203 protein-coding genes and 1 pseudogene (1 of these 204 only partly in view) are annotated in these 230,686 nt (G+C 66.5%); 82 read left to right on the top strand and 122 right to left on the bottom strand.

Translation table 11 applies throughout. The features are described 5' to 3' along the window. A protein-coding gene (locus tag LO787_RS20500; RefSeq protein WP_232492828.1) for an NADP-dependent malic enzyme crosses the window boundary here: on the top strand, positions 1-143 show its 3' portion. The gene continues 2,119 nt to the left of window position 1, outside the view; only the last 143 of its 2,262 coding nucleotides appear in the window; the start codon falls outside the window, past its left edge; the stop codon is at positions 141-143. 33 nt (positions 144-176) lie between these two features. Here the strand turns inward: LO787_RS20500 and LO787_RS20495 are convergent, their stop codons facing one another. From LO787_RS20495 to LO787_RS20475, 5 genes are all read right to left on the bottom strand, one after another. Then, positions 177-371: a hypothetical protein gene (locus LO787_RS20495; RefSeq protein ID WP_232492827.1), complete on the bottom strand. Its 195-nt coding sequence runs from the start codon at positions 369-371 to the stop codon at positions 177-179. 10 nt (positions 372-381) lie between these two features. After that, positions 382-1,269, bottom strand: a complete 888-nt coding sequence (locus LO787_RS20490) for a bestrophin family protein (protein WP_232492826.1) — start codon at positions 1,267-1,269, stop codon at positions 382-384. Beyond that, complete coding sequence (locus LO787_RS20485; protein WP_232492825.1) at positions 1,266-1,583, bottom strand: hypothetical protein; 318 nt, start codon at positions 1,581-1,583, stop codon at positions 1,266-1,268. The genes LO787_RS20490 and LO787_RS20485 overlap by 4 nt, the downstream gene beginning before the upstream one ends. Positions 1,584-1,905: 322 nt before the next feature. Beyond that, positions 1,906-2,910 carry an agmatine deiminase family protein gene (locus LO787_RS20480; RefSeq protein ID WP_232492824.1) on the bottom strand — a complete coding sequence of 335 codons (1,005 nt, stop codon included), beginning with the start codon at positions 2,908-2,910 and terminating at the stop codon, positions 1,906-1,908. Next, positions 2,895-4,601 carry a M28 family metallopeptidase gene (locus tag LO787_RS20475; RefSeq protein ID WP_232496385.1) on the bottom strand — a complete coding sequence of 569 codons (1,707 nt, stop codon included), beginning with the start codon at positions 4,599-4,601 and terminating at the stop codon, positions 2,895-2,897. Before LO787_RS20475 ends, LO787_RS20480 begins: the two co-directional genes overlap by 16 nt. Positions 4,602-4,713: 112 nt before the next feature. On the opposite strand from LO787_RS20475, the gene LO787_RS20470 reads away from it, so the two are divergent. The 5 genes from LO787_RS20470 (at position 4,714) to LO787_RS20450 (ending at position 10,271) form a co-directional block, all read left to right on the top strand. Further along, entirely contained in the window at positions 4,714-7,434 is a 2,721-nt protein-coding gene (locus LO787_RS20470) for a bifunctional [glutamine synthetase] adenylyltransferase/[glutamine synthetase]-adenylyl-L-tyrosine phosphorylase (RefSeq protein ID WP_232492823.1), read from the top strand. Then, positions 7,431-7,916 (top strand): peroxiredoxin, encoded by a 486-nt coding sequence (locus LO787_RS20465; RefSeq protein WP_232492822.1) that lies wholly within the window; start codon positions 7,431-7,433, stop codon positions 7,914-7,916. The genes LO787_RS20470 and LO787_RS20465 overlap by 4 nt, the downstream gene beginning before the upstream one ends. Positions 7,917-8,062: 146 nt before the next feature. Then, a complete protein-coding gene (locus LO787_RS20460; protein WP_232492821.1) occupies positions 8,063-8,857 on the top strand; it encodes a ferritin-like domain-containing protein in 795 nt (264 codons plus the stop codon). 145 nt (positions 8,858-9,002) lie between these two features. Beyond that, the gene (locus tag LO787_RS20455) at positions 9,003-9,689 is read left to right on the top strand and encodes a M23 family metallopeptidase (protein ID WP_232492820.1); all 687 of its coding nucleotides are present in this window, start codon (positions 9,003-9,005) and stop codon (positions 9,687-9,689) included. 303 nt (positions 9,690-9,992) lie between these two features. Further along, the gene (locus LO787_RS20450; RefSeq protein ID WP_232492819.1) at positions 9,993-10,271 is read left to right on the top strand and encodes a PilZ domain-containing protein; all 279 of its coding nucleotides are present in this window, start codon (positions 9,993-9,995) and stop codon (positions 10,269-10,271) included. Here the strand turns inward: LO787_RS20450 and hemN are convergent. The 10 genes from hemN to ccoN all read right to left on the bottom strand — a co-directional run bounded on the left by hemN (position 10,268) and on the right by ccoN (position 19,889). Beyond that, positions 10,268-11,581 carry an oxygen-independent coproporphyrinogen III oxidase gene (gene hemN, locus LO787_RS20445; protein WP_232496384.1) on the bottom strand — a complete coding sequence of 438 codons (1,314 nt, stop codon included), beginning with the start codon at positions 11,579-11,581 and terminating at the stop codon, positions 10,268-10,270. The two genes, LO787_RS20450 and hemN, sit on opposite strands and share 4 nt — an antisense overlap. A 31-nt stretch (positions 11,582-11,612) precedes the next feature. Continuing rightward, positions 11,613-11,879, bottom strand: a complete 267-nt coding sequence (locus tag LO787_RS20440) for a hypothetical protein (RefSeq protein ID WP_232492818.1) — start codon at positions 11,877-11,879, stop codon at positions 11,613-11,615. Between the two features lie 80 nt (positions 11,880-11,959). Continuing rightward, entirely contained in the window at positions 11,960-12,109 is a 150-nt protein-coding gene (gene ccoS, locus LO787_RS20435; RefSeq protein WP_232492817.1) for a cbb3-type cytochrome oxidase assembly protein CcoS, read from the bottom strand. A gap of 2 nt (positions 12,110-12,111) precedes the next feature. Further along, positions 12,112-14,250: a heavy metal translocating P-type ATPase gene (locus LO787_RS20430; protein ID WP_232492816.1), complete on the bottom strand. Its 2,139-nt coding sequence runs from the start codon at positions 14,248-14,250 to the stop codon at positions 12,112-12,114. Then, a complete protein-coding gene (locus LO787_RS20425; RefSeq protein ID WP_232492815.1) occupies positions 14,247-14,810 on the bottom strand; it encodes a FixH family protein in 564 nt (187 codons plus the stop codon). The genes LO787_RS20430 and LO787_RS20425 overlap by 4 nt, the downstream gene beginning before the upstream one ends. Continuing rightward, positions 14,807-16,258 (bottom strand): cytochrome c oxidase accessory protein CcoG, encoded by a 1,452-nt coding sequence (ccoG, locus tag LO787_RS20420; RefSeq protein WP_232492814.1) that lies wholly within the window; start codon positions 16,256-16,258, stop codon positions 14,807-14,809. The genes LO787_RS20425 and ccoG overlap by 4 nt, the downstream gene beginning before the upstream one ends. Before the next feature lie 152 nt (positions 16,259-16,410). Next, positions 16,411-17,325: a cytochrome-c oxidase, cbb3-type subunit III gene (ccoP, locus tag LO787_RS20415; protein ID WP_232492813.1), complete on the bottom strand. Its 915-nt coding sequence runs from the start codon at positions 17,323-17,325 to the stop codon at positions 16,411-16,413. Then, positions 17,318-17,488, bottom strand: a complete 171-nt coding sequence (locus LO787_RS20410) for a cbb3-type cytochrome c oxidase subunit 3 (protein ID WP_232492812.1) — start codon at positions 17,486-17,488, stop codon at positions 17,318-17,320. The genes ccoP and LO787_RS20410 overlap by 8 nt, the downstream gene beginning before the upstream one ends. Next, a complete protein-coding gene (gene ccoO / locus LO787_RS20405; protein ID WP_232492811.1) occupies positions 17,485-18,234 on the bottom strand; it encodes a cytochrome-c oxidase, cbb3-type subunit II in 750 nt (249 codons plus the stop codon). The genes LO787_RS20410 and ccoO overlap by 4 nt, the downstream gene beginning before the upstream one ends. 11 nt (positions 18,235-18,245) lie before the next feature. Beyond that, on the bottom strand, positions 18,246-19,889 hold the full coding sequence (ccoN, locus tag LO787_RS20400) for a cytochrome-c oxidase, cbb3-type subunit I (RefSeq protein WP_232492810.1): 1,644 nt from the start codon (positions 19,887-19,889) through the stop codon (positions 18,246-18,248). Positions 19,890-20,108: 219 nt separating this feature from the next. Between ccoN and LO787_RS20395 the strand changes: the two genes are divergently transcribed. Further along, positions 20,109-20,810 (top strand): OmpW/AlkL family protein, encoded by a 702-nt coding sequence (locus LO787_RS20395; protein WP_232492809.1) that lies wholly within the window; start codon positions 20,109-20,111, stop codon positions 20,808-20,810. A 41-nt stretch (positions 20,811-20,851) separates the two neighbouring features. Here LO787_RS20395 and LO787_RS20390 read toward each other — a convergent pair whose 3' ends face one another. From LO787_RS20390 to cyoA, 9 genes are all read right to left on the bottom strand, one after another. After that, positions 20,852-21,304, bottom strand: a complete 453-nt coding sequence (locus tag LO787_RS20390; protein ID WP_232492808.1) for a GtrA family protein — start codon at positions 21,302-21,304, stop codon at positions 20,852-20,854. Positions 21,305-21,461: 157 nt separating this feature from the next. Beyond that, positions 21,462-22,163 carry a Crp/Fnr family transcriptional regulator gene (locus LO787_RS20385; protein ID WP_232492807.1) on the bottom strand — a complete coding sequence of 234 codons (702 nt, stop codon included), beginning with the start codon at positions 22,161-22,163 and terminating at the stop codon, positions 21,462-21,464. Between the two features lie 62 nt (positions 22,164-22,225). Continuing rightward, positions 22,226-22,795, bottom strand: coding sequence for a response regulator transcription factor (locus LO787_RS20380; protein ID WP_232492806.1), 570 nt, complete (start codon positions 22,793-22,795; stop codon positions 22,226-22,228). After that, positions 22,792-24,141: an ATP-binding protein gene (locus tag LO787_RS20375; protein ID WP_420847768.1), complete on the bottom strand. Its 1,350-nt coding sequence runs from the start codon at positions 24,139-24,141 to the stop codon at positions 22,792-22,794. The genes LO787_RS20380 and LO787_RS20375 overlap by 4 nt, the downstream gene beginning before the upstream one ends. After that, the gene (locus LO787_RS20370; protein ID WP_232492805.1) at positions 24,138-24,839 is read right to left on the bottom strand and encodes an SURF1 family protein; all 702 of its coding nucleotides are present in this window, start codon (positions 24,837-24,839) and stop codon (positions 24,138-24,140) included. The genes LO787_RS20375 and LO787_RS20370 overlap by 4 nt, the downstream gene beginning before the upstream one ends. Before the next feature lie 20 nt (positions 24,840-24,859). Beyond that, positions 24,860-25,267: a cytochrome o ubiquinol oxidase subunit IV gene (cyoD, locus tag LO787_RS20365; protein ID WP_232492804.1), complete on the bottom strand. Its 408-nt coding sequence runs from the start codon at positions 25,265-25,267 to the stop codon at positions 24,860-24,862. Next, positions 25,267-25,908, bottom strand: coding sequence for a cytochrome o ubiquinol oxidase subunit III (cyoC, locus tag LO787_RS20360; protein WP_232492803.1), 642 nt, complete (start codon positions 25,906-25,908; stop codon positions 25,267-25,269). The genes cyoD and cyoC overlap by 1 nt, the downstream gene beginning before the upstream one ends. Before the next feature lie 3 nt (positions 25,909-25,911). Then, entirely contained in the window at positions 25,912-27,924 is a 2,013-nt protein-coding gene (gene cyoB / locus LO787_RS20355) for a cytochrome o ubiquinol oxidase subunit I (protein ID WP_232492802.1), read from the bottom strand. 5 nt (positions 27,925-27,929) lie between these two features. Beyond that, positions 27,930-29,264 carry a ubiquinol oxidase subunit II gene (gene cyoA / locus LO787_RS20350; RefSeq protein ID WP_420847767.1) on the bottom strand — a complete coding sequence of 445 codons (1,335 nt, stop codon included), beginning with the start codon at positions 29,262-29,264 and terminating at the stop codon, positions 27,930-27,932. A 192-nt stretch (positions 29,265-29,456) separates the two neighbouring features. Here cyoA and LO787_RS20345 point away from each other — a divergent pair, with 192 nt between their 5' ends. Next, positions 29,457-30,770, top strand: coding sequence for an MFS transporter (locus tag LO787_RS20345; protein WP_232492800.1), 1,314 nt, complete (start codon positions 29,457-29,459; stop codon positions 30,768-30,770). Between the two features lie 383 nt (positions 30,771-31,153). After that, positions 31,154-31,525, top strand: coding sequence for a hypothetical protein (locus LO787_RS20340; RefSeq protein WP_232492799.1), 372 nt, complete (start codon positions 31,154-31,156; stop codon positions 31,523-31,525). On the opposite strand, the gene LO787_RS20335 is transcribed toward LO787_RS20340, so the two are convergent. Then, the gene (locus LO787_RS20335) at positions 31,526-32,209 is read right to left on the bottom strand and encodes a flagellar hook assembly protein FlgD (protein WP_232492798.1); all 684 of its coding nucleotides are present in this window, start codon (positions 32,207-32,209) and stop codon (positions 31,526-31,528) included. It abuts the gene before it with no gap. A 12-nt stretch (positions 32,210-32,221) separates the two neighbouring features. Beyond that, entirely contained in the window at positions 32,222-33,364 is a 1,143-nt protein-coding gene (locus tag LO787_RS20330; protein WP_232492797.1) for a flagellar hook-length control protein FliK, read from the bottom strand. A 40-nt stretch (positions 33,365-33,404) separates the two neighbouring features. Between LO787_RS20330 and LO787_RS20325 the strand changes: the two genes are divergently transcribed. Next, positions 33,405-33,626 carry a hypothetical protein gene (locus LO787_RS20325; RefSeq protein ID WP_232496433.1) on the top strand — a complete coding sequence of 74 codons (222 nt, stop codon included), beginning with the start codon at positions 33,405-33,407 and terminating at the stop codon, positions 33,624-33,626. Positions 33,627-33,830: 204 nt separating this feature from the next. Here the strand turns inward: LO787_RS20325 and flhA are convergent, their stop codons facing one another. The 6 genes from flhA to LO787_RS20295 all read right to left on the bottom strand — a co-directional run bounded on the left by flhA (position 33,831) and on the right by LO787_RS20295 (position 40,487). Further along, on the bottom strand, positions 33,831-35,945 hold the full coding sequence (gene flhA / locus LO787_RS20320) for a flagellar biosynthesis protein FlhA (protein WP_232492796.1): 2,115 nt from the start codon (positions 35,943-35,945) through the stop codon (positions 33,831-33,833). Between the two features lie 146 nt (positions 35,946-36,091). Further along, on the bottom strand, positions 36,092-36,577 hold the full coding sequence (locus LO787_RS20315; RefSeq protein ID WP_232492795.1) for a helix-turn-helix domain-containing protein: 486 nt from the start codon (positions 36,575-36,577) through the stop codon (positions 36,092-36,094). After that, positions 36,574-36,930 carry a flagellar motor switch protein FliN gene (gene fliN / locus LO787_RS20310; RefSeq protein WP_232492794.1) on the bottom strand — a complete coding sequence of 119 codons (357 nt, stop codon included), beginning with the start codon at positions 36,928-36,930 and terminating at the stop codon, positions 36,574-36,576. The genes LO787_RS20315 and fliN overlap by 4 nt, the downstream gene beginning before the upstream one ends. Before the next feature lie 10 nt (positions 36,931-36,940). Beyond that, entirely contained in the window at positions 36,941-38,530 is a 1,590-nt protein-coding gene (gene fliF / locus LO787_RS20305) for a flagellar basal-body MS-ring/collar protein FliF (protein ID WP_420847766.1), read from the bottom strand. Between the two features lie 108 nt (positions 38,531-38,638). Next, the gene (locus LO787_RS20300; RefSeq protein ID WP_232492793.1) at positions 38,639-39,352 is read right to left on the bottom strand and encodes a FliH/SctL family protein; all 714 of its coding nucleotides are present in this window, start codon (positions 39,350-39,352) and stop codon (positions 38,639-38,641) included. Positions 39,353-39,458: 106 nt separating this feature from the next. Continuing rightward, positions 39,459-40,487: a flagellar motor switch protein FliG gene (locus LO787_RS20295; RefSeq protein ID WP_232496381.1), complete on the bottom strand. Its 1,029-nt coding sequence runs from the start codon at positions 40,485-40,487 to the stop codon at positions 39,459-39,461. A 151-nt stretch (positions 40,488-40,638) separates the two neighbouring features. Between LO787_RS20295 and LO787_RS20290 the strand changes: the two genes are divergently transcribed. The 4 genes from LO787_RS20290 to LO787_RS20275 all read left to right on the top strand — a co-directional run bounded on the left by LO787_RS20290 (position 40,639) and on the right by LO787_RS20275 (position 46,526). Next, on the top strand, positions 40,639-43,329 hold the full coding sequence (locus LO787_RS20290; RefSeq protein ID WP_232492792.1) for an NHL repeat-containing protein: 2,691 nt from the start codon (positions 40,639-40,641) through the stop codon (positions 43,327-43,329). Between the two features lie 13 nt (positions 43,330-43,342). After that, positions 43,343-43,768 carry a flagellar biosynthesis protein FlgB gene (locus LO787_RS20285; RefSeq protein WP_232492791.1) on the top strand — a complete coding sequence of 142 codons (426 nt, stop codon included), beginning with the start codon at positions 43,343-43,345 and terminating at the stop codon, positions 43,766-43,768. A 496-nt stretch (positions 43,769-44,264) separates the two neighbouring features. Continuing rightward, complete coding sequence (locus LO787_RS20280) at positions 44,265-45,374, top strand: helix-turn-helix domain-containing protein (protein WP_232492790.1); 1,110 nt, start codon at positions 44,265-44,267, stop codon at positions 45,372-45,374. Positions 45,375-45,656: 282 nt separating this feature from the next. After that, on the top strand, positions 45,657-46,526 hold the full coding sequence (locus LO787_RS20275; RefSeq protein ID WP_232492789.1) for a hypothetical protein: 870 nt from the start codon (positions 45,657-45,659) through the stop codon (positions 46,524-46,526). Between the two features lie 12 nt (positions 46,527-46,538). Here LO787_RS20275 and LO787_RS20270 read toward each other — a convergent pair whose 3' ends face one another. From LO787_RS20270 to LO787_RS20240, 7 genes and pseudogenes are all read right to left on the bottom strand, one after another. Next, on the bottom strand, positions 46,539-46,961 hold the full coding sequence (locus LO787_RS20270) for a flagellar biosynthesis protein FlgN (protein WP_232492788.1): 423 nt from the start codon (positions 46,959-46,961) through the stop codon (positions 46,539-46,541). Then, a complete protein-coding gene (locus tag LO787_RS20265; protein ID WP_420847765.1) occupies positions 46,951-47,205 on the bottom strand; it encodes a rod-binding protein in 255 nt (84 codons plus the stop codon). Before LO787_RS20265 ends, LO787_RS20270 begins: the two co-directional genes overlap by 11 nt. A gap of 55 nt (positions 47,206-47,260) precedes the next feature. Continuing rightward, a complete protein-coding gene (locus LO787_RS20260; RefSeq protein WP_232492786.1) occupies positions 47,261-48,373 on the bottom strand; it encodes a flagellar basal body P-ring protein FlgI in 1,113 nt (370 codons plus the stop codon). Between the two features lie 183 nt (positions 48,374-48,556). Then, positions 48,557-48,876, bottom strand: a pseudogene (locus tag LO787_RS20255) (hypothetical protein). 115 nt (positions 48,877-48,991) lie between these two features. Beyond that, a complete protein-coding gene (locus LO787_RS20250) occupies positions 48,992-49,822 on the bottom strand; it encodes a 23S rRNA (adenine(2030)-N(6))-methyltransferase RlmJ (RefSeq protein ID WP_232492785.1) in 831 nt (276 codons plus the stop codon). Between the two features lie 487 nt (positions 49,823-50,309). Further along, on the bottom strand, positions 50,310-50,753 hold the full coding sequence (locus LO787_RS20245) for a MarR family transcriptional regulator (protein ID WP_232492784.1): 444 nt from the start codon (positions 50,751-50,753) through the stop codon (positions 50,310-50,312). A 152-nt stretch (positions 50,754-50,905) separates the two neighbouring features. Beyond that, the gene (locus tag LO787_RS20240) at positions 50,906-51,799 is read right to left on the bottom strand and encodes a LysR family transcriptional regulator (protein WP_232492783.1); all 894 of its coding nucleotides are present in this window, start codon (positions 51,797-51,799) and stop codon (positions 50,906-50,908) included. 108 nt (positions 51,800-51,907) lie between these two features. On the opposite strand from LO787_RS20240, the gene LO787_RS20235 reads away from it, so the two are divergent. The 3 genes from LO787_RS20235 to LO787_RS20225 all read left to right on the top strand — a co-directional run bounded on the left by LO787_RS20235 (position 51,908) and on the right by LO787_RS20225 (position 54,246). Then, entirely contained in the window at positions 51,908-52,312 is a 405-nt protein-coding gene (locus LO787_RS20235; RefSeq protein ID WP_232492782.1) for a GlcG/HbpS family heme-binding protein, read from the top strand. A 48-nt stretch (positions 52,313-52,360) separates the two neighbouring features. Further along, complete coding sequence (locus tag LO787_RS20230) at positions 52,361-53,164, top strand: SDR family oxidoreductase (protein WP_232492781.1); 804 nt, start codon at positions 52,361-52,363, stop codon at positions 53,162-53,164. A gap of 239 nt (positions 53,165-53,403) precedes the next feature. Continuing rightward, positions 53,404-54,246, top strand: a complete 843-nt coding sequence (locus tag LO787_RS20225) for an SDR family NAD(P)-dependent oxidoreductase (protein WP_232492780.1) — start codon at positions 53,404-53,406, stop codon at positions 54,244-54,246. 7 nt (positions 54,247-54,253) lie between these two features. Here the strand turns inward: LO787_RS20225 and LO787_RS20220 are convergent, their stop codons facing one another. The 3 genes from LO787_RS20220 to LO787_RS20210 all read right to left on the bottom strand — a co-directional run bounded on the left by LO787_RS20220 (position 54,254) and on the right by LO787_RS20210 (position 56,071). Next, positions 54,254-54,760, bottom strand: a complete 507-nt coding sequence (locus tag LO787_RS20220) for a hypothetical protein (RefSeq protein ID WP_232492779.1) — start codon at positions 54,758-54,760, stop codon at positions 54,254-54,256. A 211-nt stretch (positions 54,761-54,971) separates the two neighbouring features. Continuing rightward, positions 54,972-55,328, bottom strand: a complete 357-nt coding sequence (locus LO787_RS20215) for a hypothetical protein (RefSeq protein ID WP_232492778.1) — start codon at positions 55,326-55,328, stop codon at positions 54,972-54,974. A 497-nt stretch (positions 55,329-55,825) separates the two neighbouring features. After that, positions 55,826-56,071, bottom strand: a complete 246-nt coding sequence (locus tag LO787_RS20210) for a hypothetical protein (protein WP_232492777.1) — start codon at positions 56,069-56,071, stop codon at positions 55,826-55,828. A 233-nt stretch (positions 56,072-56,304) separates the two neighbouring features. On the opposite strand from LO787_RS20210, the gene LO787_RS20205 reads away from it, so the two are divergent. Next, positions 56,305-56,607 (top strand): hypothetical protein, encoded by a 303-nt coding sequence (locus tag LO787_RS20205; protein WP_232492776.1) that lies wholly within the window; start codon positions 56,305-56,307, stop codon positions 56,605-56,607. A 129-nt stretch (positions 56,608-56,736) separates the two neighbouring features. On the opposite strand, the gene LO787_RS20200 is transcribed toward LO787_RS20205, so the two are convergent. Then, a complete protein-coding gene (locus LO787_RS20200; protein ID WP_232492775.1) occupies positions 56,737-56,889 on the bottom strand; it encodes a hypothetical protein in 153 nt (50 codons plus the stop codon). 260 nt (positions 56,890-57,149) lie between these two features. Here LO787_RS20200 and LO787_RS20195 point away from each other — a divergent pair, with 260 nt between their 5' ends. The 3 genes from LO787_RS20195 to LO787_RS20185 all read left to right on the top strand — a co-directional run bounded on the left by LO787_RS20195 (position 57,150) and on the right by LO787_RS20185 (position 60,908). Further along, positions 57,150-58,784, top strand: coding sequence for a DUF5597 domain-containing protein (locus tag LO787_RS20195; RefSeq protein WP_232492774.1), 1,635 nt, complete (start codon positions 57,150-57,152; stop codon positions 58,782-58,784). Positions 58,785-58,868: 84 nt separating this feature from the next. Beyond that, positions 58,869-59,597: an extensin-like domain-containing protein gene (locus tag LO787_RS20190; RefSeq protein WP_232492773.1), complete on the top strand. Its 729-nt coding sequence runs from the start codon at positions 58,869-58,871 to the stop codon at positions 59,595-59,597. A gap of 171 nt (positions 59,598-59,768) precedes the next feature. Continuing rightward, a complete protein-coding gene (locus tag LO787_RS20185; protein ID WP_232492772.1) occupies positions 59,769-60,908 on the top strand; it encodes a GGDEF domain-containing protein in 1,140 nt (379 codons plus the stop codon). An 11-nt stretch (positions 60,909-60,919) separates the two neighbouring features. On the opposite strand, the gene LO787_RS20180 is transcribed toward LO787_RS20185, so the two are convergent. Then, entirely contained in the window at positions 60,920-62,977 is a 2,058-nt protein-coding gene (locus LO787_RS20180; protein ID WP_232492771.1) for an AsmA family protein, read from the bottom strand. An 817-nt stretch (positions 62,978-63,794) separates the two neighbouring features. Here LO787_RS20180 and LO787_RS20175 point away from each other — a divergent pair. After that, entirely contained in the window at positions 63,795-64,718 is a 924-nt protein-coding gene (locus LO787_RS20175) for a formylglycine-generating enzyme family protein (RefSeq protein ID WP_232496380.1), read from the top strand. 62 nt (positions 64,719-64,780) lie between these two features. Here the strand turns inward: LO787_RS20175 and LO787_RS20170 are convergent, their stop codons facing one another. From LO787_RS20170 to LO787_RS20120, 11 genes are all read right to left on the bottom strand, one after another. After that, complete coding sequence (locus tag LO787_RS20170) at positions 64,781-65,140, bottom strand: Dabb family protein (RefSeq protein ID WP_232492770.1); 360 nt, start codon at positions 65,138-65,140, stop codon at positions 64,781-64,783. Between the two features lie 95 nt (positions 65,141-65,235). After that, positions 65,236-66,273: a LacI family DNA-binding transcriptional regulator gene (locus tag LO787_RS20165; RefSeq protein WP_232492769.1), complete on the bottom strand. Its 1,038-nt coding sequence runs from the start codon at positions 66,271-66,273 to the stop codon at positions 65,236-65,238. A 70-nt stretch (positions 66,274-66,343) separates the two neighbouring features. After that, complete coding sequence (locus LO787_RS20160; RefSeq protein WP_232492768.1) at positions 66,344-68,026, bottom strand: GMC family oxidoreductase; 1,683 nt, start codon at positions 68,024-68,026, stop codon at positions 66,344-66,346. A gap of 46 nt (positions 68,027-68,072) precedes the next feature. Further along, positions 68,073-68,918 carry a sugar phosphate isomerase/epimerase family protein gene (locus LO787_RS20155; protein ID WP_232492767.1) on the bottom strand — a complete coding sequence of 282 codons (846 nt, stop codon included), beginning with the start codon at positions 68,916-68,918 and terminating at the stop codon, positions 68,073-68,075. Further along, entirely contained in the window at positions 68,915-69,478 is a 564-nt protein-coding gene (locus LO787_RS20150; RefSeq protein WP_232496379.1) for a gluconate 2-dehydrogenase subunit 3 family protein, read from the bottom strand. The genes LO787_RS20155 and LO787_RS20150 overlap by 4 nt, the downstream gene beginning before the upstream one ends. Then, positions 69,475-70,308 carry a 3-keto-disaccharide hydrolase gene (locus LO787_RS20145; RefSeq protein WP_232492766.1) on the bottom strand — a complete coding sequence of 278 codons (834 nt, stop codon included), beginning with the start codon at positions 70,306-70,308 and terminating at the stop codon, positions 69,475-69,477. Before LO787_RS20145 ends, LO787_RS20150 begins: the two co-directional genes overlap by 4 nt. Positions 70,309-70,322: 14 nt before the next feature. Then, a complete protein-coding gene (locus LO787_RS20140) occupies positions 70,323-71,237 on the bottom strand; it encodes a hydroxypyruvate isomerase family protein (protein ID WP_232492765.1) in 915 nt (304 codons plus the stop codon). Continuing rightward, positions 71,234-72,526 (bottom strand): MFS transporter, encoded by a 1,293-nt coding sequence (locus LO787_RS20135; protein ID WP_232492764.1) that lies wholly within the window; start codon positions 72,524-72,526, stop codon positions 71,234-71,236. The genes LO787_RS20140 and LO787_RS20135 overlap by 4 nt, the downstream gene beginning before the upstream one ends. 77 nt (positions 72,527-72,603) lie before the next feature. Then, positions 72,604-73,647 carry a sugar phosphate isomerase/epimerase family protein gene (locus LO787_RS20130; protein ID WP_232496378.1) on the bottom strand — a complete coding sequence of 348 codons (1,044 nt, stop codon included), beginning with the start codon at positions 73,645-73,647 and terminating at the stop codon, positions 72,604-72,606. 14 nt (positions 73,648-73,661) lie between these two features. Beyond that, positions 73,662-74,036, bottom strand: a complete 375-nt coding sequence (locus LO787_RS20125; RefSeq protein WP_232492763.1) for a c-type cytochrome — start codon at positions 74,034-74,036, stop codon at positions 73,662-73,664. 212 nt (positions 74,037-74,248) lie between these two features. Then, a complete protein-coding gene (locus LO787_RS20120; RefSeq protein WP_232492762.1) occupies positions 74,249-75,370 on the bottom strand; it encodes a zinc-binding dehydrogenase in 1,122 nt (373 codons plus the stop codon). Positions 75,371-75,490: 120 nt separating this feature from the next. Here LO787_RS20120 and LO787_RS20115 point away from each other — a divergent pair, with 120 nt between their 5' ends. Continuing rightward, a complete protein-coding gene (locus LO787_RS20115; RefSeq protein ID WP_232492761.1) occupies positions 75,491-75,901 on the top strand; it encodes an acyl-CoA thioesterase in 411 nt (136 codons plus the stop codon). A 10-nt stretch (positions 75,902-75,911) separates the two neighbouring features. Here LO787_RS20115 and LO787_RS20110 read toward each other — a convergent pair whose 3' ends face one another. After that, positions 75,912-77,108, bottom strand: coding sequence for a DUF2252 family protein (locus LO787_RS20110; protein ID WP_232492760.1), 1,197 nt, complete (start codon positions 77,106-77,108; stop codon positions 75,912-75,914). Between the two features lie 135 nt (positions 77,109-77,243). On the opposite strand from LO787_RS20110, the gene LO787_RS20105 reads away from it, so the two are divergent. Then, positions 77,244-78,953: a thiamine pyrophosphate-dependent enzyme gene (locus LO787_RS20105; protein ID WP_232492759.1), complete on the top strand. Its 1,710-nt coding sequence runs from the start codon at positions 77,244-77,246 to the stop codon at positions 78,951-78,953. Further along, positions 78,950-80,599 carry an FMN-binding glutamate synthase family protein gene (locus LO787_RS20100; protein ID WP_232492758.1) on the top strand — a complete coding sequence of 550 codons (1,650 nt, stop codon included), beginning with the start codon at positions 78,950-78,952 and terminating at the stop codon, positions 80,597-80,599. Before LO787_RS20105 ends, LO787_RS20100 begins: the two co-directional genes overlap by 4 nt. 17 nt (positions 80,600-80,616) lie before the next feature. Here LO787_RS20100 and LO787_RS20095 read toward each other — a convergent pair whose 3' ends face one another. The 4 genes from LO787_RS20095 to LO787_RS20080 all read right to left on the bottom strand — a co-directional run bounded on the left by LO787_RS20095 (position 80,617) and on the right by LO787_RS20080 (position 84,776). Further along, the gene (locus LO787_RS20095) at positions 80,617-81,255 is read right to left on the bottom strand and encodes a cytochrome b (RefSeq protein ID WP_232492757.1); all 639 of its coding nucleotides are present in this window, start codon (positions 81,253-81,255) and stop codon (positions 80,617-80,619) included. Next, positions 81,252-82,337: a catalase family peroxidase gene (locus LO787_RS20090; RefSeq protein WP_232492756.1), complete on the bottom strand. Its 1,086-nt coding sequence runs from the start codon at positions 82,335-82,337 to the stop codon at positions 81,252-81,254. The genes LO787_RS20095 and LO787_RS20090 overlap by 4 nt, the downstream gene beginning before the upstream one ends. Positions 82,338-82,541: 204 nt before the next feature. Beyond that, a complete protein-coding gene (locus LO787_RS20085) occupies positions 82,542-84,032 on the bottom strand; it encodes a glycoside hydrolase family 32 protein (protein WP_232492755.1) in 1,491 nt (496 codons plus the stop codon). Between the two features lie 111 nt (positions 84,033-84,143). Continuing rightward, positions 84,144-84,776 (bottom strand): TetR/AcrR family transcriptional regulator, encoded by a 633-nt coding sequence (locus tag LO787_RS20080; protein WP_232492754.1) that lies wholly within the window; start codon positions 84,774-84,776, stop codon positions 84,144-84,146. 81 nt (positions 84,777-84,857) lie between these two features. On the opposite strand from LO787_RS20080, the gene LO787_RS20075 reads away from it, so the two are divergent. Further along, the gene (locus LO787_RS20075; protein ID WP_232492753.1) at positions 84,858-85,595 is read left to right on the top strand and encodes an SDR family oxidoreductase; all 738 of its coding nucleotides are present in this window, start codon (positions 84,858-84,860) and stop codon (positions 85,593-85,595) included. A gap of 36 nt (positions 85,596-85,631) precedes the next feature. Here LO787_RS20075 and LO787_RS20070 read toward each other — a convergent pair whose 3' ends face one another. Next, positions 85,632-86,573: a LysR family transcriptional regulator gene (locus tag LO787_RS20070; protein ID WP_232492752.1), complete on the bottom strand. Its 942-nt coding sequence runs from the start codon at positions 86,571-86,573 to the stop codon at positions 85,632-85,634. 106 nt (positions 86,574-86,679) lie between these two features. On the opposite strand from LO787_RS20070, the gene LO787_RS20065 reads away from it, so the two are divergent. Next, positions 86,680-87,330 (top strand): hydrolase, encoded by a 651-nt coding sequence (locus LO787_RS20065; RefSeq protein WP_232492751.1) that lies wholly within the window; start codon positions 86,680-86,682, stop codon positions 87,328-87,330. Positions 87,331-87,395: 65 nt separating this feature from the next. Here LO787_RS20065 and LO787_RS20060 read toward each other — a convergent pair whose 3' ends face one another. Continuing rightward, positions 87,396-88,304, bottom strand: coding sequence for a LysR family transcriptional regulator (locus LO787_RS20060; RefSeq protein ID WP_232492750.1), 909 nt, complete (start codon positions 88,302-88,304; stop codon positions 87,396-87,398). Between the two features lie 123 nt (positions 88,305-88,427). Between LO787_RS20060 and LO787_RS20055 the strand changes: the two genes are divergently transcribed. Continuing rightward, positions 88,428-89,180, top strand: a complete 753-nt coding sequence (locus LO787_RS20055) for an SDR family NAD(P)-dependent oxidoreductase (RefSeq protein ID WP_232492749.1) — start codon at positions 88,428-88,430, stop codon at positions 89,178-89,180. A 53-nt stretch (positions 89,181-89,233) separates the two neighbouring features. On the opposite strand, the gene LO787_RS20050 is transcribed toward LO787_RS20055, so the two are convergent. Further along, positions 89,234-89,797, bottom strand: a complete 564-nt coding sequence (locus LO787_RS20050; RefSeq protein WP_232496377.1) for a DNA-3-methyladenine glycosylase I — start codon at positions 89,795-89,797, stop codon at positions 89,234-89,236. 598 nt (positions 89,798-90,395) lie between these two features. Between LO787_RS20050 and LO787_RS20045 the strand changes: the two genes are divergently transcribed. From LO787_RS20045 to LO787_RS20030, 4 genes are all read left to right on the top strand, one after another. Further along, positions 90,396-94,505 (top strand): glycosyl hydrolase, encoded by a 4,110-nt coding sequence (locus LO787_RS20045; RefSeq protein WP_232492748.1) that lies wholly within the window; start codon positions 90,396-90,398, stop codon positions 94,503-94,505. 212 nt (positions 94,506-94,717) lie between these two features. After that, complete coding sequence (locus LO787_RS20040; protein WP_232492747.1) at positions 94,718-96,316, top strand: TolC family outer membrane protein; 1,599 nt, start codon at positions 94,718-94,720, stop codon at positions 96,314-96,316. Continuing rightward, positions 96,313-98,511, top strand: coding sequence for a type I secretion system permease/ATPase (locus tag LO787_RS20035; RefSeq protein ID WP_338045389.1), 2,199 nt, complete (start codon positions 96,313-96,315; stop codon positions 98,509-98,511). The genes LO787_RS20040 and LO787_RS20035 overlap by 4 nt, the downstream gene beginning before the upstream one ends. Continuing rightward, a complete protein-coding gene (locus LO787_RS20030; protein ID WP_232492746.1) occupies positions 98,508-99,899 on the top strand; it encodes an HlyD family type I secretion periplasmic adaptor subunit in 1,392 nt (463 codons plus the stop codon). Before LO787_RS20035 ends, LO787_RS20030 begins: the two co-directional genes overlap by 4 nt. A gap of 48 nt (positions 99,900-99,947) precedes the next feature. On the opposite strand, the gene LO787_RS20025 is transcribed toward LO787_RS20030, so the two are convergent. Both LO787_RS20025 and LO787_RS20020 read right to left on the bottom strand, forming a co-directional pair. After that, positions 99,948-100,556, bottom strand: coding sequence for a TetR/AcrR family transcriptional regulator (locus LO787_RS20025; RefSeq protein ID WP_232492745.1), 609 nt, complete (start codon positions 100,554-100,556; stop codon positions 99,948-99,950). Positions 100,557-100,558: 2 nt separating this feature from the next. Further along, the gene (locus LO787_RS20020) at positions 100,559-101,698 is read right to left on the bottom strand and encodes a sterol desaturase family protein (RefSeq protein WP_232492744.1); all 1,140 of its coding nucleotides are present in this window, start codon (positions 101,696-101,698) and stop codon (positions 100,559-100,561) included. A 124-nt stretch (positions 101,699-101,822) separates the two neighbouring features. Here LO787_RS20020 and LO787_RS20015 point away from each other — a divergent pair, with 124 nt between their 5' ends. Next, a complete protein-coding gene (locus tag LO787_RS20015; RefSeq protein WP_232492743.1) occupies positions 101,823-104,699 on the top strand; it encodes a DUF2339 domain-containing protein in 2,877 nt (958 codons plus the stop codon). 52 nt (positions 104,700-104,751) lie between these two features. Here the strand turns inward: LO787_RS20015 and LO787_RS20010 are convergent, their stop codons facing one another. Genes LO787_RS20010 through LO787_RS20000 form a run of 3 tightly spaced genes read right to left on the bottom strand, consistent with a single transcriptional unit; the run spans position 104,752 to position 109,283 of the window. Next, positions 104,752-107,223: a branched-chain amino acid ABC transporter ATP-binding protein/permease gene (locus tag LO787_RS20010; RefSeq protein WP_232492742.1), complete on the bottom strand. Its 2,472-nt coding sequence runs from the start codon at positions 107,221-107,223 to the stop codon at positions 104,752-104,754. After that, positions 107,220-108,095: a branched-chain amino acid ABC transporter permease gene (locus LO787_RS20005; protein ID WP_232492741.1), complete on the bottom strand. Its 876-nt coding sequence runs from the start codon at positions 108,093-108,095 to the stop codon at positions 107,220-107,222. The genes LO787_RS20010 and LO787_RS20005 overlap by 4 nt, the downstream gene beginning before the upstream one ends. A gap of 3 nt (positions 108,096-108,098) precedes the next feature. Next, positions 108,099-109,283 carry an ABC transporter substrate-binding protein gene (locus LO787_RS20000; protein ID WP_232492740.1) on the bottom strand — a complete coding sequence of 395 codons (1,185 nt, stop codon included), beginning with the start codon at positions 109,281-109,283 and terminating at the stop codon, positions 108,099-108,101. A 222-nt stretch (positions 109,284-109,505) separates the two neighbouring features. Between LO787_RS20000 and LO787_RS19995 the strand changes: the two genes are divergently transcribed. The 4 genes from LO787_RS19995 to LO787_RS19980 all read left to right on the top strand — a co-directional run bounded on the left by LO787_RS19995 (position 109,506) and on the right by LO787_RS19980 (position 116,213). After that, positions 109,506-110,300, top strand: coding sequence for a GntR family transcriptional regulator (locus tag LO787_RS19995; RefSeq protein ID WP_232492739.1), 795 nt, complete (start codon positions 109,506-109,508; stop codon positions 110,298-110,300). Then, a complete protein-coding gene (locus tag LO787_RS19990; protein WP_232492738.1) occupies positions 110,297-110,941 on the top strand; it encodes a flavin reductase family protein in 645 nt (214 codons plus the stop codon). The genes LO787_RS19995 and LO787_RS19990 overlap by 4 nt, the downstream gene beginning before the upstream one ends. 601 nt (positions 110,942-111,542) lie before the next feature. Continuing rightward, a complete protein-coding gene (locus tag LO787_RS19985) occupies positions 111,543-114,821 on the top strand; it encodes a TonB-dependent receptor (protein WP_232492737.1) in 3,279 nt (1,092 codons plus the stop codon). A gap of 36 nt (positions 114,822-114,857) precedes the next feature. Further along, positions 114,858-116,213 (top strand): amidohydrolase, encoded by a 1,356-nt coding sequence (locus LO787_RS19980; protein ID WP_232492736.1) that lies wholly within the window; start codon positions 114,858-114,860, stop codon positions 116,211-116,213. A 21-nt stretch (positions 116,214-116,234) separates the two neighbouring features. Here the strand turns inward: LO787_RS19980 and LO787_RS19975 are convergent, their stop codons facing one another. The 7 genes from LO787_RS19975 to LO787_RS19945 all read right to left on the bottom strand — a co-directional run bounded on the left by LO787_RS19975 (position 116,235) and on the right by LO787_RS19945 (position 124,611). Further along, positions 116,235-117,200 carry an isopenicillin N synthase family dioxygenase gene (locus LO787_RS19975; RefSeq protein WP_232492735.1) on the bottom strand — a complete coding sequence of 322 codons (966 nt, stop codon included), beginning with the start codon at positions 117,198-117,200 and terminating at the stop codon, positions 116,235-116,237. 83 nt (positions 117,201-117,283) lie between these two features. Beyond that, positions 117,284-119,593: a TonB-dependent siderophore receptor gene (locus LO787_RS19970; RefSeq protein ID WP_232492734.1), complete on the bottom strand. Its 2,310-nt coding sequence runs from the start codon at positions 119,591-119,593 to the stop codon at positions 117,284-117,286. Between the two features lie 153 nt (positions 119,594-119,746). Continuing rightward, positions 119,747-120,781, bottom strand: coding sequence for an isopenicillin N synthase family dioxygenase (locus LO787_RS19965; protein ID WP_232492733.1), 1,035 nt, complete (start codon positions 120,779-120,781; stop codon positions 119,747-119,749). Beyond that, a complete protein-coding gene (locus tag LO787_RS19960; protein ID WP_232492732.1) occupies positions 120,778-121,776 on the bottom strand; it encodes an ABC transporter permease in 999 nt (332 codons plus the stop codon). The genes LO787_RS19965 and LO787_RS19960 overlap by 4 nt, the downstream gene beginning before the upstream one ends. After that, positions 121,773-122,567, bottom strand: a complete 795-nt coding sequence (locus LO787_RS19955) for an ATP-binding cassette domain-containing protein (protein ID WP_232492731.1) — start codon at positions 122,565-122,567, stop codon at positions 121,773-121,775. Before LO787_RS19955 ends, LO787_RS19960 begins: the two co-directional genes overlap by 4 nt. Further along, positions 122,554-123,600: a sugar ABC transporter substrate-binding protein gene (locus LO787_RS19950; protein WP_232492730.1), complete on the bottom strand. Its 1,047-nt coding sequence runs from the start codon at positions 123,598-123,600 to the stop codon at positions 122,554-122,556. The genes LO787_RS19955 and LO787_RS19950 overlap by 14 nt, the downstream gene beginning before the upstream one ends. Positions 123,601-123,717: 117 nt before the next feature. After that, positions 123,718-124,611, bottom strand: coding sequence for a LysR family transcriptional regulator (locus LO787_RS19945; RefSeq protein WP_232492729.1), 894 nt, complete (start codon positions 124,609-124,611; stop codon positions 123,718-123,720). A 355-nt stretch (positions 124,612-124,966) separates the two neighbouring features. Between LO787_RS19945 and LO787_RS19940 the strand changes: the two genes are divergently transcribed. The 13 genes from LO787_RS19940 to yaaA all read left to right on the top strand — a co-directional run bounded on the left by LO787_RS19940 (position 124,967) and on the right by yaaA (position 143,435). After that, positions 124,967-125,533: a helix-turn-helix domain-containing protein gene (locus tag LO787_RS19940; protein WP_232492728.1), complete on the top strand. Its 567-nt coding sequence runs from the start codon at positions 124,967-124,969 to the stop codon at positions 125,531-125,533. Between the two features lie 92 nt (positions 125,534-125,625). Further along, the gene (locus tag LO787_RS19935; RefSeq protein ID WP_232492727.1) at positions 125,626-127,323 is read left to right on the top strand and encodes a putative 2OG-Fe(II) oxygenase; all 1,698 of its coding nucleotides are present in this window, start codon (positions 125,626-125,628) and stop codon (positions 127,321-127,323) included. Positions 127,324-127,792: 469 nt separating this feature from the next. Next, complete coding sequence (locus LO787_RS19930) at positions 127,793-130,840, top strand: TonB-dependent receptor plug domain-containing protein (protein WP_232492726.1); 3,048 nt, start codon at positions 127,793-127,795, stop codon at positions 130,838-130,840. A 74-nt stretch (positions 130,841-130,914) separates the two neighbouring features. Further along, positions 130,915-133,539, top strand: coding sequence for a M14 family metallopeptidase (locus LO787_RS19925; RefSeq protein ID WP_232492725.1), 2,625 nt, complete (start codon positions 130,915-130,917; stop codon positions 133,537-133,539). Between the two features lie 110 nt (positions 133,540-133,649). After that, complete coding sequence (locus tag LO787_RS19920) at positions 133,650-135,305, top strand: amidohydrolase (protein ID WP_232492724.1); 1,656 nt, start codon at positions 133,650-133,652, stop codon at positions 135,303-135,305. Between the two features lie 29 nt (positions 135,306-135,334). Next, the gene (locus LO787_RS19915; protein ID WP_232492723.1) at positions 135,335-136,555 is read left to right on the top strand and encodes a threonine ammonia-lyase; all 1,221 of its coding nucleotides are present in this window, start codon (positions 135,335-135,337) and stop codon (positions 136,553-136,555) included. Continuing rightward, positions 136,542-137,519, top strand: coding sequence for an acyltransferase family protein (locus LO787_RS19910; RefSeq protein WP_232492722.1), 978 nt, complete (start codon positions 136,542-136,544; stop codon positions 137,517-137,519). Before LO787_RS19915 ends, LO787_RS19910 begins: the two co-directional genes overlap by 14 nt. Positions 137,520-137,587: 68 nt before the next feature. Beyond that, positions 137,588-138,265 (top strand): TetR/AcrR family transcriptional regulator, encoded by a 678-nt coding sequence (locus LO787_RS19905; protein WP_232492721.1) that lies wholly within the window; start codon positions 137,588-137,590, stop codon positions 138,263-138,265. 127 nt (positions 138,266-138,392) lie between these two features. Further along, complete coding sequence (locus LO787_RS19900) at positions 138,393-140,849, top strand: TonB-dependent receptor (RefSeq protein ID WP_232492720.1); 2,457 nt, start codon at positions 138,393-138,395, stop codon at positions 140,847-140,849. A gap of 160 nt (positions 140,850-141,009) precedes the next feature. Next, positions 141,010-141,546: a nuclear transport factor 2 family protein gene (locus tag LO787_RS19895; protein WP_232492719.1), complete on the top strand. Its 537-nt coding sequence runs from the start codon at positions 141,010-141,012 to the stop codon at positions 141,544-141,546. 16 nt (positions 141,547-141,562) lie between these two features. Then, on the top strand, positions 141,563-142,315 hold the full coding sequence (locus tag LO787_RS19890; RefSeq protein WP_232492718.1) for an SDR family NAD(P)-dependent oxidoreductase: 753 nt from the start codon (positions 141,563-141,565) through the stop codon (positions 142,313-142,315). Next, on the top strand, positions 142,312-142,650 hold the full coding sequence (locus tag LO787_RS19885; RefSeq protein WP_232492717.1) for a hypothetical protein: 339 nt from the start codon (positions 142,312-142,314) through the stop codon (positions 142,648-142,650). Before LO787_RS19890 ends, LO787_RS19885 begins: the two co-directional genes overlap by 4 nt. Before the next feature lie 32 nt (positions 142,651-142,682). Further along, entirely contained in the window at positions 142,683-143,435 is a 753-nt protein-coding gene (yaaA, locus tag LO787_RS19880; protein WP_232492716.1) for a peroxide stress protein YaaA, read from the top strand. Between the two features lie 110 nt (positions 143,436-143,545). Here the strand turns inward: yaaA and LO787_RS19875 are convergent, their stop codons facing one another. Further along, on the bottom strand, positions 143,546-144,229 hold the full coding sequence (locus LO787_RS19875; protein ID WP_232492715.1) for a hypothetical protein: 684 nt from the start codon (positions 144,227-144,229) through the stop codon (positions 143,546-143,548). 247 nt (positions 144,230-144,476) lie between these two features. Then, entirely contained in the window at positions 144,477-144,926 is a 450-nt protein-coding gene (locus tag LO787_RS19870) for a MarR family winged helix-turn-helix transcriptional regulator (RefSeq protein ID WP_232492714.1), read from the bottom strand. Between the two features lie 114 nt (positions 144,927-145,040). On the opposite strand from LO787_RS19870, the gene LO787_RS19865 reads away from it, so the two are divergent. The 3 genes from LO787_RS19865 to LO787_RS19855 are packed head-to-tail and all read left to right on the top strand — an operon-like array spanning position 145,041 to position 149,157. After that, complete coding sequence (locus tag LO787_RS19865) at positions 145,041-146,192, top strand: HlyD family secretion protein (protein ID WP_232492713.1); 1,152 nt, start codon at positions 145,041-145,043, stop codon at positions 146,190-146,192. Then, entirely contained in the window at positions 146,189-147,724 is a 1,536-nt protein-coding gene (locus LO787_RS19860) for an MDR family MFS transporter (protein WP_232492712.1), read from the top strand. Before LO787_RS19865 ends, LO787_RS19860 begins: the two co-directional genes overlap by 4 nt. An 8-nt stretch (positions 147,725-147,732) precedes the next feature. Then, the gene (locus LO787_RS19855; RefSeq protein WP_232492711.1) at positions 147,733-149,157 is read left to right on the top strand and encodes an efflux transporter outer membrane subunit; all 1,425 of its coding nucleotides are present in this window, start codon (positions 147,733-147,735) and stop codon (positions 149,155-149,157) included. 75 nt (positions 149,158-149,232) lie between these two features. Here the strand turns inward: LO787_RS19855 and LO787_RS19850 are convergent, their stop codons facing one another. Then, the gene (locus tag LO787_RS19850; RefSeq protein ID WP_232492710.1) at positions 149,233-150,012 is read right to left on the bottom strand and encodes an SDR family NAD(P)-dependent oxidoreductase; all 780 of its coding nucleotides are present in this window, start codon (positions 150,010-150,012) and stop codon (positions 149,233-149,235) included. A 55-nt stretch (positions 150,013-150,067) separates the two neighbouring features. Then, positions 150,068-150,895 (bottom strand): alpha/beta fold hydrolase, encoded by an 828-nt coding sequence (locus LO787_RS19845; RefSeq protein ID WP_232492709.1) that lies wholly within the window; start codon positions 150,893-150,895, stop codon positions 150,068-150,070. Between the two features lie 125 nt (positions 150,896-151,020). On the opposite strand from LO787_RS19845, the gene LO787_RS19840 reads away from it, so the two are divergent. Both LO787_RS19840 and LO787_RS19835 read left to right on the top strand, forming a co-directional pair. Next, a complete protein-coding gene (locus LO787_RS19840) occupies positions 151,021-152,010 on the top strand; it encodes a GlxA family transcriptional regulator (protein ID WP_232492708.1) in 990 nt (329 codons plus the stop codon). A 127-nt stretch (positions 152,011-152,137) separates the two neighbouring features. After that, on the top strand, positions 152,138-153,703 hold the full coding sequence (locus tag LO787_RS19835; RefSeq protein ID WP_232492707.1) for a tetratricopeptide repeat-containing sulfotransferase family protein: 1,566 nt from the start codon (positions 152,138-152,140) through the stop codon (positions 153,701-153,703). A 47-nt stretch (positions 153,704-153,750) separates the two neighbouring features. Here the strand turns inward: LO787_RS19835 and LO787_RS19830 are convergent, their stop codons facing one another. The 4 genes from LO787_RS19830 to LO787_RS19815 form a co-directional block, all read right to left on the bottom strand. Then, complete coding sequence (locus LO787_RS19830) at positions 153,751-156,201, bottom strand: TonB-dependent receptor (protein WP_232492706.1); 2,451 nt, start codon at positions 156,199-156,201, stop codon at positions 153,751-153,753. Between the two features lie 190 nt (positions 156,202-156,391). Beyond that, complete coding sequence (locus LO787_RS19825; protein ID WP_420847764.1) at positions 156,392-157,309, bottom strand: sterol desaturase family protein; 918 nt, start codon at positions 157,307-157,309, stop codon at positions 156,392-156,394. A 333-nt stretch (positions 157,310-157,642) separates the two neighbouring features. Then, entirely contained in the window at positions 157,643-158,656 is a 1,014-nt protein-coding gene (locus LO787_RS19820; protein WP_232492704.1) for an MBL fold metallo-hydrolase, read from the bottom strand. A gap of 148 nt (positions 158,657-158,804) precedes the next feature. Further along, positions 158,805-159,950 (bottom strand): MBL fold metallo-hydrolase, encoded by a 1,146-nt coding sequence (locus tag LO787_RS19815; RefSeq protein ID WP_232492703.1) that lies wholly within the window; start codon positions 159,948-159,950, stop codon positions 158,805-158,807. Between the two features lie 248 nt (positions 159,951-160,198). On the opposite strand from LO787_RS19815, the gene LO787_RS19810 reads away from it, so the two are divergent. The 13 genes from LO787_RS19810 (at position 160,199) to LO787_RS19750 (ending at position 174,238) form a co-directional block, all read left to right on the top strand. Further along, positions 160,199-160,678, top strand: a complete 480-nt coding sequence (locus LO787_RS19810) for a CopG family ribbon-helix-helix protein (RefSeq protein WP_420847822.1) — start codon at positions 160,199-160,201, stop codon at positions 160,676-160,678. Positions 160,679-160,784: 106 nt separating this feature from the next. Further along, positions 160,785-161,861, top strand: a complete 1,077-nt coding sequence (locus LO787_RS19805; protein WP_232492701.1) for a putative urea ABC transporter substrate-binding protein — start codon at positions 160,785-160,787, stop codon at positions 161,859-161,861. A gap of 132 nt (positions 161,862-161,993) precedes the next feature. Then, positions 161,994-162,809: an ABC transporter permease gene (locus LO787_RS19800; protein WP_232492700.1), complete on the top strand. Its 816-nt coding sequence runs from the start codon at positions 161,994-161,996 to the stop codon at positions 162,807-162,809. Then, a complete protein-coding gene (locus LO787_RS19795; RefSeq protein ID WP_232492699.1) occupies positions 162,806-163,600 on the top strand; it encodes an ATP-binding cassette domain-containing protein in 795 nt (264 codons plus the stop codon). Before LO787_RS19800 ends, LO787_RS19795 begins: the two co-directional genes overlap by 4 nt. Before the next feature lie 13 nt (positions 163,601-163,613). Continuing rightward, complete coding sequence (locus tag LO787_RS19790) at positions 163,614-164,093, top strand: CopG family ribbon-helix-helix protein (protein ID WP_232492698.1); 480 nt, start codon at positions 163,614-163,616, stop codon at positions 164,091-164,093. Next, positions 164,090-164,926, top strand: coding sequence for an urea amidolyase associated protein UAAP1 (locus LO787_RS19785; RefSeq protein WP_232492697.1), 837 nt, complete (start codon positions 164,090-164,092; stop codon positions 164,924-164,926). Before LO787_RS19790 ends, LO787_RS19785 begins: the two co-directional genes overlap by 4 nt. Before the next feature lie 17 nt (positions 164,927-164,943). After that, a complete protein-coding gene (locus LO787_RS19780; protein WP_211151585.1) occupies positions 164,944-165,579 on the top strand; it encodes an urea amidolyase associated protein UAAP2 in 636 nt (211 codons plus the stop codon). Beyond that, positions 165,576-169,187: an urea carboxylase gene (uca, locus tag LO787_RS19775; RefSeq protein ID WP_232492696.1), complete on the top strand. Its 3,612-nt coding sequence runs from the start codon at positions 165,576-165,578 to the stop codon at positions 169,185-169,187. The genes LO787_RS19780 and uca overlap by 4 nt, the downstream gene beginning before the upstream one ends. Further along, positions 169,184-170,953, top strand: coding sequence for an allophanate hydrolase (gene atzF, locus LO787_RS19770; protein WP_232492695.1), 1,770 nt, complete (start codon positions 169,184-169,186; stop codon positions 170,951-170,953). Before uca ends, atzF begins: the two co-directional genes overlap by 4 nt. Positions 170,954-171,149: 196 nt before the next feature. Continuing rightward, complete coding sequence (locus LO787_RS19765; RefSeq protein WP_232492694.1) at positions 171,150-172,106, top strand: Vgb family protein; 957 nt, start codon at positions 171,150-171,152, stop codon at positions 172,104-172,106. 165 nt (positions 172,107-172,271) lie between these two features. Beyond that, positions 172,272-173,210: a LysR family transcriptional regulator gene (locus LO787_RS19760; protein ID WP_232492693.1), complete on the top strand. Its 939-nt coding sequence runs from the start codon at positions 172,272-172,274 to the stop codon at positions 173,208-173,210. A gap of 218 nt (positions 173,211-173,428) precedes the next feature. After that, the gene (locus LO787_RS19755; protein ID WP_232492692.1) at positions 173,429-173,809 is read left to right on the top strand and encodes a hypothetical protein; all 381 of its coding nucleotides are present in this window, start codon (positions 173,429-173,431) and stop codon (positions 173,807-173,809) included. 93 nt (positions 173,810-173,902) lie between these two features. Then, a complete protein-coding gene (locus LO787_RS19750) occupies positions 173,903-174,238 on the top strand; it encodes a UrcA family protein (RefSeq protein ID WP_338045388.1) in 336 nt (111 codons plus the stop codon). A 9-nt stretch (positions 174,239-174,247) separates the two neighbouring features. On the opposite strand, the gene LO787_RS19745 is transcribed toward LO787_RS19750, so the two are convergent. The 8 genes from LO787_RS19745 to LO787_RS19710 form a co-directional block, all read right to left on the bottom strand. After that, positions 174,248-174,655, bottom strand: a complete 408-nt coding sequence (locus LO787_RS19745; protein WP_232492691.1) for a Rieske (2Fe-2S) protein — start codon at positions 174,653-174,655, stop codon at positions 174,248-174,250. Between the two features lie 20 nt (positions 174,656-174,675). Continuing rightward, positions 174,676-175,503, bottom strand: a complete 828-nt coding sequence (locus LO787_RS19740) for a dioxygenase family protein (RefSeq protein WP_232492690.1) — start codon at positions 175,501-175,503, stop codon at positions 174,676-174,678. Between the two features lie 8 nt (positions 175,504-175,511). Then, positions 175,512-176,570, bottom strand: a complete 1,059-nt coding sequence (locus tag LO787_RS19735; RefSeq protein WP_232492689.1) for a maleylacetate reductase — start codon at positions 176,568-176,570, stop codon at positions 175,512-175,514. A 4-nt stretch (positions 176,571-176,574) separates the two neighbouring features. Further along, on the bottom strand, positions 176,575-178,071 hold the full coding sequence (locus tag LO787_RS19730) for an aldehyde dehydrogenase family protein (protein WP_232492688.1): 1,497 nt from the start codon (positions 178,069-178,071) through the stop codon (positions 176,575-176,577). Positions 178,072-178,083: 12 nt separating this feature from the next. Continuing rightward, on the bottom strand, positions 178,084-179,466 hold the full coding sequence (locus LO787_RS19725; protein ID WP_232492687.1) for an outer membrane beta-barrel protein: 1,383 nt from the start codon (positions 179,464-179,466) through the stop codon (positions 178,084-178,086). Between the two features lie 65 nt (positions 179,467-179,531). Next, positions 179,532-180,560 carry a hydroxyquinol 1,2-dioxygenase gene (locus tag LO787_RS19720; protein ID WP_232492686.1) on the bottom strand — a complete coding sequence of 343 codons (1,029 nt, stop codon included), beginning with the start codon at positions 180,558-180,560 and terminating at the stop codon, positions 179,532-179,534. 59 nt (positions 180,561-180,619) lie between these two features. After that, a complete protein-coding gene (locus LO787_RS19715; protein ID WP_232492685.1) occupies positions 180,620-181,132 on the bottom strand; it encodes a cupin domain-containing protein in 513 nt (170 codons plus the stop codon). A 245-nt stretch (positions 181,133-181,377) separates the two neighbouring features. Further along, the gene (locus tag LO787_RS19710; RefSeq protein ID WP_232492684.1) at positions 181,378-182,277 is read right to left on the bottom strand and encodes a helix-turn-helix domain-containing protein; all 900 of its coding nucleotides are present in this window, start codon (positions 182,275-182,277) and stop codon (positions 181,378-181,380) included. Between the two features lie 208 nt (positions 182,278-182,485). On the opposite strand from LO787_RS19710, the gene LO787_RS19705 reads away from it, so the two are divergent. From LO787_RS19705 to LO787_RS19690, 4 genes are all read left to right on the top strand, one after another. Beyond that, positions 182,486-183,136, top strand: coding sequence for a CoA transferase subunit A (locus LO787_RS19705; protein ID WP_420847821.1), 651 nt, complete (start codon positions 182,486-182,488; stop codon positions 183,134-183,136). Further along, the gene (locus LO787_RS19700) at positions 183,133-183,810 is read left to right on the top strand and encodes a 3-oxoacid CoA-transferase subunit B (protein WP_232492682.1); all 678 of its coding nucleotides are present in this window, start codon (positions 183,133-183,135) and stop codon (positions 183,808-183,810) included. Before LO787_RS19705 ends, LO787_RS19700 begins: the two co-directional genes overlap by 4 nt. Further along, positions 183,810-185,012 carry a 3-oxoadipyl-CoA thiolase gene (pcaF, locus tag LO787_RS19695; RefSeq protein ID WP_232492681.1) on the top strand — a complete coding sequence of 401 codons (1,203 nt, stop codon included), beginning with the start codon at positions 183,810-183,812 and terminating at the stop codon, positions 185,010-185,012. Before LO787_RS19700 ends, pcaF begins: the two co-directional genes overlap by 1 nt. A gap of 67 nt (positions 185,013-185,079) precedes the next feature. Further along, the gene (locus LO787_RS19690) at positions 185,080-185,850 is read left to right on the top strand and encodes an IclR family transcriptional regulator domain-containing protein (protein WP_232492680.1); all 771 of its coding nucleotides are present in this window, start codon (positions 185,080-185,082) and stop codon (positions 185,848-185,850) included. Between the two features lie 77 nt (positions 185,851-185,927). On the opposite strand, the gene LO787_RS19685 is transcribed toward LO787_RS19690, so the two are convergent. The 9 genes from LO787_RS19685 to LO787_RS19645 all read right to left on the bottom strand — a co-directional run bounded on the left by LO787_RS19685 (position 185,928) and on the right by LO787_RS19645 (position 194,906). Then, a complete protein-coding gene (locus LO787_RS19685) occupies positions 185,928-187,211 on the bottom strand; it encodes an MFS transporter (protein ID WP_232492679.1) in 1,284 nt (427 codons plus the stop codon). A gap of 131 nt (positions 187,212-187,342) precedes the next feature. After that, the gene (locus tag LO787_RS19680) at positions 187,343-188,050 is read right to left on the bottom strand and encodes a YoaK family protein (RefSeq protein ID WP_232492678.1); all 708 of its coding nucleotides are present in this window, start codon (positions 188,048-188,050) and stop codon (positions 187,343-187,345) included. Positions 188,051-188,150: 100 nt separating this feature from the next. Beyond that, complete coding sequence (locus LO787_RS19675) at positions 188,151-189,503, bottom strand: alginate export family protein (RefSeq protein WP_232492677.1); 1,353 nt, start codon at positions 189,501-189,503, stop codon at positions 188,151-188,153. 79 nt (positions 189,504-189,582) lie between these two features. Next, positions 189,583-190,023 carry a DoxX family protein gene (locus LO787_RS19670; protein WP_232492676.1) on the bottom strand — a complete coding sequence of 147 codons (441 nt, stop codon included), beginning with the start codon at positions 190,021-190,023 and terminating at the stop codon, positions 189,583-189,585. Between the two features lies 1 nt (position 190,024). Beyond that, complete coding sequence (locus LO787_RS19665; RefSeq protein ID WP_232492675.1) at positions 190,025-190,900, bottom strand: glyoxalase; 876 nt, start codon at positions 190,898-190,900, stop codon at positions 190,025-190,027. A 157-nt stretch (positions 190,901-191,057) separates the two neighbouring features. Then, positions 191,058-192,902 carry an amidohydrolase gene (locus tag LO787_RS19660; protein ID WP_232492674.1) on the bottom strand — a complete coding sequence of 615 codons (1,845 nt, stop codon included), beginning with the start codon at positions 192,900-192,902 and terminating at the stop codon, positions 191,058-191,060. A gap of 92 nt (positions 192,903-192,994) precedes the next feature. Beyond that, positions 192,995-193,249, bottom strand: coding sequence for a DUF1427 family protein (locus LO787_RS19655; protein ID WP_232496374.1), 255 nt, complete (start codon positions 193,247-193,249; stop codon positions 192,995-192,997). A gap of 24 nt (positions 193,250-193,273) precedes the next feature. Then, positions 193,274-194,110, bottom strand: coding sequence for an alpha/beta fold hydrolase (locus LO787_RS19650; protein WP_232492673.1), 837 nt, complete (start codon positions 194,108-194,110; stop codon positions 193,274-193,276). 136 nt (positions 194,111-194,246) lie between these two features. Continuing rightward, positions 194,247-194,906 (bottom strand): hydrolase, encoded by a 660-nt coding sequence (locus LO787_RS19645; RefSeq protein ID WP_232492672.1) that lies wholly within the window; start codon positions 194,904-194,906, stop codon positions 194,247-194,249. A gap of 86 nt (positions 194,907-194,992) precedes the next feature. Between LO787_RS19645 and LO787_RS19640 the strand changes: the two genes are divergently transcribed. The 5 genes from LO787_RS19640 (at position 194,993) to LO787_RS19620 (ending at position 197,942) form a co-directional block, all read left to right on the top strand. Then, positions 194,993-195,220 (top strand): hypothetical protein, encoded by a 228-nt coding sequence (locus LO787_RS19640; protein WP_232492671.1) that lies wholly within the window; start codon positions 194,993-194,995, stop codon positions 195,218-195,220. 25 nt (positions 195,221-195,245) lie between these two features. After that, a complete protein-coding gene (locus LO787_RS19635; protein ID WP_232492670.1) occupies positions 195,246-195,680 on the top strand; it encodes a DUF4826 family protein in 435 nt (144 codons plus the stop codon). 259 nt (positions 195,681-195,939) lie between these two features. Continuing rightward, a complete protein-coding gene (locus LO787_RS19630) occupies positions 195,940-196,869 on the top strand; it encodes a LysR family transcriptional regulator (RefSeq protein ID WP_232492669.1) in 930 nt (309 codons plus the stop codon). Further along, complete coding sequence (locus tag LO787_RS19625) at positions 196,862-197,476, top strand: TMEM175 family protein (RefSeq protein WP_232492668.1); 615 nt, start codon at positions 196,862-196,864, stop codon at positions 197,474-197,476. The genes LO787_RS19630 and LO787_RS19625 overlap by 8 nt, the downstream gene beginning before the upstream one ends. Before the next feature lie 163 nt (positions 197,477-197,639). Next, positions 197,640-197,942: a hypothetical protein gene (locus LO787_RS19620; protein ID WP_232492667.1), complete on the top strand. Its 303-nt coding sequence runs from the start codon at positions 197,640-197,642 to the stop codon at positions 197,940-197,942. A gap of 14 nt (positions 197,943-197,956) precedes the next feature. On the opposite strand, the gene LO787_RS19615 is transcribed toward LO787_RS19620, so the two are convergent. The 8 genes from LO787_RS19615 to LO787_RS19580 form a co-directional block, all read right to left on the bottom strand. Then, a complete protein-coding gene (locus LO787_RS19615; protein ID WP_232492666.1) occupies positions 197,957-198,274 on the bottom strand; it encodes a hypothetical protein in 318 nt (105 codons plus the stop codon). Positions 198,275-198,289: 15 nt separating this feature from the next. Beyond that, positions 198,290-198,748 carry a hypothetical protein gene (locus LO787_RS19610; RefSeq protein WP_232492665.1) on the bottom strand — a complete coding sequence of 153 codons (459 nt, stop codon included), beginning with the start codon at positions 198,746-198,748 and terminating at the stop codon, positions 198,290-198,292. Further along, positions 198,720-199,166: a hypothetical protein gene (locus LO787_RS19605; protein WP_232492664.1), complete on the bottom strand. Its 447-nt coding sequence runs from the start codon at positions 199,164-199,166 to the stop codon at positions 198,720-198,722. The genes LO787_RS19610 and LO787_RS19605 overlap by 29 nt, the downstream gene beginning before the upstream one ends. 60 nt (positions 199,167-199,226) lie before the next feature. Beyond that, positions 199,227-199,565 (bottom strand): hypothetical protein, encoded by a 339-nt coding sequence (locus LO787_RS19600; protein ID WP_232492663.1) that lies wholly within the window; start codon positions 199,563-199,565, stop codon positions 199,227-199,229. Between the two features lie 48 nt (positions 199,566-199,613). Next, the gene (locus tag LO787_RS19595; protein ID WP_232492662.1) at positions 199,614-200,123 is read right to left on the bottom strand and encodes a helix-turn-helix domain-containing protein; all 510 of its coding nucleotides are present in this window, start codon (positions 200,121-200,123) and stop codon (positions 199,614-199,616) included. Between the two features lie 224 nt (positions 200,124-200,347). Continuing rightward, a complete protein-coding gene (locus LO787_RS19590) occupies positions 200,348-202,411 on the bottom strand; it encodes a prolyl oligopeptidase family serine peptidase (RefSeq protein ID WP_232496373.1) in 2,064 nt (687 codons plus the stop codon). 173 nt (positions 202,412-202,584) lie between these two features. Then, positions 202,585-204,288 (bottom strand): M61 family metallopeptidase, encoded by a 1,704-nt coding sequence (locus LO787_RS19585; RefSeq protein WP_232492661.1) that lies wholly within the window; start codon positions 204,286-204,288, stop codon positions 202,585-202,587. A 105-nt stretch (positions 204,289-204,393) separates the two neighbouring features. Continuing rightward, a complete protein-coding gene (locus tag LO787_RS19580) occupies positions 204,394-204,888 on the bottom strand; it encodes an Lrp/AsnC family transcriptional regulator (protein WP_232492660.1) in 495 nt (164 codons plus the stop codon). Positions 204,889-205,031: 143 nt separating this feature from the next. Between LO787_RS19580 and LO787_RS19575 the strand changes: the two genes are divergently transcribed. After that, the gene (locus LO787_RS19575; RefSeq protein ID WP_232492659.1) at positions 205,032-205,949 is read left to right on the top strand and encodes a DMT family transporter; all 918 of its coding nucleotides are present in this window, start codon (positions 205,032-205,034) and stop codon (positions 205,947-205,949) included. Positions 205,950-206,058: 109 nt separating this feature from the next. Here LO787_RS19575 and LO787_RS19570 read toward each other — a convergent pair whose 3' ends face one another. Both LO787_RS19570 and LO787_RS19565 read right to left on the bottom strand, forming a co-directional pair. Continuing rightward, positions 206,059-206,352, bottom strand: a complete 294-nt coding sequence (locus LO787_RS19570) for a hypothetical protein (RefSeq protein ID WP_232492658.1) — start codon at positions 206,350-206,352, stop codon at positions 206,059-206,061. Between the two features lie 66 nt (positions 206,353-206,418). Further along, positions 206,419-206,895 (bottom strand): Lrp/AsnC family transcriptional regulator, encoded by a 477-nt coding sequence (locus LO787_RS19565; protein WP_232492657.1) that lies wholly within the window; start codon positions 206,893-206,895, stop codon positions 206,419-206,421. Between the two features lie 129 nt (positions 206,896-207,024). Between LO787_RS19565 and LO787_RS19560 the strand changes: the two genes are divergently transcribed. Then, entirely contained in the window at positions 207,025-207,978 is a 954-nt protein-coding gene (locus LO787_RS19560) for an ornithine cyclodeaminase family protein (protein ID WP_232492656.1), read from the top strand. Then, positions 207,975-210,068 carry an amidohydrolase family protein gene (locus LO787_RS19555; protein WP_232492655.1) on the top strand — a complete coding sequence of 698 codons (2,094 nt, stop codon included), beginning with the start codon at positions 207,975-207,977 and terminating at the stop codon, positions 210,066-210,068. The genes LO787_RS19560 and LO787_RS19555 overlap by 4 nt, the downstream gene beginning before the upstream one ends. Before the next feature lie 411 nt (positions 210,069-210,479). Here the strand turns inward: LO787_RS19555 and LO787_RS19550 are convergent, their stop codons facing one another. The 5 genes from LO787_RS19550 to LO787_RS19530 all read right to left on the bottom strand — a co-directional run bounded on the left by LO787_RS19550 (position 210,480) and on the right by LO787_RS19530 (position 219,137). Next, positions 210,480-211,778, bottom strand: a complete 1,299-nt coding sequence (locus LO787_RS19550) for an APC family permease (RefSeq protein ID WP_232492654.1) — start codon at positions 211,776-211,778, stop codon at positions 210,480-210,482. Next, positions 211,775-213,244, bottom strand: a complete 1,470-nt coding sequence (locus LO787_RS19545; RefSeq protein WP_232492653.1) for a S10 family peptidase — start codon at positions 213,242-213,244, stop codon at positions 211,775-211,777. Before LO787_RS19545 ends, LO787_RS19550 begins: the two co-directional genes overlap by 4 nt. 2 nt (positions 213,245-213,246) lie before the next feature. Next, positions 213,247-214,431, bottom strand: a complete 1,185-nt coding sequence (locus LO787_RS19540; RefSeq protein ID WP_232492652.1) for a pyridoxal phosphate-dependent aminotransferase — start codon at positions 214,429-214,431, stop codon at positions 213,247-213,249. Positions 214,432-214,520: 89 nt separating this feature from the next. Further along, on the bottom strand, positions 214,521-217,565 hold the full coding sequence (locus LO787_RS19535; protein WP_232492651.1) for a TonB-dependent receptor domain-containing protein: 3,045 nt from the start codon (positions 217,563-217,565) through the stop codon (positions 214,521-214,523). 159 nt (positions 217,566-217,724) lie between these two features. Then, a complete protein-coding gene (locus LO787_RS19530; RefSeq protein ID WP_232492650.1) occupies positions 217,725-219,137 on the bottom strand; it encodes a S10 family serine carboxypeptidase-like protein in 1,413 nt (470 codons plus the stop codon). Between the two features lie 178 nt (positions 219,138-219,315). Here LO787_RS19530 and LO787_RS19525 point away from each other — a divergent pair, with 178 nt between their 5' ends. Then, positions 219,316-220,554 carry an aminotransferase class V-fold PLP-dependent enzyme gene (locus LO787_RS19525; protein WP_232492649.1) on the top strand — a complete coding sequence of 413 codons (1,239 nt, stop codon included), beginning with the start codon at positions 219,316-219,318 and terminating at the stop codon, positions 220,552-220,554. A gap of 30 nt (positions 220,555-220,584) precedes the next feature. Beyond that, a complete protein-coding gene (locus LO787_RS19520) occupies positions 220,585-222,090 on the top strand; it encodes a S10 family serine carboxypeptidase-like protein (RefSeq protein ID WP_232492648.1) in 1,506 nt (501 codons plus the stop codon). Positions 222,091-222,100: 10 nt separating this feature from the next. On the opposite strand, the gene LO787_RS19515 is transcribed toward LO787_RS19520, so the two are convergent. From LO787_RS19515 to LO787_RS19485, 7 genes are all read right to left on the bottom strand, one after another. Next, complete coding sequence (locus LO787_RS19515) at positions 222,101-222,733, bottom strand: glutathione S-transferase (RefSeq protein WP_232492647.1); 633 nt, start codon at positions 222,731-222,733, stop codon at positions 222,101-222,103. A gap of 2 nt (positions 222,734-222,735) precedes the next feature. Continuing rightward, positions 222,736-223,326 (bottom strand): hypothetical protein, encoded by a 591-nt coding sequence (locus LO787_RS19510; RefSeq protein WP_232492646.1) that lies wholly within the window; start codon positions 223,324-223,326, stop codon positions 222,736-222,738. A gap of 77 nt (positions 223,327-223,403) precedes the next feature. Further along, complete coding sequence (locus LO787_RS19505) at positions 223,404-224,159, bottom strand: response regulator transcription factor (RefSeq protein ID WP_232492645.1); 756 nt, start codon at positions 224,157-224,159, stop codon at positions 223,404-223,406. Between the two features lie 38 nt (positions 224,160-224,197). Next, entirely contained in the window at positions 224,198-226,420 is a 2,223-nt protein-coding gene (locus LO787_RS19500) for a response regulator (protein WP_232492644.1), read from the bottom strand. Continuing rightward, a complete protein-coding gene (locus LO787_RS19495) occupies positions 226,417-226,935 on the bottom strand; it encodes a YfiR family protein (protein WP_232492643.1) in 519 nt (172 codons plus the stop codon). Before LO787_RS19495 ends, LO787_RS19500 begins: the two co-directional genes overlap by 4 nt. Beyond that, on the bottom strand, positions 226,935-229,022 hold the full coding sequence (locus tag LO787_RS19490; RefSeq protein WP_232492642.1) for a TonB-dependent receptor plug domain-containing protein: 2,088 nt from the start codon (positions 229,020-229,022) through the stop codon (positions 226,935-226,937). The genes LO787_RS19495 and LO787_RS19490 overlap by 1 nt, the downstream gene beginning before the upstream one ends. Next, a complete protein-coding gene (locus LO787_RS19485; protein ID WP_232492641.1) occupies positions 229,012-230,643 on the bottom strand; it encodes a putative bifunctional diguanylate cyclase/phosphodiesterase in 1,632 nt (543 codons plus the stop codon). The genes LO787_RS19490 and LO787_RS19485 overlap by 11 nt, the downstream gene beginning before the upstream one ends. Positions 230,644-230,686: the final 43 nt, after the last annotated feature.

Raw genomic sequence — 230,686 nt, 5'->3', positions numbered from 1 at the left:
TGCTCAAGGAGATCGGCGGCACGCCCGCGATCGGTCCGATGCTGCTGGGCATGGAAAAGCCGGTGCAGGTCGCGCCGATGACCGCCATCGCGCCCGACGTACTGACGCTCGCCGCGCTGGCCGCGGCAGGCATCACCGGCTGATAATGGAAATGCGAGGGATGGGGCCCTGCGGCCCTATCCCTCGATCCGGCGGCGCTTGCCGCGACGGGCGGCGGCGACGATCACCGCGCTGCCCAGAAGTATCCCCGATACCATCGTTCCAACGGCAAGAAGCCCGGCCGGACTGAAGTCCGCCCGGGCTTCTGCGCTGAAGCTCTTGCCGATGCGCACCACGGCGCTGGTGATCTGGCGATCTTTCGAGAGGCTCATGCCCTCCCGATTACCACAGCACCCCATGCTTGTCAGGCTGGACCGGGGCGGGCGCTTCCTCGCCGATGCACTGGAGCAGGTCGATCTCGATCGTGCGGCACATGGCGTTGAGCGGCAGGTCGTGGACATCGTTGGCGAAGGGATCCACCAGATCGTCACCGATCGCCAGCACGGCGAGGAACATCAGGCCCGCGATGGTCGATCCCAGCGGCGTCGCGAACTGCAGCGTCTCGACCAGACCGATCGGCAGCAGCACGCAGAACAGGTGCGTGAACACTTCCGGGATGAAGCGGTACTGGAAGGGCAGCGGCGTATTCTTGAGCCGCTCCATGCCGCCCTGCGAGTTGGCGATATCGACGAGGACCGCCTCCATCTGCGCCTGCTGGATGGTGTCGATCCAACCCGCGCGCCGCGCCTCGTCGATGCGGCGGCCGGTACCGTCGAGGATGCCGTTGGCGACATTCACGCGCTGAAGCGCCAGATCCTTCTCATGCTTGGGAAGGAGGCGCAGCACGTCCTCGTCCTGCGGCAGCCGGCGAAGCTGGCAGCGCAGCGCGTTCACATAGGCGATCTGGCGATAGATGATCTGCTTCTTGAGTTCCGACGCCTCGGGGTCCGGCATGAAGTTGCGCGCCGCACGCGAAATGTTGCGGCTGGCATTGATCATCAGCCCCCACAGCCCGCGCCCTTCCCACCAGCGCTGGTAGGCCGAGTTGCTGCGAAAGCCGAGGAACAGCGCGAGTGCCGAACCGAACAGGGTGATCGGCAGTTCGGGCGCCTTGAAGGGGAGGATATAGTACGTGATCGTGACGATCACGTCCCATACGAACAGCAGGCCCAGGGGTTTCCAGATCTCCCGGACGACCCGGGTGGAACTCGGTATCTTGGCGACGATCATTGGGTCTTGGCAGGCTCCACGCTCACGGGTGCGGCAGCGGCCGGGCCGACCTTGGGAGCGCTTTCGGTCGAACGAGCCATCGCGATCGAGGTTCCGGTCGCGGGACGGATCGAGAACCAGTCGACCCGGTCGACGGCGACCAGGAAGGCCAGCACGCCACAGCCGAACAGAAACAGAAGGCCATTGCCGATAAACGATTCGCGCAGGCGGGCGCGGTCAGCGTCAGTCATGTTGCGCATTGGGGGGATCTCCATGAACGGGCGAAACATCAGGTTCGCCACAAGATTGGGGATCACCGATTTCGATTGCATCATCGGAATGCGACAAAGCTTTGCTGCGCTGCGGTATATCGGTGTGCAGTGCAACAGTGGAGACAGAATGCAGCCACACTTCGTTGCGCAGCGCTGATTTTGCTCGGAAAGGTTGCCGCCCGATGAACGGGAGAGCACCTCAAAACGGCAGCGAGGTCCGCGCCAGAATGAGAGCGAGCGCGCATCCGCCCACGACGAGCGGACGAAGCCAGTCCGCTCGTGAGGTGCGCAGGGGAACCTGCGTGAAGGCGAGAATGCGACCCATGCGTGCAGTCTTGCACGCATGGTGGTTTACAAAGCGTTAAGTCCGATCACGGCGAAAGCCTCAGATCGAGGGCATCTGCTGGCTGGAACAGTGGAACGACCCGCCGCCTGCCAGCACCGCATCCGCCATGACGCCCACGGTGTCGCGGTCAGGGAACAGCGCGGCGATGGCGGCCACGCCTTCCTCGTCGTGTGCGGTGCCGTAGATCGGCACAACCACCAGCTTCGAGGTGATAGCGAAATTCATGTAGCTGGCAGGCTCGATGCGCCCGTCCGTCTCGACGCGGCCCGGCGAGGGGACTTCGGCGACGGTCACGCCCATGGCCTCGGCCCGCGCCTTGGCATCGGCGTAGATCGCGGCGTTGGGATCGTCCTTGCCGGTCGCGCGCGGCAGCGCCAGCACATTGGGCGCCACGAAGCGGGCGAGGTTGTCGACGTGGCCGTCCGTATGGTCGTTGATGAGGCCGTCACCCAGCCACAGCACGCGGTCGTAGCCGAGGTCGCGCTCCAGCCGCATTTCCAGATCGGCGCGGGTCAGGTGCGGATTGCGGTTGGGGTTGAGCAGGCACTGCTCGGTCGTCGCGACAAGGCCGGTGCCGTCCCCGTCGAGCGCGCCGCCTTCGAGGATCCAGTCGCCGGTCTCGACGTCCAGCCCGGCCTCGCGGGCCAGTTCCTCGCCGATCTCCTGATCGCCGTCCATCAGGTACTTGCCGCCCCAGCCATTGAAGCCGAAACGCATCGCCTTGCGGTGGCCCCCAGAACCTTTGGGCCTGTCCATCGTCACCAGCGGCCCGGTATCGCGCAGCCAGACGTCGCCGTAGCGGCGCGTCTCCAGCTTCACCTTGCCCGATACGAGTTCACTCGCCCGCGCGCGGTTCGTCTCGTCGCGGACGAGCAGGCGCACTTCCTGCCCGCTCTCGGCGACGGCGCTGGCGAAGGCCGCCATCTGTTCCTGCGCCTGCTCCAGAAAGCCGGGCCACTCGACCGGATCGTGCGGAAAGCCGATCCAGATCCAGTCCTGCGGGGTCCATTCGGGCGGAAGAGCGAAAGTCACTTGGTGTTGCATCCCTTGGTCGCAGCGGTGCAGGCCTTGTCGCGGATGGCGCGGAATTCGTCGCCCTGCCGCCAGTTGGGCCACATCGAGCCATCTGCCAGTTCGCGGCCCAGATCGTAGAGCAGTTCCACGTCCTGCGTGATCCCGCTCCAGTCCCAGGCGTCCGAATACTGGTCGCTAGGCGCGTGGTAGTGGTCGTCGGTATAGGCCTGCGCGATCTTCTCTCCGGCAGCGGTGCCGCCTTCGACAAGGTCGTTGCTGCGCTCGATGTTGAACATCGGCACGCCGCGCTTGGCCAGGCTGAAGTGGTCGGAACGGTAATAGCCGCCGCGCTCCGGGTGATCCTCGGGCACGTCGGTCAGGCCGCGCGCGGTCAGCGCCTTGCGGTAGAAGTCGCCCAGCTCCGACTTGTCGCCGCCGGTCTGGGTGTAGGACTTCGCCCGGCCCGCAGGCAGCAGCGCATCCATGTTGACGCCGCCGACGGTGTGGTCGAGCGGATAGATCGGGTTGGCGGCGTAGTACTCGGAACCGAGCAGGCCCGATTCCTCCAGCGTCAGCGCGACGAAGACCTGGCTGCGCTCTGCAGCACCCGCCTCGGCGTTCATCTTGGCGATGGCGGTCATCGCGGCGACGCCGTCAGCATTGTCGACCGCGCCGTTGCAGATATCGTCGCCGGTCTTGTCCGCCGTGCAGTGGCCCAAGTGGTCCCAGTGCGCCGAATAGAGCACGACCTCGTCGGGCCGGGTCTTGCCGGGCAATACGCCGACAACGTTGTTGGAAGTGGACCGGCGGATCGCGTTGTCGAACCCGAAGCCGACCTTGAGGCCAAGCGGCACCGCCTTGAACCCCTTGGTCTGCGCCGCCTTCGTCAGCGCGGCCAGATCCTTGCCCGCAGCCTTGAGGATCGCCTCGGCCACCGGCTTCTGCACCCAGCCGTTGGCGACAGTCTGGTCCATGCCGTCATTGGGCGACTGCACGTAATACTGCGCGCCGGTCCAGCTGGAGTTGACGACGTTCCAGCCATAGGCGGCGGGGAACGTGTCATGCACGATCAGCGCGGCGGTCGCGCCTTGCCGCGCGGCTTCCTCGAACTTGTAGGTCCAGCGGCCGTAATAGGTCATGCGGCGGCCCTTGAAGAGGCCCTGCTCGCCCTCGTCGGCATAGTCCGGGTCGTTGACGAGGATGACCGCCGTCTTCCCCTTCATGTCGATGCCCGCGTAATCGTTCCAGCCCAGTTCCGGCGCATTGATGCCGTAGCCTACGAAGACCAGCTCGCTGTCCTTCACCTGCGTCTTGGGCGTCACGCGGTAGCTGGCGGCCACGTAGTCGGTGGCGGGCTTGAACGACAGCGCCTTGCCCGCGCCGGTGACGGTGAGCGGGGTGTACTTGTCGCCGGTGATCTCCACCGTCGGGACGGGCTGGAGCCACTCGCCCTTGTTTCCCGGCTGGAGGCCCGCAGCCTTGAACTGCGCCACGATGTAGTCGAGCACCTTGGGCTCGACCGGAGTGCTGGGCGCGCGACCCTCGAAATCGTCGGCGGCAAGGCGCTTGGTGATCTGCTTCATCAGCTCCACCGGCACGTCCGGCTGCGCGCCCGCATCGGCAGGGGGCTTGAGCGCGGTGCCCTTGGGCAGCGGCTGGGCCGAACTTGCGGCGGCAGCGCCGAGCGCCAGCACGGCGACGAGGGAGAGGAAAGGCTTCATGGGGGGACGACCTCTGCTTGAACGCGCGCACAGGTGCCAGAGCGGGCGAGCGGGGACAAGGTATTCGTCATCCGTCTTGCCCTTGGCGGCGGGCACAGGCAGGAAGCCTGCCATGAGTGCCGACTGGACCAGTGCCATCGCCCGGGCCCGCGCCCATGCCCCCTTCCTCGCGACCGCGCTCGACCGGCTTCCGGCGCTGACCGAACTGCTCGCCGCAGGTGACGGCGACGCCGCGCTCGCCCTTGCCCGCGCGGCTGGGGACGGCGTGACGGACACCGCCTCGGCCCTGCGCCGTGAAAGACAGGCGCTCTCGCTCGCGCTCGCCATAGGCGACCTCGCGGGCGCGTTCCCGCTGCTCGATGTCACCGGCGCGCTTTCCGCCTTCGCCGACCGGGCGCTCGACGCCGCGATCGTCGCGGGAATCCGCCGCCGCGTGCCGGATTACGATCCCTCCGATCCCAAGGGTTTCTTCGCCCTGGCGCTCGGCAAGCATGGTGCTGGGGAACTCAACTACAGCTCGGACATCGACCCGATCCTGCTTTTCGACCCGCTCGTCCTCCCCCGCCGCGAGCGCGACGAACCCGGTGAGGCGGCGCAGCGCGTGGCGCGGGCGGTGGTGGAGATCCTGTCTCGCGTCGATCATGAGGGCTATGTCTTCCGCGTCGACCTGCGCCTGCGTCCTGCCTCCGAGGTCAGCCCGCTGGCGATCCCGGTGGAAGGTGCGCTGTCGCACTACGAATCCTCCGCGCTGACGTGGGAGCGGGCGGCCTTCATCCGGGCGCGGTCCTGCGCCGGGGATGTCGCGGCGGGAGAGGCGTTTCTGGCCGCGATCCGGCCTTTCGTCTGGCGCCGAAGCCTTGATTTCGGGGCAATTGCGGAGATCGGCCGCCTCACTGCGCAGATCCGCGCCAGCACGCGGGGAAGCCCGGAAGTCGGCCCCGGTTTCGACCTCAAGAAAGGCCGCGGCGGCATTCGCGAGATCGAATTCTACGCCCAGACCCACCAGCTGATCCACGGCGGCCGCCACCCCGCCCTGCGCCTTCGGGGCACCCGCGAGACGCTGGATGCGCTCGCACAGGGGGGACTGATCGACACCGAGGAAGCACTGAGCCTGGGCCAAAGCTATGACAGACTGCGCACGATCGAGCACAGGCTGCAGATGATGCAGGACCAGCAGACCCACAGCCTGCCGAAGACGCCGGAGGGCATCGACGCCGTCGCCCGGCTCGACGGCCTGCCCGATGGACAGGCCCTGCTCGACGAACTTACCGCGATCACGCAGGCGGTGGGCGACCGTTACGACTCGCTCATCATGGCCAACACCCCGACTGGCGCGGTGCCGGTATCGGTGCCCGACCAGTCGACCCTGCCCGAGGATCTGGAAGCCCTGGGCTTCGCCGATCCCGCCGGGCTTGCCGCGCGGATCGAGGGGTGGCTGGGCGGCAAGGTCCGCGCGCTGCGCTCCGAGGCCGCGCGCACTGCCTTTGCCGCGATCGGGCCCGACCTGCTCACCGCGCTCGCCGCCGCGCCTGATCGGGAGCGCGCTATGGCGCGCTGGGAGCAGCTGCTCGGCAACCTGCCGAGCGCGATCAACCTGTTCAATCTGCTCCAGGCACGCCCCGCGCTGATCGAGATGCTGGCGCGCATCCTCGGCCTCGCCCCGCCGCTGGCCGATGCGCTGGCCCGCCGCGCCGACCTGCTCGACCCGCTGATCGATGCCAGCGCCTTTGACCTCCCCGGCCCGGTCACGGAGATCGTCGCCGAACTCACCCGGTTCGAGGCGGGCGACGACTACGAGCGCAAGCTCGATGCAGTCCGCCGCAAGGTGGGCGAGATGCGCTTCAAGCTGGGCGTCCAGCTGATCGAGGGCGCCAACGACCCGCTCGCCGTCGGCCACGCCATCGCCCGCATCGCCGAGGCCGCGCTGGTGGTGCTGACCGACGCGACGGTCGAGGAATTTCGCGGCGCGCATGGGGCGGTGGCCGAAAGCGAGATGCTCGTGCTCGGCCTCGGCCGCATGGGCGGCGGGGTGCTCACCCACGCCTCCGACCTCGATCTGGTATACTTGTTCAGTGGCGACTTCCGCCGCGAATCCGATGGCCGCCGCCCGCTGGGGGCGACGCACTACTACAACCGCCTGTCGCAGCGGGCGATCTCCGCGCTTTCGGTGGCGACCGCGCAGGGCGCGCTGTTCGAGGTGGACACCCGCCTGCGCCCCTCCGGCGAGCAGGGTCCGCCCGCCGCCAGCCTGGAGAGTTTCGAGACCTACCAGCGCGAACAGGCATGGACATGGGAGCACATGGCGCTGTGCCGCGCGCGTCCGCTCTATGGCTCGGCGGCAGGGCGCGAGGCGTTGGCCCAAGTCGTGCGCAGCGTCCTCACCGCCCCGCGCGACGCCGCGAAGCTGCGCGCCGACGTGCTGGAAATGCGCGAGAAGATGGCCCGTCACAAGCCGCCGGGCGGCCCGCTCGACGTCAAGCTGATGCGCGGCGGGCTCGTCGATCTGGAGTTCATCGTCCACTTCGTCCAGCTGCGCGAACGCGGGCCGGGGCTGGACCCCGACCTTGGCGAAGCGGTCCGCGCGCTCGCCGCCGCCGGGCTGCTGCCCGAGGCGCTGGTCGGCGCGCACGATGCGCTGACCCGCCTGCTTGTCGCCGGGCGGCTGCTCGCCCCCGACGCGCAGATGCCCGGCCCCGCCGCTTGTCTGGCCCTCGTGCGCGCATGCGGCTATGGCGACCGCGACGCGCTCGAAACCGACATCGCGCAGGCCCGCCGCCACGTCGCGGCGGCATGGGCGCAGGCCTTCGGCGAAGCACTGGAGATTGACGCATGACCACCCCCGAAAGCGGCCGTCCGCACATCGGCGACACCTTCCCCGACATCGCGCTCGAAACCCCCGAAGGCGGCAGCGTGAAGGCATCGGACTTCGCAGGGCAAAAGCTCGTCGTGTTCTTCTATCCCAAGGACGCGACGCCGGGCTGCACCACGGAAAACATCGATTTTTCGGCGCTCAAGGCGGAATTCGACGCAGCCGGAACGGCGCTGCTCGGCGTCAGCAAGGATTCGGCGAAGAAGCACCAGAACTTCATCGCCAAGCATGACCTGAAGGCTCCGCTTGCCACCGATGCGGAGGAGAACGGCCTGTCCGACGCGCTCGGCATCTGGACCGAGAAGCAGAACTATGGTCGCACCTACATGGGCATGGTGCGCACCACGTACCTGATCGGCGCGGACGGTAAAATCGCGCAAGTCTGGGACAAGGTGAAGGTCAAGGACCACGCCGCCAAGGTGCTGGAAGCCGCCAAGGCGCTTTGATTTCTCGACGACCCAGCGCCCTGCCGAGGGGGCTTCGACGAGCTCAGCCTGAGCGGGATCGAAGGTTATTATACCAACTCCGCTCACCCTGAGTTCGTCGAAGGGTCATGCCGAAGCCGTCGAAGCCGCGCCGTTCAGGACAGACCATGCAACTCCCCTCCCTCGCCGCCACCATCCACGCCGCGCTGGCCGAATCCGAGCCGCGCGCCAAGGTCATGGCGGCGCGCAAGGTGGCGCGCGACTGGCGGCTGGGTCGCCTCGCCTTCACCTTCGACGTCGCGATGCCCGAGACGCCGGGCCGCCCCGATGCCCCCGAACTGCTGCCACCTGCCCGGATGCCCAAGCGCGGCAAGGGCGGATCGGAGCGCGGGCGCCTCGCCCTGTGGCACGCCCTCGCCCATATCGAGTTCGTCGCCATCGACCTCGCGCTCGACATGGCGGGCCGATTCGGCGCCGCGATGGGGCCGCAGTTCGTGTCCGATTTCCTCCGGGTGGCAGCGGACGAGGCGATGCATTTCACCGTGATCGACAGGCACTTGCGCAGCTTCGGCAGCCACTACGGCGCGCTTCCCGCACACGATGGGTTGTGGAGCGCGGCTTACGACACGCGCCATGACGTAGGGGCCCGGCTCGCCGTCGTTCCGATGGTGCTGGAAGCCCGCGCGCTCGACATCACCCCGGCCACGATCGAGCGGGTTCGCGCGGTGGGCGACGAGCGCGGCGCACGCATCCTCGAACGAATCCTTGACGACGAAATTGCCCACGTCCGCTTCGGCGCAACTCATTTCGCCGCTGTCGCCGAACGGTTGGGCGAGGATGTCCGAGACCTATGGAAAACCTTGGTTTCCCGCTATTTCAAAGGGGCCGTTAAACCGCCGTTCAACGACTCGGCGCGCCTTGCAGCCGGTTTGTCGCGCGATCTGTATACTGCGCTTGCCTGACTTAAAACTAACGGCATAAGTCACATCCAGCGAGACGGCGGGGGGTTCCGACCATCTCCAACACCCCAGGTGCACCCGATTACGGGGCGCCGAAAAGTAGCGTCGTGCGTCCTTCGGGGCAGCGGCGGACAACAAGGTATTGCGAGTGGTCGTGACGAATTTCATTTCCCGGTTCCGCGCTGTGGCCAGTCTCTGTGTCGCCGCCGGTCTTACCATCGCCGCGCACCCCGCGATGGCCAACAGCAGCGCCGCCGCTGCCGACATTTCCTCCACCCTCCGCACCAGCCAGGCCGCCAACCAGTCGGTCACCGGTGGTGAGGACGAACAGTTCAGCCAGCTCTTCAGCTCGTGGCAGAACTTCGAGGAAACCGGCCTCGCCGCAGCCAAGCCCAAGGCAGCCGTCGGCGGCATCGCCTCGGTCGCCATCCCCTCGCGCAACCCCCTCGCCATGGACCGCATGACCAGCAGCTTCGGCATGCGCGATCACCCGATCCTCGGCGGTCGCCGTGCCCACAAGGGCGTCGACCTCGCCGCGCCGACCGGCACGCCGGTCTACGCCACCGCCGACGGCAAGGTCAGCCGCGCCTCGTGGTTCAGCGGCTATGGCCTCTACATCTCGCTCGAACATGGCGGCGACATGCAGACCCGCTACGGCCACATGTCGCGCCTGAACGTCGCGGAAGGCCAGATCGTCCACAAGGGCGACGTGATCGGCTACGTCGGTTCCACCGGCAACTCGACCGGCCCGCACCTTCACTACGAAGTCCGCGTCGATGGCACTGCCGTGAACCCGATTCCTTACATGCAGGCAGGTCTCGCCTCGGCCAAGTGAGGCTCGAGCCGCCGCATACCCCCCAAGAGTTTCCCGGTTGAGAGGAGGAAGAGGCGGTCGTGAGGCCGCCTTTTCTTTTGCTTGCGCTCCGTAGCCCAAAAAAAGGGGGCGGCCCGTCACGAGGGTGGGCCACCCCTTGAAGTTGGGGAGAAGCGGTTACCGCACCGGGGGTCCGCCAGGGCGGGAGTTGGTGCGGTGGACCGGCAGGAACCTCTTCGCACTTGCGCCAGGCAGGCACATTGATCGCGGTCAAATCCGGCGACTCGCACTGAAAATCCGCGATCTCCCGCCGTTCTGGACTGGATGGACAAGGCCCGCTTCCGCCCCACCCCGATCCTGCGCGAACGACGTCGCAGGCGCTGTGCGCGCTTCGCCCTCACCGATTCGCAAGGCGTGGAGATCGCGGTGATCGTGCGCGACATCTCCTCGCACGGGCTCAGCGCCGCCGCTGCGGGCGTACCGCCACTGCTCGACGAAGTGGTGCGGGCGAAGCTGGAGGATGGCCGCGAACTGTGGGGACTCGTCCGCTGGCGCGAGGGCAACCTGTTCGGGGTGGAGTTCGACCCCAGACCGCAGGCCTAGACCGCAGAACTGAACCGCCGCAGCGAGTCCTTGCGATACGGGTCGAACCGCGCCGCGATGGAGCGCGCGTAAGGCAGCCCGCCCGGCGCGATGACGAGGTCGTCCCCATCCGCCTCGCACAGCCCAGCCGCGAAGTAGGGCGCCAGCAGCGGCCATGCCTCGCGGTGGAGATCGGGCTCCACGGCGGCGCGGCCCCGGCACAGCAGCGCTTCGATCACCGCGCCGCGGCGGCGATCCTCGGCATGGCGCACGATACCGCGCGTGGCCGTCAGCCGTTCCTGCGACAGCATCATACGGTAGCGCCCGGTGTTCTTCTCGTTCTGGACAAGGAGGTCGGGAAACCCGCTGATCGCCGAAGCGCCGAGCCCTAGCAGCACCGGCGCTTGATCCTCCGTGAAGCCCTGGAAATTGCGCCTGAGGTGCCCGGTCAGCATCGCCTGCGCGAGCGGATCGCCCGGTAGCGCGAAATGGTCGAACCCGACCGCGACATAGCCCCGGTCGAGCAGGTACTCATGCCCGAACGCCGCCATCGCGAAGCGCGCGGCGGCATCGGGCAAGGCGCTGGCGTCGATCTTGCGCTGGCGGGCGATCAGGTGCGGGACGTGGGCATAGCCGAACAGCGCGATGCGGTCGGCGCCGAGCGCGACCGTCTGTTCCAGCGAATCCTTGAGATGCGCCATCGTCTGCCCCGGCAGGCCGTACATCAGATCGAAGTTGATCGATGCGACGCCCGCCGCGCGCAGCATCGCCGTGCCCTCCTCGATCATGCGTGCGGGCTGAACACGCCCGATCGCCTGCTGGAGCCGGGGCGCGAAAGTCTGCACGCCGAGGCTGGCCCGCTCGATGCCGACGGTGGCGATCACGTCGGCCCACTCCGGCCCCAGCGTGCGCGGGTCCAGTTCGATCGAGGTGACGGGGCGCGAGGTCTCGAACTGCAGCGTCAGCGCATCGACCAGCCGCACGAAGTCGATCGGCGAGATGCCGTTGGGGCTGCCGCCGCCGAAGGCGATGCGGGTGATCCGCGCGCCGGCGGGCAGGCGCTCCGCCACCAGCACGATCTCGCGGTGGAGCGCATCGAGGTAGCTCGCCACGCGATCTCGCCGGTTGGCGACGCTGGTGTTGCAGCCGCAGTACCAGCAGATCTTCTCGCAGAACGGGATGTGGACGTAGAGCGAGACATCGCCCGTAGTCCGCTCCAGCGCCACCTCATAATCCGCCGGGCCTACGCCCTCGCCGAACTCCGCCGCCGTCGGGAAGCTGGTGTAGCGCGGCACGGGAATCGCGAGGAGGTCGGGGTGATAGGTCCACATGCCATCCTCATCGCGCAGGTCCGCCCGGCGGTCATTGCGTTCGATCAAGCCGCTTGCGCTTGCTGTCCGCATGGCACCCCTTGGCGCAGCACGGCCCCTGCGGCGGACCGGGAGGGGCGTCACGCGTCGGCACCGGCAGCGTCATCGCCGCGCCGCCGCAGAGCGCCACGGACAGTTCGCGCGCCTCGGCCCTCAGCGGCCCGACCATCGCAGGCACCAGCGCCAGCGCGCCGAACAGGGCGAGTAAATGGCGTGCGCGTCCTTCCCCTGCTTCGTCATTGCGAGCGAAGCGAAGCAATCCAGCGCCGCGCCGGCCCATCTGGATTGCTTCGCTTCGCTCGCAATGACGAAGGGGTGTTCCGTTGCGCGCAGCAGTAATCACCCGCCCATCTCTTCGTCGATCAGGATGCGATTGGCGGCGCCGTCCATATCCTCGTACTGCCCGCTGCGCATCGACCAGAAGAACGCGGCAAGGGCGACGAGGCCCATCCCCAGCGAAAGCGGGATCATGAAGCCGAGGATCGTCATCGTCAGTCCTTTCCCGCCGCGCGGGCAAGGCGCAGCGAATTGCCCACCACCAGCAGCGAGCTGCCCGACATCGCCAGCGCCGCGACCAGCGGGGTGACGTGCCCCATGATCGCGAGCGGAACCGCCAGCACGTTGTAGATCACGGCGGTGGCGAAGTTCTGACGCACCACACGCATCGTCGCGCGGGCCACGCGGACAGCGGTGGCGACGGGCATCAGCCGCTCACCCACGAACACCGCGTCCGCTGCCTGCTGCGACACGTCGCTCGCCCCGCCCGGCGCGATGGAGACGTGCGCGCCCGCCAGCGCGGGGCCGTCGTTGAGGCCGTCACCCACCATAAGCACCTTGTGGCCCACGGCGGCGCGGCGTTCGAGCAGCGCCAGCTTGTCCGCCGGGCGCATCGCGGCGGTGGCGAAGAGGCCGAGCTGACGCGCCACCGCGCCGACCGCCTCCACGCGGTCCCCCGAGGCGATGGCGACGGGCAGAGCCTGCCGATGGAGCGCGGCGATCGTTTCCCTCACGTCAGGGCGCAGCGGGTCGGCGAAGGCGATGCGGGTGCGGGTGCCATCGACGAGGAGATCGACGGCAAGGCTGGCGCCGTCCACTTTGGGGCGCAACAAGGCCACGTTAGCATCGGCATAGCGCGCCATCAGGCCGGTGCCCGCCTGTTCCGAGATACCCTCGATGGCGGCAGGCTCGACGCCCTCCTCGCGCAACGCACGGGCAAGGCCGCGGCTCAGCGGATGACGGCTCGCCTGCGCCAGCCCCAGCGCGATGGCGCGGCTGCGCGGGCCGAGCATGGCGAGGGTGATCGGGCGCGGCTCGCCCAGCGTCAGGGTGCCGGTCTTGTCGAGCAGCACTTCGTCCGCCTCGGCCAGCCGCTCCAGCGCGGAGCCGTCCTTGATGAGCAGCCCGCGCCGCATCAGCGCGCCCGCCGCGATGACCTGTGCCGCCGGGACCGCAAGGCCGAGCGCGCAGGGGCAGGTGATGATGAGCACGGCGGTGGCGATCGTCAGCGCCTTGTAGACACCCGCACCCGCCAGCATCCAGCCGCAGAAGCTGAGGAACGCGAGCGTGTGGACGGCGGGCGCATAGAGCCGCGCCGCCCGGTCCGCAACGCGCACGTAGCGAGAGCGGGACTGGCCCGCCTCGTCCATCAGCCGCGCGATGTCGGCAAGCGCGGTGTCCTGCGCGGCGGCGGTGACGCGCACGCGCACCGGATCGCCGAGGTTGATCATCCCCGCGTGGATCAGGTCGCCGGGCGCGGCGGGGCGCGGGTCGCTCTCGCCGGTCAGCATCGAGGCGTCGACGGTGGTGCGCCCCTCGACGATCTCGCCGTCCGCCGCCAGCGCCTCGCCCGCCGCGACGAGCATGACCATGCCCGGCCGCAGCTTCTCCGCCTCGACGTAGCGGGCAGTGCCGTCCTCGCCCGGAACCTGCGCGCCCCGACCCATGCGACCCAGCAGCGCGGCGATGCCCGAGCGCGCACGCCCGCGCATCATCGCATCGAGCGTGCGGCCCGCGAGCAGGAAGAACAGCAGCATGACCGCGCCGTCGAAGTAGGCATGCTCGCCGCCGGTCAGCGTCTCGTAGAGGCTCATCGCCGTCGCCAGGATCACGCCGATGGAGATCGGCACGTCCATGTTGGTGCGGCGGTACTTCAGCGCCATCCACGCAGAGGCGAAGAACGGGCGGCCCGAATAGGCGACCACCGGAATGCCGATGAGCGCGCTGATCCAGTGGAACATCCCGCGCGTCACCGCATCGGTGCCCGACCAGATCGAGACCGAAAACAGCATGACGTTCATCATGCCGAACCCCGCCACCGCCAACGCGCGGATCAGGCGCTTCGTCTCCACATCATCGCGGGCGAGCGGGTTGTCGGCGGCGCGCTCGGCCTCGAAGCCGAGCTTGCGGATTTCCTCGATCAGCGTCTCGCCGTCGAGCGTGGCCGCGTGGCTGACGGCGACGCGTTTCGCCGAAAGGTTCACCCGCGCCGAGGCGACACCGGGGACCAGCGCGAGGCCGCGCTCGATCTTGCCGATGCAGCCCGCGCAGTGGATGCCGGGAACGGTGAAGCGGCTGTCGATGGTGGGCTCGCTCGGGACCGGGACGACTGGTGGGGGCGTGATCGCGTTCATGCGCCGATCTCCTGCTGGGTGCGCCAGTGACGGCCTTGCGCCTCGACCTCGAAACGCAGGATCCAGCGACCGGCGGGGAGCGGCTGCGTGCTGATCCAGCGGGTGCCTTCGTGGCGGAAGGTGAGGGCCACGTCGGGAAGGCGGCCGAGGGGATGGCGGGCGGTGGCGATGAGCGTAGCGCGCGCGGCGGGGGCTTCGACAGGCTCAGCCTGAGCGGGTTTCATAGGGAGCGAATTATCCCCATTCCGCTCATCCTGAGCTTGTCGAAGGATGGATGGCGCGATGCCTAGATCCACCACAACCCGCCCCTCTTTCCCGCGCCGCGCATCCAGCCGCCAGCCCAGAGCCTTCTCCCGCGCCGCTTCGTCGAGCCAGCGGTTGAAGTCCTGGCTGGCGACGTAGGAGTTCTCCACCACAATGCCGCCGAAGGTCGTGCTGGCGAGCGTCGCCATCGTCACGTTGACGGCCACCACCACGCCGAACCCGGCGACGAGGATAGCGGTCATGTGCCCCCCAGTGAAATTCTGACCACTGAAAGGCTTGCGGGTCTGCACGGTCATGGTCTCGCCTCCTGCGGCTTGTCGAAGGTGACTTCGGAAAGGGCGGTCTCGCGCGCTTCGTCCTGCGCCTGCACGCGGAAGGCGAAGTCCTGCTTCGCCGTGGAAGCTGGCGCGACGACGTAGACGCGCAGGGCCTGCGTGGCGTCGGCGGGGACGGTGCGGACGAGGCTGCGGGCGGCATCGGCGCGGGCGGTGTCGTCGGTCCACATCGCGGCGCCGGGCAGGCCCTCGATGGCGATCTCCATCGCGCGGGGGCGGCCCTGCATGTTGCGCACGCGCAGCGTGTAGGCATTGCGCACCGAACCATCGCTCATGAGGATGTACGGCGGATTGCGGTCCTTGGCGACGGTCAGGCCGGTGTGGACGCGGGTGCCCAGCAGGAACAGCAGGGCAAGGCCGCTGCCCGCCCAGACGCCGAAGTAGGCGATCGTGCGCGGCCGCCAGATCAGCCTGAGGTGGCGCGTCGGCGGCTGTCCGGCCTTCTCGCGCTCGCTGTCCTCCAGCGTGGCGTAGTCGATCAGTCCGCGCGGGCGGCCGACGTCCTTCATCACCCGGTCGCAGGCGTCGATGCACAGCGCGCAGGTGATGCAGCCGACCTGCGGCCCCTGCCGGATGTCGATACCGGTGGGGCAGACGGCGACGCACTGGTTGCAGTCGATGCAGTCCCCAAACGCACCGGGGGCCTTCTGCGCCTTCTTGACGCTGGCGCGCGGTTCGCCGCGGAAGTCCTTGTAGGTGACGGTCAGCGATTTCTCGTCCGTCATCGCGGTCTGGATGCGCGGCCAGGGGCACATGTAGATGCACACCTGTTCGCGCATGAAACCGCCGAGGACGAAAGTCGTCGCGGTCAGCGTCGCGACGGTGGCGTAGGCGACGGGATCGGCGGTGCCGCTCCAGAACGCGCGCTGGAGGGTGGGGGCATCGGCGAAGTAGTAGATCCACGCACCGCCGGTAGCGAAGCTGATGGCGAGGTAGATGCTCCACTTCACCAGCCGCCGGGCGATCTTGGCCGGGCCCCAGGGCGCCTTGTAGAGCTTGAACCGCGCGTTGCGGTCCCCGTCGATCAGGCGGTCGACGTGCTGGAACAGGTCGGTCCAGACGGTCTGGGGGCAGGCATAGCCGCACCATGCGCGGCCCACGGCGCTGGTGACGAGGAACAGGCCAATGCCCGCCATGATGAGCAGGCCCGCCACGAAGTAGAACTCGTGCGGCCAGATCTCGATGCCGAACATATAGAAGCGGCGGTGGCCAAGATCGACCAGCACCGCCTGATCGGGTGCGTAGGGCCCACGGTTCCAGCGCAGCCAAGGCGTGACCCAGTAGACCGCGAGGCACAGCGCCATGATCGCCCACTTGATGCGGCGGAACCTGCCGTCGATGCGGTGATTGAAGACGGGCTCGCGCTTTGCGTAGAGCGATGCTTGCGTAATGTCGGGGGGCGTGCTCATGGTACTTGTCCGCTGAAAGGCGGGATGGGCATGGCCTCTCCCGCTTCGTCATCGCGAGGACCGCAGGTCCGTGGCGATCCAGAGCGGCGGAGCACCGCGCTCGATTGCTTCGCTACGCTCGCAATGACGAGAGGAGGCGGAGGCATGGCGGGTTACGGCTGGGGCGCTGGCTCAGGCGTGGGTGTCTGTTCACCCCCGCCCAGCGAGTGGACGTAAGCCGCCAGCATCTTGATCGTCACCGGATCGAGGCGACCGTTCCACGCGGGCATCACGCCCATGTGCGGCTTGCCGATCTGCGCGACGACCTCCGCCTTGCTGCCGCCGTCGAGCCAGATCGCATCGGTCAGGTCGGGTGCGCCGAACTGGCGGCTGCCCTTGCCCGCCGGGCCGTGACAGACGGCGCAGTTGTCCGCGAAGAGCTTCGCGCCCTCGGCGTTTCGCCGCGCCTTGCCCGACAGCGAGAGAACATGATCCGCTACCGCATCGATCTGCGCGGGCGCCAGCAGGCCATCGCTGCCGAAGTTCGGCATCACCGACATGCGCGTCGCCTCGTCGCCCGGCTGGCGGATGCCGTGGAGCAGCGTCGTCTCGATGGTGGCGAGGTCGCCGCCCCAGAGCCAGTCGTCGTCGTTGAGGTTGGGGAAGCCCTTCGATCCCGCCGCGCCCGCGCCGTGGCACTGGACGCAGTTGATGCGGAACGCCGCAGCGCCCCCCGCCACCGCCGCGCGCATCAGTTCGGGGTGCTTCGGCAGTTCGTCGATAGGCATGTCGGCCAGCGCCGCGACGGTCTTCGCGCGGGCGGCAGCAGCGGCCTTCATGTCCTTGTCCAGCTCGCCCCGGCTGGTCCAGCCGAGCGTGCCTTGCGTTGCGCTCGAGAGCATCGGCCACGCCGGATAGACCACGCAGTAGCCCAGCGCGAAGACGATGCAGGCGTAGAAGGTCCAGAGCCACCAACGCGGCAGCGGGGTGTTGAGCTCCTCGATCCCGTCCCATTCGTGGCCGACGGTTTCGGTCTGCGTGGCTTTGTCGAGGCGGCCTTTTATATCAGCCCCATGTTTCTCAGCCATCGTTCTCGTCCTTGAAGATCAGGCGTGCGGCGGTCTCGTTCTTGGCGCGATGACCGGGGCGGAAGGGCCAGGCGACGAGGACGAGGAACACCGCCAGCATCGCGAGAAGGCCCCAGCTGTCGGCGATGTGCCGCAGCAGGTCGTAGGTGGAGTGCGTGCTCACCGGCCCTTCTCCTTCGCGAGCTGTTCCTGCGCGGCGGCGGCGTTGACGTCGACCATGGTGCCGAGCACTTGCAGGTAGGCGACGAGCGCATCCATCTCGGTCACGCGCTTGGGATCGCCGTCGAAATCGCGGACCTGCGCCTTGGGGTAGCGCTGGGTCAGGTCGCCCGCGTCGGCCTCGGGATCCGCCTGCGCGGTGAGGTCTGTCAGTGCGCTGGCGACGTCGCGGTCGGTATAGGGCACGCCCACGCGGCGCAGCGCCGTCAGGTTCGCGGCAGGGTCGGCCACGTTGAGATCGCGCTCCGCCAGGAAGCCGTATTTCGGCATCACCGATTCCGGCACGACGCCCTGCGGGTTGGTCAGGTGCTGGACGTGCCAGCTGTCCGAGTAACGCCCGCCCACGCGCGCCAGGTCAGGCCCGGTGCGCTTGGAGCCCCACTGGAACGGATGGTCGTACATCGATTCCGCGGCGAGGCTGTAGTGGCCGTAGCGCTCCACTTCGTCGCGGAACGGGCGGATCATCTGGCTGTGGCAGGTGTAGCACCCCTCGCGCACGTAAATGTCGCGGCCTGCCTGCTCCAGCGGGGTATAGGGGCGCACGCCCTGAACTTTCTCGATGGTGTTGTCGATCCAGAACAGCGGCGCGATCTCGACGATGCCGCCGATGGCGACGACGACGAGCGCGCAGATGCCGAGCAGGGTCACGTTCTTTTCGAGCGTCTTGTGGCGTTCGACGATGGTGGTCATGGATTTTCCCCTCAGTTCGCGAGGATGGGGCGGTCGAGAGCCGCATCGTAGGCGGCGTCACGCAGGGGCCTCTCCTCGCGCAGCTTGCCCAGGATCGTCGCCCAGACGTTGACCGTCATGATGACCGCACCGGCGAGGTAGAGCGCTCCGCCGAAGGCGCGCAGGGCGTACATCGGGTGCAGCGCGGCCACGCTGTCGGCGAACGAGTTCACGAGGTAGCCGTCGGCTCCGTACTCGCGCCACATCAGCCCCTGGGTGATCCCCGCCACCCACATGCTGGCGGCGTAGAAGACGATCCCCAGCGTCGCGAGCCAGAAGTGCCAGTTCACCATGCGCAGCGAGTAGAGCCGCTCACGCCCCCACAGGCGCGGCACGAGGTAGTAGATCGCCCCGAAGGTGATCATCCCGTTCCAGCCCAGCGCGCCGGAGTGGACGTGGCCGATGGTCCAGTCGGTATAGTGCGAGAGCGAGTTGACGCTCTTGATCGACATCATCGGGCCTTCGAAGGTGCTCATGCCGTAGAAGGCCAGCGCCATCACCATCATGCGGATGATCGGGTCGGTGCGGACCTTGTCCCAGGCCCCGTTCAGCGTCATCAGCCCGTTGATCATGCCGCCCCAGCTCGGCATCCACAGCATGATCGAGAACACCATGCCCAGCGTCTGCGCCCAGTCGGGCAGCGCGGTGTAGTGGAGGTGGTGCGGACCCGCCCAGATGTAGAGGAAGATCAGCGACCAGAAGTGGATGATGGAGAGGCGATAGGAATAGACCGGCCGCTCCGCCTGCTTGGGCACGAAGTAGTACATCATCGCGAGAAAGCCGGCGGTCAGGAAGAAGCCGACCGCGTTGTGGCCGTACCACCACTGCACCAGCGCCCCCTGCACGCCCGCGAACAGCGGATAGCTCTTGGAGCCGAGCAGGCTGACCGGCAGGTCGAGGTTGTTGACTATGTGGAGCATCGCCACGGTGACGATGAACGCTAGGTAGAACCAGTTCGCCACGTAGATGTGCGGCTCGCTGCGCCTGACGATCGTGCCGACGAAGACCGCGAGGTAGGCGACCCAGACGATCGTCAGCCACCAGTCGACGTACCATTCGGGCTCGGCGTATTCCTTGCCCTCGCTGATGCCGAGGAGATAGCCCGTGGCGGCCAGCACGATGAACAGCTGGTAGCCCCAGAACACGAAGCGGGCGAGGCCGGGAAAGGCCAGCCGCGCGCGGCAGGTGCGCTGGACGACGTAGTAGCTCGTCGCGATCAGGGCGTTGCCGCCGAACGCGAAGATCACCGCCGAGGTATGCAGCGGGCGCACCCGGCCGAAATTCAGGTACGGCTCAAGGTTCAGCCCCGGCCAGGTCAGCTGCGCGGCGATGAACACGCCCGCGAGGAACCCCGCCATGCCCCAGAAGACGGTGGCGATCATGCCCCAGCGGATCGGGTCGTCGTCGTAGCGCCCCTGATCGGGAAAGCGCAGCACGCCGCGCGCGATGCCGTCGTAGTCGGCGCCGCGCAGGGTGAACCACAAGGCCGTCATCGCCGCGAGGGCGACGATACCCATGTGGATGGCGAAACCCTGATCCGCCGCCAGAGCGGACGCCATCACGGCCAGGAAGAGCACGGCAAGCCACACGCCTGCCCGCGCCAGCACCGAAACCATAAGCTTTCTCTTTTCGAGATGAGTTGCTGATCGGATTCGGCCTTGGGCGCTTTGGGGAACGCCCGCATTGACGGCGATCAAAAATCCCAAACGCGCGAAATTCCGCCAGTTTTTGCGCCCGATCAATTCCTTGCAGCGGCGCAAGGCGCAGATGCGGGAGGCCGCTCAGAGGGGGGAAGACGCATGGTGCGGCCCCGGCGGCGCTCGAAAGACGAACTTATGCGCAAGATCATCCCAGTCGCCGCCGCTCTCGCAGCCGCCACCGCGATCGCGAGCCCGGCCCTCGCCGGCAGCCCGGAAGGCAAGCTGCAGGTCAAGGTGCTCGGCTCGGCGGTGCTCGCCGATGGCGGCGTGGACAAGATCAAGTCGATCGATTCCGGACTTGCCACCACGCTCTCCGGAATGGGCGTCGCAGATGTGGACACCAAGGCCAACGACAACGTGGTGCCGACACTCGCGGTCGAATACTTCTTCAGCAAGGCGGTCTCGGTGGAGACGATCTGCTGCTTCACCCAGCACCACATCAACGGCGCGGCGGACCTTGCGGGCACGAAGATCGTCGATCACGTCCTGATCCTGCCGGCGACGGTGACGGCCAAGTTCCATCTCGACACCGGCGGCCCGATCAAGCCCTACGTCGGCGCGGGCCCGGCGCTGTTCTTCGTCTTCGACGAGAAGCCCGGCGCGACCATGCAGGCGCTCGGCGTGGGCAAGGTGAAGATGTCCAACTCGCTCGGCGTCGCGCTGCAGGGCGGCGTGGACATCGCGCTCGGCAAGAGCGGCTACGGCATCACGCTGGACGCCAAGAAGTACTTCGTGAAGCCGACCGCCAGCTTCTACGCCGATGGCGACCGGGTGCTGAAAACGAAGCACGACCTCGACCCCTGGGTGCTGAGCGCGGGCCTGTCGTACCGGTTCTGATGCATCCATTCCTCCCCGAGCTTGTCTCGGGGAGGAATTTGCTAGACCTCGTGGAAGTTCAGCGTCGCGTTCAGCACGAAGACCAGCGTCCCGGCCACCAGCGAGACCATCACCCGCGCCAGCAGGTAATGCGCGCCGAACACGCCGGTCAGCAGCGCGAAGCCGGCAAGGATCACCGCCAGCCCGATCAACGCGTTGGTGAGAAAATAGACGTAGCCGGTGAATATCCCCCGGTCGCTCTCGCGGAACACCCAGACGCGCGCCAGCACGTAGTTCAGCGAGTTGGCGATGAGAAAGCCGACCGTCACCGCCACGAACTTGTCGATGCCGAGCCGCGAGACCATCACCCAGATCAGCGCCATGTCGATCGCGAAGCAGGTGGACGACGAGACCGCGTTGCGCACGAAGAGCACCGCCGTGTGGCGGCTGAACAGGCCGTAGTGGGGATGGCCTTCGGAAACGCGGCGTCCCGGCTCGATGGGCGAATGGAACATGCTTCGGCCAACTCCGGCAAGAGGGCAAAGTTTCCCGCGACGCAGCAAGTAAACGACCATCAGTTCGTCATTGCGAGCGCAGCGAAGCAATCCAGGCGGTAAACATAGCGTCGGATTGCCGCGCGGCTTCGCCGCTCGCAATGACGATCAGTTGACCTTATCCCGCTTCGGCCACCAGCGTCTCCAGATCGAGGATCGTCACTTCCCGGCGCGAGGGGATGTCGATCACGCCTTCGTTCTTCAGGCGGGTGAACTGGCGGCTGACCGTCTCGATCGTCAGGCCCAGCACGTCGGCGATCTGCTGGCGCGAGAACGGCAGGGTCAGGATGCGCTGGTTGGGATTGTCGAAGGCGATGCGGCAGCCCGATCCGCCCAGCCGCTCGGTCATCTCGACCAGGAAGCTCGCCATCTTCTCCGCCGCCGACTTGCGGCCCAGCAGCAGCATCCAGCGGCGCGTGCGGTCGAGTTCGCCCAGCGTGCGCTCCAGCAGCTTGTGCTCCAGCGCCGGGTGTTCGCGCGCGAAGGCGTCGAAGTCGCGGCGGGAGAACACGCAGACCCGCGCGTCGGTCAGCGCGGTGACGCCGTGGCCGGTGGTGCCGCCGAAGGGCCGCCCGATGAAGTCGGAAGGGTATACCACGCCGACGATCTGCTCGCGCCCGTCCTCGGTATTGGTCGACAGCTTGAGCACGCCGTCGATGACGTTGGCGACGAGGACCGAATCCTCGCCTTCCCAGATGATCGATTCACCCGCCGTCAGTTCGCGCGTGCGGCCGATCGCATTGAGCGCGTTCAGCTCCTTCGCGTCCAGCGCGGCACAGATCGCCCGGTTCCGGACGACGCAGAGATCACAGGAAGACATAGGGCAGGATCACCGGGGGCTGTCGCTTCTCAAGGGTCGCATAGCGGAAAAGGCGCGGTTTTTCAAAGCTGCCGCTTCTCGAGCTTGCGCGCCAGCGTGCGGCGGTGGAGGCCAAGGCGACGCGCGGTCTCGGAGATGTTGAACTCGCACTCCACCAGCGTCTGGTGGATGTATTCCCACTCCAGCGTCTTGATCGAGGTCTTGCGGCCCTCCACCGGCACGCTGGCATCGCCGCGCAGATTGCCGAACGCGGCCTCGATGTCGTCGGTGTTGGAGGGCTTGGCGAGGTAATGCGCGGCCCCCAGCTTGATCGCCTCGACGGCGGTGGCGATGCTCGCGTAGCCGGTCAGCACGACGATGCGGGTTTCCGGCGCATGGGCATGCAGCGCCTCGACCACCGAAAGGCCCGAGGCCGCGCCGAGCTTGAGGTCCACCACGGCATAGTCGAACGCGTACATGGCGAAGAGCGCTTCCGCCTCCTCCGGGCTGCCCGCCGAGGCGACCCGGTAGCCGCGCCGCTCGAACGAGCGGCGCAGGGTGCGCGCGAAGGTGGGATCGTCCTCGACGATCAGCAGGCTCGCGCCCGTCGCCTCGGTGCTTCCGTCGCCGTTGACGTCTGCCGTCTCGGTCATGCTTTCTCGTCCGGTCCGTCGTTCTCCAGCGCCAGTGTAGCGAGAGGAATGACGAGTTGCACGCTCGCTCCACCACCCTCCCGATTCTCGACCGTGACGGTGCCGCCCAGCTTGCGGATGACGTTGACGACGAGGAACAGCCCCAGCCCGCCGCCGTCGCGCCCCTTGGTCGAGGCATAGGGCTGGCCGATCCGTCCGGTCATCTCCGGCGCGAAGCCCGGCCCGCGGTCGGCGACGGTGAGGACGAGGCGTCGCGCCTCCCCGTCCGCTTCCAGCCAGGCCTCTATCAGCACGAGATCGGGGGATACCTCGATGGCGTTGTCTATGACGTTGCCGATGATCTGGCGCAGGCCCGGATCGGCGATGATCGGGACGTTCTCGTCGATCCTGTCGAGCAGCCGCAGCTCGCCGGGGATGCGCGCGCGCCATTCCTCGACGATGTCCTCGATGAAGGCGCAGACGGTGGTCACCGCCGGATCGACGCCGCGCACCTCACCCGCCGACATCAGGATGCCGGAGACGATGGTCTTGCAGCGCTCCAGCTCGCGGCGGACGTCGGCGAGGTCGGCGGCCATGTCGGGATCGCGGACGACGGCGGGCTCCCGGCTCCAGTCGCCGAGGATGACCGAGATCGAGGAGAGCGGCGTGCCCAGTTCATGTGCCGCGCCGGAGGCAAGCAGGCCCATGCGGATGATGTGGTCCTCCTCCGCCGCCTGCTGGTGATAGGCGGCCAGTTGCGCGTCGCTCTCGCGCCGGTTGCGGTCCAGCCGCACGATGAAGAAGACCAGCAGTACCGCCGCCAGCACGAAGCAGAACAGGCTGCCCTGGATGTAGAGGTGGAAGTGATCTCCCGCATAGCGCTCCGGCAGGCGCAGCGGTACGTAGCGGAAGGTCAGCAGCGCCATGCACAGGCAGGCGTTGAGCGCCACCAGCCAGCTCCACCGCGCCTCCAGGATGATCGCGCCGATCACGATCTGGAGGAGGAACAGGAAGGTGAACGGATTGGTCGCCCCGCCCGAATGATACAGCTGCCAGCACAGCGCCGCGACGTCGATCATCAGCGCCGAGAACAGCTCCCTCTGCGAGAACGCCCGCCGCTGGAGCACGACCCGCGCCACCATCAGGTTGATGACGATGAGCAGCAGCGGCGCCAGCAGCAGCGGCGCCAGCGGCAGGCGCACCTTGAGCACGGTCGCCGCGATGATGATCGTGCCGAGCTGCCCGAACACCGCGATCCAGCGCAACTGGGTGAGCAGGACGACGCTCGACCGGCTGGGGGTGCTGCCCGTCAGCCCGGGCGGCGCGAAGAGGCTCGCCCAGTCGAGGCCGTGCGGCCTCCCGGTCACGCGCGGCGCCAGACGAAGACCAGGCCGAAGACCGAAAGCGCCGCCATCGCGAACCACGTCAGCGCGTAGCTCAGGTGACTGTCGGGAAAGTGGATCTGCGTGAGGCCGGGAACGGGCTTCACCGAGGCGGCGACCGGAGCAGCGGTTTCCTGCTGCGCGTCGACGAAGCCGGGCGACACCTTGCCGAGCCCGCGCGCCGTGGCCAGCGCCGAGACGTCACGCGAATACCAGCGGTCGGCCTGGGGCTGGTTGGACTGGAGGACGCTGCCCTTCGGCTCGGTAAGGCGCAGCAGGCCGACGACGGCGACATGCCCCTCCGGAGTGGCATCCGAAGCAGCGGTGCGGGTGGTCCCGGCGGGCACGAAACCGCGGTTGATCCACAGCGTCCGGCCATCGTCGAGGCGCAGCGGCGTCATCGTCCAGTATCCGGTCCCGAGGTCGGTGGCGGCCCGCACCAGCGCGGTCGCCTTGCCCTGATAGACGCCCGAGACGCGTACGCGAAGGTATTCGAGGTCAGCGTTCAGCCGGGCATCGGCGGGCAGCGCCACCGGAGCGGCATGGACCCGCGCATCGACGCGGGCGATCAGCGCGTGCTTCCAGTGCATCCGCTGCACCTGCCAGACGCCCAGCGCCGCGAAGACGCCGACCGCAACTAGCAGAAGCGCGGCAAGCCCGATGGGCCGCCGCGCTCCTTTCACTGCCTTTGCCGGTTCCACCGTCAGGGGAGCTGGCCCATTTCGTGGGCGCTCATCGGCATCATGTTGGTGTTCAGGTGATACATGACCCACAGCGAACCCGACAGGGTGATGATGACGATCACGATCGTGAAGATCAGCGCCATGACCGTCCAGCCGTTCTCCGACTTGGTGTTCATGTGCAGGAAGTAGATCATGTGGACCACGATCTGCACCGCGGCGAAGGCCATGATGACCAGCGCGGTCGCCTGCTTGTCGGGGATGGCCCCGGTCATCACCAGCCAGAACGGGATGGCGGTGAGGACGACCGAAAGCAGGAAGCCGACGACGTATTCGCGCAGCGAACCGTGGCTCGCGCCGTGCTCGTCGTGATGGCCGTGCGCGTTCGGGTTGGGGTGAGCGTGCCCCCCATGATTAGTGACGTTGCCCATCAGAGCATTCCCATCAGATAGACGAAGGTGAAGACGCCGATCCAGATGACGTCGAGGAAGTGCCAGAACAGCGACAGGCACATGAGGCGGCGCTTGTTGGCCGGAATCAGGCCCTTGACGCCGACCTGCACGACCAGCGTGAACAGCCAGATCAGGCCGAAGGTGACGTGAAGCCCGTGCGTGCCCACCAGCGAGAAGAACGCCGTGAGGAAGCCCGAGCGCATCGGCGTCGCGCCTTCGTGGATCAGGTGGCTGAACTCGTAGAGTTCGATGAACAGGAACGCGCCACCGAACACCGCCGTCACCAGCAACCAGATCTGCGTACCGCTCTTGCTGCCCTTCTCCATCGCCAGCATCGCGAAGCCGTAGGTGATCGACGAGAACAGCAGCATGGCGGTGTTGAGCGCCACCAGCGGCAGGTCGAACAGATCCTTGGGGCCCGGTCCGGCGGCCAGGCTTCCGCCCAGCACGCCGTAGGCCGCGAACAGCATCGCGAAGATGAGGCAGTCGCTCATCAGGTAGATCCAGAAGCCCAGCATGGTGCTGCCGCCTTCGGGATGGTCGTGCTCGTTCAGGTCATAGAACGCGGCCTGAAGCTGCGCCTGATCGAGAGTGTGCGTCGGTGCGGTCGTGGCAGTCATGTCTCAGGCTCCCGCGGCGGCGAGCTGGCGGGTGCGTTCCGCCTCGGTCGCTTCGACCGTCTCGACGGGGATGTGGTAGTCCCGCTTGTAGTTGAAGGTATGGAAGATCGTGTAGCCGAGGATGCCGACGAACGACACCGCCGCGAGCCACCAGATGTACCAGATCATCGCGAAACCGAGGGCGATCGACAGCACCGAGAGGACCACGCCGGTTCCCGTGCCCTTGGGCATGTGGATCGGGCGGAAGCCGGAGGTCGGACGCTCCACGCCGCAGCGCTTCATGTCGTCCCAGGCGTCGAGGTCGTTGACGATCGGCGTGAAGGCGAAGTTGTACTCCGGCGGAGGCGACGAGGTCGCCCACTCCAGCGTGCGGCCGTTCCACGGATCGCCCGTTTCGTCCTTCAGTTCCTCGCGCTTCCAGATCGACACGCCGAACTGGACCAGCATGGCGCCGATGCCGGCTGCGATCATGGCGACGCCGAAGGCGGCGATGATGAACCAGATCTGCAGCGACGGATCGTCGAACACGCGCATGCGACGGGTGACGCCCATCAGGCCGAGGATGTAGAGCGGCATGAAGGCGAACCAGAAGCCCGGCACCCAGCACCAGAACGAGACCTTGCCCCAGAACGAGTTGAGCTTGAAGCCGAAGGCCTTGGGCCACCAGTAGTTGATCGCTGCGAAGATGCCGAACAGCACGCCGCCGATGATGACGTTGTGGAAGTGGGCGATCAGGAACAGCGAGTTGTGGAGCACGAAGTCGGCCGGCGGCACGGCAAGGAGAACGCCGGTCATGCCGCCCACGGTGAAGGTCAGCATGAACGCCACGGTCCACATCATCGGCAGCTCGTAGCGGATGCGGCCGTGGTACATCGTGAACAGCCAGTTGAACAGCTTCGCGCCGGTCGGGATCGAGATGACCATGGTGGTGATCCCGAAGAACGAGTTGACGCTCGCGCCCGAACCCATCGTGAAGAAGTGGTGCAGCCACACGAGGTACGACAGGATGGTGATGACCAGCGTCGCGTAGACCATCGACGAGTAGCCGAACAGGCGCTTGCCGGTGAAGGTCGAGGTGACTTCCGAGAACACGCCGAACAGCGGCAGGACGAGGATGTAGACCTCGGGGTGACCCCAGATCCAGATCAGGTTCACGTACATCATCGGCGAGCCGCCGAAGTCGTTGGTGAAGAAGTTGAAGCCGAGGTAGCGATCGACCGTGAGCATCGTCATCACCGCCGTCAGCACCGGGAAGGCGGCGACGATCAGGATGTTGGTGCAGAGCGCGGTCCAGGTGAACACCGGCATGCGCATCATGGTCATGCCGGGCGCGCGCATCTTGACGATGGTGCAGACCAGGTTGACGCCCGATAGCAAGGTTCCGACACCTGCGATCTGCAAGGCCCAGATGTAGTAATCGACGCCGACCCATGGGCTGTACGCCAGGTTGGACAGCGGCGGATAGGCCAGCCAGCCGGTCTGCGCGAACTCGCCGATGAACAGCGAGGCCATGACCAGCACCGCGCCCGCCGTCGTCATCCAGAAGCTGAAGTTGTTCAGGAACGGGAAGCTGACGTCACGCGCGCCGATCTGCAGCGGCACGATGTAGTTCATCAGGCCGGTCACGAAGGGCATCGCCACGAAGAAGATCATGATGACGCCGTGCGCCGTGAAGATCTGATCGTAATGATGCGAGTTCAGGTAACCGTCGTTCCCGTTGAACGCGATCGACTGCTGGATGCGCATCATGACCGCGTCGGCGAAGCCGCGCAGGAGCATGATGAGGCCGAGCACCATGTACATGATGCCGATCTTCTTGTGGTCGACGCTGGTGAACCACTCGTTCCAGAGATACCCCCAGAGCTTGAAGTAGGTCAGCGCGCCCACGACCGCGATGCCGCCCAGCACCACGACCGCGAAGGTCGCGAGCACGATCGGCTCCTGCGGGATGGCGTCCAGCCACAGGCGGCCCAGAAGTGGGCTCCAGTGCGAATGGTCTACGGCTTCGATGGCCATGAGTGTCAGTTCCGGGAAATCAGGGAAACGTGAGCGGGCTTGGCGGCAGGCGCAGGAGCGTCCTCACCACCGAACCCGATCGACTGCGGCGCGGCGATGCCGGCGCCGTTCAGCGAGCGGAGGTCGGTCGGCGCCTTGACGGTGCCGTCGCGGACCTGGCCGGGCATCTGCTCGCACAGTGCGCGCACCCAGGCGAGTTCGCGGCGGACCGCCTCGCTCGGGTTGGCGCTGGCCTCGACCGCGGCCTGTCGACCGTGCTTGTCGTAGGCTAGCATGGCGACGTTGCGGATGCCTGCCTTGCCGAGACCGCCGCGCGCGTCGATCGCCATCATTTCGCTCATGCACATCTTGCCGGGCTCGACGCACATGTTGACGATGGCGTCGTAGAGCTTGGGCTCGACCTTGGCGTAGCGGATGGCGGGCACCTTCTCGCTCGGCTTTTCGAGTTCGAGGTAGGCCGCGCGGTCGAGGTTGCCGCCGAGCGGCGCGACAGGCGCTTCGCTCGGAACCGGCGCATCGGCCTGCTGACCGACCGGCTGCGTCTTGGCGCCGGACGCCTTCACGTCGCCGATCCACTTATCGAAGTCCGCATCCGTGACCGAGCGCATCTTGAAGCGCATGCTGGAGAAGCCCGCGCCCGAGTAGTTGGCCGAGAAACCCACGGACTCGACGTTCGAGTTCATGACCGCGTGCAGGCGCGTCTCCATGCCCGGCATCGCGTAGACCTGACCGGCCATGGCGGGGACGTAGAAGGAGTTCATCACGCTCGACGCGGTGATGCGGAAGCTGAGCGGGCGACCGGTCGGCACGACCAGTTCGTTGACCGTGGCGATGCCCTGCTCGGGGTAGATGAACAGCCACTTCCAGTCGAGCGCGACGACTTCGACCTCAAGCGGCTTCACGTCCGCACGGACCTGGGTCTTCTCGTCGATCCGGCCGATGGTGCGGTAGGGATCGAGCAGGTGGGTGCTCGTCCAGGTTACCGCGCCGAGACAGATGATGATGAGCAGCGGCGCCGCCCAGATCATCAGTTCGAGCTGGGTGGAGTGATCCCAGTCCGGCTCGTAGGTCGCCTCGGTGTTCGACGCGCGGTATCGCCACGCGAAGATCACGATCGCCGCCATGACCGGGATGACGATCAGCAGCATGAGAAGCGTCGCCACGATCACCAGGTCGCTCTGCTGCCTGGCGACGTCTCCTGCCGGATTCATCACAAGCATATTGCAACCAGGCAACAATGCGAGCAGCCCGGAGGCTGTCAGGAGACGCAGGGCCCGGGGGCGCATCGCAGCAGGGCGACGGCGGCCGGGCGGGTTCAGGCGTGACTCGGACGGGTGCATGGCGCGTCGCCTAGTCCTGCTGCGAGTTTGCGAACATAGGACATTTTGTCCAATCCCCTTCGCGCCCGGCAATGACGATAGGGCCGCAATTGAGAAGCCGTGCGTTCGCCGCGCCGGCGCGATTCGCGCGGACGAGCGGAAGACTTCCGCCAATTCGTGTGTTAATACCAGACAAAGGCCGCGAGACGCCAGATGAGCACCACAAGCACACCGACCCGCGAGGAACTCGGCCTGCCGACGTTCAAGCCGCACCACGCGATTTCGCCCAGCGAGATCGCGATTGGCGTGATTATCGGCCGCACGTCTGAGTTCTTCGACTTCTTCGTCTACGCCATCGCCTCGGTGCTGGTGTTCCCGAAGTTGTTCTTCCCCTTCGTCGATCCGCTGACGGGGACGCTCTATTCCTTCGCGATCTTCGCTCTGGCCTTCATCGCGCGTCCGTTCGGCTCGCTGTTCTTCATGGCGCTCGACCGCGCCTACGGCCGCGGCGTCAAGCTGACGATCGCGCTGTTCGGCCTCGGCGGCTCGACCGCCGCGATCGCCTTCCTGCCGACCTATGAGTCGATGGGTGCGACGGCGATCTGGCTGCTCGCGATCTTCCGCATCGCGCAGGGCTTCGCGCTCGGCGGCACCTGGGACGGCCTCGCCTCGCTCCTCGCGCTCAATGCCCCGGAGAACCGCCGTGGCTGGTGGGCGATGGTCCCCCAGCTCGGCGCACCGTTCGGCCTCATCGTCGCCAGCGCGCTGTTCGCCTACATGATCGCGACGCTGCCCGCCGCCGACTTCCTCGACTGGGGCTGGCGCTATCCGTTCTTCGTGGCGCTCGCCATCAACGTGGTCGCGCTCTTCGCCCGTCTGCGCATCGTCGTGACCGAGGAATTCCAGACCCTGTTCGAAAGCCGCGACCTGCAGCCGGTCAGCGTCATGGGCACCGTCAGCAAGGAAGGCCGCACCGTGCTGATCGGCGCCTTCGCGCCGCTCGCCAGCTTCGCGATGTTCCACATGGTCACCGTGTTCCCGCTCTCGTGGGTGTTCCTGTTCACCAAGGAAGCGCCCACGCGCTTCCTGCTGATCGAAGTGCTGGCCGCCGTCTTCGGTCTCGTCGCGGTGCTGCTCTCGGGCCGCCTCGCCGATCGCTACGGCCGCCGCACGCTGCTCGGCACCTGCGCCGTCGGCATCGCCGTGTTCAGCGGCTTCGCCCCGCAGTTGCTCGATGGCGGCACCGCAGGCGAGCTGGTGTTCATGATCGGCGGCTTCATCCTGCTCGGCCTGTCGTTCGGCCAGTCCTCGGGCGTCGTCGCCTCGGCCTTCCCGACCGACCACCGCTACACCGGTTCGGCTCTCACCAGCGACCTTGCCTGGCTGTTCGGCGCCGGCTTCGCCCCGCTGGCGGCGCTGCTGCTTTCAACCAACTTCGGCCTGATCGCCTCGGGCGGTTACCTGCTCTCGGGCGCGCTCGCCACGCTGCTGGCCCTGTGGCTCAACAAGGAACTCGCCAGCCGCTGAGGCTCGGCAAACCGAAAACGAAAGGGGCCGCGATCCACCCGGATCGCGGCCCCTTATTTTTGCGCGCCCGGCATATGCCCGGTTGGCTTGCAAGCCCTCGCCGCTGAAAAGTTTGTAATCGTGTGCAATGGCCGCCCACGGTTTCCTGCGGCCTGCGCGCAACGCCTCGTCGATTAGCGCCGAACCGAAGCCATCTCGCCCCTGTTATCAACGTATTGTTGCTCTGGCCCGCTTTCGCGCCCGCACCGCTCGTATAGATAGAAACCCGTGGGTCGATTGATGAATATTCAGGTCATCATTTTACGCACGGGGGTTTGACCAGGGTTCTCGGGTCCGGGGGCAACGGACTGCGGTACGTCGGTCTGAAGTACTTGAGAGTGCGAATGGCGGATAATTCATGTTGGGGTCTGGGCAACGGCAATGCCCCGGCCCCGGGGGTCACGACCGGCGAGGTTCAGGCTCCGGGGACGCAGCAGGAATACTGGTTTTCGCTCAGGCTGCGGGTCGATTCACCGACCCAGCTATGGCACGCGGCTGCCTTGCGCTGCCGCCAGTCCGGCATGAGTCAGGACGAGGTGGAAGACCTCATCGGCCCGGTCGAGGATCCCTCGGTCAGCGACTGCCTGATGCTGCTCGCACTGCCCGAGCGCCTGCCCGGCTGCACCCGCCTCGACACCGCGCTTCACGCCGCCGACCTGCCGGGCCTCGCGGCCCGCGCCGCGCGCGAGCCCAGCGACGCCCTCGACGAAGGCTGATCAGTCCGCCGTTTCGGTCGGCTTCGGCGCGGTCAGCGCGACGAGGCCGGTCGCGGAGAGACGGATGCCGTTGACGCCCAGCATGATGCTGGTCCCGTCGGTCACCACGTCGTCCACCACGCCCACCGAGTTGATCGTGGTGTCGAGCGTCGCGCCATTGGCGTCGGCAGCCACGACCGACAGCGTGTAGGCCCCCGGCTTGGCCTTGGTCCCGTCCGACATCGTGCCGTCCCAGGTATAGGAACCCTGCGCATCGGGCTGGAGCTTGACCGTCGCAACGGTGCCGCCAAGCGCGTCCTTGACCGTCGCGGTGACCGAGGCGGGCGTACCATCGACGTAGTAGGTCCATTTCGCCGGACTGTCGCCCAGCCCCGCAACCGGTGAATCGAAGCGCGCCTCGCGGCCGATGTAGCTCGACGCCTGCGCCATCTGCTGCGAAAGGAGCTGGCTGAGGATGTCGTCCAGCTTGCCGGTCTGCTGGATCGACTGTTCCACCTGCGAATACTGCACCAGCTGCTGCGTGTACTCCGAGGTGTCCATCGGATCGAGCGGATCCTGATGCATCATCTGCGTGGTCAGCAGCTTGAGGAACAGGTTGTAGTCGGTGAGCAGCCCGGCATTGGGCGCTGCCGTGGAGCCAGTCCCCGTGCCGGTGGTCGCGGCGGTGTCGGTAACCGTGGTCATTGTGCTGCTGCCTTATGCCATGAGGTCGATGTGGCCGCTGCCGCGCAGCGACCGATAGTCGGAATGGCCGCCGTCCAGCGCGCCGACGAACCCGTCTGCGCCGCCGGACTGCGGCATGGGAAGCTGCGGACGCGCGCCGTGACGATGCTGCCCGCCCGCGCCGTTGCCGCCTGCATCGAAGCGCAGCGACTGCGCGTCGGACCGCACGCCCGCATCGGCCAGCGACCGGTCTAGCTGCGCGCTCTCGCGCCGCAGCATGTCGAGCGCGGCAGGGCTGTCGGCCGAGACGACCGCGCGCAGGGTGCCGTCATCGTCGAACGACATCCGCACGTCCACGCGGCCCATGTGATGCGGATCGAGCCGGATCAGCAGCGCCTCGCGCATACCTTCCGGCCCACTGTCGAGTGCGCGGGCGATGGCCACGCCGACGTCCGTGCCGAACCGTCCCTCACGCAGCGCCACCGTGGCAGTCGCGGGTTCGACCTGCGCTGGCGGATAGGGCGGAGCGGCGTGGCGCGCGATGGCGGCATCCAGCGTCTGCGAGAAGATCGGCGCGGCGACACGCGGCTCGGCGACGGCGACTGGATCGGGCGTTGCCGGAGCAGGGAGGTCGCCGCGCGAAGCCGTGGCCGCATGGTCGACGGAATGTCTGGGAGACGCTGCAATGTCGGGCGCAGCGTGAGCCGTCGTCGTCCGGCCCGCGGGCTCTGCACTCCCGCCGTCGGACATTGAAGCTGTGACCTTGGGCGCAGCAGGCGTGAGGGCGACGGCGATGGCGGGAGCAACGGCGATGTCCGGCGCAGGCACCGTATCGAGGGCAGCGGCCGGGTCGAGCGGTGCCGCCGTAATGTCGCCAGCCGTCCTGACGGTGGCCTCCTTGCGCTTCAACGGTTGCCCTGGGCTGCGTTCGTCACGCGTAGTGACGGCGATCTCGGCGATCGGCTGCGGTATCTGGGCCTGCCCCGGCGCGGCCTGAGCAGGTGCCGGACCTTGCGCGGACGGCTGCGGCGCAGCCGGGGTGGGGTTCGGCAACGCTGTCGGCTGAACCGATGCCGGATCGGTTGCCGCGAGCTTGGGCTTCGCTATCGCCACCAATTGCGGAGTGGAGTCCGCTGGGCTCGCGGTTTCAGCGTCAACTTCGGTTTCGACTTCCAACGATGTCGGAGGCGGCAACTCGGGATCGGTGAATGGAGCGATGACCAGCGCAGCCTCGGGCGGAGCCACGGCGGCCTCCACCGGAACGACCGGTGAAGGGGCAACCGGCTTCTCGGGCACCATGGCGTCCGTTTTCGACGGCGCGGGCGCGACGGGCGCAACCGGCGGCGGCGCAACTTCGGCTCCCGGCGTCGGCACTCCGGCCAGCGCATCGCGCGGCAACGAAGGCGTCATCACCGGACGGCTGGCGGGCACGGACTGAGCCGCCACCTCGGGCAAGCCCAGTCCCGCGAGCGCCGCCAGGAAATCGCCCTGAGCCTCACCTCCGGCAGCCGCGCGCGCAACCGATGCCGTATCGCCCAGAGGCGCGGCCGTCAGCGGGAATGGAGGCATGCGGGGAACGGCCATCGTTCCATCATAGAGCGGCGGTGCCTAATGCGGTCGCGGCAGCGCAGATCGCTCGCTCTCACCCGATCATGCCGAGGCTGCGCAGACGCGCGCGCGGGTGGACTTCGTTCTGGGAGAGCACCACCGTCGCCGGGCGCACGCGCTCGATGATCGAGCGCACGAAGGGGCGCAGCGACGGACTCGTCAGCAGGCACGGGATCTCGCCCTGCGCGGCGAGGCGGTCATAAGTCTCACGCACCGCGCCGATGAAGGCCTGCAACTGAGAGGGGGCCATGGCGAGGTGGCGGTCGTCGCCCTGCCCGATGATCGCCTCGGAAAACGCCTCGTCCCACACCGGGCCGAGCGCCACGATGGGGATGGTGCCGTCGAGCGTGTGCTGCGCCGAGATCTGCCGGGCAAGCCGCGCGCGCACATGCTCGGTCACTTGCGTGAGGTTGGCGGTGACCGCGCTCGCCTCGGCCACGCCTTCGAGGATCGTCGGCAGGTCACGGATCGAGACGCCCTCGGACAGCAGGTTCTGGAGCACCCGCTGGATGCCCGAGATCGAGATGCGCGCGGGCACGATGTCGGCGATCAGCTTGGCCGAATCCTTGTGGACCTCGTCCAGCAGCTTCTGCGTCTCGCTGTAGGAGAGCAGGTCGGCGATGTTGTCCTTGACGATCTCGGTCAGGTGGGTGGTGACGACGGTGCCGCAGTCGACCACGGTCAGGCCACGGAAGCCCGCCTCCTGCCGCATCTCGCGCTCGATCCACAGCGCGGGCAGCTTGAACACCGGCTCCTGCGTGACTTCGCCGCGCAGCCCGGTGTCGCCACCCGCCGCGTTGATGACGAGCAGCTTGCCGATGCGCAGTTCTCCGCGCGCGATCTCGGTCTCGCGCACGAAGACGACGTATTCGTTGGGCTGGAGCGCCATGTTGTCGAGGATGCGAACCGAAGGCAGCACGAAGCCGTAGTCGATCGCCATCTGCCGCCGCAGCGCGCGGACCTGATCGTCGAGGCGCGGCTCGGCGCTGGCGTCGTTGATGAGGGGCAGCAGGCCATAGCCCAGCTCGATGCGCAGCGCGTCCATCGCCAGCGTGCGGGAGATCGGCTCCTCGGTCTGCGCGGCGCTGGCGCGCTGGCGGGCGGCGGCTTCCTCGATCCGCGCTGCGGCCTCGGCGCTCTCGGCCTTCTTCGTCATCGTCCAGGCCAGCCAGCCGCACAGCGCGCCGAGCAGCGCGAAGGGCAGGAACGGCAGGCCCGGCATCAGCGCCAGCATCCCCATCAGGGCACCCGCAATGCCGAACGCCTTGGGATAGCGGCCCAACTGGTCGCCCAGCGCTGCACCCGTCTTGCCGACGACGCCGCCCTTGGAGACGAGCAGGCCCGCCGCCGTCGAGACGATCAGCGCGGGGATCTGGCTGACGAGGCCGTCGCCCACCGTCAGGATAGTGTAGGTCGTGAAGGCCTGCCCGAACGGCACGCCATGGATCACGACGCCGACGATCAGGCCGACGAAGATGTTGATTCCGGTGATGAGAAGCGCGGCGACCGCATCGCCCTTCACGAACTTCGAGGCGCCGTCCATCGCGCCGTAGAAGCCGCTCTCCTGCTCGATCTCGGAGCGGCGCTCGCGGGCCTGTTCCTCGGTGATGGTGCCGGCATTGAGGTCGGCGTCGATCGCCATCTGCTTGCCGGGCATCGCATCGAGGCTGAACCGCGCCGCCACTTCGGCGATGCGGCCCGCGCCCTTGGTGATGACCACGAAGTTGATGACGATGAGGATCGCGAAGATGGTGAGGCCGATGACGGTCTCGCCGCCCATCAGGAACTCGCCGAAGGCCGCGATCACGCCGCCCGCCGCCGTATGCCCCTCGTGCCCGTGGCCGAGGATCAGGCGCGTGGAGGCGAGGTTGAGGCCCAGCCGCAGCATCGTGGTGATCAGCAGGATCGTCGGGAAGCTGGAGAGCTGGAGCGGCTTCTCGATGAACAGCGCCGTCATCAGGATGAGGACGGATGCCGTGATCGACAGCGCCAGCCCCATATCGAGCATCCACGCCGGCATCGGCAGGATGAGCATGGCGATGATCGCGCCTACACCCAGCGCCAGCGCAAGATCGCGCCCCGGCCCGAGGCGGGCGATGAACTGGCCCAGCTGCGGCGGGATCAGGGATTTGGTGGGGGCAGTGGCCATGGGTTAGCGGCCCGGCCGCGGGCGGGCTTCGACAAGCTCAGCCTGAGCGGCCTTGGGCGCGAGGACGTGAGCAGAAAAGCCCTCTCCCCTTTCCCCGCCGCTCAGGCTGAGCTTGTCGAAGCCCCCGAGGCCCGGCGCGGCCATGGTCACACCCCCGCCGCCATCTCATGCCGCATCGCGCCTGCCACCGAAGGCGGCACCGCCATGCCGTCCGCCTGGAACGAACGCAGCTTGTTGCGCATGGTGCGCACCGAGATGCCCAGCATCGCCGCCGCCGCGCTGCGGTTGCCGCCGCAGTGGCGCAGCGTCTGGAGGATCAGCTCGCGCTCGACGTCGGCGATGTTCTGTCCGACGAGGCCGGAGACCGAGGCCGTCACCGAGCCCCCGTCCTGCCGCCCGCCGCGCAGCCGCGCCATCACGTCCTTGAGGTTCACCGCGAGGTCGACGACCACCACGTCCGCGCCCGGCGCCGCGTCGGGGCCGGACCATGCTTCCTGCGCGGCGGGGCTCGCGGTATCGACGCCGATGCGGGTGGCGGAGCCGCGCACCATGGCATTGGCCAGCCCTACCGCGTCGCCTAGCTCGCCCACCAGCATCAGGCGCGTGCCCTCGGGTTCGTGCGGGACCATCATCCTTCCTTGCGGACGATTTCGGTGAGCGTGATGCCGAGTGTCGCGTCGATCAGCACCACTTCGCCGCGCGCGATGAGGCGGTTGTTGACGAAGATGTCGACCGGTTCCCCCACGCGGCGGTCGAGTTCCACGACCATGCCGGGCTTGAGCCGCAGCAGGTCGCCGATGTCCATCTTCGAGCGGCCGAGCACCGCCTGGACCTTCACCGGCACGTCGAACACGGCCTGCAGGTCGTCGGGCGTCGGCGGCGTGGTGGGGCGCGGCGGCAGCGGACGGTCGGCGGCCATGTCGGCCGCCGGCTCGTCGGGCAGGTGCGCGGGGGCGAGTTGCCGGGGCTCGAGCTCGTCGCTCATCGAATACCTTTCACGTGTTCATCCACTGGCGGATTACGGAGGCGGATTCCGCCGGGTTGGAGGCGATGGTGTCGCCGATGCGCTTGATGGCGGAGAGCTTCACGCGCCCGTCGACGTGGGCGAGCGCCACTTCCTGATCGAGCAGCGGCGTGCCTTCGGCGGCTTCCGCAGCGGATTCGAGCTGCGCCATGGTGAGGTTGCCGCCGATCTCCGCGCGGCGGTCGGCGTAGTCGTCGTCGCCCGAAGGCGGCGGTAGCAATGCGGGCGCATTGGGGCGACGCAGCATGCGGATGGCGAAGAGGATGATGCCGCCCACCAGCAGGATCTTCAGCACGTCGAGGATGCGGTCGACCGTCAGCCCGAACGGCAGGCCGCCTTCGATGCCGTCCACGTCCTGCGCGGCGAAGGGCATGTTCTCGACGACCACGCTGTCGCCCCGATCGCCGTCGAAGCCGACCGCGTTCTCGACGAGGCGCTGGAGGCGGTCGATCTGCGGCTGCGGCAGGCCCTTCTCGCCGCCGTCCACCATGACCGCCACGGTCAGGCGCTTGACCTGCCCCGGCGTGCGCACGGCGACCTTCTGCATGCGGCTGTTCTGGTAGGTGACGTCTTCGGACGTCTCGTTCTGCGCGGCGTTGCGGGTATCGCCGCCCGTGCCGTTCTGCGCCGCGCCCGCGTTCTCGGGCAGCTGCGTGGAAACCGATGCGCCCTGCGCGCCGGGCGCGTTCTCGGCGCTCTGGTTGCTGGCTTCGACCGTGACCTGGTGCTGGATGACCTGCTTGTCGGGATCGAAGGTCTCCGATTCCTCGCGCACCTGATCGCGTTCGAGCACGGCGGAGACTTCGGCGCGAACCTTGCCGTGGCCGACGATGGGCTCCACCAGCGTCTCGATCTGGTCGCGCAGCCGCGCTTCGACCGCCGCCTGCCGCTCCTCGAGGTCGCTGCTGCCGCCTGCTCCGCCCTCGCCCGCACGGGCCAGCAGCGCGCCGGTCTGGTCGACGATCGACACCGATTCCGGCGAAAGGTCGGGCACCGCCGAGGACACGAGGTAGCGGATCGCCTGCACCGCCTCGGCGGGCAGACGGCCGTTGGTCTTGACGGTGACGGAGGCGCTGGCCTTGCGCGGCTCGGCCTCGAACATCGCGCGTTCGGGCATGACGACATGGACGCGCGCGCGGCTGACGCGGTCGAGGCTCTCGATTGAGCGGACGAGTTCGCCCTCGATCGCGCGGGTCTCGTTCAGCTTGGCGCGGGAGGAGGAGATGCCGAAGGGCTCCTCCTCGTCCAGCACTTCGTAGCCGATCTTGCCGCCGAGCTGCTCGGACGCCATCGCCATGCGCAGTTCGGGCAGCTTGTCCGCCGGGGCCATGATCGCCGATCCGTCCGCCGAAAGCTGGAACGGTACGCCCTGCGCCTTCAGCTTCTCGGTGATGGTCGAGGCGGCCGAGGGGTCGAGGTCGGTATAGAGGTAGCCCATGGCGCTTTGCGGCGTGCGCGTGGCCATCCAGCCGAGCCCGAGCAGCAGCGCCAGCGCAACGCCGCCCATGAGAGCGGCACGGCGCGTGCCGATCTGCCCGATGAAATTGCGCAACGCGTCCAAGTCCGGCCTTCCGAGGTCACGGCGTCGCTCAATCGGCACGCCCCGGGCGCATTATAGGATGGGAACTAGGCAAGACTTGCCGAGCGCACGGAAAAATGTGGCGGTCGCTCAGCCCGCGAGGACGCCCGAAAGCTCGGCCATCACCGCCGCGCGGCGCGCACCGGCATCGACGTTGAGGCCGCCCGCGCTCCACTCGATCCGCGCGTCGCCCTCGGGAACGACGGGGTCGTCGACGACGGTTATCGCCAGCGCACGGCCTGCCTTCGCCTCGCGCGCCTCGATCAGCACGGCGATTTCATGCCGCATGGCCGGATTGGCGCGGACGATGAGCGCGGTGCCCTGCGCGACCTGCTCCAGCGCGCGGGCGAGCGCCTCGTCCACCGCGCGCGCCGGGGCGGCCTCGATGGCGTGGCCCGCGAGCATCTCTGCGGCGTGGAGCGCGACTTCGCCGGCTTCGCCGGTCATGCGGCGGGTCACTGCCTCTACCTGCGCCTCGATGGCGTCGAGCCCGGCGTGAAGCGCATCGGTCGCCGCCAGCAGCGCCTCGCCGCGTTCGGAACGGGCCTGCGCCGCCCCGGCCTCGAACCCGTCGGCGCGGGCGCGGGCGAGTTCGGCGCGGTGGTCGGCCTGGAGCCGCTCGATGCGCGCCTCCAGATCCTCGATCTGCTCGCGCAGCACCTCGGGAGACGCCTCGACGGGCAGGGCTGCCGAAGTCTCGGATGCGACGGCGGGTTCGTCGACGGGGTGGAAGAACACCCGGTCGAAGCCGAAAGGCTGTATCGTCGCCGCACCCGGCGGCGACATGTCGCGATGCATCTTCATCCAACCCTCCGCATCGTCGTCGTGAGCACGGCGAAGCGATCCCGGGCGATGTGCCGCTCCGGATCGTCGCAGCGCGATGCCGCGTCAGATGGGCAGGTCGGCATCATCAGTAGATCATCGCATCGTCGCTCTTGGGGTCGGCCAGCATGATCTCGCCGCGCTCGCCCAGATCCTTGGCGAGCATGACGAGGTTGCCCTGCGCGGTCTCGCATTCGCGCGCGCGGACCGGTCCCATCGCCTGCATGTCGTCGCGCATGAGCTTGGCGGCACGCTCGGTCATGGCGCCGAAGAACAGGCGACGCATCTCTTCCGGCGCGCCCTTGAGCGCCAGCGCCAGTTCGCGCTTGTTGCAGTTGCGCACGATGACCTGGATCGCGCTCGGCAGCAGGTTGCCGAGATCCTCGAAAGTGAACATCAGGCCGCGGATGCGCTCCGCCGCCTCGGGCGCCTTCTCGTCCAGCGCGCCGAGCATCGCCTCCTCGGTCGAGCGGTCGAGCGCGTTGAAAAGCTCGGCCATGGATTCGTGCGGATCGCGGCGCTGGGCGCGCGACAGGTTGGTCATGAACTCGGTCTTTAGCGTCTGCTCGACCTGCACGATCACGTCCTTCTGCACCGTCTCGGTCTTGAGCATGCGCATCACGACCTCGGTGCCGAAATCGCGCGGCAGCGCCGCCAGCACACGGGCGGCGTGATCGGGCTTCAGCTTCTGGAGGATGACGGCGACGGTCTGTGGGTGTTCGCTCTTGAGATAGCCCGCCAGCACGCCCTCGCTGACGTTGGACAGCTTGTCCCACATCGTCCGGCCGGAGGGACCGCGGATGTCCTCCATGATGTCCTTCACGCGGTCCGCCGAAAGCACGCCTTCCAGCAGCCGCTCGGTCGTCTCGTAGGAACCGTGGAGCGTGGTGATCGAGGAAACCTCGCCAGCGAACTGGCCGAGCAGGTATTCCACCACGACGGCGGGCACGCGGCCGAGCGAGGCGATCGAGGAGGACAGCTCCTTGATCTCGTCGTCGTTGAGCTGCTGCCAGATGGGGATGCCGTGCTCCTGCCCGAGCGCCAGCAGCAGCGCAGCCGCGCGCTGGGTGCCCGAGTACTTCTTGAGCTCCGGCGGTTCGCCCACCGCGGTCATCATGTTCACTACGAGATACCCCTAGAACTTCCTGGCGAAAAATGCCCCTTGCCGTACCGATCCCGGAGAGTTCCTTCTATTTATAGGAAGGACTCCCGCGCAACCGGCTGACGAGGCACAATTGACGATAAGTCTGAACAATGGGTTGATCGGCTTGTCGGTTCTGGGAGGAAGCACCGCCTACTCCTCCTATCTCAGCAATGCCGCAGCGACGGAAAGCCCGGCGGTGATCGCGGCGAAGAAGGCCTTCACCACCCCCGCGACGACGCCCCCCTGGCAGGGGATCACCGAGGAGAGCGGCGCCACCACCGCTCAGGTCGCCGCGATCAAGCGCCTCGCCTCGATCATCGATCCCAAGGGCGACAGTTCGCTGGAGGATCTGCCCGACATCCAGACCGCCTTCACCGCCTACAAGGCGCTGGAAAACCTGCGTATTCTGGCGGAAGCCGGCACCTCCAAGACGATGAGCGAGGCCGAGCGCGCCTCGCTCCAGAAGACGTTCGCCAAGGGGCTTTCGGACCTCCAGTCCTACCTCGGAACGGCCGATACGGACCTGCTGAACATCGCCTTCGGCAACGTCACGAACAACGCCCGCACCCTTGGCATGACGCCGCGCTACGTCACCGGATCGGTTACCGGAACCGGCGTTTCCAAGACGCGCGGCGCCCCGATCGACGGGCTTTCGGGCGATGAAATTTTCCGGATAACGCTGACGCGCGGCGGGGCGAGCGAGGTCGTGACGCTCGATCTGTCGCAGACGACGCAGCCGCCGACGCTCGATTCGGTCGCCGCCGCGCTCAATGCCGCGATCGGCGCGAAGCCGATGCTCGACGCCAACGGCAACCCCGTCCTCGATGCCGACGGCAAGGCGACGAGCAAGTGGAAGTCCAACTTCACGGTCGAGAAGACCGACGGCAAGTGGGGCCTCGTCTTCAACCCGATGGGCATCGAGCAGGTCTCGCTCGACCAGGTCGGCGCGGGCGACGCGCTGATGGTGGCGAGCGGCGAGACGGCGCAGATCTCGGGCAAGACCTCGCCCACCTCGGCCAACGTCTACCGCATCGAGGATCTGGCGGGCTCGCTGACGTGGGAGCGGCTCAACAAACTCAACGCCGTGGACACCGCCGCGACGAAGCGCGCCGAGGATGCCGCGACCAAGAGCACGGACGAGACCCCGGACTACACCGTCCTCGCCGACACCGCCGCCAATGCCATCGTCACCGACGCGCAGGGCTACAGCTACGTGGTCGGCACCACCGACGGCGACATGGGCACGCAACTGGGCGACGGCGCGGACGACCTGTTCCTCACCAAGCTCGACAGCGAGGGCAACGTGGTGTGGAAGCGCAACCTTGGCGCGGCAGGCACCGCCAAGGGCAACGCCATCACCCTCGCCCCCAATGGCGAGATCGTCGTCGCCGGGACCGTCAGCGGCGCGTTCAACGGCAGCGACGACAGCCAGACCGACCTGCTCGTCACCCGCTTCAACGCCAAGGGCGAGGAACTGTCGAGCACCGCGATCCGCCAGGTCGGCAACGAGACCGCCAGCGCCGTGGCCGTCGGCAAGGACGGGTCGATCTACGTCGCCGGGCGCGCCTCGACCGGGGGCGGCGACGCCGTGCTGGTCAAGCTCGACGCCAAGGGCAAGCTGATCGAGCGGCGCAGCATCGACAGCGGCGGGTCGGACTCGGTGACGGCGCTCGCCATCGACAACGACGGCAACCTGCTGGCGCTGACGAACGAGAAGGGCGTCGCCACGGTGCGGCGGATCGGCGCGGGCTCGCTCAACCAGGATCTCGGCTCGGTCTCGCTCGGCACCGCGTCGGCGCGCGCCATCGCGGTATCGCCGGACGGCCGGATCGCGGTCGTCGGCGCGACGAACACCGCCCTTAACGGCACGCAGACCAATGCGCCGAGCGGCGGCCTCGACGCCTTCGTGACGCTGATCGACGCGGGACTGACCTCGACCAGCACCAGCTACATCGGCACGTCCGCCGCCGACCAGGCCGACAGCGTGACGTTCCTCAACGGCGCGCTCTACGTCGGCGGACGCACGACGGGCACGCTGGGCGAGAAGAAGACCGGCAAGGTCGACGGCTTCGTCGCCCGCATCGACCCAGCCAGCGGATCGGTGCAGACGGTGTCGCAGTGGGGCCGGATGAGCAGCACGGTGGAGCCGGTGCGCCTCACCGCGGTCAGCGGCGGCGCGACCTCGCTCGGCGCGATCGGGCTCCATCGCGGGCTGCTCAACCAGCAGACCACCGGCGACCTCGTCACCGAGACCTCGCTGCGCGTGGGAGACAGCTTCAAGATCAGCGTCGATGGCGAGAACGCCCGCAGCGTCACCATCGAGAAGGGCGAGACGATGGCGACGCTCGCGCAGAAGATCCGCCGCATCACCGGCAGCGACGCCACCATCACCACCCCCTTCACCGACGGCGCGGCGACGCTCAAGATCGAGGTGAAGTCCGGCCACATGCTAGAACTCGTCGCCGGGCCGGAGGGCACCGACGCGCTGGCCAAGCTCGGGCTCGACCCGGTGCGACTGGTCCCGCCCAAGGTGACCGACAAGGACGCGCCCAAGGTCACGCCGGGCGGTCGCTACAACCTTGGCCTCGACGATGCGCTGACGCTGCTCGACGCCAAGACCGCCGCGACGGCGCTGGCCAAGATCAAGTCCGCCGTGTCGATGACGCAATCCGCCTACCGCTCGCTCTACTGGGATTCGACGAAGGCGGCGCTCGTCGATGGCGTCACCGCGCCCGGCGGCGGCACCGCCTACCAGCAGGCGCAGCTTGCCAATTACCAGGCCGCGCTGTCGCGACTGACCGGCGCGAGCTTCTGAGAAGGAACTGACGATGTCCTCCCTCCCCCCGATCTTCGACGGCATGGGCCGCGCCATGAAGGGCATGGCCGAGCACCAGCGCGTGATCGCCGAGAACATCGCCAATGGCGAGACGCCGGGCTACAAGGCCCGCACGGTCGAGGCGCCGGACTTCTCGGCGCTCGTCGAAGGGCAGCTCGGAGCCGGCGGCGCACCGCACGTCGCCCGCCCTCAGGTGGCGCTGTCCAGCGGCATGGCGGCCCTCGGCGCGAAGGCTCCGCAGGGCGGCGGCCGGGTGGTGCTCGACAGCGAGACCAGCGAGACCAAGCCCGACGGCAACAACGTGACGCTGGAAGACCAGCTTCTCGCGCTCGGGCAGGTCCAGCAGGACTATGCGGCGATGACCAACCTCTATCGCAAGCAGATGGCGCTGATGAAGACGGCGGTCGGCAAAGGCTGACGCCCCGCCCTGCCCCCTGTCCTGACAGGCCCGTGACGGGTTGCGCGATGCGCGGCGGAACCGATTCGCCTCGTCGCAGTTAAAGGATTAGTCCTCGAAATCCGGGGCCGACGTCTTTTACGCCGTTGAATTCCCGAATTTTCACATCCGTTTCGGACGTCAGCCGCCGTTCCGGTCGCGACCCGAAAAGCCCGGTTTTCCGTGCTTTTGCGTATCTGGCCACCGGTTTTGCGGATGGGCAACCGCCGGATTGCGTAAGAAATGTGAAATTTTAAGGATATTGCAGGGGACTAGGGGGCACATCCCAAGTCGTCGTCGGCCACGCGACGGTCGCGAAAAAGACCCGATTCGGCATAAGCCTCGAACGGGCGCATTGACCGGGAAGGACAGGCATGAAAAGCCCGGTCCATCCCATGAACGGACAGAATTTGCGATGAACGAGAAGACGCCCGAATTGTACCAACGGGCCGGTGAGCGGCAAGTAATGGAGACGGGCATGTCCGCAATCGATTTCCATCGCGCGCTCGTCTTCCCCAACCGCATCCGCAAGTTCCGCAAGCAACTCAATATCGGCTCGCTCCTCGAATTGTCGGAGAAGCTTCCCGGCATCACCTATATTCGCCTCTCCAAGATCGAGCGGGGGGAGATCTTCGCCCGCGCCGACGAACTGCGCGACCTTGGCCGCGCGCTCGGCGTGGAGGCGCAGGAACTGCTGATCGACGTGGACGATCCCGCCTTCGACATCGCCGCCTGGGCCGAGCCGCTGCACGGCCACTTGCCGACAGATCCCGAGGGGGAACGCGGCGCGGTCCTGCTCGCCGCCGCCCTGCGCGCCCGGCGTGGCGGCGACCCGGCGCTGACCATCGCGGTGCTTGAACAGGAATACGGCATCGCGCCCGTCGTGCTCTCGCGCATCGAGAATGCGCTGAAGCCGCTCGACCGCTGGAACGAGGACGTCCGCGCCGCCCTGCGTCGTCTGTTCGCCGTGCCCGACGATGCCGCGCTGGTCGCGCATGTCGAAGCGCTCAATGCGAGCGGCGCGCTCGATGCCGTGCTGCCGCTGGTGGCGAACCCCGAGGCGCGCCTCGCCAAGTCCCGTGCCCGCATCGCCGCGCTGCGCGATGAACTGGCGGGACCGGCGGTTGCGGCTGCCGAACCTGCGGCTGCTCCGAAGCAGCGTTCCAGGGTTGCCGACGCACCCGCCACCGACGCCCCCATCGAAATCCCGGCAGACAGTGCAATCGTGCGCCTGCTCCCGGTCTTCGGCACCCCGCTGCCCGACGGGCTGATCGCGCAGACGCCGACCGGCGCTGTGGTGGAAGCCCCGCGCAGTGCCGGTCCGCGCGCCTATGGCCTGCGCCTTGGCCGCCCCACGCTTGGCGCGGGATTGCCCGGACGCGCGACGCTGGTGGTGGACCCGGACCGCTATCCGGCGACCGGCGGCCTCGCCGTGATCGTGGCGGAGGGCGGCCTGCGCGTGCTCTCGATCACCGCCGACCGCCACGGCCGGATGCTCGGTTACAGCGAGAACCCTGACCTCGAAGTGGCGATCGACACGCTGGACCCGGCTGCCGTCGCCGCCGTGCTCTCCGCCGTATTCGAGTAAACCGGGCCGCCGGAACCTCCAATTCCGTCCAATCTCCGGAAATATCACGAAATTGTTCCATTGCGGCCGGGCCGCAGTCGGTTATCCGTCCGGGGCGACCCGAAGGGCGGACGGTTTTTTGCCGCCTTTTGCACCTCGGCTCGGCGACTTGACTGTCGCCGAGCCATTTTCGGTCATGCGCACTGAAATCCCTGCACAATTCGCCTCGCCTCGTTACTGTGACAGTCCTGACACCCTTACGGGCACGTCAGGGGGCGATTTCGGACGGGGCGGCAGAAACGGATGCAGGACTGGAGAACGCAGAGCGACGGGACGCACCTGTCGGTGGAGGAGGTGCGCCGCCATGCGCGGTTCGCTGAAGCAAAGGCCGTCCTGATCGACGGCCTCGCCGGGCTCTACGCCGCCGACCATCGCCTGCGCCCGCTGGTCGAGTACGAACGCGGCGTCACCTTCATGCTGGTCGTCTCGCTCGATGCCCTGCGCGAACCTAACGATCCTGCGGGCGGCGTCGCGATGCAGGTGCTGAACGAAGTGCTCCCCAACATGAGCATCACGCCGGGGCGGCGCCTGACCGACATCGTCGGCAACCTGCGGCGCGACGGGCTGCTGGAGGCGGTACCCTCTCCCCTCGACGCACGCGCCCGGCTGCTGCGCGCCACCCCGCGCGGGATCGCCGCCGACAGCGAATGGCTCGCCGCCTTCCACGCCCCGCTCGCGATCCTGCGGCCCGAGGTCGATTACCGCGCGGCGGCGGAGCACGACCCCGCCTTCCAGCGCGCGTTCCGGCTGGCCGGGCTGCGGACGCTGGACATCGCCAACCAGATCATGAGCGCGAACCCGCCGATGGACTACTTCGTGAAGGAGACGGTCGGCTTTCGCGTGCAGATGCTGCTCATGCAGGCGATCCGCGACGATCCGGAGAACCGCACGCCCGCAGGCTTCTACTCGGACGCCGCGCGCAAGGGCGGAGTCTCGCGCACGCATGTTCGCAATGTCCTGAAAGGCGCGGCGGAGCGCGGCTTCGTGACGCTGCCCGAGCCTCCCGATACGCGCGTGCAGGTGCCCGATGTCATGATCGAGGCGTTCGACCGCTGGGTGGCGGAAAGCCTGTCCTCGATCGACCGGGTGCGCGCGATGAGCGGGTTCGGCTGACCCGCCGCCGCCTCAGAACTCGCCGTTGAGCGAGATCGGCGTGGTCAGGTCGGTCCGCGCGAGCGCGCCGCTGGCGCCGTAGGCATAGGCGCGGTTGCCGGTCAGTCGCTTGGCCTCGGCGGAGATGGCGGACATGATGTCGGCCGAAAGCTCGATATGCCGCTCCAGCAGGGCGGCGTTGACCATCGAGGCGGCGCGCAGTTCGCCCAGCGCCTCGGCAAAACGCTCGCGCGTCTCGGCGTCCATGCCGTCCGCCCAGCCCGGCTCCTGCCGCGCGAGGCGGGCCAGCCGCTCCTCCAGCGCGCCGACGAGGCGGGCCTTGGCCGATGCCAGCTCGGCAAGGTCGGGCGCGCGGCCCTGCATCTCCAGCCGTGCGGTTTCCTCGCGCATGACCGAGGACAGCGAGGTCATGATGGCGATGACTTCACTCGCCATCGGTGCCTCCCTGCAGGCGGATGATCTGCGCCTCGACCGCCGACGCGATGCCGAGGCCCTTTCCGGACGCGATGGAGTTGCCGATCTGCTCGGCCAGGATGCCGCGGAACATCTCCTCGCCGTGACCGCCGGAGAACTGCTCGTCCTGCTCCACCGTCTCCATCATGATCTTGGTGATCTGGCCCGCGAAGACGCCCTCGAACTGGCGCGCGACGGCGGCGGGGCTGCGGTCCTGATGGGTCACCGTCTGACCGGAGTGCACAGGCCAAGTGGGATAGGTATTGATCGGGTCGCTCATCCTACTGCACCGCTATTTCGGCCTGCAACGCGCCCGCCGTCTTGAGCGCCTGCAGGATGGTGATGAGATCGCGCGGGCTGACGCCCAGCGCATTGAGGCCGCCCACCAGCGTCTGGAGCGAGGTGCCACTCGTCAGCATCGCCAGCGCCGCGCCATTGCCGTCGTTCGCCTCGATCCGGGTACGCGGCAGCACCGCCGTCGTCCCGTTCGAGAGCGGCCCGGGCTGCGAGGCCACCGGCGTCTCGGTGACGCTGATGGTGAGCCCGCCCTGCGCGATGGCCACCGGGCTGACGCGCACGTCCGCGCCCATGACCACGGTGCCCGCCGCTTCGTTGATGACGATCCGCGCGGGTTGGTCGACCGCCACGGGCAGGTTCTCGATCCGGGTGACGAGGTCGATCAGCGAGCCGCTGCCATATGGACGCAGCTCCACCGTGCCGGGATCGAGAACTTCGGCGGAACCGGGCGCCTCGCGGTTGACGGTCGCGGCGATCTGGCGCGCGGTGGTGAAGTCCGGGTTCTTGAGCGCCAGCTTCAGCGAGTGCGCGGTACGCAGGTCATAGGCCACCTCGCGCTCGATGATCGCTCCGCCGGCGATCCGCGCGGTCGTCATGACGCCGCGGCTGAGCTTCGCGCCCGCGCCCTGCGCCTTGAAGCCCGAGACCGCCACCGGCCCCTGCGCCACCGCATAGATCTCGCCGTCCAGCGCGCGCAGCGAGGACACCAGCAGGATGCCGCCCTGAAGGCTGCTCGCATCGCCCAGCGCCGAGACCTGCACGTCCACCGTCGATCCGGCGCGCGCGAATGGCGGCATCGTCGCGGTGACGGTGACGGCGGCGACGTTCTGGGTGAGCATCTGGGTGCCGCGAATGTTGACGCCCATGCGCTCCAGCATGGCCTGCAGCGTCTCCTCGGTGAAGGGGACGTTGCGGATGCGGTCGCCGGTGCCCTGCAGGCCGACCACGAGGCCGTAGCCGACCAGCTGGTTGGTCCGCACGTTCTCGACGTCGACGATGTCCTTGATGCGCGGCTGCGGGCCGGCCTGCGCCACGGCGGGCGCCAAGAAGACCACTGGCAGGGCGAGAAGCGCGAGGAGGAACGGAAGCCGGGGCATCGTGTGTCTTATAGGAAGAAAGCGCGAGGGGCGGGTCGCGAGGCCGACACAATTCCTCCCCGAGCTTGTCTCGGGGAGGTGGCAGTCGCGAAGCGGCTGACGGAGGGGGAATGGCGCGCCTTCTCCCCCTCCACCACCGCCTGCTCTATATCTGCGGTACGGGAGCCCACGATTTGCAACCGCCTAATCGCCGTTGGCATCGACCATGAATACAATAGGTTTGCCTCGCGACGTCGATCCCATCCAGCGGACAAGGCTGCTCGCACGCCTCGCGAGGCAATCGTGTCGTTGATATGCAATCGCCCTTTCGGCAACCCTTTCAGCAAACGCTTTGGAGCCGGAAATTCCAGCACCGCTTCCCGCGCCATGTCGTGCTGACGCAGGGAAACCCTCATGCCCTTCCCGCCATCGGAAGAGGGCAATTGGGGATCGCTAAGGAGCTCCCAGTCATATTTGAGCCCATCGCTTTCGACGGTGCCACCACGGCCATGTTTATGAACTATGACCCCCCTTTAGCATGCCGACGGCAGGCCTCCACCCCACATCAGTGCGCGTGGCCCGATGCGCGTTCAGTTCCTTGAAGGCTCGGCAAAACTCATATTGGAAGAGGGGCTTGTCTCAGTCGTCCAGCCAACCGCACAAAATCTCGCCCTCGTGCCCTTCGGGCGCCAGCGCCGCGCGTGACGCTTCCAGCAGTGGCGGCAGCACCTGCATGAAAGCGTAGGGCGGATTGACGATGAAGAGGCCTGCGCCGTTGTAGATGCCGGGCTGCTCGCTGTCGTACAGCCAGTGCTCCACCACCAGAAATTTCGGGATGCCGAGCTTGCGGAGCTGCGCCTTCCACCGCTGGTGCGTGGCGCTGTCCTTCAACGGATACCAGATCACCGTCACGCCATGCGCCCATTTGCGGTGGGCGGCGGCGAGGGTGGCGGTGATGCGCGCGCGCTCGTCCGTCTGTTCATAGGGCGGGTCGACCACGACCACGCCGCGAGGCGTCCGGGGCGGCACCATCGCCAGCCAGAGTTCGTAGGCGTCGCGTTCATGTATGGCCGCGCCGGTGCCCCGCATCGCGACACGCAGGGTAGCGGCATCGGCCGGGTGCTTTTCGTTAAGGATCAGGGCGTCCTGCTGGCGCAGGAGCTGCGCCAGGAACTGCGGCGAGCCAGGGTACAGGCGGGGTTCGTCTCCGGTATTCACCGCCTGCACGGCGGCGCGGTAGTCGTGCAGCAAGGGGTTCGTGTCGGCAAAGGCCCGCATCACGCCCTGTGTGGCCTCGCCGGTGCGTTGCGCGTCGTCGCCGCCAAGGTCGTACAGCCCGCAGCCGGCATGAGTGTCGATCAGGGTGAGCGCGCCCGGCTTGTGCTGCAACGCGCGCACCAGCGCGATCAGGAGGCTGTGCTTGACGACATCGGCGCTGTTGCCGGCGTGGAAGGAATGGCGATAATTCATGGTAACTCAAAATCCAGACGCTCGGCCTTTAGACGAGCTGCTGAACCTTCTGCAAAGCGAAGTTATGATCGTGGCTGTCTTGTTAGGCGCGGCAGCTTAGCGCGATGCGATTGAAGTAGCCAATCCGGTGCCCGTATAGAGTCCCACATCGCGTTTCGGCGCAAGGCTACTAGCCTGCCTCAGCGAACGTCATTGGAGGTGGAAACCGACCGACCCGTTCTTACCGTTGAGTCGCCAATTATCGATCCCCAAGTGCGGTCCGCCTGCTATCCCGGCAGCTCGCGAACAAATGCTGTCGCTCCGAGATCTCGCCTTTGACGTGTGTCTTCAGCAATGAAGCGGCCGTCCGGCATTGCCGAACTTGACAACACTCGGTGTCGCGCAACTGACGTAGAGCGCAATCACACCGCTCTCGGCAATCACTTCGCTTCGATGGCTGGTGCGACACCGAGGTGCCAGACTCCTGCACGAGATTGGGGAACGTGCGTCAGTCCCATAAGGACTGCCCGTCACTATAAGTGGGACAGCGCCCAGATTTTAGCGCCTCGCTCAGGGCATGCTGTGGTTCAATGTAGCGAGGGTCGGGATCGTCGAACGGGATCGAGTCATGGAAGACTGGCTGACCAGCGAAATCGATGACGACGAGTTCCAGCCACCCCGGATGGACCGTCGCGCCTGCGGACCATCCGCCGCGCCCGGCGATCGCCAGCGGCACAGTGGGGCGCCCGCGTGCCGAGGCGTCGGATGCGCCCAACTCCTCCAGCATGCCCATCGCCACCAGTTGCTGGGTCATGCGGGTCATCGATGCGGTGTTCATCCGCAGCATGGATGCCAGATGCACGCGAGGGGTAGGCCCCGCGATGCGCAACTGGAGGATGATCCGCTTCTGGACTTCGGTGAGGATGATCTCGGGACGATGGGGTGCTGGCATGCGCTGCCCCATATAATTGCGTCATGTCAAAAAAATGAAGACACGGTGCCTTGTCGGGCGGTCCTCATCTGTCGGCGTGAAGATTGGGCATGCCGTCGGCAACCTTGGGAAACGGTCGTCTGGGCCAGGACCGGGCGACAACATCTCGTCCATCAACTGCTTGCGACCTTGAGAGCGTCTATGACGGCGCGCAGGCCCGCCGAAATATACCGGCGCGTCGGATAATAGAGGTAGAGCCAGTCTTCGGGCACGATCCAGTCGGTCAGGCAGGACACGAGACGTCCGCTCTCGACATAGGGCCGCGCCCGGTCCTCCCAGACATAGGCCAATGCGACGCCGGCAAGTGCGGTTTCTATCATCAGCTCTTGGTCGTGCAGCGCGACCGGCCCCTTGACCTCGACGTCGATTTCCTCGCCGTTGCGCCCAAATGACCATGGATAGCCGACCCCGCTGGGATACATGTTGCGAATGCAGACGTGGTCGGAGAGGTCTGCAGGGGTGGTGGGCATCGAACGCCGCTCGAAATAGCCCGGCGACCCGACCACCGCGAATTTCAGGCGCGGTTTGATCCTTACCGCCGTCATCCCGTCGCGCAGACTCTCGCCCAAACGGATGCCCGCATCGAACCCTTCCTCGACGATATCGACGAGCCGGTCGGTCGCGACGATCTCTAGCTCGAGGTTGGGATTGGCGGCGACAAGCGGTCCGATCATCGGTCCCAGCACGAAAGGTGCGATCGAATTGGGCGCGTTGATCCGGACCTTGCCGAAAGGCGTGTCACGGAACTGGTTCAGCGCGTCCAATGCCGAACCGATGTCACCGAACGCAGGCGACAACTGCGACAGGAGCATGGCTCCCGCATCGGTCAGTGACACGCTGCGCGTGGTCCGGTTCAGCAGCCGGATGCCGACCCGCGCCTCAAGGTTCGAAACCGCATGGCTGATTGCCGAGGCGGTGACCCCACGTTCCTCGCTTGCCCGCCGGAAGCTGCGATGGCGCGCAACCGCGTCGAATGCGGCAAGTTCTGACAGGTCCGTGGTGCGCATTACTGATTCTCACTCAGCACTGATCGGAAAACTCATCGGCTAATCGGCTGAATGAAACCAGCGCAAATTGCTCCTGTCAGCCGGACACCGGCAAGCAGGAGCAAGACGATGACCCTCACGATTGCACAGGCAGAAGCGATGATTGCCGCCGGCGCCGCCCGCGCAGACGATCTCGATATCGCCGCCAATATCGCGGTGCTCGACGCTGCGGCCCACCTCAAGGCTTTCGCCCGGATGGACGGCGCGGTGCTCGGTTCGATCGACGTCTCGATCGGCAAGGCGCGCACCTCGGCGCTGTTCCAGATCAGCAGCGAAGCGGTGTGGGACTACTGCAAGCCGGGCGCCCCGGCGCACAATCTCGAAGCCAGCAATGGCGGCCTGATGCCCTTTCCCGGAGGCCTGCCGATCATCGCCGCCGACGGCACCGTAATCGGCGCGGTCGGCGTGTCGGGCGGTGCCCCCTCCCAGGATCTCGAAATAGCCGAAGCCGCGGTCGCCGCGCTCATCGGCTGAATTCTCGAACCCGCGACCAACCCCTCGAAGCACTGAAAGGACCGTATCATGACCAAGACCATCCTCATCACCGGCGCCGGCTCGGGCTTTGCCGAGGCCGCCGCCATCGGCATGGCACAGGCCGGCCACACCATCATCGCCACCGCGCAGATCAGCCCGCAGGTCGCGGCGCTGCGCGAGAAGGTCGCCAGGCTGGGCCTCGACAATCTGCGCGTCGAGAAGCTCGACCTCACCGATCCTTACGACATGGCCTTCATCGAGACCTTCGACATCGACGTGCTGTGGAACAACGCCGGTTACGGCGAGAGCGGCCCGGTCAGCGAGATCCCGATGGACCTCGTTCGCAAGAACTACGAGATCAACGTGTTCAAGCCGCTCGAACTGACCCAGGCTTTCATCAGGAAGTGGGTCGCGCAGGGCAGGAAGGCCAAGATCGTGTTCACCTCGTCGATGGGCGGGCTGTTCACCCCGGCCGGCTGGGGCACCTATGTCTCGACCAAGCACGCGCTGGAATCGATCTCCGAAGCCATCGCCCAAGAAGTCGCGCCGTTCGGCATCAAGGTCCAGACGATCAATCCGCGCGCCTATTACACCGGCTACAACGAGACGATGGCAGACACGGCGTTCCGCTGGCTCGATGCGGAAAGGAACTTCACCGATCCCGTCGAACTGCGCGCCACCTTCGACGCGCTGCTCGCCTCGCCCATGGGCCACATGGACGCACAGGAGATGATCGACCGCATGATCGCGATCGTCCCCGCCGACACCGGGAAGGTCCGCAACGTCAGCCCCAAGGCGGTCGAGGACATGCTGAAGGAAGCGCAGGCCGCCGCCTGGGACGCCGAGATCTGAACATCCACTGGAGCGGCGGTTCTTCCACCGCCGCTCCGACCATCTTCGGACGAACAATTGCGACCGGCAACACCCGCGTCTGGAGCATTTCGTCACCTGCACCGGTCAGTGCTGAATTTCACTCAGCACTGACCGGAACATTCACCGAATTATCGCGCCAATCGCCGGAGAGTATCCCGGTTTCAGCCGAAACCGACTTCCGGCTCCGGCGCCTGAACACCCACGAAAGGAGACATCTCATGAAGACATGGTTCATCACCGGTGCGTCGCGCGGCTTCGGCGCCCTCGTCACCGAACGCGCACTCGCGCAGGGCGACGCCGTAGTCGCCACCGCGCGCAACCCGAGGCAGATCGTCGAGCGCTTCGGCGACCAGGCCAACCTGCTGGCCCTCGCCCTCGACGTGACCGACGAGGCTCAGGCCGTCGCTGCGGCGGAGGCAGCCATCGCCCGGTTCGGCAGCATCGACGTGCTGCTCAACAATGCCGGCTTCGGCCTGATGGGAGCAGTCGAGGAAGCCAGCGCGGCGGAAGTCGAGGCGGTCTATCGCACCAACGTGTTCGGATTGCTCAACGTCACCCGCGCCGTGCTGCCGCACATGCGCGCCGCCGGTTCGGGCCGCATCCTCAACATCTCGTCGATCGGCGGCTACCGCGGCGCAGCGGGCTTCGGGGTCTATTCGTCGACCAAGTTCGCGGTCGAAGGCCTGTCCGAAGCGCTCCACGCCGAACTGGAGCCGCTCGGCATCCACGTGACGGTCGTCGAGCCCGGCTATTTCCGCACCGATTTCCTCGATGCGACCTCGCTGAGCGTCAGCCCGACGATCATCGAGGACTATGCCGGGACTGCAGGACGCGTCCGCAATGTCGCGACCGGGCTCAACCACAGCCAGCCGGGCGACCCCTCGCGACTGGCGCGGGTGCTGATCGAGTTCGCCGATGCGACCAATCCGCCGGTGCGCCTGCCGCTGGGCAGCGACACGGTGGCGGCGATTGAAGCGAAGCATGTCTCGGACGCCGTGATCCTCAGCGACTGGCGGCAGGTCTCGGTTTCCACCGACTTCCCGCCTGACGATCGGAGTTAACGGGCGCTCACGAACGGCGTCCGGAGCGCGGGGTAGTGAGCGAGGCGAGAGTCACGAAAGCCAGGGCGCCGGCGATTACGCTCACCGGCATCTGGTCCGCTATGCTCTGGACGACGGCAAAAGCTCCGAATGCGAGGAGGAGCAGTATGGCCCACTGGGCGCGGCTCGGCTGCCCCTCCTTGCGCGGGCGATGATCCTGACGTGCGATCCGGGCGACCAGATCTGCGTGGGCGCGGGTGTACCCTGCCAGCAGGAAATCGCGCAGGACACGTTCGCTCGGTGCTGCGTCCTGCCGCAGCACCACGGCGAGCCGCCGGAGAGCCTCCAGCTTCGGGTCCGCGAGTTCGTTAACCGGTTCGCCGCCGAAGTGACGACCGATCCATGCGCGGAAACCCTTCTGCCCCGGAACGGAAGACAGCGGATCGTTGCGGGACAGGAACACCACGGAGCGCTCGAGAGGGCTCAGGGCGAGCGTGCTTGCGGGCAGGAATGCTTCTAGACCGGCATGGTACATGGCAATATCCTCGAAAGCTTGAGGCATGCAGGGGTGGCATCTGCCGCCCTGTGCCCGGTTTTCAGAAGTGGCAAGCGCCCCCTTGGCCATCCATCGGCCTGCTGAAGCGGCGTTGCTGACCACGACTGTATAGGTCCGTTCGTGCTCCGCGATTATCCGCTCCATAGGCACTTCATTGATGCGCAAAGAGAGGCAATCGGCGGTGGGAAGCTCAGTCGATGACGGAGTAGAGGCTGTCGATCCGCCCGTCCCGGAGATTGGCCAGATGGCAGCCGGATGCGACATAAGTGCCCGGATGATACGCCTGCCAGCGCAGCATGTAGAGGCCGCTATGGCCGATCACCGGACCGACCGGCCGACAGGGCGCGGTGCCGATCGCCATGCGGAAACGCTCTGCGGCTCTCAGTACCGCCTCCCGCCCGGCGGAGGCTCCATGCTCTTCGTAGATCACCGGCATCTTGTGCCAGATCGCTTTCAGCATTCCCGTGGGATCGCCGAGGCAGAAGATCGACAGGAGGTTGGCGTGGAGCACCTGATCCGGCGACGCTGTCCAGGGATGCGCATTCAAGCCAGGATTGTGCGCGGCATGAGCTGCCATAGTGCAGGCTTCAGACATCGCGAGATGCGCGTCTATCGATCTCATCGAACTGGCAATAGAATCCATATCGATCTCCATCAGGTTCTGCCTGCAAGATCGTGATGGGATTGCCGTTATTCACTCTATACGAAAGGTCATCTTGCAGTGCCGATGGGATGGCTGCACCGTCAGGCAGTGGATACGGCAGGTTTCATGCCGCATGGAAGGTGCTTGGAGCCGATCATGCGGCTGAACCTATGGTGGGTTTGACCAAGTCCCACTCGTTGCCGACGGCAGAGGGCGATGACTGCTTCTGCGGCATCGGGATCAAGCAATCAGCGAAGCCTGACCCATGTTTATGCCATGTTGGCGGCCCTTGGATGTGGGCGTGAGCCAAGCGCTCAGCGGGAGGGTGCCGATCATGGACGATAGGACGAGAAGCCCGGCAGGGTTCTGGATCGTCCACGCCGACATTTCAGGTAATGCGATCAGCGGCAGATGCGGACCTTGCGGTGGTGACGCCATTCCGTCCAGCAACGGCGATGATTGCCGCGATACCGGCGGTCGCTCCAATGCCTCGGCCGTTCGTAGCGACGATGGTCCCGGTAGTGCCGATCGTAGTGTCGCTGCTCGTAGCGATATCGATCGCCACGCGGATGGGCTTCCGCGGTGACCGCCATGCCAAGGCTGCTGGCCGCCATTGCAAGTGCAAGAGATAGTTTGAGAATTTTCATCGAGACCTCCGGGGTTGGAAGCCATGGAAACCCCTTGCCGGATGAATTGCCGATGTACGTCGCGCCAAACGGCATCGGTCGTGCGACAGGCCATGGCCGTCGGTCGGTGTGCTGCGCGGCAAGTGGCCTAAAGCTGCCTGCCCACCGCCGCACTGGTCTCATAATCATTCGGCCTCGGGCGAACTCCCGGCCTCTCGCGCGTTACATCAATGACATAGCGAGAGGAGAGACAGATGACCGCGACTACCGAGAGTGCCCGGATGCACGATGATCTGAAGAACATCGGGTTGCGTGCGCAGGCCACCGCTGCGGGGCTGGTGCAGCTCTGCAAGGAGTTGAACGCCGTCGGTGTCCTCGATCAGGCGGCTGTGGACCGCGTGAAACATGCGATCGCGGATGAGATCGCACTGACGGCGCCGCGCCCGATCCCGCGAGCCAGTTTCCGCCGCGAGGTTTGCGAGCGACTGGACGCACTGTTCGCAGGCGATGAAAAGGTCGGATCTGCCGAGCGGCTGTCATTCGCGTCCAAGCAGTAAGACTGGGGCGAAGAATCGGGCCATCGTCAACATGTAACGTGTGAAGCGCAGGCTTCGGATGCGACCCGAAGGGCCACGCCCCTGTACCAACTGGCCCGGACTTCGCACGAGCGCCGGGCCTTCTCGATCTCAGCGCGTGAATGCCCAGACGCCGAGGCCGATGGCTACCCAGAGGACGGCGTCGAGGCCCACGATCCACAACAGGCTGTGGCAGTCCTGTTCCCGGGAATCCCGGCGATAGAATTGGATCTTGCTGGCTTCGATCTTACTGGCGGGGGGCACATTGCGCTCCTCACGTTGCGACCCGGCAATGGTGACATCGAAAGTGCAAATGCCGATGCCCAGAAAGGTTCACAGGCTGAATATCGCACCCGTTCCGGCTGTATTGTCCGGAAGTCGAGGCCCTGTGCCATGTTCGTGATGCTCGCTGTGCCGCCGTGAATTGTCGTTTGGGATGCAGGTATGATAGCGATATCATCCTGAGCGGCATTCCGCGCCTTGAGTTCGGGGTGCCGCAGCAGGCGAAACGAAAGAGACAAGCAATGAACGGGTTGGGCAGGATGATGCTGGGTATGGCGGCGGCGCTGTGGGTGATGCCCGGTGCGTCGTTCGGGGCGGATGCGGATATCCCGCATATCGTCGAGAATCATGGCCGCCACGCGCTTGTGGTCGATGGCGCGCCGTTCCTGATACTGGGCGCTCAGGTCAACAATTCAAGCGCATGGCCCGCCGCTCTGCCGCGCGTGTGGCCGGCCATGGAAGCGCTAGGCGTCAATACCGTGGAGATTCCGGTCGGCTGGGAGCAGATCGAGCCGGAGGAAGGCCGCTTCGACTTCACGATCGTGGACACGCTGCTGGAACAGGCCCGCGCCCGGAACCTCAGGCTCGTCCTGCTGTGGTTCGCGACGTGGAAGAACACCAATCCGCAATATGCGCCGCGCTGGGTGAAGCTCGACAACCGCCGCTTCCCGCGCATGGTGCGGCCTGACGGAACGCTCCACTACGCGCTGTCGCCCTTCGGGGCCGAGACGCTGAAGGCCGACAGCAAGGCCTTCGCGGCCCTGATGCGCCACTTGCGCGAGGTCGACCCGCAGAACACGGTCATCATGATGCAGGTGCAGAACGAAGCGGGCTCCTACGGTCTGGCGCGGGATCATTCGCGCGCTGCCGAGGCGGCCTTCGCTGCGCCCGTGCCCGAGGCCCTGCGGCGGCGCATGAACAAGCCCGCGGGCAACTGGGCGACCCTGTTCGGTCGGGATGCCGATCTCTATTTCCACGCCTGGCACGTCGCCCGCTACATCGATGCGGTGGCGGCGGCAGGCAAGGCGCAGAAGGCACTGCCGATGTACGCCAATGCGGCGCTGCCCGGCGATCCGTTCACCTGGCAGGACGCGAAGAGCTATGCCAGCGGCGGCCCGGCCAATACCGTGATCGACGTCTACAAGGCTGCCGCGCCGCACCTCGACCTCGTCGCGCCGGACATCTACAATCCGGCGCACAAGGCCTACACCGGCTTCCTCGCCGCCTACGACCGCCCGGACAACGCGCTCTTCGTGCCCGAAACCGGGCACGCACGGGAATACGCCCGCTTCTTCTTCGAGGCGGTGGGTCGCGGCGCCATCGGCTGGGCTCCTTTCGGCGTCGACTACACGCGCTATCTGCCGGTCTTCCCGGCCACTCCGAAGCTGGAGGGGCAGCCCATCGTCCCCTTCGCCGCCAACAATGCCCTGTTCCGCCCGATCGGGCGACTTTGGGCCAAGCTGGCCCTGGGGGGACAGACATGGGGCGCGGCGGAACCGGAAGATCCGGCCGAAGGGCATCGCCGCGTGCTCCGGCTGGGCCGCCACACGGCCACCGTCAGCTTCGGCAGCAGCGACTTCGGCGACGGCGCGCCGAAGGGCAATGCCTACCCCAGCGGCGGTGTGGCCATCGCCCGCCTCGCGCCCGACGAATATCTCGTGACCGGCTATTTCGCGCGGGTGGAATTCGGGCTTGCCGATGCGGGCGCGGCCAACCTCATCCTCGACCGGGTGGAGGAAGGCACTTACGACGCGCAGGGCAACTGGCAATTCGCGCGCGTGTGGAACGGCGATCAGGTGGACTGGGGGCTCAACTTCACGGGCGCACCGCAGATGCTGCGGGTCAAGCTGGCGACATATCCCACGAAGCAGGAATGACTGGCCCGTCACCTCGTCCAACCTGCAACCGGCACCGGCGGCTGATGCGGGCAACGAAGGTCCGGCGCACGACTTGTGCCTTGCATGCCCTGGCAAAAAATTGTTCGCTTCCTCGTCGTCATCGCCCTGATCGCGGTCGCGCTCCTGTTCGGCAGGGCGTGGCTGGGCGACCATCCCGAGTACGATCCACGCGCGCCGCTCACCATCGATCAGCCCGACACCTGGGTGACTGCCCGCAAGTTCGCTGCTTTGCGCGATGACCGCGATGTCTGCCGTGCCTTTCTGCGCCGTAGCGGCATTACAGTCACCGCTCTGCCCCCTCTAGGTGCCGTTCAGTGCCGTCGTGACGACCGCAAGATTCTTGCTGCGCCGGCCCGTTTCGATATCGCGCTGAGACCCGCCGGAGCACAGGGAACCTGCGCTATCGACGCCGGTCTCGCCCGCTGGCTTCACCGGGATGTGCAGCCTGCGGCAGAAGCGATGTTCGGGCAGCGGGTCGTGCGCCTCGAACATCTGGGGACCGCCAATTGCCGCAGGATCGGCGGTGGAGACACCGGGAACTGGAGCGAACATGCCACCGGCAACGCCATCGACATCGCCGCCTTCGTCCTGGCCAACGGTCGTCGCATAAGCGTTTCGGGGGATTGGAAAAAACCGCCTTCCGCGCCTGAGGCCATGTTCCTTCACGCGGCCCGCGACAGCGCCTGTGACAGCTTTTCCACGGTGCTTTCGCCTGACTACAATTCCGCCCACTCGGACCATCTGCATCTCGACCAGGCCCGCCGATCGGCAGGTTGGAGCGCATGCCGCTAGGCTCGCGTCGTTTTCTGGAAGCGGGGCTGCACTCTGTCAGTCATTCAGAGATGAGCACGCAAACCCGCGCCGTAACATTGGTTCTGCCCGTCCGGCTTGGGCACGCGCTCAACGGCGCAATCCAGCGGAAAGTGCAATCTTAACCAATCTCGCATATGTGATCGACACGATATGCTGCCGTCCATCGATCTCGCCACTCTACGCCTGTGCAGCGTGCTTGCGTCCGCGACGTTCGTCGTCATTTTCCTGACGCTCTGGCGCGGGCGGAAAGATCAGTTCCACAACGTCCATTGGGCGGCGAGCCTGCTGCTTTATTGCGTTGCGCTGGCCGGGCTTGAATGGATCAACCGGCCCGACGATGTGCTCGTCCGGTCCTTGCTGGTCGCGGTGCTTACGGCGTCGAATATTCCCCTGAGCACGGGCGTGCGGCTTTTTGCCGGGCGCCCGCTCTGGCGCTGGTGGATGGCGGTGCCTCCCGCAGTGACGCTGATCGGGTTCCTGCTGCCTCACATGGCGGCCATGGTCGGGATCGCCATGCCGCAGGGAAGCGAACAGTCGCTCGCCGCAGTGGGCCTTGCGCTGGGCATGGGTGTTTTCGGCGCTGACATCATCCGGGAAGCTGGCAGGGCCGTCCCTGACGGATATGGCGGACGCATCGCCGGAATCGCACTGTTGGCCTACATCCCTTGCTATATCATCGCGATCGTCGGCGAGATCCTGCACTTTGCGACGCCCAGCACTTTGGCCGTGATTGCCCTCCTTTCCGACCAGTTGTTGTTGATGCTGCTCAACGTCGGCCTGCTGGCGATGCCTGCGGAGGCAGCCCTTGTGGCGATGCGGGAAAGCAGTTGGCGCGACGCATTGACCGGCGTCTACAATCGCGCGTGGCTGGCGGGCGCACACGATGAGTATCTGAAGCCGGGCACCTGGTTGGCGCACATCGACATCGACCATTTCAAATCGATCAATGACCGTTTTGGCCACGCAGCAGGCGACGCCACGCTCGCGATGCTCGCCGATGCCCTGATCGTTGCGACGCAGGACAGCGAACTCGATTGTGCAGGGCAGGTGGTTCGCATGGGCGGGGATGAGTTCCTGATCATCATGCCGAACGCTTCGTCGCACGCCGCCCAGAGGCTGGTGCAGACCGTCAGGACCAGGATCGGCGACCTCGGGCCGTTCAACTGGACCGTGAGCATAGGGCTTACCGAAGTCGAGGCGAGTGACCAGACGCTGGCCAGCGCGGTCGAGCGCGCGGACCAGCAACTCTACGCCGCTAAACTCGCAGGGCGCGACCGGGTCGCAGCCTAGAATTCCCCCGTTCAACGGTCCTTTTTCGGCGATCCATTGCCGACATCGTTGCGCGGTTTCCCCTTGGTCGTGCGCTGGGCACTGGCCTTGGCGGCGGCAAGGACCGGGCCACAGGCCGCTGCCTTGGCATCACCCGGGTCCACGAAGGCCAGTAGCCCGGCAGCCGGCGTTGCAAGCACCGCAAGCCCAAGTCCCGCCCCGGCGCGGCCGACCAGTTGCGGCGTGATGACGTCGAGCCTGGGTTCGGCGAAATGACCGACCAGTCCGACCGGCGACTGGCCGGAGAAAAGGCTGATCTTCTTGCCATCGGCGCGGAACGCCAAGTCCACCGCCTCGGTCCCGAAACTGAAGCCTCCGCGTCCGGTGACGACGTTCTTGCTGGTGTCGATCAGGATCGGGTCGGCTGTCGCGGTTCCTCCCCGGACCGTAAACGCCAGCAGGCCGCAATTGATCTCGATCGGCTTCTTCAACTTGCCCTGAAACATCTTGGATACGAAAGTGCCGAGGTCGAGCTCGGCCAGCTGGGCGTTTTGCGTCCACAAGGTTCCCTGCGGCATGACGAAGGCGATCCGGCCGGACGACGTTGCGAGTGAATCATGGATCGTATCGCCTCTGCCTTCGAGCTCGATACGTCCGCGGATCGTGCCGGTGGTGCCCGAGCCTGCCACGCCATAGCCGGCGAGCAGACGCCCCATCGGCGTGGATGCAAGGCGGATGTCGTAGCGTATCGCCGAGGGGCGTTGGCGCGTGTCGAAGATCATGTCCGAGACCACGTCTCCCCGCGCCATCGAGAATGTCAGCGGCGAGAGCGCCAGCCGCCCCTTGTCCAGCGACAGCTTGAGCGCGATGTTTGAGACCGGCACGTTCTTCGAGCGCACAATCGCGATCTTCCAGTCCAGTCCGGCGTCGAAGCGCTGCATCATTTCTACCGGTAGCGCAGCATCGGGAAGAATGCGCCGTGGTCCTGCTCCGGTCGCCGCAGCGGCGGCGACAGCACCCTTGGATGCGACGACATCCGGGTTATAGCCGATGAACGGCGCTGCATCGATGATGTCGAGGCGACGGGTCGCTAGTGTGGCGTCGAGCCGCAGCCGCTCTTCATTGGTCACCGTGAAGCTGCCCGACAGGTCGGACTGACCAAACGTGCCGGTCATTCCGGTGAACCGGTAAGTCTGCGCGTCCTTCACGAGCCTGGCCTTCAGCGCGTAGCGGCGCGTCTGCGGGATGGCGACGTCGATCACCGCGAGCAGGTCCGACAGGTCGCGCCCCTGCGCGGCGACGTTCAGGGGAACGCCCTCGAACTCGGTGAGAGCAGGCAGGGTGCCCGATACGTCGATCACGCTGTTCGCGGCCCAGGCCCGTGCTTGCAGCCGGTTCTCCGCGCCGGAAATGCTTGCATCGGGAGAGAGGAGACGGGCTGAAAGGCGGAACGGGGTGGTACGGAAGGTTCCGTCGCCGCTTACGCCGACCGCCTTGCCGATACGGGTATCGGTCGCGGCGATCGGATCGATGGTGAGGTTTGCCCGGAGCGGCATCTGCGGATCGATGTAGTGGATCTGCGTGCCGACAATGTCGGCCCTGTCGATGCGCGGCATCTCGAAAGGCTTGCCTTCGCCGCTCTTGGCAAAGGTCCAGGTGTTGCGCTTGTGAGCAGTGTCCCATTCGAGATTGGCGACACCGTGGTTCAGTTCGAGAGAATAGAGATGCCGCCGCCCGAACAGCAGCGAAAGCGGTGCGATCCTCGCCTCGATGCGCCGCGCGGCGAAAAGGGTGCGCCCCCTGGCCCAGTCCGGGTTGGACACGGACAACTGTTCGGCGAGAAACTTCATGCGCAGCGGGGCGAAATAGAGCTGGAAATCGCCGCCGACCTTGACCTCCCGATCGCTCAGTGAACTGGCGAGGCTTTCGAAAGGGTGCTTGAGGAAACGTCCCTTGGTTATGAACAGCACCAACCAGACGGCGAATATCGTGCCAAGCACGATCAGCAGAACATTGCGCACGATACGCCAGAACCGCGGGTTTGCGGATGGCCTTGGCTCAGGCGGCTCCGATGCGACTGGCATTTTCATAAAGCCCACATCGCTTGAGTACCGGTTTTGGTTTCAGGCGAGGTACGCGCTAGATTGCGGCAGGAGCTGATCGACGAAGCCTTAGCCGTGCAATTGCGCGGCGCGGTCTAGTGAGTGAGTTCGCATCGCTGATCGAAAACGGTGAGCGCACCTGATCCTGTCGAGCCCCATGCAATGGCAGCGGAGCGCTGCTCCTTCGTCAGATCGTCCCTGCCGCCGCCTCAGTCCTGACGGGTTCCCCTCAAGCCGCGGTCATAGGCCTCAAGCCAGGGATCGACGTTGCTCCTGTCCGCCCATCGATCCCACTGTGTGGCCAGCCGTCGCACTTGGGCTGCTCGGAGGCCAGATCGCGCGTTTCGCCGGGGTCACGGGCAAGCTCGCACAACTGGTGATGCGGCCTTGTGCCGATCGGGTTGCCGTAGAAAGTTTCCGGGTCCCTGCTGCGCCGCATGACGACGATGTCGCCCTGCTCGGCTTCGGCGCCTGCGTCAGCGACTTGCGCGGCGACGACGGAGGGATGGCAAAGCGCTAGCAAGGGCAACGTCGCCAGAGACGCATTCAGAAAGGCCAGCTTTGACGACAATGGTGAACTCGGCCCGATACCCCCTGGGTGTTCCGACATGCGTGCGGCAGCGACCGCACGAGTGGGGTGGGCGCTAACTCAACTATAATGATAGATCAGAAAAGGTGTGGTTGCGTCCGGCGCGTTGCCGGGCATACCGATCGCGGCTAGGCTGGCTGCCGAACAGGAGAGCGGGTGACGAGTTTGCGCAATGAAAGCGGGGCAGCGGATACCGGGGTTTCGGTTTCCGCCGGAATGGTCTGGATACCGGGCGGCGCTTTTTCCATGGGTTCGGAGAATTTCTACCCCGAAGAAGCACCAGTGCGCCGTGTATCGGTGAATGGGTTCTGGATCGACGCCCTGCCGGTCACCAACCGACAGTTCGCCGAATTCGTGGCGGCTACCGGCCATCGCACCGTTGCCGAGATCGCGCCCGATCCTGTCCAGTATCCCGGCCTGGCGCCGGAAATGGTACAGGCCGGTTCGCTGGTCTTCCACAAGACTGCGGTTCCCGTGGACACCGGAAACCCCGCGAACTGGTGGCGGTTCGACTTTGGTGCGGATTGGCGTCATCCGCTGGGACCGGACAGCGATCTCGACAGTCTAGGGCTTTGGGACCACCCGGTGGTCCAGGTCGCGTATGCCGATGCCGAAGCCTATGCCCGGTGGGCGGAAAAGGATCTGCCGACCGAGGCTGAGTTCGAGTTTGCCGCGCGCGGGGGCCTTGACGGCGCCGATTACGCATGGGGCGACGAGCTTGCGCCGGCGGGCGCAATGCTGGCGAACTACTGGCAGGGCCTGTTCCCTTTCGCCAATCAACTGCTGGACGGTTGGGAGCGCACATCCCCGGCAGGAACCTATCCCGCCAACGGCTACGGCCTGTTCGACATGATAGGCAATACCTGGGAATGGACGCGCGACTGGTGGAGCGACCGGCCGGATACCGGGAAGAAGAAGTCCGGAGGCTCCTGCTGCACGATCAGCAACCCGCGCGGCGCAAGGCTCAAGGACAGCTTCGATCCGTCGCAGCCGGGCGTCCGGATCGGTCGCAAGGTGTTGAAGGGCGGGTCGCACTTGTGCGCAGCAAACTACTGCCAGCGGTATCGCCCTGCGGCACGCCATCCCGAGATGGTCGATACGTCGACTTCGCATATCGGGTTCCGCTGCGTGCGGAGATGATTGCCGCATTATCGACCGGGACGTGGCCATAGCTCGATCCCGGTCGCGCAGCCGACGGCCTTTTACCGGCCCGGGACGACCTGCATGTCGTAGACCACCACCTTCTGCCACAGATGCTCGCACTGCTTGACGAAGGCCTGATGGATGGGGTGATCCTGGTAGGCCTTCTGGTCGGCGGCATTGTCGAAATACATCAGTTCCGACACGTCGTAGCTTGCGTCGACGACGGAGCGCTCCTCGGTGGGGGCAGGCACGCCGATCTGCAGGTCGCGGATGACCGGGATGGCGCGCAATGTGCGCAGCCCTGCGATGAGTTGGTTGCGATCGGCCTGCTCTCCGGGGCGTTTCAGCCAGAAGAAGACGTGATGCACCAGCGATGGCGTGCTGGCCGGGGTTGCCGCCCTAGCGGAGGAAAGGGCCATGCTTGCGCTTCCGAGTGCGATCATAGCCGCCATTTCCCTTCTGCTTGTTTCCATTGCGTCGTCTCCTTGTCGGTGAGTATCGAATGTGGCTCGTGTCAGGAGCCGGGGGCAGGCGCGATGGACTCGCGTGCCACGATGGCATGCTCGAAGATCTCGTCCCGAACGGCGCCGGGCGTGGTTTCCAGAGATGCGATCAGGCACTGGGCGGCACGAAAGGCCATGTCCTCCACGGGTTGTCGAACCACGGTCAGCGGCGGCCAGATGCGCGAGGCGAGGATCGTGTCGTCGAAGCCCGTCACCGTCAGATCCCGGGGCAGCCTGAGACCCATATGGCTGGCCTGCGCGATCACGCCCGCCGCCAGATCGTCGCTGCTACAGATGATCGCTGTCGGGCGATCGTCGCGGGAGAGCAATGTTCTGGCAGCGGCTACGCCGGAGGCATAGTCGAACTCGCCATGCTGCACGATCAGGCTGTCGTCCTCGCGCAGTTCCGTGTCGCGCATGGCAGCGTGGAAGCCGTCCAGCCTGGCGGCCACCACGCTGTAATGGTCCGGCCCGGCGACATAGGCGATGCGGTGGTGGCCTTCGGCGATGACCTGCTTAGTGATGGCCATCATGGCTGCCTGGTTGTCGATCCGCACCGTCGTGACGCCCGGCATCGCCGTGCCGGTGGCGATCGCGGCGAGGGGAACGCCCAGCGTGGACAATATCTCCGATCCGGCAAGCTGCTCGGCAAAGGGCGGGATGAGCAGTAGCGCGTCCGCCCCGCTGCGCACCAGATCCTGCGCCATGCGTTCCGCTTCCTCCCGGGTCACGCCATCGCCGTCACGCAGGATCAGTTGCAGACCGTGGGCGTTGGTGGCGCGGAGCGCGCCGACCAGCACGGCATCGAGGAACGGCGTGCGCCGGTTGCTGTAGAGCAGACCCACCGTAGTCGCCCGTGCCTTGGCGAGCCGCCGCGCCGCGAGGTTGGGCATGTAGCCCAACTCGGCGATCGCCGCCCTGACGGTTGCAACCGTGGCCGCGCTGGCCCCGCCGGCACCGTTTATGACGTTGGACACCGTCATGGCGGAAACACCGGCTTTCTGCGCGACGGCCCGGATCGTTACGCCATTCTCTCTTCGTTTCGCCATCAGTTCCCTCCCCATTCCCTGATAGCGTGTTTGCGGCGGCCTTGCAGAGATCGAAACGGCTGCGGCAGGGTCAGACCCTGCCGGCCTTCATCTCCTTGACGGCGCGATCGACCGCCCGTGCAGTAAGCGCCATGAAGGTCAGTGACGGATTGACGCAGGAAATCGACGCCATCTGCGATCCGTCGGTGACGAACAGGTTCGTCGCGTCATGGGCCTGGCTCCACTTGTTCAGCACCGAGGCGCGCGGATCGGCGCCCATGCGGGCGCCGCCCATCTCGTGGATGGCGTCGCCCGGCACATGTTCCTTCACCGAACTCTCGACATTGGTGAGTCCGGCGGCGCGCAGCATCTTCTCGCCCTGTTCGCGCGCGTCGGCCATCATGCGCATCTCGTTGTCGCGGAAGGTCACGTTGAACTGCATCAACGGCATTCCGAACCTGTCGCGTTTGTCAGGGCTCAGCGCGACATGGTTGTCCTCATAGGGCAGGCATTCGCCGAAGGCACCCATGCCGAACTTCCATCCACCGTACCGGCGCATTCCGTGCTTCATCGATGCACCGAAGCCGACCGGCTTCGACGGCTCGCGATAGGCGCCGCCCTGATAGCCGTAACCGCGGCTGAAGCCGACATCCTCGCCGTCGCCGTTGTTGCGGAAGCGCGGGACATAGATGCCGCCCGGCCGCCGCCCGTATTCGATGAACTCCTCCATGCCGGGGATGTCGCCTTTGACGCTGACGCGGAAGATATGGTCCATGACGTAGCGGCCCAGCGTGCCACTGCTGTCGAAATGGCTCCTGTCGCTGCCCTCGGTGCGCGAGTTCATCAGGATCTGCGTCGATGCGAGCGTTGAGGCGCACAAGAACACCAGCCTGGCACTGATGGTCTCGGCCTGGCCGGTCCCGGTGTCGACCAGGCGCACGCCGGTCACGCGCTTCGTCGCCGGATCGTAATCGAGATTGGTGACAACCGCATTGGAACGCAGCGTCAGCCGTCCGGTCGCGCGCGCGGCGGGGAGCGTGACGGCCTGCGTCGAGAAATAGGCGCCGAACGAGCAGCCGTTGCTGCACTGGTTGCGCAGCTGACATTTGGTGCGGTTCTGCTCGGGCTTGTCCTCGGTCATGTTGGACAGGCGGGCGTTGATGAGCTTGCGGCCCGGAAACTGCGATTCTAGGCGCTGTTTCATCCATTTCTCCGCGACGTTCATCGGCATCGGCGGCTGGAACTCACTGTCCGGCAGATAAGGCAGCTTCTCGCGCGATCCCGATACGCCGATGTATTTCTCGACATAGCTGTACCATGGCGCAAGGTCTTCGTAGCGGATCGGCCAGTCGCCGCCGATCCCTTCGCGCTTGTTCGCTTCGAAGTCGGCAGGGCTCCAGCGGAAGCTCCAGCGGCCCCAGATCAGCGACTTGCCGCCGACAGCGGCGGGGCGGATCCAGTAGAACTTGCTGCCCGCGGCATAGTCGTAGGGGTTCAGACGGTCGTTGTTATAGAAGGCCTGATTGCTGGGCGCGACATAGCCGTGCTGCGCGATGAAGTAGTCGCTCTGCTTCAGCAGGTCGGGCATGGTGTTGCGGGCAGGCACTTCGTAGGCGGGCTTACCGTCATAGGTGTAATCTTCGCCATGCTCGACCATGTGCCCACGGTCGAGCATCAGCACGCGAAGCCCTTTTTCCGTCAGTTCCTTGGCAGCCCAGCCGCCGCTGATACCCGAACCGATGACGATCGCATCGAACCTGTCCGTCGAAGCCATGGTGATCCTCTCTTGAAGCTTTTTATATCTGGGGCCGAGTGAAGGGTCAGAAGCGCAGGGCGCGCAGGGTCTCGAAGCTCTTGGTGATGTCGGGAATATAGGGGGCGGGGGCCTCGTCATTCTCGACGTAGAAATGCTGCGCGTCGGCGATGGCATTGAGCTTGAAGATGCCCGCGAAGTCGATCGTGCCGCTGCCGACCGATGTCATGCTGCGATCCGGGCGCATGTCCTTGACGTGATAGGAATAGATGCGCCCCGGAAGGCTGCGGATCAGCGCCTTGGGATCCTGCCCGGCGTGGATGGCCCAGTAGAGGTCGAGTTCGATCTTCACCAGTTCGGGATCGCAGGCCTTCACCAGCCGGTCGAACAGGCTGACGCCCTCGGGCCTGACGGTGAATTCGAAGTCGTGATTGTGATAGGCGAAGCCGAGGCCTGCCGCCTTGAGTTGCTTGCCGAAGCGGTTGATGTTGACCAGCGCGGCGTCCCATGCCTGCGCATTGCGATGCTTGTCGACCATGTAGGGCAGGACGACGGTCGTTGCGCCCAGCGTCTTCGCCATCGCCACGCAGGCGTCGAACTTGTCGAGCAGCGCGTCGTACCCGATGTGCAGCGACGGGCATTTGAGGCCCAGCCGGTCCATGGTGCTGCGCAGCAGGCGATGGTCCATCGTGTCATAGCCGCCACCGCCGAATTCGACTTCGCGGTAGCCGACCTTGGCGACCTTCTCCAGCGTGGCGACGGGATCGGCGGCGAACAGTTCGCGCACGGTGTAGAGTTGCAGACCGATGCTGGAAATTCTACCGGCCCTTGCGGCATGGGCCCCGAACGGGACCGCGGCGAGCGCGGCCATGCCGCCCGCGCCCAGCATCATTGTGCGACGGTTGACGATCATGATGAGTAGACCTTGTTGACCTGGGAATAGGGGAAGGCGCCGTTGTATTCACCCGGCACGGGCAGGTATTCGCGTTCCTGCGTGATCCCGATCTCGGACGTGTAATAGCCGACGATCACCATCTGCCGGAACGCCTCGAAGAACTCCTCGCCGCCCGGAATCTCGTCGTTCATCGCCAGGGTGAGCAGGGCATCGTGCTGTTCGGGCGAGGCTTTCACCCCCGGAACCTTGTAGTCCTGCCAGCAGCGCGCATCGATCTGAGCGAGGCCCGACAGGATCGGCTCGCGATCTTCGGCGAAGGACCAGTCGGCCAGCAGCTTTTCGATATAGGCGGGAACGCCCGCCTCGATCGCGCCGGGGGTGTCGGTCGTCGGCAGGATCCGTTCGGACAATGCCGTCATCAGCGCCCGCTGGTCGGGCGTGAACAGTTGCAGCCGGGGAGCGCCTTGATCGATCACCGCGCCGGGGGGAATGACACCGGCCGCGCGTGCCAGCGGTGCGAACAGCGCGGTCCCGAACATGGCGACCATGCCGCCCAATGCTTGTCTGCGATCCATTATTGCGCTGCTCCCTTCAAGTCCTGTGCGATGGCCTCTTCCGGCAGCGGGCGGACCCAGATGTTGCGAAACGACACCGGGCTGTCGTGATCCTGCAACTGGATCGGCGCCTTGTCGGCATGGGCCTGATACTGGGCGATCTTGCGCCAGGCCGTGGTCCCCAGCATCGCCTGATGGTTCTGCACCAGAACGCCGTTGAGCAGCGCGGTGACATAGGCGGGCCGCACCAGCTTGCCGTCGGCGGCAAAACGCGGCCGCTCGAAGATGATGTCGTAGCTCTGCCATTCGCCCGGCGGGCGCGATGGGTTCACCAGCGGCGGCTTCCACGCATAGACCGAGCCGACCGTGCCGTCGGCGTAAGTGGGATTGCGATAGCCGTCGAGGATCTGCACCTCGTAGCGCTGCATGAACCAGATGCCGCTGTTGCCGCGATCCTGAGAGCTTTTGGTCGGCGGATTGGGCGACCGGAATTCCAGATGCAACTGCACGTCGCCGAATTCCTGCTTCGAGATCAGGTTGTTCTCGCCGCCGCTCGACGCGCGCGAGGGGACGGTCATCACGCCCTTGCCCAGCGTCCACGGACCGCGCTCGCCATGCCAGGCGTCCATCGATTTCCCGTCGAACAGGACGATGGCGTCCGACGGCGCTCCACCCGGCGTCGCGGCAGGCGAGACGACCGCGGGTGCGGGGCGATCGGGATCATGGACGTGCCACTTGCCGCCCGGCAGGATCGGCGTGTCTCGGAACCCCAGCTTGCCGTCCACCGGCCCCTGCGATTGCGCCGGTGCGCCGATAAGGATGGCGCCGGCCATCGCGATGCGAACTGCTTTCATCCTTCCGCTCCCGCTCATGTCTTGTCGATTGCGCGATAGGCCGCGACCAGTCGGTCCTCGCCCTCGCGTTCGGCCAGCGAATTGCCGTGTTCCATGCCGATCACGCCGCCATAGTTGCGGGCGCGCAGCCAGCGGACGATGTTGGCGTAGTTGATTTCGCCGGTGCCCGGCTCCTTGCGGCCGGGGTTGTCGCCGAACTGGATGTAGCCGACCTCGGCCCAGCAGGCCTCCAGCGTCGGGATCAGGTTCCCGGACTGGATCTGCTCATGATAGAGGTCGGCGAGTATCTTGACGCCCGGATTGTCGGCCCCGCGCGCCACCGCATAGCCCTGCGCGATGGACTGCATGAAGACGCCGGGATGGTTGGTGCGGGTGTTGAGAGGCTCCATCACCAGCACCAGCCCGTGCGGGGCGACGATGTCCCCGGCGCGCCGCATGCAGTCGATGATGCGCCCGGTCTGTATGTCCTGCGGCACCTTGCGATCCATGAAGCCGGTCACCACGGTCATGTGCTTCGCGTTGAGCCGCCTGGCGATATCGACCGAGGTCCGGATGTCCGCGAGGAAAGCCTCCCGGTCGGCATCGTCGTTGCCGCCCAGAACCGGGCGGAAATCCGCCCATTTCGGCATGCTGGCGACGAACACACCCATGGCCATCCCGCGCCGGGCCAGCGCGCGGGCCATCGCCTCCTGCTGCTCGACCGGCCTCTTGCGCGCTTCGTTGTCTTCCCAGGCGTGGAACCCCTGGTCGGCGGCATAGGCGATCTGTTCCAGCAGGCCGCCGCGACTGGCGAAGCTGCCCTCATGCGGTGCATACCCGAGCGAGAAGCGCGCGGCGTTGGAGCCTGATCTGGCGGCAGCGGAGGCGATGCCGGGCGTCGCGGCCGCGGCAACCCCGGCGGCGATCATGGTCCTGCGGGACAGCCTCATGCCACTGCCTCCGCGCGACGACCGGCACGGCGGTCGGACAGCCAGATCAGGCCGAAAACGATCAGCAGGGTCAAAGGTACGAAAGTCAGTCGCGCGAAGGATTGCGAGGCTGCGGCATCCTCAACCACGCGAAGGGCGTCGCCGCTGAGGCGGGTGAAGGCCTCCGGACCGCCTGCCAGTTGCACCTTGGCCTGATCGAACATCTCGCCAAGGCGCGGCAGCACGAAGAAGCTGGCAAGCGCACCGGCCGAGCCGACCAGACCCAGCGCCCATGCATCGCCGCGCGGGTAGCGTTCGGCGACGGAAGCCAGCATCGTTGGCCACATGGCGCACACGCCCAGACCCCAGACCGTCGAGGCGAGGATCGCGGAAGCGGGAGACTGCGCCTGCGACAGCATGAACAGGCCGATCGCGGCGAGCAGGCTCGATACCCAGAGGAGGCCGGGATTGGAGAGGTGTCCAGCGATGCGTCCCGCGAAATGGCGGAAGACGAACATCAGAGCGCTGACGTAGACGAGCAGCAGGATGCCCCGCATGCCGACACGGTTGCTGAGCGCGACGTCGAGCCACTGTCCGGGCGCCAGTTCGGACGATGCGGTCAGGAACATCGCGCCGAACCAGACGAAGAAGCTCGGGCGGCGGAACACTTCGAGCATCATGTCCCTCGTGCCACGGTCGCCGGCAGTCCGGGGCGGGGCGGGGAAGCGGGTGGTCGCGGCCAGCAGGATGACGCCGAGAGCAGGCAGGTAGGCCAGCGCCATGATCGCCTGCCAGGGCAGCAGCGGCGCGAGGAACACGCCCGCCAGCCCGCCGACGATAAGGCCGCCCGGATACCAGGCGTGCAGCACGTTCAGCCGGTGCGTGGTGTCCTCGGGATAGAGGCGGGCGGTCAGCGGGTTGATCGACGCTTCGGCAAAACCCCAGCCGATGCCGCTCAGCAGCATGCCGAGCCATACCAGATGATACGTGGTCATGCCGCCTGCCATGACACCGGCGCCGATTATGAGCGTCGTGCCGATCATGAACATGGCGCCGCAGCCCATCAGCACCTGCCGGATGCCGATCCTGTCGAGCAGCGCACTCACCACGAAGACCGTGATCGAGAAGCCGAGAAAGGCGGATCCGAGCGCCGCGCCGATCAGCTCACCCGCGGAAATGGGCGCCACCGGGTCGATCCATTGCGCCTTCAGGCTGCTCGCCACCGCGGCGCGCAACGACGCGCTCATCGAAGCGGTGAATAGCGCCAGGACGCTCAGCCAGAACAGTCTTCGCCGGTTGATACCCGTCATTTCGGCTCCTCTCCCTTGATCCCGTCGGTCTTTCCGATCGGGACATGTCGCAAGTGTGGTCGGCTAAGATGCCGGCATCAGCCGAGCCCCAGCCATCGCCGGTTGTCGGCGGGATCGCCTCCGCCTGCGAAATCGTCGAAAGCCCGATCGGGCCTGCGGATCATGTGCGCCGCGATGAAGGGCGCGCCTTCGCGCGCGCCGTCTTCCGGGTGCTTGAGGCAGCATTCCCATTCCAGCACCGCCCACCCCTCGTACCCGTATTGGGTCAGGCGCGAGAATATGCCGGTGAAGTCGACCTGACCGTCGCCCAGGGACCGGAACCTTCCGGGGCGGTCGAGCCAGTCGGCATAGCCGCCGTAGACACCCGCCCGTCCGGTCGGGTTGAACTCCGCATCCTTGACGTGGAACATCCTGATGCGGTCATGGTAGATGTCGATGAACTGCAGGTAGTCCATCGCCTGCAGCACGAAATGACTGGGATCGTAGAGGATGCTTGCGCGCGGATGGCCATCGACCGCGTCGAGGAACCGGCCGAAGGTCAGCCCGTCGTGCAGATCCTCGCCCGGATGGAGTTCGAAGCAGAGATCGACGCCCTGTTCCTCGAACGCGTCCAGGATCGGTCGCCAGCGCCGCCCCAGTTCGGCGAAGGCCTCTTCCACCAGACCCGCCGGACGTTGCGGCCAGGCGTAGAAGAAAGGCCAGGCGAGCGCTCCGGAGAACGTGGCATGCGCCTTGAGGCCGAGGCGGCGGCTGGCCTTCGCCGCCAGCTTGAGCTGTTCGACGGCCCAGACCTGCCGCTCGGCCGGCTTGCCACGCAGTTCTGGCGGCGCGAAATTGTCGAACGCTGCATCGTAGGCGGGATGCACCGCGACCAACTGGCCTTGCAGATGCGTGGACAGTTCGGAAATCTCGACGCCCGCTTCGCGGCAGCGGCCCGCGAGTTCGTCACAATAGTCCTGACTGTCCGCCGCCAGCGCCAGATCCATGCAGCGCGGGTCGTTGCTGGGCACCTGAATGCCCTTGTAACCGGCCTGCGCCATCCAGCGCGCGGCATTGTCGAGCGTGTCGAACGGGGGCGCATCGCCCATGAACTGCGCCAAAAAGATGCCGGGGCCGCGCATCGCGCCCTTCGTCGTCACTTCACGCTCTTGAGATAGGCGATGATGGCCGCCCGCTTGGTCGCATCGGGCGTTGCGATCGGCATGCGGCTGCCGGGAATTTTCCTGGTCGGCGCGGCGAGGTATTCGTCGAGCGCCTTTTCGTCCAAAGTGAGTTTCGAGGCCTTGACGGCGGGGGAATAATTGAAGCCGGGCAGGGTGCCTGCGGTGCGGCCGACTACGCCCTTCAGGTTGGGGCCGATGCCGCTCTTTCCGCCGGGCTGTACGCTGTGACAGGCGCGACAGGTGGCAAACGCGGGCGGTGCTGCCGGAACAGCGGTCTGCGCCGATCCCGGCGTGACCACCATGCTGATTGCGAGCGCTACCAGGCCGATGCCGACTTTCTTCCGCATCCTCGACTCTCCACCATGCCCATTAATATTATTTACCGGTAAACTCGCTCAAACCGTGCAGGAGATCAAGAGGCTGAATGATCGTCTCATCGACAATTCGACAAGGATCTGAAGCACGAGGAAAAGCACCGCACCGAGCCGGTGACGGGCGATAGGACCGCGTTAATGTGGCGTTAGCGCGCAGTTAGTGACGTGATTGAGTGCGTGGCCCGCTAGCCCCGCGACGGGTCGATGAGGAACTTCTCGCCCGTGGCCTTGCGTTCGTAGGCGCGCAGCACGTCCGGTTCCAGAGCTTCGGCAAGGCCAACGGTGCGCGTGTAATTGCTGGCGAACGTCGTCTTGAGTTCCCGCACCACCCGCTCCCGCATGCGTGCGGCGACTTCCGGGCCCGCCTTCTGCATGAACGGGAACAGAAGCCAGCCCGCCACACCCCACTGGAAGCCGAAGGCCAGCCGGTTCAGCACGGTCGGAGACGTGTCCAGCGCGCCGTAGATGTAGAGTTGCTTGAACACGGTCGAGCCATACCGGCTGTACTCGGCCATGCCTCTTACCGAGGCCCGCTCCATGGCCTGCATGATCTCGCTGCCGAGCGAGCCTCCGCCGATGGCGTCGAATGCGATCGTCGCGCCGGTCTGCTCTATCGCATCCGCAAGGCGCGCGGCGAAATCGGCGTCCTTGCTGTTCAGCACCCAGGTCGCGCCGATGGCCTTGAGGATGGCGGCCTGCTCCTCGGACCGGACGATGTTGATGAGGGGAATCCCGTCCGCGATGCAGATCTTCTGGAGCATCTGGCCGAGGTTCGAGGCAGCGGCGGTATGGACGATGGCCTTGTGCCCCTCGCGCCGGGCGGTCTCGACGAAGCCCAGCGCGGTGAGCGGATTGACGAACATCGCGGCACCGTCGACCGCGCTCGCATCCTCGGGCAGCGGGATCACGTCGGCGGCGCGGATGCGGCGATAGTCCGCGTACATGGCGCCGCCGATCATCCCGACCCGCTTGCCCATGAGCGACGAGACTGCACTTCCGGTCGCGACGACGGTGCCCGCGCCTTCGTTGCCCACTGCCATCGACTGGCCCGCTCGCCCGGCCACTGAGGCGAGGCGTGCTTCGCGAATGCGGAAGGAAAGGCCGGGGCGGTCGTTGTCGAGCCGTTCCAGTGACGCGACATCCGCCGGGCCGAGGAGCAGGCCGATATCGCTCGGGTTGATGGGCGCAGCCTCCACGCGGACGACAATCTCGTCGTCGGCAGGATCGCCGATATCCACCTCCTCAAGCGTCAGGATGAGTCGGTCGCCTTCGACCGTGGATCTCAGTTCGCGTCCCTTGAGGCTCATGGTCGATTCCTTGTTTCGGATGTGGCCGTTGGGGGCGGCCTTCCCGTCAGACATAGAAGTTGGCGCCGAGGTCGCAAGCCCGGCTTCCGGGATCGCTTCCAAGGTGCTATTGACGTATACGTGAACCAGGCAATTCCCCATCGCTATCCGATCGGCATCGATCCGGACGACATCGACTTCATGGGTCATGTCAACAACGCCAGCTATCTGAAGTGGGTGCAGGCGGCGGTGACGGATCACTGGCGCGCGCTTGCGCCGACGGAGGCAATCGCGACGCATCTCTGGGTCGCGCTCAAGCACGAGATCACCTACCGCAAGCCCGCCTTTCTGGAAGACGACGTCATCGCGACGGTGCTGCTGGAGAAAGTGCAGGGCGCCCGCGCCTTCTACGAAACCGTGATCCGGCGGGGCGAGGAAGTGCTGGCGGAAGTGAAGTCGAGCTGGTGCTGCCTCGATGCCTCCACCATGCGCCCGGCGCGTCTGGCCCGCGATGTCATCCAGCGGTTCTTCTCTGCCGAGGGCGACGAGTAGGCAGGGTCTTTCACGCGTTCAGGGCATGCGCGCGGCAGTGGTCGAGGTAGCCCTTCTCATGCCGCCCGGCGAGATCGACGACCGCACGCCACAGCCACGACGGCGCATCGAGGCTTGCGGAGCGTCCTCGCTGCAACGTCCTCGCCCAGTCACGACGGGTGTCCGGCTCCATCTGCCGCGCATGTGCCTTGCCGACGACGAAGGCGAGGTAGCGTGCCGCCTTCAGCGCCTCGCCGCGCGAGAATTGCTCGACCTCGATCTTAAGATCCTGCGGCATGAGTTCGCGCACGAACACCGAATGCTCGTGGATCCGCCCTGTCGCCATGCGCTTACCGAGATAGGGGGACAGCGCCTGCGCCGCAGCCAGAACGCGTTCGGCCGGGTCGTCCGGCATAACGGCGCCGCTAGCGACCGGAGCAATGGGCGCCACTGCTTCCTTGATGTCCACGAGCGCGTGGTCGGCCTCGCCCTTGCCCTCCAGCGCGACGATCGCCGCATAGCGCATCAGTCCAAGCGAACTGCAGCCCTTCATCCAGTAGGCCGCGTCCAGCATCTTTGGCCCGCGCTCCTCGCCCTTGCTATCGAGCGAGAGGATCATGCGGCTCACCGGCCGGTGCGTCACGATGTCGCGAAGGCCGCTCGTCTCCTCAGGGGTGAGCGGCCAGAAGCGGCGGCCCAGCGGGATCTTCGGCTCCACGTCGTCTAGCCGCTCCTTCGCCAGATGCCGCCATTTCCTGCCGAGGGCGCGGCGACGTACTATCCGCACGATGTCGGGCTCCTCGCCTGCGGCCTTCTCCCCTCCGTCCGGGTCGGCGAACGCGCCTTCGTAGCCGTCCACCATCTCTTCCATCATGCGCGCGGTGACGACGCCGGGAAGGTCCGAGCCGCGAGCCGCAGTGGCGAGCGACAGGCCCAGCCGGATAAGGTCGTGCGCGGGATTGCCGATCACGGCCTGGTCCAGATCGCGGATCTGTATCTCGACCTTGCCGTCGCCGTTGGAGATCGGCCCGAGATTGCCGAGGTGGCAGTCGCCGCAGATCCAGACCGCCGGGCCCTGCGGCACGATGCGCTCGCCCCCTTCCTCGGCAAGCCAGCGATAGAACAGCGCGGTGTTGCCTCGCACGTAGGCGTGGGCGGAGCGTGCCATCTTGAGGTCGCGGCGGGCGTGAAGGGTGGCGATGCGATCTGCCGGTACGACGAATTTCATGCAGACACGAACGAGCAATACCGCGCGCATGTTCCGGGCGCAGGTGAAGTTGCGAAAAGGACATGGAACGGCGCGGAACAGGCCACCCGCTCGCGACTTTCGCCTCTGTTGCAAGGACACATACGGGAAACAGACATGACGACAGTGGCGCAGGTGATCGTGGACACGCTGCAGGCCGCAGGTGCGCGCCGCTGCTACGGAGTGCCCGGAGACACGCTCAACCATGTGACCGACGCGATCCGCACCAGCGACATCCGCTGGGTCCATGTCCGGCATGAAGAGGCGGGCGGCTTCGCGGCCGGCGCGGATGCGCTGTTGACCGGCGAACTTGCGCTATGCGCCGGGTCGTGCGGTCCCGGCAGCCTCCATTTCATAAACGGGCTGTTCGAATCCCACCGCAACCGGGCGCCGGTTGTCCTCATTGCCAGCCAGATCGTGCGGGACGAACTGGGCTTCGATTTTCCCCAGGAAGTCGATTTCCGCTCCGTCTACGAGAGTTGCAGCGTCTTCTGCGAGGAAATCCGCACGCCCGCGCAGGCCCGCAGGAAGACCGCGATGGCTGCGCAGGCAGCCCTGGCCCGGCGCGGCGTTGCGGTGCTGATCGTGCCCGCCGACGTTTCGAGTGCCAAGGCGCCGGATGAGCCTGCCTTCACGGTTCATCGCGCAAGGCCGGTCGTGGTGCCCGCCGAAGACGAACTGGACCGGATCGCCGCACTGCTGTGTCAGGGAAAGAAGATCGCGATCTATGGCGGATCGGGCTGCGAAGACGCGCATGACGAGGTTGTCGCACTTGCACAGGCGCTACAGGCTCCGGTCGCCCATACCTCCCGCGCGAAGGATTTTCTGGAGCATGACAACCCCTTCGACGTCGGGATGACAGGCATTTTCGGCGGAGAGGCGGGCTATCACGCACTGATGTCCTGCGACACGCTGCTCCTGCTGGGGTGCGATTTCGCGTGGCGGCAGTTCTATCCGCACAAGGCGACGATCATTCAGGTCGATCTCGACGGGACGCACCTTGGGCGGCGTCATCCGGTGGACCTTGGTGTAGTCGGTGATGTCGGGGCCACCCTGAGGGCGCTGCGCCCGCGGGTGGACGTGCGATCCGACCGCGGCTTCCTCGACGATTGCCTTTCGCGGCGGGAGAAGATGGAGGAACGGCAGGGCAGGCACGCGACCGTCGGCAAGGGCGGCGCGATCCATCCGCAGTACCTTGCCGAAGTCATATCCCGCGCCGCGCCTGTGGACGCGATCTACACCGCCGATGCGGGATCGCCGATGGTCTGGTGCCTGCGCCACGTCGCTTCGACCGGGAGCAACCGCACGGTAATCAGCCTCAGCCACGGTACGATGGCGAACGCCATGCCGCAGGCTCTGGGCGCCAAGGCGGCGTTCCCCGACCGCACCGTGATCTCGCTGTCGGGCGACGGCGGCCTCGCCATAATGCTGGGCGATCTGCTCACCGCAGTACAGGAAAAGCTGCCGATCAAGGTCGCGGTGTTCAACAACAGTGCGCTGGATTTCGTGGAGATCGAGCAGAAGGTCGAAGGGCTGCTGGACGCCTATACCGACCTGCTCAATCCCGATTTCGGTCGGGTCGCCGAGGCCATGGGTTTGTGGGGTCGCCGGGTGGAGAAGGCTCAGGATCTGGAGGCAGCGGTCCAGGCGTGGCTGGAGACGCCGGGTCCAGCGTTGCTGGATGTCGTCACCGACAGGTTCGAACTGGTCATGCCGCCCAAGATCGAAGCGGGGCAGGTGGCCGGAATGGCGCTCTATTCTGCAAAGGCGGTCCTCGGCGGACGGGGCCGGGACGTTGCGGGAATGATCCGCAACCTGCTGCCATGAGCGGCTCTGCCAGTGGGGCGAGCGGCCTCGTCGCGGCGCTGACCCGCGACCATGCGTTGTCCCGCAACCTGCTCCTGCTGGCGGCACTGGTCGGGACGGTGGCATCCATTGCTATCGGCACCCATCATCCCGCCGCACTGTGGATCCTGCTGCTGAGCCTGCCCGTGTCGGTGCTTTCGCTGGTGGACCTGTTCCAGACCAAGCATTCGCTGCGGCGCAATTATCCTGCATCGGCGCGCTTCCGCTGGCTGTTCGAATGGCTGCGTCCGTTCCTGCGTGCCTACATCGTCGAAAGCGATCTCGATGGCCGCCCGTTCAGCCACGACGAGCGAGCGCTCGTCTATGCGCGGGCCAAGGGCGATGTCTCTGCTCATCCGTTCGGGACGGAACTCGACGTCTATTCGGACGAGTACGAATGGCTGGCCCACAGCATCGCGCCGTCACGCAATGCGCCGAAGGATACCCGCGTACATGTCGGTTCCGAACAATGCGCGCAGCCTTATGAGGCGGCGCGTCTCAACATCTCCGCGATGAGCTTCGGAGCGCTGGGCGCCAACGCGATCGAGGCGCTGAATCTCGGTGCAAAGATCGGCGGGTTCTACCACGACACGGGAGAGGGCGGCCTGTCGCCGTACCATCTTAAACATGGTGGCGACATCGTCTGGGAAGTGGGCTCGGGCTATTTCGGCTGCCGGGATGCCGACGGCCGTTTCGACGGCGCGCGCTTCGCGGATCGGGCTGCGCACGACGCGGTGAAGATGACCGAGATCAAGCTCAGCCAAGGGGCCAAGCCGGGCCATGGCGGCCTGCTTCCCGGCCCCAAGGTGACGCGGGAGATCGCGCAGACCCGCGACGTGCCGGAAGGCGAGGATTGCCTTTCGCCGCCATGGCACAGCGCCTTCTCCACGCCGATCGAACTGGTGGAGTTCGCAGGCAAGATGCGTGATCTGTCAGGCGGAAAGCCGGTCGGCATCAAGCTGTGCGTCGGCTATCCGCACGAACTCTTCGCCGTGGTGAAGGCGATGCTGGAAACCGGCATCGTGCTCGACTTCATCGTCATCGACGGAGCCGAGGGTGGGACGGGCGCCGCGCCGACGGAACTGTCGGACCGGGTCGGTATGCCGCTGCGCGAAGGCCTTATCATCGCGCGCAACGCGCTGGTGGGCACCAATCTCAAGGGCCGGGTCAAGCTTGCCGCGTCCGGCAAGATCAGTTCGGGGGCAGGCATCGCCATGAATGCTGCGCTGGGGGCGGACTGGTGCAACGCGGCCCGCTCCTTCATGTTCTCTCTCGGCTGCGTGCAGTCGATGCGCTGCCATACGGATACCTGCCCGACCGGCGTCGCCACCCAGTCACCGGCGCGCCAGCGCGCGCTCGTCATTCCGGAGAAGGCCCAGCGGGTCGCCCGCTTTCAGCGCAGCACGCTGGATGCACTGCACGATATCGTGGTCGCCTGCGGCCTCGACACGCCCGACCAGTTCACCCCGGACGGCCTGCGCCAGCGCATCAGTGCGGTGGAGATGCGGTCGATGGACGAACTCTATCCTTTCGTCGAACCGGGCGAACTGCTCTCGGGAGCGCGCGATGCGCGGACGGCGCGATGGTGGGCTCAGGCTGACCCCTGTTCCTTCCGGCGGATCGCCTGACCGTCAAGGACAGCGATTCACGTCGGATCGGTCGCGTCGGCAGGACGGACCTCGGTTGTCGGGGCGTCCATGTCGGCCGTCGTTGCCGGAATGTCTGCCGTGGCCGGCATGATGCGCCCGCCATGACCTACGGTCATGGTGCGGAGCACGCCGTCGCGGCGGACGAGCCCGTGCATGAGAGCAGCCGAGAGATGGGCGAGGATGAGCGCGAAGAACAGCAGCGCGACAACGGTATGGGCCTGCCGGAGCAAGGCATAGACGGCCAGATCATGAGGCAGGATCGGCGGAAGGCTGATGCGCTTGGTCACCTCGATCGGATAGCCGCCTGCTGACAGCATGGCCCAGCCGATCAGCGGCATTCCGATCATCGCTGCATAGAGCAGCACATGCGAAGCCTTGGCGACCAGTTTCTGCAAGGGCGGCAGGTCATCGGGCAGCAATGGCGTACCGGTGACGAGGCGCAACGGCAGCCGAATGACGACAAGGATCAGGATCGCGATCCCGACCGGCCGATGCAGCGCCAGCAGCTCGGGATAGAGCGGTCCGGTGGTGGACACCATGGCCACGCCGATGAACAGCATGACCAGAACCATAAGGGCCATCAGCCAGTGCAGCACGCGCAGCGCGGGATGAAAATCGGCGGGATGGTGGGTCATCGTGCCTTCTCCTGCGCAAGCGTCTGGCCGACCGCGCTGGGGCCTGCTCCTTCGGCGGCGCGGCGGTTGAAGGACGAGGAATAGACTTTCGATCGCACGGCGAGCAGCGGATCGTCGGACAGGCCGATACCGGCGGGCAGGATGGTGGGATCGAAGTTGAGGTCGCGACAGCCGCCGGTTTCTTCCGCCGCGACTTTCGTGATCGTCAATGTGCCTGCGTCGATCGTCCGGTGCGGGCCATGCCAGGCGATCGTCGCCTTGTCGGTCACGTCGCCCGGATTGGCCACGACGAGTTGCAGATGCCAGCGCGAAGGGGCGCGAGCGGTGCGCCGGATCATCTCGTCGAAGAGATAGTCGCGCGGCAATTGATCGAGATGCGCCTTGTCCAGCCCGTTGAGCGGCGCTTCGGGCATGAACTGCCAGCGCACCAGCCGGTCGCTGCCCGCGCTGTCCGTGAAGCGGAATGCATTGATGCTGTAGTAAGTCGCACCGGCGAAGCTGTCCGGCAGGACCGCCTTTGCCATATAGGCCTGGAAAGCCTTTACCTCGGGGTGGTCGGCGAGGAACGGCTTCATCACCGCCGGATCCGGCTTGCCGGTATTGGGATCGGGCGTCGTCGCTCGTTGTAGCGCGACAAAGGAGGCCACGTCGGCCACCGGGAAGATCGGCGTGTGGTCCATTCCCATGCGCCACTGCTGCCCATCCGGTGTTCTGATGAGCATCGCCATGGAATGAAACACATTGCGGCCATCGGTCGCCAGCGGATTGCCGCCCCCGGTCGAGAAGCGACCGATCACGGGGTAGCTTCCGCGCTTGAATGCCTGGGCGACGGACAGCACGCTTCCCGCGCCATTGGCGGTGAACGAGCCGCGAAAGCAGAGCCCTTTCGCGTGAGCGCGGCGATAGCCGGGATGCTTGCCGCCGTTATCGTCGAGCGCCCTGACGACATCCCCGCCGTCGATGCGCTGCGGGCCGAGCAGTCCTGCCGCCCAGGCAAACGCTGCGACGAGCACGACGGCGATGCCCGCGATCAGCGCGAAGGGGGCCAGCGATTTACGCGCGGGTTTGAGAGAAAACGACATCTTCGTCCTCCTGCAGCCACCGTTCGCGGATACTGGGATTATCGGCCGCCAACGATTTGCCACTCATGCGATCTTCGCCGGTTTCAGCAGATCGGACAAGCCGCCACGATGCAGCTTCCTGTTGCACGACAGGCGGTGCAGGGAAGGGTGGCCTCCGTCGTTAGGGCAATCGGTCGGGCGACGGCGACCCCTGCTAGCTCTGGCTCATTTCGGGCGTAATTGCCAGGCATCCAGCTTGCGGATTAGGGCCTCTCCGCCTTGCGAACTGGCTTCCCATCGCAGAGGGCCACGCCCGCGGAAGAAACGGTCGGTGATCGTTCGTGTACCATCAGCCGCGTAGAGTTCGACGATTGAGCGGTCGACGAGCAGGCGCATCGTCATGGGGCCATCGCCCGGCGGCAGCGTGGCGATGTGGCGGGCGGCGAAGGCATCGTGGAAATGTGGCCCCGAGCGGGTGCGGTCCACGAAGACTTCCCTTGTCGCAGGCGTGTAGCCGATGACGAGTTGATATCCGGCCGCGTCGGTGAGTGTCAGTGCGACCTGCGTCGCTTTCAGTGCCTCGATGGTGACGGTCATGTCGACGCTTTCGGCGAGGTCCAGCGCCTTGGGGGAGGCTCCGAGCCGCAGGTCGGCAATGTGGCGTGCCGGGCCGCGATATTGCTCGATTTCGCGCACCGGGGCCTGTGCGATGCGCCAGTCGGTGCCCTCGCGCCGGAGCGACAGCGCGCGCGGCATGGTCATGATCCCGCGCGCGGGATACGTTGGAATGTTGGAGGCATACCGCAGGTTCGTGGCCCAACCGATCCAGATGCGGCGCCCGTCTGGCACCTCGTTCCAAGATTGCGCCGCATAGAAATCGGCACCTTCGTCCGCCCAATGCGGCGCCTCAGGCCAGCCGGGCTCCAGCGTGAAGCGGTGCCCGTCGAAGGCGCCTACGAACCATTGTCCGGCCGATCCGTTGTCCAGCCCACCGTCGCCCTGGCTGACGTTGAGTACCCAGCGGGTTTCGCCGGGGCGCCCTTTGTCGATCGGAAGCTCGAAGTGATCCGGGCATTCCCAGTTGACGCTGTGGCTCGATGCGGTGGGGCCGAAGTCGCTCTCGTGCGTCCATTGCTTGAGGTCGGCGGACGAGTAGAACGCCGCCTTCTTCTCCGCCGCCTTGACCACGACCATGACCCAGCGCCGGGTCGGCGCATGCCAGAATACCTTCGGATCGCGGAACTCGGTGGAACCGATGTCGATCACCTTGCCGTAAGGCGTGAAGGTGCGGCCTCGGTCGTTGCTATAGGCGACATACTGCGACTGGTTGCGCGTTTTCGGATCGAAACCGGTGTAGATCGCGACCATCGGCGGCTTGCCGCCCTTGCCGAAACCGGAGGTGTTCTTCCAGTCGATCACCGCGCTGCCGGAGAATGCCATGACCTCGGTTTCCGGGATGGCGACGGGAAGTTCCTGCCAGGTCGTCAGGTCGCGGCTGACGGCATGACCCCAGTTCATGTGGCCCCATCGGTCGCCGTGGGGATTGTACTGGAAGAACAGGTGATACTCGCCGTCGTAATAGACCAGCCCGTTGGGGTCGTTCATCCAGTTGCGCTGGGGCGCGAAGTGGAACGCCGGGCGCGGGTCTGCCTGCGGCCATTCGGCGTGGGCGGCAGTCGCGGCCAGAAGCATGGTCATTGCCGTCAGCGCACGCATCGTCTCTCTCCCCGGTGCCGCATCCCTTGAGCGGCTGAGGAGCGATTGGTATTGCCAATCTTTGACAGCGACAACATATTTATCGTATGATTAAAAGAGCCGGCGTGGTGTTCATGCCCTGATACGGGCATCCCAGCCAAGCATTGCCGTCTCTGCAACCGACATCAATTCGTCGAGGCTCGCACCATCGCGAGCGAGTATCGACATGCCGTTCTGGACCGACTGGACGAAGCGGGCGAGCCCGTGAATGTCCACCGATGCGTCGATTTCGCCATCCGACTGGCCCTGCTGCAGCCGATCCTTTAGGCGCGTCAGCGTCGCATTGCGTGCCGATGCGACGAGCGTTCCAAGCTCCGGGTGGCCCTCCGAACCGACTGCGGACAACGTCACCATGCAGCCGTTGCAAACCTCGCTGAGCCCTGCGGCGGTATCCGCAAGAAAAGCCGCTATCGCTTCTCGCGCGGTAGCGGCCGCGAAGAACCCGCCCCAGGCCACGGTCTCGTTGGTGCGGGTGTAGTGCTGGAGCGCTTCCGCATAGAGCGCCTCCTTCGATCCGAACGCAGCGTAGAGGCTGGGCGATCCGATCCCCATCGCCGACGTCAGGTCGCCGATCGACGTCGCCGAGTACCCTTTCTGCCAGAACAGGCGCATCGCCACGCCCAGCGCCGCCTCGCGGTCGAAGGCTCTTGGCCTCCCACGACGGCCTGTGGCGCAGGCCTCGGTGCTTGAATCGGAATTCTGCATCGATCGATATATAAATGGGTTGACGTCCGGGTGCAATGGACACACCTATTCTGTATCGATCAGCACAGAAAGGATTCGATCATGGAACTCGCTGGCAAATGCGCGCTCGTCACCGGGGCATCGCGCGGTATCGGCGCCGCCATCGCGATCGCGCTTGCGGACAAAGGCGCGGACGTCGCGATCACTTACGAGCGATCTGCCGATCGCGCCGCGCAACTTGTGCAGGAACTGCAGGCGAAGGGCCGCAAGGCCGTGGCGATCCAGGCCGACAGCGCTGACCCGGAGGCGATCCAGCGCTCGGTGGACGAGGCGGCCAGCGTCCTCGGCGGGCTCGACATCCTCGTAAACAACGCCGCGATCGCGCGGTACAACGACCTAGCCAAGTTCACGGTCGAGGATATCGACGCGCTGCTGGCGGTGAACGTGCGCGGCCCGGTGCTGACATCCAAGGCGGCGATCCCGCATCTCAAGGCGGGTGGGCGCATCATCAATATCGGGTCGGCAGGTGCGGACCGCATCGTCGGCACCACGGGCACCGTCTATTACATGACCAAGTCGGCGCTCCAGTCGTTCAACCGCGGGCTCGCGCAGGAACTGGGCCCTCGGGACATCACGGTGAACCTCGTCCAGCCCGGTTCTACCAACACGGAAATGAACCCGGAGGAGGGCGAATTCGCAGACTTCCAGCGCAGCCTGATGCCGCTCGGTCGCTACGGCCAGCCTGCGGACGTTGCTGCGGCGGTGGCGTTTCTGGCGACGCCCGCTGCCCGGCAGATCACCGGCACGATCCTCAATGTCGACGGTGGCGCGCTGACCTGAGTTTCCAGGCGGTAATGCTCAGCCGCGCGCAGTCCTTTAGCGGGCTGCGCGCGCTCCCGTCGCATCCTCGCCCGCCTGTCCGAAGCACTCGATCAGCATTTCGGTGAGCACGCGTATCTTGCGTTCGGGATGCTGCCCCGGTGGCCGGATCACATAGATGCCAAGGTCGGGCGGCGGATAGCGGGCCATCACCGTGACAAGTGCGCCGGACGCGAGATGGTCGGCAATCAAGGCCTCGGGAATCCCGGCGACGCCCACCCCGGCGAGCGCCGCCGCCACGAGGGCGACGGCGTTATCGGCCTTGAAGCGGCCCTGCGGCCTAAGCGGTATGATCCTGTCGCCATCCACAGCAAGCCAGGTTTCGGTCCCCTGCATGACGACCTCGTGCGTGGCGAATTCTTCCGGTGTTTCGGGCGATCCGTGCCTTCCGATGTAGTCCGGCGTCGCGACATACTTGGCTGAGGTCCACCCGACCCGTCGCGCCAGCAGGCTGGAATCGGCGAGATGACCGACCCGGATCGCGCAGTCGAACCCTTCCGCGATCAGGTCCACGAACCGGTCGGTGTAGCTGGCATGGACCTGCAATTGCGGATGGCGTTGCGCCAGCGCCGCAATGATCGGCGCGAAATGCGTCGGGCCGAACGACAGCGGTGCAGCGATCCGCAACCGGCCGCGCAAGTCTCCGGCGGGGAGTATCGTTTCCCTCGCGATATCGATCTCGGCGCAGATTTTCGCGGCGTGATCGCGGAAGATGGCGCCCGCTTCGGTGAGCGCCGCCCCGCGCGTCGTGCGTGCGAGCAACTGGGCGCCGAGGTCGGCCTCAAGCCGGGCGAGCCGTCGGCTGACGATCGACTTGGACACGCCAAGGCGCAGCGCGGCGGCCGTCACGCCTCCGGCATCGGCGACTTCCACGAACGTCCGCAGTTCCTCGATATCCACGCGCGGCGTTCCCCAAAGCGCGACACAGTGTCCCGCCATAGGAAGCTACCGTATCGAAAACGGGAAGGGCAAGCTTTGCCGGACAGCGCCAGTCAGGCGCGTGTCTTCCGCCGGTTATCCCCCAAACGGCAGCAGAGGAAACATCATGACCTTCCGCAATGGCCTCGATTCCCTTCTTCGCCCAGAGGACTCCGTACTCGTCCTGATCGACCACCAGCCTTATCAACTCGCCAACCTGAACAGCCACGATCCGCAGATGGTCGTGAACAACACGACCGGGCTGGCCAAGGCGGCGAAGGTGTTCGGCGTGCCCACCATCCTGACCAGCGTCATCGCGGCACGCGGCGGGCTGCTGTTTCCCTCGATCACGGACGTGTTCCCCGACCAGGAGGTGATCGACCGCACCTTCATCAACACCTGGGAAGACAAGGTGGTCGTGGACGCCGTCAAGGCGACCGGTCGCAAGCAACTCATCATCGCCGGTCTGTGGACCGAGATCTGCGTGGCGATGCCGGCGATACAGGCCCTGGGTGAAGGCTGGGACGTGACCGTCGTCACCGACGCTTCGGGTGGCACCTCGCTCGAGGCGCATCAGGTCGGCATTCAGCGCATGATCGCCGCTGGCGCCAACGTGATGACGTGGGTGGCCGTGGCCGCCGAGTGGCAGCGCGACTGGGCACGGGCGGAATCCGCCGAGGAACTGAACAAGGTTATCGGACCGCACTCCGCCGGCAGCGGTATCGCCTATTTCTGGGAGCAGCAGCTGCTCAACACTCCGGTGCCCACTAACGCCTGACGAGAGGGGGAGGTTGTCGAATGCCGCTGCACGCGTTGCAATGTGACGTTCAGTCAGCGGCTTCTTCAACGACCCGCAAATAGCGCAGGCTCCCTGAAGCCCTTCGCCAGATGATCGATCCACGCACGGACCAGTGGCGGCAGGCCTGTGCGGGTCGTGAAGACGAGGTGGACGATGCCATCCTCGCCGGCCCACTCGGGCAGGATGTGGACGAGCGTGCCGCTGCGCAGTTCGGCGGCGCAGGCATGGTCGGGCAACATCGCGACGCCAAGGCCTGCAAGCGCCGCCGTGCGGATCGCGCCGAAATCGCCGCAACTCAGGCGCGGGACGTGGCGCACCTCATGCGTTGCGCCTTCCGGCCCTTCCAGCCGCCATGTCACTTCTCCATCCTCTCCCGATGAGCTCAACGTCGGCAGGGTGGCGAGCACGTCCACGCCGCGTCCGGCCATCCGGTTCGCGAGCGCCGGACTTGCCACCAGGATGCGGCGGCTGTGGGCGAGCGTGCGCATCGTCAGCGCGGCGTCGCTGTCGAGCCGGGTGCGGACGCGCAAGGCAACATCGATGCGCTCGGCGATGATGTCGACCGGGCGGTCCACCGCGACGATCTGGACGTGCCCCCTCGGATAGAGGCCGAGGAAATCGGGCAGCATGTCGGCCACCATTGCGACCAGTCCCGTCGGGCAGGACATGCGCACGGTGCCGCGCGGCTCGCTGAGGCTGGCCTCGACGATCGCTTCGGCCCGCTCCGCGGCGGCGACCGCGATCTGGCACTGCGCATGATAGGCGAGGCCGATGTCGGTGACGCGGAAGCGGCGGGAGGATCGCTCGACGAGGCGGATGCCCAGTCGGGCCTCCAGCGCGGCGATGCGGCGGCTGAGCTTCGACTTGGGAATGCGCAGCGCCCGACCGGCGGCCGCGAAGCCACCGTTCGTGACCACGGCATCGAAGTATCGAAGATCGTTCAGATCCTGCATGGCATCGTTCTATCGATGGAACGGTATGTGTCAATATTGCCGTCTACAGGATAGATCGTCCTGAATTTATTCTCCCTCTCATCGGACGGTGAAGGTTCGCCGACCATCAAGAGGAGAATGAACATGACCCATGATCTGACCAACAAGGTCGCCGTCGTGACCGGTGGCAACAGCGGCATCGGCCTCGGCATCGCGCAGGAACTGGCGGAGCAGGGCGCCAAGGTCTTCGTGACCGGACGCCGCCAGCAGGAACTCGACGTAGCCGTCAAGGCGATCGGCCATGGCGCGGTCGGCGTGCAGGGTGACGTGACCAGCCTCGCCGATCTGGACCGGCTCTACGATGTCGTGCAGCAGCATGGTGCGCCGATCGACATCCTCGTCGCCAATGCCGGTGGCGGATCGTTCCAGCCGCTCGGCGCGATCACCGAGGAGGAGTTCGACCGCACCTTCGGGCTCAATGTGAAGGCCACGCTGTTCACCGTGCAGAAGGCGCTGCCGCTGCTGCGCGATGGCGCTTCGGTGATCCTGACGGGTTCGACCAGCGCGATCAGGGCGCTCCCCTCGTTCAGCGTCTACGGCGCGACCAAGGCGGCGATCCGCAACTTCGCGCGCCACTGGATCCTCGACCTCAAGGACCGCAGGATTCGCGTGAACGTGATCGCGCCGGGTGCGACGAAGACGCCGGGGCTTCAGGGCCTGACTTCGAGCGAGGAGGAATGGCAGGGCTTCGAAAGCGGACTGGCCGCAGGCATCCCGCTGGGGCGCCTCGCCGACCCGCGCGAGATCGGCAAGGTAGCCGCGTTCCTCGCTTCGGATGCGTCGAGCTACGTCAACGGCGCGGAACTCTTCGTCGATGGCGGCTTCGCGCAGATCTGAACTGCCGACATCGAGCATCGCCCCGTCGTCCTGATGGGACGGCGGGGTATTTTCTAGGTTGCGTTGCGCCGGAAGCAGTCGGCCGCATGATCGTTGACGATGCCGACCGCCTGCATCCACGCATAGACGATCGTCGGGCCGACGAACTTGAAGCCGCGCTTCTTCATGTCCTTCGATATGCGTTCGGACAGCGGAGAATGCGCGATCCATTCCTTGCCGGGGTTCCGGATCACCTTGCCGTCGGTGAAGGACCAGCAGTAGTCGGCGAAGCTCTCGCCGCGCTCCGCCATTTCGCAATAGATGCGCGCACCGGCGATCGTCGCGCGAGTCTTGGCCTGGGCGCGGACGATGCCGGGGTCTGCCAGCAGTCTCGCGACATCCTTCTCGCCGAAACGCGCGACCTTCTCCGGATCGAAACCGGCGAAGGCAGAGCGGAATGCCTCGCGCTTCCTGAGGATGATGATCCAGGCAAGCCCGGCCTGGAATCCTTCGAGCATCAGCATTTCCCAGAGCATGCGGGGGTCATGCTGCGGCACGCCCCATTCGGTGTCGTGATAGGCGCGCATCAGGGCGTCGCCTTCGGCCCATGAGCAGCGATGTTCGGTCTGTGTCGTCATGGCGTTCGTTGTGCGCTGGATGGCGCGAGGAGGGAAGCGGCTTGCGACATGGCGGATGGCCGGCCGGACATCCTCTAACAAAAGCGCACAAACCAACAGCGGCAACCATCGACGGCCGGGGCCCTGACCGGCGAAATGCCCACCGTTTCCATGATCTGCTGCGCGTGGCGCCTTGATCATTCGAGCCCATAGCTTTCCCCCGGTTCTTCCCGCGAGATTTCTGTCTGCGCGAGAATTGCAACACCGGTTCGTGGAATGTGCGACAGTATGTGTATTGATGTTGGTCTGTAATTCGACTAACGGCGCGCCTCCATAGTCCTTAAGGTGTGCATATTCTGTATATTGATCAATAAAATTCGATAAAAATACAAAAAATACTCAGGTTAATTCAGGTGAATTCTAATTATCCTGGCTTGTAAAACCATATTGGGCACGTGTCGCCATGGCTGAAATTATCAAAGTTGGTTCAGGAAATATAACTACGGAATACCCGGAGGATTCAAAGGGCCCCACAGATAGCAAGGGAAATGCCGTAAAGCCGCGACTGACCGACGACTTCGTCGGTGCGCCGCCGACGAACTCGGTATTCAGTTCCCTGATGTATCCTCAATGGGGCCCGTTCTCGGCCGTTATCCAGGCAGATCCGTTCGGTTTCCAGACGAACGCGCATGGCCTCAATATCGGCTACTCCGACACGCCGCGCGTCACCGAGAACAGCTATGACTACGATTACCATTCGGATCTGACGCTGGGGCTGGTCGGCCTGAACGTCGACGGCACCAAGATGGCCGCTGCGTCCGACTGGACCGCCACCGCCGACTGGGACGGCAAGATGCGCGCGACGATGGGACAAGGCATGCCCTTCGTATACGTGACGCGCCAGTCCGATGACGACGTAATCATCGACTTCAACCAGAACACCGGGCCGAGCCGCGACGTTCCCACTAACCCGCTGGCCTATACGCTGTCCGGCCTGACCGGAAAGTTCGGCGGCGGCCAGTTGAAGTTCAACTTCCCGATCGACGCGGGCGCGCACGTAGCCGACGGCATGCAGTTCCGCGTGTCCTACGACTTCGACGGGGACGGCAAAATCGACCGCATCGAAACCTACGACTGGTACGGCACAGACGCGGGCGTGGGCGATCAGGACTATTCGAACACCAAGCTGGTCAGCGCCACTGGCGCCATGGCCGACATGAAGGGCGGCTCTGTCAAGGTCGAACTGTGGCGCGCCAACGGCGACGGCGACATCCAGGTGCGCACCAACGACGTGTCCAGCTACGTCCAGCTTCCGTTCTCGAACCTCAGCGCCAAGGATGGCGCGATGGTGATCGACGGCAAGCTGTACTTGCAGGGCGGAGCCAAGGCCGGCGGCGACGCATCGGGCCTGGTGCTTGCACCGGTCGGCGACCCGACCTACGACAACACGCACGTCCAGCCGGGCAACAGCGTTGGCGGCTACACCGGCCCGGGCCGCGTGTGGTATAACCAGAACGGCATGGTGGGCGTCACCATAAACGGCAAGAACTACGGTATCTTCGGCCCGTCGGGTTCAACCTGGACTTTCACCGACCACGGCATCGTATCGAACCTGGGTGGCAAGGACTACTATTCCGTCGCGGTGCTGCCCGACAGTTCCATCGACACGCTGATGCAGTACCACCAGCACGCCTATGCCTTCGTGACGGACACCAAGTCAGACTTCACGGTGGACTACAGCACCGGCAAGCTGATCACCACCTTCACCGCTACTACTCAGATGATGGAAACCGGCCCCGGCCTCTCGGAAAATCCGCTGATGGCGCTGTACCGCCACCAGTACATTAATTCCGACGACAAACTGAGCACCATCAGCTACGCCTCCGGGCGCGGCGAGATCAAGCTTCTGGCCGATGGCAAGACCTTCAGCACCTCGATGAACATCCAGCCCATGCTGCCGATCATGCCCTTTGTGGGTTCGGCGCAGGACCGCGACAAGCTGATCGGGATGATCCACGAGGAACTCAAGAAATTCCTCTCGGCGCAGGCCAATCCGCTGGAAGGAAATACCTATTGGGGAGCGCGCCCCAACGCCACTTTCGGAGACTTGGCGCTGATGGCGCAGATGGTCGGCTACGGGCAGGCCAAAGACGTCTTCGTCAAGGCCATCGAAAAGCAGCTTGAACGCTGGTTCACCGCAGACGACGGAGACAAGTTCAAGTTCGTCTACGACAAGGAATGGGCGACCCTTATCGGTTATCCGGCCGATTTCGAATCCGACGGCAAGATCAACGACCACCATTTCCATTACGGCTACATCATCAATGCGGCCGCCACGATCGCCCAGCTCGATCCCGAATGGGCGACGCAGGGCAAGTGGGGTGCGATGGTCAACGAACTGATCAAGGACGTTGCCAACGACGACCGCAACGACCTGACTTATGCCTTCATGCGCAACTTCGATCCCTATGCGGGTCATAGCTGGGCGGGCGGCACAGGTGACAACCCGAATCAGGAATCGGCGTCGGAAGCGATCGAATTCGCCAGCGCGCTTGCCCGCTGGGGCGCAGTGACCGGACAACAGCACCTCGCCGACCTTGGCGTCTATCTGCACACAACCGAAGCCATCGCCTTCCAGCAATACTGGCAGGACGTGGACAACAAGGTGTTTCCGAACGGCTACAATCACGAGATTCTTGGCATCGTGGGTAGCCACGGCGGCGGATTCACCAACTATTTCGACGGCGATCCGGCACACATCTTCGGCATTCAGTACACTCCGATCAACGGCGGCTCGCTGTTCATGGCGGGCTATCCGCAGGAACTGTTGCGCGAACTGGCGGAAATGCACCTGCTGCAGAAGGACGATCGCGCATCCGAATGGATGAACGGCACCCAGATGGCTCTGGCGCTGGCCGATCCCGAAGCGGCGCTTGCCGACTATCTGGCAAACCCGCAGTACCAGAGCGGCGTCGGCGAGGAATCGCGCGCCTACACTCTGGAATGGATCCAGACGCTGGTTAAGCTGGGCACGCCCGACCTTTCGGTAAAGTCGAACAGTGCCTTTGCGGTGGCCTTCAACAAGAAGGGCGCGATGAGCTACACCGCCTTCAACCCGACGACAAAGGAGATCACGGTCACTTTCTCGAACGGCATGAAGCTGGTTGTTCCTCCCGGGGACATGGTCACGCAGATGGCCGATGGCACCAAGACCGTGGTCGACTTCCAGAACCCCGACATCCCCTATCGCCCGGACGGCGTGCCGCTCGACCTGCCCACCGATCCGCCGGAATTCCAGCTGACCGCGGTGGCGGTGAACGGCGACCTGACGCTATCGGTCGAGGCAACCACCGGCACGGCCTGGATCACGATCAAGGGCCAGGCGCCGCGTGCGATGGTCAAGGGTAGCGGACGCCAGTCTCTGCGTCTCGACGATCGCACTGTGCTGGTAGGCATCGGCCGCGATGAAGCTGGCAACATCGTCGTACTCGGGCAGGTCAACGGCGGCGAGCCTTACTATCCATACAAGGTCGATTCTACGCTGCACATCGGTGGCGGCGGCGCGGCGCTCTACCGCAACGACTGGCAGACGCTGGAACCGATGTTCGGCACCGACATCAACGGCGACGGTATCATCCTGCGCGGCAAGCTCAACGTCGTGGCGCAGAACAGGACGCTCAAGCTGCTGACCGACACCGGCACCGGCATCGCCTACTTCCAGGACGGCGAGGGCAGGATGCAGGCGGTCTCGCGCTACACCCCGGGCGAGGCGACGCAGCTGTCGCGCGGCGGATGGTCGCTCTCGGCCATCGCGCGCGACATGGATGGCAATATCCGCGTGCTCGACACGCTGCCGGGGTCGGGCCTCAGCTATGCCTGGACGCTCGACGCCAAGGGCAACTGGATCGGCGAGAAGGTCTATGACGGGGCCAACCTGTCGGAAGCCGAGGCGCTGTTCCAGAAGGATCTGAACGGCGACGGGGCGATCCCCGCTGCGCCGCTGCAGTTCGTCGCCCGCAACGGCAGCATGCGCCTGCTGGTGGATCCGTCGAACGGCCATGCCATCGTCCAACTGGAGGACGGCACCCGCCTGACGATCACTCGTGGCGGTCCGAATGATGCGGTGCTGCTCGATCGCGGCTCGCGCCTCTTCGCCATCGGTCGGGACGAGCAGGGCCGCATCCGCGTAATGGACGGCAACGCCAACGACATGAGCGCCGGATCGACGCACTGGGCGTGGATCCTGGACGATACCGGCCACTTCGTTGGCGAGGACACGTTCTCGGGCGACAAGCTGCCGCAGGCCGAGGATATCTTCGGCTCGGACATGAACGGCGACGGGATGGTCGGCAGCACGCCGTATCGCGTGGTTGAGCGTCATGGCGACAACGCCCTGATGGTCGACCAGCGCAGCGGCACCGCCTACATCTCGGTGAACGGGGCCGCCCCGCTTGCCGTCACCCGCGACGGCTGGGGCGACGTGCGCCAGCAGCGCGACGACTGGGGCCTCGCCGCCATCGCCACCGACGATCAGGGCCGCATCCGCGTGCTCGACACCAGCCCGTTCTCGGACGCCCGCTATGCGTGGATCCTCGACGCGAACGGTCACTTCATCGGTGAGGAATCGTTCAACAAGGACAATATCGGGCAGGCCGAAAACCTGTTCGGGATCGACCTTGATGGCAATGGCAACGTCGGCAACGGAGCCGCAACGACAGGCGCGTTCTGACACGATCAGGCCGTGAGAAGGCGCGCGGCGCGTGGAGGGGCAATACCTCTTCGCGCGTCGCGCAACCTTTCCACCCGGATAGAAACACGAAATAGAGATTTTTCATTTTGAGCATGCCCCCCCGGCTCCGTCCGCGCCCTGGCGCGGGACGGCGCAGGTTGACGCCGCGTAACGCGGCCCTTTCAGCCCTTGCCCTGATCGCCGCTCCGTCGATGATCCTTCCGCCACCTTCCGCCCGCGCCCAGGAACTGCCGTCGGTAAACGATGCGGAAGTGCCCGGTCCGACCATCGCCGCGCCGCCGCCCCCGCATACGCTGGCGGCGGTTCTGGCGGCGGCGTATCGCTCCAACCCCACGTTGCAGGCATCGCGCTACGACTTGCGCAGCGCCGACGAGCGGATCGCGCAGGCCAATGCCGAACTGCGCACGTCCGCCGATATCCAGGCCAACGCCGGATACCAGTGGAGCTTCGTGGGCGATGCGGGGCGCAGCTTCTTCAGCCCGTCCTATTCCCAGCAATCGCGCGATTCCGTGACGCTGAGCGTGCAGCAGCCGGTCTATACCAGCGGCCATGCCACGTTCGCGCGGCGCTCAGCGGAGGCCTCCATAGCGGCGGCAAGATCGCGCCTGAACGCCACCGAGGGCGACCTGATGCTGTCCATAGTGGCCGCCTACATCGACGTGCGCCGCCTCGAAGTGCAGCGCACGCTCCGCACAGGCAGCGTCGAGGAACTGCGCCGTCTGGAGCAGGAGATCGAGGCGCGCCAGCAAGCGGGCGAACTCACCCGCACCGACGTGGCGCAGGCCATGGGCCAGATCGAACAGGCCGAGCAGCGCCTCGTCCAGACCGAGCAGGCACTGGAATCGGTGCGCGCCGACTTCGTCTCCCTGGTGGGCGAGATGCCCGAGAACCTCGCCGAGCCGCCGCCGCTGCCGATGCTCCCTGCCAGCACCGACCGCGCCTTCGCGCTGGCCGAGGCGGACAGCCCCGAACTCGCCTATGCCCGCTATACCGAGCAGGCATCGCGGCAGGATATCGGCACCGCCCGCTCCGCCGGAGGACCGACCGTGGCGATCCGCGGCTCCGCCGCCGTCAGCGGCCCGGCCTATCCCTATGCCTTCCGCGACCAGAACAAGGACTTCGCCGCCAGCGTGGTCCTGTCTCTGCCGCTGCTCTCGGGCGGGCGCACGGCGTCGCGCATCCGCGAGGCGCGGGCACGCAACGATGCCGACCGCCTGCGCATCGAGGGCGCGCGTCGCGACATGGTGCGCGCCGTCACCAACGCATGGAACCAGGTCGCCGCCGCCGACCGCGCCGCCGATATCACTGAGCGGCGGCGACAGGTCGCCACCACGCAACTTGAGGGCATGCTGGCCGAATACCGCGTCGGCCTGCGCTCGACGTTCGACGTGCTCTACGCCCAGCAGAACCTGCGCGATGCCGAAGTTTCGACGCTGGACGCGCAGCGCGACCAGTACCTCAGCCGTGCGACCCTGTTGCGCCGCGTCGGCCTGCTCGACATCGACGACCTGACGGTCGGCATCCCGACCTACGACCCGGCACGCCACGCGAAGAAGGCCGCCACCGACGACGACATGCCGTGGGACGGCGCCTTCCGCGCCATCGACACGCTCGGTGCGTCGAAGGTGCGCGCCAGGCCGATCGCCGCGCCCGCTCCCGCGCAGCAACCCGCGATCCGCTCGGCCCAGACCCCCGACCCGATCCGTCCCGATTACGTGAAGCAGGTGCCGCTGGCGCCCGCACCCGGCACGACCGCCGCCAATCCTCCCGCCCGCAGGCCCCTGAAATGACTTTCTCCCCCGCCGCCGAAGCGATCCTCGAAGCTGAAGCCGAGGCCGCTGCTGCTCCTGAAATGACTACCGTCGATCCCGTCGAAAGCGGCCCGACGATGCTGGCCGCGCTCCTCGCCATGCACCGCATCGCCGCCGATCCCGCGCAGCTTCGCCATGCCATCGGCCATCATCGCGCGCTCGACGCGACCGACGTGATCCGCCTCGTTCGCCGCCATGAAGGCGCGCGTGCCCGGCGCCGCCAGGTGCAGTGGAAAGACCTTGCCCGGCTGCCGCTGCCCGCGTTGGCGCAGGGCGAAGACGGCTGGTTCATCCTTGGCCGCGTGGCAGGCGACGACGCCCTGGTCCAGCGACCCGGCGGCGGCATCGAGAAGATCCGCCGCACCGAACTGGAGGCGTTCTGGGCGGGCGAGATCGTCCTCGTCACCACGCGCGAAAACGTGGGCGGCAGCGCGCGCGGTTTCGACCTGACGTGGTTCATCCCGCAGATCGCCAAATATCGCAGGCTGATCGGTGAAGTGCTGCTCATCACGCTGGCCATCAACCTCCTCGGCCTCGCCTCGCCGCTGTTCTTCCAGAACATCGTCGACAAGGTGCTGGTCCACGGCACGATGTCCACGCTGACGGTGCTGGCGATCGGCTTCGTCGCGGTGTCGATCTGGGAGACCGCCTTCGGCTGGCTGCGCACGCGGCTCTATTCGGAGACCAGCCAGAAGATCGACGTCGAACTCGGCTCCAAGCTGTTCTGGCACATGCTGCGCCTGCCGATGGGCTACTTCGAGGCGCGCCGCGTGGGCGACACCGCGATGCGCGTGCGCCAGCTCGAATCGATCCGCGAATTCCTCACCAACGCCTCGCTTTCGGTGCTGGTGGACCCGGTGTTCACGGTGGTCTTCCTGGTCGCGATGTGGATCTATTCGCCGCAGTTGTTCTTCGTCTCGATCCTGACGATCCCCGCCTATTTCGCCGTCGCCATGCTCGTGACCGGCCCGCTGCGTGCGCGTCTCAACGACAAGTTCGAACGCGGCGCGGCCAACAACGCGCTGCTGATCGAGAGCATCGGCGGCATCCAGACGGTGAAGGCCGCCGCCGTCGAGCCGCAGTGGCAGGACCGCTGGGAGCGCCAGCTGGCGGGCTATTCCTTCGCCAGCCAGCGGGTGATCGACCTCGGCAATACGGGTAGCCAGCTGATCCAGCTGATCTCCAAGCTGAACATGGCCGCGATCCTCTTCTTCGGCGCCAAGGCGGTGATCGCGCACGAACTGACCGTCGGCGGGCTGATTGCCTTCAACATGTTCGCCCAGCGCGTGTCCGGACCGGTTATCCGCATGGCGCAGCTGTGGCAGGACTTCCAGCAGGTCCGCCTCTCCATCGCCCGCCTTGGCGACGTGCTCAACCAGCCCACCGAGCCCGGCGCGGGCAGCCGCCAGTCGCTGCCCGGCGTGCGCGGCGAAGTGCGCTTCGAAGGCGTCAAGTTCCGCTACGGCCTCGACGGGCCGTGGACGCTGGAGGACATCGACCTGACCGTGCTGGCGGGAACCTCGCTCGGCATTGTCGGCTCGTCCGGCTCGGGCAAGTCCACCCTGACCAAGCTGCTACAGCGGCTCTACGTGCCCGCCGGGGGCCGGGTGCTGATCGACGGGGTGGACATCGCCCAGATCGATCCGGCCTGGCTGCGCCGCCAGATCGGCGTGGTGTTGCAGGAAAACCTGTTGTTCAGCCGCACCGTGCGCGAGAACATCGCGCTCGCCAACCCCGCGCTGCCGCTGGAAAAGGTGATCGAGGCCGCCGAGCTTGCAGGTGCGCACGACTTCATCACCCGCCTGCCGCAAGGCTACGACACCATGATCGAGGAGCGCGGCACCAACCTGTCGGGCGGCCAGCGCCAGCGCCTCGCCATTGCCCGCGCGCTCGTCACCGATCCGCGCATCCTGATCTTCGACGAGGCGACCTCGGCGCTCGACGCCGAAAGCGAGGAGATCATCCAGAACAACCTCAAGGCGATGGCGCAGGGCCGCACCGTGCTCATCATCGCGCACCGCCTGTCCGCGATCCGCCAGTGCGACGGCATCATCGCGATGGAGCGCGGGCGCGTGGTCGAGCGCGGTTCGCATGCCGAACTGCTGGCGCTGGACGGCCGCTATGCCGACCTGCACCGCCGCCAGATGGGCGTCTCGCACGGAGTTGCCGCATGAACCAGCTTTCCCGATACTGGGCGCTCTGGCGCGCCGCCGTCGCCGCCGAGAAGGCGCGCACCACTGGCCGCCTTGCCGCAGCCGAGCCCGATTTCCTGCCCGCCGCGCTCGAAGTGATCGAGAAGCCGGTGTCCCCCACCGGCCGCATCACCGCATGGATCCTCCTCAGCGGCCTTGCGCTGACCCTGCTGTGGGCGGTGCTGGGCCGCGTCGATATCGTCGCCACCGCCGAGGGGAGCATCGTGCCGACCGACAGCATCAAGCTGGTGCAGTCGTCGGAAGGCGGCGTCGTGCGGCGCATCCACGTCCACGAAGGCGCGCGCGTGCGGCGGGGCCAGCCCCTGATCGACCTCGACCCGACCGTGACCGGCGCGGAAGAGAGCCAGGCCATACAGGCGCTGCTCGCCGCGCGGATCGAGGCCGCGCGGGACAAGGCCATAGCCGATGCCCTGTCCGGCCAGCCGCTGCGCTTCGATGCGCCTGAGGGCACCCCGCCCGAAGTCGCCGAGACACAGCGCCGCCTGATCGCGGCGCAGCTTGCCCAGACGCAGGCCGCGATCGCGGGCTTCGCCGCCGCGCGCCAGTCCTCGCTCGCTGATGCGCTCTCCGCTGACCGGCAGGTGCGCAAGTACGGCGCGACGATGCCGGTGCTCAACAAGGAGATCGACGCGATGAACGGCCTTGCGGCCAAGGGCTACGCGCCGGGGCTGCGGCTGATGGAACTGGAGCGCCAGCGCCACGCCGAACTCGGCGAGCGCGACGTCGCCCGCGCGCAGCAGAGCCGCGCGTTGTCAGACGCGCGCAAGTTCGGCCAGCAGGCCGCCCAGAGCCGCGAGGAAGCGCGCCTGCACGCACTCGCCGAACTCGCCAAGGCGCAGACCGACGTCGGCCTGCGCGCCGAGGAACTGCGCAAGGCGCATGAGAAGGCGCGGATGCAGCGGCTCGTCGCGCCGGTGGACGGCACGGTCCAGCAGCTTGCAATCCACACCGTCGGCGGCGTCGTCGAACCGGCCAAGCCACTCATGGTGGTAGTGCCTGACGGCGCGGTGACGGTGGAGGCCAAGGTGCTGAACCGCGACGCCGGCTTCGTGCGCGTAGGGCAGAGCGTCGCCGTGAAGCTGCAGGCGTTTCCCTTCACGCAGTACGGCACCATTCCCGGCCACATCGTCTCGATCAGCGGCGATGCGATCCCGGACAAGGACGTCGGCCCCTACTTCCTCGCCCGCATCGCGCTCGAACGCCGCAGCATCATGACCGAGAACGGGAAGGTGGCGCTGACATCGGGCCTCGCGACGACCAATGACATCGGCATCGGCACCCGCTCGATCATCTCGTACCTCGTGCGGCCGGTGGAGGAAATCCGCAAGGAGGCCGCGCGCGAGCGGTGATGCCCATGCCCGAGAGCCGCTGCCTCTTGATCAGCGGCTCTCGGCGCTTCAGGCGGCGACCAGTGCGCCTTTCGCCTGCAGAGTCTCCATCACGCGTGCCGCTGCCAGTTCCGAAGGGTTCTCGACGCCCAGCAGGGCGAAGGTGCCGCCGAGCATGAAGGCGCAGTGGCCGTGGACGGTGGCGATCAGCGAACTCGTCAGTTCCGCCGCGTCCCCGGCTGCGCTAGCGGGCAGGACGGCCGCGACCTCGCGGGCGATGACGCCGGTGAGGCGGACGCGCTGCGCTGCCAGCGTCTCGGGCATGTCCATGCCTTCCGGGACGCGGTGCTCGTAGATCGCCGACCACAGGTTGCGGTGGGTCTGCGCGAAGTCGAAGTAGCCGCGCACGAGGACGAGGATACGCCCGCGTCCCTCGGTGCCTTCGAGGCGGTCTTCCAGCCACTCGCTCCAGTGCCGGAAGGTCCGCGCGTTGATCTCCATGACCAGCCCGTCGACGTTGCCGAAGACGTGCATCACCGTGCCCACCGAATAGCCGATGCGCTTGGCCACTTCGCGCGCCGAGAAGCGGGCATAGCCGCTCTCGGCCATGACCTCCCGCCCCGCGTCGAGGATCAGCGCTTCCAGTTCCTCGCGGCCGTGATCCGATCTCCTTCCCATCGTCAGCCAGCCTTCCGCACGAAGGGATAGCGCATCTGCGCAAGGTAGCCGCTCGGCACCGCCTCCGGCACGCCGTAGCCCTGCGGCCACCGGCCCTTGGGGAAATAGTGGGTGCCGAACAGGCGATCGAGCCAGGGGAAGTGGATCGCGAAGTTCTTGTCGATCCCCTCGGCCTCCAGCGCGTGGTGCCAGTGGTGGAAGCGCGGCACCACGATGAAGCGGCCGAGGCGGTCGAAGTCGCCCCGGATGTTGGCGTGGACGAGCGAGGAATAGACGTAGACCATGCCGATGTAGGCCTGCATGACCGAAGGCAGGAAGCCCAGCGTCAGCAGCGGCAGCGAGGTCACGCCGCGCAGCAGCACGATCTCGGCGAAGTGCATCCGTCCTCCGGCCAGCCAGTCCATCGACCGCGCCGAGTGATGCACCGCATGGAAGCCCCACAGGAACGGGATGCGGTGGAATACGCGGTGGAACCAGTACTGGGTCAGGTCGGTCAGGAACATCGCCATGATGAACTGCACGGCCCAGGGCAGGGCTGCCACCGCTCCGCGAATGCCGGACAGGGCGGTGCCGTGCGCGTTGAGGTAGCTCGACGGCGCGAGGGCGAGGAAGGTGATGAGCTGCACCAGCATCGAGCTGATGAGGAAGTAGAACAGGTCTTCGCGCCACTCGGGTCGGAACAGGCGCTGCTTGTTACGGTGGGGGACGATGCGCTCCAGCGGGGCGAACATGAGGCCGGTGGCGACGAGGTTCACCGCGAAGAAATCGACGCCAAAGAACACGCCCCAGTCGTGCATCTCGCGCGGCTGCACCGACGCGCCGCCGAGGATCGTCCCCGCTAGCGCCACCATGAGCGCAGTCATCCCCAGCACCTTGCGCGGGCGCAGCAGCAGGCTCAGCAGGGCCAGCGCATAGGATGCCAGCAGCGTGGCATGGACGACGATGCGAAAGCCCGACGACTTGAGCACGACCGCCAGCTCGGGCGTGGCGAACCAGTCCGGCCAGCGCAGCGCGATGACGAAGCATAGTCCGGCGGCGGCCAATAGCAGCGCGAAGAATCCCGCGAACCAGCCGGTGCCGAAGCCGCGCGCTTCGATCGGAGCCTCAAGGTCACGGACAAGCTTTTTCAGAAACCCGGTCATGGTCGGTTTTCTCCAGTGTCGATGAGGCTTTGTACCGCGACAATCGAACGCTGTCTAATTATTTATTGTACAGCGTTCGATTTAAAGATAGACTCGCGGTGCGAATGAGATCGAAAGGCGATTCATGACCGGGATCCTGCTGCTTGCGACCGTCATCCTGAGCGTGCTGCTCTACGACACGAGGCGACGTCTGATCCGCGTGGAGGGCTTGCTGGTCGAGCCCCCGGCGCCAGCATATGCCGGGCTGGAGGAGGCGGCACGGCAGGAGCACTTCGAAGTCGAAACGGCTCCGGTCCCGGATCTTCAGCTCGACCCGGTGGCCGAGTTCGTGCCGGTCGCGCCCGAACCGATGCCGATGGCCGAAGAGGTCGGACCCGAACCTGAATCCGTCTCCGACGTGGCGGACAAGCCTGCGTCGCCGGGCTTCGGTTTCGAGGATCTGTTCGGGCGCAAGCTGCCGATCTGGGCGGGCGGCATCACGCTGATCGTGGCGGCGGTGTTGATGGTGAAATATTCCATCGACACCGGCTTGCTGTCGCCTGTGGTGCGCGTGGTGATGGGGCTGGTCTTCGGCAGCGGCCTGATCGGCCTTGGTGAACTTGCGCGTCGGCGTGAGGACGTTGTGCGCGATGTCCGTGTCGCTCAGGCCCTTGTAGGTGCCGGTGTGGGCGGCCTCTATGCCGCCGTTCTGGCCGCTGCCAATCTCTACGATCTGGTCGGTTCGGGCACGGCCTTCGTCGGCCTGACCGCGATCACCGCGCTTGCCCTCGGCCTTGCCCTGCGGTTCGGAGCGCCTTGCGCCGTACTCGGCCTCGTCGGTGGGCTGGCAACTCCGGCCGTCGTGCAATCGCAGAGCCCCAGCGTGCCCTTGCTGGCGGGATACCTTGCCGTCGTAATCGGCGCGATCACCCTGCTTTCGCGGCGGCAGCGCTGGGTCTGGCTGGGCATCGGTGCGCTGACGGGCGGCGCGGGCTGGACCCTGCTGACCATCGCCATGGGCGATCTCGACAGCGGATCGACGCTGGCGATGGGCCTGCTGGTGTTGCTGCTCGGGCTCGGCCTGCCCGTTCTTGCGGTGGAGGGCCGCACCGCGCCGATACTGCGCGGGGTGACCGGTGTGGTCGGCGCGCTGCAACTGGCGCTGATCGTCGCGCGGGGAGAGTTCACGCCGCTGACATGGGGCCTTTACGGCCTGCTTTCGCTGGCGTTCGTGTGGCTGGCTGGCCGCACGCCGGTCCTGCGGCGGACAGTCGCCGTGCCGTTGCTGACGGCTCTGGGGCTCGTTGCAGTCTGGCCCACGCCGGGTGCAGGGCTGTTTGCGGCTGTCCTGGCCGGGATAACGGCGATCTACGGCGGCTATGCGCTGTGGCGGGTATGGCGTGAAGATGGCGGCCTCATTGAAGTCGGACTGCTCGGCGCCATCGCGCTCGGTGGCTATGTCGTCTGCTTCGGGCAGTTCTACGAAGGCCATCCGGGCCAGGATCTGCGGTTCGCGCTTCTGGCGCTGGCGTTCTCGGCCTTGCCGGCACTTGGCGCTGGCCTGGGTTGGCGTAGTGGCGAGCGTCGCGAGGATGCCCGGTTTGCGCTACTGTCGTGCTGCGCCGGAGTGCTGGTGGTGCTGGCGGGGCTGGTCGGCCTGCCCGAATGGTGCGCGCCGATAGTCATCGGCGCAGTGGCGGCGACGCTGCTTGGGCTTTCGGTCACGGCGCAGGATCAGCGTGTGGCGAAGGGTGCTCTCGGTTTCCTTGTCACGGCTGTCATCGCGCTGGTGGTGACGATCGAGACCACTGGGGAACTGGTGCGTCTTTTCGACGTCGCAGCAGTTCCGAACCCTGCGCGGGCGGTGCTGCGGTGGAGCGTGCTCTGTGCGGTGGCGGCGGCCTTTGCCTGGCGCAATTCCGGCACGATACTGCGGTTTGCACTTCAGCCGATGGCGGTCCTGCTCGGCTATGGGCTGGTCGCGCAGATCGTCCCGGCCCCGTGGCTTGCGGTTGTGACGAGCGTCGCCTTGATCGCTCTGGTCGAGGCCGGACGCCGTCGGCAGGTTCTCGGGTTGGAGCCGACATGGGCGACGGTGGTCGGCCTGCTGGCGCTGTGGGCGCTTCAGCCGATCGGCCATTGGCTTCTGGTCGGAATGGTCTCGCTGGGTGGTCATCCGGTGTTCGTCGGAGAACTGCCGTCGGTCGGAATGGCGATGGGAAGGCTGGTCTTGCCTGCAATCGCAGGAGCTTTCGCGTTGTGGCGTATGCCTGTGCGCCTGCCCGATGCCGCGCGCATCGGGGGTGCGGCATTGACTGGCGGGCTCGCGCTCGCCGGCGCGCATGTCCTGTACAAGCAGCTTTTCGCCATCGGTGACTACGCCGCTTTCGTCCGCCTCGGACTTGCAGAACGATGCCTTTGGGAAGCCTTGCTCGTGGCGGCGGGAACCCTGATATGGCGCTATCTGACGGCGCAGCGCATGGCGACCGGGCTTGTCCTGGCGGGCATCGCGCATAGCCTCGTCTATACCGTCGTGCTGCATGATCCCTTGTGGGCCGAACAGGCAGTCGGCGCATGGCCCTTGTTCAACTTGCTGCTGCCCGCATTCGGCATCGCGTTCGTTGGGGTCTCGATCATCGAACGTGTCGTGCCCGAACTACCCAGCTACCTGCGGAGGGTCGGCGACGGGCTCTGCATGGCGCTGATCCTTCTCTTCGCCTTCGCGACACTGCGCCAGCTGTTCGCCGGCTCGGTGCTGGTCTTCGGAGAGGTGACGGAACTGGAGAACATCGGGCGATCGGTGCTCGCCATCCTGCTTGCTGTCGGCTTCCTGCTCTGGGGCATCCGCAAGGGCCTGCGCGACTGGCGCCTCGCCTCGCTTGTCCTGATGCTGGGTGCGGTGGGCAAGGTGTTCTTGTTCGATGCTTCGGGACTGGAGGGCCTTCTGCGGATATGCTCGTTCCTTGCACTTGGCTTCAGCCTGATCGGGATCGGATGGCTCTTCAACCGCTATCGGCACTAGAGGGCAGCCAACGTATCGGAGCGTTGGGGCTACGCAAACGCCGTGAATGCCTCTACCCCAGATAGGATGCTTCGAGGTTGCCGCCGTCCGCGATTTCGGCTGATGATCCCCTGGCCGCGATGCGGCCCCGGCTGAGAACGTAGGCGCGGCTGGACAGGTTGAGGGCGAGGTCGGCCATCTGATCGACGATCAGCATCGCTATGCCTTCGTCCCGAACCGCCTTCAACTGGTCGAACAGGTCTGATGTCGCCTGCGGAGAAAGGCCCAGCGAAGGCTCGTCCAGCAGCAGGATGCGTGGCTTTGCCATGAGCGCGCGGCCGACTGCCAGCATCTGCTGCTCGCCGCCCGAAAGCAGGCCGGCGCGCCGATCCAGCATGGTCGCGAGACGCGGAAAGCCCGCCAGAACCTGTGCCATGCGCTCCGCGCTGCCGGCGGCGCAGGTGTAGCCGCCGAGGCGCAGGTTGTCGCGTACCGACAGTTCGGGAAAGACCTGTCGCCCCTCCGGAACCAGCACCAGCCCTTGCCGCACGCGGGACGGCACGTCCTCTCCGTCGATCTGCGTGCCCTCCATGCGCAGATGTCCCGAGCGGGCCGGCATGAGGCCGGAAAGCACCCGCATCAACGTGGACTTGCCCGCTCCGTTCGCGCCGAGCAGGGCGACGGCTTCGCCGGGCCGCACTTCAACGTCGATGCCGTGCAGCACATCGACCGCGCCGTACCCGGCATGGAGGGCATAGGCGCCAAGACATGGCTCCCCGAACTTTGCGATGGTCGGCGCGAGCCCGCCGAGCGGCTTGTTGCCCAGATAGGCCTCGCGGACGACGGGATCGGCCTTGATATCGGCAGGAGTGCCCTGCGCGATGAGAGCGCCGGTGCGCAACACGGCGATTCGATCCGACACGCCCATCACGAGGCCCATGTCATGCTCGACCAGCCCGACGCCGATCCCGGCCTCGGCGATCTGGCGCAGGAGGTCGCCCAGAATGCGCTTCTCGCCCTGAGACAGTCCCGCTGCGGGCTCGTCGAGCAGGATCACGTCGGGGTCGGTCGCCAGTGCCCGCGCGATCTCGACAAGGCGGCGATCGACGTGCGCCAGCGCTCCGGCCGGGGTGGATGGCGCACCGGTGAAGCCGCAGGCGAGGAGCAGGGCGCGAGCATGCTCCCGGTCGGGCAACGAACCGTGCAGGGCACGCCCGAAGATATTGCCCAACCGCCCCTTGCGCATTGCGAGCAGGACATTGTCCTCCACCGTCATGCTGTCGAACAGCGCGGAGGTCTGGTACGTTCGGGCAATGCCCGCCTGCGCGGAAAGCCATGGTCTCCCGGGCGAAAGCGGGTGTTCGCCCAACAGGCGTTCGCCGCTGTCGGAACGGTAGAAGCCACTCAGGATGTTGATGACGGTTGATTTCCCCGCGCCGTTCGGGCCGATCAGCGCGGTGATGGAGGACGCCGGAATGCTGATGTCGAGATCGTCGATGGCGCGCACGCCGCCGAAAGCTATGCCGAGCGCGCGCCCCGAAAGTGTCGCGCGCGGACGCGAGGGCAGCAGTGCTGCAAGTGAGCGTGCATCGACCGGCGCGGCATCGTCCTTCGGATCGATGCGCAGCAGCCCGGCGATGCCAGTCGGCGCCAGCCACAGCACGAACAACACCAGCAGGGCGTAGGCAAGAACGCGATAGGCTTCGAAGGAGGAGAGCACTTCCGGCAGAAGGCCGATAACGATGGCGCCCGCCACGGGGCCCGGCCGCGACCCCGTGCCGCCGATCACGACCGTCAGCACCAGCAGGATGGAAAAGTTCAGTCCAAAGGACTGCGGTGTGACGAAGCTGTTCAGCGGTGCGGACAATCCTCCCGCCAGTGCGCAACACCCTGCCGAAACCATGAACGCGACGATGCGCGTGCGCGTAGGGGCTATGCCGATGGAGGCGCCCGCATTCTCGGAGTCGCGGACAGCGCGCATTGCCTGCCCCCAGGCGTTGCCGGCAAGGACATGATAGGCGGCCGTCACGATTGCCGCGACCAGAATGGCGATGATCGCCATGGCACGGTCGCCCATTGCGATCCCGGCGACCGAGAGCGGCGGGATCTGCAGGATGCCGCTCTGGCCGCCGGTCAGGCTTTCGGCCTCCACCAGTGTCTGCTCCACGACGAGGCCGAAGGCGATCGTCACCATCGCGAGATAGGGGCCTTTCACGCGCAGTGCCGGTAGCGCCAGAACCGCTCCCACGCCGACAGCGATGGCGATGCCCAGCGGCCAGGCAAGCCAGAACGGCAGCCAGCCGTGTGATGTGCAGATCGCCACCGCATAAGCACCGATGGCGTAGAAGGCGGCATGGCCGAAGCTGAACTGCCCGCTGAGGCCGATCAGCACGTTCAGGCCGATCCCCGCGATCGCCAGCAACGCGATCTGGCCGATGACGAAGGCGTAGTAGCCATTGAGCAGCAGGGCGCCGGCGATGCTTCCCAGCAGGCACAGGCTCCAAAGCGCCAGCGAGAGGGAGCGATGAAAGGGGAGGGCGATCATACCTTGCGCACCTGTGCTCGGCCGAGCAACCCGTCGGGGCGCACGGCAAGGACGACGATGACCAGCATGAAGGTCACGATCTGCGTGAAGCCCGAGCCGATGCCGAGCGTGACGAGGGCCTCCACCAGTCCGAACAGCAGCGCGGCAAAGACGATGCCCCACGCGCTACCCAATCCGCCGAGAATGGCGACCGCGAAGGCCTTGAGCCCGAGCACCACGCCCATGCCGGTCTCGACATGGGAGAGCGGAGCCACGAGCATGCCCGCGATCCCGGCGAGTGCGGAAGACAGTGCAAAGGCTGCGGCAATCACGCGGCCAACGGGAATGCCCATGATGGCGGCGGCGTCTCGGTTCTGTGCGACGCCCAGCATGGCGACGCCATGCAGCGTCCGAAGACGGAACAGGTCGATACCGGTTGCGAGGGCCAGCATGACGATCGGGATGAGCAGGTGCAGCGGATAGATGCCGAGGTCCATACCGCCCAGCCGGATGGAAGACAGCGTCAGCGGAGAGGCCAGCGAGCGTGGTTCCGCGCCGAATATGAGCATCATGCCATTGTCGCAGACAAGACCGAGCGCAACCGTCGCCATCAGCCATGCATCCGACTTGCGGGCAAGGAAGGGCCGTATCGCGGCGTGCTCCACGATCAGGCCGTAGGCTCCGCAGGTAAGCACTGCGCCGCCCACGGCGATGGGGACCGGCCATCCGGCCTGCGCGAGCATCCAGAGCAGCACCGCGCCCAGCATGGCGCTGCTGCCCTGCGCGAAATTGACCGCGCCGCACACCGACGCCGTGATGTGGAACCCGAGGGCGATCAGCCCGTAGATCGATCCGAGCGCGATGCCTGTCAGCAAGGCGGGGAGTATATCCATGGCTCAGGCCGCCTTCGCGGAGAGAGGAACGATGCGGCCGTGATCGAATTCGGCCCAGATATAGTCCCGTTCGTCCAGCGCATCCTGACTGTGTGCAAAGGGATGTTCGTAGGTCTTGATGAGGCCTTCGTGGCGGTCGATCCGGGTAAAGCCTTTTCGTACCGCGTCACCGTCAAGCGATCCCGCCTTACGAATTGCCAGCGCCGCGAGGTGCATGGCGTCGTAGGAGTTGGCGACGCCGACCGCCGGGGTCACGTCCTGCGGCCCCTTGATGTCAGGATACCTGGCCTGCAGCGCGGCCAGCACGCGGGCTTTCACCGGGGTGTCCGCTCCGAGGAAACTGTATGTCTGCACGAATTTCACCCTTTCCGCGTGCGGCCCCGCCAATTCCGAGAAGCGCCCGCCTGCCGGACCCCAGTGTGAGACGATCGGCACGTCCCAGCCCATCTGGTCGAGCGACTTGACCACCTGAGCCGACGGACCGACGGTGGCGACCATCATCAGGCAGTCAGTTCCCTGCGCACGCAGGCGACCGAGTTGCGGAGTGACATCGACATCCGAGTGCTCGAACTTCTCGGAACCCGCGAGTGGTAGTCCGGCGGCTGCAAGCGCCGCTTTTAGGCCCTTCTCGTTGGATTGGCCCCAAGGGTTGTTCAGTAGGATCAGACCCGGGCGGCGAGCGGCATAAGTGCGCTGTGCGAAGCCGACCATCGCCTTGTCTACCAGTTCGTCCACGGCGGAAACGCGGAAGACGAAGTTGGGATCGGTGCCGTTGTGGGTGATGACCGTGCCTGCTGCCCATGGCACCACGAACGGCGTGCGCGCTGCGGTGGCGATCGGAACGATGGCACGGGCTACCGGCGTGTCGAGGCCGCCGAACAAGACCGCCACGCGCTCCTTGTACAGCAGTTCACGCGCGGCGATCACGCCCTTTCCGGGGTTGCTCTCGTCGTCGCGGCGAAGCAGTTCCAGTTTGCGACCCAGCAAACCGCCCGCGGCGTTGATCTCGTCGATCGCAATCGAAATCCCGCGTGAGATCGCCTCCCCCGACTTGGCGGACTGTGCGGTCAGCGCGGTGATAAGCCCGATGCCGATGCGATCACTTCGTCCGCCGCATCCAGTCAGGGCCATCGCGCCGCCGCCGACTATTCCGGCGAGTATGGTGCGTCTTGGAACGAGAATCGCCATGGTTCGCCTTCATCCAGATTCCCAGTCTGGCTATCACGACATCGAAACAATTCAATATAAAAATCGTCAACGATTTATGTTTTAGATCGTTGATGATTATCCTTGCAAATCGCCTCATTTTGGAAGAAAGGGAGTTTTGACGCATCCGCCGTGGGGAGAGTGGAGTGTTTTGGGGGTTCTGGGTGTGGTGGCGCTTTGGCGTTGGAAAGGGTGTGTTGGATCATGAAGCAGAGTGTCGACATGTCGAGCGAAGGCGCCAATGCCACTTCTTCACGCCGCCGGGTGCGCAAGGCGGAGGCTGCGCCGGATCTGGGCGCGGCTTCGGCGGCGAGTGGGGTGGATATCGAGCAGCACATCTACCAGACCGTGTTCGACAGCGTGCTCAACCAGCGGCTGACCCCCGGCACGAAGCTGCCCGAACCCGCGCTGTGCGAGCTGTTCGACGTCTCGCGCGCGGTGATCCGCAAGGTGCTGCAGCGGCTGGAGCATGACCGCATCGTCGAGCTTCGCCCCAACAAGGGCGCCGTCATCGCCGCCCCCACGCCCGAGGAAACCCGCCAGATCTTCGAGGCGCGCCGCGCGCTGGAAGTGTCCATCGTCGAGATCGCCGCGCGCCGCCATACCCCGCAGGACCTGGCCGATCTGCGCCGCCTGCTGGCGCACGAGCACGAGGTCACGCACAACCCCTACCAGCCCGCCTGGGCCGCCTGCGCGCGCGAGTTCCACCTGCGCATCGCCGCGGTCGCGGGCAACCCGATCCTGACCGCGTACCTGACCGAACTGATGACGCGCTGCTCGCTGATCGTCGCGCTCTACCAGCCCAGCGGCAACGCCGCGTGCGAGCATGCCGAGCACGGCCGCATCGTCGACTACATGGAGAAGGGCGACGTCGCCTCCGCGCGGGCCGAGATGGGCCGCCACCTGCGCGCGCTGGAGGACAATATCAGCCTCGATCGCGGCGCGTCCACACAGACGCTGGCCCAGATGCTGAACCTTCCTGCGAGTGATCGGGGATGATGCTCGAAAACCCGCAGACTCACGTCGATTTCGACGCGATCGGCGCCTATCAGCGCTACAAGCTGATGGCGAGCCTGATCGTGCCGCGCCCCATCGCGCTCGTCACCACGGTCAATGCGCAGGGCGTGGTCAACGCCGCGCCGTTCAGCATGTTCGCCATGCTGGGCGAGGATCCGCCGCTGGTGATGATATCGATCAACCGGCTGCAGGACGGCGCGCTCAAGGACACTGCCGCCAACGTGCTGGAATCACGGGAATTCGTGGTCCACATGGCGGACGAGGCGATCGCCGCGCAGATGCACGACTGCGGCACCACGCTGCCGCCGGACCAGAGCGAGCTGGACCTCGTCGGCTTCACCGCGATCCCTTCCACCGGCGTCGCCCCGCCGCGCATCGCCGAGGCGCCGATCGCCTTCGAATGCCGGTTGTGGGAGACGATCGAGACGGAGAGCCGGTACATCTTCCTCGGCAGGATCCTGCACCTCCATGCCCGCGAGGGGCTGGTCGACACCGACCTGTGGCGGGTCAACCTGCAGGACTATTTCCCCGTCGGCCGCTTCGGCGCCAGCTTCTACACCCGCACGCGCGACCGCTTCGCCTTGCAGGGAGAAGCGCGGGAAACAGCCATCGACCGGATCTGAGGCTGGTCTTTCTGCGGCGCTGGAGTTGCGCTGTGTCGCCTTGGATTGCTTCGCTCCGCTCGCAATGACGAGGTGTGGGCGACTCTCGTTTCCCGTCGTCATTGCGAGCGGAGCGAAGCAATCCAGCGGCAAGGCATTGCCCTTCCGTCCAACCCGCTTCCCATTCCCCCTGCCTTCGCAGGGGCGACGGGAGGATGTTCCAGTCGCATACAGGCGATGCGCACACCCGCGCACTGAACTGAACCTAGCGGTACCCAAGGGTGCGTGAGCGCGCATTGGCGCGCACCAAGACGCATTCAGATGGCCCGATCCAACCCCGAACTGACGCAAATATCGTCAACGATTCGATTTCGGATCGCCGCCCGGTGTCATCGTCAACCGGCATCAAACTCCGCCATACCGCACCGCACCATCCAAAAACCGCAGAAACACAACGTTCTCGAAAATTTATTAGATCGTTGACGATTTAATGTTGGATCATCGACGAAGTTCGACATATGACTTGATTCGCAACGAGCGATCGGGTCGCCGGGTGACGGCAGGACAAAAGTCCGCCGCACCCCTGCCGGTCGCCTCTTCGGACAACATGAGGGTGACGATCATGCGCATTGCGAAACTGGCTGCCGGTCTTTCTCTGGGTGCGATGGGGATCGCGCTCGCCGTTCCCACTGCGATCCATGCGCAGGTCATCACCGGGGCCATCAACGGCCGCCTGACTGATCCGGACGGCAATCCGGTTGCGGGTGCGCCCGTCACCATCGTCCATGTCCCCTCGGGCACGACCACCACCGCGACGACCAGCGCCGACGGCGTCTATGCGGTGCGCAACCTGCGTCCCGGCGGTCCGTACCGCGTCACCGCGACTTCGCCGGACCTCGGCACCAAGTCGGTCAACATCCCCGCGATCAACACCGGCGACGCCTTTCAGGCGAACTTCACGCTGGGCGAGATGACCGAGATCGTGGTGAGCGGCACGACGTATGGCGGCGGCGACCTCAAGACCGGGCCAAGCTCCAACTTTTCGGCCCAGAAGATCGAGGCTTCGCCCTCGATCAGCCGCGACCTCAAGGATCTGGCGCGGATGAACCCCTTCGTCGCGGTCGACCCGACCAACAGCGACGCGCTGGTCTGCGGCGGCGCCAACAACCGCACCAATTCGCTGACCATCGACGGCGTGCGCCAGAACGACGACTTCGGCCTTCAGGCCAACGGCTATCCGACCCAGCGCTCGCCGATCTCGATCGACGTGGTGGAGACGCTGGGCGTGGAACTGGCGCCCTATGACGTGAACTACGGCGCGTTCGGCGGCTGTACGCTCAATGCCACCACCAAGTCGGGCGGCAACAGCTTCCACGGTCAGGTGTTCTACGAATATACCGGCGACGCGCTGCAGGGCGGCGAGTTCGCCTATACCGATTTCCAGGACGGATCGCGCCAGAACCGCCGCCTGACCGGCAAGTTCTCGGAAAAGACCTTCGGCGCGACGCTGACCGGCCCGATCATCAAGGACACCCTGTTCTTCACGCTGAACTACGAGAAGTTCGAGCGTTCCGAACCCTCGCTGGTCGGCCCGACCGGATCGGACTTCGCCAATCAGGTGCCGGGCGTCAGCGTGGCGCAGGCGAACGAGGTGCGCCAGATCCTGCAGGATCGCTACGGCTATGACCCACTGGGCTACGAGGCGACGAAGCTGCCTTCGCGTGACGAGAAGATCTTCGGCAAGCTGGACTGGAACATCGCGCCCGGCCACCGCGCCACGGTTTCGTACCAGCGCACGCGCGGCTCCTCGATCTCGGCAAACGGCAACACGCTGACCGGATCGAGCACCTCGCTCGGCCTGCTGTCGCAGTGGGTGGAGCGGCAGAACAACCTCGACGTCTACAAGGCGCAGGTGTTCTCCGACTGGACCGACAATTTCAGCACCGAAATCAGCGCGTCGTACAAGAAGATGGACAACCCCGGCTATCCGCTGGCGGGCGCCGACTTCGCGCAGTTCCGCGTCTACCTGAACGGCACGACCACCGGCCCCAGCGTCTATGCGGGCACCAATGCGTCCTATCAGGCGAACGAGCTGACCACGTACCTCCAGCAGTATCGCGCCAAGGCGACCTATACCGCCGGATCGCACCGCATCACCGCGGGCTACGAGCGCGAGGCGCTGAAGATCTGGGATCTGTTCGTCCAGAACGCCAACGGTTCCTACGTGTTCAACTCGCTGGCGGACCTGCGCGCGGGCAATGCCTCCTCGGTCAGCTATGCCAATGCCGCCAGCAACATGAAGGCGGACGGGGGCTTCACCCTGCACACGACGACGAACACGCTCTACTTGCAGGACGAATGGGCGGTGCTGCCCGAACTGACGATCAAGGCGGGCCTGCGCTACGACTTCTTCGAGCAGTCGGACCGGCCGGACGAGAACCCGCTGGTGATGGCGCGCTACGGCATCTCGAATACGGAGAACCTCGACGGCAAGCACCTGCTGCAGCCGCGCTTCGGCTTCAACTGGAAGCCCGACCCGACGCTGACGGTCTATGGCGGCGTCGGCCTGTTCGGCGGCGGATCGCCGACGGTGTGGACGGCGAACACCTTCTACAACACCGGGCAGATGCTGGGCAACGTCACCTGCACCCGCAACGCGACGACCAGCGCGGCGTGCCTTGCGGGGCTGACCAACGTCGACGGGTTCAACGTCAACCCGGCGTTGCAGGCGGCGAACAGCGCCAGCGCGGCGCGCGGGCAGGGGCTCATCAACGCGCTCGACAAGGACTTCAAGCCGCAGTCGACGTGGAAGATGTCGATCGGCGCGCAGAAGGAGTTCGACCTCGGCAAGTTCGGCAACGGCTGGCGCGTGGCGGGTGAGTTCATCCACTCCGAAGTGCAGAACGCGGTGGCGTGGTACGAACTCTATGCGGGCGCCAATCGCGGCCCCGATGCGCCGGACGGCCGCCCGACCTACCTGCCGGGACGCGACAACCGCAACGACATCCTCGTGACCAATACGAAGCAGGGTTACGCCAACCAGGTCGGTCTGGCGCTGGGCAAGACCTGGCGCGAAGGTCCGCTCGACGGGCTGGAGGCGCAGCTCTCCCACACCTACATCCGCTCGAAGGACATCAATCCGGGGATCACCACGGTGGCCTCGTCGAACTACTCGGGCGTGGCGACCTCGGACCCGAACGATCCGCAGCTGGCGACCTCGAACTACGAATTCCGCAACCTGACGAAGCTGTCGCTGTCCTATGCACACGCCTTCTTCGGCGACAACCGCACCCGCGTGACGCTGTTCGGGCAGCGCCGTTCGGGGCAGGTGTTCAGCTATACCTTCGACGTGGGCGCGAACGCCAACATGGCCGCCGACATGCTGGTGGGCGAGAACGGCGCGCTGGCCACCCGCAACCGCCAGCTTCTCTACGTCCCGCAGGCAAGCGGCGGGCAGGTGACGGCGGGCAGCGATCCGATCGTGACCTATGGCGCGGGCTTCGACCTGCAGGCGTTCAACGCCTTCCTCAAGAAGAACGGCCTGCTCAAGTATGCGGGCGGCATCGCCCCGCGCAACGCCTTCAAGGCCCCCGCCGTCACCACCATCGACATGCGCATCAGCCAGGAGATCCCCGGTTTCTTCCCCGAAGGCGCGAAGGCGGAAATCTATCTCGACATCGAGAACCTGGGCAATCTCATCAACAAGCGCTGGGGCGTGATCCAGCAGATCCCGTCGCCCTACGTCTCGGCCAACGTGGTGGCGCGCAACTGCCAGATCGCAGGGGCTTGCCCGACGCAGGGCAACTTCTACCAGTACGACAGCTTCATCGGCCGCGCCGCGACCAGCTTCAACACCCAGTCGGTGTGGCAGATGAAGGTCGGCGCGCGGTTCAAGTTCTGACGGCCAGATATCCGACGACTTGAGAGAGGAAGAGACATGACCACTACCCCGATGCAGCTCTCCCGCCGCGGTATCCTCGCCGCCGCGCTCGCGACCGGCGCCGCTGCCGCCGCCGCGCCCGCCCTTGCCGCGACGGCGAAGGCCAAGCCAGTGGCCAGGGGCGCGAGCTTCCTGCTGCGCAACGTCCTGCTCGAAACCGGCTACGTGCGGGAGGGCGCGGATGTCGTCGGCACGCAGACCGCGAAAGCCTCGGTGCTGGTGCGGGACGGGAAGATCGCCGCGATCCTCCCCGCCGCCGCGCCCGCGCCGATGGGCACCGAAGTGCGCGACGGGCAGGGGATGCTCCTGCTCCCCTCGTTCCGCGACATGCACATCCACCTCGACAAGACGTTCTACGGCGGCCCCTGGGTGCCCCCGCGCAAGCGCAAGGGCGGCATCCGCGGCCAGATCGAGCTGGAACAGACGCTCCTCCCGCAGCTGCTCCCGACGCTGGAGGAGCGCGCGGGCAAGCTGGTGGACCTGCTCCAGTCCAACGGCACCACCTTCGCGCGCAGCCAGTGCAACGTCGATCCGGTGATCGGCACCAAGCATGTCGAACTGCTCAAGCACGCGCTCGACAGCCGCGCCGACGGCTTCGGGCATGAGATCGTGGCGTTCCCCCAGCACGGCTTCGTCAGCGCCAACCTGATCCCGACGATGCGCGCGGCGATGGCGGCGGGCGCGACGCATGTGGGCGGGATCGACCCGACGACGCTCGACGGCGGCATGGAAAAGTCGGTCGATGCGATGATGCAGGTCGCGGTGGACATGAAGAAGGGCGTGGACATCCACCTGCACGAGCCTGGCGCCAGCGGCATCGCCGCGATCCGCCGGATTGCCGATACGGTGGAGCGCGAGCCCTCGCTGCGTGGCAAGGTAACGCTTAGCCATGCGTTCTCGATGATGTCGATTTCCGATGGCGAAATGGCCGACTTGGCCGCGCGCCTTGCCTCGCTCGACATGTCGGTCGCCTCGACGCTGCCGTTCGGCACGCGGATGATGCCGATCCCGATCCTGCTGGACAAGGGCGTGAAGGTCTACACCGGCACCGACAGCGTGGAGGATCACTGGTCGGTCTTCGGCAGCGGCGACGTGCTGGAGAAGGCCAAGCTCGCGTGCCAGCTCTACGGCTGGAGCGACGAGTACGGCATCTCCCAGTCGCTTAAGATCGCCACCGGCGGCCCGACCCCGCTCAACGCCAAGGGCGAGCAGGTGTGGCCCAGGGCGGGCGATGCGGCGGACATGGTGCTCGTCCCCGCAAGCTGCTCCGCCGAGGCGGTCGCGCGGCTGACCCCGCGCAAGGTCGTGATGTACGCGGGCAACGTCGTCTCGGGCGCGCTGGCCACGGCCTGACCGCCGCTTGAGGAGGGCGCGTCAGGGGCTCTCGGCGGCCTTGCGGAACGCATAGGTCGCGTCGAGCTTCTCGCGCAGGTACTCCCCGGCAAGGATCGGCTCGTAACGCGCGGGCCGATCCGGCGTCGCGCAGTGCGGCAGGCAGGCGATCGGCGCATCGACGTTGGGATCGAAGAAGAACACCACCGAATGCCGCACCGACCCGCCGGTGTTGAAGACCCGGTGCGGCGTCGAGACGTAGATGTCGTTGCTCCACCGCATCAGGCAGTCGCCGATGTTGCAGATGAAGGTGCCGGGGATCGGCGTCGCGTCGAGCCAGTCGCCGCCGCGCAGGCGCACCTGCAACCCGCCGGTCATGTCCTGCGAGAGCACGGTGATGTTGCCGTAATCGGTATGCGCGCCCGCGCCCGGTCGCTCCTCCTCCACACTTGCGGGCGGGTAGCGCAGCAGCCGCAGCGTCGCCAGCGGGCGGTCGATGTGGGGCACGAAGAAGTCCTCCGGCAGTCCGAGGTCGATGGCGAAGGCGCGGTGAAGCTGCTCGCCCAGTCTGCGCATCATCGCGTAGTAATCCAGCATGGCCTCGCGAAAGCCGGGCAGGGCGGGCCACTGGTTGCCGTCCAGCGGATCGAGCACTTCCTCGCCCTCCGGTTCGCGCCCGACGTTGAAGGCTTCCTTGAGGTCGGCGGGCCCATCGGGGTCGAGGCTCTCGTCGTCGATGCCCGCATAGCCCCGGTTGTTCATCGATCGCGAGATGGTCAGCGCCACCTTGTCGGCGGCGGGCAGGTCGAAGAACGCGGCCGACAAGGCATAGATCGCGTCGATCTTCTCCTGCGCGATGCCGTGGCCGCAGATGTAGAAGAAGCCGACCGAACGGCAGGCCTCGCCGATCTCGCGCGCGACGGCCTCGGCGCCCCCCGGAGCGCCCGACAGCAGCGGCGCGATGTCGATCACGGGAAGGTCTTGTATGGCCGGCGGCGGCGATGCCATCGGGCTGTCTCCTCAAGAGTTCGAAAAGTTCAGGAAAAAAGGCGGAGCCGACACCGTCGGCTCCGCAGGGTGGACTCTGGATTCTAGAAGCGGGCCGTCAGCTTGAGGATCGCGGTGCGGCCTTCGCCGGGCATCGCCGAAGCCTCGGTCTCCGTGGAGCGCTGCGGGATGTAGTAGCGCTCGTTCAGGATGTTGTTGACGTTCACCGAGACGCGGAACCGGCCGAAATCGTAGTGGGCCGATCCGCGCAGCAGGAAGTAGTCCGGGAACACCGGCGCGCCGGGCAACTGGCCGCTGGTCTCCTGAATGTAGTTGCCGCCCAGCGTCGCGCCGAAGCCGTTGCCCATCTCGTAGTTGGCGAAGGCGCCCGCCACCCAGCGCGGCTGCGTGCGGTCGACATAGCCCGTGGCGGAGCCCGCGAAGGAGCAGGTCGATGCCTGATAGGCGAAGCCCCAGCCGTCGTTGTCGGCCAGCCCGAACTGCGAGGGCAGGATGACGAGGAACGAGCAGCCCGAAACGCTGGTCTTCTGCCGCGTCAGCACGCCCGAGAGGCCGAAGTGCCGGTTCACCGCCCAGCGCAGTTCGCCCTCGAACCCGCGCGTCGTCGCGCCCACGAAGTTGCCGGTCAGCAGTTCCGACTGGCGGCGCTGCTGCTTGTAGACCGACGCGGCAAGGAACAGCGCGTCGTCGAACAGCGACATCTTGATGCCGCCCTCGGTCAGCTTGGTGGGCGAGAGCCATGTGCCCGCCGAGACGTTGCCCGGCGTGACCGCGCCGCCCTGCGACGTCTCGGGCGCGAAGGAGCGGCCCTTGGTGACGTAGGGCGTCAGGCCCCAGGGCAGCTTCAGGCTGGCACTGGCGGACCAGCTCACCACGTCCTGCGCATCGTGGTAGTCGATGTTGGTCGGCACCGCGAAGTCGACGAAGCCGGTGTTGCGCGCCTTGGCGTCATAGGCATCGTAGCGCGCGCCGCCGGTCAGCATCAGCGTGTCGAACAGCGTGGCCGAGCCGTTGAAGAACACGCCGAAATCGTCGACGCGGGAGTGGTAGAACTGGTCCCACGCCTCGCCGCTGACGTAGCGCGGGTTGAAGATGTCGTCCGGCGTCGCGCCGACCGAGATGTCCTGACGGTCGAGCACCATGTAGCCCCGCGCGAAGACGTAGCCTTCGTCCGCCTTGTAGTGGCGATAGCCGAAGCCGCCGACATAGTTCATCGTGAACCACGGTGCGGGGTCGATCTTGCCGGTCAGCGAGACCCGGAATTCCTTGGCCTGATCGCGTAGCATCTTGGCGAAGCCGTAGCTGTTGTAGGAATCGGCGTTCAGGTCGTCGAGAAAGCCCTGGATCTTGAAGGTTCCGGGACCGACTTCGTGGGCAAGATCGAAATAGGCGGTCGTCGTCTCTGCCTTGCCGAAGTCGTAGTCGGACGTGACGATCGCGCGGCGGGAGAGCTTGACCTCCTTGATGGTCGCCGGATCGAGCTGCGAATACGCGTTGCTGGCGCCGAAGTATTTCGTCACGCCGCCGGCGCGCACGATGTCCGCCGGGGTGATGTAGTCCGCACCCGGCGAGACGAGCTGCGCGCGGAAGGTGCCGGAGGTGTAGATGCCGTCGTCCACCAGTTGCTGCGTCAGGCGGTTGACGCCGGTGGTGCCCTGCATCCCCTCGGCGGTGTAGTACTGGCCGCCCGCCTGGAATTCCCACCCGCCGGGAAGATCGGTGGCGAAGCCGATCTGCGCAAGGTCGTGCCTGGGTTCGATCCCGTGGAAGTACTGCGATCCCTGAAGGTGCTCGTAATAGACGTCCACGCCCGCGTCGTAGTCGCCGATCCTGAAGGGCGTGCCGTATTCGACCTCGCCCCGGAACATCTTGTAGGTGCCCGCCGAAAGGTCGACCTGCCCGAACGCGGCCTGTCCGTTCTTGAAGCGCTCCGCACGGCCGCCGCGCGGATCGAAGTTGACGTAGCCGCCCGCGCGCCCGCCGCCGTAGGCCGGGGACGCGACGCCGCGCACGACCTCAAGGCTCAGCGCACCCTCGATTGGGGTGACGTAAGTGCCCTGGTTCTCCACGCGCTTGAAGCCGCGGAAGAAGTTGTCGGCATATTCGCCGCGGATGTTCACCGAACCGTCGACGCCGTAGAAGCTGGCGGTGAAGACGCCCGGCGTCACCGCCGTCAGGTCGCGGATGGTGGTCAGGCTGTACTGGTCCATCATCTGCAGCGAGACGGTGGAGACCGAACGCGGCGTGTTCACCGCGTCGAGGTTCAGCCCCAGCGCGTCGCTGGTGCCCGGCAGGATCGCCGACTTGGTGCGCGTGCCCTGCACCAGAATGCCGCTCTCGGCCGCATCGGTGGTGACTTTCGCGTCCTCGCCCAGCGCGTCCACCTGCGCCATGGCGGGCGCCGCGAACGCAGACAAAGCGGTAGCGATCGCGGCGCACGCAGCGCCGCGGCAGAACTGGCCGGACCTCATTTTACCGTTTCCCCTAACGTGTCGTTGCCTTGTGGCCCCGCCTGCGTCCTCTCGTCGCCTCCCTGGGCGTACTCGTTACTTGAACATGGAATCGTAGAACTTGACGAAGAACCCGCGCATGTAGTCGTCGTTCAGGAAGGGCTCGTAGAGCGCCTGCTGCCCCTGACCCACCAGCGCCGCCACCGGCTCCACCACGACCTCGCGGTCGGGGTTCACGAACATCGTCGCCGAAAAGCGATCCTGCGGCTTGCGGCTGACGACGCGATGGAAGGTCGACACGAACTGGCCGTTGGTCCAGGCCATCATGGTGTCGCCGATGTTGATGACGTAGGCCCCCGGCACCACCGGTGCGGAGATCCAGCGCCCGTCGCGCGTCTGCACTTCCAGCCCGCCGACCTCGTCCTGCAGCAGCACCGTGAAAGACGATGCGTCGCAGTGCGCGCCCACTCCCACGTCGCCCGCGCCCGGCAGCGGCTGCGGGTAGAAATTGAGCCCGAAGGTCGCCAGCGGGCTCCTGTGCAGGCGCACGAAATGCTCCTCCTCCAGCCCCAGCGCGATGGCGAAGGCGCGCATCAGTTCCCCCGCGAGAAGCAGCAGCGCGCGCTGGTTGACGATCATCGTCTCGACGAAACCGGGCGCGCCCTCGGGCCAGCGGTTGTTCTGGTAGATCGGGTCCGGGTCCGCATAATGCGGGTCGTCCGCAAGGCGCACGCGCATCATGTTGAACTGTTCGAGCGATCCGCCCGACACCGTCTTGGCCTTGCGCCCTTCCTCGGTCAGCGAACCGCCGGGCTTCGTCCCTTCCGCCGCGCCGCGCGCGGGAAGGTATCCGCACCACTGTCCGTCGAGGATCGGCGCGCAGGCCATCTTCTCGTCGAAGGAGCGGGCGAAGAAATCGCGTGCCTCGGCCAGCACCGACTGGCGCAGGGTCTCGGGAACGCCATGGTTGGTCAGGTAGAAGAAGCCGATGGTGCGGCAGGCCCGGTCGATCTCGGCGGCGACGGCGGCGCGGTCCTGCGGCGTGCCGGTGAGGAACGGCGCGAAGTCGATCACCGGGATCTCGTCGACCGCCAGCGCCTCGGCGGCGTCGTACTGAAGCTGCGCGTTCATGCCGTCGCCCCTTGCCTGCTCGAAAGGCCCTGCACCCATGCCGCCAGCCTCCCGTCGGCGCGCAGCAGCGGCTCGACCCCGGCAGCCGCCACGATCAGCACCCCCACGCAGACCTGCACCCAGTTGCCCTGCACGCCCATCAGCACCAGCCCGATCTGCAGCATCGAGACGATCAGCGCCCCGATCAGCGTGCCCGTCGCCGTGCCGACGCCGCCGCTCAGCGCCGCGCCGCCGATGATGACCGCCGCGATGGTCGAAAGCTCTCCCCCGGTCCCGGTGTTCGGCGCGCCGAGGCGCAGCCAGCCGGTCGTCAGCGCGCCGACGAGGCCGCAGCACAGGCCGAGCGCCATGAACACCGCGATCTTCACCATGCCCGGTCGCAGCCCCATCTGCGTCGCTGCCCGCAAGTTGCCGCCGGTCGCATAGAGCCAGGCGCCGAACAGCGTGTGGTGCAGCACGAAGCCCGTCACCGCGAAGGCCGCCAGCGCCCAGAGTACCTGCGCCGGAACCGGGCCGATGCTGCCGCCCGCCAGCGCGAAGAACGTGCTCTCGATGTCGCCGGGAATGTCGATCGACAGCCCCATCGTCACCACCAGCGCAATCCCGCGCAGCAGGCTGAGCATGCCGATAGTGAGGATGAACGAGGGCACGCCGAGCCGCACCACCGCCCAGCCGTTCGCCAGCCCGACGCCGCCGCCGATGGCAACCGCCAGCAGCGCGGCGGCCCACGGGTTCCAGCCCCATTCGACGATGGCCATGCCCGTCACCACGCTGGCGAGGCCGAGGTTGGAGCCGATGGAGAGATCCACCTCTCCCGCGATCACCAACATCGTCAGCGGCAGCGCCACCAGCAGCGTGAACCCCGTCACGCGCAGGATCTCGAACTGCGTCTGCGCATCGAGGAAGTGCGGCGCGTTGAGCGCGAAACCGATGTAGAGCGCCACTGCGACCAGCGCGATCGCCACTTCCCGGCGGAACAGCATGTGCGTGATCATGCGATGTCCTCCGTGCCGCCGACGATGCTGGCGACAAGCTGCGTGCGGCTCGTCTCGACCAGCGCCATGTCGGCAACCTTGCGACCGAGGCGCAGCACCACCGCGCGGTCGGCCACCTGGAAGACGTTTTCCATGTTATGGCTCACCAGCAGCACCGCCGCGCCGCTGGCCTTCAGGCGTGCGATGAGATCGAGCACCCGCGCCGTCTCGCGCACGCCCAGCGCCGCAGTCGGCTCGTCGAGGATGATGACGCGCGCACCGCCCAGCACCGTGCGCGCCACCGCGATGGCCTGCCGCTGGCCGCCCGAGAGGTGGCGCACGGCGGTGCCCATCGGGGGCAGCGCGATGCCCAGCCGCTCGAACACCGCACTCGCCTCGCGCTGCATGCGGCGACGATCGAGCAGGAAGCCGAAGCGTACCGGCTCCCGGCCAAGGAACAGGTTCTCGGCGATGGAGCGGTCCTCCACCAGAGCGAGGGTCTGGAACACGGTGGCGATGCCGACGCCGCGCGCGTCCGCCGGGCTGTCGAAGCGGCAGGGCACGCCGTCCATCGTGATCGTGCCGCCGCTCGGCTGGCGCACGCCGGACAGCAGGGAGATCAGCGTGGACTTGCCCGCGCCGTTGTCTCCCAGCAGCGCCGTGACCTCGCCCGGACGCAGCGCGATGTCCACGCCGTCGAGCGCGGTGACGCGGCCGTAGCGGCAGGTCAGCCCTTGCGCGATGAGCAGCGGCTCGGCGGCTGCAACGCTCACCGGAACGGGCTCGATGGTGCGCGGATCAAGACAGCCCATGGGCCTTCGCCGCCTCCTTGCGCTTGCGATAGCCCGCGATCATGGCATCGACGTTACCGGCCTCCACCCATGTGCAACCCGGCGCGGTCTGGAGCGGCGCGAGCCCGCGCTCCATCGCCGACCACGCCAGCATGACCGCGCTGAAACCCTGCATGTAGAGGTTCTCGTCCAGCGCGAAGGCGACGCGGCCCTGCTTTACGAAATCGAGCATCTTGAGGCTGCTGACGGTGCTGGCGACGAGCGGCGCAGGTCCGCCCAGTTCGTCCAGCGCCTTGAGCAGCGGCACCGCGCCCATCTCGCCGCTCGCCGCCGCGTGGCCGACGACCTCGCCGGTCTCCCGGATCTTGGCCTTGTAGAGCGCCACCGAAGTCGCCGCATCGGCGGCAGAGCCATCGGCGAAGCTGACCATGCGCAGGCCCGGCTGCGCCTTCAGCCCCTCGGCGATACCGGCGATGCGCTGCTCGACGTTGAGCGAGCCGGGGAACGGGTTGCCCACCAGCACCGCGCCCTGCGTCGTCCCGCGCCTGCCCAGTTCCTGCGCCATGCGCGCACCGAGCATGCGGCCGACGTCGCTCGGGTTCTGGCCGGAGAACGGCACGCCGTACTTCGCCATATCCGCCGCATTGTTGAGCGAGTTCACCATCGCGAAGCGCGTGCCCTGCGGCTGTGCGCGCGCCACTTCCTCGACCACGGCCTGATACCAGTCCACCGTAACCACCACGTCGTTGCGCGCGGTCACGGCCTGCCGGATCGCGTTGACGTGGGCATCGGGCGTCGGCTGCGCATTGAGCACGCGGGTGAAGCGCCAGCCCAGCGCCTCTGCGGCATCGGCGCAACCCAGCGAAATCTCGTGAACGAAGTCGGACCCCGGCGTGCCGATGGCGAAGGCGACCGAGCGCGCCGCGCCCAGATCCTCGTCGGCCTTTGCCCCGGACCGCGCGCAACCGGCCAGCCCGCCGCCCAACGCGGCAAAGGCAAGGCCGGAGCCCAGCCCCCTGCCGAGCAACGCGCGCCGGTCAACAGTCCCCCTCATGGTGATTGCCCGCCCTGTCGATTGATCCCTGCAGAATTTGTTGCAGGTGCGAGCGCTCTATTCCAGAGCAATTTTGCGGCATCGCGGATCGAAAAAAGGCAAACCACCATCAGGCGGTCAATTGTCGATGGACCCGTCGGCGAAGTGGCGCAGCATCAGCGCTGCGGGCGGCGACAACTGCCGTCCCGAGGCACTGATGATCGACAGCACCGACAGCGGAATGCCTGAACCCGTCAGCGGCACGAACTTCAGCACCCTGCGTTCCACTTCGGACACGATGTCGAGCGGGGTCAGCAGGCCGATGCCGATCCGCCCGATGACGAGCGCCTTGATAAGCTCCACCGAATTGGCGCTGGCGGAGAAGCGCGGCATCCCGTCGACATTGGTGGACCAGGCCTTGTCGATCACCGCACGCAGCGAATGGCCTTCGTCCGGCCCCACCAGCGGATAGTCAGCGCACTGCGCCAGCGTCACCTCGCTCTCCCCGGCGAGCGGATGGTCGGGCGCCAGCACCGCACCGATCTGCGAGACGATGGCACGCTCCACCCGCAAGTCCTGCCGGTCGGGCGGGTTGTAGGTCACGCCGACGTCGACCTCGGATGACAGCACCAGATCGACGATTGCCTGCGATGGCGCGATGCGCAGGTGGAAGATGATCCCCGGATAGCGGTTGCGGAACGACAGCAGCACGCGGCTGACCAGTTCGGCGCTGCCCTCCGCCAGCGCCAGTGTCACCTCGCCGCGTCGCATCCCGCGCAGCTCGTCGATCTGCGCCTGCGCGATCGCCAGTTCCCGCCGCCATCGCCGCACCAGCCCGACCAGTACCTCGCCCGCAGCCGTCAGCCGCAGCCCGTGCGGTCGCCGCTCGAACAGTGGCACGTCAAGCTCCGCCTCCATCTTCAGGATCTGGCGGTCCACCGCCGAGGAGGCGACGTTCAGGAACTCCGACGCACGCCGGATCGAGCCGCGCCGGGCGACTTCGTCGAAATAGATGGCGAATCTGGAAAGCACGCCGCGATGTTCGCGAGGGTCGTGGGCGCATGCAACGGGAAATCCACGCTATTGCAGGCGGCGACTTCCGTGATAGGGTGGAGGTTCTGGATGCACGGGCGGGTGGGCCTGTGCCGATGTCGGCCTCTCGTCCTCGAACGCCGGCACTCGTTCCCACGCTTACGGTTTCAGCCTGTCCGCGACGTTGGGCATGCGGCCGTCGCGTGCAGCCAAGCAATCGTACCATGCAGGCAAGACCACTTCATTCATCATTCCCTAATGCGTTTCCGGTCATCCTCGAAATCTGCGGGACCACGAGACGCCTTTTCGATATTCTGTCCAATCCAGTGGCAATCGCATACTCTCGTGAGGTGTCATGCTAGTCAAAGGCGACCCCCCGGCGATCGGTCCGAAGCTCCACCAGCTACGCAAGGAGCAGGGGCTTACACTTGATGCGCTCGCGGCGAATTCTGGCGTATCGCGCTCCATGCTCTCGCAGATCGAGCGCGGGCAGGCCAATCCCACACTGGCGACGGTGTGGCATCTGTCGAAGGCGCTCGGCGTCGAGATCGGCGAGTTCGTCGGCGGCAAGCACGTCGAGCGGCGCGGCAAGATCGAGATGACCGCCGCCAGCTTCGTGCCCGAAATCCGCACGGAGGACGGGCGCTGCCTGCTCAAGATCCTGAGCCCCGCGCAGAGCGTCGGCCAGTTCGAATTCTATCACCTGACCCTCGAGCCCCACGCTGAACTGGTCTCTGACCCGCATGCGGCGGGAAGCAACGAACACCTGACCGTGCTGTCCGGCGAGATGGTCGTCACTTGCGCGGAGACCACCGCGCTCGTCGGGCAAGGGGCTGTCGCGCGCTATCCGGCGGACCTTCCCCACGCCATCCGCAACATGACCGATACGCGGGCGGAAGCGCTGCTGATCGTCATGTCCTGACGTTAGCCGCCCATGCTGCGATGCAGCGGGGTTGCATTGGCGGCGATCATCGCGGCACTCTCGCGCGAATAGGCGCGCAAGAGGACTGGACTTTGTCGAACGCGGGACTTGGCAGGGCGGCGGAACTGATACGGCTGGGCCAACGGGCGCAGGCATCGGCCGTGCTCGACGCCATGCTGCGCAGCAATCCGGACCGGACGACATCGGCGCGGGCCTGGCACCTCAAGGGCGTGATCGCGCGGCTGGGCGGTGATGCGCAAGGCGCGCGGTGCTGCCAGACGCAGGCGCTCGCGGCCGAGCCTGCATTCGACGATGCCGCCGTGGAACTGGCGCGCCTGCTCAATGCTGCGGCGGATCATGTCGCGGCGCTGCGCTGTACCGATGCTGCGGCGAAGGCTGCGCGTCCGTCCCAGCCTCTGCTCGCCGAACGCGCGCGGGCGTGGCAGGCGCTCGACCGGCCTGACGAGCGGCTCGCCGAACGGCGGCGGATCGCGGCGCTCTATCCGGGCAAGGCGGCGACGCACCACAACCTTGCCGCTGCGCTGGGCGATGCGGGCCATGCCGCGCAGGCCGAGGCGGAAGCGCGCCGGGCCATCGCGCTGGGCAGCGCCGCGCCCGAGACGCGGCTGGTCCTTGCCCGCGCGCTCCAGAGCCAGAACCGGATCGCGGAAGCCGACGCCGCGTTCGCCGCCGCGCTGGCGCTGCGTCCCGGTTACTTCGACGCCTTGCGCGACCGGGCGCAGCTTGCGTGGATGGCGGGCGAGGGGATCGACGCGGTGCTGGCGCGGCTTGATGCCGATGCCAGGGGATTGCCGCGCGGCGCTGTCGCCATGCTCAAGTCCGCGTTCCTCGCTTCGGCGGGCATGGCGCGCGAAGGGCACGCGCTGCTTGCGGCGCACATGGACCCGGCGGACCCGCAGGCGCAGGCCACTGCCGCGACCTTGGCGATGCAGTTCGACGCCCAACGCGCGCTCGACCATGCGCGGCGTGCGGCTTCTCTCGCGCCGGGTTCGCGGCCCGCGATGCGGCAACTGGCGGATGCACTCCTAGCCAACCGGGAGGCGGGGGGTGCGCTTGTCCTGCTGGATTCGCTGCTGGCGGAAACTCCGCTCGATCAGGGGCTTATCGCCGCGCGCTGGACCGCATGGCGGTTGCGGGACGATGCGCGCGCGGCAGAATTCTACGACTACGACCGCTTCGTGCGCGCGGCGTCCATCGAGGCTCCGAAGGGCTGGCCGAGCCTCGCAACCTACCTCGCCGACCTGCTCGATGCGCTCAAGGCGCTGCACGGCTTTCGCGCCCATCCGCTCGACCAGTCGCTGCGGGAAGGGACGCAGACGGGCAGCAACCTGCTGCGTTCCGAAGACCCGGCCCTGCACGCTTTCCCGGAAGCGCTGGCGCCGGTGATCGACGGCTATCTGGCGAGCCTTGGCACTGGCGACGACGTGCTGCGCGCCCGGCTCGGGAAGGGGCGAAGGTTTGCCGGGATGTGGTCCGTGCGGTTGCGGCCGGGTGGCCGTCATCTGCCGCATGTCCATCCGCAGGGCTGGATTTCCTCGGCGTTCTACGTGGATCTGCCGCAGGAGGGGGCGTCCGGTACGCGCGAAGGATGGCTCGCCTTCGGGCAGCCGGGGATGGTCGATCTGGACGCGCAGTTCCATGTGCGCCCGCAGCCCGGAACGCTCGCGCTTTTCCCGTCCTACATGTGGCACGGCACCGTTCCGTTCACCGGCGAGGGCCTGCGCACCACCATCGCCTTCGACGTCGTTCCCGCCGTCCCGGGCGCCTGACTGTTTCCAAAACGAATCACCGGACACAGTCTTCGGTGCGGGTTTTCACATTCCGGCAACGATCGCGGGACTCGATATTTCCTTGATAAAACAATGACTAGAAATTCCCGTCCACCGCTCTGCGGATAAAATCCAGCATAGTGGACCACTAAAAAGAAATTCCGCTTGACATAAATCCTACATGAGTCACTCTTGGTGCGGGTGGACAGACCAGCTAACGAATCCAGCTGGACTGACGAAGAAATATCCAAATCTCCATAAACAGAGCCATCAAGGCCAGGCGCGAATCTGCACACGTTTATCCGTGTGGAGAGCGAAGAAGCGCGCGTATTTCGATGCACTTTACTGTGCTTTCGGAAGTGGATTCTTGCACCTCAATCAAAATATCCAAACCGCACAGGGCACAACCATAACAATAAAATTGGAGAGGGTGTTCAGTTCGTGTCGCTCAGCAAAAGGGGATGAGCCCATGATGGACAGTCTCAATCAGCGCCATTGGCGCATCGATCGTCTGCGCACTGCACTTTTCATCGCCGCAGGAAGTTCCGCTCTGGCATTGCCGCTGGGGCAGGCCGCCATGGCGCAGGACGCTCCGGCGGAAGAAAACGTCGCCGAGGAAATCGTCGTCACCGGGTCGCTGATCGCGCGGCCGGACTACAAGGCCAACAGCCCGATCGTCTCGGTCGGCGAGGAGCAGATCGAGGCCACCGGCCAGCTCACGGTGGAGCGCGCACTGTCGCAGATGCCGCAGTTTGCGGGCGGTCTGGGCCAGAGCAACACCTCCACCACCAGCACCGGCCTGTCCGGCGGCCAGGCTTACGCGACGCTGCGCGGCCTGGGTTCCAAGCGCACGCTGATCCTGCTCGACGGCAAGCGGATGCAGCCGTCGAACCCGGACGGCTCGGTCGATCTCAACACGATCCCCGAAGCGGTGATCGGCAATATCGAGGTCATCACCGGCGGCGCATCGACCGCCTACGGTTCCGACGCGACGGCGGGCGTCGTCAACTTCCGCCTGAAGTCGAACATCACGGGGCTCAACATCAAGAGCCAGACGGGTATCTCGAACTACGGAGACGGCCGCAATTTCCGCATTTCCGCAGTCGCCGGCGGCAACTTCGACGATGGACGCGGCCGTGCCTTCGTTGCGCTCGACTACTCGAAGCGTGACCGCGCCAAGCGCCGCCAACGCCCCTGGTATCCGGACCGCACGACCGAGACCGGAAACGCCGCAAACCCTTACGGTTCCGCGCTTTTCACCGGCAACGAGCCGACGCTGGCGGCAGTCAACTCGGTCTTCGCGGGCCAGTACGGCTATGCCCCGTTCGTCGCCAGCAACGGCAGTCGGCTGTACAGCGGCGGCGCGCAGATCGGCTTCAACAACGACGGGACGCTCTACACCGCGAACAACGCGCCGGTGGTCAACTTCAAGGGCGTGGAGACGGACGACGCCTACTTCGTCAGTTCGGGCAATTCGATCTTCGGTCCCGCACAGCAGTTCAAGTTCGGCTTCACCGGCGGCGACATCCAGTCCGAGATGGAGCGCTATTCGGCGATGGGTCGGGCCGATTACGACCTGACCGACGATATCTCCGCCTTCGCGCAGTTCAACTACACGACCTATTCGCAGTATTCGATCGTCAATACGACGCTGTCTAACAACGTCTATCTTCAGAATATTCCGTACAACAGCTACTTCGTTCCCGATGACCTGCGCACGATCCTGGCATCGCGCGCCGATCCCACTGCCGATTTCCAGTTCTACAAGGCCTGGAACGCCATCGGCAACCGCGGCCAGACTTACGACTACGACGTGTGGCAGTTCATGGCGGGCCTCAACGGCAAGCTGGGCATCGGCGACCTGACCTGGGAATTCTACGGCAGCCGCAGTTCGTCCAACTTCCGCAACGGCCAGACCGGCGGCCTCAGCCTCTCGCGCATGGAGGCGCTGCTCGCCAGCCCCACGGGCGGCCTCGGCAACTGCACGGACTTCAACATCTTCGGCAACCTGCCGATTTCCGATGCCTGCGCCGAATACGTCAAGCGCGACACGCTCAACACCACGCGCATGGAGCAGGACATCGTGTCCGCCACCATGCAGGGCGGCCTGTTCAAGCTGCCCGCCGGTGACGTGCGCTTCGCGCTGGGCGCCAGCTACCGCAAGAACTCCTTCACCTTCAAGGCGGACGACGCACTCAACCAGCCCGACGGCACCAGCGACATCATCGGCTTCTCGGTGCTGCGCTCGTCGGGCGGCAGCGTGAACGTGAAGGAACTCTTCGCCGAAATGCTGGTGCCGGTGCTGCATGACCTGCCGCTGGTGCAGCAGTTCAACCTCGACCTCGGCTACCGCTATTCGGACTACAACTCGATCGGCGGCGCGCACACCTACAAGGCCGACTTCGACTGGCAGGTGTTCGACGAACTGCGCCTGCGCGGCGGCTACAACCGCTCGATCCGCGCGCCGAGCGTGGGCGAGCTCTACGCGCCGATCTCGACCGGCAGCAGCAGCATCGGCCAGGCGGCGCGCACCGTGCTGGCGGGCGATCCCTGCGACTACCGTTCCTCCTATCGCGCAGGCGCGAACGAGGCGCAGGTCAGAGCGTTGTGCATCGCGCAGGGCATGACCGCGAGCACTTACGGCGACTCCACCTCCGGCTTCGTCGGCACCTCGCAGATCTTCCCGCTGACTGGCGGCAACCCTGATCTCAACGAGGAAACCGCGGACACCTGGTCGTTCGGCGCCGTGCTCAATTCGCCGTTCACTTCGCCGATCCTGAGCGGGATGAGCATGTCGGTCGACTGGTACAACATCAAGATCAGCGACGCGATCGGCATCCTGGCGGTGTCGCAGTCGGTCCAGTACTGCTTCAACGCCGACGGTTCTTCCAACCCGACTTACGACGTCAACAACTATTACTGCCAGCTGCTGTCCCGCGCGCCGGAAGGCACGCTGGAGCCGCCGACCAGCCAGCCGCTGCTCAACCTCGGCACGTTCGAGGTGCAGGGCATCGACGTCCAGTTCGACTGGCGCCTCGGCCTCGACGACATCGGCATCGCCTCGCCCGGCACGCTGCGGTTCCGCAGCGTCGTCAGCTACCTCGACAAGTTCAAGGTGCAGAACCTGCCGGGCGGCCCGACTTACGACTATTCGGGCACGATCGGCTTCACGATCGAGAGCGACGCGGGCATCTCGCATCCCAAGTGGAAGGCGAACACCACGCTCGGCTACTCGGACGATCAGTTCGACGCCTCGCTGGTGTGGCGCTTCATCGACAAGATGGACCACTCGAACTCGGTGACTTCGGCCAGCGCGCCGAAGGGCATCGCCGCCTACCATGCCTTCGACTTCAATCTCGGCTTCCAGTTCGAAGGCGATGTCTCGCTGCGGGCGGGCGTGACCAACATCTTCAACAAGGCACCGCCGTCCTACTCCAACACTCCTGCAACATATGATGCGTCGACCTACGACGTCCTCGGGCGCAATTTCTTCATGTCGCTTTCCAAGCAGTTCTGACCTTCCCGCGCGCCGGGACCGTGAAGTTCGGTCCCGGCCGCACCTGACCGTTTCACCGATCGATGGAGTTAGTCATGATGCGTTTGGCACGTAAGTCGCAGCGCAGGTTCCTCAAATCAGGCAGCGCGGTCGCACTCTGCGCGGCGGCCATGGCGCTGGCGTTCACCACCGCAGGCCCGGTTTCGGCGCAGTCCGCCGTGCCGACCCCGGAAAGCTGGTTCGGCCATCAGATGGGCGCCGATCGCAAGCTTGAACCCTATGCCAAGATGGTCGACTATTACCGCGCGCTGGAGAAATCGAGCGACCGGATCAAGATCGTCGAACTGGGCAAGTCCACCGAGGGCCGCCCGTTCCTGGCCATGTTCATCTCCAGCCCCGCGAACCTCGCGCGGCTGGAGGAATATCGCCAGATGAACCTCAAGCTGGCCGATCCGCGCGGTTCCTCGCAGGACGAGCTTGAGGCCATCGTGCGCGACGGCAAGGCGATCGTCGTTCAGTCCTACGACCTGCACTCCAGCGAGATCGGCTCGTCGCTGACCGCCGTGGAATTCACGCACGGCATGGTCACGCGCACCGATGCCGACACGCAGCGCATCCTCGACAACGTCATCACCATCGTCATGCCCTCGCTCAACCCGGACGGGCACGACATGGTGCAGGACTGGTACATGAAGCATGTCGGCACGCCCTACGAGGGCGGCGCGATGCCGTGGCTCTACCAGAAGTACGTCGGCCACGATAACAACCGCGACGCCTTCATGCAGACGCAGGCGGAATCGAAGCTGCTCGGCTCGGTGCTGTTCCGCGACTGGATCCCCGAGGCGTACATCGACCATCACCAGATGGGCCAGTATTCGCCGCGCATCTCGATCCCGCCCTATACCGATCCGATCCGCCCCTTCGGCGATCCGCTCGTCTGGCGCGAGATGACCTGGTACGGCTCGAACATGGCCTACGACCTCGACAAGGCCAAGCTGTCGGGCGGCATCGGCGACGCCATCTATTCGGGCTGGGGCCACTTCGGCTTCCACTGGCTGACGCCGTTCCACAACATCACCGGCATGCTGGACGAATCCGCCAGCGCCAGCCTCGCCACGCCGCTCTACGTCCATCCGGACCAGTTGAAGGGCGGCCAGCGTGCGGTACCTGACAACACGCCGCAGATGAACATGCCCGATCCCTGGCCCGGCGGCTGGTGGCGTCCGCGCGACATCGTCGACCGCCAGCTCGTCACCTCGTGGTCGCTGGTCGACACGGCGGCGCGCAACAAGGACCGCGTGCTGCGCAACATGTACCTCAAGGCCCAGCGTCAAGTGGAGCGCGGCACGACCGGCGAGACGAAGGCGTACATCGTCTCCATCGACCAGCACGATCCGCTGACGGTCGACAAGATGATCAACGCGCTGCTGCTGCAAGGCGTCAACGTCTACCGCGCGCCCGCCGAGTTCGTGCATGAAGGCCGGGTCTATCCGGCGGGCAGCTTCGTCGTGCCGATGAGCCAGCCCAAGATGGGCGTGGTGCGCTGGCTGCTGGGCGAGACGCACTTCCCCGACGACGTCTACGCCCGCACCGCCGACGGCACGCCGATCCGCCCCTACGACATGTCGACCGACGCCCTGACCGAGTTCATGGGCGTGGAAAGCACGCCGGTCGGCACCGCCGTCACCGCCAGCCTCGAGCCGGTTTCCGCCATGCTCGCCCCGGCGGGCAAGGTGGACGGCAGCGGTCCGTACCTGCTGAGCGGCGCGCTCAACGACAGCTTCCGTGCAGTCAACCTCGCCATCAAGGCGGGCGCGAGCGTCACCCGTGTCACCACGCCTTCGGGCACGGCGCAGGCGGGCGACTTCGTGGTGAGCGGGCTCTCCGCCGCCTCGGCACAGTCGATCGCGGGCACCACCGGCGTCGACTTCGCATCCTCGGCAGGCGTCACCGGCTCGGCCCCGGTCAAGACCCCGCGCATGGCCATGCTCAAGCGCTATCGCGGCGGCAACATCGACGAGGGGTGGACCCGCTTCCTCTTCGAGAACTACGACTACCCCTACAGCTCGATCATGGACGCCGAGATCAAGGCGGGGAACCTGCGCAAGAAGTACGACGTGATCGTGCTTCCCGACGATGCCGTTTCCGCCATGACCGGCGTGCTCGGCAAGGGCGAGAAGCCGAGCCCGTGGGACAGCCTCGAGGGCGTGCCGGCGCAGTACGTCAGCGGCTTCGGCGATGCCGGCACCAAGGCGCTGGAGGACTTCGTGAAGGCGGGCGGTCGCCTCGTCACCTTCGGGCGCGCCGGAACCCTGCCGATCGAGAAGTTCGACCTGCCGGTGACGGACGTGCTGGCGGGCCTGCCCTCCAAGAAGTTCTGGAGCCCGGGCTCAACCCTCAAGATGAAGGTCGACACCTCCAGCCCCTACGCCATGGGCATGCCGAAGGACGCGCTGGCGATCTTCACGGCTGGCAATCAGGCCTACGAGGTGAAGCCGAGCATCCACAACGACGCCGTGACGGTCATCGCCAGCTACGTCGACAAGAACGTGCTGCGCAGCGGCTGGCTGCTGGGCGAGGACAACCTCACCAGCAAGGCGGCGATGGTCTCGGTTAAGCACGGCGAGGGCGAGGTCATCCTCATCGGCTTCCGTCCGCAGCACCGCGACCAGGCCCACGGCACTTACAAGCTGCTGTTCGACAGCCTGATCGCTCCCTGAGTTTTCCAGACAATCCTTTCGGGACCACCCACTCGGGCAGGTCGCTCCACCCAGCGACCTGCCCGCTCTTTCCCGAAAATTCCGATGCCCAACATGACGGAGTTCCTCCGATGAAGACGCCTGCCCTTCCGCTCGTTTCGCTGATCGCCGCGCTCGGCCTGCTCGCCCAGACCCCGGCGCAGGCGCAGAGCACGCCCGCCACCACAGCCGCCCCCGACAAGGCCGCCGCGCTCAAGACCGACGTCATCGCCGGCGTCGACAAGCGCGCCAAGCTGGTTCAGGAGATGGTGGATTCGATCTTCAGCTTCGGCGAACTCGCCATGCAGGAAGTCGAAAGCTCGAAGTACATCACCGCCATCCTCGAAAAGAACGGCTTCACCGTGACGCGCGGCTCCGCGGGGATGCCGACCGCGTGGACGGCGGTGTGGAAGAACGGCACAGGCGGCCCGACGATCGCGGTCGGCTCCGACATCGACGGTATCCCCAAGGCCAACCAGAAGCCCGGCGTCGCCCGGCGTGAGCCGCTCGTCCCCGGTGCTCCGGGCCATGGCGAGGGCCACAATTCCGGGCAGGCGGTCAACGTCGCGGCCGCGCTGGCGGTCAAGGAACTGATGATCCGCGACAAGATCCCCGGCACGCTCAAGCTCTGGCCCGGCGTCGCGGAAGAGCCGGTGGCAGCCAAGGCCTTCTTCGTGCGCGACGGCATGTTCTCCGACGTGGACGTGGTGCTGTTCACCCACGTCGCGTCCAACCTCCAGACCGCGTGGGGCCAGCCGCAGGGCACCGGCGGCATCTCGGTGCTCTACACCTTCACCGGCGAATCCGCGCACTCTGCGGGCAACCCGTGGCGCGGGCGCAGCGCGCTCGACGCGGTGGAACTGATGGACGCGGGCTGGAATTTCCGGCGCGAGCACCTGCGGCCCGAGCAGCGTTCGCACTACGTCATCAAGGACGGCGGCGACTTCCCGAACGTCGTGCCCTCCACCGCGACGGTCTGGTACTACTTCCGTGAACAGACCTTCGACAACATCCGCAAGAACTACCAGATCGGCAGCAAGATCGCCGATGCCGCCGCGATGATGACCGACACCACCGTGTCCAGCCGCATCATCGGCACCGCCGCGCCCCAGCACATGAACCGCCCGATGGCTGAGGCCGCCTACGAGAACATCAAGCTCGTCGGCCTGCCCACCTGGACGCCGGAGGAACAGGCTTTCGCCAAGCAGGTGCAGAAGCTGGTCGGCGGCGACGAGGACGGCCTCGACACCGAACTCAAGCCGCTCACCCCGCCCGACAAGGAGCCCAAGAGCGGCGGTTCGGACGACATCGGCGACGTTTCGTGGACCCGCCCGACGATCACCGTGCGCTTCCCCTCCAACATCCCGAACCTGCCCGGCCACAACTGGTCGAACGCGATCACCATGGCGACGCCGATCGCCCACAAGGGCGCGGTCGCGGGGGCGAAGGTCATGGCGATGACGATGATCGACCTGCTGACCAAACCCGAACTCGTCGCGGCGGCCAAGAGCTACTTCACCGACGTCCAGACCAAGGACACCAAGTACCAGCCGGTCCTGACGAACGAGAAGCCCTACATCGAGATGAACGCCGACATCATGGCCCAATTCCGGCCCGAGATGAAAAAGTTCTACTACGATCCGAAGAAGTACAAGACGTACCTCGACCAGCTCGGACTGTCATGGCCGCCTGCCCCCGAAGCGGTCGCCGCCGCAACCCCCGCCATTCCAGCCCCGGCCAGTCATTGATCGGGGCGGCGCAAGGCCCGGGGCGTACCATGGACGTGACGTTGGCGGACGTCGAGACGGCGGCGCGCAGGCTGGACGGGGCCGTCCTGCGCACCCCGTTCCTCCATTCACAGACGCTTTCGCAACTCACCGGCGCGGAGATCTGGCTGAAGTTCGAGAACCTGCAGTTCACCGGCTCCTTCAAGGAACGCGGCGCGCTCAATCGGCTGCTGACGCTGGGGCCGGACGCGCGGCGGCGCGGGGTCGTCACCGTATCGGCTGGCAACCATGCGCAAGGGGTGGCGCTGCACGCGCGCAAGCTGGGCATCCCGGCGGCTATCCTGATGCCCGAGAGCACGCCGACGGTGAAGATCAAGCGGACCGAAAGCTTCGGTGCGACGGTCCGGCTGGTCGGGCGCGACTTCGACGAGGCCAGCGCCAGCGTCGCCGAATTCGTGCGGCAGGGCCTGACCTTCATCCATCCCTTCGACGATCCCGAGATCATCGCCGGACAAGGCACCATCGGCCTCGAACTCATCGCGCAGGGGCCAACGCTCGACGCGGTGCTGGTCTCGGTCGGTGGTGGCGGGATGATCGCGGGCATCGCCTCCGTCTTCGCGGCGCTTTCACCCGAGACGCAGGTCATCGGCGTGGAGAGCGAACTCTACCCTTCGATGGCGCGGGCCACCAACCGCTTCAACGGCCCGTTCGTCGGCGGTGCGACCATCGCCGAGGGCATCGCGGTGGCGCGGCCCGGCGTGCTGCCGCTGGAGCACGTCCAGCGCCTCGTCGATGACATATTGGTGGTGCCCGAGGCCGTGATCGAGGACGCCGTGGCGCTGCTTCTCCAGATCGAGAAGACGCTGTGCGAAGGCGCGGGCGCGGCGGGCCTTGCCGCCGTCCTTGCCCATCCCGAGCGGTTCCGCGGCAAGCGCATCGGCCTCGTCCTCAGTGGCGGGAACATCGACATGCGCGTGCTGACGGCGATGCTGCAACGTCATCTGGTGCGCTCGGGACAGCTGGTGCGGCTGCGCGTGCCGATGCTCGACAACGCGGGATCGCTCGGCCCTGCCGCCTCGATCATCGGCGACATGGGCGGCAACATCCTGGAGGTGACGCACGACCGCATCTTCGACGGCGCCTCCGCCCGCTCGGCCAATGCGGTGTTCACCGTCGAACTGCCCGACAGCGAGCGCAACGGCCTCGTCCTCAAGGCCCTGCACGAAGCCGGCTTCGCCGCCGCCGTGGTCGCCGCCCATGCTGCGGAGTGAGCCCGCGATGGCGCAGGCGACGGGCGCCGCCCCGCGCATGGCGTGGATCGACATCTGCAAGGGCGCGATGATCCTGCTCGTCGTGCTGCTGCACAGTTCGTCCTACTTCAAGGCGCAGGGCGGGGAAGTGCCGCCATTCGTCACCGCCGCCACCGCGTTCTTCGCGCCGATGCGGATGCCGACGCTGATCTTCCTCTCGGGCCTGCTGGCGAGCCGGGGGCTGCGCAAGGGCGCGCGCGGCTTCCTGCTGCATCGGCTGCGCATCCTCCTGTGGCCCTATCTGGTGTGGTCGGTGCTCTGGGCGCTCGCGTCCGGCCATGCCGACCGCCTCGTCGAGCCAGAGGGGTGGCTGGGCGGCTGGTATCTGTGGTTCCTGCTGTTCATCATGGCGTTCTCGATCGTCGCCGCGCTCGTCCCGCTGCGGTTCCATCTGGTCGCTGCCGCCTATGCATTCCTCGCCTCGCTCGCCTGCGAGGACGGGACCAAGTACGGAGAGCGGCTGCTGTTCTTCCTTGCGCTGTTCCTCGTCGGATCGTTCCTCGGCCGGGAGCGCGAGCGGATGGAGGCGTGGCTGGGCGACCGGCTGCTGCTGTGGACCCTCATGCCCGCAATCATCGCGGTGTGCCTCTATTCCGCCATCGAGCGCACCATCCGCTATTCGCCGCATGACGCGCTGCCGATCCTGATCGTTGTCGCGGGCGTGCTGGCGGCGGGAATACAGGTCGCGGGCCGCCATCCCCTGCCGCTGCTGCAGGCGATGGGTCGCCATTCGCTGACGATCTATCTCGTCCACATGCCGGTGATCGCGATCACGCTGCGCGGCCTGCCGCTGGTGGGGATCAGTTCCTTCGCCCCGACTTTCGCGATGTCCGTGGCACTGGGGCTGGCGGCATCCGCTGCGATGATCGCCGCGCGGCGGCGCTATCGGGCGGTCGATGCCCTGTTCCACTTCCCGGGAGCCTGAACCAGCGGAGCCGGTCCGGTTCAAAATGCCGATTGCCGCCTTCCGGGTCGCGCCCTACCATTTCGGCGATGGACAATCGTTTACGAGATGAAGGCGACACAGAACGCACCCTGACGCCGCGCCAGCGCGAAAGGCGTGAGCGGATCAGGGCGGCGACCTTCGACCTGCTGGCCCGTCACGGCGGAGAGGCGCTGTCGATGCGGCTCATCGCCGAAGCCGCCGGGGTGGCGGAGCGCACGCTGTTCAACATCTACGGGTCCAGGGACCGCCTGTTCGCCGTGAACGCGCGCGAGCGGTCGGAGGAAACCATCGAGGGCGCGCACGCGGCGGGGGGTGAGGGCATCGGCTTCTTCCGGCAACTGCCCGCCCGGCTTGCCGAAAAGACCTTCGAGGCCCCCGCGCTCGCCCGCGCGTTCTCGCCCATCCTGATCGAGCACGCGGACCTCGTCGGCCTGCCCGACGTCTACGAGCGCTTCGCAGGCGGCGCGCTGCGGGCGATGCGCGCGGCGGGGCAGGTCGTGGTGGAGGACATCGCAGTCGTCTCCCGCTTCGTGTGCATGCAGATGGTGACGACGATCCTGCTCTGGGCCAAGGGCGAGATCGCCGACGCGGCGCTGGAAGCGCAGTTGCGGCTGGCAATCTGCCAGATCCTGCTTCCTTATGCCGAAGGGCCGCTCGCCGCCGAACTGCGCGACGAGGCCCGGCAACTGACGCTCGCGCTGTCGCGCTGCCCGACGCCTCCCTAGCATTAATTGCAGTCCACTGCATTTTTTAACGGCGTTACTCTCCGTCCCAGTCTCAGGATAGAGGCAACCGGGAGGGCGACCAGGTCATAACAGGCCCTGCCCCGGTCATAGGGGAAAGGAGCTTTTCATGTCTGGAACGGCAGGACGATCCGCGCGCGCCGCGCTTCTGGCGGGCGTCGTCATCTCGGCTTTCGCAATCACGCCCGCAAGCGCGCAGGAGGCCACGCCACCGCCGCAGGCGCCGACCGTCGCGCAGGACCATGCCGAAGGCGGTCTCGGCGACATCGTCGTCACCGCGCGCCGCCGGGCGGAGAGCCTGCAGGACGTGCCCGTCGCCGTCACCGCGCTCACCGCCGAAGTGCTCGAACGCTACGACATGACCAGCCTGGAGAAGATCTCCACCCAGACGCCGCAGTTCACCATCGGCCGTGCCTCCAATGGTTCGGGCGCCCAGTTGACCCTGCGCGGCATCGGCTCGTCCTCCACCTCGATCGGTATCGAGCAGTCGGTCGCGGTGGTGGTCGACGGCGTCTATTACGGGCAGGGCCGCGTCATCAACGAGGGCTTCCTCGACCTTGAGGGCGTGGAAGTGCTGAAGGGGCCGCAGTCGCTGTTCTTCGGCAAGAACGCGACCGCGGGCGTGATCTCGCTGCGTACTGCGGACCCGAGTTCGACGCCTGAATTCCGCGCCAAGCTGGGTTACGAGTTCCGCGCGAAGGAACTGGTCGGCGAAGTCATGGGCTCCGGCCCGATCACCGATACGCTGGGCGTGCGCGTTGCCGTGCGCGCGTCGAACATGTGGGGCGGCTACTTCAAGAACGGCGGCGTCGACAAGACGTACAACACTTTCGACGTCGCGACCGGGATCACCACGCCGCACCTCGCGCCTGCGTTCGACGGGGACAATCCGGGCAGCAAGGAACTGCTGGGCCGCATCACGCTGGTCTGGGATCCGGGCAACGACTTCAAGTTCACGGTCAAGGCCAACGGTTCCAGCTCCAACGTCAACAACAACTCGTGGAACTACGTCCCCTACGGCTGCGCCACCGGCACGTATTCGCTGAACCCGAACATCGCGTGCAAGAAGTCGTTCACGGTCTACCAGAACAACTTCCCCGAGGATCTTGCCGGGACCAACCCATGGTCGCGTGATGACGGGGCACTCTACAACAAGTACCGCAGCTGGGCCGTCACCGGCACGGCGGAATACGCCTTCGACGACGTGGACGTGACCTGGGTCAACAACTTCAACCGCAACGTCAACCAGTGGGCCTGCGACTGCACGTTCGTGTCGAGCGACCTTGCCGCCGCGCCGTCTTCCGAACGCTCGATCTTCCGCGCCTTCTCCAGCGAACTGCGCGCGCAGACGAAGTTCGACGGGCCGATCAACCTGCTGGCGGGCGCGTATTACCAGAAGACCCGCCGTTTCCACCGCCAGACCGGATCGTTCGGCAATATCGAAGATTCCACCGCCCCGGCCGCGTATCGCTACCTCGGCTACTTCAAGCAGTCCCAGACCGATGGCGAAACGCTGTCCGCCTATGGTCAGGCGACGTGGAAGATCGTGCCCACGCTGGAGGCCGCAGTCGGCGTGCGCTACATCCACGAGACCAAGGACAGCTACCTCACTCAGCCTTATGTGAACGCGGCGCTGCAGGGGCTCTTCCTCGAGAACACCCCGATCGCCGCGAACCAGACCTTCAACAACTGGTCGCCCGAGGCCACGCTGACGTGGAAGCCCACTGACGACGTGACCGTCTACGGCGCGTACAAGACGGCCTACAAGTCGGGCGGGTTCTCCAACTCCGGCTTCGTCAGCGCCAGCACGGTGCCGAGCGACGTCGCCTTCCAGCCCGAGAAGGCGCGCGGGTTCGAAGTGGGCGTGAAGTCCACGCTGCTCGACAACCAGCTTCGCCTGAACTTCGACGTCTACAGCTACAAGTACGTCAACCTGCAGGTGGACTTCTTCAACTCGCAGACCTTCGCCTTCATCACCACCAACGCGGGCGCGGCGCGGACCAAGGGCGCGGAGCTGGAGTTCGAGTTCGCGCCCTATGCGGTGCCGGGGCTGAACCTGCACGGCTCGATCAACTACAACAAGGCGCGCTACCTGAACTACATCGCTCCTTGCTATGGTGGCCAGTCGATCGCACAGGGCTGCGACACCACGTTCCAGGGCGCTCCGGGCCAGGATCTGAGCGGTGCGCCCACCGCCGTCGCGCCGAAGTGGACCGGCTCGCTCGGTGTCGGCTACGAGACCGACATCGGCACCGGCACCAAGTTCGGGGCGACGATCGACACGCGCTATTCCAGCTCCTACCTCGCCTCCAGCTTCGCGCATCCGCTGTCGGGCCAGTCGAAGTACCTGACCGTCGACGGCACTATCCGCGTGAAGTTCAACGACGAGCGCTTCGAACTGGCGCTGATCGGCAAGAACCTGACCAACCAGTTCATCGTCGGTGGCGCGGTGGACGGCCCGAACACCGGCGCAGGCACCGGCACGGCGGCGGCGGTGATCTCGGACGAGATCGGCTTCGTGAACCTGCCGCGCACCGTGCAGCTTCAGGCCAGCGTGCGGTTCTGAGGCGGGAATGGAATTAGCCCATAAGTCCCTTGCCACCCCTTTCGTCATTGCGAGCGCAGCGAAGCAATCCAGCGGAGTGCCGCGACGCTCTGGATTGCCGCGGACCTTCGGTCCTCGCAATGACGGAGGGGGGCAAGCGCGACGGGTAAAGGAGGACAGGATGACAGACCCGGCAAGCCAGCTCGCCACCCTCATCGCCAAGGACGAGATCCGCGACCTCGCCATGCGTTACATGCGCGGGCAGGACCGGCTGGACCACGCCCTGCAACTCGGCACGTTCTGGCCGGATTCGACGACCGACTACGGCATCTTCAAGGGCAGTGGCCCGGACTTCGTAACCTTCGCGCAGGAACTCCTTACCGAGCACCTCGCCAACCAGCACATCATCGGCCAGCACTACATCAAGTTCGATGCCGACAACCCGGACCGCGCCTTCGGCGAGGTCTACTACTACGCCTTCCATCGCATTCTCGATCAGGGCGTGCCGACCGACATGGTGATCTCCGGCCGCTACCTCGATCGCTACGAGCGGCGCGGCGGGGAGTGGCGCTTCGCCCACCGCAGCGAGTTCGTCGACTGGGCGCGCAAGGAGCCTGCCGCCGACGGCATCCTCACCACCGACCTCGCCGCCTGCCTGCTCGGCCGTCACGACATGGCCGACCGTTCCTACGATTGCGACTGGCTCAAGAACGCCTGACCGGAGAGAGCATCGAATGACCACCAAGAGCATCATCGTCACCGGCGCGGCTTCGGCCGGTGGCCTCGGCTTCGCCACCGCCCGGATTCTGGCGCGCGAAGGCCATGCCGTCACCCTCACCGATCTCGACGGCGAGGCCGCCGCCGCCCGCGCCGGGGAACTGCGCGCCGAAGGGCTGACCGCCACCGGTCTGGCGCAGGACGTCACCGACGAGGCGGCGTGGAAGGCGCTCATCGCACAGGTGGAGCGGGAGCACGGGCGTATCGACGGTCTCGTCAACAATGCCGGGATCGCCGTGCTCAAGTGGACTGCCGACCTCGACGTCGCCGCATGGGACCGGCAGATCGACGTCAATCTCAAGAGCGTCTACCTCGGCTGCCGCGCGGTGCTGCCGGTGATGGAGGAGCAGGGCGCAGGCTCCATCGTCAACCTTTCGTCGGTGGCGGGCCTCGTCGGCATTCCCGGTGCTTCGGCCTATGCCGCCAGCAAGGGCGGCGTCCGGCTCTATTCCAAGTCGCTGGCGCTGGAAGTCGCCGCGAAGGGCATCCGCGTGAACTCGGTCCACCCCGGCGTGATCTGGACCGACATGCAGAAGGTCGCGATCGAGGACAACCCGGACCAGTACGACGCCATCAACGCCGCGATCCCGATGAAGCGCATGGGCGAGCCTGACGATATCGGCCAGATGATCGCCTTCCTGATCTCCGACCGCGCGAAGTACGTGACCGGCGGCGAGTTCGTCGTCGATGGCGGGCTGACGGCGCAATGATCGCGGCGGGCCTTTCGCTGCGTGCCATCGCGCTGTTCGTGGTGGTGGTCGCGGGGCAGATCGGCGGGAGCGTGCTGCTGGCGCGCACCGCCGGGTTCACGCAGCCCGGCTGGTCGCTGCTCTGCGCGGCGGTCTATGCGGTGTCGCTCTACTGCCTTGCGCTGCTGCTGCATGAGGGTGCGGCGCTCAGCCTGCTGATGCCGCTGATGGCCGCCGTCGTGCCGATGGGCGCGATCCTGCTGGCGGTGGTGTGGCTGGGCGAGGGGGCTTCGTGGGCACGGCTGGGGCTGCTCACGTTGTCCTGCGCAGTCGTGGCGCTCGCCAGCCGGGTTTGACGCGGCGCGGCGCGCGCTCTACCGCCCGCGCCATGATCGCTCTGCTCTCTCCCGCCAAGACGCTCGACTATGACCGCGTTCTGCCGCCGCTTGCCGTCACGACCCCGCACTTCGCCGAGGAGGCGAGGAGTCTTGCGAAGTCGGCCGCGAACCTGACGCAGAAGCGGCTGAGCGAGCTGATGCACATCTCGCCCAAGCTCGCGAAGCTCAATGCCGACCGCTTCCGCGACTTTGCCGACGGGCCGGAGCGGCAGGCGCTGTTCGCGTTCGCGGGCGACGTCTACACCGGGTTCGACGCGCATTCGCTGGACGAGGCGGGCGTCGTCTTCGCGCAGGATCATGTGCGGATGCTGTCGGGCCTCTACGGCCTGCTGCGCCCGCTGGACGCGATCCGTCCCTATCGTCTGGAGATGGGCACGCGCTGGGCGCCGCGCCAGAAGAAGCTGACCGACTGGTGGGGCGACCGCATCGCCGCGCTGCTGCGGCAGCAGGTGGAGGAAGAAGGCTCGGGCGTGGTGCTCAACCTCGCCAGCCAGGAATACTACGCGGCGGTCGAGGGCAAGCTGCCGGGCCTGCGCGTGATCGAGGTGGAGTTCCGTGAGCCCGGCCCGAACGGCCCCCGCTTCGTCAGCTTCAACGCCAAGCGCGCCCGCGGCATGATGGCGCGCTGGCTGTGCGAGCACCACGTCACCGACGTGGATGCCATGCGCGGCTTCGACAGCGACGGCTACCGCTTCGACGCGGCGGAGAGCGAGCCCGACCGCTGGCGCTTCATGCGGGGGTGATGGGGCGTCAGGCTCAATTCGTCATTGCGAGCGTAGCGAAGCAATCCAGCGTGGGGGGCTGACCGTGGATTGCTTCGCTACGCTCGCAATGACGACCGGGGGTGGGCCGGTCACGCGCCCGCCTTCTCCTCGGCCAGCAGTGCCTTCCAGCGCTTGTCGAGCAACCGCGCGCCAGTCTGTTCGGGCGCCTGCCCTTCGGCGTGCGATACCAGCGAGACGCCGCGCAGGGTGATGTTGTGGCCGCCCAGCCAGCGGCCCGAGATGCTGTAGCCGACGTCGTAGAGCGCCACGTCCTCGTGCGGCTTGCCGTCGACGATGAAGCGCGTGGTGACGAGCACCGGCAGCTTCTCGTCGCCCCGGCTGTTGTCGGGCAGTTTCGCCTCGGCCCGCGCCTTCTTGAGCGCGCGTTCGAACCATGCCGCCTCGATCCGCGGCTCGCCCGTGGTCTCGGCGGCGGAGACGCCGAGCGCGGTGGGGAAGGCGATGCGCTGGCTCTGGACCGATTGTTCGTCCGACGCGGGCTTCAGCACCAGTTCGTCGCTGCCCGATCCGGTCGCCATGAGCACCAGCGTCGCCGCTCTGGAGGACGCGCGGATGGCTTCTGCGCTCTTGCTCGCCTCGCTGTCGCTGCGCTGGCTCCATGTGTTCCACAGCGTCAGGCCGGAGATGGTGACGGCGATCACCGTCAGCACTTCGCCGAGGGTAATCCAGCGGCGGCGGATGGCGGCGGCTTCGTCGGCGCGGGCCTCGGCCTTGGCGGCCTTCGATACGGGTTCGGGGGATTCTTCGGTCACGGTCCGGGTTCGACCACCTGCGCCCCCGTGCGTCAAGCACCACGCGGGGGCGATGTCTCTGCATGTGGGAAGGCGACGCTACCGGGCGGTCCGGCGCCATGGTATGATCGCGGACGCACTCAAGAATGAGGCGACTGGAGAGAGACTATGGACGGTCTGGAATCCGTGTTTTGCGCCTGCGAATTTCGCGTCTTGTGCATTGCAGTGGCCTGCACCGGCACGATCGCACTGCTGACGGTCTCTTTGCTTACCTGATAAGGCCTTCAGGCGCGCCCATCTCGATGATGCGGTCGTTGAGCTTCTTGAGCAGCCTCAGGAACTCCTCCCTGTCCGCGCCTGACAGGGCTTCGAAGAATTCCGCCGCGAACGCATCGCGCTGAGGCGCGGCGTCCTGCACGACCTGCTGGCCTGCCGGGGTCAGACTGATCCGCTTCGCGCGGCGGTCGTTGGGGTCCGGCTGGCGGATGACCAGCCCGTCGCGCTCTGCCGCATCGACAGCCTCCGTCACCGTGCGCGGGGCTTGTCCTAAAGTATCGGCAATGTCGGTCGAGCGGATCGACCCGGCGCGGTCAACCAGCATCAACAGCTTCAACTGCGCCAGCGACGCGCCGCGTTCGCGCACGCGGTCGTTGAACAGGCGGTGCATGCGCATGTGAAGGTCGCGCATCTGCTCCAGGAGTTCCTGCTCGATATTCATGCGCTGAAATGTTGTGGTACCATATAAAATGGTGTTGCCATACATCCACCTTGGGTGCAAGTGCGAGCGCGATCGCTGCTGCGATGCAGCACCAAACACACGGAATTTCGATTGATGGCTACGGATGTGAGCGAATCGCAGGCGGCAACTGATTCGGGCGAGCGCCTGCCGCCGCTCAAGCGGCCCGGGGTTCGGCGCGGATTGCTGGCGGGCTGCATCCTGCTGCTGGTCGGCGGCGGGTGGCTGTTCCACTACCAGACGCGCGGCCAGTTCCAGCAGGACACCAACGACGCCTATATCCAGGCCGACGCGGTGACGATCTCGCCCAAGATCTCCGGCTATGTCGAGCAGGTGCTGGTGGGCGACAACGAGGACGTGAAGGCGGGGCAGCCGCTCGTCCGCATCGACCCGCGCGACTATGACGCGCAGGCGCAGCAGTACCGCGCGCAGATCGACGTGGCGAAGGCCAATGCCGACAACGTGCGCGCCATGATCGGCGAGCAGGAAGCCGCCATCGCGCAGGCCCGCGCCCAGCTTGCCTCGGCAGAGGAAGACGCCCGCTACGCCGCGCGCGAGGCGAGCCGCTATGCGCCGCTCGCCGCCAGCGGGGCCGAGACCGGGGAGCACCTTGCCACCTTGCGCAATCAGGCCGCCAAGGCCCGCTCCGCCGCCGATGCCCAGCGTGCCGCGCTGCTTTCGGCGCAGCGCAAGGTCGCCTCGCTCAATGCCCAGATCCGCCAGGCCGACGCGCAGGGCGAGGCCGCGCAGGCGCAGCTTGCCGCCGCGCACGTCAATGTCGGCTCGACCGTGCTCAAGGCCAGCGTCGCCGGGCGTATCGGTGATCGCACCGTGCGCGCGGGGCAGTTCGTGCAGGCAGGCACGCGGCTGATGTCGGTGGTGCCGCTGTCGAAGCTTTACGTCACCGCGAACTTCAAGGAGACGCAGATCGGCCTCATGCGCGCAGGGCAGCCCGCGACGATCGAGGTCGACGCGCTCGACGGCACGAAGATCCGCGGCCATGTCGAGAGCATCTCGCCGGGTACGGGCGCGCAGTTCTCACTGCTGCCGCCGCAGAACGCGACCGGCAACTTCACCAAGATCGTCCAGCGCGTGCCCGTGCGCATCGCCCTCGACGCCGGGCCCGAGGCGCGCCGCGTGCTGGTGCCGGGCCTGTCGGTGACGGTGACGGTGGACACGCTTTCGGCCAAGGGTACGCAGCGCAGCATCGCCCAGCAGGAAGAGGCCCGACAGGATAAGGGCCGGTGAGCGACGCGCTGACCGCGCCCCAGCCTGAGAAACGCGCCGATGCGGCGGCCTGGCTGGCCGTGGCGGCGGGCACGCTGGGGGCGCTGATGGCGACGCTCGACGTCTCCATCGTCAACTCCTCGCTGCCCACCATCCAGGGCGAGATCGGCGCCAGCGGCACCGAGGGCACCTGGATCGCGACCGCCTATCTCGTCGCCGAGATCATCGTGATCCCGCTGTCGGGCTGGCTGGAGCGACTGCTCGGCCTGCGCACGCTGCTGCTGGTGGCGTCGAGCCTGTTTACGCTGTTCTCCATCGCCTGCGGCCTGTCGACGACGCTGCCGATGATGATCGCCGGGCGTATCGGGCAGGGCTTCACCGGCGGCGCGCTGATCCCGACCGCGATGACCATCGTCGCCACGCGCCTGCCGCGCGCGCAGCAACCCGTGGGTAACGCCTTGTTCGGCGCGACCGCGCTGCTCGGGCCGGTGGTCGGCCCGGTGCTGGGCGGCTGGCTGACCGAGAACGTGAGTTGGCACTACGCCTTCTTCCTCAACCTGCCGGTCGGCATTGCGCTCATCACGCTGCTGCTGCTCGCCATCCCGCACCAGCCCGCCAAGCTGAACCTCATCCGCGAGGCGGATTGGCTCGGCATCCTCGGCCTTGCGCTGGGCTTGGGCGCGCTGACCGTGGTGCTGGAGGAGGGCGAGCGCGAGCAGTGGTTCGAATCCTCGCTGATCGTGACGCTCTCGCTGATCTCGCTGCTGGGCTTCGTATTGCTGGGGCTGGGGCAGTGGACGGCGCGCAAGCCGGTGATCCGGCTCAGCCTGATGCTCAATCGCCAGTTCGGCAGCGTCGTCGCCATGGTGACGGTGGTGGGCATGGTGATCTACGGCACGTCCTACGCGATCCCGCAGTTCCTTGCCGTGATCGCCGGGTACAACTCGCTGCAGGCAGGGCAGGTGGTGATGCTCTCCGGCATTCCGGTCATGCTGATGATGCCGATCACGCCATGGCTGCTGCGCAATGTCGACATACGTATCTCGGTCTGCCTCGGCCTGTGCATCCTCGCCCTCAGCGCGTGGCTGGAGACGGGCCTCACCGCGACCTCGGACAGCGCCGACTTCGTCGATTCCCAGCTCCTGCGCGGCATCGGCACGGTGTTCTGCATGATGTTCCTGAACCAGGCGGCGATCCGCTCGGTCCCGCCGGAGCAGGCGGGCGACGCCTCCGGCCTCTACAATTCGGCGCGCAACCTTGGCGGATCGTTCGCGCTGGCGGGCATCGCCATCATCCAGGACCAGCGCCTGTGGCTGCACAGCCGCCGACTGGAAGAAAGCCTGAGCGCCAATTCGCTGGCGGTGCAGGACTATGTCGCCGGACAGGGCGGCGGTGCGCTGCGCTCGCTGGAGGCGACGATCCAGACACAGGCCCTGACGATGACTTACAGCGACATGTTCTGGATCATGTCGGTGGGCATCGTCTTCGTCATCCCGCTCGTGCTTTTCCTGCGCCCGCTGCCCAAGAACGCGCCGCTGGCGACCGGACATTGAGGACAACCATGCGTCCCTACCTTCTCCTCCTTCCGATCCTGACCGGAAGCCTGCTTGCGGGCTGCACCGTCGGCCCCGACTATGCCGGGCCGCCCAAGGTCAGCGCCGATCCCGGCCGCGCCTTCGCGCGCGCCGATGCCGAGGGCACCACCAATGCGCCGCCGGTCGCGCAATGGTGGACGACGCTGGGCGATGCGGCGCTCGACGCGCTCATCACCCGCGCCCTTGCCGACAACACCGACGTCAAGGCGGGTGAGGCGAAGCTTCAGCAGGCCCGTGCGGCGCTGGGCGAGCAGCGCGCCAACCAGGCGCCCAAGCTCAATAGCACCGCCATGTATGCCCACGCCCGCATTCCCGGTGCGAGCCTTGGCGGGAGTGGGGACTCGGGTGAGGGCGGCGACAGCGCGCTCAACCTCTACAACCTCGGCTTCGACGCCAGCTGGGAGATCGACCTGTTCGGCGGCCAGCGCCGTGCCGTGCAGGCTGCGCGCGCCAGCATGGAGGGGGCGGAGGCCAGCCTTGCCGACGTGCAGGTCAGCCTGTCCGCCAACGTGGCGCAGAGCTACCTCAACTTGCGTGACCGGCAGCAGCGTATCGTGCTGGGAGAGCAGTCGGTGGCGATGCAGGAGGACATGCTCGCGCTGACCCGCCAGCGCTTCGGCGCGGGCACGGCGACGGCGGCGGACGTGGCGCAGGCGGAAAGCCAGGTCGCCGCGACCCGCGCCCGCATTGCGCCGCTTGCCGCCGAGCGCGATGCCTACCTCAACGCGCTGGCGGTGCTGACCGGGCAGGAGCCGGGCGCGCTCGACGCGCAGTTGGCCGCGCCCGCCGAGATCCCGCTGCCGCCCGCTTCGGTGCCCGTGGGTGATCCCGCCAGCCTGATCGCGCACCGCCCCGACATCCGCGCGGCGGAGCGCACGCTGGCGGCGGACACCGCCAAGATCGGGCAGGCCGAGGCGGCCCGCTTCCCGCGCCTCTCGTTCATGGGCCTGATCGGCATCGGCGGCACGAAGATCGGCGACCTTGGCAACCTCGACGATTTCGTCGCGCTCGGCGCGCCGCAACTGAGCTGGAGCTTCCTCGACTTCGGCCGGAACAAGGCCAAGGTTGGGCAGGCCGAGGCCGTGCGCGACGAGGCGGAGGCCCGCTATCGCGGCACCGTCCTGACCGCGCTGCGCGATGCCGAGGACTCGCTGGCCCGCTTCCGGGAAAGCCGCATCGCGGTCGCCTCGCTGGCGCGCGTGCGCGACAAGGCCGCGCTGAGCGCGCAGCTGGCGCAGGACCGCTATGCGGCGGGCACGGCAACGAAGGTGGCGGCGATCAGCGCGCGCAACGACCTCAACCGGGCGGAGCAGGATCTGGTGTCCGCTCGCGCGACGCTGACGGCGGACTACGTGGCGATCCAGAAGGCGCTCGGCCTCGCCTGGCACTGAGCGGGCATGACAGACGGCGCCGGGCACGATCGCCCGGCGCCGCCGTCATTCTTCGTACAAGGCCCTGGCCTTCGGTCAGGCGCGGTAGCGCTCCGCCGGAAGCTTGCGGGACAGGTTCGGGCGCAGTGCGCTGCGGGCGGCGATGTAGGCGTCGAGGTCCGCATTGTCGGGCAGCGCGGGGATCGTGATCGTCTCGCCAAGGTCCAGACCCTTGAGCGCGGCGTCGACCATGTCGTCCACTTCCATCACCATCTCGGGCGGCAGGCCTGCCATCTGCTCCTCGGTCCAGATCGGGGTGCGGGTGATGCCCGGCAGCACCGCCTGCACCTGCACGCCCTTGCCGCCGAGTTCGACGTTCAGCGCCTCGGTGAAGGCGAGGACGAAGGCCTTGGTCGCGGGGTAGACCGCCGTGAAGCCGTCGGGCATCAGCGCCGTCACCGACGTCATGTTGACGATCGTGCCTCTGCCGTTTTCGGCGAGGCGCGGCGCGATGGCGGCGGCTAGGCGGGTGACGGCGGTGACGTTGAGGTCGATCATGCCCGTCAGGTAGGCAGGGTCGGCGCCGACGAAGGTCGTCTCCCCGGCGATGCCCGCGTTATTGACGAGGCCGGTGATCGCCGCGTCCTCGCGCAGCCGCTGTTCGACGCGGGCAAGATCGTCCGGCCTGGCGAGGTCGGCGGCGAGGGTTTCGACCTTCACGCCGGTCTCGGCGGCGATGGTCCTCGCAAGGTCTTCGAGCTTGTCGGCGCGGCGGGCGACGAGGATCAGGTCGTGGCCACGGCGGGCGAGACGGTCGGCATAGACTGCGCCGATGCCGTCCGACGCGCCAGTGATGAGGAAAGTGCCCTTGGTCATGCTAATGTGCTCCATTGGTGGGGCTGGGCGCACCTCTGGTACGCCCAGGTGTCGTTCAGTCACGGATGAAATCGAGCAGATCGGCGTTGAACCGGTCCTGGTGCGTCTGCGTCAGGCCATGGTCGGCGCCTTCATAGACCTTCAGGATCGCGTTCGGAACGATCTTCACGGTCTCCAGAGCGGCGGCTCCGATCGGCACGATCTGGTCGTCGTCGCCATGCAGGACGAGCGTCGGAACGTCGAATTTCCGCAGGTCTTCGTGGAAATCGCTCTCGGAGAAGGCGCGGATCGAGTCGAGCTGGCCCTTGAGCCCGCCCATCATGCCCTGCCGCCAGAATTCCTCGCGGATTCCTTCCGAAATCGTCGCTCCCTCGCGGTTGTAGCCGTAGAAAGGGATCGTCAGGTCGCGGAAGAACTGGCTGCGATTGTCGTAGGTTCCCTTGCGGATTCCGTCGAAGACCTCGATCGGCAGACCGCCCGGATTGGCCTCGGTCTTGAGCATGAGCGGCGGAACTGCGCCGATCAGCGCCACTTTCGCGACCCGTCCGGTGCCGTGGCGACCGACGTAGCGGGTCACTTCGCCGCCCCCGGTCGAATGGCCGACGAGGATCGCGTCGCGCAGGTCCAGCGCCTCGATCAGCTCGGCAAGGTCGTCGGCGTACTGGTCCATGGTGTTGTCGTTCCACACCTGTTCCGAACGCCCGTGGCTGCGGCGGTCGTGCGCGATGGTGCGGAAGCCTTCGTTGGCGAAGAAGACCATCTGCGCATCCCACGCATCTGCCGACAGCGGCCAGCCGTGCGAGAAGACGATCGGCTGGGCGTCCTTCGATCCCCAGTCCTTGTAGAAGATGCGGGTTCCGTCCCTGGTCGTGATGGTGCTCATGGCGATGTTCCCTTCCTGAAAGGGGCCGTTGCGCCCCGTGAGGAGAGAGATAGACTGCCCCGCAGACCTGCAGGATCGGCGGTTCCGACATAAGGCAGGCCAAAACTGACAAAGGGGCTTCAGCCATGTCCGGCGACGCGCAGATCAGGGGCGAAATCGGCCTCGTCCTCTATCCCGGATGCCAGGCGGCGATGGTGCATGGCATCACCGACCTGTTTGCCATAGCCTCGCACTTCTCTGCGCAGCGCGGCGGATCGAAGCTGCGGGTCAGCCACTGGTCGATGGACGAGGAGGGCGGCTTTGCGCGCAGTTCCGACACGCACCCTGGCGAAGGCGGCAGCCCGGCGATCCTGATCGTTCCCGGCCGCCTGACCGGCCCCGCCGACGCCGAGGAAGCCGCCCCATACGCCCGCTGGCTGCTCGACCGGCACGCGCAGGGCGCGACGCTCGCGTCCACCTGCGGCGGTGCCTTCATCCTAGCGGCGACCGGGCTGCTGTCCGGACGCCCCGCCACGACGCACTGGCTGTTCGTGGACGATTTCCGCGCCCGCTTTCCAGAAGTGCGGCTCGACCCGGACAAGATGGTCATAGAGGACGGCGACATCATCACGGCGGGCGGGCTGATGGCCTGGACGGACCTCGGCATGCGGATTGTCGACCGGCTGCTGGGGCCGACCGTCATGATCGAGACCGGCAAGTTCCTGCTGGTGGACCCGTCGGGCCGGGAACAGCGGCACTACAGCAGCTTCGCACCGCGCCTGACCCATGGCGACGAGGCGATCCTCAAGGTCCAGCACTGGCTTCAGGGCCGCGCCGAACGCTCCGTCAGCGTGCCCGAGATGGCAGGGCGTGCAGGGCTGGAGGAGCGCACGTTCCTGCGCCGCTTCAAGGCGGCGACGGCAATGAAGCCGGTCGAGTACGTGCAAAACCTGCGCGTCGGCAAGGCACGCGAACTGCTGGAGTTCACGCGCCGCTCGGTGGACCAGATCGCATGGGCCGTCGGCTACGAGGATGCGACCGCCTTCCGCCGCGTGTTCCATCGCATCGTCGGCCTGTCGCCCGGCGAGTATCGGGGGCGCTTCTCCAGCGGAGTCGATCTCGCGATCGCGGCCTGAAGCTGCCGATTGTCACCCAGCGTCCGGGTGGTTAGGCTTCATTTCCTGTAACATGGCGGTGCGGGCGGACTGCGCACACCGCGCAGGAGACGGGCGAAATACGGTCGATGCGGGTTGCGGTGCTGTGATGCTGGAAGTCCGGGCGAGGGATGCGCTGCGCCGAGGTGATCTGCCGGGCGCGGCCGAGGCGGCGAAGGCGCTTGCGCTGGAGCGGCCGGACGATCCCGCAGGCTTTTTCCTGCTGGGCATGGCTGCGGCCGAAGCGGGGCATGTCGGCAAGGCGGTGCCGTTGCTGCAATCGGCGGTGGAGCGTGGTCCTCAAGCCGAACATCTCGCCCAGCTGGCCAGACTGCTGATCCTGTTGCGTCGCGACGGTGAGGCGGGGCGTGCCGCGCGCGAAGCCATGGCACTGTCGCCGCAGGACGCGCTGACTTTCGACACCATCGGCTGCGTTCTGGCGCGCCTGAGCGATCATGAAGGGTCGATGGCGCCGTTCGGCGCGGCCGTGGCGGCGGAGCCGGACAACCTCGAATATCGCTACAATCTGGCGGCAGCGAGCGGCTTCACGGGTCGAGTGGCCGAGGCGCGCGGGCATTACGAAACGATCCTGCAAGCCGACCCCGGCAATGCGCGGGTCCATTACGCGCTCGCCATCCTCTCGCGCCAGACGCAGGAGGCCAATCACGTTCCGCGCCTCGAAGCGGCGCTGTCGGCGGCACGGAGCCCCGACGACCTGCTGCGCATCCGCTATGCGCTGGCCAAGGAACTGGCGGATGTCGGCGAGACGGCGGATTCCTTCCGGCACCTGTCCGCCGCCAACGATGCGCACAAACGCACGATCGCATACGACTTCGCGCAGGATGCCGAGATTTTCGACGCCATCGAGCAGCTGTTCGGAGGAACGCCCGTGCCGTCGCGCGATGCGAGGGGGAACGACAGTCCGGCACCGATCTTCGTCGTGGGGATGCCGCGCACCGGCACCACGCTCGTCGATCGCATCCTGTCCTCGCACCGCGATGTCGAGGCGGCGGGGGAGCTTCAGGCCATGCCGCTGGCGGTCAAGCAGTTGTCGGGCACGCCGTCACGCCGAGTTGTCGATGCCGAGACGGTCGCTGCCAGTGCCTTGCTCGATCCCGCTGCGGTCGGGGAGGCCTATCTGGCGCGCGCGGCGCATCACCAGTCGCAGGGGACGCCGCGCTTCACCGACAAGCTGCCAGCGAACTTCCTCTACATCGGCCATATCGCGCGGGCATTGCCGAATGCCCGGATCGTGTGCCTGCGGCGCAATCCGATGGACACGGTCTGGAGCAACTACAAGAACCTGTTCGCAGGCCAGTCGGCCTATTACGCCTATTCCTACGACCTCATGGACACCGCGCGCTACTATGCGCGGTTCGACCGGCTGATGGCCTTGTGGGATCGCCAATGGCCGGGGCGCGTGCTCCAACTTTCCTATGAGGGGCTCGTCGCCGATCAGGAGGGCGAGACGCGGCGCCTGCTCGATCACTGCGGGCTGGAATGGGATGAGGCCTGCCTGTCCTTCCATGAGAACAGCGCGCCGGTGGCGACGCCGAGCGCGGCGCAGGTCCGTCGTCCGATCAATGCGAATGCGGTGGGGCAGTGGCGCGCCTACGCGGCCGCGCTCGAACCGGCGCGGGCGTGGCTGCGGGCGCAGGGCATTTCCGTCGATTGAAGGAGATCGGGGCGCTTTCCCTGCAAGGATAGCGCCCCGACCGATACTCAGTACTTGATGCGGGCTTCGACGCCGACGACGCGCGGCGTCGCCACCGTCTGGCGGTAGTAGCGCACCGCGACGCCATCGTTGACGCCGATGCGCGAGCGGTCCTGACCGACCGAGACGACGGCATACTTGTCGAAGATGTTGTTGGCGAAGAGGCTCACGCCGAACTTGTCGTTCTCGTAGGCGATCGTCGCGCGGTGCATCACGTAGCCGGGGATCTTGTCGCCATAGGCGCGATCCCAGCCGAGACGGGACACCACGTTGCCGCGATAGGTCGCCGTCCAGTTGAACGACAGGTCGCCGTCGGTCATCGGCATCGTGTAGGTCGCGCCGAGGCTGCCTGAGTTCTTGGCCGAGCCCGGCAGGCGATCGCCGTCGAGCGCGTCGAGCTGCGTGAACTTGGGCGGCAGGTTCGGGTTCGCACGCGAGCGGTAAGGACCGTAGTAGTTCGGGATCGTGCGGATCGTGACGATGCCGTCAACGTCCTCGGTCAGCTTGGCGTCGGTGTACGAATACGTGCCCTGGATCGAGAGGTTGGGCACCGGCTTGAACTGGAACGAGGTTTCGAAGCCCTGCGACTTCGCCGAACCGCCGTTCACGGTGATGCCGGTCACGCCGTAGAACGTCGCCGAGTCCACCTGAATGCCTTCCCACTTGATGTGGTAGACGTTGAAGTTGAAGGTCAGCTTGCGGTCAAACAACTGTGTGCGGATGCCGATTTCAGCGTTCTTGGTCTTGTCCGGGCCGAACTGGACTTCGTTCGGCAGGGCGCAGGCGTTCTGCTGGTCTGCCGGCACCGGATTCGGGCAGGGAGCGACGCGGTTCGGGCCGCCGATGCGATAGCCCTTGCTGTAGGTGCCGTAGATCATGACGTCGGGCGTGATGTTGTAGGAGGTGTTGAACTTCCACACCCAGCCGTCCTGCTTCGCGCGACCACCTGCGGGATCGAGGTCGTAGGGGCTGAGCGGATCGCCCAGCAGCGGCAGGACGAGCGCGCCCTCGATCTGCGAGGTATACTTGAAGTAGCGCGCGCCGCCGGTCACCTGCCATTCCGGCGTCACGCGGAAGGTGCCTTCGCCGAAGATCGCCTTCTCGGTGATCTTGGACTTCACGTAGCTGACGTATTCGAGGTCTTCGGGGTTGGCCGCGGGATCGCCGTAGTAGTCGGGATCGAAAGCGCTCAGGCCGGGCGTATGTTCGGCGTAGTCGCTGTGCAGCTTCTGCTCGTTGTAGAAGCCGCCGAGAACCCAGCTGAACGGCCCGCCATGCGTGGAGACGAGGCGGATTTCCTGGTTGAACTGCTTGCGGCGGTTGTCGGTCTCGTTCCAGCTCGAGAAGTTCGGGAACAGCTCGTAGTCGTAGTCGAGGTCGAGCAGGAGGTCGGTATTGTCGCCCCGGCTGCGCGACCGGACATTGGTGTAGGCGGTCGTAGAGACGAGGTCGGCGATGTCCGCGATGTTCGCGTCGATCTCCATCGAGGCGAGGTGGGCGCGGCGGTTGACCGGCTCCTTGTAGCGGGTCGCGCTCTCGTACCTGCCGGTGCCGAGGATACCCGCGCTGTTGGACTGCGCGCCGTCGCTTTTGGTACGCTGGAAGGCGTAAGTGAAGATCACCTTGAGGTCTTCGGTGGTCTGCAGCAGCAGCTGGTTGCGCGTGGTGAAGGTCTTCTCGAAGTTGAGATCCTCCGCCTTGTGCAGATTGGCGTAGTAGGCGTCGCCGGTCGGACGGCTGGTGCCGTTGGGCTGCGGGTTGGACACGCCCGGCTCGTTGATGAGCAGCGGCGCGTCGATGAAGCCGGGGTCGTAGTAATAGCCGGTGGACGAACGGAAGGCGATGTGATCGCGCACCAGCGGGATGTTTATCATCCCGTCGACCTGGTAGCCGAGATCGGTCGCGTGGCTCTTGGTGTAGAGGCGGCCGTGCGCTTCGCTCTCGAACGCATCCACGTTCGGGCGGTTCGGGATGTAGCGGATCGCACCGGCCAGCGTGCCGAGGCCGTAGAGCGTGCCCTGCGGGCCGAGCAGCGTCTCCACGCGCGCGATGTCGAGCAGCTTGAAGTCGTAGTAGAGCGGGACTTCGCCGAGGTAGATGCCCAGCGCGTCATCGTAAGTGCCGCCGTTGGAATCGGTGTCGGAGGCGCTGAGGCCGCGCATGATGATCGTGCCGGTCGAGCGCGGGCCGGTGTCGGAGATGGTCAGGCCTGGGGTGAAGTCCGCGAGGTCGCGCACGTCGTCGACGCGCTGGCGCTTGAGTTCCTCGGCGCCGAGGGCCGAGATGTTGATCGGCGTGTCCATGATCGTGGTCGCGCGGCGGGTGCCGGTGACGACGATGGCGTCGCCGTCCTCGGAGACGGCGGCGGCCTCCTGCGCCAGTGCCGGCATCGCGAGCGTCGTGCCCGTGAAGATGGTTGCCGACAGCAGACCCACTCTCAGTTTCTCGCGATATGTCATGTGCTTCCCCATGTTCCGGTTACAGTTCCCCGATCCCGGGGCCTGCTCCTTGTCGGCCCCGAGCGGTGCTTGTTTTGAAGATCCTCATTCCTGCGCCGGCCATCGCTTGCGGATGTCTGTGCCGGCGCACGCTGCTCTCGGCGGTCTCAGGAACCGGTCGAGGCGTTCGCTCCCTTGGTACTCAGAACTTTCAGTTGGCTGCGGCCATCGCGCGCTTTGCCCGCATCCGGTCGATCACGGGCTGGAATGGGAACATGAACTGCTCCCAAATGGACAGGCGCTTGAGATCGTCCTGCCCGACGATCACGCCCTCTCCGTCGCGATAGGTGCCGAAGACGCGGTCAAGCAGGATCAGCGAATTGCCGTAGTTGCAGCGCGTGCTCTCGTAGTCGGTCGAGTGGTGCAGGCTGTGGTGGCGGATCGTCGTGAAGAAGAACGAGTAGAACTTCGGCGGGTCCGAGCGCACGTTGGCATGGGCGAATGTGGACACCACGCCGAGCACGTTGAACGCGCAGAGCTTGGCGGTCAGCGACAGGTCGAACAGCGCGACGACGCTCAGGCTGATGAGGAACAGCTCGATCGGGTTGCCCACCGCGCCCTTGGCGGCGTTGAGCTGGGTGATGTGGTGATGCGGCGCGTGGGTCAGCCAGAACGGCGTGGAATTGTGCATCAGGCGATGCATCCAGTACTGGCCGAACTCGATCACGAAGACCACCAGCGCGACCTGCAGCAGCCAGGGCATCTGCATCGCCCATTCGGTCGAGATGCCCAGCGACTTCTTGGCGGCCAGCAGCGGATCTTCCGCCAGCGTTGTCGAAACCCACGAGATCGCGGTCGCGCTCAGCACCACGTAGAACAGGTCGGTGAAGAATTCGCGCCAGTTCATGCGCCATCCGGCGTGGCGTTCGTGAACGAACTCAAGCCCCAGCACGATGACGGTGATGAGCGCGGACGTGACGATGATCGTCCAGCCGTTCTCGGCGAGCGACTTGGGCGCATAGGCCCAGAACGCGACGACCACCGCGACGAAGGCGGGCGGGATAAGGTTGAAGAGCCTCTGCTTCAGCGTGTCAGCAGTCGGGGTAACGACATCGGCGTAGCTGGCCACCTGGCTGCTGCCTGAAAGAACCGTTTCGGAAACTGGTAGTCGTCCCATCGAAAACCCCCCATCCGGTCCGGTTGTCCGGCCGGCTGTTGCAGATTCTCTCTCCCGTTTTCCTCGCTCTCACCGGCGATATGCACACGGTATGGATATTACGATTATCGTCAAGCGTATTAATATCGGCGCGACTTCTTTTGGTCATGGTGTGTCGCGAATGTCGGAAGACCGCCATTGCCGATGCCGCAGGGTAACACGATTCGTTGTCGGCGCAGTGCGCGTGATGCAGCGGAAATGGCGAAGGATCGTGCCGGAATGGTCCTTCGCCGATTCGCCGGGTGATCACTCGTAGCGGTAGGGGTTCCGGTCGATCGTCGTCGTCCCGCGCGTCTGGTTGCAGAGGAACACGGTGCCGGTGAAGTAGATGCCCGGTTCGGTGATCTTCTGCGCGTGGGCATAGGCCTCGCGCAGTTGCTGCACGGTCATCTCCACGGGCGCCTCGTCGGGCTGGTACGTCATGCCGTAGGCGTAATCCTCGCCCGCCTTGCTGATCTCGACATGGCAGCCCATGACGTGCGTGACCGGGTGGGTGTCGCAGAAGTCGATGAGGCGCTTCATGCTCTCGAACCACGGCTCCCAGAAGCTGATGTAGCAGCGGCCGCGATAGAACATGTCGCCGGTATAGAGGATCTGCGTGTAGCTGTCGTAGTAGGCGAACTCCGAGACGACATGGCCCGGCGATCCCCAGATCAGGATGTCCCGCCCGCCGAGGTCGAGCGTCACGCGCTCTTCCGGGAAGTTGGTCATGCCCCAGAAGCCGACCATCTCCTCGTGCGTGAGGCCCATGTAGCGGGTGTTGGGGCGGTCCGCGAACTGGTTGGTCGCGGCGTAGTGGTCTGCGTGGAGGTGGCTGAACGCCACCAGCAGTTCGAGGCTCGCGGGATCGCGGCCGTTGCGCCTGCACCAGTCGTCGATGCACTGGTCGACGACGCCGCGCAGATCCCAGTCGTTGCGCAGCTGCACGAAGCCTTCGTCGAGCAGCAGCACGCGATCGTTGCCGAAGTAGAGGGGCGCGAACGGCGCTTCGTAGGAGTACGCCTTGTTCTGGCGCAGGATCGCGGTGTGCTCGTTGTACCAGTGGACCTGCACCGGCGGGTCGGTGTTGTCCATGGCTGACGACGACCCGCAGATCCAGCGATCGGGGAAGGCGCCCTTGGCGGGCAGGTTGGCCTTGAAGTCGATCGGCGGTGGGCGGGTGGCCGCGCTCGCGGCTTCGGAAAGCCCGGTCAGCGCCGCGCCCGTCAGGGGGATGGCGGCGACGGCCGCGTTGTAGGTCAGGAAAGAGCGTCGATCCACGGGCGGTTTTCCTTGTCCTTGAATCAGTGTGTTGGCCCTACTGTTCATCATTGCGAGCGTAGCGAAGCAATCCACGGTCGGCCCGCAACGCTGGATTGCTTCGCTACGCTCGCAATGACGAACGATGGGGTGAAAGCGTCATTCGGCGTCAGAACGGGCGGGGCGGGTTGATGTTGGGCACGCCCTCGGGCCAGACCGGCGTGCGCTGGTCCGGGCTGACGCCGTTGAACAGCACGAAGTCCGGGCGGATCAGCATCATGTCCTTGCCCTGCACCTCGCGCGCATATTGCAGCGCCTCGTCGATGAGGTTCGGGGTCATCTCCAGCACGCGCTCGTAGGGTTTGAAGTTGGTGAAGCGCGGGTAGTACTTGCCGGGAACGAACATCATCTCGATGTGCCCGCCGAGCAGCCACTTCACCGGCTTCGCCGCCGCGAAGGCCTTCAGCCGTTCCAGCGAGGCGACGAAATCGCGGTCGTTGCCGATGTTGATCTTGCCGGGAAACAGCAGGTCGCCGGTGAACAGGAAATCGCAGTACGGATCGTAGAACGTCACGCCGTCCTTGTGCGTGCCGGGCGTCGGGATTACCTCGATCACGCGGTCGCCAAGGTCGATCCGCCCGGTGCCGGTGGGCCAGTTGGAGAGCCCGTAGAACTGCTGCATCACCGCCAGCGGCTTTGGCACGATCTTCGTGTCGGGACGGTCGGCGAACTGCACGAGGCCCTGGTTCTGCGCCACGTCCTCGCCCGAAGTGAGCGCAACTGTCAGCGGCACCTTGCTGCGTCCGCGGGCCTGCGCCCAGCGGGTGATGATGGCATCCACCGTCTCGCGCAGGGGATAGTGCGCGGCGTTCGGCGTCGCGCCGGTGTCGATCAGCAGCGCGCCCCTGTTGCCGAACAGCAGGTAGGTGAATGGCGCTTCCCAGTGGACGCACACGTTCTGGCGCAGGACGAAAGTGTCCTCGTTGTACTGCACCACCTGCACGCGCGGATCGCGGTTCTTGGCGGCCACGTTGGAGCCGTAGGTCCAGCGGAACGAGAGGCTGCCCGCCGCCGGGCCCTCGCACGCATAGTCGTGCCGGACGGGCGCCTTGGGATGCAGCGGCACGGCGCTGTCGGTGTTGCGCACGCCCGGCGGGTTGTAACCCAGCGCGGGGTTGCCGTTCGGATAGGCACGGCCGGTGGCCGCTTGCGAACTGCCGGAGAAACCGCCGGAAGTACCGGCGTTGCGGGTCGGATTCTGCGCCAGGATATGCCCCCACACATGGCGTCGAGCAGCGGAGGACGGCTCGATCACGCGACAGGATATGGATATTACGGAATGTGGCAATGTTAATATTTTCGTGGCATGGCGGTATGACCGATCCGGACAAGGTTATTACAGGGATCGCCAAGGGATCGGCTGTCATCCTGGGCCCGCTTGGTATAGGGGTGGTGGTCCGGCCCTGTGCGACGTGGGCAGGTCGGCGAACGTTTCGAGGACTTTACGATGATCGAGAGGGGCGCAGCTTGAGCACCGATCCCGCCAGCCTTGCCCGGCTCAGCATGAGCCTTCCGGCCGAACTCTTCCGCCAGCTGGACGCCATGGTGGAAGAACGCGGCCTGCCGTCGCGCTCGCAGCTCATCGCCGAACTGATCCGCCACGCGCTTGCCGAGCATGAGGCGCTGACCCGTCCCGAGGAGATGCTCGCGGGCACGATCACGCTGGTCTACCGGGGCGACAAGGGCCGCGTGCGGCACCAGCTGGCGCAGAGCCAGGCGGAGTACCTGAAGGAAGTGATTTCTTCGCAGCACGTCTTCCTCGAGGACGACCAGTCGCTCGAAGTGCTGCTGGTGCAGGGCCCGGCGGCGCGGCTCAAGGAACTGTGCGACGGGCTGCGCGCCATTCGCGGGGTGCACCAGCTCCAGCTCGTCACCACCACCGCGCTGCTGCCGCAGCTGCACGAGCAGGACGAGATTCGCGCCGACGGCGGCGATGTGTCCCGTGTGCGCGGCCAGCGGGCGAGCGGCGAAGTCCCGGCCTGAACGGATTGTCGACCGAAAGTATTACAGAATCTCTTTCACGTAATATTTTTCGATGGACAACCCTTCCAATCGCAGCAATGTTGCGTTGCGAAAGGGGACCGACTCAATGATCGCATCGATCCGCAAGGCAGCCAAGGTCGCAATGGTTGCGGGGCTGCTTTTCACCGCATCCTGCTCCCAGCCGGCGCCTGACGCCAAGCGTACCGAATTCAACATCGGTTGGTCCATCTACGCAGGCTGGATGCCCTGGCCCTATGCCCAGCAGGCCGGCATCGTGAAGAAGTGGGCCGACAAGTACGGCATCAAGATCAACGTGGTGCAGGTCAACGACTACGTCGAATCGGTCAACCAGTACACTGCGGGCAAGCTGGACGGCGTGACCGTGGCGAACATGGACGCGCTGACGATTCCGGCGGCGGGTGGCAAGGACACCAGCGCGATCATCGTCGGCGACTATTCCAACGGCAACGACGGCATCCTGATGAAGGGTGCGGGCGACATGCGCGCCATCAAGGGCCAGCAGGTCAACCTGGTCGAGCTTTCGGTTTCCCACTACCTGCTCGCGCGCGGCATGACGCTGGCGGGCCTCGCGCCGACCGACGTGAAGACGATCAACACCGCCGATGCCGACATCGTCGGCGCCTTCGCCAGCCCCGACGTAAAGGTCGCGGTGGCGTGGAACCCGCAGCTGACCGCCATGAAGGCGCAGCCGGGCGCGAAGATGGTGTTCTCCTCCGCCGATATCCCGGGCGAGATCCTCGACCTGCTCTGCGTCGATACCGCCACGCTCAAGGCCAACCCGAACCTCGGCAAGGCGCTTGCGGGCATCTGGTACGAGACGACCGCGCTGATGACCCGGCAGGATGCCGAGGGCAAGGCCGCCCGCGCCGCGATGGCGAAGCTGGCGGGCGCGACGCCCGAGGCGTTCGACAGCCAGCTCACCACCACCTTCCTCTATGCCGACCCCAAGGCCGCCGTCGCCGCGACCGACGCGCCCGCGCTCGTCACCACGATGACCCGCGTGCGCGACTTCAGCTTCTCCAAGGGGCTGTTCAAGGGCGCCAGCTCGGCCGACGCGGTGGGCATGTCGTTCCCCGGCGGCAAGACGCTCGGCGACGCGCAGCATGTCACGCTGCGGTTCGACGACAGCTACATGAAGATGGCCGCCGACGGGAAGCTCTGAGCGGGCATCCATTGCCGTCATTGCGAGCGCAGCGAAGCAACCCAGTGCGGTTGTCACGACGCTGGATTGCTTCGCTTTGCTCGCAATGACGAAGTGTAAAAAGCAGAACATCACTCAGGTGAGGTCACGTAAATGCGCTTGGTGAATCGTCAGGTCGGGCGAGGGGGGCGGGTGCTCCTCGGAGCCGCGCCGATCCTGCTGCTGCTGCTGGTCTACATCGTCATGGCCGCGAGCCGCCATGCGGTGAACCCCGCAGACAAGATCCTGCCGCTGCCCGGCGCGATGGCCGAGAGCATGTCGGCGCTGCTGTTCGTGCCGGACCAGCTGACCGGGCAACTGGTGTTCTGGGCCGATACGCTGGCGAGCCTCCAGCGCCTTGGCATCGGGCTCGGCATATCGACGCTGATGGCGCTGGTGGTGGGCCTTTCGCTGGGCGCCTTGCCGCCGGTGCGCGCCACGTTCGGTCCGCTCGTCACCGGCATCGCGGTCATCCCGCCGATCGCGCTGCTGCCGATCCTGTTCATCGCGCTGGGCCTGGGCGAGACGGCCAAGGTCGCGCTTATCGTCATCGGCATCGCCCCGGTCATGATCCGCGACATCGCCGCCCACGTCGCCGCGCTGCCGCGTGAACAGATCATCAAGGCGCAGACCTTGGGTGCAAGCAGCTGGCAGGTGATGATCCGCGTCGCGCTGCCGCAGGCCATGCCGCGCCTGCTGCAGGCGATCCGGCTCTCGCTCGGTCCGGCATGGGTGTTCCTGATCTCGGCCGAGGCGATCGCTTCGGACGTGGGCCTCGGCTACCGCATCTTCCTCGTCCGCCGCTACCTGTCGATGGACGTGATCCTGCCTTACGTCGCGTGGATCGCGTTGCTGGCGATCCTCATGGACGTGGCGCTGACCTTCCTCAGCCACCGGCTCTTCCCCTGGGCACACGGAGAAAGCCATTGAGCACGCTCCTCAGCTTCCGCGACGTCTGGGTCGAGTACGGCGACCGCATCATCATCGAGAAACTGGACCTCGACATCGAGGAAGGCTCGTTCGTCTCGATCGTCGGTCCCTCGGGCGCAGGCAAGAGCAGCTTCCTGCGCCTGATACTGGGGCAGGAGGGGCCGAGCCGGGGCCAGATCCTGATGGACGGCACCCCGCTGACGCCCGAATGCGGGCCGGATCGCGGCGTCGTGTTCCAGCGCTATTCGGTGTTCCCGCACCTCTCCGCGCTGCGCAACACGATCCTGGGCATGGAGTGTGAGAAGGCGCCGCTGATGGGCCGCCTGTTCGGCGGTGCGAAACGCGCCGCCGAGGCGGAGGCGACCGAGATGCTGACCGCCGTCGGCCTCGGCCACAGCCTCGATCTTTATCCCGCGCAGATGTCGGGCGGCATGCAGCAGCGCCTCGCTATCGCGCAGGCACTTGTGAAGCGGCCGCGCGTGCTGCTGCTGGACGAACCGTTCGGCGCGCTCGACCCCGGCATCCGCGCCGACATGCATGCGCTGATCCGCCGCCTGTGGCGCGATTACAGTCTCACGATCGTGATGGTGACGCACGACATCCGCGAGGCGTTCAGCCTCGGCACCCGCGTCCTCGCGCTCGACAAGCGCCGCCACGATCCGCACGCGCCGCACCGTTTCGGTGCCACCGCAGTCTACGACCTGCCGCTGCGCAAGCGCGTGGACGAGACGCCGGAAGAAAACGCCGTTGAACTCGATAATATTACGATTGACGTAAATCGTAATAACTGAAAAGAGAATGGGCATGGGCTCCGAATCCGCAGGCCTGGCACGGCTCAGCATGAGTCTCCCGGCAGACCTCTTCAGACAGCTCGACACGATGGTGGCCGAACGCGGACTGCCGTCCCGTTCGCAGCTGATCGCCGAACTGATCCGCCACGCGCTGGCGGAGCACGGATCGCTGATGCGCCCGGAAGAGATGCTCGCGGGGACCATCACCCTCGTCTACCGCAGCGAGCGGGGCCGGGTGCGCCACCTGCTCTCGCAGACGCAGAGCCAGTATCTCAAGGAAGTGATCTCCTCTCAGCATGTCGTGCTGGAGGATGACCAGTCGCTCGAAGTCCTGCTCGTGCAGGGGCCCGCCGTGCGGCTCAAGGAATTGTGCGACGCCATCCGCCGCGTGCGGGGCGTGCAGCAGCTCGAACTCGTCACCACCACCGCTCTCCTGCCGCCGCTTTACGAGCAGGACGGCGGAGACTTCAGGAACATCGGAGCGCATTCATGACCGAAGCCTTGGCCGATCCGCTGTCTAATCCCTTGGCCGCCCGCGACCATGCCCGTGCGCAGGGCGGCACCGTGGTGGAGAGCATGCCGGTGCTGCCGCCGGTGGCCGACGACCTGCCCGCAGGCGTCAGCCCCGACGATCACGTCTGGGAAGAGACGATCGCGGCGGGCGGCTACGCCACGCGGCGCCTGACGCGCGGCTCGCGGCTGCGGCTGATCGACGTGAAGGGCGATGCAGCCGCCTCGATCCTGATCTTCAACGCCGACATGCCGACCGAGCGCCTCAACGTGGCGGACACGGTGAAGGTCCAGTGGAACGCCTATCTCGGCGAAGGCAAGCTGCTGCTGTCGGACATGGGCCGCGTCATGATGAGTATCGTGTCGGACGATGCAGGCACGCACGATACCTTCTGCGGCACCTCCAATCCTGCGACCAACCTCGCGAAGTACGGCGAGGGCCGCAATTCCGGCGCCTTCCCTAGCGGCCGCGACCGCTTCCTGCTGGGTGCGGCGAAGCATGGCCTCGGTCGCCGCGACGTTCATCCTTGCGTGACGCTGTTCAAGGGCGCGCGGATCGAGGCGGACGGCACCATCACGCCCGAGGTCGGCCCGTTCGCGCCCGGCCGCACGGTGATCTTGCGCGCCGAGATGGACGTGATCGTGGTGATCGCCAACGTCCCCCACGTCCTCGATCCGCGTGCCGACTACACGGTGACGCCGCTGCGCGCCTCGGCATGGCGCGGGCCGGTGACGGGCGAGGACGACCCCGTCCGCCTCGCGACGCCGGAGGGCCTGCGCGCCTTCGAGAACGTCGAAGACTACTTCCGCCGCTGAAAGAAGGACACGCGATCATGAGCACCGATCCCCACATGTCCGGCCTCACCGGCACCGTCCTGCACGACGTCGTCGTCCCCGCCCGCGCACCCTGGCTGCATCACGTCAAGGCCGGGCAGACGCTGCGCATCGTCGATCTCGAAGGCAATCAGGCGGTCGACTTCCTGCTTTATTCCGCCGCCGACGATGCCGAGCGCTATTCGGCGCAGGACACCGTGGCGGCGCAGGGCAACCTGTTCCTGCGCGAAGGCACGAAGCTGCTCTCCAACGAGGGCAACGCGCTGATGACCATCGCCGCCACTTCGGTCGACTACCACGACACCATCGGCGGCGCGTGCTCGTGCGAGAGCAATACCCTGCGCTACGGTCATCACACGAAGTCCGAGCACGCCTGCGTCGAGAACTTCCTGGAGGCCAACCTCCTCGAAGGGCGCGGCAAGCGGGACATCGTCTCGAACATCAACTTCTTCATGAACGTACCGGTGGAGCCGGACGGGTCGCTGGGCATCGTCGACGGTATTTCCGCGCCGGGCCTGACTGTGGACCTGCGGGCGGAAATGGACGTGATCGTCGTCGTGTCCAACTGCCCGCAGGTCAACAACCCCTGCAACGGCTTCAACCCCACTCCAGTCCGGATGATCGTCACCGCATGAGCTTCGACACCGTCCTGATCGCGAACCGGGGCGCGATCGCCACCCGCATCATCCGCACGCTGCGGACGATGGGCCTCAGGTCCGTCGCCGTCTATTCCGAAGCGGACGAGGGCTCCAACCACGTTTCGGAAGCCGACGAGGCCGTGTTCATCGGCGGCGCCAAGGCTTCCGAAAGCTATCTCAACATCCCCGCGATCATCGCGGCGGCGAAGAAGACGGGGGCAGGGGCGATCCATCCCGGCTACGGCTTCCTGGCCGAGAACGTCGAGTTCGCCGAGGCGTGTGCGGCGGAGGGGATCGTCTTCGTCGGGCCGACCACGGACAACATCCGCACCTTCGGCCTCAAGCACAGCGCCCGCGCACTCGCCGCCGCGCATGACGTGCCGCTGGCGCCGGGAACGGACCTGCTCACCGACGAGGAGGAGGCGGTCAGCGCCGCTGCAAAGATCGGCTACCCGGTCATGCTCAAGGCGACGGCCGGCGGCGGCGGCATCGGCATGCGCGTCTGCACCGACGAGGCGCAGCTGCGCGATGGTTTCGCCACCGTGAAGCGTCAGGGGCAGAGCAATTTCGGCGACGCCGGGGTCTTCCTCGAACGCTACATCGGCCGCGCGCGTCACATCGAGGTGCAGCTGTTCGGCGACGGCGAGGGCCGCGTCATGGCTCTGGGAGAGCGCGACTGCTCGCTCCAGCGCCGCAACCAGAAGGTCGTCGAGGAAGCGCCCGCGCCGCTTCTGCCCGAGAGTGTGCGCACAGCCCTCTACGCCGCCGCCGTGCGTCTGGGCGAGGCCGCGAAGTACCGCTCGGCGGGCACCGTGGAGTTCCTCTACGACGCCGACCGCGCCGAGTTCTTCTTTCTCGAAATGAACACCCGCCTGCAGGTGGAGCACGGCGTCACCGAGATGGTGATGGGCATCGACCTCGTCGAATGGATGATCCGCGGCGCGGCGGGCGATTTCGCCTTCCTCGACGCGCCTGCGCCGACGATGACGGGCCATTCGGTGCAGATGCGCCTCTACGCGGAAGACCCCTCGCTCGACTACCGCCCGACTTCGGGCACGCTGACCGCGCTGGAATTTCCCGAGGACATCCGCGTCGAGACATGGTGCTCGGCGGGCAGCACCGTCAGCGCCTGGTACGACCCGATGCTGGCCAAGCTGATCGTCCACGCACCCTCGCGCGAGGAAGCCGTGGAAGCCGCCCAGCGCGCGATCGACGCCACTCGCGTGGACGGCATCGAGACGAACGTGCGCTGGCTGCGCGACGTGGTCCGCACGCCCGCCTTCACCAGCGGCGAAGTCTCGACCAAGGTGCTCGACGGCGTGACGTATGCCGCCCGAGCGTTCCGCGTGGTCAGCGGCGGCACCGCGACGACCGTGCAGGACTGGCCCGGCCGCCAGAATCTCTGGGCCGTGGGCGTGCCGCCTTCGGGGCCGATGGACGACCAGTCGTTCCGCCTCGGCAACCGGCTGCTCGGCAACCCGGAGGGCACGGCGGGGCTTGAGGCCACCGTCACCGGTCCGACGCTGGCGTTCGTCTCCGACGCGCGCATCTGCCTGACCGGCGCGGACTTCGGCGCGACGCTGGACGGCGTGGCGGTGGAGCGGGGCGTGGCTATCGATGTCGCCGCAGGGCAGACGTTGGCGATGGGCCGTGCCTCCACCGGCGGCATCCGCGGCTATATCCTGTTCGCGGGCGGGCTCGACATCGCGCCTTACCTCGACAGCCGCGCGACGTTCGAGCTGGGCCAGTTCGGCGGCCACGCCGCGCGCCGCCTGCTCGCGGGCGACACGATCCATCTCGGCGTCGATCCGACCGACACGGCGGTGCCCGCCGTGACGCTGCCCGCCATCGGCAACGAATGGACCCTGCGCGTCCTCTACGGCCCGCACGGCGCGCCGGACTTCTTCACGCCCGAGGACGTGGACATGGTCCTCGGCGCCGAGTGGAAGATCCACTACAACTCCAACCGCACCGGCGTGCGCCTGATCGGCCCGAAGCCGCGCTGGGCGCGTACCGACGGCGGCGAGGCGGGGCTTCACCCCTCCAACATCCACGACAATCCCTACGCCATCGGCGCGGTGGACTTCACCGGCGACATGCCGATCATCCTCGGGCCGGACGGGCCGTCGCTCGGCGGGTTCGTGTGCCCCTTCGTGGTGATCGCGGCGGACCGCTGGAAGATCGGCCAGCTCTCGCCCGGCGACAAGCTGCGCTTCACCCCGGTCACCATCGAGGACGCCGCAGCCGCCGACGCCGCCCAGCGCGATCTGGTGGCGACCGGCGCTGCGCTCGAGGCAAGCCCGGTGCGCAGCGTCGAGACGCTCACGCCGATCCTTGCGGAGATTCCGGAAGGCCCCGGTCGTCCGCGCGCGGTCTACCGCCAGCAGGGCGACCGCAACATCCTCGTCGAATACGGGCCGATCGTGCTCGACATCGAGCTGCGCATCCGCGTCCACGCGCTGATGACCGAGCTGGAACGCCTCGCCGCGCCCGGCATCGTCGACATCGTCCCCGGCATCCGCTCGCTCCAGCTGCACTTCGACGGCACGGCGATGGACCAGAAGGCCGCGCTCGCCATGCTGATCGCCGCCGAGGAGCGCCTTGGCGACCTTGAGGATTTCGCGATCCCCTCTCGCGTGGTCCACCTGCCGCTCAGCTGGCGCGATCCGGCGACGATCGAGACGATCGAGAAGTACATGGCGACGGTGCGCGACGATGCGCCCTGGTGCCCCGACAACATCGAGTTCATCCGCCGCATCAACGGGTTACCCGATCAGGCTGCGGTGGAGAACCTGATCTTCGAGGCCAACTACCTCGTCATGGGCCTTGGCGACGTCTACCTCGGCGCGCCGGTCGCGACGCCGGTGGACCCGCGCCATCGCCTCGTCACGACCAAGTACAACCCCGCGCGCACCTGGACGCCGCCCAACGTCGTGGGCATCGGCGGGGCCTACATGTGCATCTACGGCATGGAAGGGCCGGGCGGCTATCAGCTGTTCGGACGCACCGTGCAGGTGTGGAACACCTACCGCCAGAGCCCTGAAGGATCGGGGGGGGCCTTCACCGAAGGCAAGCCCTGGCTGCTGCGCTTCTTCGACCAGATCCGCTTCTATCCCGTCAGCGCGGAGGAACTGGCCGACTGGCGGCGCGAATTCCCCGCCGGTCGCCGCGCCCTGAAGATCGAGCCGAGCGAGTTCCGCCTTGCCGATTACCGCGCCTATCTGGCCGAGAACGCGGCAGGCATCGCCGAGTTCGAACAGCGCCGCAAGGCCGCCTTCGACGAGGAGCGCGCCGAATGGGAACGCCTTGGCGAGTTCGACCACGCGGCCGACCTTGCCGAAGCGGACGTGCCCAGCGAGGAGGCGATCGTCCTGCCCGAAGGCTCCGACCTCGTCGAAGCGCCTTATGGCGGCAGCGTCACGCGCCTGCTCGTCGCGCCGGGCGACACGGTCGAGGCCGGTGACAGGATCGCCGTGATCGAGGCGATGAAGATGGAATGCTCGGTGGAAAGCCCCGGCAGCGGCACGGTGGAGGCGCTGTACATGCGCGAAGGCCAGTCGCTCCAGCCCGGCGCCCCGATGCTCGCACTGAGGAAGAACGCATGACCAGCCCCGACCGCCTGAGCGCGGCCAGCATCGCCGCCGCCGTCAACTCCGGCGCGACCACCGCCGTCACCGTGGCCGAGGACACCTTCGCCCGCGTCGAGGCATACAATGCCGTCCAGCCGCAGATCTGGATCAGCCGCGCCACCCGCAGCGAACTGCTCGACGCCGCCGAGGCGGTGGACGCGCGCGTCGCTGCCGGCGAAGACCTGCCGCTGGCGGGCGTGCCCTTCGCGGTGAAGGACAACATCGACGTCGCCGGGTTCGAGACGACGGCGGCCTGCCCTGCCTTCGCCTACGAGCCCGAGGACGACGCCGGCGTGATCGAGCGGCTGCTGGCGGCAGGCGCGATCTGCATCGGCAAGACCAACCTCGACCAGTTCGCGACCGGCCTCAACGGATCGCGCAGCCCTTACGGCATCCCGCGCAATGCCTCGAACCTGAACTACGTCAGCGGCGGGTCGAGTTCGGGATCGTCGGTATCGGTGGCCGCGGGGCTGGTGGCCTTCGCGCTTGGCACCGACACCGCAGGCTCGGGCCGCGTGCCTGCGGCATTCAACCACCTGATCGGCATGAAGCCCACCAAGGGCCGCTGGTCCACGCGCGGGCTCGTCCCCGCCTGCCGCACCATCGACTGCATCACCGTCTTCACCGACGACACCGCCGATGCGCGGCTGGTGGACGCGGTGATCGCCGGGTACGATGTGGCCGATCCCTATTCCAAGCCACTCGCCGACCAGCCCCTCGCCATGAAGCGCATCGGCGTGCCGCGCAGCGAACAGCGCGTGTTCTTCGGCGACGTGGAATCCGAATACCTCTACGACCGCGCCATCGCGAAGCTGGCGACGCTGGGCGAGATCGTCGAGATCGACCTCGCGCCGCTGCTGGAGGCGGCGCAGCTTCTCTACGGCGGCTCGTGGGTGGCGGAGCGCACTGCGGCGATGGCCGATATCCTCGCCACCAACCCGCTGGCGGTCGATCCCACCGTGCGCGCGGTGGTCGAGCCCGGCAAGGACATGAGCGCGGTCGATCTGTTCAACGGCATCTACCGCATGGCCGACCTCAAGCGCCATGCCGACCTGCTGTGGCAGGACATCGACATGATGGCCTTCCCCACCACCGGCACGACCTACCGCGTGGCCGAGATGCTGGCGGCGCCGGTGGCGCTCAACAGCAACCTCGGGCTCTACACCAATTTCGTGAACCTGCTGGACATGGCCGCGCTCGCCGTGCCCGCGGGCATCCGCGCCAATGCCACCGGCTTCGGGATCACCCTGATCGGCCCGGCCGACACCGACCGCGCCCTGCTGGATGCGGCCGACGCCTACCTCGCGGTCGCGGACCTTCCCGCGCCGCCGCCACTCGATCTGGAGGGAAAGATGCAGACCGTGAAACTCGCCGTCGTCGGCGCGCACCTTAAGGACATGCCGCTGCACTGGCAGCTGACCAGCCGCGACGCCGAGTTCGTCGGTGCCTTCGAGACCGCGCCGAACTACCGCCTCTACGCCATCGCCGACAGCGTGCCGCCCAAGCCCGCGCTGGTCCACAGCGACGAGGGCGCACCGATCAAGGTTGAGGTCTACGAACTGGGCGTCGCCGAGTTCGGCAGCTTCACCGTGGACGTTCCCGCGCCGCTCGCCATCGGCAACGTGACGCTGGCGGACGGCACCAGCGTCAAGGGCTTCGTCTCCGAACCGCGCGCGCTGAACGGGGCGGAGGACATCACTCACCTCGGCGGCTGGCGCGCGTTTATCGCCAGCAAGGGGTGAGGTAACCCGACCATGACATTCCCACCGTTCGTCATTGCGAGCGCCGAAGCAATCCAGCGTCATGGGCCGACCGTGGATTGCTTCGCTGCGCTCGCAATGACGAACGGTGGTTGGATGGCGATTTGCCCCGCCGCTGCCGTTCCGGCGACGGGTGAAATTCAAGCTCAACGCTAAAGCTCGAAATAGGGGGAAATCCATGCGCAAGTTCCAGCTTCTCGCCCTGCTGGCGACCACGATCGGCGTGGCCGCGATCGCATCGAGTGCAGGCGCTCAGGAGGCCGAGGTCATCAAGGTGCCCGGCTTCGCGGATTTCCTTGCGGTGGACGGCAAGACCGTGTGGATCACCAACAAGGGCCGGGTGGAGCAGTGGTCCCGCCAGAGTGGTAGTAAGGGGGGCAAGCTCGCCGAAGTGCCCATGAAGCGTCCCTGCGGCGCGATGGCGATCGCGGCGGGCTCGCTATGGTTGGCGGACTGCGAGGAGAAGGCGGTCAAGCGCATCGACGTGAAGACGGCGAAGCTGATCGCGACGATCCCGAGCGGCATCGCCTCCAGCGGCGAACTCAACGTCGTCGCGGGTGACGGCTCGGTCTGGGTCGCCAGCGATAATGAGAAGGGGCTCGTCGCCCGCATCGATCCGGCGACCAACTCGGTCGTGGCCTCGATCCCGGTCGATCCGGGTACGTGGTATCTGACCTATGGCTTCGGCGCGGTCTGGGCGGTGAGCGCTCCGGCGCAGTCGCTCCAGCGCATCGACACCGCGACGAACACCGTCACCGCGAAGATCCCGGTCGGCAAGGAGCCCGGCTTCCTGGCGGCGGGCGAGGGCGGCGTCTGGGTGCAGGAACAGGGCGACGGCACCGTGGCGCGCATCGATCCCGCCACCAATGCCGTATCCGGCCGGATCAAGGTGGGCGACAATCTCAAGTGGGGCGACATCGACACCGGCGCGGGCAAGGTCTGGCTGCGCACCACCGACGATCAGGTCTTCGCGGTGATCGACCCCAGGGCGATGACGGTCGAGGGCCGCTTCGGCAAGGCGGCGGGCAGTGGCGCCTTGCGCTGGACGAAGGCGGGGGTCTGGACCTCGGCGCACGACGAACAGACGCTGACGTGGTGGCCGAAAGCCTCGGTGAAGGCCAAGGCCTCGCAGTGACCAGCCGAGGTGCCGCGCTCTGCGCGTTCGGGGCGGCTCACGTACCTCTCGGTGCCGCTAGGTGCAGTTCAGTACACTCATAAATCGGGTCTATGACCGGCGCCTAAGTCACGCTAGCCTGCGGGCTTGCGCCAGTCCCGGCGCGTCTGGAACAGCAAGCCTCGCATGAGTGACAACCGGCCGTTGACCGACAGCAAGTTCGCCAGCCGGGTCGACTGGAACCTCATGCGCACGTTCGTCGAGATCGTCCGCGCGGGCGGCATCGGCGCGGCGGCGCGCCAGCTCAACAAGCAGCAGCCGAGCATCAGCGCCGCGCTCAAGCGGCTTGAGGATCACGTCGGCGCGACGCTGCTCCACCGCACCGCCTCCGGCGTGGAGATGACGGCGGCGGGCAAGGCGATGATGGCGCTGTGCGAGGACATGCTGGAATCGGCGCGTCTGGTGCCGCACCAGATCGCGCAGGCGACAAGGCGCGTCGAGGGCGTGGTGCGCATCCAGATCGTCTCCGCCGTGATCTCGACCGAGTTCGACGATGCGATCGCCAGTTTCCACCGCCGCCACCCCGACATCCGCATCGAGATCCGCGTCTCCCCCTGGCGGCAGGTGCTCGACGCGCTGGAGCAGGGCGAGGTGGAAGTCGGCATCGGCTACGACAACAGCGTCCACGGCAACCTGATCTACGAGCCGCTCTTCGTGGAGCGCCAGCAACTCTACTGCGCGCGCAGCCACCCGCTGTTCGGCTATCGCATCAGCCAGCCCAAGGAACTGAAGGACGAAGCCTTCGTGCTGACGGGCGAGGACGAGATCGAGATCATCACCCACCTGCGGCGCCGCTACCGCCTCGGCACGCGCGTGACCGGGCTGGCGGAGGACATCAACGAGGCGCGGCGGCTGATCCTGTGCGGCGTCGGCATCGGCTTCCTGCCCATTCCCGCCGTCCGCACCGAAGTGGAGCGCGGCGCGCTCTGGCCGCTGCTGCACGCCGATTTCGAGCCGTCCTACGAGATATTCCTGCTCGCCCGCGCCGAGCCCGAGCGCAACACCGCGACGCAGCTCTTCATCGACGAGGTATTCCGCCGGTTGCGTGCCCTGCCGAGGGCATAGTTTTCATCTATGGGCGACATTGCGAATTCGCACCTGCCGCGATGACCCCTCGCGCATCACTCTTGCGCCCATCAGGCAAGGTGACGGTCGCGGATGAACATCACGTCGGTACTCGATTCGGCAGTCAGAATGGCAGCAACCGCCCTGCGCATCCTGCGCGAAGGGCTGGAAGCCCGGGCAAGGGCGGTCGGTTGCGCTCAACATGGCCGATATCGCGGATGACGGGGGCGCTTGGTCGGGCTGGAATGCTGTGCGGGGCGGTAATACTGGCGGCCGCTTCTCCCGCTGCGATGGCGGCGGCTCAACCCAATACCCGTCTGGTATCCTGCGGTGAATCTGACTGCCTGCAGGTCTCAGGCTATCGCGCCGATCCTCAGGCGCAGGTGCTTGTAAACGGCCATCCGATCGAGGTCGAGGGGCGCAAGGCATGGAAGGCCGTGCTGCCGCTCGATACCGTGCGGGCATGGTCCAGACCCCTCGCACGCAGCATCGATGTTAATATCGGGACGGAGGCTTCGCCAGTCATGCGCGCTCCGCTCCCGATCGGATTGCTCGGCTACTCCAGGGACATCGCGTTCCTGGTGGTCGGAGACAGATAACTCGGCCTTTTCTGCCGATTGTAAATGGCGTCCCTGAACGCTAGGGTCTATGCGGTCGCCGCAGAGTGACCCTCGACATGTGTTCAGGAGACGATGATGAAGATTGGCATTCTGGCGCTGGCCTCGGTCGCCTTCGCCACCACCGCATCTGCGGCAACTTCCGAAAATCCGTTCGCCCGCGAAAAGGCGGTGATCCAGATCCAGGATCTCGACCTCGCCACGACCGAAGGCCAGCGCCGCCTCGCGATCCGCATGGACCAGAGCGCGCGCGCCGTCTGCGGTCAGGACATGGCCGGCGTCCACCTCGCTGCGGAACGCAAGTCGCAGGACTGCCAGGCTGCCGTGAAGTCGGACATCCGCCGCCAGATCGAAAGCCGCATGGCCGCCGCATCGACCGCTTCGGCAAGGCAGTTCGCCCTCGCCCAGTAATCGGCGGCGCTAGCGCTGCCGTGACGTAGCGCCGGTTTCGCCATCGCCGATGCGCAGTATCCCGTCTGTCCCGACCGTCACGGGAACTGCGTCAAGGTGGCTGCCCTCGCACGCGCCGTCGATGCACAGGCCGTCGAGCGGGGAGAAGCGGGCGAAGTGCTGCACGCACAGGATCACGCCGTCGATCATGAACTGATCGGGTTCATGATTGAGCGGCAGTGAGAAATGCGGGCAGAGGTTGAGATAGCCCCGCAGCGCCCCCTCGTGGCGGACCACGAACATGCGGAACATGCTGCGCCCCCGCCCGAACCGGAACTCCCTTGCCCGGCCTTCCGTGATGGCGTCGGCCGGGCAAAGGTCGGTGCCGATTAAAGGCGCGTTGGGCCGCAAGCGCCAGTAGTCGCTGCGGTCACTCACGGGCGCAAGGTTCACCCGGCCTATGCTCCGGCCAGTCGGAAGTCGTAGGCGATGGCCATCCCGTCTTCGTGCGCCGTGGGATGGACGATGAGGTCGGGCTTCACGCCGAACACAGCGTCGCTCGCCAGATAGTCGTCGCCCGCCACGAAGATATGCGTGACCAGTCGGCGATAGCCGGGTGCGCTTATCATGAAGTGGATGTGGGCGGGGCGGTTGGGATGACGCCCCAGCGCGCGCAACATCTTGCCGACCGGGCCGTCGTCCGGGATCGGATAGCTGACCGGCAGCACGGTCTCGAAGCTGTAGCTGCCATCCGCCGCTGAGCGGAAGCTTCCCCTCAGGTGTCCGTCGGGCTGCTCATGATCCTGCACGTCGTAGAGGCCGCAGGGCGCGGTCTGCCAGACTTCGATCAGCGCGCCTTCGATGGGGGTGCCGCTGTCATCGAGGATGAGGCCGGAAACAAGCGTCGGCTCGCCTGCTTCCGGTCGCTTGAGGATGGAGGCCCCGGCGGGCAGTTCGTCCTGCTCACCGGAGTAGAAGGGGCCGAAGACGGTCGACGGGGTCACGGCTTCGCCTCCGTCATGGTTCACTGCATCCACCAGCATCGAGACGCCCAGCGTGTCCGACAGGAGAATGAATTCCTGGCGGGTGCTGCTGCAGATGCCGCCGGTGGCGGTCAGGAATTCGATGGCGGCTGCCCATTCCCCTTCGGTCAGACGCGTCTCGCGGATGACATCGTGGAGGTGCCGAACGAGGACGGTCATGATCTCGCGCAGGCGAGGGTTCGCGGCATCCTTCATCGCGTCGATGACGGAGGTAGTGAGTTCCGGGAATAGGGTTGCGTTCATGGTCTGGCTCATGTGCGGGGCGCTTCGCCGGCCCAGGCGCGCGCGATGAGATCGCGTAGTTCATTTCGGTCGAGCGGCCTCGGATTCCAATAGGCGTTCTCGACCGCCTGATCGGCGGCAACGTCGATGCCGTCCTCGGGCATGCCGATGTCGCGCAGCGATGCCGGGGCATTGACGGCGCGGCCGAGGTCGTAGAGCGCCTGCGCAGGATCGTCCGACTGCAGGGCGTGACGAAGGATATCCATCGCCTCCGGCACGGCGGGTGCGTTGTAGGCGATCGCATGCGGGAGCACGATGGTGTGCGTCTCGGCATGGGGAAGATTGAACGAGCCGCCGAGCGTGTGGCAGAGCTTGTGGTGCAGCGCCATGCCGACCGAACCGAGCACCGTGCCGCACAGCCATGCGCCGTAAAGCGCCTGGCTCCGCGCCTCGATGTCGTCGGGCTTGCGCGCAATCGTCGGCAGGGCATCGGCCAGCGCCTCGATCCCCGCCGCCGCGATCATGCGCATCACCGGGTTGGTGTCCTGCGCGTAGAGCCCCTCCACGGCGTGCGCGATGGCGTTGATGCCGCTCGTTCCCGACATGGCTGCAGGCAGGCCAAGTGTGAGATCCACGTCGTAGATGACAAGCTCGGGCAATACCTTGGGACTCTTGAGCGTCGTCTTGCGGCCGTTCTCGGTCTGGCCGAGGATGGGCGTCATCTCCGATCCGGCATACGTCGTCGGGATCGCGATCTGCGGCAGGTCGGTGCGCAGGGCGATCGCCTTGGCCAGCCCGATGGTCGATCCGCCGCCGAAGGCGACGAGGCAGTCCGCCTGCGCGGTCTCCACTGCCTCCAGTGCCCGCTCCGTCACGTCGACCGGCGTGTGCATGGTTGCACCGTCGAACATGTCGACAATGCAACCGAGGCCTTCGGTCAGCGCACGGGGCTGATCGGCCTGCTGCGGCGTGGAGAGCAGCAGGGCCCGCTTGCCGCCGACCATCGAGACGGCTTCCTCAAGCCGTCCGATCGAGCCCTGACCGAACAGGACGTGGGCGTTCTGGCTGCGATAGGTGAAATCCCGCATGATCTCAGCGCCGATAGAACGGGGGAAGCTTGGCATCGACATTGACCCAGACCGATTTGGGCTGGGTATACTCGCGCATCGCCTCGAAGCCCATCTCGCGCCCGTAGCCGGACATGCCGACGCCGCCGAACGGCGAAGCGGGGTGGACGCGCTTGTAGCAGTTGATCCAGACCATCCCGGCGTGGAGCTGCTTCGCGAACAGATGGGCGCGCGTCAGGTCGTTGGTCCAGAGGCCCGCCCCTAGCCCGTAGTCGGTGCCGTTGGCGATGGCGAGCGCTTCGGCGTCGTCCTTGAAGGTCAGGACGGTGACGAAGGGGCCGAAGACCTCTTCCTGCGCGACGCGGTCGGTGGGCTTCGCCTTGACGATGGTCGGTTCGATGAAGCAGCCCCTGGCGAAGGCCTCGCCCTCGGGAACCTTGCCGCCGGTCAGGATCTCGCCGCCCTGTTCCTTCGCGACATCAACGAAGGAGAGCACGCGCTGCTGGTGCAGGCGCGAGGTGAGCGGGCCCATCTCGGTCTCGGGATCAAGCGGGTCGCCGATGCGGATCGACTTCGCCAGCGCGGTGAAGCGCTCGATCACTTCGTCGGCGATCGATTCATGGACGATCATGCGCGAGCCCGCGATGCAGGCCTGGCCCTGGTTGTGGAAGATCGCGAAGGCCGAGCCGCCGACGGCGGCGGGAATGTTGGCATCGGCGAAGATGATGTTCGGGCCCTTGCCGCCAAGCTCGAGCTGGATCTTCTTGAGGTTCGAGACCGAGGATTCGACGATGCGGCGGCCGGTGGCGGTGGAGCCGGTGAAGGCGACCTTGCCGATGCGCGGGTGCTCGGCGATGCGCTGCCCGGCGGTGTGGCCGTAGCCCGTCACGATGTTGACGACGCCTGCGGGGATGCCGACTTCCATGATGAGCTCGCCGATGCGCAGCGTCGAGAGCGGGGTGATCTCCGAGGGCTTGATGACCACGGTGTTGCCCGCGGCAAGCGCCGGGCCGAGCTTCCAGCTGGTGAACATCAGCGGGAAGTTCCACGGCACGATCGCGCCGACGACGCCGATCGGTTCACGCTCCACGTAGTTCAGGAAACCGGCATCGACCGGTACGACGGTGCCTTCCAGCTTGTCCGCCATGCCGCCGAAGTAGCGGAAGCACAGGGCCGTCCGCGGCACGTCGAGCGAGAGGCAGTCGCGGATGGGGTGGCCGGTGTCGATCGCTTCGAGGCGGGCGAGTTCGGCGGTTTCCGCCTCGATGCGGTCGGCGAGCTTGAGCAGCAGGCGGCCGCGCTCGTGGGCGGGAAGCGCGCGCCAGGCGGGAAGCGCGGCCTCGGCGGCCTCGACGGCACGGTCCACGTCCTGCGCGGTGGCTTCCGCGATGTGGGCGATGATGCTGCCGTCGTAGGGGTTCTCGACCGGGATGGTCGTGCCTGCCGCGCCGTCGACCCATTCGCCGCCGATCAGCAGCCGGGTCTGGATGTTCTTGAGGATCTTGGGGTCATCTAGGGCCATGGTATAGCTCCATCAGAAGAGGAAGAAGACGTTCAGCAGGCCGGTGAGCTGCTGATCCTTGGTGAATTTGTCGAAGAGTTTGCCGGGGCCGTCGTGGACGTCGTAGCGGGCTTCGGCCCGCAGCCTGATGGCCGGGCTGAGCTGATACTCGACATTGCCGGTCGCCGCGTAGACGTCGCCGCCGACGCCGGACCACAGCGCGTGGGCGCCCTTCTCGTCGGTGAACCATTCCGCCCGGCCGTTGAGCGTGAGCTTGTCGGACAGGTTGTAGCGTGCGGCGAGGTTGGCGCCGTACCAGCGGGCCTTCTCGGTGATGGCCCAGGGCACGAAGGCGATATCGCCCGCTTCCTGCTGGCCGTAGCTCGCTTCGAGCGCGACTTGGAACTTCGGGCTGAAGCTGTGGCTGACGGTAAGGAAGCTCGACAGCCTGCCGAGGTACTTGCCGGTCGAACTCAGCGCGAAATAGGGCGAGCCGCCGCGCCCGGGAGCGGGTCCGAAATCGTCCGCACCGTTGCCGTAGATGGCCTCGACGTCGATCCACGTCCGCATGTCGGCGCTGCGCCAGCGCAGGCCGCCGATGAAGTCGAGATCCTTGTTCCGGTTGTCCCAGTCGTTCCAGCCGAGCACGACGCCGTAGTCGACCGAGAAGTGTCCCGCCGGGCCGCTGGCGATGCGCGTCTGGGCGAGGGCGCCGACGTGCTTCGCCGGGCCGTGCTGGAAACCGTAAGTGTGCGTCGCGAACCAGTTCGGCGGGCTGAACGGATAGCCGATGTCGTTCTCAAGCGGCGTCTGGAAGCTTCCCAGCATCACGCTGGTGCCCTTCAGGAACGGCAGGTAGACATCGACGTAGGCCTGCGTGAGCCCGAGCTTCAGATCCTTGTCGCGATCGAAACCGGTGTCGCCGTCCAGTCCCGACAGTTTCAGGAACTGCATGTCCTGCCCGTAGATCGCGGTCACGTTGAAATCGACGGTGACGTGGTCCGGGGTCGGCCCAGGGAACGGTCCAACGCGGTTGTGCAGCGCCGGGGCGGGGCCGAACGAGAACGGCGGACAGGCCCGGCCGCTGCACAGCATCACGCCGAGCTGGTTGAGGTTTACGCCGCGCTCCGTGTTGAAGAAGGCGGCGGGGGATACGTCCTTGCTGTCGTTGGTGGAGGCTATGGCAGAGACCTCTCCCCAGCCGAACAGCATGATCTTGTGCTCTTCCAGCCCGTCGCCGAGCACGGCGCGCGCAAGGGCGCCCGTCGGATTAGGGGCCGGCGCTGCATCGGACGCGGCGGCAGGAGCGGGCGGTCCCGCTGTCTCCGCATTCGTCGTATCCTGTGCTGCGGCCGGAAACGCCATCAGAACTCCAAGGCTCGCACCGACCAGTGCGAGCGAACTGCGCTTCATCATCTTCATCCCCTCCAGGACGGCCCGGCTCGCATGGCCGGGTCCGTTTTTCTTTGTTGTCGCGATGCTCAGAAGGTCACCGGCACCACGGGCGCCGTGCCGTCCGCGATCATCTGCGGAATCTTCGGAGAGCCGTTTTCCCAGACGAGCAGCATGGAGCGCTTGGTCGAATAGCCCTGGTGGCGGATGTCGGCGGGCATGCAGCAGATGTCGCCCGCGCGAGCGGTGACGCGGGCGCGCGGCTTGCCGGATTCCTTGTCCTTCACGTCCCAGACGATCTCGTCGGAAAGCTGGAGGAACCATTCGCAACGATCGTTGCCGTGCTCGACCGGAAGGATGAACTCTTCCGAGGTCGGGCAGAACAGGCTGTCGCCGAGCACTGAGCAGACGCTGGGATTCCACGTCACGTCGGAGCGCGAGAGGTAGCCGAACAGGTTGTAAGCGCTGACTTCCGCTTCGAAACCGGGTTCGGCCTCGACCAGCGGCTGTTCCTGCGCGACGTCGGCGAACTGGCGGTTGACCGGGAAGCCGTTCTCGTCGGTGCGGACGGGGGTGTCGCCAGGAAGGCCGACCATGCGGCGTGCTGTCACGCGCTCGCGGCTGATCGCCTCGTCGTTGTTGCCGTTCTTGACGCCCCAGGGCAGGCCGGTTTCCATCGGGGCGGCGAAGGGATCGTAGCCCTCGACCGTCCAGTCGGAGAGGATGTCCTTGAACACGGCCATCAGCGCGCTGGATTTGAAGCGCTCTTCGTGGTCGCGACCGGCGTTGCGGTAGGCGTCGTTGAAGCGCCCGGCGAACATCGTGACTTCGCCGTAGTGGTTGATGGTGCCGAAGACGTGGTCGAAGTTCACCACGCCGTAGAAGAAGCCCCAGGCGACGTCGCGCATCATCGCGCGCAGGAATGCGTCGATGGGAATGATGTGCGATCCGCCGGGCCAGGTCAGGCGGGCGAAGTACTCGTCACGGGTGAAGGTGAAACCGCCTGCGCGGAAGGCGCGGTATCCGGTTGCGTTGTCGATCGCGAGATGCTCGGTATCCGTGCGGGCAGTGCTGCCTTCGGCGGACGTGGCGGCATCGAGAAGCTCGGTCATGGCCATGATAAATCTCTCCGGTTTGTCGGGATTGCCGGTTGTCGTGATGGCGGACGGAAGGGCCGTCAGGCGGCTTCGGTCTGGCAGATCTCCGCCCACCTCTGGACGGTCACGGCGCCTTCGATGGACTGGAACAGCAGGGCTGCCGGCGTATCGGCGTGGAACCGGTACGCGGCGCCGACGGGCAGGAGCGCCATGTGGCCGCGGCCCAGCACGGCGCGGCCCATCTTGCGGCCTTCCGGGAACTCGTCTGCAAGCGCGACCGCGCCTTCGCTCTCCGGATCGACGTGGGCGTCCGGGTTGGCGAGCTTCAGGAGGTGGACTTCGACGGTGCCGTCCATGCACAGCACGAACTCGTCATGCGCGCAGGTGAACCAGCCGGACGTACCTTCGGCACGGGCGGACTCGATGACGTATTCGAAGTTCTTGCCGACGGCGATCCGCTCGTAGGGCTCGGCATTTGCGGCGACTTCGAAGACGTTGGAGAAAACGTAGTTGCGCGGATCATCGTCGATGATCTCGACACCGCCCTTGCGGTAGTCGGTCAGCGATCCGAATTCGGTGACCACATCGGCCATCTTGGTGCTCCTCTCGTGATTTTCCGGAAACCTTGGGGTTCCTTCGAGTGGAGAAAATCTAGGCCGTGGGCTGCCCGGTGCCCTGCACAAAGGCAGCGTTGTTCTGCACGATTCTGGAGCGGGTCATCGGTTCGGCGCAAGCTGCGCTCAGGTGGCGGATCGCCGAGGTACAGGCGCGCGTAAACGGCACCGGGAGCAATCTCCCGGTGCCGTTTACGGATTGTTCAATGGCGTGTACGCAAGCGCTAGAGGCGCAGCGCGCGGCGGTATGCGGCGGGCGTCGTGCCCTGTTGCCGCCCGAACAGCCGCGTCAGGTGCTCCTGATGGCTGAAGCCGCACCGGAAGGCGATTTCGGCGATCGACAAGTCCCCGGCCAGCAGATGGCGAGCCCGCGCCACGCGCTTCTCGATAAGGTACTGGTGCGGGGCCTTGCCGGTGGTGCGCTTGAACTGCCGGGCGAAGTGGATCGGGCTGAGCCCGGCCGCTTCGGCCAGATCGTCGATGCTGAGCGATTCTTCCATCCGCTCCTGGATCACGTCGTCCACCGCTTCCATCTGGCGATGGCTGAGGCCGGTGATGCGTGGCAGTTCGGCCTGCAGCCCGGTCGAGTGATGGCGCACGATCTGGGCCGCCAGCAAGCGCGCCACGCCATCCGCGAAGAAGTCCGACTGGTTGTCCGCCATCATGCCGCAGGCCATGCGCGCCAGTTGCTCGATCAGCGGATCGCGCTCGCCGAGGCGTGGCAGGAATTCCACCTTGTCGGGATCGCCCTTGCACAGTTCCTCCGCCGCCGCGCGGATCAGGCTGCGGCGCACGTAGAGGTGGACGGTCTCCAGCGGGGCAAGAAGCGACACGCCGAAATCGCGGTCGGGCGGTAGCACGAACAGGCCGCCCGCAGCGATCCGCTGCTGGTCCTGCTCACCGCTCAGGCTGCGCTCGACCCTGACCGGGCCGGAGAGATGCACGATTATCAGATGGTCGTCCCGACCGTCGAACCTTGCGGTGTAGGGGCGCTCGAACTGGTGGGAGGCATAAAGCGAGTGCCAGCCGAGCGCGTCGCTCGACTGCACGATCCGGTGCTCCGGCCGCATCAGGATTCCGTGCGTCTGCGTCACCTGAAAGGCGTCTGCAGGACGTGTTTGCATTTCCGCTCTCCCGGGCGCTGCGGTGCCGTTGCGGCTTTTCTGCCGACTGGTCCCGCCTTGCGCGACTCAGTTGACGACCTCAAGCCCTGCTTATAAGTTGAACGATAAACATACTCAATACACGATAATCGTTCAATGGAGGCGGATAGTGCCAAGCAAGATATTCGAAAGCCCCGAGGCCGCGCTTGCGGGCGTCCTGTTCGACGGGATGACCATCATGTCGGGGGGCTTCGGGCTTTCCGGCAATCCCGAAAGCCTGATCCCGCAGATCAGGGCGGCGGGGGTCAAGGATCTCACCGTGATCTCGAATAATGCCGGCGCGGACGGCTTCGGGCTCTGGATGCTGCTGGAAAGCCGACAGGTGAAGAAGATGATCTCGTCCTACGTCGGCGAGAACAAGCTGTTCGAACAGCAGTACCTGTCCGGCGAGCTTGAGCTGGAACTGAACCCGCAGGGGACGCTGGCGGAGCGCATCCGCGCCGGTGGCGCCGGGATCCCGGCCTTCTACACCGCCACGGGCGTCGGCACGGTGGTCGCGGAAGGCAAGCCGGTCGAGGAGTTCGAGGGCAAGCCCTATGTGCGCGAGACGTGGCTGCGCGCCGACCTTGCGATCATCAAGGCGTGGCGCGCGGATCCGGCGGGCAACCTCATGTTCCGCAAGACCGCGCGGAACTTCAATCCGAACATGGCGACCGCCGCAAAGGTGACGGTGGTCGAAGTCGAAGAGATCGTCGAGGCGGGCTCCTTCGATCCCGACACGATCCACACGCCCGGCATCTACGTCGACCGGATCGTGATTTCGACTGTCAACGAAAAGCGCATCGAGAAGTTGACGACGCGCGAGCGGGAGAGTGCATGATGACTGACGCGACCAAGGGCTGGACCCGCGACCAGATGGCCGCGCGCGCCGCGCGTGAACTGCAGGATGGCTACTACGTGAACCTGGGCATCGGTATCCCGACGCTCGTGGCGAACTACGTTCCCGAAGGGATCGAGGTCACGCTGCAGTCGGAAAACGGCATGCTCGGCATGGGCCCGTTTCCCTTCCCGGACGAGGTCGATCCCGATCTCATCAACGCGGGCAAGCAGACGATCACCCAGTTGCCGACCTCCAGCTTCTTCTCGTCGGCGGACAGCTTCGCGATGATCCGCGGCGGCCACATCGACCTTACCGTTCTGGGCGCCATGGAAGTCTCGGCGACCGGGGACATCGCCAATTGGACGATCCCGGGCAAGATGGTGAAGGGCATGGGCGGTGCGATGGACCTCGTCGCCGGGGTCAAACGCGTCGTCGTCGTGATGGAGCATTGCAACAAGCACGGCGTCTCCAAGATCCTTGAGGAATGCACCTTGCCGTTGACCGGGCAGAAGGTCGTCGATCTGATCGTCACCGACCTTTGCGTGCTGGCGTGCGACAAGGCGGCCGGGGGCCTGACCCTCGTTGAACTGGCGCCGGGGATCACGGTCGAGGAGGTCGTCGCGAAGACCTCCGCCGCTATCGACGTCTCGGCCTTCGAAGCGGAGGCGGTGTGATGGCGGAGGCTTTCATCTGCGATGCCGTCCGTACCCCCATCGGCAGGTTCGGCGGTGCGCTTGCCCCGGTGCGCGCGGACGACCTCGCCGCGATCCCGATCAGGGCGCTGTTGCAGCGCAATCCCGGCCTTGACCCCGCGCTGATCGACGAAGTGTTCCTCGGCTCGGCCAATCAGGCGGGCGAGGACAACCGCAACGTCGCGCGCATGGCGGGGCTGCTGGCCGGGCTTCCGGTCGACGTTCCCGGCACCACGATCAACCGTCTGTGCGCCAGCGGTGCGGATGCCGTGGGCTGCGCCGCGCGGGCCATCGTCGCCGGACAGATCGACCTTGCGATTGCAGGCGGCGTGGAAAGCATGACGCGGGCGCCGCTGGTCATGGCCAAGTCCGACCGCGCATGGTCGCGGACCCCGAAGATCGAGGACACCACGATCGGATGGCGCTTCGTCAATCCGGCGATGAAGGCCGCCTATGGCGTCGATTCGATGCCGGAAACCGGCGAGAACGTCGCGCAGGACTTCGGTATCAGCCGAGAGGATCAGGACGCGTTCGCGTTGAGGAGCCAGCAGCGCACTGCGACCGCGCAGGACTCCGGCTACTTCGCGGAGGAGATCGTCCCGGTGACCATCGCGGGGCGAAAGGACGATGTCGTCATCGACAGGGATGAGCATCCGCGTCCGGAAACGACCGCAGCCGCGCTGGCCGGGCTCAAGCCGATCGTCCGCCCCGACGGGACCGTGACGGCCGGAAACGCGTCGGGGGTGAACGACGGCGCGGCGGCGATGCTGATCGCTTCCGAAGCTGCGGCCAGGGCCCATGGCCTGACGCCGCGCGCGCGCATCCTCGGCATGGCGACCGCCGGTGTCGAGCCGCGCGTGATGGGCATCGGTCCCGTGCCTGCCAGCAAAAAGCTGCTTGCGCGGCTGGGGCTCGGCATCAATGACTTCGACCTCATCGAGATCAACGAGGCGTTCGCCAGCCAGGTCATCGCCTCGATGCGGGCCCTCGGCGTCGATCCCTCGGACGAGCGCCTGAATCCGAACGGCGGCGCGATTGCGCTCGGGCACCCGCTGGGCATGTCCGGCGCGCGCCTCGTGCTGACGGCGGCGCATTCGCTCGAGAAGACCGGTGGGCGTCGTGCGCTGGTGACGATGTGCATCGGCGTGGGTCAGGGGCTTGCACTGGCCATCGAACGCGTCTGATGCTCTGGACATCGACCGCGCTGCGCGGCATGCCCCCGACCGTCGAAGAGCGGGGGTAAGTACACGAATGAGCGGATCGGATCCCGATTTCATGCAGTCCCTCGCGCGGGGGCTGCATGTGCTCGAAGCGTTCAGGGAACTGGGCTCGGGCCAGTCCATCGCCAGTCTCTCGGGCCATACCGGCCTTCCGCGCGGCGTAGTCGTGCGATGCCTGCATACGCTGACGGAACTCGGCTACGTCGGCCGGCGGGACCGGCAGTTCCATGTGCTGCCCGCCGTTCTGCGACTGGCGGACGCGTACCTGTCTGACCGCTCCCTGTCCGCCCTCGCGCAGCCGATCCTCGAGGGATTGCGCGACGAGGTGGAGGAATCCTGCTCGCTGGCCGTGCTGGAGGGCGCGGAGATACTCTACGTCGCGCGTGCCTCGCGCAGCCGCATCATGTCCATCGGCCTGCACGTCGGATCACGGCTGCCCGCCTGGTGTACCTCGATGGGCCGCGTGCTGCTGGCCGCGAAAGCCCCGGAGGAGCGGGACGGGCTCATTCCGGGCGACCCCTTGCCCCGTCTGACCTCGAACACGGTGCCGGACAGGGCGGCGCTTGAGGGGGTGCTGCAAGGCGTGCTGCGGGACGGGTACTCCATCGTCGATCAGGAACTGGAGATCGGCCTCCGCTCGATCGCGGTGCCGGTGAAGGACGAGACCGGTGTGACCGTAGCAGCACTGAACGTGGGCACAAACGCGCTTGAGCGCAGCCTCGACGAACTCAGGCAGGACGTTCTGCCGCCTCTGGTCAGGGCTGCGGCGGGGCTCGGCAGGCAGGTCGCCTCCGCGCGCTGAACGAATCCTTGCACGCAAGAAAAAGGGGGAGCGGATTGTCGTCCGCTCCCCCTTTTTCTGTTTCGGTGATCGTGGGCTCAGCTCTTCGCGGCCAGCTTGCGCGGGGCGGTTTCCCGCAGGAAGAACATGAGCACCACGCCGACCGATAGGCCGCCAAGCGCGAGATAGAGCATCGACTGGATGCCGTAAGTCGCGATCAGGTAGCCCGCGACTACCAGTGCGAGGCCGCCGCCGAACACTTCGCCGACGCCGATGATGAGGCCCGCCGCGGTCGAGACCATGCCCTGCGGCGCGGATTCGGCCGCGATCGGGCCGGAGATCAGCGAGAGGAGCCCGAAGCTGCATACCGTCGCCCCGAACAGCGTGGCGAACAGCGGCAGGGTGGACGCGCCGGTGTTGATGAACAGGAAGACGAAGATCGCGCCGCCGAGGAAGCCGAGGATCGCCATGGGACGACGGCCGAAGATGTCCGACAGCGTCGGCAGAACCCACTGGCCCGCGAAGCCGCCGAAGCCGATGGCCGAAGCTGCCGATGCCGCTGCCCATGAATCGAGGTGGAGGTGCTCGGTCAGGTAGAGCGGGGCGAAGGCGGCCAGCGTGAAGATGCCACACATCGCGCACAGCAGGCCGAGCATGCCTATGCGCACGTTGCGGACCTTGAGCACCTGTCCGATCGAGGCGCTCGGCTCGGCGTGCTGTCGGGTGGCGTCAGTGCCGGTCGTCGGCGCCTTGCGGTCGCGGATGTAGATCCAGATGAGCGCGCTCAGGATGAGGCCGGGCACCGTCACCAGCAGGAACACCCCGCGCCAGGTGGTGAAGCTCAGCAGCCAAGTGGCGATGAAGGGGCCGAAGCCAAGGCCGAACAGGGCGAACATGCTCTGCTGCAACCCCTGGTTGAAGCCGATGCGCGACGGCTTGGAGGCTTCGGCGACCGCAGCGAAGCTGGTCGGGCAGAACGCGCCTTCGGCAACACCCATCATGCCGCGGATCATCAGCAGGCTCATGAAGCCTCCGGCGAGGCCGGAGATGCCCGATGCCAGCGAGAAGAAGATGAGCGACGGGATCAGCACCTTGCGTCGCCCGATCCGGTCGGAAAGGCTGCCGAGGAAGACCGCCGCGATGCCCCAGGTGATGCCGAGGACGGCGATCAGCAGCCCGAACTTGTCAGGCCCGAAGCCCAGATCCTTGAGAATGTGCGGTGCCAGCGGCGCGATGATCCAGCGGTCGAGGCCGACCAGTCCGAAGCCGAGGCTCAGGAGGGTGACGGCCACCCATTCGTAGTTGCCGCCGATCTTGTCGCCTTCCATGGCGATGCCTGCGTCGATCGCGGGCGCGTGAGTTGATGTGGCTACCCCAGCCATGATGCGTCTCTCCCGTGCATGCCGATTTTTCAGCGTGTGTAGGAGGGAAGCATGGCTGGGGCGGCGGCGGGGCGTCCTGCATGTTTCTAGCGTTGTTATGCATGTTTCGCCGCGCCGCCGGGCGCCGTGTTTCAGGCCTCGCGCGGCGTCGCAGCGGCGGGATCGCGCAGGAACAGCAGCGTCGCGCCGAGGACGAGCGCCCCGGCCAGAGCCAGCGGCAGCGCCAGCCCGCCATGCATCAGCAGCAGCGCGCCGATTGCCGCGCCAAGGAAGATCGAGGCGACGGAACCGAAGCGTCGCGCGAAGTTGGGCGTCCTGCCTCCGGTATGGTCGGCGGCGATGCCGGTGATGGTGAGGGTCAGCACCGTCGTCGTCAGGTCGGGCACCTTGAGTTGCCGCACCGTCGCATTGCGCAGGCCCATCGCGAAGCCGGTGAGGGCGATGACGGCCATCACTCCCGCCTGTGGCGCCTGAGCCGCGACGTCTATGCCGAGGGCGATCAGCGCGGCGATCCACAGCAGCGTGGCTTCGGCCAAGGCCGCCCACATCAGCCAGCGACCGAGCGGCCGGGCGGAATGGGCCCGACCCAGATGGCCGGCTCCCCAAGCGCCGACCATGAACGCCACCAGCGCCAGCACCGAAGGCAGCACCTTGAACCCGGGCGTCCCGGCAGCGGCAAAGCCGAGGAACACGACGTTACCGGTCATGTTGGCCGTGAAGACCTTGCCGAGTCCCAGCACCGAGGCGGCATCGACGAGGCCGGTGGTCGCGGACAGGATCAGCAGCAGGCGCGGAAGGGTGGAGGACTTGGCCGGGGCGGGCGTGGAAGTGGCGGACATGGGCGATCTCCTGAGTGACTGACCTCGTTCTATCGTGCGGCGTCTGGCCGGGTTATCCGAATAAAGTCTGTCGATCCGTTCGATGGATCCGAAAAGCACGTCAGAACCGGAAATTGCTTTCGAGGCCGAGCATGTGGATGGTCCGGGCCGCTCCGGTCGCGCGAATGAAGGCGCCAGGCGCGAAGGCCGAGATGGACGCGGACAGTTCCAGTTCGGCGGTCGCCTGCCACGCGACGGTCGCCTCGACTTCCTTGCCGATGAAGCGGGCGCGGCTGTCTCCGGGTGCGCGGATCAGGTTGCCGGGGATGTCGTAGATCCCGTCACGGCGCGACTGCCGCCAATAGGCCGCTGCCGCCACGCTGGCCGAGACCGTCGGCGCGAGTTGCAGTCCCACGGTCGGGTGCAGGTTCATGATGTTATAGGGGCCGACCGGAGAGAGTTCGCCGAAGTACTTGCCCTTGGGAAACAGCGCGTTGAACGTGCCGAGCCGACCGTCGCCGGGATCACGGTCGCCGCTGACCATGTTCGCGCGCAGCGTCACATCGGGCGAGAGCGGCAGATCGGGGAAGGCGTGGCCGACCTCGGTTCCCACGGTCCAGGCCGAGATCACGCCGCCCCCTGATCCCTTGGCAAAGTGGCCGAACTGGTAGACGCCCTCGACGTTCCAGTGCCAGTCGCCGCGGACGGCATGCCAGCGCGCGCCGAGGCTGTGCCGCGTCTCGCCGCCTTCGCGTCCGCTCCAGCGGGCACTGTCGTTGCGGTAGCCGAGGTAGTAGAGATCAAGCTCCGGCATCGCCGCATAGCCGCCCCACAGCGCCTTCTGCGAAGATGTGCGGTCGTCGAAGCTGCCTTTGCCCGGCTGGACGGGACGCACGGCGAAGAGGCTGACCTTGGCGGCGCCGACCGCCACGTTCGCGCGAACGCCGTCGAAGGCGAGCGGTACGTTCGGGCCATAGCGGGTGCCGATCAGCCTTTCGGTGCCGAGCGACAGCATCTGCCGCCCCGCGCGCAGGGTCACCGGGCCGAAGTCCGCTTCGGCGAAGCCTTGCAACAGATCCACGCCCGTCTCGTCCACCGGGCCGGGTGATGGCGCGACCCCGCGCGAGGTTGCGGCGATGGGCTGCACGAAAGCCCTGAACCGGCGGACGTGGAGGTCCGCATAGGGCAGGGCGCGCAGCCAGAGGTAGCCGTCGTCGGGCGCATCGGCGTCGCCCCAGAGGTTGTCGTCGAAGTTCTCGCTGCGGGCACGCAGTTCGATGCCGGTGGAGAGCCAGGCGTCGTCGCCCAGCGGAATGTATTTGAACGGCCCGGTCCAGTGGTGGCTGCGCTTCTCGGCGTCGGCGAGGTCGGACCAGTCTTCGTCGTAGCGCGTGATGGTAAGGGTGGGCGCTTCCCAGGCCTCCTTGGGCGCGGCGAGCGCGGTCTGGGGGAGGAGGGCCGCCAGCGTCGTCATTGCGAGCGAAGCGAAGCAATCCCGGGCGAGATTGCTTCGCTTCGCTCGCAATGACGATGAGGGGGAGGGAACGGCGCGCTCACGCACCGTCCTTCCCCTTTCGCGTCAGCATCGCGACGAGGATGAACCCGCCGACGAGGCCCATGTGCTCGAAGAAGGCGTTCGTGGCGCCGAAGCGCTCCGGCCCCTCGGGCATCGCCCAGAAGGCGTTGGCCACCAGTGCCGCGAAGAAGGTGAAGACACCCAGCATCCCCGCGCCCAGCCAGACGAGGCGACCCGCCAGAACAAGGAACGCGCCGATCACTTCGACGGCGATGGTGAGCGCGGCCCACAGGGCGGAAGGGGTGAGGCCGAAGTGGGCCTGCTCCGCCACCGCTGCGGGCCAGTCGCCCAGCTTGTGCACGCCGCCGACGATATAGGCGCTGACCAGCAGCAGGCGGGCGAGAAATCCGGTGGGGGTGAAGTCCAGCACCTTGCCGACAAGGGAAGGCGTGCGGTCGATCCGAAGGAGGCTGGTCATGTCACTCGCCCTGATGGATTTCGGCGACGTAGCCGCCGGGGAAGCGCACGATGGCGCTCTGGCGCTGTCCCGTCGTGAATGGCGCGACGAGGGTTTCGACGCCGGCTGTCGTGGCTTTGGCCAGCGTGGCGGCAAGGTCGCTCACCGCGTAGCCGGTCATGTCGCGGCCATAGGGCCAAGGCAGTTGTCCGTCGGAGACGAAGACCACCATCCTGCCGTAACCGCTTTCGATGGCGACGCGGCGGATGGTCTTGCCGGGCTGACCGATCTCGGCGCCCGAAGCGGCCTTGTCGTCGGACGTGACCTTGCCGTGCGCGTAGCCGGTCCAGCTCTTCACGAAGGCGTCGGCGGCGTCGGGCGTCAGGTAGACGCGGTTCTCCGGCACGCTGGCGAGCGGCGCGTAGTTGGGCTTGGCGGTGTGCCAGTAGATCTGCATGTTCACGCCGCCCGGCCACTGCACCACGGAATCGCGCCCGATCGGATCGGGGAAGGTCGCGATCCGCCGCACCGCTCCGTGCTTGACGGCTGAAGCCACCGCCGCGTCGATGTCGGTGACGAGGTAGCCGGTGCGCTCGTCGCCGAAGGGGTAGGGGATCGGCGTCTTGAAGCCGAAGACCGAGACGGTGCCCGAAGGCGTCAGCACCAGCTGCGACTTGGTGAGGCTTTTCGTCGGCGTGACCTGGAATTCGCCCTGCTTGCTGGTGGTGCCGCCGAAGGTCGCCACGAAGCTGGCGATGAAAGTGTCGAACTGGTCCTGCGGCACATAGACGTGGGTGGTGTCGTACTGCGCTCCGACCGAATAATCCGTGGTTTCAGCTGCGAAGGCCGGCGTTGTCGTGAGAACGGCTGCTGCGATGAGGAAGGTGAAGCGCTTCATCGGGTGGCTCCTTGAGGTCGAGTTTCATCGTCGTCTGGAACCAGTCCGCCTTCAGGTCAGCGGCTGGTCCAGAACGGTTTAGGCCTTCATCGAACTCCCAACGATCCGAATAAAATCGTCTGGTCTGTTCGATATTCTAGAAAACTTATGCCTCGGCCTATACGGCCCAGCAGCCGCAGCCGAGCGATCCCCAGAACGTCTGGACATCGGCGGCGGGGACGTTCGCCCCCAGCGCGGCGGCATGGTCGTGGCCGTGGACGCCGCAGCTGCTCGCGCAGCCGCAGGCCGAGGCCAGCTTCTGCTTCGCTTCCGGCGTCTGGTAATAGCCACCGAACGTCGCGACCGGCGACCAGTCCGGCATCGGGCGCGGCAGTTCCGGGGCGAGCGGGGCGAAGTCGCCGTCGCCATGGACCACCTTGCCGCCCAGCATCGTCAGGATCGAGCGGATGTGGACGATCTCGTTGTCCGGCACGGCGAAGTAGTCGTCGGATAGGAGCGCGAGGTCGGCCAGCTGGCCTGCCTTGATCTGGCCCTTCTTGCCCACTTCGGTGGAGAACCAGGTGTTCTCGTGAGTCCACATGCGCAGCGCCTTCTCGCGGCTGACGCGGTTGTCGCCGCGATAGAGCGAAAGGCCGCCCACGGTGCGCCCGGTGACGAGCCACGAGAGCGAGACCCACGGGTTGTAGCTGGCGACGCGGGTGGCGTCGGTGCCTGCGCCCACCGGGATGCCGGCGGCGATCATGCGGGCGATCGGCGGGGTGCGTTCGGCGGCCTTGGCGCCATAGCGTTCGACGAAGTATTCGCCCTGATAGGCCATGCGGTGCTGCACGGCGATGCCGCCGCCGAGCGCGGCGATGCGGTCGATGTTGCGGTCGCTGATCGTCTCGGCATGGTCGAAGAACCAGTTGATGCCCTGCAGCGGGATGTCCTTGTTGACCTTCTCGTAGACGTCGAGGGCGCGGCCGATCGTCTCGTCATAGGTGGCGTGCAGACGCCAGGGCCAGCGGTTCTCGGCGAGCAGGCGGATGACGGGTTCGAGATCGCCTTCCATGCTCGGCGCCATGTCGGGGCGGGGCTGGCGGAAATCCTCGAAATCGGCGGCGGAATAGACGAGCATCTCGCCCGCGCCGTTGTGGCGATAGGTGTCGTCGCCCTGTCCCGGCGTGACCTGCTTGGCCCAGCCCGCGAAGTCCGCCAGTTCCTCCTTCGGCTTCTGGGTGAACAGGTTGTAGCTGATGCGCACGGTCAGTTGGTCTTCGGCGTGCAGCTTCTCGATGATGTCATAGTCGTCGGGATAGTTCTGGAAGCCGCCGCCCGCGTCGATCACGCCGGTCACGCCCAGCGCGTTGACCTCGCGCATGAAGTGACGGGTGGAATTGAGCTGGTATTCGGGCGGCAGCTTGGGGCCCTTGGCCAGCGTCGAATAGAGGATCGTCGCGTTGGGCTGGGCGAGCAGCAGACCGGTGGGATTGCCCGCGCTATCGCGAATGATCTCGCCGCCCGGAGGGTTCGGGGTGTCCTTGGTGTAGCCCACCACCCGCAGCGCTGCGGCGTTCAGCAGCGCGCGGTCGTAGAGGTGCAGGATGAACACCGGCGTGTCGGGCGCGACGGCGTTGAGTTCCTGGATCGTCGGCAGGCGCTTTTCGGCGAACTGGTGCTCGGTGAAGCCGCCGACCACGCGGACCCACTGCGGCGCGGGGGTGTTGTCGACCTGCTTCTTGAGCATTGCCATCGCTTCGGACAGGCTGGTCACGCCGTCCCAGCGCAGCTCCATGTTGAAGTTGAGGCCGCCGCGGATGATGTGCATGTGGCTGTCGATTAGGCCCGGGATCAGGCGATGGCCCCTGGCGTCGATCACGGTCGCCTCGGGAGCCGCCGCGCGGACCTCCTGCTCGCTGCCCACGGCGAGGAACCTGCCGTCGCGGATCGCCACGGCTTCGGCCTGCGGATTTTCGCGGTCGAGGGTGGTGATCTTGGCGTTGACGATGATGGTGTCGGTCACGGACTTTTCCTTGGATCGGGTCGCTCTGGCAGCGAGGGCAGAGGGAAGGAGCGACATGGCCGTCGCTCCCAGCAGGGTGTTGCGGCGGGTAATCATGCGTCGCGCTTTTCGGCGTCATCGCCCGGAAGGCGGCCGAGAACGTGGTCGCGACACTCGGTCATGACGAACTCGGCGACGTCCTTCTTCGCAATGATCCTGCCGGCGAGCGGGATGATCTGTTCGCCGAGCAGGATGCCCAGCAGGCCGATCAGCGCGATCGTCGGCGGGGCGGGCGAACGGACGCCGAGGAGACTGTAGACGATGCCCACCAGCAGTCCGGCGGCGAGCGAGAGAAGGTAGGGTTTCATCATTGGTCTCCCCGGCGTTGTCGATCAGCTGCGCACGAAGGCGAGCAGGTCGGGGTTGATGGTGTCGGCGTTCACGGTGAGCATGCCGTGCGGGAAGCCCTCGTAGATCTTGAGGGTCGCGTTCGGCAGGATCTCGGCCTGGAGGACGCCCGCGTTCTTGTACGGCACCACCTGGTCGTCATCACCGTGGAGGACGAGGGTGGGCACGGTGATGGCGGTCAGGTCGTCGGTCTGGTCGGTTTCAGAGAAGGCCTTGATGCCCTCGTAGTGGGCCTTGGCGCTGCCCATCATGCCCTGACGCCACCAGTTGTCGATGACCGGTTCGAGCACCTTGGCGCCTTCGCGGTTGAAGCCGTAGAAAGGACCGGCGGCGACATCGCGGAAGAACTGGGCGCGGTTGGCGGCGAGGGCGGAGCGCAGGCCGTCGAACACCTCGATCGGCAGACCGCCCGGATAACGCTCCGTTTTCAGCATGATAGGCGGCACGGCGCTGACCAGAACGGCCTTGGCGACGCGGCCCTGCGGGATGCCGTAGCGGGCGACATAGGCCGCCACTTCGCCGCCGCCGGTGGAGTGGCCGATGTGCACGGCATTGCGCAGGTCGAGGTGCTCCATCACCGCCGCCGCATCGGCCGCGTAATGCGCCATGTCGTGCCCGTCGCTGACCTGTGCGGAGCGGCCGTGGCCGCGGCGGTCGTGGGCGATCACGCGGTATCCGTTGGCCAGGAAGAACAGCATCTGCGTGTCCCAGTCATCCGACGAAAGGGGCCAGCCGTGGTGGAAGACGATCGGCTGCGCGTCCTTCGGACCCCAGTCCTTGTAGAAGATTTCGACGCCGTCAGAAGTGGTTACGTAAGCCATTATGGATAACTCCTAGGGGTGTACTGAACGGCACCGAACAGCACAGAGAGGTGACAGGGAGGTACTTGGCAGTAACGGAACCGGCGCTGCCCGCGTTGGGAGAGGGTGCGAACGACGCGCCGGTCCCGAACCTATATCAGTGACCGCCTTCCGACGCACCGAACATGGTCTTGGCGTACTTGATGCCGAGGCCGTAGGCGCCGCCCCAGACCTTGGCGATGCCGGTGGTGCTGTCGTAGGTTTCGGCACGCGCCCAGTCGCGCTGGAGTTCGAGCAGGTACTGCAGCGAGGTCATCGGCACCGCGCCGAGCTGGATCATGCGCTGCACCGCGCGCTCATGGGCTTCATCGGAGATGTCGCCGCAGGCGTCGGTGATGACATAGGCCTCGAAGCCCTGCTCGATGGCCGAGGCGACCGGGCCGACGATGCAGACCGAGGTCCACAGGCCCGCGAAGACGATGCGCTGCTTGCCGATGCGGTTGATCTCCGCGATCACGCCTTCGTCTTCCCAGGTGTTCATCGACGTGCGGTCGAGCAGGGGCTGGCCGGGGAAGGCGTCGGTGATCTCGTCGAACATCGGGCCGGAGAAGCTCTTCTCGGCGACGGTGGTGAGCACGGTGGGTACGTCGAACGACTTGGCGCCGCGCGAGATCAGCGCAGCATTGTTGCGCAGCAATTCAGCGGAGATCGACTTGGTGGCGAAGGCCATCTGCGACTGGAAGTCGATCAGGACGAGGGCGTGGTTGTCGGGCGAGATCAGCGACGTTCCGGGGGTGGCGGTTGCGGTGAGCGTCATCGTTTTGTCCTCCTGTTGGCGGGCGTCGTTGCCCGGTGAGAGCACTTTGGAGCGCAACGCTATTTCCAGAAAGATGCATAAAATCGATGCAATCTTTCTATGAAATCGAAAAGATCGCGCTCATCGCAATCCGGCGTGACCCGGCCTGCGGACGCATGATGAGCCTGATCGCGGGCGCTGCGAACCCACTCATTCGTCTTAGGAGGTGGAGCGGTTGGGGCCTGCAGCGTGAATTCGAAATTGTGGCTTTGCCAGCGATCCCGGCGTGCGCCGGGATGACGAGCGGGGAGTTTCCGCTGTACATTGACCAATAGTACAGATCGACGTCATGTTGCGCAGATGACTGATGATTTGAACGACGAAGCGGAGCAAAACTGGTGTGCCGAGCAGCGTGAATCAGTAGTTTCCTATCTGGTCCGGCAAGGTATCGATGCTCCGAACGTCGGGGCTTGGCCTGCGTGGCACATCGCTCCGCTTATCGCCGTGTGGGCGGTAGAGAGCAAAAGTCGTCCGGAATGGGTTGGATGGTGGGCCATTTCTGGCGATGTACCGATCGATTACACGACTTGTCGCGAGGGGCGGCATCCCCGGCAAGCCCTCCATGATATAGGCAAAAGGTGGATCGAAGCTGCGGCGGCGTGGGCAGAGGGGCGGCGCTCCGAACTCATGCAGTTGGCATCGGCCCAGCACGAACGAGATCTCGCACCGTCGCTGTCCGCACGCGGGGAAAGCCTGGTCGAGTGGTCTGCCGACGACACGATATGGCCTGAGTAACTTCGACCCGGTTGCCATCCAACCCCGTCGCCCCTGCGGAGGCAGGGGCCCATCAGGTCTATCGCCCAGATACCTTGCTCACTGCGCAGGTGCTTGCTTGGGATAGGCCCCTGCCTGCGCAGGGGCGACGGGTCTGGGGTAGCTAGCGAACTAACCCTCTGTCCCATCATCGAGTTTTAGCCGTCGACACACCACAACCCTTGCCAACTTTTCCGCCAGCATGGATAGAACGCCCCGATCTATTCGAGGAAATGGAAAAGTGAGCGAACCCGGTACGCCGACCCTGGACCAGTTGACGATCTTCCTGACCGTGGTCGACACCGGCAGCTTTGCGGCGGCGGGGCGCAAGCTCAATCGCGCGGTTTCGGTCATCAGCTACGGCATCGCCAATCTGGAGGTGCAGCTGGGCGTGCTGCTGTTCGAGCGGGAGGGCACGCGGCGGCCGCAGCTCACGGTCGAGGGGCGCGCGGTGCTGGCCGAGGCGAAGACGATCGCGCAGGGCGTGGACGGGTTGCGCGCCAAGGTGAAGGGGATGCTCGACGGGCTGGAGGCGGAGGTGAATCTCGCCGTCGACGTCATGCTTCCCGCCGACCGGCTCGGGCGCGTGCTGCGCGATTTCGCGGTCGCGTTCCCCACCGTCCAGTTGCGTCTTCATGCCGAGGCGCTGGGGGCGATCACCGCGCTGGTGCTGGACCGGGAGGCGGTGTTGGGGCTGTCCGGCCCGCTTTCCGCCGGTGTCGAGGGGATCGAGCGGCGCGCGGCGGGCTCGGTGCCGATGGTGCCGGTGGCCGCGCCCGACCATCCGCTCGGGCGCATGACCACGATCGAGCCGGGGGCAGGGCGCGACTACACGCAGCTCGTGCTGTCCGACCGCTCGCGCTTCACGGAGGGGCAGGACTATTCGGTGTTCAGCCCCAAGACCTGGCGCCTGGCCGATCTTGGCGCCAAGCACGCGCTGCTCCAGCAGGGCGTGGGCTGGGGCAACATGCCGCTGCCGATGATCGAGGCGGACCTCGTCGCCGGGACGCTGGTGCGCCTCGCCATGCCGGACCATACGGGCGGGACATACCGGTTCTCCGGCATCTGGCGGCGGGACACGCCGCCCGGCCCGGCGGCGAGCTGGCTGCTCGACCGGTTCGTGGAGCTTGGGCGCGACGACGTGGAGATGGAGGGCATGGGCGATGTCTGAGGCGGATCAGGGAGACGGCCCGCGTGCGGGCATGACCTCCAGCCGGCTGGAGGCGTTCACCGATGGGGTCGTGGCGATCATCATCACCATCATGGTGCTGGAACTGAAAGTGCCCGAGAACGGCACGCTGGCGGCGCTGGCGCAGACCGCGCCGATCATGATCGCCTATGTCCTCTCGTTCATCAACGTCGGGCTCTACTGGAACAACCACCATCACCTGATGCACGCGGCGGGGCGCATCGACGGGCGCGTGCTGTGGGCCAACCTGTTCCTGCTGTTCTGGCTCTCGCTGGTGCCCTTCGTGATCCGCTGGCTGGACGAGTCCGCGTTCTCGGCGATGGCGACCGCAGCCTACGGCGTGGTGCTGGGCATGGCGGCGGTCGGCTACATGCTGACCGAGCGCGCCATCATCGCCTGCAACGGCGCGCAGTCGACGCTGGCCCGCGCGCTCGGTCGCGACATGAAGGGCAAGGCCAGCGTGGTGCTCTATGCGGTGGCGATCCCGGCGGCGTTCCTCGCCCGACCGGTGGCCATCGCGATCTACGTGGGCGTGCTGGCGCTGTGGCTGCGGCCCGACAAGCGCATCGAGCGGATGCTGGGCGACTGACGGGCGTTACCTGTAAGTTGATGCCATAAATCGGTCCCGATGCTGCAACGCAGCGGGTGAATCCTGACCCTTGCCGACAATAGACAGGCGCGATTTCCGCAATCGAAATTCAGTCTAGGAAGAACCGTCCTTCTGCCATATCACAGGTGGCGAGGGCTGAACTATGATGCGCTATGAAGGTAAGCCGTTCCTGCGCTACCTGGACCATTATGTACTTCGCGCCATCGGGCAACTCGGCCCGCAGCATGAGGCCGTGATTGCGGAAATGTCCGTGAGCCTGACCGGCCTCTACGGGCAGGGCGAATGGTTCGACATCGTCGCCCGGCGCATGAACCTGGAGGACGACTACCCCGCCCGGATAGCCGAGATCTGGCAATCCGCCGCGCAATCGTCGAAGGCGCAGGGCATCGACCTCGATCCCATCGAATTCACCCGACTCTTCGTGGACGCCAACTTCCCGAGCTGAGCGCGTCCGGCGCGTCAGCCCGCCTCGATATTGGCGATCAGCTTGAAGATGTCCCGGTCGTGGCAGGGGCCGACGATGCGGGCGTCGCAGGTCTGCGCGCTGACGAGCACGAACAGGTCGAACTCGCCATCCATCGCGGATTTCAGGCGACCGTTGATGGCGTCCATCCCGTGCCGGGAATCGAAGATCATGAAGCACGGCGTCTCGTGCCATACGGCGGTGGAGGCCATGTCGGATATCACCTTGACCAGCGCTTCGTGCCGGTCGCCGTGGGAGCGCCCGTGGCGCTCCTGCTGGTCGATCGCGAAGGATATCCAGTACGTCTGGGTCATCTGCCGCCCATCACGTCAGGCCGGATCCCGGCCGGGCAGCGTCCTGAGAGCGGAGACGATCGATCCGGTCGCGATCTCCACCGGGCGGCGCGCGCCCAGTTGCATCAGCGCCAGCCAGCCCGTCACCGCCCGGATGCCCTTGGGCGTCAGGACGAGGTCGACGTGCCGGTTTTCCAGCGACCCCGCACGCTGGATCAGCGCCTGCTTCATCAGCACGGAGATCTGGTCGAGCGCGGTCGTGGCGGGGTAGCAGCTGGCGGCGCAGGCCTGGCTTGCGCTCATGCTGCTGACGCCCTGGCAGCGGTAGAGCGCGAGCAGCATCAGCCAGCCGCACTCGGTCACGTCGGGCGCGATCTTGCGCCTTGCGGCCACCGCGTCGAGGTAGATCTGGACGTTGTCGATCTCGCACTCGATCTCGGCGTGGTCGCCGAGGGCGCGCTGGAGGTCATCGGTCAAAGTGGCGATGTTCAGCACCGGGTCTCTCCCGTGATAGTGCATGGCGCAGGTCGAGGATGGGCCCGATACACAGCGCGATCAGTTCCGGGATGCTCCAGATGCCCGATATCGCCTTGAACAGTTTCCCCGATCCAGGCGCGAACTGCCATGCCAGGAACGAGAGGATGCTGAGCATGTGGAACGCGCAGATCCACAGGGGCCAGTATCGGTCGGTCCTGGCGGCGACGTGCGCGAGCCCGACGAGCAGCACCATGTCCACCACGATCGAGGCGTCCGGCAGCGACGTATACGGCTTGAGCGTGGTCGCGCCGATATAGGTCGCCAGCCCGGCAAGGACGAACATCAGGCATATTCTGCGCCCCTCCCAGCCGCCCCACAGCAAAGCGGGCACGCAGGCGAAGATCATCAGGATCCCGAAGACGAGGTTCAGAAGCATGACCTTGATTTCAACCCGCAGAGATTGCCGTCAAGGTCATCTTCCGTGCGACGACCGTGTTCAGGCTTCGATGGGAGCCGAGGTCTTGAGCATGCCGCGCGGCTCGTCGTCGCCGAAGCAGCCCCAGTCGGTCTCGCGGTGCTGGGATTCGCCCTTGATGTAGGCCAGCTTGCGATGCATCTGGACCATGTCCTTGCGGCCTTCGACAAGCTTGGCGAAGCCCGCAGCGGCCGAATCCAGCGCGCCCTGCAGATGGGCGGGCGGCACGGCCGAGGCCGCGTTGGTTTCCATGATCGTGGCGGCAAGGCGCGCCGCGTCGAACAGCGCGGTGTCGACGCTCTTGAACATGCCGTTGATTTCCGTGGCGACTGCCCGTCCGCCAGCTTCCGAAAGGCGCATAAGTTTCTCCGATGCGTGAAGCACGCTGAGGTTGCACAGGATGAGGGTTCACCTGCCCAGCAGGCTAAGTATGCCGACCATGACCGTGACGATGGCCGCGAGTACGACGACCGAGGCAAGTCCGACTTGCCCCATCGCTGCGACTCGCTGCACCAGGCCCAGGTCATGACGGGCGCCCCCGACCGGCGGAAGCTTCAACAGTGAAGAGGTCGTCGCCCGATGACTGGATGCGTGGACGGCGACCTCATCGTGCATTGCTGCTGTCACCGGTCGATTGCCTTGTGGGGCACCGGGACCGGTCCCGTCGAGGCTTTCCGAGGCACTAGGTAGTCGCTCCCTAGTCTCTGAAACGCCAAGGAAAATCCGCGCGGCGTCGGCACGGCTCGAAACATCGAGCCGGACCATCAGGTCGGCGACGTGATTATCGATGGTCTTGTAGGAAAGGCCGAGGCGGGCACCGATTTCCTTGGACGAAAGGTGCTGGGTGACGAGCGCGAGCACTTCGTACTGCCGGGCAGACAGTTTCTGGCGAAGCTCGGCTTCCGTCCAATCCCTCATCGCGCTGTCCTAGCAGCCTCTCGATCAAAATATACGTACCCGCCCCGGCTGAATATCATATTCGCACCGTTTGCAATGGTCAGTACTGTCGGATTCGACCGGAAGTTGGGTCAAAGCGTCATGCCACCGCAGGCAAACACCTGCGGAGACCTGGGGGCGACCGTGCCGGCGCGAATCGATGCGAGGCGGGCCGCCGGGCGTGAACCCCGACGGCCGAAGGAGGCTCAGTCCACGAGCTTGCGGCTCAGGTACGTCAGCCAGAGCGCAGTGGTCTTGGCTGACTGGCGAATGTCCGCGCCGGAGCCGTGGCCGCCCTCGGTGTTCTCGTAGAAGTAGAACGGCAGGCCCAGTTCCTCCATCCGCGCGGCGTACTTGCGGGCGTGCTGCGGGCCGGTGCGGTCGTCGCGGGTGGTGGTGAAGATGTAGGGCTCGGGATACTTCACGCCCTTGCGCAACGCATGATAGGGCGACTTCTTCAGCCAGAACGCCCGCGCGTCCTCGTCGGCATAGACATCGCCGTATTCGCCCTGCCAGCTCGTGCCCGCCGCGATCTTGCTGATGCGGATCATGTCGAGCAGCGGCACCTGGATCACGACCGCGTTGTAGAGTTCGGGGAACTCGGTCATCTGCACGCCCATCAGCAGCCCGCCGTTGGAGCCGCCGACGATGCCGAGGCGGCGGGGTGAGGTGATCTTGCGATCGATCATGTCGCGCGCGACGCTGGCGAAGTCGTCATAGGCGACCTGCCGCTTGGTCTTGAGCGCCGCTTCGTGCCACGCCGGGCCGAACTCGCCGCCGCCGCGGATGTTGGCGAGTGCGAAGGCGCCCCCGCGTTCGAGCCAGAGCTTGCCGATCGTCGCCGAGTAGGACGGCGTCGAGCTGACCTGAAAGCCGCCGTAGGCGTCGAGCAGCACCGGGGTCGAGCCGTCCAGCGGCGCGTCCTTGCGGTGGACGAGGAAGTAGGGGATCGCGGTGCCGTCGGTCGACTTCGCCTCGCGCTGTTCGACGACGAGGCCCTCGGCGTCGAAGCGCGGCGGCAGGCTGCGGATCTTCTCGGCGCTGCCGGTGGCGGCATCGACGAGGTAGAGGCTCTCGGGCGTGGTGAAGCCCTGCGCCTTCGCGAACACGCGGTCGCCGTCGGTCTGCGACGAGCCGAAGCTGAGCGCCAGCTTGTCGGGCAGCGGCAGAGTCTGCGTCGTCCACGCACCGTCGGCGGCGGGGGCGAGCGACAGCAGGCGGCCATTCACGTTGTCGAGGATCGACACCAGCAGGCGGCCCTTGGTGGCCGATACGGCTTCCAACGCCTCGCGCGGGCCGGGCTTCCACGCCAGCTTCGCGGCGATCTTCTCCGGGTGCCGCATCACGTCGGCGAGCGGCGCGGTGGCGACAGCGCCGGAAGGCAGGTCGCCCCACGCCTCGTCCAGACGGAACACGACGCGGCCCGCGACCAGCCCGGCGACCGAGACCTTCTGCGGCATCGCCAGTTCGTGCATCTTCCCGTCCGCGCCGAGCACGAAGCTGCGCTGGTGGAAGAAGTCGATGGCCCGCACGACGACCTTGAGGACATTGCCTTCCCCGTCATGCAGCACTGCCGGGAACACGCCGACGTCGCCCTTTTCGCCCCGGAACAGTTCCTGCGCCTCGGCCAGCGGGCGACCGCGCGCGACGCGCTTGATGACGTAGGGATAGCCCGAGGTCGTGACTTCGCCCGGCGTCCATTCGGTGGCGACGATGAGGTGGTCTGCGTCCTCCCAGGTCACGCCCTGCCGGGCGCGCGGGATGTGGAAGCCGTCCTTGACGAAGGCGCCGGTGCCGAGGTCGAACTCACGGACCTCGACCGCGTCCTCGCCGCCGTTGGACAGCGAGATGAGGCACAGGCGCTGCTCCGGCTCAAGGCAGTCCGCGCCCTTGTAGACCCAGCTCTTGCCCTCCGCCTTGCCGAGCGCGTCGATGTCCAGCACCGTCTGCCACGCGGGATTCTCGCTGCGATAGCCGTCGAGCGTGGTCCTGCGCCAGATGCCGCGCAGGTGCTGCTCGTCCTGCCAGAAGTTGTAGATCTGGCCGTTGAGGAACGAGGGCGAGGGGATGCGGTCCTTGGCGCCGAGGATCGCCAGCGCCTCGTCGTAGAACGTCTTGTAGCGCGGATCGGCCTCCAGTCGCTGCTCGGTCGTCGCGTTATGCGCCTTCACCCAGTCCATCGAGCGCTGGCCGTCGAGATCCTCAAGCCAGATCCACGGGTCGGCGGGATCGCGCGGGTCGACGGGGGCGGGGGTGGCGGCGTGGGACATGGAAGCGGCACTCAGCAGGACGAGGGACAGGGTGGTGGTGAACGCAGTGGCAAGCGCTTTGCGCGACGTCTTCTTCAAGGATGCTTCCCCATGAAATCAATCGCGGCAAGCTAGCGCCCCGTGCCGCGGGCGCAACCCGTCCCTCGTCGTCGATGCACCGCTTTTGGAGCGGGTTAGCGCGCCATCTCCCACTGGTAGGCGGATACCGTTTCGCCGCGTGGTTGGTAGCGCAGGTTCAGCACCTCGCCGCCGCGCTTCACTTCCAGCGACAGGAACGCCGCCTGGTCGCCCTGCAGGCCGTCCTGCGAGAAGGTGTTGAGGATCTCGTCCCCGTCGCGCAGCCCGGCGGCCTCGGCGTTCGAGCCGGGGATCAGGCCCTTCACGATCTTCGGGCGCGCAAGCAGCGAGGCGGGGGCGAAGCCGAGGTCGAAGCGCTTCAGCGGCTTTTCCACGCGGCGGAACTGCGGGCCGAAGGCGTCGGACGGCGGCAGCACGGTGCCGCCCTTCAGCATCGCCTCGAAAGCGGCGATGCCTTCGTCGCCGAGGTCGGCCTTCAGCAGCCGGCGATAGAGCGCCTCGTCCATCGGCCGTCCCGCGCGACGTTCGGCCAGCATGGTGCGCACGAGGTCGTCGAGCGAGCGCTTGCCGCCGGAGGCCTTGCGGATCGCCGCGTCGGTGGCGGCGAAGTAGAGCGAACCGCGGTCATAGGGCAGCACGCGGATGCGGGTGTCGCGCCAGAAGCCCGCCGGGATATCGGCGTTGGGCACGGCGATCTTGATGTTGGTGTAGTAGCGGCCTGCCGTCTCGTTGAGGTCCGCCAGGAAATCCTCTGCCGAGATCAGGCCCGCGCGGTAGGGCAGCAGGCGCTGGTAATGGACCGCCAGCCCCTCGCCGAACCACGACCGGTCGAGCCCGCCTGCCGCATCCATCGAGGATTCGAGCGAGTTCACCCAGGCATGGAGCATCTCGTGCGCCAGCAGCGAGCGCAGGTCGGCGGGTTTCGAGGTGTGGTTGAAGGTGAAGGCGAAGCTGTCGGTCAGGCCGATGCCGCTGCCGGGATTGCGCTGGTTGGTCCGGCCGAACACGCCGAAGCCGGGTGGGGCATAGCCGAAGAACGTGCCGTAATAGCGATGGAGGTCCGAGGCCCAGGTCATCAGCGGCGCCATCGGGAAGGGCGGCGTGCCCTGCCATGCGGCAAAGAAGCCGTCCTTGTCGGTCGGATAGGTGCCCGGGCGGCCGCCCATGTAGTACATCGAGGCCAGCTTGCCTGCGGGCAGCGCGGTGCGGCTCGTCGCATCGCCCACGCCGAGGCTGGAGATGCCCTTGCCGCCGGGGCCATAGGCGGAAAAGTCCCATTTCACGCTGGTCCTGCGCGGGGTCTCGTCGTCGGGGAGGATCAGGAAGGCGTTGCCCGCCGCCGAGAAGCCGCCGAGTTCGGTGCGCATCTCGTACTGCGGCAGCGCGAGCGGGGGCGCAGCGGCGTCGATGGGGACGCGATAGCGCAGGGTCAGCGCGCCATCCACGGCGCGCGGCGCGCGCCAGAAGCGGGTGCGGTTGGAGCCGTCCTCCTCCACGTCCTCGATGCGCGGGATGAGGGCGCCATTGCCGTCGCGCACGGTCAGGCCGGTGATCGCGGCGCCGCTGGTGACGACGGTGTTGGCGACGAGCGGCAGGCGCAGGAGGGGCGCACCCTCGGCGCGGGACATGCCCTCCGCCACTACCGTCACGTCGACATAGGGGACGTGCTGCAGCGCATCCGGCTTCGCGGGGGCGAGGGTGACGCGCAGCGTGGGCTCCGGCGCGGCCTGTGCGGCAGGGGCGAAGGTCAATGTCGGCAGCGCGGCGAGCAGGGAAAGGGCGATACGGCGATCGGGCATGGCGGGTCTCCTCCTGCCCGTCACTCTACCGGCGCGGCGCGGCGAAGGTGTCGCGTAGAGGAGCGTACGGCCGGGCTGCGGAGCATCATTTATGCGCGCGCCCGTTCATGAACGGGTTGGCTTTTCACGCGCAAAGCGTGTCGGCAGGGCGGTGGTGCTCTTGAGGTTTTCGAGGATGATGCTCGACCGCGCGGTCGCCACTTCGGGTGCGGCGAGCAGTTCGCGCACGAGCAGGGTGTTGAAGCTGGCGAGATCGCGCGTGGCGACCTTGAGGATGATGTCGGCCTCCCCGGTCAGCGACTGGCATTCGAGCACTTCGTCGAGCGCGTCGATCCGGCGGTTGAACGTCTCCAGCCAATCCGGTTCGTGCGAGCGCAGCGTGACCAGCACGTAGGCGCTGACGCCGATGCCCAGCTTCTCCGGCTCCAGCACCGCGGAAATGCGCGAGACGTGCCCCGCCGCGCGCAGGCTCTGCATCCGGCGCGAGCATTGCGAGGCGGAGAGGTGGACGAGTTCGCTCATCTCCACCGGCCCGATATCGCCACGCTCCTGCCAGCATTCGAGAATCCGGAGGTCGAAGCTGTCGAGGTCACGCGGCATTGCAGCATCATGCAACGATCGTGCGTATAATGCCATTAAAATGCGCCATTGGTGCCACAATGCCGAAATATGGTGGCGGTTCGCACGGACATTGTGTGCGGCGCAGCATAGAATGGCGCCACTCCCTAACAGAGAGCCATTCCATGCCGGTCGACACCCTCCGGTTGCAGGCCCATGCGCAGGCGGACGCCGCGCCGGGGCTCTGGAACCGCCCCTATCTGCTGCTCACGCTCGCCGCATCGCTGTGGGCGAGCAACTTCGTGCTGGGCCGCGCGCTGCCGGCCGGGATGGCGCCGGTGAGCCTGTCGTTCTGGCGCTGGACGCTGGCCCTGCCGCTCGCGCTGCCGTTTGCGTGGCCGCACCTGCGGGCCGACCTTCCGGCGCTGCGGCGGGGCTGGCCGGTCCTGCTGCTGCTCGCCGCGCTCGGCCTCGCAGGGAGCAACACCTTGGCCTACATGGCGCTGCGCCTGACCGACGCGACATCGGCGCTGCTCGTCCAGTCGGCGATGCCCACCGCCATCGTCGCCTGCGGTGTCCTGCTGTTCCGCGACCGGGTGAGCCTGCAGCAGCTTGGCGCGATGGCCTTCGCGCTGGTCGGCGTGCTGTTCGTGGTGCTGGCCAAGCCCGGCGCGGGCGGCGCGCTCAACGCGGGGACGCTGCTGGCGGGGGCGGCGATGCTCTCCCAGTCGTGCTACGCGACCCTGCTGCGCCGTCGCCCGCGCATTCATCCGGCGAGCTTTCTGTTCCTCTCCTTCGCCGCCGCCGCGCTGCTGATGCTGCCGTTCCAGATCGCCGCAGGCACGCCGCTGCCGCTGGGCGACGCGCGGGCGATGGCCGCGCTCGGCTACCTCGCGCTCGGGCCGTCGGTGCTGGCGTTCTTCCTGTTCAACCGGGGCGTCGCGCTGGTCGGATCAGGACGCGCGGGGCTGTTCTTCTACCTCATGCCGGTGTTCGGCACCGTGTTTGCTGTGGTGCTGCTGGGCGAGCGGATAAGCCTTGCCGGATTGGGCGGCTTCGTGCTCGTCGGCGTGGGGTTCGTGCTGTCGGGAAGGCGGCGTTAGGGCAACTCAACCTCGTCGCTTATGCCGAGCTAGGCATGACGAGCCGCCCGCTTCGGGGGCTTCGACAAGCTCAGCCTGAGCGGACTGGAGGAGGCAGTTTGCGCGAAAGTCAGTCGATGTAAAACGCGTGGCCTTCGGGCCTAAATCTCAGCAGCTTAAGAGGCGATACCGAACAGACATCTTCACATTCAAGGGCAATCTCCGTTTCCGGCACTGCCATAAACTCGCCCTGTGAATTCTTCAGATGCCTGATTGTCTGCTCGAATGCCTTTTCAATTGCACTCTTACGATTTCGCGCGACGGTGTACTTCCAGACGTAAAATCCGCGCGGCGCTTCGGCATCTTGGAGCGACTGCGACCCAGCGAACTGCCCGTGTACCAGTACACCAAAAAATCCAAGCATTTATGCCCGCCTCTCGACAATCATCTATCCGCTGTGATGTATGCTGGCAATGAAGCCAGCCCCCCCTCACGCCCCCGAAGGCAGCGGCAGCCGGTGGGTGCATTTCATCTCCGACAGCGTCGCGGTGGAGCGGATGTCCTCCACGCCGGGCAGGCGCAGCAGGCGGCGGAAGGTGAAGTTCTGGTACCAGGCCATGCTGGGGGCGAGCACCTTGAGCATCACGTCCATCTCGCCGAACAGGGTATAGGCCTCGGTGATCTCGGGGATGTCCTCGATCGCGCGGATGAAGCTCTCGCGCGCCTCGTCGCTGAGGCGGCCCATCTTGAGTTGCGCGAAGATGTACATGCTTTCGCCGAACTTCTCGCGGTCCAGCACGGCGACCTGCGCCTTGATGTAGCCTTCCTCCTTCAGCCGCTGGATGCGCCGCCAGCAGGGGGACTGCGAGAGGCCGACGCGCTCGGCGATCTCGCTCGACGATTCAGAGGCGTCGATCTGCAGCCGGTCGAGGATCTTGAGGTCGAGCCGGTCGAGTGCTTCCGCCATGATTATGCGTCATCCCTGTCATCGCTGCATTGAATTGCCGTCGAGCCTAGGCAAATGCGCGAAGTCGGGCAAGCATTACGCCAGCCGTGCGGCTAGGTTGTGCGGACAGGGCATGAAAGGACGGCATCGATGAAGCGCGACGAGCTGACGATCTTCGACAGCGAGGCGGTGCGTGAACGGCTGTCCTATGCCGACTGCATCCGCGTGGTGCGCGAGGCGATGATGGCGCTTTCCGCCGGGGAGACGCGGCAGCTTCTGCGCACGATGCTCTCGCTCGGGCAGGGCCGCACGTTCGCCCAGATGCCCGGAGCGCTGGGTGAGCGGGACATGTTCGGCACCAAGACCATCAGCGTCTTCGCCGATCCGAACTTGCCGGGCCTCAGGCGTCATCGCGGCCTCGTCGTGCTGTTCGAGCCCGAGGAGGGCCGCCCGGTCTGCGTGGCCGACGCCGAGGAGATCACCCATATCCGCACCGCCGCCGCCACCGCCGTGGCGACCGACGCGCTGGCGCGGCCCGATGCGCGCACCCTGCTGATCGTCGGCACCGGCGGGCAGGCGCACACGCACCTCAAGGCGCTGCCGCTGGTGCGCGATTTCGACCGGGTGCTGATCTGGGGTCGCTCGCTGGAAAAGGCCGATGCGCTGGCTACCGAGTACCCGCACCTGAACGCCGAGGCCGTGGCGGACCTGCGCGCGGCGGCGGGCGAGGCGGACGTGATCTGCACGCTGACCACCGCGTCGCAGCCGGTTCTGCTGGGCGAGTGGGTGAAGCCCGGCACCCACGTCAACCTCGTCGGCTCCAGCGGTCCGGGGCCGGTGGAAGTGGACAGCGCGCTCGTCGTCAACAGCCGCTACGTGGCGGACAGCCGCGCCTCCGCGCTCGATGCGGCGGCGGAGTTCCTCGTCGCGAAGGAGCAGGATCTGATCGACGACGCGCACATCGTCGCCGAGATCGGCGAAGTGCTGCTCGGCCGCGTGCCCGGTCGCCGTTCCGAATGGGACATCACCGTCTACAAGTCGCTCGGCCATGCGGTGCAGGATCTTGCCGCCGCCGCCCATCTCTACCGGAGTTCGCTCGCTTGAACCGCCATCCGATGTTGCGTCACCCCGTCCGCGCCGCGCTGTTCGCCTCGACCCTGCTGGCCGCCATGCCCGCCCATGCGGAGCATCTGCGCTACAGCGTCGTCTCCAACGGCGAGAAGGTGGGCTTCATCGACGCCGACGTGCAGGGCAGCCGCGTCGCCATCGAGTACGACGTCAAGAACAACGGTCGCGGCCCGACCATGCGCGAGAGCATCGAGCTTGGCCGCGACGGGCTGCCGCTGCGTTGGGAACTGGACGGCAAGGCGACCTTCGGCGGCGAAGTCCACGAACGTTTCGCCCGCGACGGCGCCACCGTGCGCTGGACCGATTCCATGGGTGAGAAGCAGGCGGCGGCGAGCGGCCCGGCGCTCTACGTCGGCCAGAACGCGAGCCCGTGGGCGCTGGGGCTCTACGCCCGCGCTCTGCTCAAGGACGCGGACGGGCGGATGCCCGCATTCCCCGGCGGCGAACTCGCCATCGAGAAGCTGGGTCCGGCGACGATCGGCAAGGGCAAGTACCAGGCCTATTCCATCAGCGGCATCGACCTTTCGCCCGAGATGATCCTGCTCGACGCGAAGGGCGAACTCTTCGCCACGCTCGACAGCGGCGGCGCGACGGTGCGCGAAGGGCACGAGGCGGAAGTGCCCGCGCTCAACGAACTGGGCACCAGCCTCACCGCCGCGCGCTATGCGGCCCTGCAGAAGCGCTTCGCCCGCACCATCGACGCGCCGGTGCGCATCCGCAACGTGCGGGTGTTCGATCCCGCCAGCGGCAAACTGGGCGATCCGGTCTCGGTCATCTTCGCGCATGGGCGGATCACCGGCATCCAGCCGCTCGACGAGCCTGCCACCCCCGGCGAGGCACTGGTCGACGGCAAGGGCGGCACCCTGCTTGCGGGCCTGCACGACATGCATTCGCACATCGGGCTGGAATCGGCGATGCTCTACATCGCGGCGGGCGTGACCTCCGTGCGCGACATGGGCAACCACAACGACTTCCTCCCGGGCCTGATCGACCGCATCGGCAAGGGCGAAGTGGCGGGCCCGCGCATCACCGCCAACGGCTTCCTCGAAGGCCGCAGTCCGTACTCGGCGCGCCACGGCATCGTGGTGGACAGCGAGGCGGCGGCGCTGGACGCGGTGCGCTGGTATGCGGCGCGCGGCTACTGGCAGATCAAGATCTACAACAGCATGAACCCGGCGTGGGTGCCCGCCATCGCGCAGGAGGCAAAGCGGCTGGGCATGGGGCTGACCGGCCACGTCCCCGCCTTCACCAATGCCGATGCGATGATCGCGGCGGGCTATGACGAGATCACCCACATCAACCAGTTGATGCTGGGCTGGGTGCTCGACATCAAGGAGGACACCCGCACTCCGCTGCGCCTGACCGCGATGCGGCGCACGGCGGGGCTGGACCTCGACACGCCGCGCGTGAAGGCGACGCTGGACACGATGGTCGCGAAGCACATCGCGCTCGATCCGACTGCGGTGACGCTCGAACTGCTGATGCTCAGCCGCGACGGCAAGCCTGCTCCGGCGGTGGCGAGCTACATCGACCACCTGCCGATCGGCCTCCAGCGCCGCCGCCGGCAGGGCATCGCCCCGCTGACCGAGCCGGGCGACGATGCGGCCTATCAGGGCGCGTTCGACGCGGTGAAGCGCGTGGTGAAACGCCTGCACGACCGCGGCGTCACGCTGCTGCCGGGCACCGACGACGGCACCGGCCTGTCGGTCCACCGCGAGCTGGAGATCTACGGAGAGGCGGGCATTCCCGCCGCCGACGTCCTGCGCATCGGCACCATCGGACCGGAGCGCTACATGGGCAACGATCAGGAACTGGGCTCGATCGAGCGCGGCAAGCGGGCGGACTTCCTGCTGCTGCCGGGCAATCCGCTGGCCGACCTTACCGAACTGCATCGCATCGCCATGGTGGTGAAGGACGGCACGATCTACTTCCCCTCGGAGATCTACCCGGCGTTCGGCGTGAAGCCCTTTGCCGAGGCCCCCGCGATCACCCTGCCGACCACGAAGCCCGCTCCCGCCACCACCAGCGGCGGCGACAGCCACGACGCGGCCGACGAATTTCTGTGAGGTGTCCCACCGTCCTGTCCGCTCCGGCGGGCAGGACGGTTCGGGTGTCGGTGCGGGCATTTCACGGCCCGCACCGGCATTCCGGCTAGCCTGCCAGACTTCGTCATTGAGAGCGCAGCGAAGCAATCCAGCGGCATGGGCCCACCCGTGGATTGCTTCGCTGCGCTCGCAATGACGAATGGAAGGCCGGGCATTTTCCTACAGATGTGCGGCTGGGGTACTGTCCGTGGATGACCTCGCACCAACTCCACAAGGCGACACCCGGCACATGCAAGGCGACACTTCGCGGTCTAAAAGTGTCGCCTTACACGCTCAACGTGTCGCCTTGCGCGTGCAAGGCGACACATTCCGGGGCTAGGGTGGCGCCTTTCCCCTCTGGACCGTGTAAACCGTGTAAACCTCCCGGGGAGGTCAACCCCGGGCGCGGGTGTGCAGCCAGCGGAACGCGGCGCCTGCCAGTACCCAGCCGCCGAGCAGGGCATAGGGCCGCCAGTCGGCCTCCAGCCCCACCAGCGCAAGGGCCAGCGCGCAGGCCGCACCTGCATAGGCGAAGGTGCGCATCGTCGGGCGGGCGAACTTGAAGGCGGCGGCTTCGTAGAGGTCGTCGTGCCGCTCCACCACGCGGGCAGCGGAAAGGCAGATGCTGGCGTACTTCAGCAGGTTGGGGATGTTCACGGCAAGGAACAGGAAGGTCAGTTCCATCGGCAGCAACAGCCCCGCGCAGCCGATGGCGAAGACCGCCAGCAGCGCGATGTGCGGCGTCTGCCAGCGCGGATGAACGCGGCCCAGCGCAGCGGGCAGCATCCCCGCCGTGCCCATCGCATAGAGGCTGCGGCTGAACATCGCGAACATGGCGTTCAGCGACTTGCCGATGGACAGCACCGCCGCCAGCACGATCAGCGGCGTCGCCACCGGTCCCATGAAGACCTTGGCCGCGTCGAGGATCGGCGCCTCGCTGGCCCCGAGCGCAGGCGCGCCCATCACGCCGAGCGCGACGAAGCCGACGGCAAGGTAGAGCAGCGTCGCCGAGCCAATCGACAACGCGATGCCGAGCGGGATGGCGCGGCGGCTGTCCGCCACTTCCGCGCCCGCCTCGGTGGCGGCCTCGATGCCGAAGAACAGGCCCATCAGCAGCGGCATCGCCGCGATCATGCCGTGAAGGCCGTTGGGGAACAGGGGCTGGAGGCGCGACAGGTCGACCGCCGTGCTCCCGCCCCAGGCGATGAACACCGCGAACAGGATCAGCATTGCGCCGAGCAGCCACTTCTGGACGGTCGCGGCGATGTGGACGCCGAAGAGGTTGGCCAGTAGCGCCAGCACCAGCACCGCGAACATCGTCGGCTTGACCGGCAGCGGCAGGATCATCGAGCCGTAGCGCACGAGGACGAGCGCCAGCACCACCATCGCCCCCATGTTGGCGATGATCCGCGCCCAGGCGATGAGGAAGCCGAGCGCGGGATGCAGGAACCGCGCGGGCCATGCGAAAGACGCTCCCGACACCGGCAGGGCGGAGCCGAGGAAGGCATAGCTCACCGCGATCAGGTACATCGGCAGTGCCGCGACCAGCACCGAGAGCAGCATCGCCGGTCCCGCGATGGCGGTGGCGGGCGCGATGGCCGAGAAGATCGAGACGCCGACCGCCGTGCCAAGGCCCAGCGCGACCACGCCCCACAGGTCGATGCCCTTGGCGAGATTGCCCTCGTCGCTCACGGCTTCACGCCCTCGGTGATGAAGGCGCGGATGTCGGCCACGAACTTTCGCCAGCTTGCGTCGTCCGAATAGGCGACGTGCCCGGCGGGATAGCGGTGGTTGACGAAGCGGTCGCCGGTCAGGCTCGACTGCGCGAACAGGTAGTCCGCCGCGCCGACCGTAGTCGTCAGGTCATAGAGACCGGTGCCGACGAAGAGCCGCAGCCTGGGCTCGGCTGCCATCGCGGCTTCGAGGCGGGCCATGAACGGCCAGTCGTTGAACGGGCTGTCACCCGCGCCATAGGACCACTCTCCGGGAAAGCGGGCGATCACCTTGTAGCGCTCGGGGTTCTGGACGCCGATGCTCGCAAGCTGGCCGATCACGGCCTTGCCGTAGAGGTCCGACACGGCGGAGAAGGCATCGGGGCCGACCATCTCGCCCGCATCCGCAGGGCGCGGCGCGGTGTAGCGCGCATCATAGCGGCCCAGCACCTTGCCCTCGGTACGGAGGAGCTCGACGCGGAAGCGCTCCTTGGAGATGCGCAGGTCGTGCGTGAGGTAGAATTCGGCCGGGATGCCGGTGAGGTCCGCCAGCTTCGCGGCGACGGCCTTGCGCGCTGCCTCGTCCAGCACGCGGCCCTTGTAGAGCGCGTCGAGATAGGAGGGGCCGAACGCGGCGGCATCCTGCGCACTCGCGGCGGGATCGCAGGGTGCGGGGCGCTTGTGATGATAGCAGGCCAGCGCGGCGAGGGTCGGCAGCGAGACCGGATAGGTCACGACGTTGTCGGGCCGCTGCGAGGTCTCGATCATGTTGAGCGCCTGCCCGAACAGCAGCACGCCGCGCACCTTGAGCGCCGCATCCTGCGCATGGAGCGCGTCTACCATGGCGGCGGCGCGGATCGTGCCGTAGCTCTCGCCGAGGATGAACAGCGGTGAGGCCGTGCGGCGGTTCTCGGCCAGCCAGGCGCGGGCGAGCTGCGCCACGGCGTCGGCATCGCCCTTCACCGACTGGTAGAAGGCGGCGTCCGCATCCTTCGCGATCTCTGAGAACCCGGTGCCCGGCGGGTCGAGGAACACGAGGTCGGCCATGTCGAGCACAGAGGCCGGGTTGGGGGCGACTTCCGCCTCGGTGGGCAAGGGCGCGGCGGGATCCTGCGGCACATGCGCCCGCATCGGGCCGAGCGCGCCCATCTGCAGATAGGCCGAAGCCGCGCCAGGGCCGCCGTTGAACACGAACAGCACGGGGCGATCCGCCGCCGCGCCCTTCCGCACGTAGGCGACATAGCCCGCGCTCGCATCGGTCTTGCCCGGCGCGCTCGATACCGGGAAGGTGCCTGCCTCCGCCGTGTAGGCAAGGCGCTTGCCGCCGACCTTCAGGGTCTGCTCGGCGCGGCCTTCGAGCTTCGCCGCAACCGCCGGCGCTTCCTGCGCGGCAACCGATGTGCTCGCCAGCATGGCGGCCAGCGTCAGGGTCCAGCAGATGCGCATGCTCAGTTCGTTCCCCTGGCTGCGAGCAGGTCGCGGTAGCGGACCAGCCCGTCGGTCAATGCCTGCAATCCGTAGTCCACGTCCGCCGGTGCGCGGGCGAAGCCGATGCGGATGTGGCCCGCCGCTCCGAAGTATTCGCCCGGCGCGACGACCACGCCGCAGCGTTCGGCGAGCCATTCGGAGAAGGCGATCGTGTCGTCAATCCCGGTCAGGCGCGGGAAGGCGATGCAGCCGAAGCGCGGCAGTTCGCCCGTCACCAGACCTTCGGCGCGCCAGTGGGCGTGGTAGCTCTCGATGATCGGGCGGGCCTTGCGCATGATCTCGTCGCGGTAGGTGTCGAACGGTTCGGGGCGCTCCAGCACCAGCGCGGCGGCGGCGTGGGCGAGGTTGGAGACGCCGAACTCGGTCTCCTCCGCTAGTGCGCGGATGTGGCGCATCGGGGCCTCGTCGGCGACGATCCAGCCGCAGCGCAGGGTGCTGAGGCCATAGGATTTGGTCAGGCTGTCGATCCCGATGATCGCGGGCGAAAGCGACACGGCGGAGGCAGGCCGCAGGTCGGCATCGACATAGGCGGCGTAGACTTCGTCCACGACGACATGAATGCCCCGCGCCTCGGCGATGCGGGCGATGGCGAGGAGGGTGTCCCGATCGACCGCCATGCCGGAAGGGTTATGCAGGTTCGACAGCACGATCAGCCGCGTCGTCGGGGTGATCCGCGCGGCGACCTCGTCCGGGTCGATGGCGAAGCCGTCACCCCGGCGCGCGAACTGCTCCACGCCGAGGCCGTTGGTCTGCGCGATGGTGTGGAACAGGTCGAAGCCGGGCGTCTCGACCAGCACGGATTCGCCGGGGCCGACGAGCGCGCGGTAGATAAGCGACAGCGCCCCGGTCGCCCCGGTGGCGCAGAGCACGCGGTCCTGCGGTACGCCGTAGCGCCGCGCGAGCTGCTCGACGACGTAGGGGTTGCCGTTGAAAGCGCTGGTGTAGCGCGAGGTTACGGGCTCGGCGAACTCCTCGATCACGATCCGGCGGAGCAGGTCCACCGGCTCGGGCACGGAGCTGTCGAACAGGCTGACGAGCAGGTTCCGCTCCGACCGGACCGCGCGGATCACCTTGCGGACCCACTGGGAGTACGAGCCGATCCCCTCGCCGGAGACTGGGGGGAGGGGGGAGAGTATGGGGGGCATCGGCGGGGTCATCGCGGGGGGTGTCTGTCGTCCGTTCGATGCAGGATGGGAAACCGCCGCCCGGCGTGGGGTCCGGGCGGCGGAGCGCGTCACTTCAGTTTGATGCGCGCGCCAAGGAAGAACCGGCGGCCGAGGATGTCGCCATAGGCGATCTGCGGATAGGACGGGGCCTTGTCGGTCAGGTTGTCGATACCGGCCCGGAAGGTCATGTTCCCTGCCTCGACCTGCGCCGAGATGGAATGGACGATGTTCGACTTCAGGATCGGGTTCGGCGTCGTCTCGATGGTCGCGTCATAGGCGGCGCGGGTACGGCCGAGGTAGTCGAGCTGGTAGCTCACGCGCACCGGGCCCTTGTCCCACACCGCGTTGAAGCGACCGACCCATTCGGGGCTCTGGTAGGTATCGTCGGTGCGGATGAACGTCGTGCCCGTCACAGAGGTGGTGAGCAGCGTGTTGTGTGTGGCGTTGGCGGTCAGGCGCAGGCGGCCGAGATCGCTGCCGCCGAACAGGTCGCCCGGCGCGAAGGCGTAGTCGATCGTGTAGGTCTCACCCCGGTACTTGACGACGCCCGCGTTGAAGGTGGTCGTGGTGCCGGTGACGATGGTGCCGCCGATGCTCGTCGCGTCAGGCCCGGCAAGGCGGGTGAAGGCGCCGCACACCGTGTCCGACGGGTTCGGATCGTCGAAGCAGGCCGCCGCGAAATCCTCTGTCGTGAAGGGCGAGAGGCCATCCTTGAGGTCGATCTCGATGCGGTCCGCGCTGATCGAAAGCCCGGGTACGAAGCGCGGCTGGAGCACGATGCCGTAAGTCAGCGTGTCCGAGATCTCGTTGCGCAGGTTCGGGTTGCCGCCGCTGGTGACGGTGGTGCGGTTGAAGTTCTCCGCCGGGCTCTGGAAGCGTGCGAGACGTTCCGCGGCGCTCATGCCAGTGCCGGTGCCATCGGGATCGACGCCGTAGCCGGGGTTGGCGGTGAACAGCGCAAGGCAGTTTGCGCGGCGCGCGGCCGGGTTGGCGCCCGCGTTGATGCGGTCCGCGTCGCACGGGTCGTAGCCGGCGGAGCTGATCGTGCTGCTGGTCGGCGCGAGAAGCTGCGTCAGCGTCGGCGCGCGGAAGTTGCGGCTGCGCGATCCGCGCAGGGTCACGCCGTCCGTGACTTCCCAGCGCAGGCCCGCATCCCACACGTTCTCCTTGCCCGCGAACGAGTTGTCGACGTAGCGGAACGCGCCCTTGAATTCGAGCAGCTTGACCAGCGGCAGGGTGAAGTCGCCGCCGATCAGCGGCACGATGACTTCCGCCGAAAGCTCGTCGGTGTTGTAGCCGCCTGACTGGGCGACCTGCCGCGAACCGTCGCCGAACACGCCATCGCGGTTGGCCTGGAGCGGGTCGAACGAGGCCTTCTCGTCACGATGCTCGTAGGCGGCGCTGAACTGGACGTCGCCCATCGGCAGCGAGAACAGCGTGCCGCCAAGGGTTGCAAGGACGTCGATCTGCTCGTTGGTCCAGTCGAGGCCCGCACGGGTGCTGACGTAGTTGCGCGCGGCGTCGCTGACGGTGCCCGTGCCGAACGGGTTGATCGGCGCGCAGCTCGGGTCGTCGTTGGCGGTGCTGGCGTCGGCGTTGATGGCGCAGACCGCCTGCCCGCCGGACAGGACCGAGTTGATCGCGTTGTTGTAGCGGCTGTTGACGACTTCCCAGCTGCGCTGCTTGCCATCGACGCGGGCATAGCTGCCGGAGACCGACCAGTAGAAGTTGCGGCTGCCGACGTCGAAGTCGCCGTCCAGCGTCAGGGCGCCGCGCCAGGTGTCGGTGTTGTAGGTCTGCACCGGATCGGGGACGAGGTCGTAGAAGTACTTCGAAAGGAACAGCGGCGCGCCGCTGGCGAAGCTGGGGCGTGCAGCGATCAGCGCGGCCTTTGCGGCGTCGGTCAGGAAGGCGTTGTTGATCGTGAACGAGATCGGCCCGGCATAGGTGCCGCCGTTCAGCACGGTGCGGCTGTTGCCCTGCGGGATCTCGCGGCCCTTGGTGTTGGCGTAGAGGAACTCGGCCGACAGGGTGATACGGTCGGTCAGGTCGTAGTGGCCGATGGCGTTGGCGGTGAGGCGCTCGACGCCGGTGCGCAGGCCCGCCAGCTCCTGATAGGGGAAGCCTTCGCCGTTCGACGCGAAGGGAATGCCCTGGATGGTGCCGGGGTTGTAGGGGATCACGCTGCCGTCAGTGCCGAACTGGAGCGCGCTGCCCGCGCCGTTACGCAGCAGGAAGTTGGGCGGCGGCGCCGGTGCGGTGAAGATCACGCCGTTGCCGTTGAACGGCCAGAAGCCCGCGTTGAAGATCTCCTTCACCGACGGGATGCCGTCGCTGGGCCCGGTGTCGGCGGAGTTCGAGACGGTCAGGCGGCCGAGGTTCGACAGCGGACGGTCGGCGAAGCGCAGCGAGGGCGTCTTGGACCAGCCCACGTCCACCGCGAAGTTGCCGCGACCTTCGGCGAAGTTGAACCCGGCGGTGCCGCGCAGCGACTGGGTGCCGTAGTCGTTCCGGTCGGAGATGCCGGCCTGGCCGTCAAGCACGATGCCGGTGAAGTCCTTCTTGAGGATGTAGTTCACCGTGCCCGCGATCGCGTCCGAACCGTAGACCGCCGCGCCGCCGCCCTGATAGACCTCGACCCGCTCCAGCAGGCCGAGCGGCAGGATATTGGAATCGACCTGCGCGTCGCCCACGCCGTCGGTGCCGCCAATTCCCGAGCTGCTCGTCACCATGCGGCGGCCGTTGAGGAGGGTCAGCGTGCGACCCGCGCCGAGGCCGAAGAGGTTGGGGGACTGGATGCCCGAGCCGCTCGCCGCGCCCGAACCGTCGGCCTGGTTGAGCGTCGGCACGTTGGAGGGGAGGTCGTTCAGGGCATCGGCGACGCTGACGTAGCCGCGATCGAGGATCTGCTGCTGGCCGACTTCGAGCACCGGCGCGGCGTCGGAATTGGGTGCGCGGCGGATGCGCGATCCGGTGACGACGATGGCCTCGCCGCTATCGATGCCGACTTCGGCCTCGGGGCTGAGATCCTGTGCGTGGACCGGCGTGCCGAGCACGGCGACCGAGAGCGCGGTTGTGGCCAGAAGCGTGCGTGTCTGCGTGCGAAGTGTCATGCCCGAATTCCCCGGATTGTCCCTGAAGGCCGCCGCATTGGTGCAGCGTTTCCCTGTCCGTCAGGATAGCGGCGGGCGCGGGAATAGTTTTGCGTTCGCACCGGCGTCGGCGCATCTGTCAGCGGATTTTTATTGCGCCACCATGCCGAGGCGCAAAATTTATGCGCCTCGCTTGAGGAACGCAGAAAACTCACGCCCGAAGCGGAGGGTTTCGCGATCATCCTCATACATCATGTGCCCGCCTTCGTAGCAGCGCAACACGAAGCGCGCGGCGACGGACTTCGGCAGCGCCGCGACGGTCGCCTCGTTGCCAGCGCAGCTGTTGAGGGAATCGAACCGGCCCGCCGCCACCCATGTGCGCAGTTTCGGGGCCTTCTCCATCGCGCGCAGCGTCCACGGCTGCGAAGGGCTGGGCGGACCTTCCCCGGCCATGGCGCGGGCGAGCGACTCCTTCGTGATCGGTGACTGGTCGTACTGCCATTTGGCTCCGGCATCGGGCGCGGGCGCGTCAATCCCGGCATAGCTGCCCTCGCGGTATCCGAGGGTCGTTCGGTAGTAATCGAGCGCCAGCGCGTTCTCCGCCGCCTCGTCCGGCTCGGGGCCGGAGCGGCGCATGTCGAAGATGTCGAGCACCTTCTTCTCGTTCGCCAGCAGCGCGGTGCGGAACTGGCGCGGCGAGACCCACAGCGTCTTGCCGTCGACGATGGCTGGGTCCATGCCCTGATAACGGGCGAGCGCGGCGATCACGGCGGCGCGTTGCTCCGGCGAAAGCGCGTCCGGGGCGGCGAGGGCGGGGGCATAGACTTGCGTGCCCCACTGCCGTGCCTCGGCCAGCATCTTCGCGCGATCGGTGTTCGGCGCAAGGCGCCCAAGCGCGTGCGCCGTGGCGATCCGGCTGTCGAGCGAAAGCGCGCGCATGAGGTTGCGGTCGGGCATGTCGCCGAGCGGGATACCGCCGGAGATCAGCGCGATGCCCGCGACCGGAGTGCCGGCATCCACCAGCGCTTCAGCCACGCCCGCCGCGCGCCATGTGCCGAAGCTTTCGCCCGCAAGATAGAGCGGCGCGTCGGTGCGTTTGTAGGTGGTACGCCAGTCGGAGACGAACCCGGCGACCGAGGCGATGTCCGCCCGCGTGCCGTAGAAGTCTGCGGAATGGTCCGGCGTATCGGCTCGGCTGAAGCCCGTGCCCACCGGATCGACGAAGACGAGATCGCTGACTGCGAGTGGGCTCGCCGGATTGTCGGTAAGTCGCCCCCCGGCGATCACGCGCGGGCCGAGCGCGTGGAAGTGCAGCAGCCGCGAATCCGCACCGGGCCCTCCGTTCCATATGAACGTCAGCGGGCGGGGCTTGCGGCCTTGCACGATATAGGCGGTGTAGAAGATACGTCCGCGCACTTCGCCCTTGAGGTTGCGGACCGGCAGGGTGCCCGCGCAGGCGGCATAGTCGATGCGCCTGCCACCGATCACGGCATGGTGCCGCGTCTCGACCGCATCCGCCTTGCACATTGGCGCGGCCTGGGCGGGTGCGGCCATGGCCATCATCAGGGCGGGAATTGCAGCCAGTCGCAGCATCGTCGGGTCTCCGGATCTTGCGCGGACGATAGCTTTGAGGCTGAGGCATTTTTATGCGCAGTTGGGGTGTGGTTGCGGGTGCTTCGGGCATCCGATCGCATCCCACCGCGCCGAACATCAGTGAAATCTATTCGCCGACATCGGGCTAGTGTGCATCAGGATGGAAACGGAAGCGCGCATGGGAACGACGGGAATGACACGGCGCGGCGTGCTGGCCGGAGCAGGAGCGGTGCCGATGGTGCCGCTCGCCGCACGCGCGGTGGTGGCCGCCAAGCCGGTGCAGTTCCCCGACCGTACCGCCTTCGCACCGTCCGTGGCGGGCTATCTCGACAGCGGCACGATGCATCCGATCCCGCTCGGGGCGCGCGCCGCCGTGCAGCGCTATCTCGACCAGCGTGTGGGCATGGAAGGGCACTATCCCACCGACGAGGTCGAGAAGCGCGTGAAGGAGAACTTCGCGCGTCTCATCAACGCGACGCCGGACGAACTCGCCTTCGTCCAGAGCACCACGGCGGGCGAGCAACTGGTGATCGAGGCGCTGGACTTCCCGCGCGGCGGCGGGCGCATCGTCACCGATACGCTGCACTTCTTTGGCTCGTTCTATCTCTACGAGGAACTGGCGAAGCAGGGCGTCGACGTAGCATGGCTCCGGCCCAAGGGCGGGCGGATCTCCGTCGAGGCCTACGAGCGGGCGATCACGCCGGGGACGCGGCTCGTCGCGCTCTCGCTCGTATCGACCTACAACGGCTTCGAGCACGACCTGAAGCGCATCTGCGAGATCGCCCACGCGCGCGGCGCGCTCGTCTATGCGGATATCATCCACGCGGCGGGCACGATCCCCATCGACGTGCGCGCCAGCGGCGTCGATTTCGTCGCGAGCGCCAGCTACAAGTGGCTCATGGGCGATTTCGGACTGGGCTTCCTGTATGCCCGCGCCGACCTGCGCGAGAAGCTGAAGCGCACCCATTTCGGCTACTACCAGCTCGCCGGGTTCGCGCCGCATGTCTATCCCTTCGACCCGCCGGGCGAGAGCATCGCCGACACCACGCCGCGCGGCGACATGGAGGGGATGTTCGCGGGCGGCACCCGCTCGCATACCGTCCTGGCACAACTCGACTGGTCGCTGGACTATATCCTCGGCCTCGGCATCGACCGCATGGTCGCGCATCGCCTGCCGCTGCTGACGCGGTTGCGCAAGGGACTGGCGGACAAGGGCTATGCCATCGTCACCCCTGAAGGATCGCGCACGCCGCTCGTCACCTGCGCGCTGGAGGGGGCCTATGCCAAGCTGTCCGAGCCGCTGAAGGCCGCGAACGTGCGCATCACCCTGTCGCGCAACCGCTTCCGGGTCTGCCCTTCGGTGTTCAACGAAGAGCAGGACATCGACCGCCTCCTCGCCGCGCTGCCGCGCGCCTGATCTTTATCCCCGCACTTGCAGGAAACGTCCATGCGTCACTTCTCCGTCATCGCTGCCATGCTCCTTGCGACGACCTCTGTCGTTGCCCACGCACAGGACGGCGATGCGCCGATGTCGCCCGCGTTCCTGCGCGCGATGGAACCGATGGTCCCGCGTGACAGCGCGGCCAGCCGCGTCGTCGTCACCGACCATTCCGCGAAGATCGCCGGGCGCAAGCTGGCGTACAAGGCCATCGTCACCGAACTGCCGATGCCGGGGCCTGACGGCGCGCCGGTGGCGGTGGGGGTGAGCTATGCCTACGTGGCGCAGGCGAAGGGCGATCCGGCGACCCGCCCGATCCTGTTCGTGTTCAACGGCGGTCCGGGCGCGTCGTCCTCGCCACTGCACATGCAGGCGCTGGGGCCGCGACGCATGGTCGGCAAGGGCGATGCGGCACATCTGGAGGATAATCCGCACAGCCTGCTCGACGTCGCCGACCTCGTCTTCATCGATCCGGTGGGCACGGGCGCGAGCATGCCGGTGAAGGACCGCGACGCCACCGGCTACTGGGGTGTCGGCGGCGATGCGCGCGGTGTCTCGGCGATGATCGAGGCATGGGTGAAGGCCAACGGTCGTACCGCTTCCCCGCGCGTGCTGGTTGGCGAGAGCTACGGCACCTCGCGCGCGCTGGCGATCCTGAACGAGGACATGAAGGCGAAGAAGCGGCTGCCCGCTGGCGTCGTGCTGTTGTCCCTCGCGATCGGCGATGCGGACGGCCCGGTGCTGTCCGAAGCGATGCACCTCCCGACTTTCGCCGCCGTCGCCTGGTATCATGACGCGATCGACCGGGGCGGGCGCACCGTCGCCCAGCACTATGCCGAGGCGCTGCGCTTCGCCCAGACCGAATATGCCTCTGCCCTGATGCGCGGCCCGTCGCTGCCGGAAGTCGAGCGCAGGCAGGTCGCCGAGCGGATGTCCGCGCTGATCGGCATCCCCGCCGCGGCGATCGAGGCGAAGAACCTGCGGCTCGACAACTACGATTTCATGCTGAACCTGCTGGCCGGCAAGGGCCTGCGCACCGGCCAGCTCGATGGCCGGGCGACGCGCGCCATCGCGGAATCGAAGCTGCGCCCGCCGTTCGACGATCCGTCGATGTCGCTCGGCTCGGGCACCAGCGCCGGGATCGAAAGCTACCTCAAGGACGAGCTGCGCTATGCGCCGCCGAGCCCCTATCGCAGCCTCAACCTCGGCATCAACTTCAAGTGGAACTGGGACAAGGAATACGGCGGCAGCTACCGCGCGATGTCGTTTGCACCCTACCTCAAGGCGGCGATGGAAGCGCAGCCGGGCCTCAAGCTCTTCGCAGGGGGCGGGTACTACGACATCACGACGCCGGTCTACGCCGGGCAGTTCGCGCTTGAGCAGGCGGGCGTGCCTGCCGACCGCGTGACTTATGCGCGCTATGCGGCGGGCCATTCGGTGTTCGAGGACGAGGCGGGGCTGACGCAGCTGAGCGCCGATCTTCACCGCTTCATCGGCGCCCTCGGCGGGAGGTAGGGTCTCGGCGTTACGGCAGGACCGGGCCGCTAATGGGCGCGTCCGACGGTGCCCACGGCGGCACCCGCAGCATGATGGCATCGAACAGTTCGGAGGCGAGGTAGTCCGACAGCCAAGGCTTGAGGTGTGGCAGCGGCTGCGCGTCGAACCATTCCCGGTCCACCGCCGCGAACTGCCGCACGAACGGGACCACGGCGGCATCCGCCAGCCCGCGCGTCTCGCCGCACAGATGGCCGGTCTGCGCGAGCCTGCCGTCGATCTCGCGCAGGAATTCCAGCCCGCTCGCACGATGGGCCATGGCATCTGCGCCGTGTCGTTCCGGGTACTTGTAGCGATCGAGGTCGTGCTTGAACGGACCGTCGTTCGCGGCGATCAGCACCGGATCGTCCCGGTCCAGCCAGTCTTCCGGGTCGTGACGCGCGAGCATCCGGCGCATGATGTCGATGCTCTGGTCGATCACTTCGCCATCGGGCAGCACGAGCACGGGAACGGTGCCTTTGGGCGAGGCGGCCAGCATCGCCTCGGGTTTGGCGGACAGCTTGATCTCGCGCAGTTCGTAGTCCGTCCCGCTCACCGCCAGCGCCAACCTTGCCCGCATAGCGTAGGGGCAGCGGCGGAAACTGTAGAGGACCGGCGCGGACATTCCTATCGCTCGCCGCCCGTCATCAGGCGATAGGCGGCACCCATCAGGCGATCCACCTCGTCGCCGCTGAGGACATACTGCGGCTCGTACTCCAGCCCGAGCCGCCGGGAGCGTCGCCACTGGTCGGCGTAGAGCCCCTTGTCCGAGCCGAACACCGAATGGACGTGGCGGGCAAGCGCAGGCGGGCAGTCGGGCGAATTGGCGAGGCGGAAGATCGCGGCATCGACGATGTGCGGCCCCACCATTACCCAGATATGGCCGCGCCAGGCAGGCTGCTCCGTGGCGAACACGGCCGGCCCGTCGAACGGCTGACGATTGCCGCGCACCGGCACGCCATCGAGGCTCAACGTGCCCGCTACGAGATGGACAGGCGCCTGCAGCCGACGCTCCAGCTGCACTGCAAGAGCGGCGCTCAGCAAGTGCTCGGTTCCGGCCTCTTTCGGAAAGACCTTCAGCATGTCGGAAGCGCAGCCCGCGATCAGGGCCTGATCTTCATCGCTCCAGACATAGGCCTTGAACGCCTTGGCGGCGGGCCACCCATGCGTCGCGGCGATGCGCTGTCCAAGCTGGGCAAGGTCTTTCACGGGAAGCATCGGCAAACTCGGTCACATCGGGGAGGGACCGGCCCTTAGTCCAGCAATGGCGCTAAGCCAAGCGACCGATATCGGCCTCATTCGGCATCGGAAGGTGCATCCATGCCTGCGAAATGCGCGGCCTGCGCAATCAGCGCACGAATTTCAGCCAGTTGCGCCAAGTTGGGGTTGTTGCCCGCGAGGACATTGTTGAACAGCACGTCGAAACGCTGGGAAATCCGCGCGAGAACGGCATGGAGTTCGTTCTCCGCGATCGGGACGGCGGGCGCGCTGGCCCCGCCTCCCGTTTCCAGTTCGCGCTCCAGTTCGCGACGCCGCCTGACTTCATCCGCGAGTTCGCCTTCGAGGTCCGCCAGCGTCAGGTTGCGCAGGGTCATGCGCTCGTCCAGAACGGCGTTCATCCTGCGCAGCTTGTCGGTTCCGCTGTGCTTGATCAGCTGCGTCCTGATCCGCGCGTGAAGCACGTCGAAGTCGACCGGCTTGGTTACATAATCGTCGGCGCCCGCGGACAGGGCCTCGACGGTGGTTTCGCCCTCCGCGCGGGCGGTCACCATGATGACCGGGAGATCCGCCGTTTCGGGGCTGCCGGAGCGGAGGCGCTGCAGCACCTCAAGCCCGCTCATCTGTGGCATCATGTAGTCGAGCAGGAGCAGGTCCGGCGCGCGGGTTTCGATCTGCGCCAAGGCTGCGGCACCGCTGTCCACGCTCGCCACCCGGTAGCCGAGCTTCTCCAGCCGCCGTGCCAGCATCGTGCGGTTGGCTTCCATGTCGTCGACGACGAGGATCGAATACTGTGCCGTGTCGATCGGATCCCCCTCTACGTCCAGCGCCACGTCCACTACTCCCCTACCTGCAAGTGCCGTGTGTTCCATCATCTCAAAGTACCGGCAAGCCTTCGAGGGCTTAGCCCGGCCTTCTCCAGAACATGAAGCACCTTGCCAGACAGCTTCCGGATGCCCGTCTCGTCGAGCACTTTGCCACTGACGACGATTACCGAAGGGCGGTGCTCTTCCGCCATATGGGAAATCGCATCGATGACGCCGAAGCCGTCAAGCAGGGGTAATCCGAGATCGGTTATCACGAAAGCGAAATCCTCATGGGCCAGGGCTTCAAGCGCGGCCTGCCCATCCGCAACAGTCCTTGTCACGAAGCCAAGCTGGCTCACGCCGCGCTCGTAAAGGCGGGCGGTGGCTTCATCGTCCTCGACGATAAGCACCTTGCCCGACCGTCGTTCGGCATAGAGCGACAGTACGTCGCCCAGTTCTCCGCGATCCAGCGGCTTCAGCAGATGATCGCTCGCTCCGGCGGACAGCACGCGGCGGCGATCGTCATCCACCGTGACGACCACTACCGGAATGGTCGCCAATTCGGGATGATCGCGCAGGCGCTCGAGTGCCGTCCAGCCATCGACCTGGGGCATGGCGAGGTCGAGGAGGATCAGGTCCGGCCTGTCCCGACTGGCGACGGCGATGCACTGGTCGCCGTTCGTCGCCACCATGCAGTCGTAGCCACCCGCTCGCGCCACGCGGGCGAGCAGATCGGCGGCGGTGGGCTCGTCATCGACGATGAGGGCCAGCGGCCGCTCGCGGGATGCAGGCGGAGACGGCGTCGTGGAGTCGGCTGTCTCTGCCACGTCTCCGGTCGATTGGGCGTCGCGCAGAAACTGGCGCACCGAAAGGGTGAAAGTCGATCCCTGATCCTTCGTGCTCTCCACCGCGACTGATCCTTCGAGCATCTCGGCGTAGCGCCGCGTGATCGCGAGCCCGAGGCCGGTGCCGCCGAACTGGCGCGTCGTGCTGGCGTCGGCCTGCACGAAAGGCTCGAACAGCTTGCCGACTTCCGTCGGGGTCATGCCGATGCCGTTGTCCGATACGGTAAAGATCACGCACCCGTCATCGGCGCGGACGCTGATGACGATGAAGCCGTTCTCGGTGAACTTGCAGGCGTTGCTGCCGAGGTTGAGCAGGCACTGCCGGATCTTCGTCGAGTCCGAGAGCATGTCGCGCGTGTCCGGCGCGACTTCGATATGCAGGGTATTGCCCTTCTGCGCTGCGAGAGGTTCCAGCATCGAGCCAACCTCGCGCATGAAACGGCGCAGGTCGATCGCATGGATGTCGAGTTCGGCGCGGCCGGCCTCGATCTTGGAGAAGTCGAGGATGGAGTTGATGAGCCCCAGCAGGTGCCGTGCCGAACTGTAGATCCAGTCCACATCCTCGCGGGATCGGGTCATCTGCGCGCCGTCCAGATCGTCGCGCAGGATTTCGGTGTAGCCGATGATGGCGTTCAGCGGCGTGCGCAGTTCGTGACTCATGTTGGCGATGAACTGCGATTTGGCGAGGTTGGCCTCCTCGGCCTCGTCCCTGGCTGTGCCGAGTGCCTTCGCGGTGTCCGACAGGACCGCGGTGCGCGCGGCGATCTCGTTGAGCATAGCGTTGAAGCTTGAGACGATCTGGTCGAAGTCCCTGTCGTCTTCCTTGCCGAGCCGCATCGAATAATCGCCGGACACGCCGATCTGCTGCATCGCGTCGTTCAGGCGGTCGATAGGACGGAAGGCCATGGCATTCAGGGCCTTTCCGAGCGCCAGGGCGATCAGCATGCACAGCAGGAACAGGAACAGCGCGGGAGGCGCGGTGGCCATGAGCGTTTCATCGAATGTGAGGTTCCGCACGCCCATGCTCAGCGTGCCGACATTCTCGCCCTTGACGACGATGGGAAACGAGGTTGTCTCGTCCGCCACTTCCGCGGGTGCGCCGGGCGTCGCGGGCTGATCGAATCTGGCGATCTGGGTGCCGTCAGGCAACGTCGCCCGTATCCAGCGGATGTCCTCGATTCCGGCAACCGTCTGCAGGGTCTCCGCGGCGGCGTTCGTATCGCCGAAGACCAGCGCTGCGCCGATATTTCCGGTGATGACCTGCGCCACCTGCGCGTGGCGGCGCTGTGCCAGATCGTGCTCGCTGGCATAACGGAAGCCTACCAGCCCGAGGCAGGAGAGCAGCAGCGCGACGCCTGCGGTCGCGGTGGTGAGCGTCAGCAGCTTGTTGCGGAACCGCATGGCGCGCAGGAGGTCGATCGGGCTGCGCCGGAACAGCGTCACTGCTGCACCCGTGACGCCAGTCGCAGCAGTTGCGAACTGATGACGACATTCGCCCGCCGTGCGGCGCGCATGTTTATCTCGAAGCGGATCTGTCGGCCGGTCTGGACCAGGCCTACGGTTCCACCCGATCCGATGAAATTGGCTCCCTCACCGATCAGAAGCATGCCCGGCCCTTGCGTTCGCGTGATGTCGGCTGCGTTCGCAGCGCCCATGTAGAGAACATTGCAGGAGCCTGCCGGGCTTTCGGGGGCGGCGCGCACGGTTATAATCTGGCTGCCCACGCGCTGGCCTCTCAGCGAAGCCAGCGCTGCGCCATTGGTCGCCTCGCGGACCACGCAAAGGATCAGGGTTCCACTGCTTCCGGCGTCGGGAAAGTCGACGAAACGGATGATGTTGAAGACCAGCGCTGCGCGCAGGGCGTCCGCGTCGCGCATCTGAGCTTCAGCAATGCCTTCGTTCGCCATGAAGAGCGCCACCGTGGCAGCGCAGCGCAGGAGGAACGAGAGGCCACCCATCAGAACCGCAGCCTGACTTGCGCGGAAACGCGCCGTGGCTGGTAACTGTCCGGCGCGGGATAGCGGTTCTGCGAGAACTCCAGCCGCTGGTCGTGGAACAGGTTCTCGCCCACCAGCGACAACGAGAGCGCGGAAGACATCTGCCATTGCGCGCGAAGATTGAGATCGGTGTAGCCGGGGACCGCAGGGCCGGACAGGCGATCGACGTGGATGATCTGGGTGCTCAGGGTCAGCCGGCTACTGAGGTCGAAGTTGTTCCGCCACGAAATCTGGTTGCGAGGTGAATAATCGAGCGGAAAGGTGAAGGAGAAATCGTCGCCGGTTTTCGGGTCTCTCGAGATCGAGAAGTCGAAATGCGACCAGCTCAGTTCGGTCTGCCACCAGGGCGTCGGGCTGCCCTTGAGCACCGCCTCGACGCCATACGTCCGCGCCTTGCCGACAGGGAAGATACCCAGATCGACCCGCAGGCCCACCGGATAAGCCGCCTGAGGCACGAAGATAAGCGTCGTGTCGACCAGTTCCACCGTCGCCAGCCGGTCGTAGCGATTGTAGTAGCCCGCCACATCGACCGACCATCCTGCTCCCATGTCTGCCCGCAGGCCCAGTTCATAGGCGGTGAGCTTCTCGCTCGTGCCTGCGTTGCGGCCCCTCACTTCGGTGTAGACCGGTATCGGACCCGGGTTATCCTCGCTGCCCGGGGGAGAGAAGGGCGGCATGAACATGGCCGACCGCTCGAAGCGTGACGGTGTGCGCACGGCCCGCGAAACGGCGCCCCAGAATGCGAGGTGTCGATCCGGTCGGACGAAGAGACGCACGCTGGGCTGGAATTCGAAGCCGGTGAAGTTGTTGTGCTCCACCTTCGCGCCGACGGTCAGCCTGACCTTGTCCGGGACGATGGAGATGTCGTCCTGCACGTACCCGCTGACCCAGCGGTCGGTGCGGCTGGGGTCCGACAGGCTGAACAGCGGTCCGGTTGTTGCGCTGTCATGCATGATCCGGGCGCCCACGCCCCAGTTCAGGTCATGCGCGCCCGCCGGGTCCCAGTGCATGGCGAGGTCGAGGTCCGCCAGTTCCCAGTGCAGGTGCGTGGACAGCGGATTGTCGCGTATCGTTCGTTCGTAGTAGGCCTGCACCGACCAGTCGAATTTCTCGCTTTGCTTGTGCGCCCAGCGAGCGAGGGCGCTGCCGGCATGAAACTCCTCGCGCCCGTCGAGCAGGAGGCTGCCGGGTTGCAGCAAGTTGCCGTTGAAGATGAACTTGGGCTCATTTGCATGGCCGCTGGAAAAGTCGCCTTGCAGCGTGATGGCATCATCTTCGTTCGGCTCCCAGTCAATGCGCCCGCCGATGGCCCGCGACCTGCCGGCGGCGCCTGCATCCGAACCGCTCTTATCAACCATTCCCTCGTTGCGACGGAGAGCCCCGTAAAGGCGATAGCTGAGCGCCTCCGTCAGTCGCCCGCCCTGCGAGACGGAGATTTCCTGATCGCGGTTTCCGGCCCGGCCCTCCACACGGGTGTCGAGCGTGTCCGCGCTGTGGCGGGTGATGATGTTGATGACGCCGTTCACCGCGTTCGCGCCCCAAAGCGCTGCGCCGGGCCCGCGTACCACCTCGATGCGCTCTATGTCGCTCAGCGGGATCAGCAACTGGTCCCAGAACACGCCTGAGAAGGTGGAGACGTAGATCGAGCGCCCGTCGATCATCACCAACAGCGAGTTGGCGAGGATGCTGTTGAACCCGCGTATCGTGACCGCGGGGTTGGTGTTGAACGGCTGCGCGACTTCGACCCCAGGAATGCCGCGCAGGAGGTCGGGGATTGTGCGCGCCGCCGACCGGCGGATATCCTCGCGCGTGATGACGTAGACGGCCGCCGCGGATTCCGACACGCGCTGCCGCTTCTTGGCGACCGAAGTGGACTCGATGGTAAGGAGGTCTTCCAGCGGAAGGTCCAGTAGCTTGGGCGGAGCAGTTGCCGCGTCCGCATCCGTAGCCGGTGTCAGATGTGGCGGTTCGCCGAGATCCTGCGCGCTCGCGGGTCCGTGATACAGCCATAGCGCCGCGAAGGCCAATGCCGCCCGATCATGCCGCATCCGTGCGGCTCCCCGCAGTATGGGCAAGCCTGCCGCTGTTGCAGAGTATCGGCATGAACAGTTCGGCGGCAACCGGCTTGCACATGTAGAAACCCTGACCGACGTCGCACCCCATGCCGAGCAGCAATTCGAACTGCGTGTGCGTCTCGATCCCTTCCGCGACCGTTTCGAGGCCGAGACTGTTGGCCATCGTGATGATCGTCTGCGCAAGTATCCTCGCGTCGGCGCGGGAAGCGAGATCCTTGACCAGCGAACGGTCCATCTTCAGGCGCGTGAAGGGAAGGTGGATGAGGTTGTAGAGGTTTGAATATCCGGTGCCGAAATCGTCGATGGCGATGGATACCCCGATGTCGCTGATCTGGCGCAATCGCTGCGCTGCCAGTTCGGAATCGCGCATCGCGACGTTCTCGGTGATTTCGAGCTGGAGCAGGTGGGGCGGCGCTTTCCAGAGCTGGAGCGCTGCCCGCACCATGGCCGGAAACTCGATCCGTTCGAGTTGTCCCGGCGAGACGTTCACGGAGATCATCACCGGACAACCGCCCTGCGCGAACTGCGCGATCTGCTTGGCGGCCTCATTGATGAGCCACTCGCCGATCTGGTTGATGATGCCGGTCTTTTCGGCGAGCGGAATGAACTCGATCGGCGAGACAATGCCTTTGTGCGGGTGGTTCCAGCGGATCAGCGCCTCGGCCGAGCATATTCGCAAGGTCGCCATTTCGTAGAGCGGCTGGAAATAGAGCATGAACTCGCCACGAGCGACCGCATCGCGCAGTTCCTGCTCGGTTTCCGCCTCGATGCGCGCTTCTTCTTCCAGCGTACTGTCGAACATTGCGCTGCGGTTCCGGCCCGACCGTTTGGCGTGGTACATCGCCGTGTCCGCGACGCGCAGCACTTCGCCGTAGCTCCGGCCATGCTCCGGCGCCAGCGCGATGCCGATGCTGGCGCTGATGCTGGCGGCGTGCGTGCCGAGTTCGAAGGGCTCGGCGAGAACCCTCAATATGCGGGCAGCCACTTTCTGAGCGACCAAAGTGGAGCGGATGTTCGGCAGGAACAGCACGAATTCGTCCCCGCCGAACCGGGCGATGAGCGGGGAACTGGGGGATTCGTCCTCGATGTCGCCATCCGCCCGATGGCGGATCGACAGGCGGAGGCGGTCGGCCGTGATCTGCAGCAGGCGGTCGCCCAGATTGTGGCCGAGCGTGTCGTTGACCTGCTTGAATCCGTCGATGTCGATGAACAGCATCGCATGAAGACGACCTGCCGCTGCCTCTTCCATGTAGGGGCTGACCTGCCTGCGGAAGAACTCCCGGTTGAGCAGCCGCGTCAGGGGGTCGAGCCGCGCGGCTTCGCCGAGATGCGCCATCTGGGTTTCGATGGAAAGGCGTAGCCCCTCCGCCGCCTGCAAAACGCGTGTGTCGACATCGAGAGCGGCTGGAATGGCGGCGTTTGAGAAGTCGCCCAAGCTCATCGCGTCGAACCACGCAACGATGCGATTGGCACGGCGGCGCTCTCCGATCCGAAGCACGGCGAGCGCAACGATCGCCAGGCCGGAGATAGTCAGCACCATGATGCCGAGCGCCCCTGCGGTCATGATGTCGGTGCCGGCCCCCCCGAGTTGCATGCACGGGGCGCAGACGACGCCTGCCGTGCCCCGTGGAGCTGGT

The sequence above is a fragment of the Novosphingobium kaempferiae genome (assembly GCF_021227995.1).
Taxonomy (GTDB): Bacteria; Pseudomonadota; Alphaproteobacteria; order Sphingomonadales; family Sphingomonadaceae; genus Novosphingobium; species Novosphingobium kaempferiae.
The sequence above is the reverse complement of the archived record's forward strand: the minus strand, read 5'-3'. Positions and strand labels throughout refer to the sequence as shown.

Excerpts from the sequence above, each read along its gene's own strand:
- LO787_RS19780 (WP_211151585.1), top strand. The coding sequence starts at position 164,944 with ATGAGCACCGATCCCCACATGTCCGGCCTCACCGGCACCGTCCTGCAC.
- LO787_RS19580 (WP_232492660.1), bottom strand. The coding sequence starts at position 204,888 with ATGCCGCGTGACCTCGACAGCTTCGACCTCCGGATTCTCGAATGCTGG.
- LO787_RS19955 (WP_232492731.1), bottom strand. The coding sequence starts at position 122,567 with ATGGGCTGTCTTGATCCGCGCACCATCGAGCCCGTTCCGGTGAGCGTT.
- LO787_RS19895 (WP_232492719.1), top strand. The coding sequence starts at position 141,010 with ATGACAGACCCGGCAAGCCAGCTCGCCACCCTCATCGCCAAGGACGAG.
- LO787_RS19765 (WP_232492694.1), top strand. The coding sequence starts at position 171,150 with ATGCGCAAGTTCCAGCTTCTCGCCCTGCTGGCGACCACGATCGGCGTG.
- LO787_RS19920 (WP_232492724.1), top strand. The coding sequence starts at position 133,650 with ATGAAGACGCCTGCCCTTCCGCTCGTTTCGCTGATCGCCGCGCTCGGC.
- LO787_RS19635 (WP_232492670.1), top strand. The coding sequence starts at position 195,246 with ATGACTGATGATTTGAACGACGAAGCGGAGCAAAACTGGTGTGCCGAG.
- LO787_RS19850 (WP_232492710.1), bottom strand. The coding sequence starts at position 150,012 with ATGACCAAGGGCACTTTCCTCATCACTGGCGCGTCGGACGGCATCGGC.
- LO787_RS20260 (WP_232492786.1), bottom strand. The coding sequence starts at position 48,373 with ATGCCCCGGCTTCCGTTCCTCCTCGCGCTTCTCGCCCTGCCAGTGGTC.
- hemN (WP_232496384.1), bottom strand. The coding sequence starts at position 11,581 with ATGTGGACCTATCACCCCGACCTCCTCGCGATTCCCGTGCCGCGCTAC.
- LO787_RS19645 (WP_232492672.1), bottom strand. The coding sequence starts at position 194,906 with ATGACGCTCACCGCAACCGCCACCCCCGGAACGTCGCTGATCTCGCCC.
- LO787_RS20080 (WP_232492754.1), bottom strand. The coding sequence starts at position 84,776 with ATGCAGAATTCCGATTCAAGCACCGAGGCCTGCGCCACAGGCCGTCGT.
- LO787_RS20380 (WP_232492806.1), bottom strand. The coding sequence starts at position 22,795 with ATGACCGAGACGGCAGACGTCAACGGCGACGGAAGCACCGAGGCGACG.
- LO787_RS19925 (WP_232492725.1), top strand. The coding sequence starts at position 130,915 with ATGATGCGTTTGGCACGTAAGTCGCAGCGCAGGTTCCTCAAATCAGGC.
- LO787_RS19680 (WP_232492678.1), bottom strand. The coding sequence starts at position 188,050 with ATGTCCGCCACTTCCACGCCCGCCCCGGCCAAGTCCTCCACCCTTCCG.
- LO787_RS20040 (WP_232492747.1), top strand. The coding sequence starts at position 94,718 with ATGATCCTTCCGCCACCTTCCGCCCGCGCCCAGGAACTGCCGTCGGTA.
- LO787_RS20495 (WP_232492827.1), bottom strand. The coding sequence starts at position 371 with ATGAGCCTCTCGAAAGATCGCCAGATCACCAGCGCCGTGGTGCGCATC.
- LO787_RS20395 (WP_232492809.1), top strand. The coding sequence starts at position 20,109 with ATGCGCAAGATCATCCCAGTCGCCGCCGCTCTCGCAGCCGCCACCGCG.
- LO787_RS19485 (WP_232492641.1), bottom strand. The coding sequence starts at position 230,643 with ATGCAACTCGGGGGGGCCGGCACCGACATCATGACCGCAGGGGCGCTC.
- LO787_RS20470 (WP_232492823.1), top strand. The coding sequence starts at position 4,714 with ATGAGTGCCGACTGGACCAGTGCCATCGCCCGGGCCCGCGCCCATGCC.
- LO787_RS19905 (WP_232492721.1), top strand. The coding sequence starts at position 137,588 with ATGGACAATCGTTTACGAGATGAAGGCGACACAGAACGCACCCTGACG.
- cyoD (WP_232492804.1), bottom strand. The coding sequence starts at position 25,267 with ATGGGCAACGTCACTAATCATGGGGGGCACGCTCACCCCAACCCGAAC.
- LO787_RS20030 (WP_232492746.1), top strand. The coding sequence starts at position 98,508 with ATGAACCAGCTTTCCCGATACTGGGCGCTCTGGCGCGCCGCCGTCGCC.
- LO787_RS19985 (WP_232492737.1), top strand. The coding sequence starts at position 111,543 with ATGCGCATTGCGAAACTGGCTGCCGGTCTTTCTCTGGGTGCGATGGGG.
- LO787_RS19690 (WP_232492680.1), top strand. The coding sequence starts at position 185,080 with ATGAGCGGATCGGATCCCGATTTCATGCAGTCCCTCGCGCGGGGGCTG.
- LO787_RS19965 (WP_232492733.1), bottom strand. The coding sequence starts at position 120,781 with ATGAACGCGCAGCTTCAGTACGACGCCGCCGAGGCGCTGGCGGTCGAC.
- fliN (WP_232492794.1), bottom strand. The coding sequence starts at position 36,930 with ATGAGCGACGAGCTCGAGCCCCGGCAACTCGCCCCCGCGCACCTGCCC.
- LO787_RS20145 (WP_232492766.1), bottom strand. The coding sequence starts at position 70,308 with ATGAAAGCAGTTCGCATCGCGATGGCCGGCGCCATCCTTATCGGCGCA.
- LO787_RS19495 (WP_232492643.1), bottom strand. The coding sequence starts at position 226,935 with ATGGGTGGCCTCTCGTTCCTCCTGCGCTGCGCTGCCACGGTGGCGCTC.
- LO787_RS19700 (WP_232492682.1), top strand. The coding sequence starts at position 183,133 with ATGATGACTGACGCGACCAAGGGCTGGACCCGCGACCAGATGGCCGCG.
- LO787_RS20045 (WP_232492748.1), top strand. The coding sequence starts at position 90,396 with ATGTATCCTCAATGGGGCCCGTTCTCGGCCGTTATCCAGGCAGATCCG.
- LO787_RS19930 (WP_232492726.1), top strand. The coding sequence starts at position 127,793 with ATGATGGACAGTCTCAATCAGCGCCATTGGCGCATCGATCGTCTGCGC.
- LO787_RS19790 (WP_232492698.1), top strand. The coding sequence starts at position 163,614 with ATGGGCTCCGAATCCGCAGGCCTGGCACGGCTCAGCATGAGTCTCCCG.
- LO787_RS19975 (WP_232492735.1), bottom strand. The coding sequence starts at position 117,200 with ATGGCATCGCCGCCGCCGGCCATACAAGACCTTCCCGTGATCGACATC.
- uca (WP_232492696.1), top strand. The coding sequence starts at position 165,576 with ATGAGCTTCGACACCGTCCTGATCGCGAACCGGGGCGCGATCGCCACC.
- LO787_RS19730 (WP_232492688.1), bottom strand. The coding sequence starts at position 178,071 with ATGGCCCTAGATGACCCCAAGATCCTCAAGAACATCCAGACCCGGCTG.
- LO787_RS19915 (WP_232492723.1), top strand. The coding sequence starts at position 135,335 with ATGGACGTGACGTTGGCGGACGTCGAGACGGCGGCGCGCAGGCTGGAC.
- LO787_RS19540 (WP_232492652.1), bottom strand. The coding sequence starts at position 214,431 with ATGCCCCCCATACTCTCCCCCCTCCCCCCAGTCTCCGGCGAGGGGATC.
- LO787_RS20475 (WP_232496385.1), bottom strand. The coding sequence starts at position 4,601 with ATGAAGCCTTTCCTCTCCCTCGTCGCCGTGCTGGCGCTCGGCGCTGCC.
- LO787_RS19885 (WP_232492717.1), top strand. The coding sequence starts at position 142,312 with ATGATCGCGGCGGGCCTTTCGCTGCGTGCCATCGCGCTGTTCGTGGTG.
- LO787_RS20430 (WP_232492816.1), bottom strand. The coding sequence starts at position 14,250 with ATGAACGCGATCACGCCCCCACCAGTCGTCCCGGTCCCGAGCGAGCCC.
- LO787_RS20275 (WP_232492789.1), top strand. The coding sequence starts at position 45,657 with ATGCAGGACTGGAGAACGCAGAGCGACGGGACGCACCTGTCGGTGGAG.
- flhA (WP_232492796.1), bottom strand. The coding sequence starts at position 35,945 with ATGGCCACTGCCCCCACCAAATCCCTGATCCCGCCGCAGCTGGGCCAG.
- LO787_RS19970 (WP_232492734.1), bottom strand. The coding sequence starts at position 119,593 with ATGGCGCAGGTGGACGCGCTGGGCGAGGACGCGAAAGTCACCACCGAT.
- LO787_RS19735 (WP_232492689.1), bottom strand. The coding sequence starts at position 176,570 with ATGCGGGATTTCACCTATCGCAGCCAGAACGCCCACGTCCTGTTCGGT.
- LO787_RS19805 (WP_232492701.1), top strand. The coding sequence starts at position 160,785 with ATGATCGCATCGATCCGCAAGGCAGCCAAGGTCGCAATGGTTGCGGGG.
- LO787_RS19560 (WP_232492656.1), top strand. The coding sequence starts at position 207,025 with ATGAAGCGCGACGAGCTGACGATCTTCGACAGCGAGGCGGTGCGTGAA.
- LO787_RS19530 (WP_232492650.1), bottom strand. The coding sequence starts at position 219,137 with ATGCTGCGACTGGCTGCAATTCCCGCCCTGATGATGGCCATGGCCGCA.
- LO787_RS20195 (WP_232492774.1), top strand. The coding sequence starts at position 57,150 with ATGAACGGGTTGGGCAGGATGATGCTGGGTATGGCGGCGGCGCTGTGG.
- LO787_RS19640 (WP_232492671.1), top strand. The coding sequence starts at position 194,993 with ATGCAATCTTTCTATGAAATCGAAAAGATCGCGCTCATCGCAATCCGG.
- LO787_RS19520 (WP_232492648.1), top strand. The coding sequence starts at position 220,585 with ATGCGTCACTTCTCCGTCATCGCTGCCATGCTCCTTGCGACGACCTCT.
- LO787_RS20110 (WP_232492760.1), bottom strand. The coding sequence starts at position 77,108 with ATGAAATTCGTCGTACCGGCAGATCGCATCGCCACCCTTCACGCCCGC.
- LO787_RS19665 (WP_232492675.1), bottom strand. The coding sequence starts at position 190,900 with ATGAAGCGCTTCACCTTCCTCATCGCAGCAGCCGTTCTCACGACAACG.
- LO787_RS20210 (WP_232492777.1), bottom strand. The coding sequence starts at position 56,071 with ATGAAAATTCTCAAACTATCTCTTGCACTTGCAATGGCGGCCAGCAGC.
- LO787_RS19740 (WP_232492690.1), bottom strand. The coding sequence starts at position 175,503 with ATGAACGCAACCCTATTCCCGGAACTCACTACCTCCGTCATCGACGCG.
- LO787_RS20485 (WP_232492825.1), bottom strand. The coding sequence starts at position 1,583 with ATGATGCAATCGAAATCGGTGATCCCCAATCTTGTGGCGAACCTGATG.
- LO787_RS20105 (WP_232492759.1), top strand. The coding sequence starts at position 77,244 with ATGACGACAGTGGCGCAGGTGATCGTGGACACGCTGCAGGCCGCAGGT.
- LO787_RS20280 (WP_232492790.1), top strand. The coding sequence starts at position 44,265 with ATGTCCGCAATCGATTTCCATCGCGCGCTCGTCTTCCCCAACCGCATC.
- LO787_RS20325 (WP_232496433.1), top strand. The coding sequence starts at position 33,405 with ATGACCAGCGCAGCCTCGGGCGGAGCCACGGCGGCCTCCACCGGAACG.
- LO787_RS19710 (WP_232492684.1), bottom strand. The coding sequence starts at position 182,277 with ATGCAAACACGTCCTGCAGACGCCTTTCAGGTGACGCAGACGCACGGA.
- LO787_RS20100 (WP_232492758.1), top strand. The coding sequence starts at position 78,950 with ATGAGCGGCTCTGCCAGTGGGGCGAGCGGCCTCGTCGCGGCGCTGACC.
- ccoP (WP_232492813.1), bottom strand. The coding sequence starts at position 17,325 with ATGGCTGAGAAACATGGGGCTGATATAAAAGGCCGCCTCGACAAAGCC.
- LO787_RS20230 (WP_232492781.1), top strand. The coding sequence starts at position 52,361 with ATGACCAAGACCATCCTCATCACCGGCGCCGGCTCGGGCTTTGCCGAG.
- ccoN (WP_232492810.1), bottom strand. The coding sequence starts at position 19,889 with ATGGTTTCGGTGCTGGCGCGGGCAGGCGTGTGGCTTGCCGTGCTCTTC.
- LO787_RS20120 (WP_232492762.1), bottom strand. The coding sequence starts at position 75,370 with ATGAGCCTCAAGGGACGCGAACTGAGATCCACGGTCGAAGGCGACCGA.
- LO787_RS19995 (WP_232492739.1), top strand. The coding sequence starts at position 109,506 with ATGAAGCAGAGTGTCGACATGTCGAGCGAAGGCGCCAATGCCACTTCT.
- LO787_RS19760 (WP_232492693.1), top strand. The coding sequence starts at position 172,272 with ATGAGTGACAACCGGCCGTTGACCGACAGCAAGTTCGCCAGCCGGGTC.
- LO787_RS20490 (WP_232492826.1), bottom strand. The coding sequence starts at position 1,269 with ATGATCGTCGCCAAGATACCGAGTTCCACCCGGGTCGTCCGGGAGATC.
- LO787_RS20130 (WP_232496378.1), bottom strand. The coding sequence starts at position 73,647 with ATGCGCGGCCCCGGCATCTTTTTGGCGCAGTTCATGGGCGATGCGCCC.
- LO787_RS20055 (WP_232492749.1), top strand. The coding sequence starts at position 88,428 with ATGACCCATGATCTGACCAACAAGGTCGCCGTCGTGACCGGTGGCAAC.
- LO787_RS19575 (WP_232492659.1), top strand. The coding sequence starts at position 205,032 with ATGCCGGTCGACACCCTCCGGTTGCAGGCCCATGCGCAGGCGGACGCC.
- LO787_RS19845 (WP_232492709.1), bottom strand. The coding sequence starts at position 150,895 with ATGAGCACCATCACGACCAGGGACGGAACCCGCATCTTCTACAAGGAC.
- pcaF (WP_232492681.1), top strand. The coding sequence starts at position 183,810 with ATGGCGGAGGCTTTCATCTGCGATGCCGTCCGTACCCCCATCGGCAGG.
- ccoG (WP_232492814.1), bottom strand. The coding sequence starts at position 16,258 with ATGAGCACGCCCCCCGACATTACGCAAGCATCGCTCTACGCAAAGCGC.
- LO787_RS19755 (WP_232492692.1), top strand. The coding sequence starts at position 173,429 with ATGACGGGGGCGCTTGGTCGGGCTGGAATGCTGTGCGGGGCGGTAATA.
- LO787_RS19980 (WP_232492736.1), top strand. The coding sequence starts at position 114,858 with ATGACCACTACCCCGATGCAGCTCTCCCGCCGCGGTATCCTCGCCGCC.
- LO787_RS19595 (WP_232492662.1), bottom strand. The coding sequence starts at position 200,123 with ATGAGGGATTGGACGGAAGCCGAGCTTCGCCAGAAACTGTCTGCCCGG.
- LO787_RS20225 (WP_232492780.1), top strand. The coding sequence starts at position 53,404 with ATGAAGACATGGTTCATCACCGGTGCGTCGCGCGGCTTCGGCGCCCTC.
- LO787_RS20090 (WP_232492756.1), bottom strand. The coding sequence starts at position 82,337 with ATGTCGTTTTCTCTCAAACCCGCGCGTAAATCGCTGGCCCCCTTCGCG.
- LO787_RS20065 (WP_232492751.1), top strand. The coding sequence starts at position 86,680 with ATGACCTTCCGCAATGGCCTCGATTCCCTTCTTCGCCCAGAGGACTCC.
- LO787_RS20285 (WP_232492791.1), top strand. The coding sequence starts at position 43,343 with ATGTCCTCCCTCCCCCCGATCTTCGACGGCATGGGCCGCGCCATGAAG.
- LO787_RS19570 (WP_232492658.1), bottom strand. The coding sequence starts at position 206,352 with ATGCTTGGATTTTTTGGTGTACTGGTACACGGGCAGTTCGCTGGGTCG.
- LO787_RS19810 (WP_420847822.1), top strand. The coding sequence starts at position 160,199 with ATGAGCCTTCCGGCCGAACTCTTCCGCCAGCTGGACGCCATGGTGGAA.
- LO787_RS20000 (WP_232492740.1), bottom strand. The coding sequence starts at position 109,283 with ATGGCGATTCTCGTTCCAAGACGCACCATACTCGCCGGAATAGTCGGC.
- cyoC (WP_232492803.1), bottom strand. The coding sequence starts at position 25,908 with ATGACTGCCACGACCGCACCGACGCACACTCTCGATCAGGCGCAGCTT.
- LO787_RS20180 (WP_232492771.1), bottom strand. The coding sequence starts at position 62,977 with ATGAAAATGCCAGTCGCATCGGAGCCGCCTGAGCCAAGGCCATCCGCA.
- LO787_RS20025 (WP_232492745.1), bottom strand. The coding sequence starts at position 100,556 with ATGGGAAGGAGATCGGATCACGGCCGCGAGGAACTGGAAGCGCTGATC.
- LO787_RS19865 (WP_232492713.1), top strand. The coding sequence starts at position 145,041 with ATGGCTACGGATGTGAGCGAATCGCAGGCGGCAACTGATTCGGGCGAG.
- LO787_RS20070 (WP_232492752.1), bottom strand. The coding sequence starts at position 86,573 with ATGGCGGGACACTGTGTCGCGCTTTGGGGAACGCCGCGCGTGGATATC.
- LO787_RS19725 (WP_232492687.1), bottom strand. The coding sequence starts at position 179,466 with ATGATGAAGCGCAGTTCGCTCGCACTGGTCGGTGCGAGCCTTGGAGTT.
- LO787_RS19670 (WP_232492676.1), bottom strand. The coding sequence starts at position 190,023 with ATGACCAGCCTCCTTCGGATCGACCGCACGCCTTCCCTTGTCGGCAAG.
- LO787_RS19750 (WP_338045388.1), top strand. The coding sequence starts at position 173,903 with ATGATGAAGATTGGCATTCTGGCGCTGGCCTCGGTCGCCTTCGCCACC.
- LO787_RS19900 (WP_232492720.1), top strand. The coding sequence starts at position 138,393 with ATGTCTGGAACGGCAGGACGATCCGCGCGCGCCGCGCTTCTGGCGGGC.
- LO787_RS20390 (WP_232492808.1), bottom strand. The coding sequence starts at position 21,304 with ATGTTCCATTCGCCCATCGAGCCGGGACGCCGCGTTTCCGAAGGCCAT.
- LO787_RS20300 (WP_232492793.1), bottom strand. The coding sequence starts at position 39,352 with ATGAAGATGCATCGCGACATGTCGCCGCCGGGTGCGGCGACGATACAG.
- LO787_RS19510 (WP_232492646.1), bottom strand. The coding sequence starts at position 223,326 with ATGCTTCCCGTGAAAGACCTTGCCCAGCTTGGACAGCGCATCGCCGCG.
- LO787_RS20085 (WP_232492755.1), bottom strand. The coding sequence starts at position 84,032 with ATGCGTGCGCTGACGGCAATGACCATGCTTCTGGCCGCGACTGCCGCC.
- atzF (WP_232492695.1), top strand. The coding sequence starts at position 169,184 with ATGACCAGCCCCGACCGCCTGAGCGCGGCCAGCATCGCCGCCGCCGTC.
- ccoS (WP_232492817.1), bottom strand. The coding sequence starts at position 12,109 with ATGACGATCCTCGGCTTCATGATCCCGCTTTCGCTGGGGATGGGCCTC.
- LO787_RS20450 (WP_232492819.1), top strand. The coding sequence starts at position 9,993 with ATGGACAAGGCCCGCTTCCGCCCCACCCCGATCCTGCGCGAACGACGT.
- LO787_RS19800 (WP_232492700.1), top strand. The coding sequence starts at position 161,994 with ATGCGCTTGGTGAATCGTCAGGTCGGGCGAGGGGGGCGGGTGCTCCTC.
- LO787_RS20155 (WP_232492767.1), bottom strand. The coding sequence starts at position 68,918 with ATGATCGTCAACCGTCGCACAATGATGCTGGGCGCGGGCGGCATGGCC.
- LO787_RS20010 (WP_232492742.1), bottom strand. The coding sequence starts at position 107,223 with ATGATCGCCCTCCCCTTTCATCGCTCCCTCTCGCTGGCGCTTTGGAGC.
- LO787_RS20015 (WP_232492743.1), top strand. The coding sequence starts at position 101,823 with ATGACCGGGATCCTGCTGCTTGCGACCGTCATCCTGAGCGTGCTGCTC.
- LO787_RS19940 (WP_232492728.1), top strand. The coding sequence starts at position 124,967 with ATGCTAGTCAAAGGCGACCCCCCGGCGATCGGTCCGAAGCTCCACCAG.
- LO787_RS19990 (WP_232492738.1), top strand. The coding sequence starts at position 110,297 with ATGATGCTCGAAAACCCGCAGACTCACGTCGATTTCGACGCGATCGGC.
- LO787_RS19830 (WP_232492706.1), bottom strand. The coding sequence starts at position 156,201 with ATGACATATCGCGAGAAACTGAGAGTGGGTCTGCTGTCGGCAACCATC.
- LO787_RS19870 (WP_232492714.1), bottom strand. The coding sequence starts at position 144,926 with ATGAATATCGAGCAGGAACTCCTGGAGCAGATGCGCGACCTTCACATG.
- LO787_RS19675 (WP_232492677.1), bottom strand. The coding sequence starts at position 189,503 with ATGACGACGCTGGCGGCCCTCCTCCCCCAGACCGCGCTCGCCGCGCCC.
- LO787_RS20335 (WP_232492798.1), bottom strand. The coding sequence starts at position 32,209 with ATGACCACGGTTACCGACACCGCCGCGACCACCGGCACGGGGACTGGC.
- cyoB (WP_232492802.1), bottom strand. The coding sequence starts at position 27,924 with ATGGCCATCGAAGCCGTAGACCATTCGCACTGGAGCCCACTTCTGGGC.
- LO787_RS19835 (WP_232492707.1), top strand. The coding sequence starts at position 152,138 with ATGCTGGAAGTCCGGGCGAGGGATGCGCTGCGCCGAGGTGATCTGCCG.
- LO787_RS20480 (WP_232492824.1), bottom strand. The coding sequence starts at position 2,910 with ATGCAACACCAAGTGACTTTCGCTCTTCCGCCCGAATGGACCCCGCAG.
- LO787_RS19720 (WP_232492686.1), bottom strand. The coding sequence starts at position 180,560 with ATGGCCATGACCGAGCTTCTCGATGCCGCCACGTCCGCCGAAGGCAGC.
- LO787_RS20205 (WP_232492776.1), top strand. The coding sequence starts at position 56,305 with ATGACCGCGACTACCGAGAGTGCCCGGATGCACGATGATCTGAAGAAC.
- yaaA (WP_232492716.1), top strand. The coding sequence starts at position 142,683 with ATGATCGCTCTGCTCTCTCCCGCCAAGACGCTCGACTATGACCGCGTT.
- LO787_RS20035 (WP_338045389.1), top strand. The coding sequence starts at position 96,313 with ATGACTTTCTCCCCCGCCGCCGAAGCGATCCTCGAAGCTGAAGCCGAG.
- LO787_RS20095 (WP_232492757.1), bottom strand. The coding sequence starts at position 81,255 with ATGACCCACCATCCCGCCGATTTTCATCCCGCGCTGCGCGTGCTGCAC.
- LO787_RS19545 (WP_232492653.1), bottom strand. The coding sequence starts at position 213,244 with ATGCGCATCTGCTGGACCCTGACGCTGGCCGCCATGCTGGCGAGCACA.
- LO787_RS19890 (WP_232492718.1), top strand. The coding sequence starts at position 141,563 with ATGACCACCAAGAGCATCATCGTCACCGGCGCGGCTTCGGCCGGTGGC.
- LO787_RS20465 (WP_232492822.1), top strand. The coding sequence starts at position 7,431 with ATGACCACCCCCGAAAGCGGCCGTCCGCACATCGGCGACACCTTCCCC.
- LO787_RS19910 (WP_232492722.1), top strand. The coding sequence starts at position 136,542 with ATGCTGCGGAGTGAGCCCGCGATGGCGCAGGCGACGGGCGCCGCCCCG.
- LO787_RS19585 (WP_232492661.1), bottom strand. The coding sequence starts at position 204,288 with ATGCCCGATCGCCGTATCGCCCTTTCCCTGCTCGCCGCGCTGCCGACA.
- LO787_RS19855 (WP_232492711.1), top strand. The coding sequence starts at position 147,733 with ATGCGTCCCTACCTTCTCCTCCTTCCGATCCTGACCGGAAGCCTGCTT.
- LO787_RS20385 (WP_232492807.1), bottom strand. The coding sequence starts at position 22,163 with ATGTCTTCCTGTGATCTCTGCGTCGTCCGGAACCGGGCGATCTGTGCC.
- LO787_RS19535 (WP_232492651.1), bottom strand. The coding sequence starts at position 217,565 with ATGACACTTCGCACGCAGACACGCACGCTTCTGGCCACAACCGCGCTC.
- LO787_RS19705 (WP_420847821.1), top strand. The coding sequence starts at position 182,486 with ATGACCATCATGTCGGGGGGCTTCGGGCTTTCCGGCAATCCCGAAAGC.
- LO787_RS20135 (WP_232492764.1), bottom strand. The coding sequence starts at position 72,526 with ATGACGGGTATCAACCGGCGAAGACTGTTCTGGCTGAGCGTCCTGGCG.
- LO787_RS20340 (WP_232492799.1), top strand. The coding sequence starts at position 31,154 with ATGGCGGATAATTCATGTTGGGGTCTGGGCAACGGCAATGCCCCGGCC.
- LO787_RS19685 (WP_232492679.1), bottom strand. The coding sequence starts at position 187,211 with ATGGCTGGGGTAGCCACATCAACTCACGCGCCCGCGATCGACGCAGGC.
- LO787_RS19600 (WP_232492663.1), bottom strand. The coding sequence starts at position 199,565 with ATGCGCCTTTCGGAAGCTGGCGGACGGGCAGTCGCCACGGAAATCAAC.
- LO787_RS19490 (WP_232492642.1), bottom strand. The coding sequence starts at position 229,022 with ATGCGGCATGATCGGGCGGCATTGGCCTTCGCGGCGCTATGGCTGTAT.
- LO787_RS20125 (WP_232492763.1), bottom strand. The coding sequence starts at position 74,036 with ATGCGGAAGAAAGTCGGCATCGGCCTGGTAGCGCTCGCAATCAGCATG.
- LO787_RS20425 (WP_232492815.1), bottom strand. The coding sequence starts at position 14,810 with ATGACCGTGCAGACCCGCAAGCCTTTCAGTGGTCAGAATTTCACTGGG.
- LO787_RS20165 (WP_232492769.1), bottom strand. The coding sequence starts at position 66,273 with ATGGCGAAACGAAGAGAGAATGGCGTAACGATCCGGGCCGTCGCGCAG.
- LO787_RS19590 (WP_232496373.1), bottom strand. The coding sequence starts at position 202,411 with ATGTCCCACGCCGCCACCCCCGCCCCCGTCGACCCGCGCGATCCCGCC.
- LO787_RS20140 (WP_232492765.1), bottom strand. The coding sequence starts at position 71,237 with ATGAGGCTGTCCCGCAGGACCATGATCGCCGCCGGGGTTGCCGCGGCC.
- LO787_RS20185 (WP_232492772.1), top strand. The coding sequence starts at position 59,769 with ATGCTGCCGTCCATCGATCTCGCCACTCTACGCCTGTGCAGCGTGCTT.
- LO787_RS19620 (WP_232492667.1), top strand. The coding sequence starts at position 197,640 with ATGATGCGCTATGAAGGTAAGCCGTTCCTGCGCTACCTGGACCATTAT.
- LO787_RS19605 (WP_232492664.1), bottom strand. The coding sequence starts at position 199,166 with ATGCTTCTGAACCTCGTCTTCGGGATCCTGATGATCTTCGCCTGCGTG.
- LO787_RS20315 (WP_232492795.1), bottom strand. The coding sequence starts at position 36,577 with ATGATGGTCCCGCACGAACCCGAGGGCACGCGCCTGATGCTGGTGGGC.
- LO787_RS19615 (WP_232492666.1), bottom strand. The coding sequence starts at position 198,274 with ATGACCCAGACGTACTGGATATCCTTCGCGATCGACCAGCAGGAGCGC.
- LO787_RS20075 (WP_232492753.1), top strand. The coding sequence starts at position 84,858 with ATGGAACTCGCTGGCAAATGCGCGCTCGTCACCGGGGCATCGCGCGGT.
- LO787_RS19650 (WP_232492673.1), bottom strand. The coding sequence starts at position 194,110 with ATGGCTTACGTAACCACTTCTGACGGCGTCGAAATCTTCTACAAGGAC.
- LO787_RS20005 (WP_232492741.1), bottom strand. The coding sequence starts at position 108,095 with ATGGATATACTCCCCGCCTTGCTGACAGGCATCGCGCTCGGATCGATC.
- LO787_RS20190 (WP_232492773.1), top strand. The coding sequence starts at position 58,869 with ATGCCCTGGCAAAAAATTGTTCGCTTCCTCGTCGTCATCGCCCTGATC.
- LO787_RS20220 (WP_232492779.1), bottom strand. The coding sequence starts at position 54,760 with ATGTACCATGCCGGTCTAGAAGCATTCCTGCCCGCAAGCACGCTCGCC.
- LO787_RS19655 (WP_232496374.1), bottom strand. The coding sequence starts at position 193,249 with ATGAAACCCTACCTTCTCTCGCTCGCCGCCGGACTGCTGGTGGGCATC.
- LO787_RS20345 (WP_232492800.1), top strand. The coding sequence starts at position 29,457 with ATGAGCACCACAAGCACACCGACCCGCGAGGAACTCGGCCTGCCGACG.
- LO787_RS20050 (WP_232496377.1), bottom strand. The coding sequence starts at position 89,797 with ATGACGACACAGACCGAACATCGCTGCTCATGGGCCGAAGGCGACGCC.
- LO787_RS20060 (WP_232492750.1), bottom strand. The coding sequence starts at position 88,304 with ATGCAGGATCTGAACGATCTTCGATACTTCGATGCCGTGGTCACGAAC.
- LO787_RS19950 (WP_232492730.1), bottom strand. The coding sequence starts at position 123,600 with ATGAGGGGGACTGTTGACCGGCGCGCGTTGCTCGGCAGGGGGCTGGGC.
- LO787_RS19840 (WP_232492708.1), top strand. The coding sequence starts at position 151,021 with ATGTCCGGCGACGCGCAGATCAGGGGCGAAATCGGCCTCGTCCTCTAT.
- LO787_RS20295 (WP_232496381.1), bottom strand. The coding sequence starts at position 40,487 with ATGATGACCGCGGTGGGCGAACCGCCGGAGCTCAAGAAGTACTCGGGC.
- LO787_RS20020 (WP_232492744.1), bottom strand. The coding sequence starts at position 101,698 with ATGACCGGGTTTCTGAAAAAGCTTGTCCGTGACCTTGAGGCTCCGATC.
- LO787_RS20250 (WP_232492785.1), bottom strand. The coding sequence starts at position 49,822 with ATGAATTATCGCCATTCCTTCCACGCCGGCAACAGCGCCGATGTCGTC.
- LO787_RS20460 (WP_232492821.1), top strand. The coding sequence starts at position 8,063 with ATGCAACTCCCCTCCCTCGCCGCCACCATCCACGCCGCGCTGGCCGAA.
- LO787_RS20235 (WP_232492782.1), top strand. The coding sequence starts at position 51,908 with ATGACCCTCACGATTGCACAGGCAGAAGCGATGATTGCCGCCGGCGCC.
- cyoA (WP_420847767.1), bottom strand. The coding sequence starts at position 29,264 with ATGCACCCGTCCGAGTCACGCCTGAACCCGCCCGGCCGCCGTCGCCCT.
- LO787_RS20160 (WP_232492768.1), bottom strand. The coding sequence starts at position 68,026 with ATGGCTTCGACGGACAGGTTCGATGCGATCGTCATCGGTTCGGGTATC.
- LO787_RS19525 (WP_232492649.1), top strand. The coding sequence starts at position 219,316 with ATGGGAACGACGGGAATGACACGGCGCGGCGTGCTGGCCGGAGCAGGA.
- LO787_RS20170 (WP_232492770.1), bottom strand. The coding sequence starts at position 65,140 with ATGGCCCTTTCCTCCGCTAGGGCGGCAACCCCGGCCAGCACGCCATCG.
- LO787_RS20245 (WP_232492784.1), bottom strand. The coding sequence starts at position 50,753 with ATGCCAGCACCCCATCGTCCCGAGATCATCCTCACCGAAGTCCAGAAG.
- LO787_RS20240 (WP_232492783.1), bottom strand. The coding sequence starts at position 51,799 with ATGCGCACCACGGACCTGTCAGAACTTGCCGCATTCGACGCGGTTGCG.
- LO787_RS19960 (WP_232492732.1), bottom strand. The coding sequence starts at position 121,776 with ATGATCACGCACATGCTGTTCCGCCGGGAAGTGGCGATCGCGCTGGTC.
- LO787_RS19515 (WP_232492647.1), bottom strand. The coding sequence starts at position 222,733 with ATGTCCGCGCCGGTCCTCTACAGTTTCCGCCGCTGCCCCTACGCTATG.
- LO787_RS19565 (WP_232492657.1), bottom strand. The coding sequence starts at position 206,895 with ATGGCGGAAGCACTCGACCGGCTCGACCTCAAGATCCTCGACCGGCTG.
- LO787_RS19625 (WP_232492668.1), top strand. The coding sequence starts at position 196,862 with ATGTCTGAGGCGGATCAGGGAGACGGCCCGCGTGCGGGCATGACCTCC.
- LO787_RS20175 (WP_232496380.1), top strand. The coding sequence starts at position 63,795 with ATGGTCTGGATACCGGGCGGCGCTTTTTCCATGGGTTCGGAGAATTTC.
- LO787_RS20270 (WP_232492788.1), bottom strand. The coding sequence starts at position 46,961 with ATGGCGAGTGAAGTCATCGCCATCATGACCTCGCTGTCCTCGGTCATG.
- ccoO (WP_232492811.1), bottom strand. The coding sequence starts at position 18,234 with ATGACCACCATCGTCGAACGCCACAAGACGCTCGAAAAGAACGTGACC.
- LO787_RS19785 (WP_232492697.1), top strand. The coding sequence starts at position 164,090 with ATGACCGAAGCCTTGGCCGATCCGCTGTCTAATCCCTTGGCCGCCCGC.
- LO787_RS19715 (WP_232492685.1), bottom strand. The coding sequence starts at position 181,132 with ATGGCCGATGTGGTCACCGAATTCGGATCGCTGACCGACTACCGCAAG.